Source organism: Paenibacillus wynnii (assembly GCF_000757885.1).
In the GTDB taxonomy this organism is placed as follows: Bacteria; Bacillota; Bacilli; order Paenibacillales; family Paenibacillaceae; genus Paenibacillus_AQ; species Paenibacillus_AQ wynnii.
Genome location: NZ_JQCR01000003.1, coordinates 690,733 through 921,418, shown reverse-complemented (window position 1 = coordinate 921,418; position 230,686 = coordinate 690,733). Strand labels below are relative to the sequence as shown.

The 230,686-nt window shown below is 43.2% G+C and carries 262 protein-coding genes, 2 pseudogenes and 2 riboswitches (2 of these 266 running past the window's edge); of the genes and pseudogenes, 57 read left to right on the top strand and 207 right to left on the bottom strand.

All coding sequences use genetic code 11. The features are described 5' to 3' along the window. The 11 genes and pseudogenes from hydF (PWYN_RS19675) to PWYN_RS19625 form a co-directional block, all read right to left on the bottom strand. Positions 1–380 carry the 5' end (the start) of a [FeFe] hydrogenase H-cluster maturation GTPase HydF gene (gene hydF, locus PWYN_RS19675; RefSeq protein WP_036655452.1) on the bottom strand. The gene continues 874 nt to the left of window position 1, outside the view, so the window shows 380 of its 1,254 coding nt (coding positions 1–380); its start codon is at positions 378–380; its stop codon lies off the left edge, out of view. Between the two features lie 43 nt (positions 381–423). Continuing rightward, on the bottom strand, positions 424–1,836 hold the full coding sequence (locus tag PWYN_RS19670; protein WP_036655450.1) for an aspartate ammonia-lyase: 1,413 nt from the start codon (positions 1,834–1,836) through the stop codon (positions 424–426). Between the two features lie 15 nt (positions 1,837–1,851). Next, on the bottom strand, positions 1,852–3,051 hold the full coding sequence (hydF, locus tag PWYN_RS19665; RefSeq protein WP_036655448.1) for a [FeFe] hydrogenase H-cluster maturation GTPase HydF: 1,200 nt from the start codon (positions 3,049–3,051) through the stop codon (positions 1,852–1,854). A 17-nt stretch (positions 3,052–3,068) separates the two neighbouring features. Then, positions 3,069–4,493, bottom strand: a complete 1,425-nt coding sequence (gene hydG, locus PWYN_RS19660; RefSeq protein ID WP_036655446.1) for a [FeFe] hydrogenase H-cluster radical SAM maturase HydG — start codon at positions 4,491–4,493, stop codon at positions 3,069–3,071. 36 nt (positions 4,494–4,529) lie between these two features. Further along, complete coding sequence (locus PWYN_RS19655; RefSeq protein WP_036655444.1) at positions 4,530–6,269, bottom strand: NADH-dependent [FeFe] hydrogenase, group A6; 1,740 nt, start codon at positions 6,267–6,269, stop codon at positions 4,530–4,532. Positions 6,270–6,283: 14 nt separating this feature from the next. Next, positions 6,284–8,161 carry an NADH-quinone oxidoreductase subunit NuoF gene (gene nuoF, locus PWYN_RS19650; RefSeq protein ID WP_084146807.1) on the bottom strand — a complete coding sequence of 626 codons (1,878 nt, stop codon included), beginning with the start codon at positions 8,159–8,161 and terminating at the stop codon, positions 6,284–6,286. 42 nt (positions 8,162–8,203) lie between these two features. Continuing rightward, on the bottom strand, positions 8,204–8,704 hold the full coding sequence (gene nuoE / locus PWYN_RS19645) for an NADH-quinone oxidoreductase subunit NuoE (protein WP_052088181.1): 501 nt from the start codon (positions 8,702–8,704) through the stop codon (positions 8,204–8,206). 249 nt (positions 8,705–8,953) lie between these two features. Next, positions 8,954–11,245 carry a thiamine pyrophosphate-dependent enzyme gene (locus tag PWYN_RS19640; protein WP_036655442.1) on the bottom strand — a complete coding sequence of 764 codons (2,292 nt, stop codon included), beginning with the start codon at positions 11,243–11,245 and terminating at the stop codon, positions 8,954–8,956. Positions 11,246–11,267: 22 nt separating this feature from the next. Next, positions 11,268–12,260 (bottom strand): 2-oxoacid:acceptor oxidoreductase family protein, encoded by a 993-nt coding sequence (locus PWYN_RS19635; RefSeq protein ID WP_036655440.1) that lies wholly within the window; start codon positions 12,258–12,260, stop codon positions 11,268–11,270. 125 nt (positions 12,261–12,385) lie between these two features. Then, positions 12,386–13,453, bottom strand: a complete 1,068-nt coding sequence (gene hydE / locus PWYN_RS19630) for a [FeFe] hydrogenase H-cluster radical SAM maturase HydE (protein WP_036655438.1) — start codon at positions 13,451–13,453, stop codon at positions 12,386–12,388. Between the two features lie 226 nt (positions 13,454–13,679). Continuing rightward, positions 13,680–14,774, bottom strand: a pseudogene (locus PWYN_RS19625) (KamA family radical SAM protein); the annotation flags it as partial. Between the two features lie 104 nt (positions 14,775–14,878). On the opposite strand from PWYN_RS19625, the gene PWYN_RS19620 reads away from it, so the two are divergent. Then, entirely contained in the window at positions 14,879–15,409 is a 531-nt protein-coding gene (locus tag PWYN_RS19620) for an NUDIX domain-containing protein (RefSeq protein WP_036655437.1), read from the top strand. A 58-nt stretch (positions 15,410–15,467) separates the two neighbouring features. Here the strand turns inward: PWYN_RS19620 and PWYN_RS19615 are convergent, their stop codons facing one another. Next, entirely contained in the window at positions 15,468–15,887 is a 420-nt protein-coding gene (locus tag PWYN_RS19615; protein ID WP_036655435.1) for a universal stress protein, read from the bottom strand. 21 nt (positions 15,888–15,908) lie between these two features. Beyond that, positions 15,909–17,372, bottom strand: coding sequence for a SulP family inorganic anion transporter (locus PWYN_RS19610; protein WP_084146803.1), 1,464 nt, complete (start codon positions 17,370–17,372; stop codon positions 15,909–15,911). A gap of 180 nt (positions 17,373–17,552) precedes the next feature. On the opposite strand from PWYN_RS19610, the gene PWYN_RS19605 reads away from it, so the two are divergent. Beyond that, positions 17,553–18,095 carry a recombinase family protein gene (locus PWYN_RS19605; RefSeq protein WP_036655433.1) on the top strand — a complete coding sequence of 181 codons (543 nt, stop codon included), beginning with the start codon at positions 17,553–17,555 and terminating at the stop codon, positions 18,093–18,095. Positions 18,096–18,177: 82 nt separating this feature from the next. Then, entirely contained in the window at positions 18,178–18,762 is a 585-nt protein-coding gene (locus tag PWYN_RS19600; protein ID WP_036655431.1) for a P-loop nucleotide/nucleoside kinase family protein, read from the top strand. A 13-nt stretch (positions 18,763–18,775) separates the two neighbouring features. Here the strand turns inward: PWYN_RS19600 and PWYN_RS19595 are convergent, their stop codons facing one another. Both PWYN_RS19595 and PWYN_RS19590 read right to left on the bottom strand, forming a co-directional pair. Continuing rightward, entirely contained in the window at positions 18,776–19,300 is a 525-nt protein-coding gene (locus PWYN_RS19595; protein ID WP_338049215.1) for a hemerythrin domain-containing protein, read from the bottom strand. Next, positions 19,300–19,620 (bottom strand): hypothetical protein, encoded by a 321-nt coding sequence (locus PWYN_RS19590; RefSeq protein ID WP_240479796.1) that lies wholly within the window; start codon positions 19,618–19,620, stop codon positions 19,300–19,302. Before PWYN_RS19590 ends, PWYN_RS19595 begins: the two co-directional genes overlap by 1 nt. A 283-nt stretch (positions 19,621–19,903) precedes the next feature. On the opposite strand from PWYN_RS19590, the gene PWYN_RS19585 reads away from it, so the two are divergent. From PWYN_RS19585 to PWYN_RS19570, 5 genes are all read left to right on the top strand, one after another. Beyond that, positions 19,904–20,539 carry an FMN-dependent NADH-azoreductase gene (locus PWYN_RS19585; RefSeq protein ID WP_036655427.1) on the top strand — a complete coding sequence of 212 codons (636 nt, stop codon included), beginning with the start codon at positions 19,904–19,906 and terminating at the stop codon, positions 20,537–20,539. Positions 20,540–20,704: 165 nt separating this feature from the next. Continuing rightward, positions 20,705–21,415, top strand: a complete 711-nt coding sequence (locus PWYN_RS19580) for a hypothetical protein (protein ID WP_052088179.1) — start codon at positions 20,705–20,707, stop codon at positions 21,413–21,415. A gap of 324 nt (positions 21,416–21,739) precedes the next feature. After that, a complete protein-coding gene (locus PWYN_RS29350) occupies positions 21,740–21,880 on the top strand; it encodes a hypothetical protein (protein WP_157261225.1) in 141 nt (46 codons plus the stop codon). An 86-nt stretch (positions 21,881–21,966) separates the two neighbouring features. After that, entirely contained in the window at positions 21,967–22,368 is a 402-nt protein-coding gene (locus PWYN_RS30080; RefSeq protein ID WP_052088177.1) for an ABC transporter permease, read from the top strand. Between the two features lie 157 nt (positions 22,369–22,525). Further along, positions 22,526–23,182 carry a YitT family protein gene (locus PWYN_RS19570; protein WP_240479795.1) on the top strand — a complete coding sequence of 219 codons (657 nt, stop codon included), beginning with the start codon at positions 22,526–22,528 and terminating at the stop codon, positions 23,180–23,182. Between the two features lie 14 nt (positions 23,183–23,196). Here PWYN_RS19570 and PWYN_RS19565 read toward each other — a convergent pair whose 3' ends face one another. After that, positions 23,197–24,468 (bottom strand): MFS transporter, encoded by a 1,272-nt coding sequence (locus tag PWYN_RS19565; RefSeq protein ID WP_036655423.1) that lies wholly within the window; start codon positions 24,466–24,468, stop codon positions 23,197–23,199. A gap of 161 nt (positions 24,469–24,629) precedes the next feature. On the opposite strand from PWYN_RS19565, the gene PWYN_RS19560 reads away from it, so the two are divergent. Beyond that, positions 24,630–25,013: a hypothetical protein gene (locus PWYN_RS19560; RefSeq protein ID WP_036655421.1), complete on the top strand. Its 384-nt coding sequence runs from the start codon at positions 24,630–24,632 to the stop codon at positions 25,011–25,013. A 101-nt stretch (positions 25,014–25,114) separates the two neighbouring features. Here PWYN_RS19560 and PWYN_RS19555 read toward each other — a convergent pair whose 3' ends face one another. Further along, complete coding sequence (locus PWYN_RS19555; RefSeq protein ID WP_036655419.1) at positions 25,115–25,456, bottom strand: DUF2512 family protein; 342 nt, start codon at positions 25,454–25,456, stop codon at positions 25,115–25,117. 66 nt (positions 25,457–25,522) lie between these two features. Here PWYN_RS19555 and PWYN_RS29340 point away from each other — a divergent pair, with 66 nt between their 5' ends. Beyond that, the gene (locus PWYN_RS29340) at positions 25,523–25,675 is read left to right on the top strand and encodes a hypothetical protein (RefSeq protein WP_157261224.1); all 153 of its coding nucleotides are present in this window, start codon (positions 25,523–25,525) and stop codon (positions 25,673–25,675) included. Positions 25,676–25,736: 61 nt separating this feature from the next. On the opposite strand, the gene PWYN_RS19550 is transcribed toward PWYN_RS29340, so the two are convergent. The 5 genes from PWYN_RS19550 to PWYN_RS19540 all read right to left on the bottom strand — a co-directional run bounded on the left by PWYN_RS19550 (position 25,737) and on the right by PWYN_RS19540 (position 27,853). Continuing rightward, positions 25,737–25,985 carry a hypothetical protein gene (locus tag PWYN_RS19550; RefSeq protein ID WP_036655418.1) on the bottom strand — a complete coding sequence of 83 codons (249 nt, stop codon included), beginning with the start codon at positions 25,983–25,985 and terminating at the stop codon, positions 25,737–25,739. A 66-nt stretch (positions 25,986–26,051) separates the two neighbouring features. Next, positions 26,052–26,645, bottom strand: a complete 594-nt coding sequence (locus PWYN_RS19545) for a YdeI/OmpD-associated family protein (protein ID WP_036655416.1) — start codon at positions 26,643–26,645, stop codon at positions 26,052–26,054. 46 nt (positions 26,646–26,691) lie between these two features. Then, a complete protein-coding gene (locus PWYN_RS29335; protein ID WP_157261223.1) occupies positions 26,692–26,892 on the bottom strand; it encodes a hypothetical protein in 201 nt (66 codons plus the stop codon). A gap of 172 nt (positions 26,893–27,064) precedes the next feature. After that, the gene (locus tag PWYN_RS30710) at positions 27,065–27,175 is read right to left on the bottom strand and encodes a cupredoxin domain-containing protein (protein ID WP_084146801.1); all 111 of its coding nucleotides are present in this window, start codon (positions 27,173–27,175) and stop codon (positions 27,065–27,067) included. 225 nt (positions 27,176–27,400) lie between these two features. Continuing rightward, positions 27,401–27,853, bottom strand: coding sequence for a hypothetical protein (locus tag PWYN_RS19540; RefSeq protein ID WP_036655413.1), 453 nt, complete (start codon positions 27,851–27,853; stop codon positions 27,401–27,403). Between the two features lie 304 nt (positions 27,854–28,157). Between PWYN_RS19540 and PWYN_RS19535 the strand changes: the two genes are divergently transcribed. Further along, complete coding sequence (locus PWYN_RS19535; RefSeq protein ID WP_036655411.1) at positions 28,158–28,901, top strand: spermidine synthase; 744 nt, start codon at positions 28,158–28,160, stop codon at positions 28,899–28,901. 19 nt (positions 28,902–28,920) lie between these two features. Here the strand turns inward: PWYN_RS19535 and ypfJ are convergent, their stop codons facing one another. The 4 genes from ypfJ to PWYN_RS19515 form a co-directional block, all read right to left on the bottom strand. Next, a complete protein-coding gene (ypfJ, locus tag PWYN_RS19530) occupies positions 28,921–29,769 on the bottom strand; it encodes a KPN_02809 family neutral zinc metallopeptidase (protein WP_036655408.1) in 849 nt (282 codons plus the stop codon). Positions 29,770–29,963: 194 nt separating this feature from the next. Next, complete coding sequence (locus PWYN_RS19525; protein ID WP_036655406.1) at positions 29,964–30,581, bottom strand: DUF1349 domain-containing protein; 618 nt, start codon at positions 30,579–30,581, stop codon at positions 29,964–29,966. 18 nt (positions 30,582–30,599) lie between these two features. After that, complete coding sequence (locus PWYN_RS19520) at positions 30,600–32,078, bottom strand: TPM domain-containing protein (protein ID WP_036655404.1); 1,479 nt, start codon at positions 32,076–32,078, stop codon at positions 30,600–30,602. Positions 32,079–32,312: 234 nt separating this feature from the next. Then, positions 32,313–33,065, bottom strand: a complete 753-nt coding sequence (locus PWYN_RS19515) for a YheC/YheD family protein (RefSeq protein WP_036655401.1) — start codon at positions 33,063–33,065, stop codon at positions 32,313–32,315. Positions 33,066–33,278: 213 nt separating this feature from the next. Here PWYN_RS19515 and PWYN_RS19510 point away from each other — a divergent pair, with 213 nt between their 5' ends. Both PWYN_RS19510 and PWYN_RS19505 read left to right on the top strand, forming a co-directional pair. Continuing rightward, complete coding sequence (locus PWYN_RS19510) at positions 33,279–34,094, top strand: DUF6492 family protein (protein WP_036655399.1); 816 nt, start codon at positions 33,279–33,281, stop codon at positions 34,092–34,094. Between the two features lie 14 nt (positions 34,095–34,108). Further along, positions 34,109–35,431, top strand: a complete 1,323-nt coding sequence (locus tag PWYN_RS19505; protein ID WP_036655397.1) for a sugar phosphate nucleotidyltransferase — start codon at positions 34,109–34,111, stop codon at positions 35,429–35,431. A gap of 69 nt (positions 35,432–35,500) precedes the next feature. Here the strand turns inward: PWYN_RS19505 and PWYN_RS19500 are convergent, their stop codons facing one another. The 6 genes from PWYN_RS19500 to melA form a co-directional block, all read right to left on the bottom strand. Next, the gene (locus tag PWYN_RS19500; protein WP_036655396.1) at positions 35,501–35,812 is read right to left on the bottom strand and encodes a Dabb family protein; all 312 of its coding nucleotides are present in this window, start codon (positions 35,810–35,812) and stop codon (positions 35,501–35,503) included. 44 nt (positions 35,813–35,856) lie between these two features. Then, the gene (locus tag PWYN_RS19495; protein ID WP_036655394.1) at positions 35,857–36,735 is read right to left on the bottom strand and encodes a pentapeptide repeat-containing protein; all 879 of its coding nucleotides are present in this window, start codon (positions 36,733–36,735) and stop codon (positions 35,857–35,859) included. Then, entirely contained in the window at positions 36,728–37,417 is a 690-nt protein-coding gene (locus PWYN_RS19490) for an HAD family hydrolase (protein ID WP_240479793.1), read from the bottom strand. The genes PWYN_RS19495 and PWYN_RS19490 overlap by 8 nt, the downstream gene beginning before the upstream one ends. A 28-nt stretch (positions 37,418–37,445) precedes the next feature. Continuing rightward, complete coding sequence (msrA, locus tag PWYN_RS19485; RefSeq protein WP_036655392.1) at positions 37,446–37,958, bottom strand: peptide-methionine (S)-S-oxide reductase MsrA; 513 nt, start codon at positions 37,956–37,958, stop codon at positions 37,446–37,448. A gap of 127 nt (positions 37,959–38,085) precedes the next feature. Beyond that, positions 38,086–38,334: a hypothetical protein gene (locus PWYN_RS19480; RefSeq protein WP_036655390.1), complete on the bottom strand. Its 249-nt coding sequence runs from the start codon at positions 38,332–38,334 to the stop codon at positions 38,086–38,088. Positions 38,335–38,410: 76 nt separating this feature from the next. Next, complete coding sequence (gene melA / locus PWYN_RS19475) at positions 38,411–39,709, bottom strand: alpha-glucosidase/alpha-galactosidase (RefSeq protein WP_036655388.1); 1,299 nt, start codon at positions 39,707–39,709, stop codon at positions 38,411–38,413. Between the two features lie 239 nt (positions 39,710–39,948). On the opposite strand from melA, the gene PWYN_RS19470 reads away from it, so the two are divergent. Further along, positions 39,949–40,806, top strand: coding sequence for a helix-turn-helix domain-containing protein (locus PWYN_RS19470; RefSeq protein ID WP_036655385.1), 858 nt, complete (start codon positions 39,949–39,951; stop codon positions 40,804–40,806). Here the strand turns inward: PWYN_RS19470 and PWYN_RS19465 are convergent. The 8 genes from PWYN_RS19465 to selD form a co-directional block, all read right to left on the bottom strand. Further along, positions 40,803–41,258 (bottom strand): divergent PAP2 family protein, encoded by a 456-nt coding sequence (locus PWYN_RS19465; protein WP_036655383.1) that lies wholly within the window; start codon positions 41,256–41,258, stop codon positions 40,803–40,805. The two genes, PWYN_RS19470 and PWYN_RS19465, sit on opposite strands and share 4 nt — an antisense overlap. Before the next feature lie 154 nt (positions 41,259–41,412). After that, a complete protein-coding gene (locus PWYN_RS19460; RefSeq protein ID WP_036655380.1) occupies positions 41,413–42,618 on the bottom strand; it encodes a response regulator in 1,206 nt (401 codons plus the stop codon). Next, positions 42,596–44,380, bottom strand: coding sequence for a cache domain-containing sensor histidine kinase (locus PWYN_RS19455; RefSeq protein WP_036655378.1), 1,785 nt, complete (start codon positions 44,378–44,380; stop codon positions 42,596–42,598). The genes PWYN_RS19460 and PWYN_RS19455 overlap by 23 nt, the downstream gene beginning before the upstream one ends. A gap of 82 nt (positions 44,381–44,462) precedes the next feature. Then, positions 44,463–45,287 (bottom strand): carbohydrate ABC transporter permease, encoded by an 825-nt coding sequence (locus tag PWYN_RS19450; protein ID WP_036655375.1) that lies wholly within the window; start codon positions 45,285–45,287, stop codon positions 44,463–44,465. 17 nt (positions 45,288–45,304) lie between these two features. Continuing rightward, a complete protein-coding gene (locus PWYN_RS19445; RefSeq protein WP_036655373.1) occupies positions 45,305–46,195 on the bottom strand; it encodes a carbohydrate ABC transporter permease in 891 nt (296 codons plus the stop codon). Between the two features lie 76 nt (positions 46,196–46,271). Then, positions 46,272–47,639, bottom strand: a complete 1,368-nt coding sequence (locus PWYN_RS19440) for an extracellular solute-binding protein (RefSeq protein WP_420805787.1) — start codon at positions 47,637–47,639, stop codon at positions 46,272–46,274. A 198-nt stretch (positions 47,640–47,837) separates the two neighbouring features. Beyond that, on the bottom strand, positions 47,838–48,887 hold the full coding sequence (mnmH, locus tag PWYN_RS19435; RefSeq protein ID WP_036655371.1) for a tRNA 2-selenouridine(34) synthase MnmH: 1,050 nt from the start codon (positions 48,885–48,887) through the stop codon (positions 47,838–47,840). Between the two features lie 14 nt (positions 48,888–48,901). Further along, a complete protein-coding gene (gene selD / locus PWYN_RS19430) occupies positions 48,902–49,960 on the bottom strand; it encodes a selenide, water dikinase SelD (RefSeq protein ID WP_036655369.1) in 1,059 nt (352 codons plus the stop codon). A 150-nt stretch (positions 49,961–50,110) separates the two neighbouring features. Between selD and PWYN_RS19425 the strand changes: the two genes are divergently transcribed. Then, positions 50,111–51,187, top strand: coding sequence for a permease (locus tag PWYN_RS19425; protein WP_052088171.1), 1,077 nt, complete (start codon positions 50,111–50,113; stop codon positions 51,185–51,187). Between the two features lie 67 nt (positions 51,188–51,254). On the opposite strand, the gene PWYN_RS19420 is transcribed toward PWYN_RS19425, so the two are convergent. The 6 genes from PWYN_RS19420 to PWYN_RS19395 all read right to left on the bottom strand — a co-directional run bounded on the left by PWYN_RS19420 (position 51,255) and on the right by PWYN_RS19395 (position 59,267). Then, on the bottom strand, positions 51,255–51,962 hold the full coding sequence (locus tag PWYN_RS19420) for a DNA alkylation repair protein (protein ID WP_036655367.1): 708 nt from the start codon (positions 51,960–51,962) through the stop codon (positions 51,255–51,257). A 45-nt stretch (positions 51,963–52,007) separates the two neighbouring features. After that, complete coding sequence (locus tag PWYN_RS19415) at positions 52,008–54,206, bottom strand: DEAD/DEAH box helicase (protein ID WP_036655365.1); 2,199 nt, start codon at positions 54,204–54,206, stop codon at positions 52,008–52,010. Next, positions 54,203–55,522, bottom strand: a complete 1,320-nt coding sequence (locus tag PWYN_RS19410; protein ID WP_036655363.1) for an ATP-binding protein — start codon at positions 55,520–55,522, stop codon at positions 54,203–54,205. Before PWYN_RS19410 ends, PWYN_RS19415 begins: the two co-directional genes overlap by 4 nt. Positions 55,523–55,529: 7 nt before the next feature. Continuing rightward, entirely contained in the window at positions 55,530–57,080 is a 1,551-nt protein-coding gene (locus PWYN_RS28270) for a TerB N-terminal domain-containing protein (protein ID WP_052088169.1), read from the bottom strand. Between the two features lie 156 nt (positions 57,081–57,236). Beyond that, entirely contained in the window at positions 57,237–58,439 is a 1,203-nt protein-coding gene (locus tag PWYN_RS19400) for an MFS transporter (protein WP_036658951.1), read from the bottom strand. A gap of 93 nt (positions 58,440–58,532) precedes the next feature. Continuing rightward, positions 58,533–59,267: a DUF1836 domain-containing protein gene (locus PWYN_RS19395; RefSeq protein ID WP_036655361.1), complete on the bottom strand. Its 735-nt coding sequence runs from the start codon at positions 59,265–59,267 to the stop codon at positions 58,533–58,535. Between the two features lie 114 nt (positions 59,268–59,381). Here PWYN_RS19395 and PWYN_RS19390 point away from each other — a divergent pair, with 114 nt between their 5' ends. Next, positions 59,382–60,710, top strand: a complete 1,329-nt coding sequence (locus PWYN_RS19390) for a hemolysin family protein (RefSeq protein WP_036655360.1) — start codon at positions 59,382–59,384, stop codon at positions 60,708–60,710. 462 nt (positions 60,711–61,172) lie between these two features. Here the strand turns inward: PWYN_RS19390 and PWYN_RS19385 are convergent, their stop codons facing one another. From PWYN_RS19385 to PWYN_RS19375, 3 genes are all read right to left on the bottom strand, one after another. After that, positions 61,173–61,679 (bottom strand): GNAT family N-acetyltransferase, encoded by a 507-nt coding sequence (locus PWYN_RS19385; RefSeq protein WP_036655357.1) that lies wholly within the window; start codon positions 61,677–61,679, stop codon positions 61,173–61,175. Between the two features lie 28 nt (positions 61,680–61,707). Next, positions 61,708–62,061: a VOC family protein gene (locus tag PWYN_RS19380; RefSeq protein ID WP_036655355.1), complete on the bottom strand. Its 354-nt coding sequence runs from the start codon at positions 62,059–62,061 to the stop codon at positions 61,708–61,710. A 122-nt stretch (positions 62,062–62,183) separates the two neighbouring features. Beyond that, positions 62,184–62,459, bottom strand: a complete 276-nt coding sequence (locus PWYN_RS19375; RefSeq protein ID WP_036655353.1) for a hypothetical protein — start codon at positions 62,457–62,459, stop codon at positions 62,184–62,186. Between the two features lie 152 nt (positions 62,460–62,611). Between PWYN_RS19375 and PWYN_RS19370 the strand changes: the two genes are divergently transcribed. The 3 genes from PWYN_RS19370 (at position 62,612) to PWYN_RS29330 (ending at position 65,489) form a co-directional block, all read left to right on the top strand. Beyond that, the gene (locus tag PWYN_RS19370) at positions 62,612–63,844 is read left to right on the top strand and encodes an aminopeptidase (protein ID WP_036655351.1); all 1,233 of its coding nucleotides are present in this window, start codon (positions 62,612–62,614) and stop codon (positions 63,842–63,844) included. 19 nt (positions 63,845–63,863) lie between these two features. Continuing rightward, positions 63,864–65,093, top strand: a complete 1,230-nt coding sequence (locus tag PWYN_RS19365) for an aminopeptidase (protein WP_157261288.1) — start codon at positions 63,864–63,866, stop codon at positions 65,091–65,093. A 219-nt stretch (positions 65,094–65,312) separates the two neighbouring features. Beyond that, a complete protein-coding gene (locus tag PWYN_RS29330; RefSeq protein WP_157261221.1) occupies positions 65,313–65,489 on the top strand; it encodes a hypothetical protein in 177 nt (58 codons plus the stop codon). A 110-nt stretch (positions 65,490–65,599) separates the two neighbouring features. On the opposite strand, the gene PWYN_RS19360 is transcribed toward PWYN_RS29330, so the two are convergent. From PWYN_RS19360 to PWYN_RS19320, 9 genes are all read right to left on the bottom strand, one after another. Beyond that, the gene (locus PWYN_RS19360) at positions 65,600–66,292 is read right to left on the bottom strand and encodes an AlkZ-related protein (protein ID WP_036655347.1); all 693 of its coding nucleotides are present in this window, start codon (positions 66,290–66,292) and stop codon (positions 65,600–65,602) included. A 31-nt stretch (positions 66,293–66,323) separates the two neighbouring features. Next, positions 66,324–66,917: a TetR/AcrR family transcriptional regulator gene (locus PWYN_RS19355; RefSeq protein WP_036655345.1), complete on the bottom strand. Its 594-nt coding sequence runs from the start codon at positions 66,915–66,917 to the stop codon at positions 66,324–66,326. Beyond that, positions 66,907–67,632, bottom strand: a complete 726-nt coding sequence (locus tag PWYN_RS19350) for an MBL fold metallo-hydrolase (protein WP_036655342.1) — start codon at positions 67,630–67,632, stop codon at positions 66,907–66,909. Before PWYN_RS19350 ends, PWYN_RS19355 begins: the two co-directional genes overlap by 11 nt. A gap of 582 nt (positions 67,633–68,214) precedes the next feature. Further along, positions 68,215–68,679 (bottom strand): DUF6773 family protein, encoded by a 465-nt coding sequence (locus PWYN_RS19345; RefSeq protein ID WP_036655341.1) that lies wholly within the window; start codon positions 68,677–68,679, stop codon positions 68,215–68,217. Beyond that, positions 68,676–68,885: a helix-turn-helix transcriptional regulator gene (locus tag PWYN_RS19340; protein ID WP_036655339.1), complete on the bottom strand. Its 210-nt coding sequence runs from the start codon at positions 68,883–68,885 to the stop codon at positions 68,676–68,678. Before PWYN_RS19340 ends, PWYN_RS19345 begins: the two co-directional genes overlap by 4 nt. Positions 68,886–69,036: 151 nt before the next feature. Then, on the bottom strand, positions 69,037–69,813 hold the full coding sequence (gene pstB, locus PWYN_RS19335; RefSeq protein ID WP_036655337.1) for a phosphate ABC transporter ATP-binding protein PstB: 777 nt from the start codon (positions 69,811–69,813) through the stop codon (positions 69,037–69,039). Between the two features lie 265 nt (positions 69,814–70,078). Then, positions 70,079–70,975: a phosphate ABC transporter permease PstA gene (gene pstA, locus PWYN_RS19330; RefSeq protein WP_036655334.1), complete on the bottom strand. Its 897-nt coding sequence runs from the start codon at positions 70,973–70,975 to the stop codon at positions 70,079–70,081. Next, on the bottom strand, positions 70,972–71,874 hold the full coding sequence (gene pstC / locus PWYN_RS19325) for a phosphate ABC transporter permease subunit PstC (protein WP_036655331.1): 903 nt from the start codon (positions 71,872–71,874) through the stop codon (positions 70,972–70,974). Before pstC ends, pstA begins: the two co-directional genes overlap by 4 nt. Positions 71,875–71,966: 92 nt before the next feature. After that, entirely contained in the window at positions 71,967–72,914 is a 948-nt protein-coding gene (locus PWYN_RS19320) for a phosphate ABC transporter substrate-binding protein PstS family protein (protein ID WP_036655329.1), read from the bottom strand. Positions 72,915–73,108: 194 nt separating this feature from the next. On the opposite strand from PWYN_RS19320, the gene PWYN_RS19315 reads away from it, so the two are divergent. Then, positions 73,109–73,999 (top strand): LysR family transcriptional regulator, encoded by an 891-nt coding sequence (locus PWYN_RS19315; protein WP_036655327.1) that lies wholly within the window; start codon positions 73,109–73,111, stop codon positions 73,997–73,999. 100 nt (positions 74,000–74,099) lie between these two features. On the opposite strand, the gene PWYN_RS19310 is transcribed toward PWYN_RS19315, so the two are convergent. The 32 genes from PWYN_RS19310 to PWYN_RS19155 form a co-directional block, all read right to left on the bottom strand. Then, positions 74,100–74,942, bottom strand: a complete 843-nt coding sequence (locus tag PWYN_RS19310) for a class I SAM-dependent methyltransferase (protein WP_036655325.1) — start codon at positions 74,940–74,942, stop codon at positions 74,100–74,102. Between the two features lie 28 nt (positions 74,943–74,970). Then, on the bottom strand, positions 74,971–75,885 hold the full coding sequence (locus tag PWYN_RS19305; protein ID WP_036655323.1) for a DMT family transporter: 915 nt from the start codon (positions 75,883–75,885) through the stop codon (positions 74,971–74,973). A 93-nt stretch (positions 75,886–75,978) separates the two neighbouring features. Then, a complete protein-coding gene (locus tag PWYN_RS19300) occupies positions 75,979–76,854 on the bottom strand; it encodes a VanW family protein (RefSeq protein WP_240479792.1) in 876 nt (291 codons plus the stop codon). Continuing rightward, on the bottom strand, positions 76,855–77,382 hold the full coding sequence (locus tag PWYN_RS19295) for a cysteine hydrolase family protein (protein WP_036655320.1): 528 nt from the start codon (positions 77,380–77,382) through the stop codon (positions 76,855–76,857). Positions 77,383–77,533: 151 nt separating this feature from the next. Further along, the gene (gene nagE / locus PWYN_RS19290; RefSeq protein WP_036655318.1) at positions 77,534–78,991 is read right to left on the bottom strand and encodes an N-acetylglucosamine-specific PTS transporter subunit IIBC; all 1,458 of its coding nucleotides are present in this window, start codon (positions 78,989–78,991) and stop codon (positions 77,534–77,536) included. 35 nt (positions 78,992–79,026) lie between these two features. Further along, positions 79,027–79,548 (bottom strand): PTS sugar transporter subunit IIA, encoded by a 522-nt coding sequence (locus PWYN_RS19285; protein WP_036655316.1) that lies wholly within the window; start codon positions 79,546–79,548, stop codon positions 79,027–79,029. A gap of 21 nt (positions 79,549–79,569) precedes the next feature. Then, positions 79,570–80,436, bottom strand: coding sequence for a PRD domain-containing protein (locus tag PWYN_RS19280; RefSeq protein WP_036655314.1), 867 nt, complete (start codon positions 80,434–80,436; stop codon positions 79,570–79,572). Positions 80,437–80,645: 209 nt separating this feature from the next. Then, a complete protein-coding gene (locus PWYN_RS19275) occupies positions 80,646–83,369 on the bottom strand; it encodes a CHASE3 domain-containing protein (RefSeq protein WP_052088167.1) in 2,724 nt (907 codons plus the stop codon). A gap of 107 nt (positions 83,370–83,476) precedes the next feature. Then, a complete protein-coding gene (locus PWYN_RS19270; RefSeq protein WP_036655312.1) occupies positions 83,477–83,851 on the bottom strand; it encodes a DivIVA domain-containing protein in 375 nt (124 codons plus the stop codon). Between the two features lie 150 nt (positions 83,852–84,001). Further along, on the bottom strand, positions 84,002–84,361 hold the full coding sequence (locus tag PWYN_RS19265; protein WP_036655310.1) for a replication termination protein: 360 nt from the start codon (positions 84,359–84,361) through the stop codon (positions 84,002–84,004). A 439-nt stretch (positions 84,362–84,800) separates the two neighbouring features. Beyond that, complete coding sequence (locus PWYN_RS19260; RefSeq protein WP_084146793.1) at positions 84,801–85,427, bottom strand: general stress protein; 627 nt, start codon at positions 85,425–85,427, stop codon at positions 84,801–84,803. A gap of 108 nt (positions 85,428–85,535) precedes the next feature. After that, positions 85,536–88,124: an ATP-dependent helicase HrpB gene (hrpB, locus tag PWYN_RS19255; RefSeq protein WP_036655308.1), complete on the bottom strand. Its 2,589-nt coding sequence runs from the start codon at positions 88,122–88,124 to the stop codon at positions 85,536–85,538. Between the two features lie 156 nt (positions 88,125–88,280). After that, the gene (locus tag PWYN_RS19250; RefSeq protein WP_036655306.1) at positions 88,281–88,658 is read right to left on the bottom strand and encodes a GIY-YIG nuclease family protein; all 378 of its coding nucleotides are present in this window, start codon (positions 88,656–88,658) and stop codon (positions 88,281–88,283) included. Between the two features lie 47 nt (positions 88,659–88,705). Beyond that, entirely contained in the window at positions 88,706–89,494 is a 789-nt protein-coding gene (locus PWYN_RS19245) for a DUF2087 domain-containing protein (protein ID WP_036655304.1), read from the bottom strand. Positions 89,495–89,635: 141 nt separating this feature from the next. Then, a complete protein-coding gene (locus tag PWYN_RS19240) occupies positions 89,636–90,856 on the bottom strand; it encodes an NAD(P)/FAD-dependent oxidoreductase (RefSeq protein ID WP_036655302.1) in 1,221 nt (406 codons plus the stop codon). Between the two features lie 110 nt (positions 90,857–90,966). Next, positions 90,967–91,659: a Rossmann-fold NAD(P)-binding domain-containing protein gene (locus PWYN_RS19235; RefSeq protein ID WP_036655299.1), complete on the bottom strand. Its 693-nt coding sequence runs from the start codon at positions 91,657–91,659 to the stop codon at positions 90,967–90,969. A gap of 182 nt (positions 91,660–91,841) precedes the next feature. Beyond that, on the bottom strand, positions 91,842–92,651 hold the full coding sequence (locus tag PWYN_RS19230; protein WP_036655297.1) for an SDR family oxidoreductase: 810 nt from the start codon (positions 92,649–92,651) through the stop codon (positions 91,842–91,844). A 163-nt stretch (positions 92,652–92,814) separates the two neighbouring features. Further along, on the bottom strand, positions 92,815–93,681 hold the full coding sequence (locus PWYN_RS19225; protein ID WP_036655294.1) for a transglutaminase family protein: 867 nt from the start codon (positions 93,679–93,681) through the stop codon (positions 92,815–92,817). Beyond that, positions 93,678–94,631, bottom strand: a complete 954-nt coding sequence (locus PWYN_RS19220) for an alpha-E domain-containing protein (RefSeq protein WP_036655293.1) — start codon at positions 94,629–94,631, stop codon at positions 93,678–93,680. The genes PWYN_RS19225 and PWYN_RS19220 overlap by 4 nt, the downstream gene beginning before the upstream one ends. A gap of 30 nt (positions 94,632–94,661) precedes the next feature. After that, entirely contained in the window at positions 94,662–96,125 is a 1,464-nt protein-coding gene (locus PWYN_RS19215; RefSeq protein ID WP_036655291.1) for a circularly permuted type 2 ATP-grasp protein, read from the bottom strand. 384 nt (positions 96,126–96,509) lie between these two features. Next, entirely contained in the window at positions 96,510–97,511 is a 1,002-nt protein-coding gene (gene ftsY, locus PWYN_RS19210) for a signal recognition particle-docking protein FtsY (RefSeq protein ID WP_036655289.1), read from the bottom strand. Between the two features lie 39 nt (positions 97,512–97,550). Then, entirely contained in the window at positions 97,551–101,120 is a 3,570-nt protein-coding gene (smc, locus tag PWYN_RS19205; RefSeq protein ID WP_036655287.1) for a chromosome segregation protein SMC, read from the bottom strand. A 212-nt stretch (positions 101,121–101,332) separates the two neighbouring features. Further along, the gene (gene rnc / locus PWYN_RS19200; RefSeq protein ID WP_036655285.1) at positions 101,333–102,037 is read right to left on the bottom strand and encodes a ribonuclease III; all 705 of its coding nucleotides are present in this window, start codon (positions 102,035–102,037) and stop codon (positions 101,333–101,335) included. A gap of 13 nt (positions 102,038–102,050) precedes the next feature. Next, positions 102,051–103,289 (bottom strand): beta-ketoacyl-ACP synthase II, encoded by a 1,239-nt coding sequence (fabF, locus tag PWYN_RS19195; protein ID WP_157261220.1) that lies wholly within the window; start codon positions 103,287–103,289, stop codon positions 102,051–102,053. A gap of 217 nt (positions 103,290–103,506) precedes the next feature. Next, positions 103,507–103,740 carry an acyl carrier protein gene (gene acpP / locus PWYN_RS19190; protein ID WP_036655282.1) on the bottom strand — a complete coding sequence of 78 codons (234 nt, stop codon included), beginning with the start codon at positions 103,738–103,740 and terminating at the stop codon, positions 103,507–103,509. Between the two features lie 122 nt (positions 103,741–103,862). Then, complete coding sequence (fabG, locus tag PWYN_RS19185; protein ID WP_036655280.1) at positions 103,863–104,612, bottom strand: 3-oxoacyl-[acyl-carrier-protein] reductase; 750 nt, start codon at positions 104,610–104,612, stop codon at positions 103,863–103,865. Positions 104,613–104,668: 56 nt separating this feature from the next. Next, complete coding sequence (gene fabD / locus PWYN_RS19180; RefSeq protein ID WP_036655277.1) at positions 104,669–105,592, bottom strand: ACP S-malonyltransferase; 924 nt, start codon at positions 105,590–105,592, stop codon at positions 104,669–104,671. A 35-nt stretch (positions 105,593–105,627) separates the two neighbouring features. Further along, the gene (locus PWYN_RS19175; RefSeq protein WP_169744135.1) at positions 105,628–106,620 is read right to left on the bottom strand and encodes a beta-ketoacyl-ACP synthase III; all 993 of its coding nucleotides are present in this window, start codon (positions 106,618–106,620) and stop codon (positions 105,628–105,630) included. Positions 106,621–106,628: 8 nt separating this feature from the next. Next, positions 106,629–107,618, bottom strand: a complete 990-nt coding sequence (plsX, locus tag PWYN_RS19170; RefSeq protein ID WP_036655273.1) for a phosphate acyltransferase PlsX — start codon at positions 107,616–107,618, stop codon at positions 106,629–106,631. After that, positions 107,602–108,198 (bottom strand): transcription factor FapR, encoded by a 597-nt coding sequence (gene fapR, locus PWYN_RS19165; RefSeq protein ID WP_036655271.1) that lies wholly within the window; start codon positions 108,196–108,198, stop codon positions 107,602–107,604. The genes plsX and fapR overlap by 17 nt, the downstream gene beginning before the upstream one ends. Before the next feature lie 227 nt (positions 108,199–108,425). After that, entirely contained in the window at positions 108,426–108,599 is a 174-nt protein-coding gene (rpmF, locus tag PWYN_RS19160) for a 50S ribosomal protein L32 (RefSeq protein WP_019911234.1), read from the bottom strand. A 70-nt stretch (positions 108,600–108,669) separates the two neighbouring features. Beyond that, a complete protein-coding gene (locus PWYN_RS19155; protein WP_036655267.1) occupies positions 108,670–109,179 on the bottom strand; it encodes a YceD family protein in 510 nt (169 codons plus the stop codon). A 163-nt stretch (positions 109,180–109,342) separates the two neighbouring features. On the opposite strand from PWYN_RS19155, the gene PWYN_RS19150 reads away from it, so the two are divergent. Continuing rightward, positions 109,343–110,641 carry a tRNA(Met) cytidine acetate ligase gene (locus tag PWYN_RS19150; protein WP_036655265.1) on the top strand — a complete coding sequence of 433 codons (1,299 nt, stop codon included), beginning with the start codon at positions 109,343–109,345 and terminating at the stop codon, positions 110,639–110,641. Here PWYN_RS19150 and PWYN_RS19145 read toward each other — a convergent pair. Beyond that, positions 110,631–111,668: a SepM family pheromone-processing serine protease gene (locus tag PWYN_RS19145; RefSeq protein ID WP_036658945.1), complete on the bottom strand. Its 1,038-nt coding sequence runs from the start codon at positions 111,666–111,668 to the stop codon at positions 110,631–110,633. The genes PWYN_RS19150 and PWYN_RS19145 overlap by 11 nt on opposite strands. Before the next feature lie 146 nt (positions 111,669–111,814). Here PWYN_RS19145 and PWYN_RS19140 point away from each other — a divergent pair, with 146 nt between their 5' ends. Continuing rightward, positions 111,815–113,041 (top strand): nucleoside recognition domain-containing protein, encoded by a 1,227-nt coding sequence (locus PWYN_RS19140; protein ID WP_036655263.1) that lies wholly within the window; start codon positions 111,815–111,817, stop codon positions 113,039–113,041. Here the strand turns inward: PWYN_RS19140 and coaD are convergent. The 5 genes from coaD to PWYN_RS29790 form a co-directional block, all read right to left on the bottom strand. Continuing rightward, positions 113,013–113,531 carry a pantetheine-phosphate adenylyltransferase gene (gene coaD, locus PWYN_RS19135; protein ID WP_036655260.1) on the bottom strand — a complete coding sequence of 173 codons (519 nt, stop codon included), beginning with the start codon at positions 113,529–113,531 and terminating at the stop codon, positions 113,013–113,015. The genes PWYN_RS19140 and coaD overlap by 29 nt on opposite strands. Next, entirely contained in the window at positions 113,515–114,123 is a 609-nt protein-coding gene (gene rsmD / locus PWYN_RS19130; protein WP_036655258.1) for a 16S rRNA (guanine(966)-N(2))-methyltransferase RsmD, read from the bottom strand. Before rsmD ends, coaD begins: the two co-directional genes overlap by 17 nt. 302 nt (positions 114,124–114,425) lie before the next feature. Continuing rightward, the gene (locus PWYN_RS19125; protein WP_036655257.1) at positions 114,426–114,758 is read right to left on the bottom strand and encodes a YolD-like family protein; all 333 of its coding nucleotides are present in this window, start codon (positions 114,756–114,758) and stop codon (positions 114,426–114,428) included. Between the two features lie 11 nt (positions 114,759–114,769). After that, positions 114,770–115,075 (bottom strand): hypothetical protein, encoded by a 306-nt coding sequence (locus PWYN_RS19120; protein WP_052088165.1) that lies wholly within the window; start codon positions 115,073–115,075, stop codon positions 114,770–114,772. Positions 115,076–115,212: 137 nt separating this feature from the next. Continuing rightward, entirely contained in the window at positions 115,213–115,335 is a 123-nt protein-coding gene (locus PWYN_RS29790; RefSeq protein WP_205622775.1) for a sporulation protein YjcZ, read from the bottom strand. 162 nt (positions 115,336–115,497) lie between these two features. On the opposite strand from PWYN_RS29790, the gene PWYN_RS19115 reads away from it, so the two are divergent. Then, a complete protein-coding gene (locus PWYN_RS19115; RefSeq protein ID WP_036655255.1) occupies positions 115,498–116,172 on the top strand; it encodes an SOS response-associated peptidase in 675 nt (224 codons plus the stop codon). Positions 116,173–116,220: 48 nt separating this feature from the next. On the opposite strand, the gene PWYN_RS19110 is transcribed toward PWYN_RS19115, so the two are convergent. The 6 genes from PWYN_RS19110 to nirB form a co-directional block, all read right to left on the bottom strand. After that, entirely contained in the window at positions 116,221–116,646 is a 426-nt protein-coding gene (locus PWYN_RS19110; RefSeq protein ID WP_036655252.1) for a hypothetical protein, read from the bottom strand. Between the two features lie 100 nt (positions 116,647–116,746). Then, on the bottom strand, positions 116,747–117,028 hold the full coding sequence (locus tag PWYN_RS19105) for a holin (RefSeq protein WP_036655249.1): 282 nt from the start codon (positions 117,026–117,028) through the stop codon (positions 116,747–116,749). A gap of 6 nt (positions 117,029–117,034) precedes the next feature. After that, the gene (locus PWYN_RS19100; RefSeq protein WP_036655247.1) at positions 117,035–117,778 is read right to left on the bottom strand and encodes a glycoside hydrolase family 73 protein; all 744 of its coding nucleotides are present in this window, start codon (positions 117,776–117,778) and stop codon (positions 117,035–117,037) included. A gap of 136 nt (positions 117,779–117,914) precedes the next feature. Further along, complete coding sequence (cobA, locus tag PWYN_RS19095; RefSeq protein ID WP_036658943.1) at positions 117,915–118,682, bottom strand: uroporphyrinogen-III C-methyltransferase; 768 nt, start codon at positions 118,680–118,682, stop codon at positions 117,915–117,917. Positions 118,683–118,758: 76 nt separating this feature from the next. After that, on the bottom strand, positions 118,759–119,070 hold the full coding sequence (nirD, locus tag PWYN_RS19090) for a nitrite reductase small subunit NirD (RefSeq protein WP_036658942.1): 312 nt from the start codon (positions 119,068–119,070) through the stop codon (positions 118,759–118,761). Between the two features lie 19 nt (positions 119,071–119,089). Continuing rightward, the gene (gene nirB, locus PWYN_RS19085) at positions 119,090–121,522 is read right to left on the bottom strand and encodes a nitrite reductase large subunit NirB (protein ID WP_036655244.1); all 2,433 of its coding nucleotides are present in this window, start codon (positions 121,520–121,522) and stop codon (positions 119,090–119,092) included. A gap of 316 nt (positions 121,523–121,838) precedes the next feature. On the opposite strand from nirB, the gene PWYN_RS19080 reads away from it, so the two are divergent. The 4 genes from PWYN_RS19080 (at position 121,839) to PWYN_RS19065 (ending at position 124,529) form a co-directional block, all read left to right on the top strand. Next, a complete protein-coding gene (locus PWYN_RS19080; RefSeq protein WP_036655242.1) occupies positions 121,839–122,459 on the top strand; it encodes an ANTAR domain-containing response regulator in 621 nt (206 codons plus the stop codon). After that, entirely contained in the window at positions 122,456–123,496 is a 1,041-nt protein-coding gene (locus PWYN_RS19075; protein ID WP_036655240.1) for an anthranilate phosphoribosyltransferase, read from the top strand. The genes PWYN_RS19080 and PWYN_RS19075 overlap by 4 nt, the downstream gene beginning before the upstream one ends. A 189-nt stretch (positions 123,497–123,685) precedes the next feature. Next, entirely contained in the window at positions 123,686–124,108 is a 423-nt protein-coding gene (locus tag PWYN_RS19070; RefSeq protein ID WP_036655238.1) for a copper amine oxidase N-terminal domain-containing protein, read from the top strand. Then, the gene (locus tag PWYN_RS19065; protein WP_036655236.1) at positions 124,059–124,529 is read left to right on the top strand and encodes a hypothetical protein; all 471 of its coding nucleotides are present in this window, start codon (positions 124,059–124,061) and stop codon (positions 124,527–124,529) included. The genes PWYN_RS19070 and PWYN_RS19065 overlap by 50 nt, the downstream gene beginning before the upstream one ends. A 19-nt stretch (positions 124,530–124,548) precedes the next feature. Here the strand turns inward: PWYN_RS19065 and PWYN_RS19060 are convergent, their stop codons facing one another. Then, complete coding sequence (locus tag PWYN_RS19060; RefSeq protein WP_240479791.1) at positions 124,549–124,806, bottom strand: hypothetical protein; 258 nt, start codon at positions 124,804–124,806, stop codon at positions 124,549–124,551. A gap of 154 nt (positions 124,807–124,960) precedes the next feature. Here PWYN_RS19060 and PWYN_RS19055 point away from each other — a divergent pair, with 154 nt between their 5' ends. Further along, positions 124,961–125,140: a hypothetical protein gene (locus PWYN_RS19055; RefSeq protein WP_036655234.1), complete on the top strand. Its 180-nt coding sequence runs from the start codon at positions 124,961–124,963 to the stop codon at positions 125,138–125,140. A gap of 95 nt (positions 125,141–125,235) precedes the next feature. After that, positions 125,236–125,412, top strand: coding sequence for a CsbD family protein (locus tag PWYN_RS28770; protein WP_084146791.1), 177 nt, complete (start codon positions 125,236–125,238; stop codon positions 125,410–125,412). Positions 125,413–125,477: 65 nt separating this feature from the next. Here PWYN_RS28770 and PWYN_RS19050 read toward each other — a convergent pair whose 3' ends face one another. From PWYN_RS19050 to PWYN_RS19040, 3 genes are all read right to left on the bottom strand, one after another. Next, positions 125,478–125,996, bottom strand: coding sequence for a hypothetical protein (locus PWYN_RS19050; protein WP_036655231.1), 519 nt, complete (start codon positions 125,994–125,996; stop codon positions 125,478–125,480). Between the two features lie 13 nt (positions 125,997–126,009). Beyond that, the gene (locus PWYN_RS19045; RefSeq protein ID WP_036655229.1) at positions 126,010–126,702 is read right to left on the bottom strand and encodes a hypothetical protein; all 693 of its coding nucleotides are present in this window, start codon (positions 126,700–126,702) and stop codon (positions 126,010–126,012) included. Between the two features lie 191 nt (positions 126,703–126,893). Then, entirely contained in the window at positions 126,894–128,531 is a 1,638-nt protein-coding gene (locus tag PWYN_RS19040; RefSeq protein ID WP_240479790.1) for a sensor domain-containing diguanylate cyclase, read from the bottom strand. Between the two features lie 179 nt (positions 128,532–128,710). On the opposite strand from PWYN_RS19040, the gene PWYN_RS19035 reads away from it, so the two are divergent. Further along, entirely contained in the window at positions 128,711–128,995 is a 285-nt protein-coding gene (locus PWYN_RS19035) for a hypothetical protein (protein ID WP_036655227.1), read from the top strand. A gap of 85 nt (positions 128,996–129,080) precedes the next feature. On the opposite strand, the gene PWYN_RS19030 is transcribed toward PWYN_RS19035, so the two are convergent. Next, positions 129,081–129,686: a pentapeptide repeat-containing protein gene (locus PWYN_RS19030; RefSeq protein ID WP_036655224.1), complete on the bottom strand. Its 606-nt coding sequence runs from the start codon at positions 129,684–129,686 to the stop codon at positions 129,081–129,083. A gap of 123 nt (positions 129,687–129,809) precedes the next feature. Between PWYN_RS19030 and PWYN_RS19025 the strand changes: the two genes are divergently transcribed. Continuing rightward, the gene (locus tag PWYN_RS19025) at positions 129,810–130,178 is read left to right on the top strand and encodes a PilZ domain-containing protein (RefSeq protein WP_036655222.1); all 369 of its coding nucleotides are present in this window, start codon (positions 129,810–129,812) and stop codon (positions 130,176–130,178) included. Positions 130,179–130,250: 72 nt separating this feature from the next. On the opposite strand, the gene PWYN_RS19020 is transcribed toward PWYN_RS19025, so the two are convergent. From PWYN_RS19020 to PWYN_RS19000, 5 genes are read right to left on the bottom strand one after another with little or no spacing between them, the layout of a single operon-like run. After that, entirely contained in the window at positions 130,251–130,991 is a 741-nt protein-coding gene (locus tag PWYN_RS19020) for a hypothetical protein (RefSeq protein ID WP_036655219.1), read from the bottom strand. Further along, entirely contained in the window at positions 130,985–131,686 is a 702-nt protein-coding gene (locus tag PWYN_RS19015) for an ABC transporter ATP-binding protein (protein WP_036655217.1), read from the bottom strand. Before PWYN_RS19015 ends, PWYN_RS19020 begins: the two co-directional genes overlap by 7 nt. A 26-nt stretch (positions 131,687–131,712) precedes the next feature. Then, positions 131,713–132,087 (bottom strand): GntR family transcriptional regulator, encoded by a 375-nt coding sequence (locus PWYN_RS19010; protein WP_036655215.1) that lies wholly within the window; start codon positions 132,085–132,087, stop codon positions 131,713–131,715. A gap of 2 nt (positions 132,088–132,089) precedes the next feature. Beyond that, a complete protein-coding gene (locus PWYN_RS19005) occupies positions 132,090–132,836 on the bottom strand; it encodes an ABC transporter permease (protein ID WP_036655212.1) in 747 nt (248 codons plus the stop codon). Then, complete coding sequence (locus PWYN_RS19000; protein WP_052088162.1) at positions 132,829–133,785, bottom strand: ABC transporter ATP-binding protein; 957 nt, start codon at positions 133,783–133,785, stop codon at positions 132,829–132,831. The genes PWYN_RS19005 and PWYN_RS19000 overlap by 8 nt, the downstream gene beginning before the upstream one ends. Before the next feature lie 202 nt (positions 133,786–133,987). On the opposite strand from PWYN_RS19000, the gene PWYN_RS18995 reads away from it, so the two are divergent. Together PWYN_RS18995 and PWYN_RS18990 are read left to right on the top strand one after the other, a co-directional pair. Next, positions 133,988–134,830, top strand: a complete 843-nt coding sequence (locus PWYN_RS18995) for a sulfurtransferase (protein WP_036655210.1) — start codon at positions 133,988–133,990, stop codon at positions 134,828–134,830. A gap of 281 nt (positions 134,831–135,111) precedes the next feature. Beyond that, positions 135,112–135,369 (top strand): hypothetical protein, encoded by a 258-nt coding sequence (locus PWYN_RS18990; protein WP_036655208.1) that lies wholly within the window; start codon positions 135,112–135,114, stop codon positions 135,367–135,369. A gap of 247 nt (positions 135,370–135,616) precedes the next feature. Here the strand turns inward: PWYN_RS18990 and PWYN_RS18985 are convergent, their stop codons facing one another. Next, a complete protein-coding gene (locus PWYN_RS18985; protein ID WP_036658938.1) occupies positions 135,617–136,564 on the bottom strand; it encodes an EamA family transporter in 948 nt (315 codons plus the stop codon). A gap of 83 nt (positions 136,565–136,647) precedes the next feature. Next, positions 136,648–136,758: riboswitch (purine riboswitch) on the bottom strand. Positions 136,759–136,839: 81 nt separating this feature from the next. Further along, positions 136,840–137,682 (bottom strand): hypothetical protein, encoded by an 843-nt coding sequence (locus PWYN_RS28265; protein ID WP_052088159.1) that lies wholly within the window; start codon positions 137,680–137,682, stop codon positions 136,840–136,842. A gap of 55 nt (positions 137,683–137,737) precedes the next feature. On the opposite strand from PWYN_RS28265, the gene PWYN_RS18975 reads away from it, so the two are divergent. The 3 genes from PWYN_RS18975 (at position 137,738) to PWYN_RS18960 (ending at position 140,707) form a co-directional block, all read left to right on the top strand. Further along, on the top strand, positions 137,738–138,478 hold the full coding sequence (locus PWYN_RS18975; RefSeq protein WP_084146790.1) for a Crp/Fnr family transcriptional regulator: 741 nt from the start codon (positions 137,738–137,740) through the stop codon (positions 138,476–138,478). Between the two features lie 241 nt (positions 138,479–138,719). Then, positions 138,720–140,069, top strand: coding sequence for an FAD-binding oxidoreductase (locus tag PWYN_RS18970; RefSeq protein WP_084146789.1), 1,350 nt, complete (start codon positions 138,720–138,722; stop codon positions 140,067–140,069). A gap of 263 nt (positions 140,070–140,332) precedes the next feature. After that, positions 140,333–140,707 carry a PilZ domain-containing protein gene (locus PWYN_RS18960; protein WP_052088157.1) on the top strand — a complete coding sequence of 125 codons (375 nt, stop codon included), beginning with the start codon at positions 140,333–140,335 and terminating at the stop codon, positions 140,705–140,707. Between the two features lie 60 nt (positions 140,708–140,767). On the opposite strand, the gene PWYN_RS18955 is transcribed toward PWYN_RS18960, so the two are convergent. Further along, entirely contained in the window at positions 140,768–142,297 is a 1,530-nt protein-coding gene (locus tag PWYN_RS18955; RefSeq protein WP_036655199.1) for a flavocytochrome c, read from the bottom strand. 211 nt (positions 142,298–142,508) lie between these two features. Between PWYN_RS18955 and PWYN_RS18950 the strand changes: the two genes are divergently transcribed. Together PWYN_RS18950 and PWYN_RS18945 are read left to right on the top strand one after the other, a co-directional pair. After that, positions 142,509–143,063, top strand: a complete 555-nt coding sequence (locus PWYN_RS18950) for a PadR family transcriptional regulator (protein WP_169744134.1) — start codon at positions 142,509–142,511, stop codon at positions 143,061–143,063. Further along, on the top strand, positions 143,060–143,878 hold the full coding sequence (locus tag PWYN_RS18945) for a CPBP family intramembrane glutamic endopeptidase (RefSeq protein WP_052088153.1): 819 nt from the start codon (positions 143,060–143,062) through the stop codon (positions 143,876–143,878). Before PWYN_RS18950 ends, PWYN_RS18945 begins: the two co-directional genes overlap by 4 nt. 225 nt (positions 143,879–144,103) lie before the next feature. On the opposite strand, the gene PWYN_RS18940 is transcribed toward PWYN_RS18945, so the two are convergent. From PWYN_RS18940 to PWYN_RS18905, 8 genes are all read right to left on the bottom strand, one after another. Continuing rightward, a complete protein-coding gene (locus tag PWYN_RS18940; RefSeq protein WP_036655197.1) occupies positions 144,104–144,286 on the bottom strand; it encodes a hypothetical protein in 183 nt (60 codons plus the stop codon). 207 nt (positions 144,287–144,493) lie between these two features. After that, entirely contained in the window at positions 144,494–145,471 is a 978-nt protein-coding gene (locus PWYN_RS18935) for an NAD(P)-dependent alcohol dehydrogenase (protein ID WP_036655195.1), read from the bottom strand. 1 nt (position 145,472) lies between these two features. After that, positions 145,473–145,685 (bottom strand): helix-turn-helix transcriptional regulator, encoded by a 213-nt coding sequence (locus PWYN_RS18930; protein ID WP_420805819.1) that lies wholly within the window; start codon positions 145,683–145,685, stop codon positions 145,473–145,475. Between the two features lie 8 nt (positions 145,686–145,693). Further along, positions 145,694–146,140, bottom strand: coding sequence for a hypothetical protein (locus tag PWYN_RS18925; protein ID WP_036655190.1), 447 nt, complete (start codon positions 146,138–146,140; stop codon positions 145,694–145,696). A 218-nt stretch (positions 146,141–146,358) separates the two neighbouring features. Then, entirely contained in the window at positions 146,359–147,594 is a 1,236-nt protein-coding gene (locus PWYN_RS18920) for a molybdopterin-dependent oxidoreductase (RefSeq protein WP_036655188.1), read from the bottom strand. 264 nt (positions 147,595–147,858) lie between these two features. After that, positions 147,859–148,932, bottom strand: a complete 1,074-nt coding sequence (locus PWYN_RS18915; protein ID WP_036655186.1) for a sensor histidine kinase — start codon at positions 148,930–148,932, stop codon at positions 147,859–147,861. After that, positions 148,929–149,669 carry a response regulator transcription factor gene (locus tag PWYN_RS18910; RefSeq protein ID WP_036655184.1) on the bottom strand — a complete coding sequence of 247 codons (741 nt, stop codon included), beginning with the start codon at positions 149,667–149,669 and terminating at the stop codon, positions 148,929–148,931. The genes PWYN_RS18915 and PWYN_RS18910 overlap by 4 nt, the downstream gene beginning before the upstream one ends. 89 nt (positions 149,670–149,758) lie before the next feature. Further along, complete coding sequence (locus tag PWYN_RS18905; protein ID WP_036655182.1) at positions 149,759–149,956, bottom strand: hypothetical protein; 198 nt, start codon at positions 149,954–149,956, stop codon at positions 149,759–149,761. Between the two features lie 213 nt (positions 149,957–150,169). Here PWYN_RS18905 and PWYN_RS28260 point away from each other — a divergent pair, with 213 nt between their 5' ends. After that, on the top strand, positions 150,170–151,285 hold the full coding sequence (locus PWYN_RS28260; RefSeq protein ID WP_052088151.1) for a copper amine oxidase N-terminal domain-containing protein: 1,116 nt from the start codon (positions 150,170–150,172) through the stop codon (positions 151,283–151,285). A gap of 44 nt (positions 151,286–151,329) precedes the next feature. On the opposite strand, the gene PWYN_RS18895 is transcribed toward PWYN_RS28260, so the two are convergent. From PWYN_RS18895 to PWYN_RS18880, 4 genes are all read right to left on the bottom strand, one after another. Continuing rightward, a complete protein-coding gene (locus PWYN_RS18895; protein WP_036655180.1) occupies positions 151,330–152,901 on the bottom strand; it encodes an ABC-F family ATP-binding cassette domain-containing protein in 1,572 nt (523 codons plus the stop codon). A 65-nt stretch (positions 152,902–152,966) separates the two neighbouring features. Continuing rightward, entirely contained in the window at positions 152,967–153,932 is a 966-nt protein-coding gene (locus tag PWYN_RS18890; protein ID WP_036655178.1) for an alpha/beta hydrolase, read from the bottom strand. Positions 153,933–154,055: 123 nt separating this feature from the next. Continuing rightward, a complete protein-coding gene (locus PWYN_RS18885) occupies positions 154,056–155,270 on the bottom strand; it encodes an aminopeptidase (RefSeq protein ID WP_420805818.1) in 1,215 nt (404 codons plus the stop codon). Between the two features lie 325 nt (positions 155,271–155,595). After that, positions 155,596–155,943 (bottom strand): hypothetical protein, encoded by a 348-nt coding sequence (locus tag PWYN_RS18880; protein WP_036655176.1) that lies wholly within the window; start codon positions 155,941–155,943, stop codon positions 155,596–155,598. 155 nt (positions 155,944–156,098) lie between these two features. Between PWYN_RS18880 and PWYN_RS18875 the strand changes: the two genes are divergently transcribed. Further along, complete coding sequence (locus tag PWYN_RS18875) at positions 156,099–157,553, top strand: serine hydrolase domain-containing protein (RefSeq protein WP_036655173.1); 1,455 nt, start codon at positions 156,099–156,101, stop codon at positions 157,551–157,553. Positions 157,554–157,602: 49 nt separating this feature from the next. Here the strand turns inward: PWYN_RS18875 and PWYN_RS18870 are convergent, their stop codons facing one another. Continuing rightward, positions 157,603–157,974 (bottom strand): iron chaperone, encoded by a 372-nt coding sequence (locus PWYN_RS18870; RefSeq protein ID WP_036655171.1) that lies wholly within the window; start codon positions 157,972–157,974, stop codon positions 157,603–157,605. Between the two features lie 11 nt (positions 157,975–157,985). After that, on the bottom strand, positions 157,986–158,741 hold the full coding sequence (locus PWYN_RS18865; RefSeq protein WP_036655170.1) for an exodeoxyribonuclease III: 756 nt from the start codon (positions 158,739–158,741) through the stop codon (positions 157,986–157,988). A 138-nt stretch (positions 158,742–158,879) separates the two neighbouring features. Here PWYN_RS18865 and PWYN_RS18860 point away from each other — a divergent pair, with 138 nt between their 5' ends. From PWYN_RS18860 to PWYN_RS18850, 3 genes are all read left to right on the top strand, one after another. Beyond that, complete coding sequence (locus PWYN_RS18860) at positions 158,880–160,040, top strand: MFS transporter (protein ID WP_052088149.1); 1,161 nt, start codon at positions 158,880–158,882, stop codon at positions 160,038–160,040. A gap of 643 nt (positions 160,041–160,683) precedes the next feature. Next, positions 160,684–160,971 (top strand): hypothetical protein, encoded by a 288-nt coding sequence (locus PWYN_RS18855; protein ID WP_036655168.1) that lies wholly within the window; start codon positions 160,684–160,686, stop codon positions 160,969–160,971. Positions 160,972–161,069: 98 nt separating this feature from the next. Next, positions 161,070–161,729 (top strand): DNA alkylation repair protein, encoded by a 660-nt coding sequence (locus tag PWYN_RS18850; protein WP_240479789.1) that lies wholly within the window; start codon positions 161,070–161,072, stop codon positions 161,727–161,729. Between the two features lie 153 nt (positions 161,730–161,882). Here PWYN_RS18850 and PWYN_RS18845 read toward each other — a convergent pair whose 3' ends face one another. Both PWYN_RS18845 and PWYN_RS18840 read right to left on the bottom strand, forming a co-directional pair. After that, positions 161,883–162,308, bottom strand: coding sequence for a hypothetical protein (locus tag PWYN_RS18845; RefSeq protein ID WP_036655166.1), 426 nt, complete (start codon positions 162,306–162,308; stop codon positions 161,883–161,885). A gap of 102 nt (positions 162,309–162,410) precedes the next feature. Beyond that, on the bottom strand, positions 162,411–163,256 hold the full coding sequence (locus PWYN_RS18840) for a helix-turn-helix transcriptional regulator (RefSeq protein WP_036655163.1): 846 nt from the start codon (positions 163,254–163,256) through the stop codon (positions 162,411–162,413). A 147-nt stretch (positions 163,257–163,403) separates the two neighbouring features. Between PWYN_RS18840 and fabF (PWYN_RS18835) the strand changes: the two genes are divergently transcribed. Further along, positions 163,404–164,642 (top strand): beta-ketoacyl-ACP synthase II, encoded by a 1,239-nt coding sequence (gene fabF, locus PWYN_RS18835; RefSeq protein ID WP_036655162.1) that lies wholly within the window; start codon positions 163,404–163,406, stop codon positions 164,640–164,642. 57 nt (positions 164,643–164,699) lie between these two features. On the opposite strand, the gene PWYN_RS18830 is transcribed toward fabF (PWYN_RS18835), so the two are convergent. The 3 genes from PWYN_RS18830 to PWYN_RS18820 all read right to left on the bottom strand — a co-directional run bounded on the left by PWYN_RS18830 (position 164,700) and on the right by PWYN_RS18820 (position 168,450). Beyond that, positions 164,700–166,145 carry an arabinan endo-1,5-alpha-L-arabinosidase AbnB gene (locus PWYN_RS18830; protein WP_036655160.1) on the bottom strand — a complete coding sequence of 482 codons (1,446 nt, stop codon included), beginning with the start codon at positions 166,143–166,145 and terminating at the stop codon, positions 164,700–164,702. Between the two features lie 164 nt (positions 166,146–166,309). Further along, positions 166,310–167,377, bottom strand: coding sequence for an ABC transporter ATP-binding protein (locus PWYN_RS18825; protein ID WP_036655158.1), 1,068 nt, complete (start codon positions 167,375–167,377; stop codon positions 166,310–166,312). Positions 167,378–167,487: 110 nt separating this feature from the next. Further along, on the bottom strand, positions 167,488–168,450 hold the full coding sequence (locus tag PWYN_RS18820; RefSeq protein WP_052088147.1) for a phosphotransferase family protein: 963 nt from the start codon (positions 168,448–168,450) through the stop codon (positions 167,488–167,490). Between the two features lie 134 nt (positions 168,451–168,584). On the opposite strand from PWYN_RS18820, the gene fabV reads away from it, so the two are divergent. Next, positions 168,585–169,775: an enoyl-ACP reductase FabV gene (gene fabV / locus PWYN_RS18815; RefSeq protein ID WP_036655156.1), complete on the top strand. Its 1,191-nt coding sequence runs from the start codon at positions 168,585–168,587 to the stop codon at positions 169,773–169,775. A gap of 82 nt (positions 169,776–169,857) precedes the next feature. Here fabV and PWYN_RS18810 read toward each other — a convergent pair whose 3' ends face one another. From PWYN_RS18810 to PWYN_RS18795, 4 genes are all read right to left on the bottom strand, one after another. Then, positions 169,858–170,826 (bottom strand): sugar phosphate isomerase/epimerase family protein, encoded by a 969-nt coding sequence (locus tag PWYN_RS18810; RefSeq protein WP_036655154.1) that lies wholly within the window; start codon positions 170,824–170,826, stop codon positions 169,858–169,860. Between the two features lie 24 nt (positions 170,827–170,850). After that, on the bottom strand, positions 170,851–171,948 hold the full coding sequence (locus PWYN_RS18805) for a Gfo/Idh/MocA family protein (RefSeq protein WP_036655152.1): 1,098 nt from the start codon (positions 171,946–171,948) through the stop codon (positions 170,851–170,853). Then, positions 171,941–172,708 (bottom strand): sugar phosphate isomerase/epimerase family protein, encoded by a 768-nt coding sequence (locus PWYN_RS18800; RefSeq protein WP_036655150.1) that lies wholly within the window; start codon positions 172,706–172,708, stop codon positions 171,941–171,943. Before PWYN_RS18800 ends, PWYN_RS18805 begins: the two co-directional genes overlap by 8 nt. Before the next feature lie 177 nt (positions 172,709–172,885). Next, the gene (locus PWYN_RS18795) at positions 172,886–173,992 is read right to left on the bottom strand and encodes a Gfo/Idh/MocA family protein (RefSeq protein WP_052088145.1); all 1,107 of its coding nucleotides are present in this window, start codon (positions 173,990–173,992) and stop codon (positions 172,886–172,888) included. 362 nt (positions 173,993–174,354) lie between these two features. Here PWYN_RS18795 and PWYN_RS18790 point away from each other — a divergent pair, with 362 nt between their 5' ends. Beyond that, complete coding sequence (locus PWYN_RS18790) at positions 174,355–175,173, top strand: helix-turn-helix domain-containing protein (RefSeq protein ID WP_036655148.1); 819 nt, start codon at positions 174,355–174,357, stop codon at positions 175,171–175,173. Positions 175,174–175,543: 370 nt separating this feature from the next. Continuing rightward, entirely contained in the window at positions 175,544–176,224 is a 681-nt protein-coding gene (locus tag PWYN_RS18785) for a TIGR00266 family protein (protein WP_036655146.1), read from the top strand. An 86-nt stretch (positions 176,225–176,310) separates the two neighbouring features. On the opposite strand, the gene PWYN_RS18780 is transcribed toward PWYN_RS18785, so the two are convergent. Next, complete coding sequence (locus tag PWYN_RS18780; RefSeq protein WP_036655145.1) at positions 176,311–176,784, bottom strand: Fur family transcriptional regulator; 474 nt, start codon at positions 176,782–176,784, stop codon at positions 176,311–176,313. A gap of 224 nt (positions 176,785–177,008) precedes the next feature. Between PWYN_RS18780 and PWYN_RS18775 the strand changes: the two genes are divergently transcribed. Next, positions 177,009–177,677 (top strand): S-layer homology domain-containing protein, encoded by a 669-nt coding sequence (locus tag PWYN_RS18775; protein ID WP_036655143.1) that lies wholly within the window; start codon positions 177,009–177,011, stop codon positions 177,675–177,677. Between the two features lie 91 nt (positions 177,678–177,768). On the opposite strand, the gene PWYN_RS18770 is transcribed toward PWYN_RS18775, so the two are convergent. The 4 genes from PWYN_RS18770 to PWYN_RS18755 all read right to left on the bottom strand — a co-directional run bounded on the left by PWYN_RS18770 (position 177,769) and on the right by PWYN_RS18755 (position 181,895). Then, positions 177,769–178,521 (bottom strand): amino acid ABC transporter ATP-binding protein, encoded by a 753-nt coding sequence (locus PWYN_RS18770; protein WP_036655141.1) that lies wholly within the window; start codon positions 178,519–178,521, stop codon positions 177,769–177,771. A gap of 14 nt (positions 178,522–178,535) precedes the next feature. After that, positions 178,536–179,204, bottom strand: coding sequence for an amino acid ABC transporter permease (locus PWYN_RS18765; protein WP_036655139.1), 669 nt, complete (start codon positions 179,202–179,204; stop codon positions 178,536–178,538). Positions 179,205–179,230: 26 nt separating this feature from the next. After that, a complete protein-coding gene (locus tag PWYN_RS18760) occupies positions 179,231–180,073 on the bottom strand; it encodes an amino acid ABC transporter substrate-binding protein (RefSeq protein WP_036655137.1) in 843 nt (280 codons plus the stop codon). A 301-nt stretch (positions 180,074–180,374) separates the two neighbouring features. Then, the gene (locus PWYN_RS18755; RefSeq protein ID WP_036655136.1) at positions 180,375–181,895 is read right to left on the bottom strand and encodes a DHA2 family efflux MFS transporter permease subunit; all 1,521 of its coding nucleotides are present in this window, start codon (positions 181,893–181,895) and stop codon (positions 180,375–180,377) included. 191 nt (positions 181,896–182,086) lie between these two features. Between PWYN_RS18755 and PWYN_RS18750 the strand changes: the two genes are divergently transcribed. From PWYN_RS18750 to thiE, 7 genes are all read left to right on the top strand, one after another. Further along, positions 182,087–182,671 (top strand): TetR/AcrR family transcriptional regulator, encoded by a 585-nt coding sequence (locus tag PWYN_RS18750; RefSeq protein WP_036655134.1) that lies wholly within the window; start codon positions 182,087–182,089, stop codon positions 182,669–182,671. Positions 182,672–182,761: 90 nt separating this feature from the next. Next, a riboswitch (TPP riboswitch) is annotated at positions 182,762–182,865 on the top strand. Further along, the gene (locus PWYN_RS18745) at positions 182,850–183,734 is read left to right on the top strand and encodes an ABC transporter ATP-binding protein (RefSeq protein WP_240479788.1); all 885 of its coding nucleotides are present in this window, start codon (positions 182,850–182,852) and stop codon (positions 183,732–183,734) included. (Overlaps the previous riboswitch by 16 nt.) Next, positions 183,715–184,494 carry an ABC transporter permease gene (locus tag PWYN_RS18740; protein WP_036655133.1) on the top strand — a complete coding sequence of 260 codons (780 nt, stop codon included), beginning with the start codon at positions 183,715–183,717 and terminating at the stop codon, positions 184,492–184,494. Before PWYN_RS18745 ends, PWYN_RS18740 begins: the two co-directional genes overlap by 20 nt. After that, complete coding sequence (locus PWYN_RS18735) at positions 184,491–185,489, top strand: ABC transporter substrate-binding protein (protein ID WP_420805783.1); 999 nt, start codon at positions 184,491–184,493, stop codon at positions 185,487–185,489. Before PWYN_RS18740 ends, PWYN_RS18735 begins: the two co-directional genes overlap by 4 nt. A 25-nt stretch (positions 185,490–185,514) precedes the next feature. Continuing rightward, positions 185,515–186,309 carry a hydroxyethylthiazole kinase gene (gene thiM / locus PWYN_RS18730; RefSeq protein ID WP_036655131.1) on the top strand — a complete coding sequence of 265 codons (795 nt, stop codon included), beginning with the start codon at positions 185,515–185,517 and terminating at the stop codon, positions 186,307–186,309. A gap of 25 nt (positions 186,310–186,334) precedes the next feature. Continuing rightward, entirely contained in the window at positions 186,335–187,159 is an 825-nt protein-coding gene (gene thiD, locus PWYN_RS18725; protein WP_036655130.1) for a bifunctional hydroxymethylpyrimidine kinase/phosphomethylpyrimidine kinase, read from the top strand. Continuing rightward, a complete protein-coding gene (gene thiE, locus PWYN_RS18720) occupies positions 187,146–187,832 on the top strand; it encodes a thiamine phosphate synthase (RefSeq protein WP_052088144.1) in 687 nt (228 codons plus the stop codon). Before thiD ends, thiE begins: the two co-directional genes overlap by 14 nt. Before the next feature lie 343 nt (positions 187,833–188,175). Here thiE and lepB (PWYN_RS18715) read toward each other — a convergent pair whose 3' ends face one another. The 42 genes and pseudogenes from lepB (PWYN_RS18715) to PWYN_RS30700 all read right to left on the bottom strand — a co-directional run. Next, positions 188,176–188,673 (bottom strand): signal peptidase I, encoded by a 498-nt coding sequence (gene lepB, locus PWYN_RS18715; RefSeq protein ID WP_036655128.1) that lies wholly within the window; start codon positions 188,671–188,673, stop codon positions 188,176–188,178. 32 nt (positions 188,674–188,705) lie between these two features. Then, entirely contained in the window at positions 188,706–189,092 is a 387-nt protein-coding gene (locus tag PWYN_RS18710) for a DUF2500 domain-containing protein (protein ID WP_052088142.1), read from the bottom strand. Then, positions 189,089–189,538: a hypothetical protein gene (locus tag PWYN_RS18705; RefSeq protein ID WP_036655126.1), complete on the bottom strand. Its 450-nt coding sequence runs from the start codon at positions 189,536–189,538 to the stop codon at positions 189,089–189,091. Before PWYN_RS18705 ends, PWYN_RS18710 begins: the two co-directional genes overlap by 4 nt. Positions 189,539–189,542: 4 nt before the next feature. Beyond that, positions 189,543–189,800, bottom strand: a complete 258-nt coding sequence (locus tag PWYN_RS18700; protein WP_036655125.1) for a DUF2164 domain-containing protein — start codon at positions 189,798–189,800, stop codon at positions 189,543–189,545. 42 nt (positions 189,801–189,842) lie between these two features. Beyond that, complete coding sequence (locus tag PWYN_RS18695) at positions 189,843–190,118, bottom strand: hypothetical protein (protein WP_036655123.1); 276 nt, start codon at positions 190,116–190,118, stop codon at positions 189,843–189,845. 461 nt (positions 190,119–190,579) lie between these two features. Continuing rightward, on the bottom strand, positions 190,580–190,771 hold the full coding sequence (locus PWYN_RS18690) for an NUDIX domain-containing protein (protein ID WP_052088140.1): 192 nt from the start codon (positions 190,769–190,771) through the stop codon (positions 190,580–190,582). 43 nt (positions 190,772–190,814) lie between these two features. Continuing rightward, positions 190,815–191,699, bottom strand: coding sequence for an alpha/beta fold hydrolase (locus PWYN_RS18685; RefSeq protein ID WP_036655122.1), 885 nt, complete (start codon positions 191,697–191,699; stop codon positions 190,815–190,817). A 42-nt stretch (positions 191,700–191,741) separates the two neighbouring features. Then, entirely contained in the window at positions 191,742–192,167 is a 426-nt protein-coding gene (locus PWYN_RS18680) for a methyltransferase domain-containing protein (protein ID WP_157261219.1), read from the bottom strand. Between the two features lie 22 nt (positions 192,168–192,189). Then, positions 192,190–192,693 (bottom strand): GNAT family N-acetyltransferase, encoded by a 504-nt coding sequence (locus PWYN_RS18675; protein WP_036655119.1) that lies wholly within the window; start codon positions 192,691–192,693, stop codon positions 192,190–192,192. Between the two features lie 283 nt (positions 192,694–192,976). After that, positions 192,977–193,219 carry a P-loop NTPase family protein gene (locus PWYN_RS30470; protein WP_338049208.1) on the bottom strand — a complete coding sequence of 81 codons (243 nt, stop codon included), beginning with the start codon at positions 193,217–193,219 and terminating at the stop codon, positions 192,977–192,979. After that, positions 193,216–193,842 carry a chloramphenicol phosphotransferase CPT family protein gene (locus PWYN_RS18665; RefSeq protein WP_052088138.1) on the bottom strand — a complete coding sequence of 209 codons (627 nt, stop codon included), beginning with the start codon at positions 193,840–193,842 and terminating at the stop codon, positions 193,216–193,218. Before PWYN_RS18665 ends, PWYN_RS30470 begins: the two co-directional genes overlap by 4 nt. Positions 193,843–193,878: 36 nt before the next feature. Next, on the bottom strand, positions 193,879–194,376 hold the full coding sequence (locus tag PWYN_RS18660; RefSeq protein WP_036655116.1) for a hypothetical protein: 498 nt from the start codon (positions 194,374–194,376) through the stop codon (positions 193,879–193,881). Between the two features lie 14 nt (positions 194,377–194,390). Beyond that, on the bottom strand, positions 194,391–194,933 hold the full coding sequence (locus PWYN_RS18655) for a histidine phosphatase family protein (protein ID WP_036655115.1): 543 nt from the start codon (positions 194,931–194,933) through the stop codon (positions 194,391–194,393). Positions 194,934–194,946: 13 nt separating this feature from the next. After that, a complete protein-coding gene (locus PWYN_RS28255) occupies positions 194,947–195,678 on the bottom strand; it encodes a class I SAM-dependent methyltransferase (RefSeq protein ID WP_169744133.1) in 732 nt (243 codons plus the stop codon). A gap of 12 nt (positions 195,679–195,690) precedes the next feature. Further along, complete coding sequence (locus PWYN_RS18645) at positions 195,691–196,215, bottom strand: DinB family protein (protein WP_036655113.1); 525 nt, start codon at positions 196,213–196,215, stop codon at positions 195,691–195,693. A gap of 125 nt (positions 196,216–196,340) precedes the next feature. Further along, positions 196,341–196,508: a YHYH domain-containing protein gene (locus tag PWYN_RS29325; protein ID WP_157261218.1), complete on the bottom strand. Its 168-nt coding sequence runs from the start codon at positions 196,506–196,508 to the stop codon at positions 196,341–196,343. 117 nt (positions 196,509–196,625) lie between these two features. Further along, a complete protein-coding gene (locus PWYN_RS18640; protein ID WP_036655111.1) occupies positions 196,626–197,147 on the bottom strand; it encodes a GNAT family N-acetyltransferase in 522 nt (173 codons plus the stop codon). 67 nt (positions 197,148–197,214) lie between these two features. Continuing rightward, a complete protein-coding gene (locus PWYN_RS18635) occupies positions 197,215–197,739 on the bottom strand; it encodes a DinB family protein (protein WP_084146787.1) in 525 nt (174 codons plus the stop codon). Between the two features lie 35 nt (positions 197,740–197,774). Beyond that, complete coding sequence (locus PWYN_RS18630; RefSeq protein ID WP_036655108.1) at positions 197,775–198,266, bottom strand: hypothetical protein; 492 nt, start codon at positions 198,264–198,266, stop codon at positions 197,775–197,777. 63 nt (positions 198,267–198,329) lie between these two features. Continuing rightward, a complete protein-coding gene (locus PWYN_RS18625) occupies positions 198,330–198,830 on the bottom strand; it encodes an NUDIX domain-containing protein (protein ID WP_052088125.1) in 501 nt (166 codons plus the stop codon). A 39-nt stretch (positions 198,831–198,869) separates the two neighbouring features. Then, positions 198,870–199,763, bottom strand: coding sequence for a serine hydrolase domain-containing protein (locus PWYN_RS18620; RefSeq protein ID WP_276203444.1), 894 nt, complete (start codon positions 199,761–199,763; stop codon positions 198,870–198,872). A gap of 32 nt (positions 199,764–199,795) precedes the next feature. Beyond that, the gene (locus tag PWYN_RS18615; RefSeq protein WP_052088121.1) at positions 199,796–200,374 is read right to left on the bottom strand and encodes a histidine phosphatase family protein; all 579 of its coding nucleotides are present in this window, start codon (positions 200,372–200,374) and stop codon (positions 199,796–199,798) included. 27 nt (positions 200,375–200,401) lie between these two features. Continuing rightward, positions 200,402–201,412: an aminoglycoside phosphotransferase family protein gene (locus tag PWYN_RS18610; RefSeq protein WP_338049207.1), complete on the bottom strand. Its 1,011-nt coding sequence runs from the start codon at positions 201,410–201,412 to the stop codon at positions 200,402–200,404. Continuing rightward, the gene (locus PWYN_RS18605) at positions 201,409–201,855 is read right to left on the bottom strand and encodes an aminoacyl-tRNA deacylase (protein ID WP_036655104.1); all 447 of its coding nucleotides are present in this window, start codon (positions 201,853–201,855) and stop codon (positions 201,409–201,411) included. Before PWYN_RS18605 ends, PWYN_RS18610 begins: the two co-directional genes overlap by 4 nt. Positions 201,856–202,256: 401 nt before the next feature. Then, complete coding sequence (locus tag PWYN_RS18600; RefSeq protein WP_036655102.1) at positions 202,257–202,499, bottom strand: hypothetical protein; 243 nt, start codon at positions 202,497–202,499, stop codon at positions 202,257–202,259. Positions 202,500–202,520: 21 nt separating this feature from the next. After that, entirely contained in the window at positions 202,521–203,324 is an 804-nt protein-coding gene (locus PWYN_RS18595; protein WP_036655100.1) for a hypothetical protein, read from the bottom strand. Positions 203,325–203,348: 24 nt separating this feature from the next. Next, positions 203,349–203,783 (bottom strand): C-GCAxxG-C-C family protein, encoded by a 435-nt coding sequence (locus PWYN_RS18590; protein ID WP_036655098.1) that lies wholly within the window; start codon positions 203,781–203,783, stop codon positions 203,349–203,351. A gap of 61 nt (positions 203,784–203,844) precedes the next feature. Further along, positions 203,845–204,597: a (S)-benzoin forming benzil reductase gene (locus PWYN_RS18585; RefSeq protein ID WP_036655096.1), complete on the bottom strand. Its 753-nt coding sequence runs from the start codon at positions 204,595–204,597 to the stop codon at positions 203,845–203,847. A 33-nt stretch (positions 204,598–204,630) separates the two neighbouring features. After that, complete coding sequence (locus tag PWYN_RS30705; protein WP_169744132.1) at positions 204,631–204,921, bottom strand: TIGR04104 family putative zinc finger protein; 291 nt, start codon at positions 204,919–204,921, stop codon at positions 204,631–204,633. Between the two features lie 29 nt (positions 204,922–204,950). Next, a complete protein-coding gene (gene lepB, locus PWYN_RS18575; RefSeq protein ID WP_036655093.1) occupies positions 204,951–205,403 on the bottom strand; it encodes a signal peptidase I in 453 nt (150 codons plus the stop codon). Positions 205,404–205,742: 339 nt separating this feature from the next. Further along, positions 205,743–206,165, bottom strand: a complete 423-nt coding sequence (locus tag PWYN_RS18565; protein WP_036655088.1) for a VOC family protein — start codon at positions 206,163–206,165, stop codon at positions 205,743–205,745. Positions 206,166–206,184: 19 nt separating this feature from the next. Further along, positions 206,185–206,622 (bottom strand): NUDIX domain-containing protein, encoded by a 438-nt coding sequence (locus PWYN_RS18560; protein ID WP_052088118.1) that lies wholly within the window; start codon positions 206,620–206,622, stop codon positions 206,185–206,187. Positions 206,623–206,644: 22 nt separating this feature from the next. Further along, a complete protein-coding gene (locus PWYN_RS18555) occupies positions 206,645–207,247 on the bottom strand; it encodes a class I SAM-dependent methyltransferase (protein WP_036655085.1) in 603 nt (200 codons plus the stop codon). Between the two features lie 352 nt (positions 207,248–207,599). Then, complete coding sequence (locus PWYN_RS18550) at positions 207,600–207,806, bottom strand: DUF4177 domain-containing protein (RefSeq protein WP_036655083.1); 207 nt, start codon at positions 207,804–207,806, stop codon at positions 207,600–207,602. A 572-nt stretch (positions 207,807–208,378) separates the two neighbouring features. Then, positions 208,379–208,891, bottom strand: coding sequence for a nucleoside/nucleotide kinase family protein (locus PWYN_RS18540; RefSeq protein WP_036655079.1), 513 nt, complete (start codon positions 208,889–208,891; stop codon positions 208,379–208,381). A gap of 414 nt (positions 208,892–209,305) precedes the next feature. After that, the gene (locus PWYN_RS18535) at positions 209,306–209,833 is read right to left on the bottom strand and encodes a hypothetical protein (RefSeq protein ID WP_036655077.1); all 528 of its coding nucleotides are present in this window, start codon (positions 209,831–209,833) and stop codon (positions 209,306–209,308) included. A 269-nt stretch (positions 209,834–210,102) separates the two neighbouring features. After that, positions 210,103–210,510 carry an NUDIX hydrolase gene (locus PWYN_RS18530; protein ID WP_036655075.1) on the bottom strand — a complete coding sequence of 136 codons (408 nt, stop codon included), beginning with the start codon at positions 210,508–210,510 and terminating at the stop codon, positions 210,103–210,105. Positions 210,511–210,688: 178 nt separating this feature from the next. Beyond that, positions 210,689–211,117 (bottom strand): DUF1801 domain-containing protein, encoded by a 429-nt coding sequence (locus PWYN_RS18525; protein WP_036655073.1) that lies wholly within the window; start codon positions 211,115–211,117, stop codon positions 210,689–210,691. A 15-nt stretch (positions 211,118–211,132) separates the two neighbouring features. Continuing rightward, entirely contained in the window at positions 211,133–211,351 is a 219-nt protein-coding gene (locus PWYN_RS30465) for a DinB family protein (protein WP_338049205.1), read from the bottom strand. Positions 211,352–211,355: 4 nt separating this feature from the next. After that, positions 211,356–211,604, bottom strand: coding sequence for a DinB family protein (locus tag PWYN_RS30460; protein WP_338049204.1), 249 nt, complete (start codon positions 211,602–211,604; stop codon positions 211,356–211,358). Positions 211,605–211,830: 226 nt separating this feature from the next. Then, the gene (locus PWYN_RS28760) at positions 211,831–212,097 is read right to left on the bottom strand and encodes a hypothetical protein (RefSeq protein ID WP_036655071.1); all 267 of its coding nucleotides are present in this window, start codon (positions 212,095–212,097) and stop codon (positions 211,831–211,833) included. Positions 212,098–212,112: 15 nt separating this feature from the next. Continuing rightward, a pseudogene (locus PWYN_RS30700) lies at positions 212,113–212,241 on the bottom strand (methyltransferase domain-containing protein); the annotation flags it as partial. 233 nt (positions 212,242–212,474) lie between these two features. Between PWYN_RS30700 and PWYN_RS18510 the strand changes: the two are divergent. Then, positions 212,475–212,756 (top strand): toxin-antitoxin system YwqK family antitoxin, encoded by a 282-nt coding sequence (locus PWYN_RS18510; RefSeq protein ID WP_036655067.1) that lies wholly within the window; start codon positions 212,475–212,477, stop codon positions 212,754–212,756. 272 nt (positions 212,757–213,028) lie between these two features. On the opposite strand, the gene PWYN_RS18505 is transcribed toward PWYN_RS18510, so the two are convergent. From PWYN_RS18505 to PWYN_RS18430, 16 genes are all read right to left on the bottom strand, one after another. After that, the gene (locus PWYN_RS18505) at positions 213,029–213,466 is read right to left on the bottom strand and encodes a hypothetical protein (protein WP_036655065.1); all 438 of its coding nucleotides are present in this window, start codon (positions 213,464–213,466) and stop codon (positions 213,029–213,031) included. Between the two features lie 226 nt (positions 213,467–213,692). After that, positions 213,693–214,448, bottom strand: a complete 756-nt coding sequence (locus PWYN_RS18500; protein WP_036655063.1) for a hypothetical protein — start codon at positions 214,446–214,448, stop codon at positions 213,693–213,695. Positions 214,449–214,641: 193 nt separating this feature from the next. Then, positions 214,642–215,199: a hypothetical protein gene (locus PWYN_RS18495; protein ID WP_036655061.1), complete on the bottom strand. Its 558-nt coding sequence runs from the start codon at positions 215,197–215,199 to the stop codon at positions 214,642–214,644. Between the two features lie 30 nt (positions 215,200–215,229). Beyond that, positions 215,230–215,988 (bottom strand): GNAT family N-acetyltransferase, encoded by a 759-nt coding sequence (locus PWYN_RS18490; protein WP_036655059.1) that lies wholly within the window; start codon positions 215,986–215,988, stop codon positions 215,230–215,232. Positions 215,989–216,026: 38 nt separating this feature from the next. Further along, positions 216,027–216,548 (bottom strand): GNAT family N-acetyltransferase, encoded by a 522-nt coding sequence (locus tag PWYN_RS18485; RefSeq protein WP_084146783.1) that lies wholly within the window; start codon positions 216,546–216,548, stop codon positions 216,027–216,029. Between the two features lie 12 nt (positions 216,549–216,560). Then, on the bottom strand, positions 216,561–217,061 hold the full coding sequence (locus tag PWYN_RS18480; RefSeq protein WP_036655057.1) for a hypothetical protein: 501 nt from the start codon (positions 217,059–217,061) through the stop codon (positions 216,561–216,563). A 112-nt stretch (positions 217,062–217,173) separates the two neighbouring features. Beyond that, on the bottom strand, positions 217,174–217,644 hold the full coding sequence (locus tag PWYN_RS28250; RefSeq protein ID WP_052088115.1) for a hypothetical protein: 471 nt from the start codon (positions 217,642–217,644) through the stop codon (positions 217,174–217,176). Positions 217,645–217,657: 13 nt separating this feature from the next. Beyond that, positions 217,658–218,227, bottom strand: coding sequence for a histidine phosphatase family protein (locus PWYN_RS18470; RefSeq protein ID WP_036655056.1), 570 nt, complete (start codon positions 218,225–218,227; stop codon positions 217,658–217,660). A gap of 30 nt (positions 218,228–218,257) precedes the next feature. Beyond that, on the bottom strand, positions 218,258–218,698 hold the full coding sequence (locus PWYN_RS18465; RefSeq protein ID WP_036655053.1) for a hypothetical protein: 441 nt from the start codon (positions 218,696–218,698) through the stop codon (positions 218,258–218,260). A gap of 31 nt (positions 218,699–218,729) precedes the next feature. Further along, positions 218,730–219,152: a hypothetical protein gene (locus PWYN_RS18460; RefSeq protein ID WP_036655051.1), complete on the bottom strand. Its 423-nt coding sequence runs from the start codon at positions 219,150–219,152 to the stop codon at positions 218,730–218,732. 12 nt (positions 219,153–219,164) lie between these two features. After that, positions 219,165–219,533 carry a GNAT family N-acetyltransferase gene (locus tag PWYN_RS18455; protein ID WP_240479787.1) on the bottom strand — a complete coding sequence of 123 codons (369 nt, stop codon included), beginning with the start codon at positions 219,531–219,533 and terminating at the stop codon, positions 219,165–219,167. 138 nt (positions 219,534–219,671) lie between these two features. Further along, on the bottom strand, positions 219,672–220,328 hold the full coding sequence (locus tag PWYN_RS28245) for a DUF5071 domain-containing protein (protein ID WP_240479853.1): 657 nt from the start codon (positions 220,326–220,328) through the stop codon (positions 219,672–219,674). A 56-nt stretch (positions 220,329–220,384) separates the two neighbouring features. Continuing rightward, on the bottom strand, positions 220,385–220,987 hold the full coding sequence (locus PWYN_RS18445) for a class I SAM-dependent methyltransferase (protein WP_036655048.1): 603 nt from the start codon (positions 220,985–220,987) through the stop codon (positions 220,385–220,387). 310 nt (positions 220,988–221,297) lie between these two features. Further along, positions 221,298–221,714 carry a hypothetical protein gene (locus tag PWYN_RS18440; RefSeq protein ID WP_036655045.1) on the bottom strand — a complete coding sequence of 139 codons (417 nt, stop codon included), beginning with the start codon at positions 221,712–221,714 and terminating at the stop codon, positions 221,298–221,300. A 78-nt stretch (positions 221,715–221,792) separates the two neighbouring features. Continuing rightward, positions 221,793–222,398 (bottom strand): LysE family translocator, encoded by a 606-nt coding sequence (locus PWYN_RS18435; protein ID WP_036655043.1) that lies wholly within the window; start codon positions 222,396–222,398, stop codon positions 221,793–221,795. A 262-nt stretch (positions 222,399–222,660) separates the two neighbouring features. After that, the gene (locus PWYN_RS18430; protein WP_036655041.1) at positions 222,661–223,638 is read right to left on the bottom strand and encodes a S66 family peptidase; all 978 of its coding nucleotides are present in this window, start codon (positions 223,636–223,638) and stop codon (positions 222,661–222,663) included. A 90-nt stretch (positions 223,639–223,728) separates the two neighbouring features. Here PWYN_RS18430 and PWYN_RS18425 point away from each other — a divergent pair, with 90 nt between their 5' ends. Further along, positions 223,729–224,418 (top strand): hypothetical protein, encoded by a 690-nt coding sequence (locus PWYN_RS18425; RefSeq protein ID WP_036655038.1) that lies wholly within the window; start codon positions 223,729–223,731, stop codon positions 224,416–224,418. A 55-nt stretch (positions 224,419–224,473) separates the two neighbouring features. On the opposite strand, the gene PWYN_RS18420 is transcribed toward PWYN_RS18425, so the two are convergent. The 6 genes from PWYN_RS18420 to PWYN_RS18395 all read right to left on the bottom strand — a co-directional run. Next, positions 224,474–224,752: a hypothetical protein gene (locus PWYN_RS18420; RefSeq protein ID WP_036655036.1), complete on the bottom strand. Its 279-nt coding sequence runs from the start codon at positions 224,750–224,752 to the stop codon at positions 224,474–224,476. A 25-nt stretch (positions 224,753–224,777) separates the two neighbouring features. Continuing rightward, positions 224,778–226,058, bottom strand: a complete 1,281-nt coding sequence (locus tag PWYN_RS18415) for an ArsB/NhaD family transporter (RefSeq protein WP_036655034.1) — start codon at positions 226,056–226,058, stop codon at positions 224,778–224,780. A gap of 167 nt (positions 226,059–226,225) precedes the next feature. After that, positions 226,226–226,993 (bottom strand): glutamate racemase, encoded by a 768-nt coding sequence (murI, locus tag PWYN_RS18410; RefSeq protein ID WP_036655032.1) that lies wholly within the window; start codon positions 226,991–226,993, stop codon positions 226,226–226,228. Between the two features lie 91 nt (positions 226,994–227,084). Then, positions 227,085–227,264, bottom strand: a complete 180-nt coding sequence (locus PWYN_RS18405; protein ID WP_036655030.1) for a DUF3934 family protein — start codon at positions 227,262–227,264, stop codon at positions 227,085–227,087. A 184-nt stretch (positions 227,265–227,448) separates the two neighbouring features. Continuing rightward, positions 227,449–228,663, bottom strand: a complete 1,215-nt coding sequence (locus tag PWYN_RS18400; protein WP_036655028.1) for a VWA domain-containing protein — start codon at positions 228,661–228,663, stop codon at positions 227,449–227,451. A 2-nt stretch (positions 228,664–228,665) separates the two neighbouring features. Next, on the bottom strand, positions 228,666–230,686 hold the 3' portion of the coding sequence (locus PWYN_RS18395) for a DUF5682 family protein (RefSeq protein WP_036655026.1). Its footprint extends 274 nt past the window's final position; 2,021 of the gene's 2,295 nt are visible here — the last part of the coding sequence; its start codon lies beyond the right edge, outside the window; the stop codon is at positions 228,666–228,668.

The following is a 230,686-nucleotide window of genomic DNA, read 5'->3' as shown; positions in this document are numbered from 1 at the left end:
TTCAAAATACCAAGGGTTGGGATAGCCTTACGTTGAACGATCTCAGCAATTTGCAGGTCAAAGGAGGTCACACCGCATACGGCATCAATGACAATGATGGCCACATCGGTTTTGTTCAATACTTCTAGTGTCTTCTTCTTCCGCAACTCTCCAAGCTCGCCGTCATCATCCAAACCTGCCGTATCAATAAACACCACCGGCCCCAGTGGAAGTAGTTCCATGGATTTATATACGGGATCAGTCGTTGTCCCTTTAACCGGGGACACAACAGCGATATCCTGTCGGGTTACTGCGTTAATAATGCTTGATTTGCCTGCGTTGCGCCTGCCGAATATGGCGATGTGCAAGCGACTTGAGCGGGGGGTATCATTCACACTCACGCGGCTCTCTCCTTCAACAGACCGGTATTCCAAGTCTGCACTGTTATTTTCCGGGTATGCCAGGTTTGGTTACTTGATAGAGACTCAGTATTCTATCGACCTCAGCATCCGTGAGGATCTTTGACTCTAGCAACACACAGCGTACTGTTTTTCCTTCACGCCTTGCTTGCTTGGCAATCTCTGCACTTTTCTCGTAACCGATATGGCCTACTAATGCGGTAGCCAGAACCGTTGAGTTCTCTACCATTTCAATACACCGATCCTCGTGAATGCTTATACCCCGGATACAGCGCTCTTCGAACAGACGTACTCCCCTAGTTAATATCTCTAAGGATTCCAAAAGGGCATCCGCGATCAGAGGCATAAAAGCATTAAGCTCCAGCTGTCCACTTGCAGCCGCCATTGTAACTGCCGAATCATTGGCAATGACACGCATGGCAACAAGTCCTATCATCTCAGCCATAACCGGATTCACCTTACCTGGCATAATCGAGGAACCCGCCTGTACAGCAGGCAATTCAAGCTCCCCGAAGCCTCCTGTCGGACCGCTCGCCAGTAGACGCAAATCATTGGATATCTTCAATAGGTTCACGGAGGCGGCCTTCAGCAGACCGGATACCTCAACGAAAACATCCATATTCTGTGTAGGGTCCATCGGATATTCGCTCCGCGCCAGACCATAGCCGGTTAAATCTTGTAAAATGTCGGTGATATAAAACGTATATTTTACGGGCGCATTGATTCCTGTTCCAATGGCCGTTCCCCCAATATTGATTTCCCGTAGCCGCTCCTCAACCTTGTAGAGCCGCCATCGATCTCTCGCTACCGCTTTGGCGTACGCTCCGAAGCCTTGCCCTGCCATCATCGGCAGGGCATCCATCAGCTCCGTACGCCCCAGCTTGAGGACATCGGCAAATTCATGTTCCTTCTCCTGAAGGGCTTCCTGTAAGGATGCGAAAGCTTGACTGAGCTTTCGAACCTGACCAATTGCAGCCATTCTTAGAGCCGTGGGATAGACATCATTAGTAGATTGGCAGCAGTTGACGTGATCCAGGGGATGTATTCTTGAATAGTCGCCTCTTTTGCCACCCAAGAGCTCAATTGCACGGTTAGCAATGACTTCGTTGACATTCATATTCGTAGATGTACCGGCACCCCCCTGCAATGCATCCACAGTGAACTGCTCCTTATATTGTCCTTCCAGAATATCATCACAGGCTTGCACGATCACTAGAGCTATTTCTAACTGATAAGTATTCATCTTCATATGAGCCAGTGCCGCTGCCTTCTTCACAGTAACCATACTATGGATCAAATGAGGGTTAACAGGTCTGCCGCTTACAGGGAAATTATCCATAGCCCTCACCGTATGAATACCGTAATAAGCAGACTTCGGTATAACCATTGATCCTAATGAATCCTGTTCTTTGCGCGAATGATCCGGGACTTCCTCCATGGAGAGACCGCCCTCTTAAGACTTCACTTGCAGGACTTCTAGCACACGCGGTAAAATCCCATTAAAATAAGCGAAAGCAATACCATAGTTAGTTATTGGCACCCCTTGCTCTCCTGATCTCAGAAGCCGAATCATCAATTGTTTACGATTAAATATACAACCGCCGCAGTGAACAATCAGCTTATACTCGGAGATATTAACCGGGAAATCAGGACCCACACTTGTTGTGATATCCAGACCACCGCCGGCGATTTCCTGAAGCTTGGCATTGACCAACACACGGTCGATCTCCCCGTTATGCGGGTGATGGATACAGGCCTCAGATAGCAGAACCTTGTCTCCAGGCTTCAGACTTGGTATGGTCTCCGCACCTGCCACGAAGGTATCCAAATCCCCTTTGAAACGAGCCATAAGGATCGCAAAAGTGGTTAATGGCACTTCAGCGGGAATAAATTCATTCACAATGTCAAAAACCTGAGAATCTGTGATCACAAGATCGGGTAAACCTTTTAATTGCATGAGCATTGTTGGCAGTTCTGCTTCCGTAATAGACAACACCATTACGTGATGATCGAGCAGATCTCGAAGAATTTGCTGTTTGGATGAAATTAGACGATATTTGGGAGCAGGGATCTTATCAGGCATCACCATAACGACCATATCTCCTGGTTTGACCAGATCTCCGACAATACTGTTTCGTTCATACTCCACAGGAGCATATACACGTATGGCGTGACGTAAACTTCCAAGATTGACATTTTTCTTCGCGCTTATTTTGACGATAGGCATATTTAGTTCTCTCTTTAATGAATCGATATCTACATAATGATCATCGACTTTGTTGATGACCCCGATAACTGGAATATTCCGTTTTGCCAGTTCATGGTACCATTCCTTTTCTAGCTTGTAGTCATTGGACTCATCCGAAAAAATAAGAACACCCAAATCGGTTAAATCCATTACTTCCCTAGTCTTTTGAACACGGAACTGGCCCAGATCACTATCGTCATCGATTCCAGCTGTATCCACAATAATGACCGGACCCACTTTATCCATATTATAAGATTGAAATATAGGATCTGTTGTTGATCCTGGCACATCACTGACAATTAAAGCAGTTTCCCCGGTGAGAGTGTTAATCAGAGTTGATTTTCCGGCATTTCTTCTACCAAATACAGCAATATGCATTTTATTGGATTGTGGTGTTGACTGCATACGAATCCCTCCTAATATTAAAACCGTAAATCCCGTTCTCCATTCTCGATGCGCCGCAATCGGTCAATAGTTGCTTTTCTAGCAGCTTCTTTAGGGATATCATCCAGTCCTTTACGAATAATTTCTTCTCCAAGGATACGGGTCTCTTCATCTGCATAATCAAGTAAATATTCTTTAAAAGTTAACAGAGAATTCGGTTGGCATATATTATGAATTTGACCGGATTTGGCTAATCTCATGAATCGGTCACCTGTCCGTCCTTCCCGATAGCAGGCAGTACAATAGCTGGGAACGTATCCATCTTGGCAAAGTCCGCGAATAATTTCTTCCGGAGAGCGAAGATCACTCACCTCAAACTGAGGTTTCTCCTTGGACTGACCAGCGGTTCCCTGCTTAGCATCCATGTAACCGCCTACTCCCGTACTGGAGCCCGCGCTCACTTGGGAAATCCCCAGCTTGATCACCTCATCACGGAAGGATGGCTCTTCGCGTGTAGAAAGAATCATCCCGGCATAGGGAACCGCCAAGCGCAGGACAGCGACTAACTTCTTGAAATCTTCATCCTTCACCAGATGGGGATACGTTTCCAAATCCACACCAACCGCCTCACGTAATCTGGGGACAGACACGGTATGAGGCCCTACGCCAAATCTCTCTTCCAAGTGTTCAGCGTGCATCAACATAGCCACCGTATCGTATTTATGGTCATAAAGACCGTATAGAACTCCTACACCAACATCATCGAGCCCTCCCATCTGAGCGCGATCCATGGCAGTGGTATGCCAGTCGTAATCACGCTTGGGTCCTTGAAGATGCATAGCTGCATAGGTAGGTCTATGGTACGTTTCCTGGAACAAAATATAAGTCCCCACTTCAGCATCACTAAGCTTCTTGTAATCCTCGACAGTTGTAGCTGCGATGTTTACGTTCACTCGGCGAATGCTCCCATTGTCAACCTTCACGGAGTAAATCGTCTGAATCGATTCGACTACATAGTCAATGTCACAGTTGACCGGATCCTCTCCGGCTTCTAGGACAAGTCGTTTGTGACCCAATTCCTGAAGCACGCGGACTTCCTGGGCTAATTCATCCATACGAAGTCTTCGCCGGAGGAAGTCTTTATTGGTGTGTTTATATCCGCAGTAATCGCAATTATTAACACAGTAGTTACTGATATATAACGGAGCGAAAAGCACAATGCGATTACCGTAGATTTTCTCCTTAATAACCTTCGAAGATCGGTAAATCTCTTCTAAAACTTCAGCATCTGTAACCTCTAGAAGTACAGCTGCCTCCCGGTGAGTAAGTCCCTTGCACTCTCTTGCTTTCCCTAGTATGGAGTTAATATAGGCATGGTCGCACGCCTTCACTTTAGCCTCTTCCAGACTACTGAGGATTTCTTCATCATTGATAAAATCAGCTGATTCCCAGTCCTTCTGCAATTTCGTTAACCTCCTAATGCGTCCTTTGGCGTTAATCTAAAACTTGGAACGCTTCACATAATGAGTGTGCAGCAGTTCGTGTGCCAGGTGGCTGTTAGGCGTACCCAGAAATTCATCATAAAGAGCTTTGATATAAGGATTCTTATGAGATTTACGAACCGTTTGTGCTTCATCTTCCGTGTAGATCGCTTTTGCGCGTTCAGCCTTAATATCGATTCGTTCGGATGTTCTTGCATCGACAATTGGCTGACCACCGCCCGTAATGCAACCGCCAACACAGGCCATAACTTCAATGAACTCATAGGTTTTTTCTCCGCGTTCCATGGCTTCCATTAGCTTACGGGCATTTCCGAGACCATGAACAACCGCCGTACGAATCTTCTGGCCGTTAGGCAGCTCGATGACATTTTCTTTAATGCCGTCCATTCCTCGAACAGCAGTGTACTCAATGGTTTCCAAATCCTTACCGGAGGTTATTTCGAACACAGTACGTAGTGCGGCTTCTGCTACACCACCGGTTGCTCCGAATATAACGGCTGCCCCTGAACCTTCGCCAATTGGACTATCGAACGCTTCACCCTTTAGGTTCACAAAGTCGATTCCGGCTTCTTTGATCATTGCAGCAAGTTCGCGGGTCGTCAGTACCCAATCGACATCTTGCATGCTTTCGTTGGAAAGTTCTTCGCGGGCACCTTCGAACTTTTTCGCGGTACAAGGCATGATTGAGACGACGATAATGTTCTTCGGATCAATCCCCATTTTCTTGGCGAAGTAGGATTTAACCATTGCACCTTCCATTTCATGCGGTGATTTACAGGTAGACAGGTTATCGAGTCTGTCCGGGAAATTATGCTCCATAAATTTAACCCAGCCTGGGCAGCAGGAGGTCATAAGCGGCAGGTTTTGACCGCTGTTCAGGCGAGAGATTAGCTCCGTACCTTCTTCCATAATCGTCAGGTCGGCACCAAAATTAGTGTCGAACACTTTATCGAAGCCCAGCTTTCGTAAGGCTGCAACCATTTTACCGGTTACACGAGTCCCAACAGGTAGGCCAAATTCTTCTCCCAGTGCAACACGTACAGCAGGTGCTGTCTGAACAACCACATATTTGCTTGTATTCTCGAGCGCATTCCAGACATCGTTGATATTCTCATGCTCGGTAAGTGCACCTACGGGACAAGCCATAATACACTGTCCACAATTGACGCATGTGGATTCCTCAAGCGGTCGACCGAATGCTGTAGAAATTACCGTATCAAATCCACGTTTAGCGAAATTGATGGCACCTACGGTTTGCATCGTTCCACAAGCTCCAACGCAGCGGCCGCAAAGAATACATTTGGATGCGTCCCGGTAGATAGATGGGGAAGTATAGTCCTTCTCCTGATTGGATTTTTCACCAACATAGGTAACTGTTCGGATATTCAGATCATTGGAGACGGTCTGCAACTCACATCCGCCGCTTCGTGAGCAACTTAGACATTCACGGTCATGATCGGAAAGCAACAGCTCTACGGAAGTTTTCCGAGCCTCCCGAACTTTCTTAGTGTTTGTTTGGATTTTCATGCCCTCTTCTGCTTTTAAGGTGCAGGAAGCAATGAGTCTTGGACCCACTTCAACCACGCATACACGGCAGCTGGAAGAATGGTTAACCCCTTTTAAATAACATAAAGATGGAATATGAATGTCGAGATCACGGGCCGCTTCGAGAATCGTTGTCCCCTTGGCGACTTTAGTCTCGATCCCATCGATCATAATATTAATCGTATTCAACATGACCACTCCTATCGTCAGACTATCACTACGGCTTTGAACTTACATACATCGAAGCAGACGCCACACTTGATGCAGGCAACCGTGTCAATTACATACGGTTCCTTCAGCTCACCGGTAATTGCATCGGTAGGGCATTTCCGTGCACAGAGGCTGCAACCGCGGCATAGATCCGCATCAATTTCGTATGAAATCAGAGATTTACATACGCCAGCCGAACATTTTTTATCGATAATATGGGCCATGTATTCTTGACGGAAATATTTAATAGTGGATAATACCGGGTTGGGAGCGGTTTGACCTAACGCACAAAGGGATGCATTCTTGATCTGAACCGAGAGGTTCTCCAGTTTCACAAGATCATCAAGAGTTCCTTTACCTTCCGTAATCTTATCCAGCATCTCAAGCAGACGTTTGGTACCGATGCGGCATGGCGTACACTTTCCGCAGGACTCGTCTTTTGTGAAATCCAGATAGAAACGGGCTACGTCAACCATGCAGGTATCTTCATCCATGATGATCATCCCGCCGGAACCCATCATTGAACCTAGACTAGTCAGTGTATCGAAATCGATGGTACAGTCCAGATGCTCCTCCGTCAGACAGCCGCCGGAAGGTCCACCGGTTTGTACAGCCTTGAATTTTTTGCCGTCCGGAATACCGCCGCCAATCTCAAAAATAACCTCGCGCAGTGTAATGCCCATGGGAACTTCAACAAGTCCGGTATTTACGACTTTCCCGCCCAGTGCAAATACTTTTGTACCTTTAGATTTCTCGGTACCGATACTTGCATACCACTGTGCACCGTTAAGAATAATTTGCGCAACGTTCGCCAGTGTTTCAACGTTGTTAATGATGGTTGGTTGACCCCAGAGCCCTTCAACGGCCGGGAAAGGGGGTTTGGGTGTCGGCATACCGCGGTGGCCTTCAATAGAATGCATCAAAGCTGTTTCTTCTCCGCAGACAAAGGCACCGGCACCAAGACGCACATCAATGTTGAATTTAAAGGCGGTTCCAAGGACGTTATCCCCCAGCAGCCCATACTCACGGGCTTGGTCAAGCGCTTTCACAAATCGTTGGACTGCGATTGGATACTCTGCACGAAGATAGATGAAGCCTTGGTTGGAACCAATAGCATAGCCGGCGATAGCCATTGCCTCAATAACTGAGTGAGGGTTGCCTTCCAGAATAGAACGGTCCATGAATGCTCCGGGATCTCCTTCGTCCGCATTACAAATGACATACTTCTGATCCTTATCCTGCTTGGATGCAAATTCCCACTTCAGACCTGTATTAAATCCTCCCCCGCCGCGTCCCCGCAGACCGGATTGCTTCATGGTATCGATGACTTCCTGGCGGCTCATGGTCATGAGAACCTTGCCGAGGGCTTTGTATCCATCACTCGCAATGTATTCATCTATGACTTCCGGGTCGATGACTCCGCAGTTATTCAGGGCGATCCGTACTTGCTTCTTGTAGAAATCGGTTTCCTCAAAATTCAGGATTTCTCCACCCTGCTTGGTCTTCTCGTAAATCTTCTTATCGTAGGGCTTTCCATTTAGCAAGTGCTGCTCCACCAGGTTAGGGATATCTTTTACTTCCACGCAGCTGTAGAAAATTCCCTCCGGGTATACGATGACGACTGGGCCGAGCTCACACAGGCCAAAGCAGCCGGTACGCACGACTTCCACTTTGTCCTGAATGCCGTGATTGTGAACTTCCTTTTCCAAAGCGGTGATGATTTTATTAGAATCCGAAGATGTGCAGCCCGTACCGCCACACACCATCACTGATCTGAACTGGATGGAACCTGCAGGTTCTCCGGTAATTTTCCGGTTGTCCAGGCGCCCCTGTGTGAGAGCTCTGATTGCATCAAGATCCGTTAAAAGCTTCATGCCAATACCTCCCGTTTAAAATGCGCGTGAAGCGCAGGATCATCATTTGTATTCATTTAGAATTTTCGGTATGGCATTGGGAATCAAGCGTCCGTGTACTTTTTCACCGATGGTCATGACCGGGGCAAGACCGCAGGCACCCAGACAACGGGTGGCTTCAAGCGTGAACTTGTTGTCCTCTGTGGTTCCTTGTACAGGTACTTTAAGTTCCGTACTCAGACGATCAAGCACCGCTTGCGCTCCCTTGATGTAACAGGCAGTACCCATGCACAGATGGATCACATTCTCTCCTTTAGGTGTAAAGGAAAAGAAATGATAAAACGATGCCACACCGTATATTTCACTTAAGGGCAGGTTAAGCTCCGTGGCAACAACCTTGAGAACATGCTCCGGCAAATAGCCGTAAATATCCTGTACCTCATGGAGCACAGGGATCAAAGCACCTTTGATCATTTTGAACTGCTCGATCGCTAACTGTACCTTTGCAAGCTTCGCGTCAGCCTCGGCTATTTCTTCACTGCTGCAGGTTTGTTGCTGTTCCATTCACATTTGCTCCCTTCACTTATGGTAAAAAAATTATGCTTCCTAACGAATGAACCCCTTATATTTTGGTTCATACAGAATATAATTAATTGAGAATGATTTTCATTTGCTTTTAAGGACTATATCGTCACTGAGGTGAATGTTTGGACTTCCGGCCGCTGTTGTCTACAGATTTCTTGAATTGTACCGCTGTTCGCGTTGAAATCCGTAGACAGCCTATGCTTTCGTTCCAAACGGGAACGTTTCTTCCTAGAGCAGTGAGTTTTCATGTCTGAGCTTTAAACGGCTCCAACGGCGCTCAATTTCGGTTTCGAAGTTCTGCAGCAGCTCTTCATCCTTCAGAAGATGTTTGGTTTTACCCATTCCCTTCAGCCATTCAACTGCGGCGATTCGCTTACCCTTCAACTCTGGATTGTAAGTGATGTTCGTGATCCCTTGCTCAATTTCATAAAGCGGGAAGAAGCAGGAATCCACAGCCGTTTTCACCAGGTCATATCCTTTATTATCAGGCGTCTTCCAGTTAAGAGGACATGCGCAGAGAATCTTACCGTAGGCAGTACCCACGTTGTTGGCGTACCACTGTGCTTTAGCTGCTTTTTGCAGCAGATCCTGAGGGTTGGATTCAGCGCCTGTAAATACGTAAGGGATGTTGCAAGCTGCCAAAATTTGCGCCGTATCCTTGTGATGTCCCTTTTTACCCTTTTGGGTTTTACCGACACCGGAGGTGCTGGTCATATGACCCATTGGAGTGGAATAGGAGAGTTGGGAGCCCGTATTCATATACCCCTCATTATCGTACTCAAGGATAATCATTTTATGGTTTCGAAGTGCCGCACCAATGGTTGCCCCCATCCCGATATCCATACCCCCGTCGCCAGAGACCATTACAAAGGTAACATCATCAGAAACCTGAACTTCGCCGCGGCGTTTCAATTCATAGAAAGCATCAACCATACCGGCTAATGTAGCTGCACCGTTCTGGAACAAGTTGTGTACAAAAGTTTGCTTATGGGATGAGTACGGATAGCTAGCGGTTACAACGTACGCACAGCCTGTTTGGAATAGGACTACCATGTCACCTTCGATACCCTTGAAGAACAGCTCCAGTGCGGATAGTGCGCCGCAGCCTGGGCAGGCCCCATGTCCGGGAGCTAACCGATGCGGCTTTACAGCTAATTGACTTAGGGGCGGAAGCTTAACCTTTAGCAGCCCGGTATCTTCGTTCTGGGTAACTTGAATGAGACCAGTCTTGAAGGCTTCACCATGCATCGGTTCGAGTACGGGAACAAGCGCGTCCTTCTCTTCGCCGGGATAGTAGCCATAATAATCAAAAGGTCGATCCGCATAGCCTTTTTCAGCAGCATCAATCGCCAGTTGGAAGAAGGCTTCTGCATCGTCAGCGTAGAAGTCTTTGCCGCCTAGGCCAAAAATTCGGGAAAGAATGATGGTTTTATTATCAGGGTCCACTTGCAAAGCGGAACGGATTTCATGAGTCAGGTTGCCGCCTTGAGCTCCATAAGAATCAGCGCGTTCACCTACTAACAGTGCCTTTACATTCTTAAGTGCTTGTCGCAGCTGTTCTGTTGGGAAAGGACGGATGATGTTCGGACGAACCAAGCCCGCTTTGATGCCCTTGGCACGAAGAGCGTCAACGGTATCCTTAGCGGATTCACCCGCAGAGTTGAGCAGGAACACAGCTACTTCTGCATCGTCCATACGGTACAGATCGAGAATTGGATATTCACGTCCAGATAAGAGTGCATATTCCCGAGAGACTTCCTCATACACCTCACCTGCTTTCTCCAAGGCTTCGGACAGCTGATAGTGGTTATTCAGCAGGTCATCGCCACCCATATGCGCTCCGATGGTTACCGGGCGGGAAGGATCGGACACATTGGGATAGTTATGGTTTGGATTCGGTCCTACAAAATCTTGAACTACCTGATTGTCTTTGAAATATAGTACCTTGCGTTTTTGGTGGGATGTGAAGAAGCCATCATAAGCAACGATAACAGGCAGTCGAACTTCAGAGTGCTCTGCAATCTTCAGTGCCATAATGTTCATATCATATACGGCCTGCGGTGTGCTGGCAGTCAGGATAACCCAGCCTACATTAAGACCATAATACAAGTCAGAGTGATCCCCCCGAATATCCAGCGGTCCGCTGACTGCCCGGGTAACGAGGTTGAGCACCATCGGAAAGCGTGTCCCGGATTGGGTGGGAAGTTGCTCCAGCATGTACAGAAATCCTTGGGAGCTGGTTGCATTTACAACGCGTGCACCGGCCATTGCTGCACCGTAGCAAATCCCGGCAGAACCGTGTTCACCGTCTGCTGCGATCAGTTGAATGTCATGTAATCCCTTCGCTTTCATTTGATCCAGGTATTGAGCAACTTCCGTGGAAGGTGTAATCGGGAAATACCCCATGATATGGTAATTAATTTGAGCAGCAGCTGTAGCCGCCATTTCATTACCGGATTCGAAGTGAGTTACTTGCTCAGCGGGTACAATCTCTGTCAATTTATTTTCAATTACAGGCATTTTTCGTATCCTCCTCTTCGATTTATTTGAACACTTGGGGAACTCGGTTCTGTTCGGCAAAGCCGACTTCTTCCCGGACACTGGTCAGGGCCTCTGTTGGGCACACGTCAATGCACTTTAGACAGCCTTTACAGTACTGATAATCGATACCGAGCAAGATTTGCTGCTGCCGTCCACGCTTGTCTTCAACAGATTCCCACACAAAGCAATAGTCAGGGCAAACATTGTCACAAGCCGCGCAGCTAACGCAGAGATCTGCATCAAGAACCGGCAGTAACCCGGCACGTGAGCCGCTCAAATCCTTCAGAATGCTGTTGCCATGAGCTGTAATAACGCCACCTAGAACTTGAGTTTTATAGCCAAGCAGCGATTGAGGACGTTTGAAAGCCTTTGCTTCCGTACCTGCCGGCACCTCATACGTTTTAAATTTCACTTCATTGTAGCCGCGATCGAAGGTGCGGATGTTCGGCTCAACCAAGTGCGGATATTTATTCTCAAAAGTTCTTCGGATTACCGTTCGCATCGCTTCCGGGTCTAGAAAGTCACAAATACGGAACATGGCGCCTAGCATTGAGGTGTTTACTTTGGTTTTCTCTTCAACGGCAATACCCATAGCATCAACTAGAGCAATCGTGCCGTATTCAAGCTTGAGACTTTCACGTACTTCATCGAAGTCACGGGTGGTGTTAACCAAGACAACCCCGTCCGGTTGCAGCCCGCTGACAACATTAACATTCTTGTACAGTGCTTCGTGAAAAACCGCCACTAAATGGGGTTCTTCGATGGGACTGTGGTCTCGAATTTCAACCTCAGGATCGCAGAAACGAACAAAGGTTTTGATCGGTGTACCTTTCTTCTCAGAGCCGTAAGATGAGAAGTTGGCCGCGTTGAAGCCCAGTTCGATTGCACCTGTCTCCGCAAGCATTTTACCTGCGAGGTTGGCACCGAGTCCGCCAATCGATTCAAGTCGAATTTCATAAAAACCGAGTGCATTTTTCTTCGGTAAAGTAGACATCTATTTTCCTCCTTTGTTTGAATGAAGCTTTAAATCCCCCTTCACCAATCTTTCGATCTGTTTAAAACAATATATGTTTTAAACAACACTACGTGAAAACATTCACTTACTTTATTAAAAGATAATCACAGCAATTGTTCTTTCTCTGGTGTGCTTATGAAGTTGCAGTTATCACCGCGACTGAGTTCAATCTGATATCCAGAGGCCATGATTCTCATTTCAATACAGTTCCTGCATTGCGAAGCTTGGTCACCCGTGCAAATCTTGTTCTCATAGAGTTCATATTTCTCACGAAATCGCAGAGGGGAAAGATTAGGCATGACCACATTGGCACCTGCCGATAGTGCCTGCTCCCGACCCGTTGGGTCAAGTGTTCCCATAGCTGTAGTGGCAGGCATTAGAGCATCCGGTACAAACAATCTCGCCAGGGCAATCATCACCAGCGTGTCCTCAATGGTTCCACCAGCAGTATCTTTTAAGGGCGTAGCACTATGTGGTATAAATGGGCCAATTCCAATCATAGCCGGATGGAACTCTTTCAGAAAAAGCAGATCCTCTGCTAGATGCTCGTGGGTTTGCTCAGGGAGTCCAACCATAAATCCGGCTCCCACCTGATAACCGATATCCTTAAGGATACGCAGACAGTTCATGCGGTTATCGAACGACATCCCGGGATGTAAGGATTCATACAACGAACGAGAGGCTGTCTCATGACGAAGCAAGTATCTGTCCGTTCCTGCAGCATATAGCGCACGGTAAAAGGCTTCACTGCGTTCTCCCATAGACAAGGTTATTGCGGCATCGGGAAAACGAGCCTTCAAACTCTTGACAATACGGACCATCAGCTCTTCCGTATAACGAAAATCTTCTCCGCTTTGTAAGACAAATGAACGATACCCGAGATTGTATCCCTCTGCAGCACATTCAAGAATCTCTTCCTCAGTCAGTCGATAACGATCCACCTCTGGATTGGATCTGCGTAAGCCACAATACATGCAGTCCTGTTTACAGTAGTTTGAAAATTCAATCAGGCCACGCAGGTAAACGCTTTCATTATAGTGCTTCTTTCGTGTTTCTACCGCCAAGTGAAACAACCGCTTTTGGAGTTCAAGAGTCAGATGTTGGAGGAAATAGACAATTTCAATTTTAGTCAGTTCATTCTGCTCATTTAGTTTATTGAGCAAATCTTCCATAGTGCGTTTTCTCCTTCCCATGCAGTAGAACAAGTGTGAGCCACTTCTTGTAACCTCTTGTACTGCAAAGAAAGCTCACAGTAAACGGAATTACTTAAGATTATGCTATGCTGTGTCCTAACATTCCGGAATTACATGTCGATTAAACACATTTCTCTGGTTTTTTTATTCAGGCATGCTCATACATAAAAAAAAGACCACATGGGAGTGTAACGACTCCATGTGATCATTTGTTTCGGCTGACTATACACACATCTCTCACTAACGATAAATCATTAACGGTGAGTATGGCTTGATCCTTTTTCACAGGTTTGGTCCAATACTGTTCATTTCCCGGCAGGTCATCGAACCATTCTGCATCCTTAGGGCAATCTAATATCATGAATTTACCATATTCATTATCTCTGGACTGATGGTACTTGAGATAAGCCTTTCTATTTTCAATAGCTAATATTTCAATTTTTCCGGACGAATGGCTCATGGATAAACGAACTCTTTTACCTAATCCAGAGGTTCTTGCTTTTGCTTCCTCAACGATCTGGTATACACGTTCTAAAGGTAGAGTGAAATCTCGATTGCCAGCAATCGGACGATTTACAAAGAAATAATAAGGTGTGACCCCGGCCCAAGAGAGACGGTCAAGCAGTTCCCCCAAAACAAGGGGATCATCATTAATACCTTTAAGGATTGGCGTCTGATTTACAACGATCGCTCCAGCATCATGTAATGCTTTGAACCCTTTTATAGCTTCGGGCGTTATTTCACGGGGATGATTAATGTGTGCCATTACATAGATTCGTTTCTCTTCCGTAGAATAAGTACGAATAAGATCCAGTAATTCTTGGTCTTCATAAATACGCATCGGATTGAAGACAGTTATTTTAGAACCCAATCGAATGATTTTGACATGATCAATCTTTCTGAGGCTTTCGATAATTGTGCGGAGCTTAGAAGTGCTGAGAATCAGGCTATCCCCACCCGTAAGAAGCACATTATTGATCTCGGGATTTCTTGCAATATAGTCTATGCCCATATTAACATCAGAGACTGCTTCTTTCACATCATTGCGGAATAAACGTTTGCGAAAACAATACCGGCAGTAGGCTCCACAAATTTCAGATACAATTAGAAGTGCTGTCGTTCTGTATTTATGCTGGCAGCCTGGCACAACATAATTCGTATCTTCATCAGAAGCATCCCACCGTCCATACTCCAGCAGTTCGCCTTCGTTAGGTATAATTAACTTCCGAATTGGATCCTTAGGGTCCTGCCAGTCAATTAAACCCAGATAGTAATCATTCACTCGAAAAACAAATTGATCCGCTGTTCCAAAAGTAGTTCCTACCCAGTATAATGGCTATAAGATGTTATTTTCTATTGCACAAATCAACTAATTTAACTAACAAGTAAAGGAATTCAACTTCAATGAAACTTATTCGAAAAATGATACATGAGGATGTTAAAAGTCTGGAAGGGAGAATATTCGAACGTAAAGCAGCTAGGGCTATCGTTATGAAAGATTCGAAAATCCTCCTTCTCTATACCAAGAGGTACAATGATTATAGCTTTCCGGGCGGCGGGATTGAGTTGAATGAGGATTTGATCAGCGGCTTACGTAGAGAAATGGCTGAGGAGACAGGGGCCAGCCAAGTGGAAATAATCAGCGAGCTCGGATACATCGAGGAATATAGACCTCATTATAAGACTGACTTCGATCTTATTCATATGTTCTCCTATTATTTCTTTTGTTCGATACATGAGCAGCTGGGAGAAGCCCAATTAGAAGATTATGAAATCACAAATGGAATGTCCGCAGTATGGATAGATATTCATGAAGCGATTCGTCACAACCGACAAGTCATTACCAATCAGGAAGCTTCTATGGGATTTTCCGTAGAACGTGAAACAATTGTGCTAGAGATGATTGTTGCGGAACTGCTAAATCAACCGGCCTAGATAAAAAATCCAACCTATTGAAGGTTGGATTTTTCTTTGGTATTCAGTTTTATAATAATTATTTTACGATAAGAACCGGACAGTGTACTCTCTTAACAACCTTATGGCTAACACTACCCAGAACCATTTCCTGCAGTGAGTTAAGTCCTCTGCTTCCAATGATCACTAGCTCAACCTTCTCTTTGTTAGCGTAGTCAATAATCGTGGGTCCGGGTTCACCGTGGAGAATCTTAACCTTGTAGGATATGTTTCCCTGCTTAAGGATTTGTTCAATGGGAGCCAGTTTTTCACGTCTTTTCAGTTCCAGTTCTTCTTTGCCTTGAGCATGTAAAATTTCAATTTTTGCTTTGGAGAAATCCGCAACACTGATCACTTCAAATTTACAATTAGGTGATGAAGAACCTATTTTAACGGCCTCTTTGGTGGCGCGCACCGAATTCTCAGATCCATCAACGGCTAACAAGATACGATTATACATATCATTCACTCCTGAAATAGATTAATGTGCACTTAATGTAGCATTTACATCATTATATACTGCTAATTTATCTACAATCTTTTTACTTGAAGAGTTTAATCCTTTAATCTTAACAAGGTTATTGTTCTCTCGGTATTTGATGACCACTTTATCGATCGCTCCTACAGCAGAATCATCCCATATATGTGAACTGGAGAAATCAATAACAATGTCTTTATCGCTTACTGAGAAATCAAATGCATCTACGAAGCCTTCTACGGAAGCAAAAAACAACTGGCCTTCCACTTCAAATAGGGTTCTATTATTCTCAAGACGCTGATGAACCTCGATATTTGAGATTTTGGATACAAAGAAGATCGCACTGAGGATTACACCTGCAATTACTCCTTTAGACAAATCATGCGTAACAACAACGATAATTACTGTAACCAGCATCACTAGTGCATCTGCCTTCGGAGCTTTTCTTAGATACGTGAACGAAGACCAATCGAAGGTGCCCACAGAGACCATAATCATAATTCCTACCAATACAGGCATAGGTATTTGCACAACGAGATCACCTAGCACAATGATGAGGAATATTAGGAATAATCCGGCAACCAGAGTAGATATTCTGCCTCGTCCACCTGACTTCACATTAATGACAGACTGCCCAATCATTGCACAACCGGCCATACCGCCAAAAAATCCATTAATGATATTGGCAATCCCTTGTCCTCTAGCTTCCCGGTTTTTGTTGCTTTCGGTGCCTGTCATATCATCCACAATCGTTGCAGTGAGTAAGGATTCCAGCAGACCCACAATAGCTAGTGCTATAGAAAAGGGGAAAATAATCTGCAGAGTCTCCATGTTAAAAGGAACATCTGGGATTAGAAATGACGGCAATGTCTTTGTAATATTACCCAGATCTCCTACAGTGCTAAGATCAAGACCTGAATAGATTACCACACTTGTTAATACAACAATCGCTATCAACGGTGCGGGTATTGCTTTGAAAAACAAAGGTATTACATACACTATAAGTAAAGTAATGGCTACAAAAACATAGGTCATAGTAGATATTCCCCAGAAATGTGGTACTTGGGCCATAAATATTAAGATCGCCAAAGAATTCACAAAGCCGATCATAACGGCTCTAGGGATGAACTTCATCAACTTAGCAATCTTCAAAACACCAAACAAGGCTTGAATAACACCTGTCAATATTGTAGCGGCCAACAAATAATTCAATCCGTGCTCTCTAACCAAGGGTACCATGACAAGTGCCATCGCGCCTGTAGCTGCGGATATCATACCTGGACGCCCACCAATAAAAGCTATAATGACAGCAATACAAAAGGATGCATACAATCCCACCATGGGATCGACTCCAGCAATAATGGAAAAAGCTATGGCCTCTGGAATCAGCGCTAAGGCAACCACTATGCCCGCAAGAACATCTCCCTTCACATTAAAAAACCACTCTCTTTTTAAATTCTCAATCAATGTAACTCCCACCTCGTATCTTTTGCGGCACTTTATCTTTCATAAAAATGAAGTCCGTCTTTTCTAAAAGTAAGTCTACCATCAAACATCCCTAAATGGAACCTTTTTGGTGCATTTTAATTTGTGGTATGATTACGCTGTGCTTACTTAGAAAAGAATGATGGGTTAGGAGCGTTTGTTATGTTTATCGGATATATGAGACCTTACGAGGATGATCCACACTACGAGAATCAAATCAGTCAGCTTTCAACATTTCCATGTGATTGCATCATTACAGAAGATCATTCATCTGCTAAACGAAGAGTCAAACTTGATGAGATGATGATACATTTGAAGCCGGGGGATAAAGTAATTGTCACTAAGCTTTTTGCATTAGCCGATTCCACACGTCATCTTGTTGAGCTTTTAGAAGTATTGAACAACCAACAAGCATATATTCATTCTATAGCCGAAGGAATTGATACCAGTAAGTCTGAAGGGTATTCATTTAATGATATTGTAAAACATTTAGTGGATTTTCAAAGTGATGTGATCAGTGAGAACACAAAAAGAGGACTTTCCGAAGCCAAACAAAAGGGTCACGTTCCCGGACGACCTCGGAAAGCGGATGAGAATGTAAAAAGAGCGGTTATTATGTATCAGAGTAAAAACTTTAGTCTGGCAGAAATTAAAGAAGAAACCGGAATTAGTAAGTCTACACTATACCGTTACTTAGAGAACTAGACAAAGATTCGAGTTACAATAGGTCACTTGTGACGCCATTCACTTCTGTTTTCAAAGTCTACTATTTCAAGGAGAAATAATCATGAATAAACTTGTATTCTTCCTGGGACCCGCGGGTGCAGGGAAAACCACTCTGGCTAAAGCGGTCGCTTCCCGACGGAAAGCTGCTTTCTTCGATATGGATATACTTCTGCGTCCCGCAGCGGACGTCATTATGACGATGCATGGATTGGACATCACGGACAGAGACTCTGTAGAATATAAAAAGCTTTGCCGTGACCTTGGCTACAGAATCACGATGGATGCTGCGCTGGACAATATCGGTTTGAATACGGATGTATTCGTGGTTGGACCTTTCACAAAGGAAGCCTCCAACACCGGTTGGATTGAGAGTGAACTATCCCGTATTGGCCGTTCCTTATTGGATGTCGAGGTCAAGGTTGTCCTAGTAGAACTGGCGAATGAGGAGCTGTATCACCACCGGATTCAGGGAAGACATTCGGCTTTGGATGATTGGAAAATGCAGCATTGGGGCCAATTCCGCGCTTCACTCGGGAGTCGGAACGTTCACTGGCCTATTCCTGCCTCAAATGTGGCTTATATCGATAATTCCAATCCGGATATTGAAGCAACGACTTTATTAGTGGAACACTTTATTTATGCATAACCTCTTGTTTTACTCAAGTAATGAGTGTGTTCAATTTTTCGGATAACTTTTTATGATCAGCTTCAGTTATTTGTGTTTCCGCCATCTCAAAAAGCACGTTTTCCTCTTTCATAAAATGTACAGTCAGAACTTCAAATGCCTCTCCGGCATCTTTGACAGCCGCTTGGATTTCACCCAGCGAAAGAAGATCTGTATTTCCCTCTGTGTAATGGAGAAAGTGACCGATATATCCATCAATTTCGCGATGTTCCTCTTGAATGCCGACAATCGGCCCCTGTTCTAAACCGATGTAGTTTCCTAGTAACGGGAGAAAATACCTGTCCTCTTTGTCAGTATGTTTCTTTAACGGCTTCATAAAATTCGTAATCTGTGTTCTCAGCTTATCAAGTTGTCTACGACCTTCTTCCAGACTCATTTTTTCTCTTTCAAACAGGAGTACGATTGCATGCCATTCTTCCATTAGATAACTTAAGTAACGATGTTCATTTTCTAGAATCCGTATGGCGGGTTTAGTAAACCGCAGTTCTGATTTATTCATCATAAAGCTTCCACGAACAAGACGTTCTTAACTATAATTCTTAGTAAATCATGCTCATGTATAAGTTTTACGACAGCATCCCTCAAGTTTGGATTTTTCTCCACGATTTCCTGGTAAAACCCCTCTTCTTCGGCGTCGGCATGGCTAAGTATCCGTGTTTCCCAATACTCAATTAATTGGCCTGCTTCCTGTCGAGCCTCCTCGAACGCCTTCTCCCTCATAAGTTCTTCCATTTTCTCTGTTAATGCAATAGCACCGGTGAGCCCTCCTTGATGAATGGCATGATGAGCGTGCAACTGGCGCAAAGATGGTCCTGCCACCTAGACTTCATCCTCTCTTTACTGCTTTTTTTTTCAGTATAGCACAGGGAAACTGCAGTTTTCCCCCCATTAGGACTTTCCTAACTGCGAATGAGGGAACTCCCTATATTGAAACAAACTACTAAAGGCATGAGAATGTATAACTCTTATTTAGGGAATATTGTATGTAGTTTTAGTCACTCTAAATAATATAACTATATGTAAGTGATTAAGTATTTGATATTTACTTTATATTTGTTATAATAAGGTGAAACCATTTCAAAATAGAAGGGAAGATTCAATAATGTCTACTGTACTTTATATTACGGCTCACCCGCATGATCACCATACCTCGTTTAGCCTCGCGGTAGGTAAAGAGTTTGTTGAAGCCTACCGTAACGCCAACCCATCCGATGAGGTTATTCATCTGGATTTGTACAAACTGGATATTCCTGCAATTGATGCTGATGTATTCAGCGGTTGGGGTAAACTGCAATCAGGAAGCGGTTTTGACCAGCTGTCTGATGTGGAACAAGCGAAGGTTGTACGCCTAGGTGAAATCGTGGATCAGTTCGTGGCTGCGGATAAATATGTTTTTGTTTCTCCTATGTGGAACTTCTCCTTCCCTCCTGTTATGAAAGCATATATTGATGCTATTTCTGTAGTTGGTAAATCCTTTAAATACACAGAGACGGGTCCAGTTGGTCTGTTAACGGATAAAAAAGGTTTACATATCCAAGCTAGCGGCGGAATTTACTCCGAAGGTCCAGCGGCTTCATTTGAAAGCGGGTTTAGTTACCTGAAGAAAATTTCACAATTCTTCGGTATTCCGTCATTTGAAGGAATATTTGTAGAAGGTATGGCTGCTGCTCCAGACCAAGCTCAAACTATTAAAGAGAATGCAATTGTTAAAGCGAAGGCCCTTGCAGCTCAGTTCTAACTTCTTCTTAAATTCTCTAACTGGCATTACCCAAGAAAGAGGTTGACCAAATATTGGTCAACCTCTTTTTCGTTCAATCGATTATTATCGCATCTAAAACATGAGTATGTAACCCGCTACTCCATGTTAATAATGGGAATTATATTATATATGGAGGGACAATTTATGACCTGGCTAACCCTCACTATGGCGGTCCTTATAGCTTGCGCCCACATATTCACCAAGAGCATGCGATTTATTCGTACGAATCCTAGAAGTTGGGTACTCTCTGCTGCCGGAGGAATCTCTGTCGCATATGTTTTTATTCATATCATGCCTGAACTTGAACGAAATCAGAAGGTTCTTAATCAAGGCTTGCCTAAGATATTAAATTACTTTGAATATCATATCTACCTTATTGCAATGATTGGGCTTGTGTTGTTTTATTCTTTAGAGTGGTTAGTAAAGACAAAGGCGCAATCTGACGGAGCTTTCTGGGTTCATATGGGTTCCTTTTTCTTTTACAATTTATTGATCGGTTATCTTTTACAGGATCGCATGGATGATGGTATTTCAAATGTGCTGCTGTTTACGGTTGCTATGACCTTGCATTTTATGGTCAATGACCACTCACTGAGATCCTCACACAAAGAAAGCTATGACAGAAAAGGCCGATGGATCTTAGCAGTCGCTGTGCTCTGCGGTTGGGCACTAGGATTAGTTAGACACGTTGATAAGTCCGTAACAGCCTCCATATTTGCCTTTCTTGCAGGCGGGATCTTGCTAAATGTCCTTAAAGAGGAACTACCTAAGGAGCAGAACAGCCGTATTTCACCTTTTTTACTCGGGGTAGCGTGTTTCAGTATACTACTGCTTGCACTGGCCTCATTGGATTAAATGGACTGAGGAGCTATCTGCTTCTCAAATACAAAATCATCGTCGTGTTCTCCTACTTTGCTATACCCGCATTTTGCGTAGAAATGATGATTCTTTATACTCCACCTAGGAGTTTCAAGCCACCACTGAATATGGATTATTTTCCAGATCTATAGAAGAGGTGACCGGATAAAATAAATTAGAACACAGAGCTTTAGAAGGCTATGTTTTAAAGGGGGGCGACAAAAGAAAAACGGGAAATACGTTTGTTTTCGAGGGTGAGGAATAGTCCTAGTCCTAGGCGGTAACCACGATGTATTATTCTCGGCTTCTATGGAGTTGGCTGTGAACAGAAGAGTCTATGGTTTGGTAGAGATCGATGCGGAGATAATCAGTGAACAGCAGAAGATTGCGGACATTTTCTATGAACTGAAGATCATCCCGAAAAAAGTGAATATCGAAGATCGAGTCCACAAATTGAAATAAAAGGAATGAAGGAAGTTGAAGAATTCAGTATCCAACTTCATTTATAAATTGTTGCCCTGGGGTATACCGGCAGTTCTATTAATTGGATGGCAGATTACTACCAAAACAGGCTTTCTATCAACCCATATCCCCCTGCACCTTCGGATGTCTACTTTGCTACTGTAGAACTGATGCGATCAGGTGAACTGTTTCACCACGTATGGGTTAGTCTGTGGCGTGCATCCATCGGTTTTCTAATCGGAGGAAGCATCGGATTCATGTTTGGTTTATTTAACGGGTTGTTTCGGACCACAGAGCTGCTATTTGATACCTCTATTCAGATGCTAGTTCCCATTACTTTGTCCAGACCGAGGCAGAAAGACAAACCCGCTTTCAGTTCTATCGTGAACCAAATATTAAACCATATTATTGGACTCCCGGCAAATTCCTACCTAACCATACGAACGAGGACGATTTGGAGTATGCCTTTAACGCTGTTCCAAAAATAAACTAAATTTAAAAGACACTCCACATAAAAAACAAGGTGTGAGTGTCTTTTTGTTTTTTGAATTCACATGATTATATATAGATGTCATTCTCCATGCTGACGAGCATAGACTATAAGAGGACTAGCATACCATTACATTTCCACTTAGGGTGATACCTGTGAAAACGAGTCATGGCAATTATAAGTTGTACTTTCTTAGCCGTCTATTGAAAAAGGGTTCACTAATATTCACAGGCTCAGTTGTGCAAGGGTTCGGAATGGCCGTCTTTCTGTTCCCTCATTCAATACCCTCCGGGGGAGCTGCAGGTCTGGCGGTACTGCTTAACTATTGGATTCATTTACCAATGAGCCTCGGGTTATGGCTTATGAACATAATGTTTTTACTTTTTACAGTACAATATCTTGGGAAAATCAGCGCACTAGGCACAATTATGGTCATAACCGTCACGTCTGTTTCCGTAAATGTGTTAGATGTATTGTTCGAATCGCCCTTTTCAAATATTTGGGTAGATCTGCTTGCAGGCTCGATCCTGTTAGGTGCGGGTATCTCCATTCTCCTGAGTCAACGCGTTTCAAATGGAGGCATTGGTTATGTTGCTTTAGCCATTTATAAGTACAAACGCATCAACCCGGGCAAAACGTTATTTTGGATGAACGGATTTATCTTTTTGCTAGCAGCATATGTTATTGATTGGAAGATCATTATCCTTGCTGTCATCTGCCAATGGGTGTCTACGCGGATTGTCACCTGGATCTACAACCCGCCCTTTCATAGGGAAACCCCTGTATACTCTTTAGCTTGGCGTAAAAAATAGCTTGGACTAGGTTATTATCTGCCGGGGGCCGTCTCTAATACGTGTACTGGCCTCTTCCCTTTCTTTCCTTCTTTCCCCGAGGATTCCTCATCCGGAGTATTGCCAACTCGAATCATCAGCAATGCGAGCAGTCCAACGATAAATGTAAATCCAGCAAGGGATAGAAACATCCCAACTTTGGACCACTCCATCAACCAGCCAAACAGGGGAGGTCCAATCGCAACTCCTAAGAACCGTACCGAACCATATAGTGAAGTAACAAATCCACGCCGCTCTTTACCTACAGCACCTGTGATAAAGCTGTTGATACAAGGAAGGATAAACCCCGTACCCAGACTGCTCAATGCCAGAACGGATATGAATAATGTTAGGTTGTTTACAAACGAAAGTATCCCGTAAGAGATGGTCATTAAGGTAAAACCCAGCACAATCAGCTTTTTCATTAACTTCTTATTTTTACCTATTTTCGCACCGGTTATATAAGACGTAGTACACATGACTAATAAAGGAATGGCCAACATTAATCCCTTCATTACTCCTGTTATGTTATGGGTTTTTTCCAGTATTTCCGATAAATAAAAGAGAATCCCGAACAAGGTAAACAAACAAGTAGCTCCTGCTAAATACGCTGTAAAAAGCCATCTGCCCTGTTCCTTGAAAGCACTCATTAATCCTGAAATGTACTTTTTTAAACCTGGCGGTTCTTTATCTTTTTTCTTTTCCTTGATAAAGAACCAAGTCAAACCTATGGAAATTAGAACAACTAATGGAAAAGCGAAAAACGCTCCGTACCAGACGATTAATGCAATCAAAGATCCTAATATGGGCGAGATAACCTTACCAAATCCATTAGAAGCTTCAACAAGCCCCAATACCTTGCTCTCCTCTGCCCCTTTGAAAAGATCCCCCGCCAAAGCCATTGCGATTGGGGCTGTTCCTGCTGCTCCAATCCCTTGCAAAGTTCGACCCACGAGAATCCAAGTATAAGCATTTGCAAAAGTAGCCGCGGCGAACCCAGCTAATAGGCCACCTAATCCATAAAGAATTAACGCAGGAATAATAACGGCTTTACGTGAAAAACGGTCAGATAAGTAACCCAAAATGGGTATGGAAAAAGCTGCAACAAGTGAAAATATGGTAATAGTCATACTTACCTGAAACGAAGAGAGATGAAGTTCCGATTTCATTTTAGGCAAAACTGGGATGAGCATGGAATTTCCCAGCGTCATAATCAATGGGATTGATCCAATTGCCACGATGGTTTTACCCGATGTATGCTCAGCCATTGCTTAAGTAGCCTCCTTTAATTCACACCAAATGTCCCCGTTAGATTGTCCCTCCCTTGTTATCCTTATACTCAAGACCTTTGTATTAGATAGTCATCTTTTGGGGAATATTGAAATCAATAATCTATTAACCTCAGCATTAAAGGAAAGGACTAATCCATGTGAAGCTGTTTATTGAGTATATTTTAGATGAGATAGAGCGGATAGGAATCCAAAATTCATTACGAGTTTCGCTTTCTTCAAAGAAAAATGAGGATAATTATATCCGCGGGGTAATGCAGTTTTTTGACAATCATTTTGATGTCCATCTTGTCATTGTATTTAGTTTCCCAGAAGAAGATCCAGGCCTGAATTATATCTTCTGGGTTCTGAATAAAGAAGGAAACGATAAGGTCGTTGAGAAAGACGGCTCAGAAGAAAAAGTTATGGAACTTGTTAAAAGTGCAGCCATGAAAGAAATTAAGATCAACCTTTCCAAAGGAGCTGAAATCCGTAATCTCTTCAAAGAGATAGGTCTTTGTCTCCCACCTTCGGTTGTTATTTAATGAATATTTCGATTAAGCTGCTAGGAATCAAAGACGAAAGGAAGCCAGTCTCCAAAAACCGGGGACTGGCTTCCTTTTTAGCTTTTACAGACTTAAGTGCTTTAAACTCTGGCAGGAACGCGTCGTAGCCACATGTGAAAGAAATATTCAAAAACACCAGCCAACGCTGTAATAATTAGGATATCGACGAAGGACATCGTCCAATCTGCCGATATACTAACAAACCATAAAACTAGGAATACAAGTACTCCATCCAGAGCAGTCGCAAACAAGTTGGTGGATTGTGGCAGGATCATAAGATCACCAAGCACGTAGGAGACAATTGCAATACCGAGGGCCGTAATGAGTGCTCCTGCTGCTGAAGCATTAGACAATAGAACAAGTAAAGCAGTTATCATGAGCCCATGTACCGTAATTATCCTCTTCCGATTAAAAGGGTTCACATAAAAATATAAACGTATAATTGAAGCTCCAAATTCACACTCTACTGCAGAAAGGGGGATTTACTGATGCCGCATGACCACACACCTGATGAAACTGACAATGATCCAAAAACAAAATACGAAGATACGGGTATTCATCCACACCCAAGCATGCTTCCAGTACATGAGGCTGGGGATGATCGTACATCCGTTGATGAAAATTCTCAAAAAAATAAGTAGAACAAAAAAGCGTCTTAGCCCCGAGTAGATAGGGCTCAGACGCTTTTATTCTTGAAACGGTTTATTTTCCGTCCAGGGTTTCTTCATCCTTACGGAGTTGTTCTTTTGCAAGCTGTGCTGCTTCTAACGAGCCGCTAACATCAGATTGATCTACTGCAGCTTGAGCATGTCTAATGGAACGGTCGGCCTGAGTAATCAACTCGCTCGAAGGATGCTCTTCCGCTGCACGGACAGAGCGGTGAGCTGTTTCTACTGAATTCAAGGCTTGTTCTGCTTTTGTTGGAGGCTTACCGCCTGGATTCTGATTCAATGTAGTTCCTCCTTTGTCTTATGGCACGCCGTTCCTATTATGCGAATCACAGCGATATTTTATCCGCTAATCATTTAATCCCTTTCCATCCAGAATTTGCGGCATATACTTATCAATCCTTGACTCTCTTGTTTTGGATTGTTTAGGTTCAGAAAAATAATGAAGGTATGCTCTTTGCCGTCCCGGCGTCAATGCTTCAAAAGCAGTTTTCAAGGCAGGGATAGCATTCAATTTATTTTGAAGTTCTTCAGGTATTATGAATTCTGTCGTCTTTTTAAAATTCACTTCCAAACCAGCTTTTTCAACTTCAATGGCTTCATAAATATAGGCTTTCAAGAGAGTTTCCATTTCAACTATTTCTTGAACGTTGGTAAACCGAATCTGGCGCGCCGCCTGTACATTCTCCGTTTGTTGGATTAGAATTCCCTGAGCATCCTTTAACAAGGCACCTTTGTGAAACAGAATCGCACAATATTCTTTAAATCCATGTATTAAAAGGATGTTTTTTGTATCATAAGTGTAACAAGGATGCATCCACTTGAATTCTTCGGTTAGTTCACAGTCAAGAACGATATTTCTCAACGTCTCATATTCTTCTTTCCACTTTTTAGCTTTACTTAAAAATTCTTCAACCTTAGGATTTACTCTACGATTTGTCATCAAGAAACACCCCTCTTCTATTTAATTTTGTCATTAGCTCATTATCTTATACCGAGCCAAACATCTTCTGCCCTCTCGGTTGATCTCCTTTATCGTCAGGCTCAAGGGTGATCCCGATCTTATCGAAGTCCAGGTCCGGAATGCTTTCCAGCTCCTCAGGTTGATAGGGCACCAGCCCTACCAACCCAGCGTATCGGTCGTATAAGACGGATAATGCTTCCTGCCGCTTTCGCTTCACAAGCAGCAAGCAGCATCAATTCATAATCCGATAGATTATGCATGTGGACGATGCCTCCAGGTCGACTTAGGATGGGAACCCGTACTAATCATAATAGAAATAGAGCAATTTGGCGAGAACGCAAGGTAAAAGCAGGGGAACCACTAACGGCTCCCCTGCCGATGAGAAAGCACTTACCTCTTTAGTCGGCCTTAACAGTAATCGAACCTTTCATGCCCGGATGAGGGATACAGAAGTAACTAAATTCACCCTGCTTGTCGAAGGCAAACGTTTTGGATTCATCCTTGCCCATAAGGTCACTGTTAAAGGATTTATCCTCCGCTGTAGCCGAATGCCGTATCTCATCCCTAACACACCAAATAGAGTATGACCTTCAAGCATTTGGGCGGATAAGCTCTCAACCAATGCCGTAGCGATATGAGCATTCGTTAATTTGGGGAGCCCGGCAATTTGCATTAGGCCTTTACCTGCCGCGAACGACTCGGTATCCTTAAAGATAAAGTCCTTATTGGATTTATCAAAACCTAAAACTTCTAGGAGTACTTTGTATAGCTGCCTGCGAACTAATGATGGCTAAGGGATCAAAGCGGTTAGCGCCTGCACCGTTCCAGCCGTATTCGGGGTGACTGTGCAGATAAGCAAGGATGGCTTGATTGCTTTTACCCACCAGATTGGAATCAACAAAGTTATTCTTTCCGGTGTATGCGATAGCTTCATCGAGCTTGCCCTGGAGCCTGAGCGAAATAATTGCAGCCTGAATACGAGTTGATGATTTGGACAAATATTGAGCATTCACACCGCTTCCATCTCCCGTGAGAAGCCCTAGCTCGAAGGTTGTCTGGCCATCTGTCTTAACGGTGGTGCTTCCTGCCTGTCCCGTACTGACTTCTGCCGCCGAGGATAATGCTGCCGGTAGAAGCATCACCATCGCCAGCGAAACAGATAATAGTAACCGTCCATACTTCTTCATCTACAATAACCTCCTATTTAATGGGTCTATTATTATAGGTAAACGTCTGAATGGACAATACGGTTTGAATTTTAAATAAAGTTTTTTCTTTGTTAGTTGCACTTTATGCAGCTATTTGCCTAACAATGTGATAGAGAAGCTATTTAATTGTATTTATTGCACTTATTTTGCAAATATTGGCCCAAAAATCACTATAGCTTCATATATAAGTGCAGAAAGTGCAACTATAGTCGCTTGAAGGAACTAATGTGCGGAGATAGGTGTACAAAATACACTTATAACTTGAACGAAGGAGAATAACACTTTGAAATATTTACATACAAATAAAAATTTCAATCATGAAATCACTGTATTCGAAACGAACCATCTGTATGGTGAGAAGGGAAAATTTAGAGTCTTACAGTTTTCTAACGAGGCTGTACAAGGGGCACTGGACTTGGAGAATCCGGATCGTATTGTTCTAGAGTATCCTCGGGCGATCATCCACCTTCTAAAGTCTAATAACCCTGAGTTTGAAAATGTCTTTGTGATTGGGCATGGTATAGGAACAATTGCAGGATATTTTGCGGATAAAATTTTTACAATCGCGGAACTCGACCCTGAGGTCGTGGAGTTAAGCCGAAGGTTTTTTGATTATCAACTAGACAATGTGACTGTAGGAGATGGCCGGTCTATTCTCGAAGGTGAGGACGATGAGGTTTATGATTATGTAGTTTTAGACGCCTTTAACAGCAAAGGAACTCCCAAACATTTAATATCTAGAGAATTCTTCACAACGATCACTGAAAAGCTTAACCCCCAAGGATCTCTCATCATGAATGCGATTGGGAAAAGTGAGAATGACACTTTAATCAATGCCATTCATACGACTCTTAGAGAGGTTTTTCCCTATCTAAAATCTTTTGCCCTTCCGGCAGAAGGGGCCAACGATCATCAGAATATCCTGATCATGGCCAGCCATCAGCCCTTAAAGTTTCAGGAACGGCTGATGGCTGGATTCCGAGAGATCCAAGGGGGAGATGGATATATCATTACAGATAATTATTAACGGGTAATTATTAACGGGGTTAGAAACCTGAAGCTGCACTGAAGGTATCTCCACCTTCTATTGTTCCGGATTTGAACCCTTTATAGAACCATTGCTTTCTCTGCTCGGATGTACCATGTGTGAAGCTTTCAGGCACAACATACCCTTGGGCTTGTTTCTGGATACTGTCATCTCCGACAGCACTTGCAGCTGTTAAGGCTTCTTCTAAATCGCCCTCTTCCAGTACATTCATATCCTGCGCGTGATTAGCCCATACACCGGCCAAATAATCGGCCTGCAGCTCAAAACGGACCAAATATTTATTGAACTCCTCTTTGCTAAGCTTTTGACTTAAAGGCATAATCTTCTCCGTCGTTCCGAGCAGCGTCTGCACATGGTGTCCCACCTCGTGGGCTATTACATAAGCCATGGCAAAATCACCGGGGGATTTAAATTTTTGCTGAAGCTCTTCATAGAAACTTAGGTCAATGTACAGCTTGTGATCACCTGGACAATAAAAGGGACCGACTGATGAACCTGCTACACCGCAAGCTGACTCCACACTGTCTGTATATAGTACAAGCTTTGGATTTTCATAGACCTTATTTTGCTGTTTAAAAATATCTGTCCATACTTCCTCAGTATCAGCCAGTACAACAGATACAAAATCAGCAAGTTCTTTCTCTTGAGCAGTCTCTGTATATGAAGTGTTTGATGTTGTATTAGAAGTTGTAGTGCCCAACAGGTCACCCGGATTACCGCCGAGCAGAGTTACGATCAGAAAGATAATGATACTGCCGATGCCCCCACCCACTAACGTTTTACCGCCTCCGCCCATGCCTCTTCGATCTTCTACGTTATTACTGCCTTTTCTGCCTCTCCATTGCATGGTTTGTCCTCCTTAGGTCATATATGAAGTGATTTAAATACAAAAATATTATGAAGTTATAAGTGATATACCCTAGAATGAGAGAGTTCAACACATTTTACCTTCTGACAATTTTTATGCTCCATTGAAAATACTATAATTCAACAGCAAAAAGGCGACAGGATTATCCTGCCACCTCAGCCTTTACATATGAATCAGTCGTTCAAATTAACAATCGGCGGATCGATATGTAGGTCCTCATCTGGTTTGGTACTTAACCAATGACTAAAGGCGACTTGAAACCTGGATCGTGTAGGTGCACATAGGAAGGGACCCGCCTTTTTGCCAGAAGTAAAGGGAAACCGTGCCACACGGATTGTCCGCCAAGGATGCTCTTCAGTCCGGGCACGTATGATTACAGCATCATTGAGTCGGGAAGCGCGAAGCGTAACCATTCCACCTGCCCAATCGGGAACCGGGGATAAAGACCAGTCGGAGTATTCATTAGTGACTACAGCCCCTAGATGAGGGATGTCATCATTCATTTCGATACCGGCCTTAATCCACTGGGTTGGACTGTACCATAGCATTATTCCAGCTTGATCATAAAGTTCTGTTAAGCTATTCAGCTTAAACGAAACCTCTACTCCGTCAGTATCTTCCCATGGGGTTAAAAGAGCGTGACCATTGTCATGTTGAAATTGGTACAACGTCTTTTCCCAATAATCGCTTCCTTCCGCAGCTTCCACAAGAAGTGTATTCCCCTCAAATCGAACCGATTTGGGGTCATTACTCCAACTCCCTAAATTCCAAGGGATTGATGTAAAACTCATAATACACATCCTCCTTAATTAAGAGTGTCTTCCTGCTCCTCCACCGCTGCTAGCGCTGCCGCCATTGCCACCAGAAGATCCATCGTTGCCTCCGTAAGAATCATCGTCATCAGAGTAATTGCTTCCGCCTGAGGAATGGCGACCGGCGCCCCCTCCGGTACTGGCTCCTCCGTCATTGTCATCTTCTTGGTAGCTAACAACTGAGGAGTAACGACCCGCACCACCGCCGTTTGTTGAACCCCCGTCTCCTCTATTTCCCCAGAAGTTATTTTGCTCTATGGATGGTGTGTTATGTCGGTAAGGATGACGATTGCGATTATACCAACGCCGGCGATAACCGTTATTCACTTGACCTTGCCAAGGTCCATAACGTCTTATATTTCGGGAACTGTAGGGATTATACGGAACTCCATACAACCCTAAATTGTTGTTACGACGTCCTGAGACGATTCCAATCCATATTATTATAAAGATGATACCTGAGAAAATAATGATCCCCTTAGTTAGACCAGATGAACTTGATTCTTGTTTTAGCTCGGTAGTCGTTGAACTCTGAACCTTTACAGTTGTAATTGGGGTGGAATCTGCTCTTGCCAGAAAAAAACTGTAAAATGCATTTGTAGTCGCAGTTGCACCCGAAGCATACTGTTTTTTAGCAAAAAGCGGCTCAAGCTCCGTGTCAAGAATGTTGCTGATCCTATCATTTGTCAGAATCTGATCTATATCTTTCCCCTGTAATACATGATAATGATCTCCGTTTATATCTAGAACCAGCATTACATCCTTGGGTCCTGCACCCATAGAGCCGAATTTCTTATAGGTGTAATCCTGGAGGTTTTTTTCTCCGTTTTTAGTCACCGTTACCACATAAATACCAGTTCCTGTTGTTGCTCGATATTGATTGCTGGATTGATTAATATAATCCTTGGTAACCTGTTTAAAGACACCCGCATTATCTGCCACATAATTTTTCGAGCTTACTTGCTCTGCCCAGGTTCCTCCCAAACTTTGTATAAAAGCCCCGTAAGATTTACGTGCCCCACTATTGTAATTTTTAGCTGCAAAGTCGGGTTCAAGAGATTGGGATAGTATACTAGAAATTTTGTCATTACTTAAGGAATTCTCTATTCCCTTACCTTGTACGGCCCAATAGTCATCATCCTGAATAGAAAATAATAAGAGTAGCCCATTGTTTTTCTCAGCGGATCCAACCCCCCAGCTATTGAATAACGCCGTGGCGTATTCTTTAATTGGAGTCCCTTCTGTAGATTCTACAGTAACTAATACGACTTGTGCCCCCGAATCTTTGTGCAACCGTATTCCATAGTTCACCATATAATTTTCAGTTTTCTGATCAATAACATTGGCAAAATCGTTTACATAGAAAGAACCCGTATGTTTTGGCAAAGCGTTCTGAGCCAACACATACGAAGGTATCATTAGACACAGCAGCAGAGTAAATACCAAAGTAACAATTCTCGTAATTCTAGAAATCATATGTAACTCCCTTTCTCCTATACAACCACTTCATATTTGGTAATCTATTCAATGTTTTAAAATTCAACACGGCTCCCTAAGTATCCTTCCTGTTTGTCTGATTATTCAACAAAATGTTCCATAAAAATCGGAAAAATTCACCTTTTTATTTTAATCATACAGTTAATTATTAACGCTATTAACTATTGGGATTCAGCAAAAAAAGCCCGATTTCTCAGGCTTTCTACGTCCAAGCTATTTCAAATAGAATCGACGATACCTCATCACTTTTTTGTACATAGATTTATCCTTAAGCTGATTAAATATATAAGGGTCTGGGTTCATGTTCACTTCTATGATCCATGGGGTAAATGTACGGTCTAACCCAACATCAACGCCGATTTTATTTATTCTTGGGTAGTTTTTCTGAAGCTGTGCTGCCATTCGAATTCCCAGTTCATTTAAATCTCTGGTTAGATGTTCTATTTGACGTTCTGAGAGATGGGTAGACAGCAATTTTTCAATAGCCATCGGTTTACCTCCGCTGTGATAATTCGTGACAATTTTACGGGGATGTCCTAGACGGCCAATGACCCCTGTTGCCTCCCAAACTCCCTTGGGACTTAATTGAACCATCACACGAATGTCGAACCGACGATTGTTATGCTTCAGGAGATGGATTCCTTTTTGTATCAGATAACTTCTTCCCCCCGTGCGCTTCGCAAGACTCTTATAAAAGGCATCAAAGGTGTCAAAGTTTCTAATGGTCTCTTCATGCTGATAGGTGAACCCGTATCGCTCCCTTCGTTCGGCACGAATAACTCCATTTCCGTAAGTTCCCCGCTCGGGTTTTACATATATCATTCCATAGCTGTAGATCATCTGTTCCAAGTTCTTACTGTTAAATTTACGGGTATCCGGTATATATTGTTTGATAAAACTGTTGCGAAGCAGCAATTGGGTCTTAATCCATTTACTTTGCACTGGGTTTACGGTTTTCACCTTCACACTGCACTCTCCTGTCCCGATAGGATGCATTAGCACTTTGCAAATTTCCAAGCGTCACTGCATCCTATGCAAGATTACGAACAGAAGAGTAAAACATATGCCCTGCTTCATAAGATATAATTTTCCCGTCACCTTCGCCCGTACATAAGCCAATGAATCCACATAACTTAGTGCAGACGCATAATGCGAATTTGTGCTTGGAGATGAGTATATATGTCAGCTACCTTCTTAGGCCATACGTCTGGCAGCCCAGCTATTGATGTCCTAATCCCGGCGATCGAAAAGGATTTAGCCACACTTCCTTATGTAATTGATAGTCTTCGCCGTTATGTTCAACATCCTATCACCAAAATTTACATTGTCTCTCCCAATAACAGCAGAATAAAGAATCTTTGCTCCCGAAAAGGATGTGCTTTTGTCGATGAAACAACTCTCCTGCCCTTTACCAAAAAAGATATCCATTATTCCTCGACCCGATGGAACCGCTCCGGATGGCTGTACCAGCAGTTGCTGAAAATGAATGGGGATACCCTTTGCCGGGAGAATTATTTCCTAGTGATTGACGCAGACACCATTCTGATTCGCCCGCATCGTTTTCGTTCTAACGGAAAGTCGATTTTCTACTGTCGAAATTGGAGTCAGCCTGAGTATTTTCGTACCTACCGCAAATTATTGGGTACCAAAGCCCCTTCCCCCAGATCCTTCGTCACTCATTACATGCTGTTTGAGAGAAACAAGCTGGCTCAATTAAAACGTAAAATAGAAGCCAAACACGGCCTTCCCTGGTATACCGCCATTCTCCGCAGCATTAATAAGAAACAACAATTTGGATTCTCAGAATTCGAGACATACGCCAACTATATATACAGTGAGAATCCTTCAGCAGTTATTCTAAAAAACGCACAGAATAAGTCTCTTAAAACCTCTGCTTCATCCTTAAGTAAGGGTCAAACAACGAAGTTGTCTAAGACGTACCGCTCTCTTTCCTTTCATCAGCGTAAGGGTTACACCCGTACATCAAGACCCTAAGGAGGAAGATATCCGTGCATACCTTATTCCTATGCGGTGGTTCCGGACAGCGCTTGTGGCCGCTATCAAATCCTATTCGATCAAAGATGTTCCTGGAGCTGCTTCCCGCACCGGACGGTGGGCTGGAATCCATGATTGGACGGTTATGCCGTCAGCTCTCTGGGCAAGGTCTCGGTGAATCAGCTTTATTCATCACTCATCAGGATCAGATGGGTCTAACCCGAAGATATACGAAGGATTGTTATCCGGTGATTGGAGAGCCTTGGAAGCGGGGTACTTTTACTGCAGCCGCTCTAGGGTGCCTTCATCTATACTCCAGGGGGAAAGCGAAACTGGACGATACGATTTGCGTGGCACCTGCCGATATGTTTGCGGACGATAACTTTTTTGGACATTTCCATGCATTTCCCGAAATTTTAAAAGCTTCCCAGGCAGATATCGCGCTGCTTGGGACAAGACCCACATTTCCATCGGATCAGTATGGGTATATCCTACCCCGCTTAGCTGCTACCACGCAATATACACTCGTTGAACGATTTGAAGAAAAGCCTGATCTCGCACGGGCTCTACTTCTAATTCAACAAAATGCCTTATGGAACTGCGGGGTCTTTGCATTCTCCCTTAAATTTATGCTGTCCTATCTGAAACAAATTGGATTACCCATAGATTTTGATAAATTTATAGCTGTGTATCCCCAATTACCTGTACGAAGTTTTGATAAAGAGTTAGTGGAGCGCACAGCGAAGCTTGCGGTTATCCGTCACGAGGGGGATTGGCGAGATCTGGGCAGTTGGGATACCCTAACAGAACAGCTCCGGAATCCGGTTGTAGGTAAGGGTGGAATATCTGGAGAAACAAGCAATACCCATATTATTAATGAATTGGACGTTCCACTGTACGTCATTGGAGTACCCAATATCGTTGCGATAGCAAGTGCAGACGGAATTCTTGTCGCCAATAAAGTTCAAGCGAACGCAATTAAAGAAATAATAAGAAGTCATTCAACGACCCCATTATATGGAGAAACTCAATGGGGAAGCTATTGTATTCTGGATACGACGGGTAACGAAGAAAATGTGGTTGTTACGCTTAAATTAACTCTACTACCCGCTCATAATACGCCAGAGTTATGCAGCCGGTATTCCAGCAAAATATGGACTGTATTAGCCGGAAGTGGAGAAGTAATCTTGGATGGTTTGGTTCATCCTACAAGGGTTGGAGATGTTTTCACAGTTGCCCGAGGAGTAATCCATGAAATCCGGGCGTTTACTGCCATGGAATGGATTGAGGTTCGGGTGGGTAAGGGGAGTATAGATGAAGCGATCTATACGGAATGAGAGACAAATAGAGGTGGGGCACCTTGAAGACTTATCCTTAAGGCCCACCTCTTTATCTTAAACCTACAATTATACGTCGATCTCTTGGAAATCGATCTCTAGGAAACGCTCTACCTCTACCATCCAACGGTCCTGTACATACTCCACATGCATAGGGTGATTATTATAAGTGTCATAATCAGCCAAGCTGACAAATTCCATGGAGAATCCATAATCATAATCGTTCTTCACACTCATCTGGCGCAGGACCTCGAAGTTACGGACAACAGGTATAGTGACGAGAACCGATTTACTTTCCTGAAGAAACCGTTCTGCTTCAGCAGATCCAACCTCATGCTTTAAATTAAAAATGACCATGTGTTTGATATAGGGACTGCTCATTTGTTACCCTCCTCAGAATGATTAAATTTAATCATTGGTAAGATTTAGAGAACCCAGTGAGACGGATGTTGGAGTGTCGAGGGCACTTTAGTGGCAGCATCACCCTTGGCTGAGTTGAGTTGGGGCTGGGTAAGAAAGATACTCCCTACCAGATTGGCCCCTCTCAGGTCAGCGTCACGGAAGTCAGCACCAATGAGGTCAGCGGCTCTCAGGTCAGCGCCCCTTAGGTCAGCGGCAATTAGGAACGCACCCCGCAGGTTGACGCCTCTCAGGTCAGCCCCCTTGAGCTTGGCTCCGATAAGATCTGCTCCACGGCCGAAGTTCTTCTTCGTACGGCTCTTGGAGTTTTTTTGCTCGCGCAAGGCCTCTTCTCGGACCAACTCACTTGTGCGTAGGAGCAGTACGTTCACTTCTGCCCGATGGGCGGTAACGTCTAACTCAAGAATAGCATCGGGGCTAAGCTGAGTGAGCCGTTCCGTATCCTCTAGTGCAGAGCTGATCTCTGAATGTATTGGGCGGGCAGCAGGCAACACTAACGCTTCGGTCAAATACCGGAGCAGTTCATGTAGCTGGCGCATAATGCGAAATACCTCGAACATTTGCTTAGCGGATTTAGGGACTTGGCGCCAGTCGCTTCCGCCATAAGTGATATTGGAAACCTTTTGACCCGCACCAAAGCAGTCATATACTGTACAGCCTCGGAAACCACGCTCTCTTAGGGTGGTGTGAATGCCGCAACGAAAGTCCGATTGCATGTTGTGGCAAGGGTGGTCAGCATCCTTGTCCATCGCGAAGTCTGCTGATGATGCGAATGGCAAGGCGGCACAACACAAGCCGAAGCAGTTCTCGCAATCTCCTTGTAAACTTTGGAGGCTAGTCTCATAAGATGACTGTGAATATTCTAATTCGTGGTTCTCAGACAAGGAAAGACCTCCCTAAAGGGTCTTGGCTTTGAATTTGGGAGATAATAACTCCAATATCCTCTACTTGATCCGCAATATGATCAGCTCCGGCGTTGTTCAACTCCATTTTCGAACCATAACCAAAGGTTACGCCAATCGATTCAACGCCACAAGCTTTAGCCCCGATAATATCATGCTCCCGATCCCCAATCATTAACGACTGTTCAGAGGGTATATTATTGTGGGTCAGAACATACTGAATAACTTCTTGTTTCTTGGAGCGTGTGCCATCCAGATTACTCCCTGCAATATGTTGGAAATAAGAATCCAGGTTGTAATGCTTCATTATCTGCTCCGCAAAAACCGTTGGTTTCGAAGTAGCAACATACATGAGGTATCCCTTACGCTGCAGATCCTCAAGTAATTGCGGAATCCCCTCAATGACTTTGTTCTCGAACATCCCTAGCTCGCGATAACGCTCACGGTAATAAGCCACCGCTTGAAGCGCATTGGCTTCAGAGAAAGCACTAAGTTGGATAAAAGAATCATATAAAGGCGGCCCGATATAGGGGATTAGCAGATCAAGGTGCTCTATTTGAACACCAAACTTATTCAAGGCATACTCCACACTTTTGGTGATTCCCTCTTTGGGGTCGGTCAAGGTACCGTCCAAATCAAATAAAAGATGCTTTAATCGGTTCACTTCTCTTTTTGCTCCCTCCATATATGCCTTACCAATTTTTCTCTATAAAAGCGTCTCTTCCGGACTGCTCCCGATCTTCCTTATAGTGCTTGGGACTTTTTTTATGATAATCCTGATGATATTCTTCAGCACGGTAAAAGGTTGTTGCCGGAAGAATCTCCGTTACGATGGGACTAGAGAATCTGCGACTGATGGTAACTCCTGCCTTGGTGGCAAGTGCAGCCAACCGCTGCTCTTCCGTATAGTAAAAAATTGCTGTTCGGTACTGACTCCCTCTGTCCTGAAATTGTCCCCCGGCATCCGTTGGATCAATTTGCGGCCAATATAATTCAAGCAGCTTTTCATAGGAGAAAAGCGCGGGATCATAAGTGATTTGTACAACCTCATAATGACCTGTAGTCCCTGTTTTCACTTCTTCATAAGTGGGGTTGTCGGTTTGTCCACCAGTATATCCAGATACAATTTCATGGATTCCCGGTAACTCCTCAAACGGTGTAACCATACACCAAAAGCAGCCCCCTGCAAACATAGCTTGTTCCATTAGATTTCTGTCCTCTCATTTCATCTATGATTCTATTTAACACATCTTTGCTAGCAGAGGTCAATAGAAAGTATATCGGTTAACAAAAAACGACTCTTCGCCAGAGCGAAAGAGCCGTTAAACTTACTTAGGATTCATTTGGATCCTTATTTGTTTTTTTCGGAATAACTCTAGTAGGTCTGACCACCCAATTCTCACGGTTCATTCGTTGAACACTATGAATTGGATTGCCGGTATTTCCAGCATTACTGTCCACAAGCTCAACTTCTATAGCTTCAGGATTGCTGCCTTCTATTGAACTTCCCGGTTTTTTATTTGCCCCTGCTATACCGCGGCCGTTGTGCTTCCCTTTATTCCATACTCTGTCTTTACTCATTGATACACTCCATTTCTCTACGTGTGTTACCTAAACCATATCATACAAATCACACATAGGAAAGATAAGCTGTACCCTATTTGAACTTAGGAAGCCAATCCCCGTGAGCAGCAATCAGTTCGTCGCACATACTCACAATATCATCCATGGATAGCTCGGCTGCCGTATGCGGATCAAGCATTGCTGCATGGTAGATATGATCTTTCTTACCCGTCATAGCCGCTTCAATCGTCAGAAGCTGGGTATTGATATTGGTCCGGTTGAGAGCCGCACATTGAGGAGGCAGGTCACCCACATATGTTGGTGTCACTCCAGTACTATCCACAAGACATGGCACTTCGACACAGGCTTCTTTAGGTAGATTCGTGATTAATCCTGTATTCATAACATTGCCCCCAATCTTGAAAGGTATGTTGGTTTCAATGGCTTCTAAGATGTATGAGGCATACTCATGCGAGCGATTATGTTCAAGTACCTTATTACTTACTAGTTCATCACGCATTTTCTCCCAACCGCTAATTTGATCTACACAACGGCGCGGATATTCATCAAGTGGAATTTGAAACCGTTCAATAAGTTCTGGATAGTTACGTTTGATAAAGTAGGGATGGTATTCTGCATTATGCTCTGAGGACTCGGTAATATAGTAGCCGAACTTCAGCATCATTTCATAACGGACCATGTCCCCGTGAGACTCCAACTGCTTCTCCTTCGCCCGGCGTTTGATTTCCGGATACAAGTCTTTCCCGTCCTTAGTAACTTCAAGCAGCCATGCCATGTGGTTGATCCCGGCGATCTTTGCTTGCACGCCTGATTGATCTATTCCAAGATGGTCAAATAAATTCGGGATACATACCTGAACACTGTGGCATAACCCAATCGTCTTAATACCACCATAAGTGTTCATTACATTCGTTAATACAGCCATAGGATTGGTGTAGTTCAGGAAGAGTGCATCCGGGCATACCTCTCTAATATCATCAGCAAAATCAAGCATGACCGGAATCGTCCGAAGGTTGCGGAAAATCCCTCCAATTCCGACCGTATCTGCAATCGTTTGACGCAAGCCATATTTCTTAGGGATCTCAAAATCAGTAATCGTACAAGGATCGTAACCGCCAACCTGAATAGCGTTAACAACATACTTAGCGCCCCGCAATGCTTCCTTACGGTCAGAATAGGCCTTTATAGTACAGGTGCTTCCTGTACTTCTTTTAATGTTATTCAGCATACTTTCCGAGTCTGAAAGACGCTGAAGATCAATATCGTATAGAGCCAATTCAAAGCCTTGAAGGGCCGGGGTACCCATGCAATCACCCAATACGTTTTTGGCAAAGATGGAACTACCTGCTCCGATAAATGTAATTTTAGACATGTGAAATATTCCTCCTTAAGTTTGAGGCATACAATGCTGATATCACAATTTTTCTTTTGAAAAATAAGGATACTAGGAATAATCGCTATAATATCAGTCGTTATTTGCTGCTCTCTTCACTATTCACTATAAAATAAACTAGTGATTGTGAGTATGGAGGAATACAAGAAGGATATGGACAATTGTTGCATTTTATCGGTTATAATAGATTTGATTGTATTTCTAGTTAGGAGGCTTCTATGAATCCCGATCATTCACATTTTTCAATAGGCATTAATTTATCACCAGAAGACCATGATCCTACCGTGTTGTTCAGCGGTGAAGGCAAACCTATACACGGACATAAGATTGGTCCTTCCGTGCACGACTTTTTTTTAATTCACACTGTGCTGGATGGAGAAGGCCTCTTTCAAACCGGAGGATTATCACAGGTATGCAGAGCTGGAGATACCTTTGTTATTTTCCCGGGGTCATTATTCAGCTATCAGGCTGACAGGACTACACCATGGCATTATGTATGGATTGGACTACAAGGGGAAGCAACGGCGAAGCTGTTTAGCGAGATTGGAATTACGCGGGATAAACCCTTGCTACACATGGAGGATATCACTGAAATATGTGCCGTGTATGAGAGGGTTCGCAAATCGTTCCAGCAATCTGCTTATCCCCGACTTGAGAGTTTAGAGGCATCCGGCTGGATGAGACTGTTATTCCATCATTTCGGGATTGCTAACCGTAGTATTCTTCCTGCATACCCCCAACAACTTCCGGAAGTGATTGACCGTCAAATCGATCAGGCCATTCGCTGGATTACACTGCAGTTCCATCAACACATCAGCATAGTTCAGATGGCTTCAACACTGGGTTACCATCGGGCGCATTTATCCAAAGCTTTTAAGCAGAAAACCGGATTATCGCCCAAGCAGTACCTAATGAAGGTAAGGATGGACAAAGCCAAGGAGCTTCTGGGGGGGACCCTAACCATAGACCAAATCTCTTCCTCGGTAGGATTTAACGATGCACTTTATTTCTCAAAGCAGTTCCATAAATGGAGCGGAAAATCACCTAGTGATTACCGTAATCTCCTACGTTCTTAGGAATAGAGGGTAAAGTATATAACAATACTGGAGGCTATTCCAAAAAAAGCACCCGCTAAAACTTCAATGGGACGATGCCCCAGCAGCTCTTTCAACTCTGTTCCTGTCGAACCATGATCTTTAAGCAGAGAGGGAGTCGATTTCACTAACCGGTTCAAAAAAGAGGCCTGCAACCCGGCATGTCGGCGAACTCCCGCAGCATCATACATGGTGATTGCGCTAAGCACTGCCGCTACAGCGAAAGCAGAAGAATCTAGTCCGTCACTTATTCCTAAGGCTGCAGCTAACGAAGTAACAGCCGCCGAATGTGAGCTCGGCATTCCTCCTGTACTAAAGGCACGGGTTACATCCCATTTTTTGCTCCAGATCAGGTTAAGGGGTACTTTGATGACTTGTGCGGCAATCATTGACATCAGGGCCGCCATTAGAGGGAAATTATGAATAATCTGCATGGAAGCTGTGCTCCTTTAGGGCCGATCTATGTATACTTGAAAAAGACAATTCAGAACATTACTGGAATGTTCTGAATTGTCTTGGTTAAACGGTATTGTTAGTGTTTCCCTTTTACTAAGAAACTAATCTCTTCTATAAAGTTCAACTAGTTGTTTATTCCGGATCATTATTACCCATTAGAACGTTAATATATTGCTGCTGGCGGTACTCTGTAGGGGTCAAATGGTATCTTTTGCGAAACATTTGAGTGAAATGCCGCATGTCCTGATAGCCTACACGTTCGGCAATTTCCGCCAACTTTAGCTTGGGAATCAAGAGCAGCCGTTTCGCCTGCTCCAACCGAAGAGTCGTAACATACTCCTTGTATCCCTGCCCTGTCTTTTGCTTGAATAATTGACTGAAATAGGCAGGATTGAGAAAAACGACAGAAGCCATCTTTTCTAAGGTAAGATCCTCCGAATAGTGCTCTTTAATAAACTGCAGAGCCACATCGATTGCCTTCTCACCGCTCCCTTTATTAGGTTCAGGCTCAAAGGCTTGTGAAGCGGAAGCCGTCCTCATACGAATGACTACTTGCGGAACGATATTGAAATCGGTGCACTGTCCCGAAAGAATAACTTGGAAGGGTACCTTCAAAGAATGCTTCAAATGCACCTTAACGTCCTCTTGGAACTGCTCAATCTGTGTGTTTTCATTCAGACTAATCAGACCCAGCAGACTCTGGCGATCATAACTCACGACAAAACCCCGTCCATTCCGATCAATGAGTTCAGAGAGCACATTTTCCACAATAAAATGCTCCAAGCGAACACTTTTATCGCCGTTATCCAGCTGCACCATAATTAAATAAAAATGGAGGTAGTTATGAATAAAGGGGCTTAAGTCCAAATTCCCGATATCCAGACCGGAGGCAAGTCTTTGGAATACCCCTTCACGTAAATATTTCAGGCTACTTTTCAATCGCTCGCCTTCCTGCGACTTTTTACTATCCTGTTGAATTTCCGCCACAAGGTTATTGATTACCTCCTGCAAACGGTTTTTACCAATCGGTTTGAGCAGATAATCCCTCGCCCCTAGACGAACCGCCTCCTGAGCATAAGAAAATTCACTATGCGCTGAAATAACGACCCACTTCACATGAGGATACCTGCGTTTAGAAATTCTCATAAACTCCAAACCGTTTAATCCCGGCATTAGAATATCGGTCAGCACCATTTGGATCTGGTGTTCTTCCATCACTTTGACCGCTTCCTCCGTCGAGGCTGCCAAATAAACTTCATAATCGGGACATATTTGTCTGATCGTACGCTCTATGCCTTCCCGTATTACACGTTCATCATCGGCTATGAGTATATTCACTACGTATTTCTCCTTCCTTTGGAATGGGCACCACAATGGCAACCTGAGTTCCTTCGCCAAGGAAGCTTTGAACCTGAAGGCCGTAAGGCTCTCCGAACATATGCTGCAATCGGCGATGCAGATTCAGGAGGCCGATGCCCCCTTTGCCCATCTCCTTGGGACTCTCCCCGTTCAAGGTGTTATTTAGACGATTTAATTTCGTTGTATCCATTCCGCTTCCATTATCCTCTACTATTATTTTGAGATCCGAGCCTTCTTCAAATGTGTAGACCTTCAGAATTCCTTGACGATCCAAGGATTCCAAACCATGTTTTACTGCATTTTCTATAACTGGCTGTACAGTCATTTTGGGAAGACGAATATCCAACCATCTCTCATCGATGTCTATTCGGATTTGCAGTCGCCCTTCCAGGCGGATGGATATAATTTTTAGATAGTGTCCTATCTGTTCCAATTCTTCACGCAACGTTACTTCTACCCCGTCTTCCCAATAGCTGCTATAACGGAACATGGATGAAAGCGAGAGTACAAGTTCTCCTAAATGATCGTTTTCCTTCTCATCAAGCATCCAATAGATCATATCCAGCGTGTTATACAGAAAATGAGGATTTACTTGGGACTGTAAGGCATGTAGTTCGGCGTTCTTCTCACTGACCGAAGAGAGCTTCACCCGCTCGATCAGATCTTCAATCTGTTGAACCATCCGGTTAAAGGAAGCTACGAGAATATTGATTTCCTGATAAGAAGCAACACTTAGCATCCCACGGAAGTTCCCGATCTCCACCTGCTTCATCTCACGAATTAGCTTCTTGATCGGGGAGGATATCGTCTGGGATACGATAGAAGCAATCAGGGTGGAAACAATAATAAGAATCGAAATAACAATTAACAGATACCTCTTCATTTCAATTACTTCTACATTTAAGTCACGATCGGGAGTACTGCTAATCACCCACAAGTCGGCAAAGGATAGCTTGGATGCAACAACAAGCCGATCAGAGACTTGTTTGACAACGACATTTTGGGAATGCTCTAAATTCGGCAATTGATCCAGGGCAGGTGCAGATTCAGTTGTTGAAGATAACACCTGGCCGGCTTCAGACATCAAAGAAACCTGACTGTGCTCACCGAGCTTTAAATTATCTAGAGCGTCTAAAATCGGATGCGGGTTCGTCTCAAAAAGAACAATCCCAATGGGTTTATGCTCATTTAAATCGTAAATCTGCCGTCCGAAGGCAAATACAGGGCTGTCTTCTACCTGATCAATAAGTGAATGCTCAAAGACCCCTAGCCAAACCATTTTTCCTGAGGAGTCCTTAATTTGTTTATACCAATCCTTGGTTTGGTATTCGGGATCGACTACATTCATATTATTTCCGTAATTGTAGATTCTCCCTTTATCACTGATCACGTGGATACCCACTAGGTCATCTCGGGAATAAAATATCGCACCAATAATATTCGTAATGGATTGCTCATTAATGTAGGTTATTGCCGGCGCCTCGCTGGTTTCATTAAGTAAACGAATCATCTCAAAGTTATTACTTAATGATTTCGAAAGGCTGTCATAACCTTTATACAGCAAACTGAACAATCCGGCGGTCTGAGCCACACTTTTTTGCGACAAATCACTGATTTTATCATGGATTTGGTCCGTAGTTCGGTTGTAGTACAGCAGACTGACAATCAAGAGTATTCCTGACATGCAAAAAAGAAACAGCAGGAACAACCGATGATGTATGGAATGAAAGCCGCTTCGCAAAGGACTCCCCCCCTTTCACATCTTGTGTGTCCTGCTGAATCTTTATTATAAATCCATTGTGATTTTAATAGCAATCCTAGAATTAACCTTTTACTGCTCCTGCGACCATACCCTTAGTGATTTGGTTGGACAAGAAGAAGTAAATAAGGATAACCGGAAGCGCACCCATGACCAGAAAGGCTCCAATTGCCCCGTAGTTAACAGAATATTGGCTGACGAATGTGTAAACCCCAAATGGCAATGTCTTTAGTTTCTCTGAAGAAATAAAGGTTGCCGCCAGGATGTATTCATTCCAGATGTTGATGAAGGTCAAGATACAAACAGTCATCATCGGCGGTACGGATACAGGAAGAATGATACTGCGGAATATACGGTATATACTTGCTCCATCGATAAAGGCCGATTCCTCAATTTCATGTGGTATAGCTTTCATGAAACCACTAAGAATAAAGACAGAGACCGGTGTAGAAAAAGCGATATACGGTAGAATCAGTGACCAATGCGTGTTAAGAATATGCATGTTCTTAAAGATAATCATCAGTGGAAGTAATGTGGCCTGCATTGGAATCATCATTCCCATCAAGAAGATGGTCATGACCAAGTTACCGTACTTCCAGCGGAAACGCGAGATAGCATAAGCAACCATCGAACTTAGCAGAATAACGCAAATCATAGTTATTGCTGTTACAAATACACTGTTTGACAAGAATTTAAGGTAACTTCCCGATTCAAAGGCAGTTTTATAGTTACCCCACTGTACCGCACGGGGAAATGCGAAGAAATTACCGTCCAGAATTTCTTCGTTGGTCTTCAATGAATACATTAGTAACCATAAAAGAGGATACAGTTGGGTGATGACAGGTATCGCAAAAAGAAGATACACGAGTCCTTTTTTAAATTTTCGCATGATCGCGCACTCCTTTCCTAATTATATTTTTTCTCAAGCTTGTTAAAGAAGAAATTAATAAATCCGGTAAATACGAGACAAACAGCTACCAGGAATGTGGCGATGGCACTTCCGTAACCATATTTGAAGGATAGGAAGGAACTATTATACATATGTGTGGAGATAACATCCGTAGCATGTGCCGGTCCCCCACCAGTCATAACCATGACTAAATCGAATGCCTGCAGTGATCCAATAAACGCAAGTACTATCGATATTTTAAAGATCGGGACAATCAGCGGTAACGTTATGTAGCGATCCGCCTTAAATCCGTCTGCGCCGTCGATTTTTGCTGCTTCATACAATTCATCAGGTATATTCTGTACTCCGGTAAATTGAATCAACAGATGATAGCCGAAATACTGCCAGAGTGATACAAAATAGAGTGCAAACATGGCGATATTAGGTTCAGTAAGCCAGTTATGAGTCCAACTCTCCAAACCGAGTGAAGTCAAAACTCCGTTCAGCATGCCTCCCATGGAGGTCGGGTTATAAATAGTCTTCCAAAGTTGTCCAATAATTACGACGGATAGAATAACCGGTGTGAAGTAGATAGACACCAAGGTATTTGCCTTTCTCAAATAACGATTAAGAAGAATAGCCATAAGCAAGCACAATGGAATTTCGAGCATGGATGCTACAGCGTACAACAAAGTTCTTCTTACAGAAGGCCAAAATATTGGATCATTAAAAAACATGTCTTTAAAATTGCCAAGGCCGATAAAATTCGATGGAGTCAATCCATCCCACTTCAGTAAACCTGTATATATTGAAACCATAATAGGAACAAATACTAGGCACACATACAGCAGCAGACATGGCAATACGAAGACGGCTATTGTGCGTGCTGGCACCTTCAGAACTTTCATCATTTCCGCCCCCTTAATATAAACTCGATGCGAAGAAGCGTTAAGCAACTTCGCATCGATTGGACAATCTAATTACTTATTTATTTGCTTCAAATGCTGTTTGGTGTTCTTTTGCAACTTGTGCAGATTCAACTTTTTGTACAAAGAGGTTTTGGATACTGCTCAAATGTACTTGTGCTGTTGCAGGGTTCATAGTGTTGTCAAACGCCAGGTCGCCGCCTTTAACATTGTTGAACAATTCTGCTACTTCGATTGCCAGGTCAGAGTATCCGGCAGCTTTCAGGTCACCGTCTACTTTTTGTCCAAGACCTACAGCATTTTTCAATTCAAATTGTTTCTTAGGCAGGTTCAGGGTGAAGAAGTTCAAGAATTCTTTAGTAGCGTCAAGGTGTTCGCTGTTTGCAGAGATTGCAAAACCGCTACCTGGAGCCAACATGAATTCATTTGGGTTACCTTTGCCGTTAACTGTAGGGAATTGGAATGCTCCAACTTTACCGCCTACGGATGAAGCATCAACTGCGCCTGTTTCCCATGATCCGATTACCCACATAGCAGCTTTACCAGTTTTAAAGATGTTACCGCCTGCAGTTGCATCGATAGAAGTTGCTCCATCAGGGAATGCTCCAGCTTGCACCAGTTGTTGGAATGCATCTACTGCTTCAATGAAAGCAGGATCTTCAAATGTTTTTTTGCCATCCATTACGTCTTGCAGGAAGCCAGGGCCACCGTTTGTACGAAGCAGGATGTTCATGAACAAGAATGAACCGGTCCAGGAATCTTTTTCGCCGATTGCCAGCGGTGTGATTCCTTTATCTTTCAGGATCTTAACATCAGCAAGCATTTCTTCAAATGTTGTTGGCGTTTTTTCGATACCCGCTTGTTTGAACAACTCTTTGTTGTAGTATACAACTTCGATGTTATTACCATCTGGCAATGCGTAGACGTTATTATCGAAGCTATAGTAGTCAAGCAAACCTTCTTGGTAAGTGTCCTTCAGACCATTTTGATCCAACATGTCATTCAGTGGAGCAAATAGTCCGGCGTCAACGAAAGGTTTCATTTGTGCAGCCGGGTTAACGATAGTGATATCAGGTACTTCTTTGGAAGCAGCTTGTGTTTTCAGCTTCACTTTTTGTTGGTCAGTGTTCAACGTGTCCAGTTCAATGGTTACATTTGGATGAGCTGCTGTGTACTCCTCTACCAATGCTTTAAGCATTTGAGTAGAAGGTGCTGCTGGATCCGGGTAAATATTTTGGAACGTGATGGTTACTTTTTCGTCACTAGGTGCTTTTGTTGCAGCAGCAGCGTTATCAGTAGTTTCTGGTGCTTTAGTGGCTTCTGCGTTTTCTTTATTGTTGTTAGCGTTTCCACATGCAGCCAAACTCAGTGCTAGTGTTGCTGACATTACAAAGCTGAATGTTCTCTTCGTTTTTTTATTGATCATTTATTAAAGCCCCCTATAATGTGATAAATCAATTATCTCCTTGTAAAGCGCTTCCATCAATACGCGAAGTTAAGAAATAAGGTTTGTTTTTTCTAGGGAAACTACTAAAGTTAGAGATAATTGGCAACTGAAAAGACCACCCACCAAAAAAAAGGTGGATAAATCACTAGAGCTTCCACCTTTGTGTGATGACTTCTATTAAGTAGTTATGGAGTGCATCTGATTGGCTAAATATGAGACTACAGCCGCTTCAGCTTCATCCAAATGATTCACTTTAAAACACACTCGCTCGGAATCTTCATACTGCGTAGAGGTGTAATCGTATCTTGGATCATAATAATATTCCAGCAGCAAGGCTACGGCCTCACCGAATTGATCAGCCTTCAAATAGCCTTCAATTTCTGCGGCCACTGGAACATGAATACGGGATTTGATACTGAGGAATGCTGAGATATATTGGTCTTTGAACTGCTCGGGTTGATAATCCTCAAGGATCTGCCGTACTCTGGATTCGATAGGCATGTCAATCCATATTTGGATACCTTTTTCTTTCTGCTGCGCCATGAACGGGGGCATAACAACCTTACCAATTCTTTTGCTCTCTGCTTCAAACAGTACATAAGATGATTGTCCCAGTGAAATCAATTCCTCTAATAGAAGGCTGTCGAAGGTTTTTTGATTATTGGCACGGAGTCCAATTTCCCCAAATATAGAGCCGCGATGACCAGCCATTCCCTCCAAATCCAAAACAGGATGACCCAGAGCCTTCAGTCGATGTAAAAGATTAGTTTTGCCTGTGCCGGTATTCCCGTGAATAACGTAAGATTTCGGTTTGAAATCATAGTTCTCCAGTTCGTCCAGCACCCATTTCCGGTAAGCTTTGAAGCCGCCCACCAGCCGATAAGCATGAATATCCATTAAGGAAAGAACCGTTGCCGTCGTCCGGCTACGCATACCTCCCCTCCAGCAAAAAACAACCTTGTCTCCTTCAATCTCACCAAACTCTTTAATGAAAGCCGGCAACTTGGCAGAGACTACCTCCAACCCGCGTTCCTTGGCAGCCTGAACACTAGTCTGCTTATATAAAGTGCCAATCTCGGCCCGTTCCTGATCATCAAACAAGGGGATATTCAGACTATCTGGCAATGTTGATTCTACATATTCAGAAGGAGATCGCACATCAATAATGGATAGCTTCTTCCGAGCCTTAAGTATTCTTAATTCTTCTAATGTAATATCCTGAAACAATAGTCTCTCTCCTCTTATCTGGCAGCTATAACAGAAATCTGACCGGGGTGAGCATCAGTTACTTCTCCGATTTGTGCAGCTTCTACACCGGCATCCTTAAGCTTTGTAAGTAATTGGTCGCTTTGATCGGCAGCAACAGAAATTAATAAGCCGCCCGAGGTAACTGCGTCGCATAGGATGTAACGGTCAATCTGATCCATCTCATCGGGATAAAGGATAGAACCTTCCAAATGTGCAAAGTTATTCTTAGTCCCTCCGGGTACAAAACCTTTCTCGGCAAGCTCTCTAACCCGCGGCAGCATAGGTACATCTTCTTGATGGATAACCAGTCCCAACCGGCTTCCCTTTGCCATTTCCGAGGCATGTCCCAGCAGCCCAAAACCGGTTACGTCCGTGCAGGCGTGCACATCAAAGGCAGACATAATTTCTGCAGCCGTTTTATTGAGAGTAGACATAACTGCTGTTAGGCGAGTGGTCTCCTCCGGGGATAGCTGATCCTTTTTTATAGAAGTAGTCAAGATCCCCACACCTATCGGTTTCGTCAAGATAAGCTTGTCACCCGTGCGTGCTGCTGCGTTCGTTCTCACTTTACCAGGATGAACCAGCCCTGTTACGGCTAAACCAAACTTAGGCTCTTTATCGTCAATGGAGTGGCCGCCCACCAGAGTGGCTCCTGCTTCCTGCACTTTATCAGCTGCCCCGCGCAAAATATCGGCCAGGATGCTTTTATCCAAAACAGAAATCGGAAAAGCAACAATATTAAGTACGGTAAGTGGTTTTCCACCCATAGCATAGATATCGCTTAACGCATTGGCTGCGGCGATCTGACCGAAAGAATAAGGGTCATCCACAATCGGTGTGAAAAAATCTACCGTCTGCACCAACGCCAGATCGTCACTTAAACGGTATACTCCCGCGTCGTCACTTGTATCCAGCCCTACCAGCAGATCGGGATTAGGAACAGTTGGAGGTAGACTGCGCAGCACCTGCATAAGATCGGCAGGACCTATCTTGCAACCGCAACCTCCTTTCGAAGAAAGTGAAGTTAGCTTTATAGTTTCAGCTTGAGACATCACCGCTCAGCTCCTTGTCATGATTTGAACATCATTATTAATCTTACACGAAGAAGCAGACATTGTACAAAACTAAACTGACTATACGTTTTTCCCTATGTTATAATTGTAATCTTGAAATTTATAAATTTATGGGGGTCCGCATCGACTATGTCTGCTTCTAACCATTCTTCACTTGGTATTAAACCACCTATAAGCTACAAAGCGCTTATCATGGCGTTAATTTTTCTACTCATTGCGCTTGCAGGTCTGTCTTATGTGAAATGGTGGCCTTATTATCACAAGGCGATCAAAGCCGCAACCGAGCATTCTATTGGTTCTTCCATTTTGACTGGAGATCAAGCCACTGGACCAGATCCGTCGATCCAGGCCGCATGGGATTATGCCGCAGGTTATTTTAAATCCGTGTGGAAAGCAGCCGTTCTAGGTATATTGCTAGGCTCATTGGTACAGGTACTTCTTCCTTCACAATGGCTTCTTCGTGTTCTTGGTAAAGCAAACTTCAAAAGTACCGCTTTAGGGGGACTCGCATCCCTTCCGGGGATGATGTGTACCTGCTGTGCGGCTCCAATTGCTGTGGGATTGCGTAAAAAGAATGTCTCCGTGGGTGCCAGCTTAGCTTTTTGGCTAGGCAATCCCGTGCTAAATCCAGCAACACTAATTTTTATGACCTTCGTCCTATCGTGGAAGTTCACGTTGATGCGTTTAGGGTTTGGCTTGATCCTTACTTTTGCCGTTAGTTATTTCGCGGAGCGGTTTGCTGGCAAGTCTGAAATCCCTGAAAACGTTGTAGAGACTGTTGATACGATTGTAGAACTTGAAGGATCACTTCTTTCTCGGTGGGTTCGCAACGTAGGTTCAATGTCACTAACGGTAATTCCAGCTTACTTCTTCAGTGTCCTCCTTCTAGGGGGAGCAAGAGCCTGGATGTTCCCAGCTCTTGGTGAAGGTGCGATGAACGGAATTCTAGCGGTGATTATATTCACGATTGCCGGTACCTTGTTTGTTATTCCAACGGCTGCTGAGATTCCTATTATTGGAACTTTCCTTTCCTTTGGCTTTGGTACAGGCGTTGCAGGTGCTCTGCTTGTTACCCTCCCAACGATCAGTCTGCCATCCTTATTAATGGTATACCGCTCCTACCCACGCCGTGTGGTTTGGTTCGTATTGTTCTCTGTGATCGGATTGGGTTTGCTGAGTGGTCTAGTAGGTTCATTCATTTTATAAAATGCACATTGCACATAAAAAAGGCTCTCCTTCACCCAAATGAAGAGAGCCCTTTTGTTTGTATATTTTAACACCTAACATGTTTGCGTTTAAAACCAAGTCTCTCTTTATCAGCTGCACTTTGAATCGTTTCGGAAGCGTGTAGGAACTTGCTTTTTTTATTATCTTGTTGGACTTCTACCGGGCCTACAGCCTTGGCGGTCTCAACCGCCTTATCATAAAGTGGTAAGTAGGATACCCCCACTGTGTAAATAAAACTATTCATAGCGTATTTAGCTCGTTCAGGACAACCATGTATCGTATTTTCCACAAGTTCAAGCAAATTGGCTATTTTACTTTCGGAAAATTCACTGTCTGGACGGCTACCCAAAAGCCAGCAGTAACAACTCCAGCCCGCTGACATCTTTAGCTCTTCACCGCTTGCGATCCATTTATCGGCAACTTGTTGAGCAATATCAGATTCTGCCAACGTTACTGCAACCACAAAATCGGACAGCATATAAAAATATGCTCCATCGATCCAACGTTCAAAATCCGCTTCAGTCATAGCTTTGGGGTCTGCAATAATGCCCGCGAAGTACATTGCGTCATAATTCCCTGAGTTGTAAAGCTGCTCAGCCAACGGCTGATTTATTTTAGTTTTCTTGAAGATGGGCTTCATTGCACCTGTAGCCACGCCAAAAAGCGGTTCATGAGCGCCATTAGATTCGTATATTTTCTTCATTCGTTCCTTGCCGAGAGCTTCAAGCTCCTGCATAACCATATCAAAATTCATAATTCAACACTCCCTTCACCAACATCAATGTCAAATTGTATATCTTTACTCCGGCTGTCGCCATTGCTTCAGCACCTCTATCAACCCAGGCACATCCAGCCCATCTAACGAAAACGCCTTACGTAGCAGTTCATGTGGAATGAATTCATCATACTTGCCAAGGTAAGGTGCTTCATCCGGTGATAGCAAAGATAAAGGCTCTGTGGCAGCGGTAGATTCTGCGATAATCTCTGCTTCCAGTGTTTCCGCATCCGTACTGCCGGCAACAACCATGTAATAGGGCTCCATAGGTACAATTGAACGCAATTTCAGTGGACCTTTTAGATTGTTCTTAAGCAATCTTTCCAAGGTCCGGAATTGCCGACTGCCTGCCCATGGCATAATGAACATAGAATCACCACCTGCGGGAAGAACGGATCGTTCCAAAAGGCCACTTTCCTTGGCCAATCGGCGGGCTCGTTCCAGACGTGCCGCGGCACTTGGAGCTAAATAGGAATAAAGTGCGGTTTCGTCCAGAATTTCGCGGATTTTCCGCATGATACGGGTATGCACATCCCCACCTGCTCCAAGCCATAGAGTATCTACTTTACCACGTGAAGTCTTGACATATACCGCCTTATGACGTGTATCTACTTCCTCAACCTTCCACAGTTTACCTGCCAGTGTAAAGCAATAGCCTGGTGGCGGAACCGTTGTAATGGAACCAATTTCTTCTGTACCATTGTAGACAACATGCTCTTCGTCATCCTTGAACACAGCATAAAACCGGAAGTTGTTCACGATTTTCTCTCCAGCCATGCCAATGATTAGGCTTCCTTCATCCATTCGCTCGATTTGACCTATTCCGATCATGTAGGTCATGAAGGTCTCATAGTCTGTCTGATCAATACTCCTGAAAGACGGTAGGCTAAGTACAGCCTCTCTTAAGTCGTCTGGTTCGGCTTCCCCCATGCTTTTCAGGATACTCATGGTCTGATGATACAGTAATCCAACGGGCAGCTTTCGAACAACTAGCGGTTCAACCCATTTCTCCCGCACGTACAGCTCGATCACCGCAATCGCCCGAAGCAAGGTCCAAGGCATTCTTGCTGGTAGCTGTGCCTCCTCGTCTTCCTCCTCCGGAGTGACGAAGATCATCTCAGACGCGGCATCTCCGCGCCTACCAGAGCGTCCTAGACGCTGCACAAAGCTTGCACAGCTATAAGGTGCGCCAAGCTGCAGCACTCGCTCCAGCTCGCCGAGATCGATGCCAAGCTCCAAGGTTAAGGTTGCTGCCGCAACCGCAGGCCCTTGTCCTTGGCGAAGTGCAGCTTCGGTCTCTTCGCGCAGCATCGCCGAGATACTGCCGTGATGAACGTGAAATACATCCCGTTCACCGCGTTTGGCTGCCGTTCTCCGCAGCTCCAGTGTAGCCGTCTCGGCATCCGAGCGACTATTCGTGAAGATCAGAGCTTTTTTAAGATGGGTATGGTCGTAGATATAATCGTAGTAAGCTTGTCGTGCACGCTCCAAATGCTCTGCCTGCACTTCATCCCGTGCATCAGGAAAGGAAAAATGCTCCACACTAAGACGAAGCTTACGCCCTCCCTGTGGTGCGGATACCTCCACCTTCTCTCTTGTTCCTGCGGCAAGCCACTCCGTAACCGAAGCGTAGTCGCTAAGCGTGGCAGAGAGGCCAATTCGGCGTGGATAGCAGCCGGACATACGGGAAATTCTAGCCAGTTGACTCAGGACTTGAATACCGCGGTCGGCTCCCATGAACGCATGAACTTCATCAACTACAATGAAGCGTAAATCATGGAATAATGCCGGAATCGCATTGGGGCGGTTCATGAGCAGGCCTTCAAGTGATTCCGGTGTAATCTGCAGGACACCCGAAGGATTCTGCATCAGCTTGGTTTTGTCGGCCTGAGGTACGTCGCCATGCCAATGCCAAACGGGAATTCCGCCTTCCCTCAACAAGTCGTTCAAACGGGTAAATTGATCGTTAATTAAAGCTTTAAGGGGAGCAATATATAGAATTCCTACTGAAGTGGATGGACGTTCATGAAGCTCGGTAAGTGCAGGAAAAAAAGCCGCTTCTGTTTTGCCGGAAGCCGTACCCGAGGCGATAAGTAAATGATGCGGCGTATCGAACAACACACGGCAAGCGTCCACTTGCGCCTCACGCAAGGTTTCCCAGCGATTCTTATATATGAACTCCTTAATAAATGGAGCCAGCCGGTAAAATGGATTATCACTCATAATTCGAACTCCGCCAGAAAACCGTCCAGTTCATTCTGATCTGCATCTACGGGCTTTGAAGTACGCTCTCCCACTAGCTTCTCGAAGGAAACTTCAGGGTGCTGGCGCAGAGTGTGTAGCAAATCCATGAAGTCGCGGATGACCTCGCGCGGAGTCAGCAGCTCTTCAGCACCCAATCTACCGACAGCCTCTTCCATAAAGTGTACTAGCTGTGACTGGGAAAGTTCAGCCTCATAGCCGTAGTGCATGGCATGAATATTCTTTAGTTTCTGAAGCAGCACCAGTATTTCTTCATGCGAAAGCATGTCCAGCGCAATAATAGGTCCGGTGAAATTGTTCAGACCTGATCCTCCATAACGCCCGGCCACCAATCTGGAGCGAAGCGCCTCATAGCTGAATAAACCTCTCCGACCATCCTCTACGAACTGTGGTGTTCCCCCGATAAAGATTCCGAGACTTTCAGCCTTCCCCTGCATCGTATCGTTGAACATGGTGAGGAGCTTCTCATAATTGCTTTGACGCGAAATACTGTTCGTTATTTTATATAGATTAACTCCTTCGTCAATAAAGAGCAGCAACCCCTTATATCCAATGGCAGCCGTGAATTCCGCCCATAGCTTCATATAATCATACCAATTGTCATCGTCGATAATGACACCCACACCCAAGGCCTTCCGAGCTTCCGTACGGGTAGCAAATTCACCGCGAAGCCAACGAAGCGCATCCTGCTTCAACTCATCGTCCGCCAGCTTGTGAGCGTTCCAATAAGACGCTAATACTTTTGCAAAATCAAAGCCATGAACAAGTCCCCGCATCTCAGAGGTCACCGCATATATTCTCTGCTCCACCTCTTCACCTAGCTGCGGATCGTCCGGGCCAAGGCTCTTTTCCTGCATGACATTCTGTTGTAGCGAAAAAATCCACTTTTGCAAAATAATCTCCAATGCCCCGCCGTCCGGGCGTGTCCGTGTCGATAGGTGACTCATCAGCTCCCGATATGTCCCGAGCCCCTGCCCTTTGGTTCCCACCAAACGTCGCTCAGGAGACAAATCAGCATCTGCCACCACGAAGTCCCGATCCATCGCGTAATTTCGGATCATTTGGAGCAGGAAGCTTTTGCCGCTTCCGAACTTTCCGGTAATCAGCTTGAAAGCAGCTCCACCTTCGGCTATATTGTCCATATCTCGTAATATAGCTTCAACCTCTGGTCTTCGTCCGACAGCGATATGCTCCAGTCCAATGCGCGGCACTACACCGGCTGTCAGTGAGTTGACGAGTGCTGTCGTCATCCGTTTGGGTATTTTAAACTCATTCATCTTTCATTCACCTCGTTAAGTATTGCAGCATTGGAGCATATTCTTCAGAGATCTCTTCCCCGTCTATAAGTAGATCACCCAAAGTGTCCATGGCGATTTCATTAATCTCATCCATTAACAATTCAGGCATAGTCCCGCTGGTTACAGCCAGTTTTTGAAAAGCATTCCATCCCTCTACTTCATTATTAAGCAGGATTATTGCTTCTCGTTGTAACGGGCTAAGCACTGCAGTAAATTGCTCCCACCCTGTGGCTGACAGGATCTCAGAGTCCATGTCGAAGTTAGCAGTTACAACAGTGTCTTTCATCGGATTCTCATCGTGGGTCGTAGCTGCCATTTCGTAATCATCCGCAGACATATCATCTGGAATGACGACTTCCTCCACCATGAGCAGAGTTCGAACGATTTCGGAATCCGACTGCAAACGTTCCAGCTTCTCCTGATCAATTACAACTGCCGGACCCTTCAGTTCCTGTTCTGACTTACGGAACTCCCGCTGCAGAAAACGGGTCACAAGATCGTCCATATCCGCATCTACTTTAACGCCTTTAAGTCTTCCCCGATATCCCATTAGCTCTCTAAGCTTATTCTCGGTCAGACGAAATAATCGTGTGATAAGACTGCGAAGCGGTAGAGATTTGCTGACTCGAACGACAGGTATAAGTATGGAATATCCATAGAGAGAGATGTCATATACAGCACTGCGGAATAAGTAGCGCTCCCGATGCACCGGCGGACTTGGCGGGAACATTTCCACCAGATTCTTGCCGTGTTTGCGGGTGACATACGCATCGATTAGTGCTACTACCTGCGGGATGTAACGTTCGGCAGCTTCTTTACCTTCACTTAGGTAGAACTTGGACTTGCTTATATCATAATCGGACATTACCGTTAATCCTGCGAAGGACAGCTGCTCTCTAGAGGAGGATAGACATCGCATCAGCTCAAGCTCCGCCAGATCACCTGCCAGACCGCGTGAACGGGCTACAATTGTAGATAGCGGTACTTCCAGATGATGAACAAAGGAAAAGTCGGCAATCCAGCCGCCCAGATATTGATCCAGCCGTTTATATGTATCTCGATAAGCTTCCCATATTTGACACAGCTGTCTATATCCCTCAGAAGGGGTGTCCCATCCCACTCCATTAATAAGCTCGTACACATGCAAAAAAATATAAGAAAGATCTGTCTTATGATACCTGCCTAACCTAACTTCATCACGCCAGTAGAAATACCATCTATTCTGCGCTCCAGTCATATGACCATAAGTGGGCCAATAGCTTTTAAAGGGTACAAAAAGAGACGGTGGTTCCTTGCGATGCTGAAGCACTCTGGCCCGTTTCACAAACTCCCCTTCAGTAGTTGTTACCGGCTCCTTTACTTCTGACTCCATATCCCAGAGCTGCAGTTGTACTGAGGTCTCAGGGGGAGCATTTATTGTACGTATCTTATTCAGCTTCACTTCTTCAGATGAATTACGCGGAGGGATGGCTACATTCTGTTCTGTACTTTCCCAGACCAACTCCGTAAAATGAGGTTGTTTCTTGTCATTTTCCATGTTCCGTCCCTCCATCCATTGTCGAAGATTACAGTTTAATACGAAAAACGGTCCTGTTCACATACGTGAAGGAACCGTTTATTCATTATATAAGTTAGGTTCATATTAGCATTGTTGCTAGAGCAACTTCAAGTTAAAGTATACAAAGAATAGGGATCAAATAAGCTCCGTTCCCTTGGTTTCTTTTCCAAGAAAGAGCACAGCAAGCGCACCGATAATAATGGTTACGAAAAAAATCATAAAGATAGATCCGATGTCCACAGAGCGACCTACAAGTACCCCGACCCAGAGAGGAGCGATAATACCCCCAATTCTCCCGAAGGAAGTCGCAAGGCCGGAACCCGTAGAACGTATAGCCGTAGGATACAGCTCCGGTGTATAAGCATACATTCCACCCCAAGCTCCTAGGTTAAAGAAGGATAAGCAGATCCCGGCTGCCATAAGCATTCCCTCTGTCGTAGAGTTTCCGAACCAGGCGGCGCTCACCGCTGTTAATAACAAATAAACCACTAATACAAACTTGCGTCCAAATTTCTCAATAAAATAAGCAGCTGTAAAGTAACCAGGAAGCTGGGCAAGCGTCATAATTAATACATACTCAAAGCTTCTAACCAAGCTGAAGCCCTTGAGGACCATGACGGTTGGCAGCCACAGGAACATCCCATAATATGAGAATATAACGGTGAACCACAGAATCCAGAGCATAATCGTAGAACGTCTATATTCCTGAGACCAGACGATTGCTACGCGTTTCTTTAATGACAAAGGAGCCTTCCGGATTTCCGCAAACCGTGGAGAATCATCAATCGCACGCCGCAGGTAAATAGCATACAAGGCAGGTAGTGCACCAATAGCAAAAGCCACACGCCATCCGTAATCCGGAATTACGAAGTAAGCAATTAAAGCCGATGCAATCCAGCCAAGCGCCCAAAAGCTCTCCAGCAGCACAACGGCTCGTCCTCTTTCCTCAGCGGGCATACTCTCCGAAACCAAAGTTGAAGCAACCGGAAGTTCTCCGCCCAGACCCACGCCGGTAATGAAACGCAACACACATAATATGGCAAAACCCGTAGCAAAAGCGGATAAGCCACTCGCAACAGAAAAAATCAACAACGTCCAGAGCAGTACCGATTTACGTCCAAAGCGGTCTGCCATAATCCCCGCCGCCGCTGCACCAACAGCCATACCCACGGAGTTGATGCTGGTTAATATTCCAATCTGCTCCGGCCCAAGCTTCCATTCTTTTGCTAATGCTGCCACAACAAAAGAAATCATGCCAACATCCATGGCGTCAAACATCCAGCTTATGCCTGCACTGAACAGGAGCTTTCTTTGCTTCGGATTCCGCAGCAGTGTCATTTGATTCACCTCAAAAAACCTCTCTTTCCTACATAGCGACTGTGGACATCATAATATAGCATATTTTACCTTCATATATTAAAATTGAAACGCTCAAAAATCAAGGAATAACGCTGAATGCAAGGATTGTCTGGCAAGAGACTGAAAATAACAGGTTTGAACGGAGATCGCGGCTATGAATATTGTGTTCCAGACCGCCTCGCTTTGTGTCCGTGTTAGATGAGCCAACCTTTTCATCATTCCCTCAGTAGAATCCTCTATAACACAATCCTTCCATGACTTTTCACCCGTTATATTCCGAGCATACATTTGATGATTTTGAAAGGAAGGATTACATTTGATGGCTTCAAAAAGACCCGCATATGCCTTATAAAGCTGGGCAGGCTCTATCAGATCATCATCGTCACGTTCAGGCTTCAGGAATAACTGGTGAAACAGCTGGCGAATGCTCTCGAAATCAAGAGCCGCTTTAAGATCATCAATCATGAATAATAACGCCGCCTGATTCATGGAGTACTTCTTCCCCTGACGAGGCGAGCCCAAATATTCTTTAAAGTCTCGTTTCACCCAATTCTGCATGGCGGTTACGGAAAGTGTGGAATACTCTATATGGCTGCCTAAAGCCGCAATGTCTCCAAGAGACAACCCTTTTGGGATTCTGCCTTTAATCATTTTTTGTACAATTGCTGGGAGTTCATTCTGATTCTCAGTTTGATGAAATTTGATCCATGATTCCTGAAGAACGTTTGGTGGTTCTTGGTCCAAGTTTCCGGTTAATGAGAGCAGTATATGGGACATTTCTTTTCGGGTCAAAGTAAATGATTCCATGCTTGGGATGCCTCCCCATTTGATATTTTAACGAATAATTCGTAGAATAGGTTCATAAGAACTCATAATTTGAGTATAACCTACTTATAGAATGAAAGGGATGGTAAAGATTTAATGGGTATAGGACTCAGTTTAACGTTGGTAGCTGTTTTGATTGTTTTAACTGCTTTTTTTGTAGCTACGGAATTTGCAATGGTAAGGCTAAGAGGCAGCCGCATCAGCCAAATGGTTATAGAAGGACGCAAGAATGCGGTAGCTGTCCAAAGGGTCTCAGCCAATCTTGACGGGTATTTATCCGCTTGTCAGCTGGGGATTACCATTACAGCACTCGGAATCGGGGCACTTGCTGAACCGGCATTTGAACAAATGCTGCTTCCGCTGTTTGACTGGGCAGGCATTAATGTGGATTTTAGTCACATTTTAGCTTTTGCACTCGCTTTCTTCATTGCAACATTCTTACACGTTGTTGTCGGGGAACTTGCTCCGAAAACCGCTGCTATTAACAAGCCGGAAGAAATCAGCCTGATGACAGCCTTACCGATCATTTGGTTCTATAAAATCCTGTATCCTTTGATTTGGCTTCTAAACGGTTCTGCAAATCTACTAGTTCGTCTATTTGGTCTGAAGCCTGCCAGCGAGCATGGGGATGCGCATTCCGAGGAAGAAATTCGGCTTATCCTTTCTGAAAGCTATGAGAGCGGTAAGATTAATAAGGCTGAGTACGGATACGTAAACCGAATCTTTACTTTTGATGAAATGTTAGCCCGCGAAATAATGGTTCCTCGTACAGATATGGTATGTCTTTTTTCGAATCACTCGCTGCAGGAAAACTTCAGTGTTATCCGTAAAGAGCAATATACCCGCTTCCCAGTTGCTGAAGGCAATAAGGATAACATTATAGGGATGATTAATACAAAGCAGCTTTACCTGGAGTATGACAACAATCCTGATTTTAATTTTAAAGGTTTGATTCAACCGGTATTAACGGTCTCCGAAGTTACACCTGTAAAGACAGTCTTGACCCGAATGCAGAAGGAACGTGTGCATATTGCCCTTTTGCTGGATGAATACGGTGGAACGTCCGGTCTTATAACGATTGAAGATATTTTGGAAGAAATAGTAGGAGAAATCCGTGACGAATTTGACGAGGATGAGCGTAGAAATATAGAAAAACTGAGTGATTCTCATTATTTATTTGATGGCAAGGTATCCTTGCTTGAAATCAAGCAACTGACGGGACTGGATTTCGAGGATGATGAGGTCATCACAATCGGTGGTTGGATATATAGTCACCTTCCCGACCCAGCGATTGGAAAAAGTGTAACGCGTGATCATGTAAAGGTTATTGTTCGCGAAATGAACAGACACCGAATTCGGAAGGTCGAAATCATTATAGATTCACCTGATAATCCCGAACAAACCGAGGAAAAAAACTCACATTAGTTAAGAAGGGGCTGTCCCAAAAGCCATGCAAATGGCTACTGGGACGGCCCTCTCTTTTGTGTAAGGCTTAAGTTGTTGCTGTTAGCGGGCGCTCCGCGAACGGACCGTTGCTTCAATCGCTGTGCTCTCCAAATTTTATTTATTTTCCTTAGCGGTAAAAATCCGGAGATAGCTTATGCTTTCGAAGCTAGTTTTCCTTCGGAAAACTTTCGGGCGACCGCTACCGCTTTTCCGCAATCGTTCCGTCCTCTCCGCTAATTTCAGCGGTAACCATTCCAAAATCTTCTCTAAAAACAGCAAAAAGAAACCTCCCTTTGGTAAAATGGAGTTACCACACAACCATTTCAAAGGAGAGGTTTCTTCTGTAAATTCAATATACCATGGACCAACTTTGCCTGCCAATGGTTCCGTACAATGAACCGTTTCCGTTCCCAACGGATGATTATGTATTCAGTTTGAAGACTATTCTATAATTTTACCCATGTAAAACTCATCGACCCATTGTCCATTCACTCTAAGCGACTTCACTCTTGTTCCTTCGATCGTAAAACCGCTTTTAATATATAAGGCCAAGGCTCGATGATTATGGGTCATGACTGTAAGCTCAAGACGTATAACGTGATGTTCAACAGCCCACTCGTGCATCTCATGAAACAACGCTGTTCCAATACCAACACCCTGATATTGCTTCAGAATTCCGATTACTAGGTAAGCACTGTGTTGATTTCGCCGAACGGTCCCCCCTCTCAGGGACATGAATCCTACAAGAATGCCGTCTACATCTGCACCGATAAGGACTGAGGTTTCTGCCATCATGAAATTCTCTATCATTTCCCTAACCTGCCGCAGCCCGCTCTGCCTTTCATCAGGCTCAAGCAGCATGAAGGTAGATTCTTCATCCAACTGATGCTGCAACTGTAGTAATTCCTCTGAGTCCTCGGGCACCAGTTTCCTAAGCGTAATTATCATATAGAGTCACCTCCTAAGAAAAGTCATATCAGCAGCGGCAAATCATCAATACATTCCCGTCAGGGTCCTTGAAGTTGAACCAATGGTCATGTTCGATATCCGTCAGAATCTCTGCTCCGCATGCCTTCACAAAGTCATAGGCAGCATCAATATCTCTGGTGTTCAGATGAAAGGCTGGAGCATTTAACACACACTCCCTTGTAAAGATTCTACTATCGAGCACAATTCCCGGCCCTTCCATAGGAACAACGTACAAATGTCCGAATAGGACTTCTTCTTCAATCGGCAGTCCCAAAAGATAGCAATACCATTGCTTGGATCTTTCTATATCACTTACTGGTATAAAGACTGCACCGATCTGATTGAGAATTGGACTTGTCACTGTATAACCCCCTATTGGAAGATCAAACTGGCATTATCTTAAACAATTCGATAAAAAAAGCCATTTTCCTTCTATATAATGGAACGGGGTATTACCCGGCGACGGTTGCCGCCGGTAAGGTGTTATTCTTCTTCGACTTCCTGTGCATCCAACGCTGCATCTAATAACTCATTGTAAATATCATCATTCGTTTCTAGCAAAGCGTCTGTCTGCAGCATCTCTTCTTCACTTCCAGGTTCACCAGCAAAGCTTAAGCTGTAGTCCCACTCCGTGCCTCTAGTACTAAAAAAGGTGATTTCATAATTCGCTTTATGATTGTCTAGACTGAATATGGTCTTCCCAACAAAGCTTCTATCCTCGTGACGACGCATTTCCGAACTTAATATCTTAATTGTCATACCTAATCTTCCCTTCAAATATGATCACTTACCACACACAGTATATCATTGAAATGATCGTAAATCCCTCCCCTTGCCCTTAATTGACTTTTTTCTTCCGGCGGTTAATAATTTGTACAATGCTTATTATTTAGATATTGGAGGAAACTTTCATGAGTAATTTTCAGAATCAGCTGCAAAAATATGCCGATCTTGCCATACAAATCGGTATCAATGTTCAACCGGGTCAAACACTGGTAGTGAGTGCACCGATTGTGGCTGCGGATTTCGTACGTCTAATTACTGCCAAAGCGTATGCTGTGGGAGCCAGTCTTGTGAAAGTAAATTGGAACGATGAAAGTATAACTCGCCAGCAGTTCGAGTATGCAGCCCCGGAAACGTTTACGAAAGCGCCGACCTGGTTGGCAGGTGAGATGACTGAATTGGCAGAGAACGGTGCTGCATTTCTCACTGTGCTTGCCGAGAACCCCGATGCACTCAAAGGTATTGATCCGGAACGTATTGCTAATTCCCAAAAAACACGCGGAGCTGCTCTTACCAAATACCGTGAAATGCAAATGTCTGATAAAGTGAGCTGGTGTCTGGTAGCCATTCCTTCGCAAAACTGGGCGGATAAAGTATTCCCTGATCTCCCTGCAGAGGAACGTGTAGATAAACTATGGGAGGCCATTTTTCACACCGTAAGACTTGACCGTGAAGATCCTGTAGCTGCATGGCAAGAGCATTTAGATAATCTGGAGCAAAAGTCCAATGTTCTGAATGCCAAAAAGTATAAAAAATTGCATTACATAGCTCCAGGTACTGATCTAAGCATTGAACTGCCGGAAGGCCACCTATGGGCACAAGGAGACAGTATTAATGCTAAGGGGCATTCCTTTGTCGCCAACATGCCAACAGAAGAAGTATTTACGGCACCACTCAAGACGGGTGTGAACGGCGTAGTACGTAGTACAAAACCTCTTAGTTATGGCGGAAACATCATTGACGGATTTTCGATTACTTTTGAGAACGGCCGAATTACTCAGGTAACGGCTGAGAAAGGTCAAGAAACTCTTGAGCATCTGATCAGTCTCGATGAAGGAGCTAAATATCTTGGTGAAGTAGCGCTGGTTCCTCATCGTTCACCGATCTCGGAATCTAATATTTTGTACTATAATACACTTTTTGATGAAAATGCTTCTAATCATCTGGCTATTGGTACCGCCTATGCCTTCTGTCTGGAAGGCGGCAAGGAAATGACCAAAGAACAGTTGATTGAGCACGGTCTTAACACAAGTGTTACCCATGTGGATTTTATGATCGGTTCCGCAGAAATGAACATCTACGGCATTACAGCCGACGGCGTTGAAGAACCGGTGTTCCTTAACGGAAACTGGGCATTTTAAATTAGGAGGCTACCTCATGTTGTTGGATTTCAAACAAAAGCTGGAGAATTACGCATTACTGGCGGTAAAAATAGGTGTGAATATCCAACCTGGACAAAAGCTTGTTGTTAATGCCGATATAGCCTCTGCGGAGCTGGTTCGTGTAGTTGTACGAAAAGCTTATGAAGCTGGCGCACAGCTCGTAAAGGTTAATTATAGCGATGAAATCGTTACCCGTACGCGATATGATTTGGCCCCTTCGGAGTCCTTTCTTGAGCCTCCAAAGTGGCAGGCTGATGAATTAGAGGATATGGCACGGAACGGAGCCGCCTTTCTAACCATTATCTCTGCCGATCCCGACCTGCTAAGCGGAGTTGAATCCAGCCGGATCGCTGACCACCAGAAGACTACCGGTCAAGCTCTCTCCGCTTATCGGGAGCTGCTCATGGGCAATCATGCTAGCTGGAGCGGTCTGGCCTTCCCGTCCCCGTCCTGGGCAGCTAAAGTATTCCCTGAAGCACCTAAGGAACAGCAAGTTGACCTGCTGTGGGATGCTATTTTCAAAGCAGTCCGTGCCGATCAAGCAGATCCGATAGAAGCTTGGCGTCTCCATTTGGAGGGTCTAAAGCATAGATGTGATCTTTTAAATGATAAGAAATATCGCAGTCTTCACTATATTGCACCCGGTACTGATCTCACTATAGAGCTACCTGAAGGTCATATCTGGTGTCAAGCAGGAAGTGTGAACGATCACGGTATACCATTTCTCGCTAACCTCCCTACTGAAGAGGTTTTCACTGCGCCGCTTAAGACTGGAGCCAATGGTACGGTTCTAAGTACAAAACCGCTCAGCTATGGCGGTAATATCATTGACCGCTTTACTTTAACACTCGAGAACGGCAAGGTAATCGCCTATACCGCAGAGGAAGGTCTAGATACGTTAACGACCCTTTTAACCATGGACGATGGAGCCTCTTATTTCGGTGAGGTTGCCCTTGTTCCCTTTCACTCCCCTATTTCGGAAAGCGGAATTCTCTACTATACGACTTTGTATGATGAAAATGCATCCTGCCATCTGGCTATAGGAGCCGCCTATGCCTTTACCCTGCAAGATGGCATTGCAATGAGCAAAGAACAGCTGGTGGATAAAGGGATGAATCAAAGTCTTATTCATGTAGACTTTATGATGGGTTCATCAGACATGAACATCGATGGAATTACAGATGATGGTACAGCCGAACCGATCTTCCGTAACGGAGATTGGGCATAACCCATTCATTTGACAAATGAAAGTTAATACAAAACAACCCGTTCAGGACCCTCTTTTCTAGGGTGTGAACGGGTTGTTTTTGGCCTAAATACGTATATAGCACGCATATTAGTCTAATTTTGAACTTTTGTTCAAACTTTATTCACAAAACTGTTGAAATTAGTTCACAAAAGTGTCACAATAGAGTTAAGGAATAAAACTTCTTAGGAGGCGATTAACATGATGAAGGATCCGTACAAAAATGAAGTCGAAAGAGTAGAAATGGAACGCAAGGAAGAATACCATACCACTGATTCCAGCATTGTTGCTTCCAATGCCATTAAATATACCGCCTATATCATCCTGTTTTTTGGATTTCTGTACTTTCTGGTTCAGTATATCCTGCCCATGTTATAAGTTCATGAACATACAACCCTTCAAATTAGAAAGCGCTTACGGCTAATCCTAGCTCTATTCGTACAGAGCAGTGAGTAGCCTTTTTTGTTTGCATAGAACAGCCTATTTACTTACCATTTCCAAGCTTTATACATCCATGTCTTAGCCGCAGGAGACCATACTTTATCCATCTCCGATTTCAGCCACTCTTTGGCTTCAGTTCGAGTCCCTTTGAAGGTCGAGATTCCGCTATCTTCCATCCAATGCGAAACGGTCTCAAAGGATGTACTGTTCCATCCGCTCTTCTCACCCTCAGCATTCTTGCGTTCATCTACACCTGATATTACAATGTCCAACGTGCCCTGGAGCTCCGTAACCGCGTTGTCGAACGCCGTTTTCTTGTCCGTAGCTTTCATGTCGGCTTCAGTACGAAGTCTCCGAGTCTCAATACCCTCATCCTCACGAATGATACGGTATAGAGTCAAGGCTTCTCTGCTGCAAAGTCCGTTCTTATAACGTTCTTCAAGGGTAGAGCCACTTCCTAAAGCTGCGACATAGGCAGGAAACCACTCCTTCGAGATGAGGATCGCTTTCTTTTTAATGAACTTGCCATAAGCCGCAATTCCTTCCCCGGGAAAACGAGCGCGCCAAGCCCACGGGTCCAACTCTGATCCAGTGTGCCAGTTCTCAGCTTTTGTGAGACTATTTAGCGATGGGTGGTCCGGGAGAAGTGTAGCCAGCGGTAAAATGCCAATCTCCGATATGATATTTGCTGCCTCATCATAAGTCGTAATCCCACCCTTTTGAGCTTCACTGTTTATCATTTGATTGCCTCTCCTTTTTACGAAAAGTGTGTCACACAGACTTGGATATTTCACCTTCAGCGTTCATCCTGCCAATTCCTGCGATAAATGTGTCAATTAGCCGGGACAGGCTTACATTAGAATCCAGTGGCATACCGAAGCCTCCCTTATGCTCAAGAGAAGCGAATCCGTGCAATATGCTCCTTAAACCTCTTACTGCATGAATCGTGCCCTCTTCCCCTAAATGATAAACCTGCAGAACGAGAACTATTAACGATAAAATCTTATCACTTATTGCTTCAAGCTCTACATTTTGCCCCTCAGGCGCTCTTAAGGTAGTCTCATACAGACCGGGATGTCTCCGGGAAAAATCCACATAGGCAACTCCCATGGCATGGACAGCCGTTGAGCCATTCGCCCCATCTGCTGCGTCAGACATGACTGTATAGAGCTGTTCTAAGCCGTAAACGGCAAGCTGTGTACGTAGACTCTGTAGCCCACTAATATGATTATACAAAGAGGGTGAACGAACACCTAACTTGGCTGCAAGTGCTGCTAAGGTAACTTCCTCTATTCCAAATTCATCAGCAATTTGCGCTGCGGCACTAACTATAGTCTTTGTATCTAGTCCGGCTCTAGGTGACATGAACCTTTTTCACTCCTTTTTTCATTGCTGTATCTATAGCTGCTTGTATCTTCAGTCGTGGCTGCTTGATTATATTCCCATGTCCCACCGCAAGCAATGAGGGCGAGGCCTCAAGGACTTTGAATGCACTGGCTAGTGCAGCTTCCTTATTCCACGTTGCCATTGCCGGGAAGGGAAACCAAGTTACAATCGTACCGGATACAGCGGTTCCGCGGAAAGTCTGAAAAGCATCACCAACAATAATTGCCCGGCTGCGGCTGTCTAGAAAAGACATAGATCCTGGAGTATGACCCGGAGTACTTATGGATAGTAGAGAACCTACTTTATCACCATCATGTAAAAGAATATCAGGTTTTGTTGTGACCTTTTTGGGAACTCCCCCCCGAATAGGTGTCGAAGGCTCACCGGGTCGAAGTGAAAGGTCTCCTCTTAACAACGCTGAATCCCGTTCTGAAATATACACTTTTGCATCTGGAAATTGTTGTTTTACTCCGTCCAGTGCACCAACATGGTCTTCATGTGCATGCGTTAATATGATTCTTGTAATGTCCTTATCCAAACCCTTCGCCGTGCGTAGAATTCCCTTCACACAGAAGGGCAGCGCTGCATCAATAAGAGTCAACCCATCCTCTTCTTCAATAAGATAACAATTCACTGGAAAAAACCTTGGCATCCAGGTTAGCTGCAATAAATGTCCTTCACGAGTAATGCGCATCATAATCCCTCCCGAAACTAATGGTATTAGTTACAATATAAACTAATGAGATTAGTTTTTCAATGGGTGGTTAAAATAGTTCATAATATATTTATTTAAAAGGTTCCTATATAAGATGAACTTAAGATTTTACTACATTGGTTTTGGGTCGTAACTACGGTGAATGTTGGACTTCCAGCCGCTGTTGTCTCCGAATTTCTGGATTTTTACCGCTATTAGCGGATGAAATCCGGAGACAAAGGCGGACGCTACCGCTCTTCCAGTTCCAAAATTCCCCTCCGTTACTTCAATCCTTTTTGTCAGTTTATCAAATTCAATCTATATAGTGCAGCTTTTCACTATATAATGTGAACTTAAGATTTTAACTTAAGGCTCAGGCGTCACTACCGTGAAGATTTGGACTTCCGGCCGCTGTTGTAGTAAGACTTTCTTTGATTTAACCCGCTTTTAGCGGTTGAAATCCGGATACAGCGTATGCTTTCGAAGCGAGCTTTCCTACGGAAAGCTATCGGGCGGTCGCTATCGCTCCTACAGTTCCAAATTTCGTTCCTATTCGCTTTTTGTTATTTTCTTTTGTTCAGTTTATATAGCATTTTTATTCGCATATTTATTAGACAGCTTGAGGATAAACCATTGACTCCAAGTAATACCTATAAAAAATATAATAGCTCCAACAAGTCTTTTAAGTATAATTCTTGTAATATTGATATCTCCACCCGCGGTAAGATCAGAAATAAACATGATACTAGCCCATATTAAAGTTGCAACAGCCCCTCCAATATAATTACTCTTCTTCATTTTCTTGATATTTTCTTGTTTATTGGGGAGTAGATACAGACCATCTTTTATTTTACGAAATTCTACGTATAACCCTGAAATCACAAGCATAAGCATCGTGTCTACATAGTCTTCTACATCCCATTTTAAAATAAATACCTTCACAACTAAGCTGGCTATCAATAGTGCGCTAAGCAGCTGAAATCCTTGTGCTTCATAACGCTTTATACTCGCTGTAATCCGCTCATCCTTAATCCCTTTTCCCCTCATTCTTCTTCCTCCCAAAATAGATCATTTAATGTGGTGTTAAGTGTCCTGCAAATTGCAATACATAACTTGATGGAAGGATTGTAGGTTCCTGCTTCAATTAGACCGATCGTTTGCCTTGTAACACCCACTTCTTCTGCCAGCTGTTCTTGGGAGAGATCCTTCTGGATGCGTGCCAGCTTCAATTTCATATTCTTATGTTCTCCCATGTAAGGACTCCCTTTATGTATAAATTATCCATCTGAACTCATTGTAATCTATAACTACCAAAATGTACAATATATATTGCATTCCTTACTAAAAAAAACACTTTCCAAAGGGAAAGTGCTCCGTCTTCAATCTTCTACCTAACTTCAATCATCAGCCAAAACGGCCCATAATATATTCCTGGGTCATTTGATTTTCCGGGTTCGTAAAGACCTTGCCTGTCTTATCATACTCCACAAGTGAGCCAAGGTAGAAGTAGGCTGTATAATCCGAAATCCGGGCAGCCTGCTGCATGTTATGGGTTACGATCACAATCCGCAGTTCTTCCTTCAGTTCTTTGATAAGCTCCTCAATTTTACCTGTAGAAACAGGATCGAGCGCAGAAGCAGGTTCGTCTAACAGCAGGATTTGCGGGTTTACAGATAAGGCTCTTGCAATGCATAGACGCTGCTGCTGACCGCCGGACAGTGTCAGGGCTGAATCCTTCAGACGATCTTTGACCTCATCCCACAGTGCTGCACGTCGCAGGCTGCTCTCCACAATTTCATCCAAAGCCTTTTTGCCTTTAATGCCATGATATTTAGGTCCGAAAGCTATATTGTCATAAATAGATTTATAGAATGGATTCGGCTTCTGCCAGACCATACCGATCTTTTGGCGCAGCTTGATAACATCTGTACCCGGTGCATTAATATCAATACCGTCAATCCAGATGCTACCTTTCGTTGTGGATCCGGAGATTTCATCATTCATCCGGTTCAATGAACGGAGAAAGGTTGATTTTCCGCAGCCGGACGGGCCAATGAGTGCAGTTACTGTATTCTCAGCAAAAGGTAAGCTGATCCCTTTTACTGCTTCATATGTGCCGTAATAAATACTCAAATGCTCCGTTTGAAAAGACTTCCCAACTGCCGTTGCGGTCGCTCCCATTTCTTACGCCTCCTACAATTGTCTTCTTTATAAGTTGAACTTAAAACTTTTCGAATTTGGATTTGGACCGTAACTGCGGTGAATGTTGGACTTCCAGCCGCTGTTGTCTCCAGATTTCTTGATTCATACCGCTATTAGCGGAGGAAATCAGGAGACAAAGGCGGACGCTACCGCTCTTCCAGTTCCAAAATCCCCTCCGTTACTTTTACCCTTTTATCAGTTTTTCAAGTTCATCTTATATAGTTCCGAAATACATGATCTATCTTCAGTTCATTCTTTTCGAGGCCGTAAGCTTACGGTAGATATATCTGCCGAAGAATCGGGCAGCCAGATTGAATACCAATATCGTAATTACGAGCACAGCTGAGGCTCCGGCAGCAATTTGGGCAGCATCCGGTGCAAGTCCTTCACTGTTGATCTTCCAAATATGCACAGCCAGTGTTTCTGCCGGGCGGAAAGGATTCAGTGGTGAAGTGGGACTGAGTGGATTCCAGTTATGAAAATTCAATCGCGGGCTGCTCATTCCTGCGGTAAACATCAATGCCGCTGCTTCTCCGAATACACGCCCAGCTGACAAGATGGTACCAGTGATAATGGTCGGCAGTGCGACTGGGAATAATACCGATGTTACGATTTTCCACTTGGACAGCCCTAGTGCAAAGCCGGCTTCCTTCTGTTGCTTCGGTACGGTGCGGAAAGCCTGCTCCGTAATCCGGACCATCAATGGTAAATTGAATACCGTTAAAGCCAGAGCACCTGAAACCAAGGAGAATCCGAGATTAAAATAGTTCACGATGAGCAACAATCCGAACAATCCGACAACTATGGACGGGAATGAAGATAATACCTCCACGATCAAGCGGATAAACCCTGTTATTCTTCCTGGTCGTGCATATTCAGCCATATATATCCCAGCACCTAAGCCGAGTGGTACAGTGATAAGTAAGGTTAGTAATAGAAGATAGATCGAATTGAAGAGCTGTGGACCCACGCCTCCGCCTGCACGGATCTTTTGGGGTGCTGAAAATAAAAAGTCCAAACTCAGATGACTTAAGCCCCGCATTAGGATGTATCCCAATAAACTCAACAGAATACCTACAATAAGTAAAGCGAAGAATACGATAACACCTGTGGCAATCTTATCAACCGTTCTAGGCTTCAAATCTTATTCCTCCTTTCAAGAAGTCGGACGAGGAAGATGAATACAAAGGTCATCAGCATAAGAACAAGCGCCATACTCCACAGCGCATTATTGTGTGCTGAACCCATTGTCGTATTTCCCATACCGAGTGTAATCACACTTGTTAAGGTAGAAGCAGATTCGAATAGTGACCGCGGGATAAACGGTGCATTTCCGATGACCATTTGTACGGCAAGAGCTTCACCAAATGCGCGCGCCATCCCCAAGACGACACCTGTCATAATAGCCGGCAGAGTTGTCGGAATAATCACACGGGATATCGTCTGCCATCTAGTGGCCCCAAGCGCAAAGGATGACTCCTTCAAATTTTGCGGTAAAGAAGAAAGCGCGTCTGCAGCCACGCTTGTAATGGTAGGTAAAATCATAACAGATAATACAAGCGCGCCTGCAGCAACCCCGATACCCTGACCGGGAAATGTATTGCGTAGAAACGGTACAATTACACTAAGACCGATGAAACCATACACCACAGAAGGAATACCTGACAGCAGTTCGATAACCGGCTGCAACAGCTTTTTGCCCCATCCGGGTACAATTTCAGTCATAAAAAGTGCAGCGCATATACTTAGTGGACTGGCAATAAGTGCAGCTAGAAATGTAACCAGAAAAGAGCCAGCTATAAATGGAAATGCGCCGAAAGATGGAGTTTCAGCTTCTGGAGACCATTTCGTACCGAATAAAAATTGAGAAACCGTTACATCCCCGCTAATAAAAGTAGAAACACCTTTAGACGCTACAAAATATACCATCGATATTATAATGACTACCAATAGCAGCACACAAAAGGACATATAAGAACGCCCGATAAAATCTTCAATATGATGTTTTTCGAAACGTGATTGTTTTAATTTACCCCTCAAGAAGGCTCCCTCTTTCTAAAGTGAAAAGAGAGGCAGAAGTTTCCGCCTCTAATCACATGAAGTTCTGATGAATTTTAGCATAGAAGTTGTATTTACTTGGTTGTTACGTTTCCTTCAAGATCCCGTGAGACCTGCATTTTTGAAGCTGGAATGTAGCCGAGTTCTACAACATCCCCAGTTTGTACTTCATCAGTCATAAAGTAATCAAGGAAAGCTTTCACTGTTTCATTAGGCTCACCATTGGTATACATGTGTTCGTATGCCCAAACCGGATATTTACCGGAAATTACGTTATCTACTGAAGGTTCAACACCATCATAGCTGATAGCTTTTACTGAATCATCAAGATAGGACAATCCCAAGTAACCAATTGCACCCGGAGTTTCTCCAATCATTTTCTTAACGGTACCGGATGAGTCCTCTTGAATAGAGCCTTGAAGATCTTCAGTTTTCATGCCAAGAGCAAAACTCTCATAAGTAGCACGAGTTCCGGAGCTGCCTGGACGGTTGATGATTTGAATCTTTTGATCTGCACCGCCAACTTCTTTCCAGTTCGTTACTTTACCTGTGAAAATATCAACCAGTTGTTGCTTCGTCAGACCATCTACACCTGTCTCCGGGTGAGTTACTGTAGAAATCCCTACAACAGCTACTTGATGATCTACCAGAGCTGCAGCTTTATCTGCATCAGCATCTTTTAATTTCTCTTCTGCGAATACATCAGAGTTACCAATGTCTACTTGCTTCTCAGCTACCTGAGTTAATCCAGTTCCGCTTCCTCCACCTTGTACTTGAATATCCACGCCCGTGTTTGTTTCCATGAATTTCTCAGCTACCTGTTCAACCAACGGTTGCAAAGCTGTTGAACCGGAAGCCAGAATGGAACCACTAATATCTGCACCGCTGCTAGCTTCTGTTGGTGCATTTGTAGCTGCTCCATTGTTACCGCCGTTATTTGTCGTAGTATTATTTCCACATGCCGCAAGTGCGACTACACTAGTTAAAGCCAAAGTCATGATCCATGATTTTCTAAATTGCATTGTTTTTTGTCTCCCCTTTAAAGTATTGTGTCGCTTCTGACTCTTCTTATTCTAGAGCTCGTTCGTCAGATAAAAGTCATAGTTATGTAAAACGAAAGATAAATAATCTAATACAAATTGTATAATGTTATAGATATAATCTATACTCAGAAGACAATAAGTTAGTATTGCGTTGATCTTATGGAGGTATGACGATGAACTACACGAAATTGCATATTCTTGTTCTTATCGAAAAGTATAAGAAAGTTACGGATGTCGCTGCAGAACTGGGATTGAAACAGCCGACAGTAACCTTTCATATGAAAAGCCTGGAAAGCGAGTTGGGCATCCCTTTATTCCAATATAGAAGCGGCCGGGTATTGTTAACGGAAGCCGGAAGAACCCTTTATCAATATGCTGTAAAAATTGTCTACCTTACTGCGGAGGCCGAACGAAGTATTAAACAATTCACTTCGCCTTTCGATGGAGAATTGGAAATGGAAGCTGGATTTATCCCTGGAACTTATCTTCTGCCAAAAGCAATCTCACCATTCATGAAATCGTATCCTGGATCGAAGTTGTCTTTAACAATTCAACCAGATGCACTGCTTCGAGAACGTTTACGACTTCAGGAAATACATTTCGGCTTGCTCCATAGTGTGGATACTAGCGACAAATCCTTTAACTACCAGCTGTTAGATCATGAAGATGCTGTGCTCATTTATGCTCCCGGTCACCCTTTTGATGGGAAACCTGACCTCACAGTTGAACAAGTGGCAAGTGCTCCTTGGGTACAACATGCTGAAGGTTCCTCACTTCGTACGATCGCGGACAAATGGGCTCAACTGAATCAGGTACGCTTATGGAACCGGACGGAGCTCAATGCTCCGGAAACGCTCAAAGCGATAATTAGTGAGGGTGATGCAGTAGGAATTTTTTCGAAAAAGGGTATTGAATCGGAGTTATCCTTAGGGCGTTTACGATATTCTGATTTGCCGGGAATTCAAACGGAGTTCGGCGGGTTTATGCTGGCGTGGCGGAAAGACTATGCCCTCTCTCCGCTTCAGCAGGCTTTCGTGCAGATGATTCAGACTGAAACTAAATAAAACAAACTATATCAGATTACGAATTAAAAAAACCGGTAAGTCTCCAGTCACTTCTAGCGACTTTTAGACATACCGGTTTATTTTTTCTCTATTTTTCTGTTCAGCTTTTCCCTGCTACTAAGGTAAACGTCTTAGGAATGCCTTTGTCATATACATCGGAGGATAGATTAGGCTCCTCAACCAGCTTGTTAATAATAAGACCGCTGCCGGCTGCTGCCGTAACGATTTCGCCTAATGTCCAGCGCCGCCAATACACGACACTCTGCTGTCCCCCATCACCCGCGGTACCAGATGTGGATGTAGGTAAATATTTGGAATAGGACACTTTCTTTTCTTCTAGGCCTGTGTCGAAATAATCTCCAGTGACTTTATGTTTGCGGACTTTAGCCGTAGAGCCCTTGGATGAAATCAGCTTAGTGGTTATAGGGTGGAAATCCCGCAGTACAAAGATCCCTCCAGGAGCTAGTAAGCGATAGGCTGTATTCATAAACAGTCTTAGATCGGTAAAATAATGAACAATCCCCTGTTCAGCAAAGACAATATCATATGAACCATTCAAGGTTTCTTCCGGTAGGTTCAACACATCCGATACGATGTATGTTAACGGGATTCCTGCCTCTTCAGCTAAATCCGCAGCATACCGGGCATTGGCCTCCGAGAAATCCGCAACCGTAACTTCAGCCCCCAGCAAACCAAGCGCAACAGCTTTCATACCGTTTGAACCCATCAGATTCATGATCTTTTTTCCGGATACTTCTCCAAAATATGTGGAAATCGGAAATAGCTTATTAGCAGGATCTTTGCGCAGTTTGGCTGCTGCTTCAGCAGGTGTCCCGAAGCGGCTGGTCCAGGCGCTGTATGTATCTTCATTCCAGAGCTCTTCACTGCTGGGGCCCGCTTCTTTCCTGAAGTCCGGTTCATTCTCTTGATTATGTTCTTTCATGGTTGTAACCCCTTTTTCTAAAATTCACTTATGAAGCATTGTCTAGTACAGGAGCGATATCTTTCCCTTTTTTGCGTCCTGCATATAAATAAGCCGCCAAACCGCACATAACCAGCAAACTTCCTGTCCACTGTAGACCTGTTAATTGTTCACCCAGCAGTAAATAAGCAAGAATACTGGCACCAACGGGCTCTCCCAGAATATTCATGGAAACCGTCGTAGCCGAGACAAATTGCAGCAGCCAGTTAAATAAAATATGACCGAATACGGTCGGAACTACAGCCAAAAGCATAAAGATCCCCCACTCACGAGGCGGATAGTCAAAGAAGGGGATGCCCATGAGTAAATTGTATATAGCAAATACAAAAGAAGCCGAAATAAAGACGATTAGGCTGTATAGATAAGAAGGCATGCGGACGACAACCTTTTGACCAATTAGCATATGAACCGCCACGGCAGCCGTTCCCCCAATAGATAATATATCACCTTTTAGGTTATTCGCAGAAATACCTATATCTCCCCAGCCGATAAATATCACACCTGCAATAGCAATTCCCATACCCAGGAGGGCAGATACAGCTGTCTTTTCTTTGAACAGGAAATAAGCACCCAGCATAATAAAGACTGGTTCCAAAGCCATAATCATAGTAGAACTCGCTACGGAAGTGAATTTCAAAGAGCCCATCCACAGCAAAAAGTGCAAGGCTAACATAATACCTGAAGCTATGAGCATAATCCAATCCTTTTTACGCAAAGCAAATAATGCTCCGCTGTAAGGTCGGGCAAAAGGAAGCATAAGCAATGATGTGAACAATAATCGGTACATGCCTTGTATAGATGCGGGAGCAGCCGACCATTTAATGAAGATAGAGGAAAATGAAATAGCTACAATACCGATCATCATAAGTACGGGAACAGGAATAGTTGAGGGTTTACGGTTCATGAAAAGGGTTCCTTTCAGACGTCTTTAAAGTCACTTATGATAATGTAACTCAGATGACGAAAAAATGCAGCCCTTTTCATGAAATACTTTTACCTAAAAATTTTCGGACCTCTGATTCATTTCAAAACTACTTTCCACCTTAGATTCAGTCTGTAGTAGGGGTGCGTACATCATGAGGGCATGGTTTTCTGTGATAAGCTCATCTCCCGCCAGCTCTCCGAACCGAGTGAGCTTTTTGCGTCGGATACTATTGCTGCGTATATAGCCACCCCAAGGCTCAAGATGGATGAGATGGTCACTTTCATAGATTTCAAAATGATACAGCGGGTTTTCAGTACTTCTCCATTCTCCATGGAGGTGTGAATCATCCAGCCACAACTTAAGCTGATAAGTGCAGTCCGTATGATTCATCAGCTGCAGATCCAAATAGTTATATGAGCAAGTAGCCCCACTTCCGAAGGGCTGAGTACGCTGTTCATCAGGGAACACATCGTAGCTATGTCTATGACGTTCAGTTACCGTTAAAGGTGTATGTAATGTCATCCAAAAGATTAGATTGGACAGCTGGCATAGACCTCCGCCTACACCGGGACGAAAACCTCCGTAGTGAAGCACCATCCCATCCAGATACCCTTTGCGTTTAGTAGGTTTGCCTATACTTCTCCAGTAAGAAAATCTCTCACCCGGGCGAAGCATAAGACCATCCAGTTGATCTACAGCTATACGCAGATTCGTTATTTTATTATATTGGAGCTGCATGTCGACATTGCGGAGGCTGCGCAGTAAAGGAGTAGAGTGCGTGAAGACTTCATGTTCTAATGGTTCGTCAGTACGAATCGTTGCCAGTTTACCTGGTTCAATACCCATTACCCAGCTTAGGTACCTCTTCCATGTGAAATACCGTTTTCCGGCGAAGAGTCTCCATTTTGAGCGTTTTCTGGGCTTCATGGCATTAAATGCTCTGCTCATCTAGAACTGCACCTCACTCTCCTTTTGGAGGGTTACAAATCTGCCTCCCAGTACTTTATTATGATGATCTATGATCTCTTTGCTGCTGATATGGGGTTGATCAAAGGTACTATGAGCATCTTCTACTAGAATACTTGAGTATCCCAAGCTGTAGGATCTTCTGCATGTCGTATCTAAACAAAACTCGGTTTGCATGCCCGCAATAACCAGTTTATTAACACCAAGCTCCTGAAGAACATCATGCAGAGTAGTAAGATGAAATGCATCCCAAGTAGGCTTTTCAATAATAACTTCACCTTCTCGCGGGGCTATTCTACTGCTAATTTGCCAGGTAGGTGTTCCTTTTGTGTATTCTTCATCGGATGTATGTTGGATGTACACAACAGGCACTTCAGCACGGCGTGCTTTGGCAAGCAGAGAAATGATACTTTCCATTACACCAGACTCATTATGTAGCTTCATATCGGGATACGAAAACATAGCTTCTTGAACATCAATAATAACTAATGCAGATTTCCCCTCAATCATTCATATACACCAACCTCATCCTTATTTTATAAAGAGTATATCAAAGACAATCTCCCTAATCATCCTTAAATAGTTACAATTAAAATAAAAAACCCGTGATTTCGGTCCATATCGGGACATTCCAAAATCACGGGCAGAACTTTAAACCTGTTTATTTCATTAATTTTTGGATATCATCCTTGATCTGTTCGGATTTAGGGCCAAATACAATTTGTACGGCGCCTTGACCCAATCTCATAACACCCGAAGCGCCAAGTTGTTTAAGCGCGGAGTCTTTTACTGCCTTCTCATCATTAACGATAAGACGCAGACGAGTGATACAAGCATCGATATTGCGAATATTTCCTGCACCACCGATGTTTTCAAGAATTTTAGCCGCTCTGGAAGCGTCAGAGATTTTACCTCCGCCTGTATTTGTGTTTTCAATTACATCGTCGTCCTCATCATCTTCTCGACCCGGAGTTTTCAAGTTGAATTTCACGATGATAAAGCGGAACAGTACATAGTAGAGAACAAAGAATGCAAGACCCACAGGGATCAGAATCCATGCATTGGTGGATAGCTTCATGTTAAGCAGGTAATCGATCAACCCTGCAGAGAACCCGAAACCAAGTTTAACATCTAGCACATACATAAGAAGTCCAGCAAAACCAGTCAATAGAGCATGTATTATATAAAGCACTGGTGCTAGGAACATGAAGGAAAACTCTAACGGTTCAGTAATACCGGTTAAGAAGGAAGCGATTGCAGAACCGATAAAGATGGACGCGACCATTTTCTTTTTCTCGGGTCTAGCCGTGTGAATGAATGCAAGTGCAGCACCCGGTAATGCGAACATCATAATTGGGAAGAATCCTGTCATAAACATACCCGCAGATTTATCTCCGGCGAAGAAGCGCCACAGATCTCCGTGTACTACTTCTCCAGCAGCATTTGTGAAATCACCGATCTGGAACCAAGCAATCGCATTGATAACATGATGAAGACCAAAAGGAATCAAGAGACGGTTAGCCGTACCGAAGATAAAGGCTCCAGTAGCTCCGAGACTTACAACCCATGTTCCAAAGTCACTGATAACATCTTGAACAGGGCTCCATACCATACCGACAACAACAGCCAAAACCATTGTAGTCACTGCAGTAATGATAGGTACAAAACGTTTGCCGGCGAAAAATCCGAGCCAATCCGGCATTTTAATATTATGAAATCTCTTATACAGGTATGCAGCCCATGCACCGGCAAAGATACCGCCGAGTACACCCATGTTCAACTTAACGTCGTCACCGATGAATGGGATCTGTGCTGGAATGACTTTAAGAATACTATCTAGGATTTGGTATGCAATCAATGCTGAAAGTGCTGCAACCGCATCACCGGCAAATCCGATAGCTACCCCAATTGCGAAGATTAATGCTAAGTTGCCGAAAATTGCACCTGCACCCGCATTCAGAAAGGGAGAGACATAACTATTTAGGAATCTGCCTGCAGCCCCTAAATGGAAGTCTTTCTCGTAGTTAATCAGTGCGAAACCTTGTAGAATGGCTGCTGCTGGTAATGTTGCTACCGGAAGCATAAGTGACTTGCCTAGCTTTTGAAGAAAAGCCAACATAATTAATCATCCCTTCAATTCATAATAGTGAAGCTCTATAGGGTTGTTGCTTTGAAACCGATGGTAAGAATATTGTCCTTGCTAGAAGTTACCTGACCATAATGCTCTTCCACCTCGAAGGTGAATTCCTCACTGCTGGTTACAATTACAGGTGTAATGGTACGCAAGCCCGCTGCACGAATAGCTTCCAGATCAAACTCAATCAGTGTTTGCCCTGCTTTGACAATGTCTCCAGTGGCAACATGGCTTGTAAAAGCGCTTCCCTTTAAGCTCACGGTATCGATACCGATGTGCAGGAGCAGTTGCAGACCAGATGGATGCTCCAGAATCACGGCATGACTTGTTTTGACGATATGTGCAACTGTTCCATCAAAGGGCGCAATCAATTTCCCTTCTATAGGTTCTATGGCTATTCCCTTACCCATATGTCCGCCTGCAAAAGTTTCGTCTGGAACTTCTGATAGCGGCACGGATTGCCCACTCACTGGAGCTATTACCTTGATGATATATTGCTCAGTCTGTTTCTCTGCTTTTTTGGATTTCCATTTGGAAAACATAGTTGTCACTCCTAACCGCTGCTATTTGTTTTTCTCTAAGGTCTGGAATAAGCGGCGCAAATGCATGGCAAGGAAGCAAATTTCTTCTTCCGGAACTTCTGCACCCAAAGTATTATGCATAACCTTCCCTAGCTTCTGGGCCAGCTTATATTCCTCTTTGTACTCTTTCTTAATATGTTTTACAAAAGGATTGTCAACTAGTGATCCCTGCAAAATCCGTTCTATCGAAAACCTCAGATGAATCATCAGTCTAACGTGATTCATACTTCCTTGTTCAAAAGTGATGTTACGTTCCTCACGGATCATATCAATCAGCTCGCTAACAATGTTAGAGGCTTTCACCAATTGCCCAATCGGAACATTGCTTAATGCTGAGTATACGTGATAGGTGAGAAAACCGACCTCGTCTTCAGGGATTTGAACCTGAAATTCTGCACTGATCTTTGAGGCTGCCTTGTAAGCGATCTCAAATTCCTTCGGGAAAGTCATTTTGGTTTCCTGAAGGAAGGGGTTGACAATGTCCATTCCGCTGCGCAGACGGAAAATGGTAAACTGGATGTGGCTTGGGAGGGCCAAATAAATTTTGTCATTCAACTTACCGGGAAATTCACTGGCGATATCTGAAATGATTTCATCGGTTATTCTCATCACCTTAGGATCAATATCCTCCAGCAGAATCTGATACTGACTCCACTCTTCACGATCTTCTAAGCGAAACAGCTTTTCTATGCGATGATCGTTTCCTTCAATAACTCCAGAGCCTTTTACTGCAAATCCGATACCCTTGCCGATAATGACATATTCTTTTCCGTTCTTCCCGCCTTGAACCATCACAACATTGTTCCCGATAACCCTTTGTACCTGAAACTGCTCATTTTCCCTTCCCAAGTTCTCCCCTCCTTCCACTCATTGTCATAAGATAAGTTTACACAAAAAAGAGCCAAGGCAGACTCAATTGAATGAATCGTTCCTTGGCTCATGCCCTTTACGGTAACACGCCACTAACATATAAATGATCATTTATGACATCATCATAAATCATAGAGTATAATCTCGTCAATGGTATTTTTTAAAAGTCAAGTTTACTAAACTTAATATTATTCGGAGCGAATATCAAACCATCTGCACATACGGGTGACCACCTCTTTGATCAATACAGGTTTGCCCATGAAATCAGTTGCACCGGCAGATAGACATTTCTCCCGTTCTTCCTTCATCGTTTTAGCCGAAATCGCTATGATCGGGAGCTCCATAAGCTTGAGTTCTTCTCGTATAATACACAGGGTATCGTAACCGTCCAGATTCGGCATCATGATATCCAATAGTACCATTTCCATGTTTGGATATTCCCGAAGAATTTGTAGGCACTCATAACCACTGTGAGCGGTCAACAAATTCATATCATACGGTTCCAAGCCTTTTTCCAACGCAAAAATATTACGTTGATCATCATCAACAAGCAATACTGTTCTACCTTTGAGTTGTTGATATTGAGCTTCTGTAACCGTATCGAGATCGGACTCCTTATGGATACCCTGAACTTCAACAGCTGCCGCAGCTTCCTGGTACGTCCTAGAAGGTGACGATGAAGGTGATGTTTCCAACTCACTTTCGTTTTCTCGGCAAGGAAGGTACAAAGTAAAGGTACTGCCTTCATTCTGAATGCTCTCCATGCTAATATGTCCACCAAGCAATTTGGCCAGCTGCAGTGAAATAGAAAGCCCTAAGCCCGTACCGCCAAACTTACGTACAGTTGAACCGTCTGCCTGCCGAAAGGCTTCAAAGATCAGTTCGCTTTTCTCTTCGGATATACCGATACCGCTGTCTTTCACAGCGAAAGCTAAGAGCGGCGTTTCCGAGATGAAATTTGCCGATGAGAAGGAATTCAATTTCGTAACCGCAAGCTCTACACAACCCTCTTCTGTGAACTTAAAAGCATTAGATAGCAGGTTACGCATAATTTGGTGAAGACGCATTTCGTCTGTATAGAACAAATCAGGTACATCCCGGGCTATAGATACAGAGAATTGCAGATTCTTCTTCTCGGCTGTTTTATCAAAATAACCACTCATCATAGACGGAAGTTCGGTCACATTCACAGCATCCATCTCCACGAGCATCTTACCGGCTTCGACCTTTGATAAGTCCAGAATATCATTAATTAATCCTAGCAAATCATTACCCGAAGAATGAATAATCGCAGCATAATCCTGTTCCTCAACACTCAGCGTCTCGTTCCTATTCTCAGTTAGCAATTGTGAGAGAATAAGCATGCTATTCAAAGGTGTGCGAAGCTCATGGGACATATTGGCCAGAAACTCGGATTTGTAACGGGAGCTCTGCTCCAACTGCTCATTATATTTTTCTAGTTCGATCGCCGCATTCACAGCTACAATTTTTTGAGATTCCAGCTCACTGTTTAGAACTATCAGTTCACTGGTATGGTTTTGGAGCTCTTCAGACTGTACTTGAAGCTCTTCAGATTGCACTTGGAGCTCTTCATTCATGACTTGGGATTCCCCGTACAACTTCTGAATTTCCATTCGAGTAGTCACAGAATTAATTGAAACCGCCATCATATTTAACAGCTGATTTAAGAGTTCACAATGGTAGGCTGTCCACTTGGTTAGCGATGCTGCTTCTACGACAGCAACGACGTGATTCTCAAAAACTACGGGAGCGATCACAGCATATCTAGGTGCTGTCTGTCCCAGCCCTGACTTAATACTGATATAGTCCGTTGGTAACTCGTCAACCACAATCATTTGTTTATCAAGAGCACACTGTCCTACTAGACCTTCACCTAACTTTATTGGGGTGGATAAAACAGTCTTATCACCATTCCCTTTTCCAGCATAAGCATAAATCCGTTCCATTTCTTCTTCATTAGTTAACATAAATATGGCTCCGTACTGCATTTCAAGTATAGAGGCCAGCTTATTCATAAATATGCGGCACAATGAAGAAATATCTGCCGTTTCCTGCAAAGCGCTAGACATATGATTAATCTGATCACTGCTCCATTGTTCCCTTTCTATTGTATCCAAAAGTAGATTGGTAGCTTTGCCTAGATCATAAATTTCATCTCGAGTCCTAACTTCAATGCGTTCACTCATATTCCCGCCGACAGCAATATTGTTAATGGCTTTAGTTACAAGTCTTAAAGTACCGACAATGCTCTTAGAGATAAAAATGGAGGCTCCGATAGCTGCAAGAGCAACCAAGCCCCACAATACATACATTGTGATGAAGAGTTTATGATTACTTTCCGTAAGATTAGCTATCCGATTCATGGTCAAGGCCATTTCATTACTGCGAAAATACTCAGACTGGTTACGTATCAAATCAAATATGGCTTTCCCTGTGCCGTCCTTAAAGTAAGTTCTTAACTCTTCCTCTTGACCCGTTCTTTTAAGGTCAACAGCGTATTGTCCGCCTTGTGAAATCCATTTTTCGATCGTAGCTTTTATATTGTTCAAATTCTGAATCTGTACAGGGTTATCCCGGATTAAGTAGTTGAGTTTAGCATAATTAATACGCCATTTAACGATCCCATCATTATAAGGAGCGAGATATTCCAGATTACCAGTGATAGCATAACCTCTCATCCCTGTCTCCATATCTAGTAAATTCTTTTCGATGAGGTAGGTAAGTTCATGAACCTGCATATCGTGGCCGCTTAGAAAAGTAGTTTCCCGTTCCAAATCCACTATTCTGCCTGAGACTATGAGGAGAAAAACACCTAACAGGAATAAAATGACAAAGTATCCGAGTGCGATTTTCCCGCGAATTTTTAGGCTCCATTTGTTGTTGTCCGTCAAAGTCCTACCCTCCATAACTGTCTAATCTTCAACGTATACCATTAATAATACTAGATGCTGGTATTTAAGTTAGCAAGTGGGCTTTAGAACTATAGAAAAGGGACTCATTAATATTTAAATTCTTCGGTTTCTAGAATCTTTTCCTTTAGCTGCTTCAGATTCATCTCCAATTTAAGAATTGATTCTTCCAGTATTTTGGGATCAATGCCTTTAACTGAAGGTACTACACTCTTAGCAGATCTCAAATCCCGCAGCTCTAGTTGCTGCTCCTGCCATTTATCCATAAGATCAGCAATTGTTGCATAAAATCTCTCATAATCTTTGATCACACTATCCAGAAATGTATCTACTTCCTCCGGATCATAACCACGTAGCTTTAATGAAAACTCCTTCTCATGTATCGTCAGAGCATCGAGACCAATACCTAGCTGGTGAAAGAGTTTTTTCTGCTTATCTAATCTGCGTATCATGTGTTCATCCATCTTAAATACCCCCATATGTATGCTACTTCCCGTTAGTTATATCCATTATAACAGTACGCAGAGAACCTGAAAATATCATTCTAACAATTTAAAGATAAAGTGAATCCCGGGACACCAGCTGAAGGGCGTTCCGGGATTGTTGAAGTGCAGTTAAAAATTGTCATATACCGCCTTATTTAACATCCCTAGACAACGGTCTAGGTCAGTCTTAACCTGTTTCTTATATAGCTTCGCCTTCTCTGCCCCGTCTGGGGTGAAATGATAGAGGACAATCTCCTGAAAATCGACTTTGGGGTCATTCCCTTTCAACTGCTTCGTCCGATATAAAATGCCCTGTTGAACTAATTCATGCAGTGCTCGATAAATCTCGCTTTGTGGAGGTGAATAGCCGTGACTTCTAAAATCCCGTCGTAAATCCTCAAGCATCTGATAACCGTATCCGCGATGCTTTTCCACCATTGTAATAAGATACACCTTGATAAAAGCCCGCTGGGCAATCATAAACGCCATATGGCACCTCCTTGGATATTTCTACCTTTATCCTCATCATACTCTAGTAATTCACTATTTTTCAAGTTTCACAATATGAAATTTTGGTAGGGTGGCACCCATTTTTCCTGATTGATTTGTTACTTGGCAGAGTAGACTGATGAATATTTGTGAGTGTAGATAAGTATGTAATTTGGATTTTCTATTGTGAATTTTTCATATGTTGAAGGATTGTATTCTTTCCCTCAGTTGGTTGAAAATACGATCAGCAATAAAGCTTAACGAGGCGCAAAAAGAAAAGACAACATCTCTGCGAGTAGCAGAAATATTGTCTTTCTTGTGGAAGGATAGGAGAAGCGAGTCCGTCCCATACTTCAATTACGGATGAATACTCAAAACAATGATTTTACGGTTGATCCTATCTTTTTTAAAGAAAAAACTCATATATAAGGATTACTATTTAGAATTTGTCACGGTTATATAGATCTTGATCCGTATTAGCGTTCATGGAACCCCGGTTACCCATTGCATTTCCGACGGTTGTCTCATCGGCTATGACATCCGGATTCGCTGCTCCTCTATCCACTGGAGTAGTATATCTATGAGCATTCAACGAGCGGTTGCTGCGGAATACATCATATACATCTGTTCCACGGCCGTTATCATCTACCAGCACAAGGATTTTGCCGCTGTCAACGTAGTCTTCATATTCTTTGGCTTCGTCTTCCGGAATTCCCAGTCCGATTAATCCGCCAACCAGCCCGCCGGCACCCGCGCCAATGGCTGCTCCTGTTAATGTAGCAACAATAGGTCCTGCTGCTAAAATAGGTCCTATACCTGGAATTGCCAGCGCACCGATACCTGCCAACAAGCCGGTAACTCCGCCTAATACTCCGCCTGTCGCCGCACCAGTAGCTACACCCTCGGGCGCCATGGTTCCGGTCTCATCGGAAATATTTCTCAATTCATCCCGATCACGTGTAATTACTGAAATCTCTTGATTAGTGAAGCCCTGATTTTGTAGCCCTTCAATTGCTCTGGTTGCCTCTTGTTCTGTATCGAAGATTCCTACGATTTTTTTATTCACTTGAAGCCCTCCTTCGTAATTGTGGTACGCTACATTATTACCCCTTAAGCGCAAGACAAAACACTTAGGAAGAATTTTAAGTATATCTCGGCCTCATCTTCCTCGCATTTACTTTACAGGTCTAGTCCGATTTGTGGGTATGGCCTGTAAGGGATCATCCGGCCAATAATGCTTAGGATAACGGCCTTTCAAGTCCTTTTTCACTTCAAAATAAGTACTCCGCCAAAAGCTGGCCAAATCAGAGGTGACCTGCATGGGACGTCTTGCCGGTGATAATAAGTGAAGAACTACTGCGATCCGACCGCCGCCCAACATGGGGGTGTTGACCTGCCCGAACATTTCCTGAAGCCGTACGGCCAGAACCGGGGCTGACGGATTCTCGTAATCTACAGGAACTCTTGACCCGCTCGGGACTGTAATATGTGTGGGCGCTTCCTTGTCCAGCATCTGTCGCTGGTTCCAATTCAACATTCCCTCCAAAGCACGGCTTAGAGGGACACGATTTAGATCCCGCAAGCTGCGCATTCCCTGAAGAAAGGGCTTCAGCCACATATCAAGCGAACCGATAAGCGCCTCATCTGACATCTCCGGCCAATCTTTTCGTAAGGCATGCATAAACATCATCCGCTGACGCAGCTGTTGAACACCCTTCTCCCATGGAAGCACATCCAAACCTTTTTCAGCTATAACTTTCAAAAGAACCTCTTCTATTTCTTCCGGCGTAGGCCGATTATGGCTCGTTTCTTTTAGAACAAGACTTCCAAGCATTGTACGGCTACGGGCTTTTACACTGCTGCTTTCCGGGTCCCAGTAGACCTCTGCTGCTTCCGTAATGTTATCGGCATGATACTCCAACAGTTGAGTCTCCTCCAGGGCTGCCGCCAGCATGATTTTGCCTTGGGTTACCTTATCATCAACCGCCGCGGCCACAATATAGTGTGAACGCTCCAATGGCTGTCCTTTGCTCATCGCAGCTCCGCGACCGCCGGATAGGACAAACGCTCCCTCCCCGCGCTTCTGCCCGATCCGGTCGGGATAGGCAAAGGAAAGCAGCAGCCCGATTAGGGAAAGATCAACCGGAGAGGACATGGAGAGCCGATCCAGCGTGGACGGTGATTGCCGTTCCGGGGAGGACAGCGAGTGTCGCTCTGGGGAGGACAAGGGATGAGTTGCAGTTGCGGACCCAACGGTCAGCAGCTGCTGGAGAAAATTGCGGCTCTCGCGCTGAATCACGCGCAGAGCCGCAGGGTCCACTCCGCCCGCGTCGGCGGCGGAATGCTCATAGCGCAGCAGCGACTCCACGCGCAGCGTGAGGTCGCAGTCCAGCGTGGCGGGACCCCGGAACGGGTCCCGCTCGCCGAGCAGCGCCGCCAGCCGGCAGGCGAGCGGCGCGGCACCAAGCTCTAGCGCACGCAGCAGCATGTGCGCGACGCGCGGGTGTGCCCCGAGCGCGGCCATGCTGCGGCCGTGCGGGGTGATGGCGCCTCGGGCATCCAAGGCGCCAAGCTGGCGCAGTAGCGCAGCGCCCTGCGCAAAGGGCGCTGCGGGCGGCGCGTCCAGCCATTGCAGCGCGGCGGGATCGCGCACGCCCCAAACCGCCAGCTCCAAAGCCAGCTGCGCGAGGTCAGTCTCCATGATCTCCGGAACATTATCTTCCGGAAGACGATGGTGCTCCTCCTGGCTCCACAGTCTGTAGCATACGCCGGGTGCAGTACGTCCCGCACGTCCTCGCCGCTGGTCTGCCGAAGCCTTCGACACCGGCACCGTTTCCAGACGCGGCATCCCGGTTCTAGGTGAGAATACCTGCGTTCTGCGTAAGCCTGTATCTATTACCGTACTTACACCTTGAATGGTTAAGCTTGTCTCCGCTATGGAGGTAGCAAGTACCACTTTGCGTTGTCCTTGGACAGCTGCTGCTACTGCTGAATTCTGTAATTCCTGTGAGAGTTGACCGTACAAAGGGCGCAGCACAGTCGAATCGGGAAGCATACTCAACTCCAGCTCCCGTTGGGTACGGCGTATTTCACGCTCACCAGGCAGGAATAACAAGATATCTCCTGACTGCTCGGCTAACGCTCGGCGGACAGCAGCTGAAGCCTGTTTCTCCAGAGGTAAGTTCCCTGAAGCAGGCGCATAAATGGTCTCCACAGGGTAGGTTCTTCCCGGACAATCCACAACCGGAACACCGCCAAGGAAGTCTGATACCCTATCTCCATCCAATGTCGCGGACATGATGAGAATCCGCAAATCTTCACGAAGTACCGATTGGGCCTCCAATGCAAGAGCAAGCCCCAAATCAGCATGCAAACTGCGTTCATGAAACTCATCAAAGATGAGCAGTCCCACGTCCCCCAAGGAAGGATCACTTTGCAGCATTCGGGTCAGAACGCCCTCTGTCACCACAACAATTCGTGTGTTTTTGCTTACTTTAGTATCCATACGCATGCGGTAACCTACAGTTTGTCCTACACTTTCACCTAGAGCGGCCGACATAAATACGGCCGCTGAACGGGCTGCGAGTCTCCTTGGCTCAAGCATAAGTATGCTTTTTCCTTCAAGCCATGGTTCATTTAGAAATGCGGGCGGGGTTGCGGTGGTTTTTCCGGCACCGGGTTCAGCTATTAGAACTGCGGCCCGAGAGGATCGCAGAATATGTATCAACTCAGGAAGCACTTGCATAATCGGAAGGTTATCCATCTAATCTCTCCATCAACGGTTAATTTAATTGGGACACCTGTAATCATGGTCGAAACCTTCACAAAGATCAAGAGACTTCGTACAGCATCAACAAAAAGAAGGCATCTTCTAAGTCTTTTCAGACTTTGAAGACCCCCTAATTATTAACAAATGATTCTACCTTAGTTTATGATAACCTTGTTCACCATAAGGGGACAACTTCTCCATCCACTTTTCCTCCAGATCAGGCAGCACTTTTTTATATTTCTCAAGATCAGATGCATCTAGTACAAAATCTTCCTGCGGCTTAATCAGCTCTAAGACTTCATACCGAAATGCATCCTTCCCATACCTCTTCCAGTCATTCTGCAGCTCCTTATTCATATGTCCGCCCAAATCCAGCGTGAATATATGCTTGTTCCAGACTCCATTCAGGTTCATAGCGCTTCCTACAAAAGATTTGCCATTCAGAGTATTTAAAAGCCTGTAGACTCCCATCTCCCTGTGGGAATGTACATAATTATACGAAAGTTCCTTACGTCTCGATTTTTCCATGTTTCCTATTCTCTCCTTTATCATTCGGTCTTCTATAATCCTTCGCTCTATAATTTCACCCAATAATAACTTCCGTCTTCCTCACGTTCCAACAACCCGTAATCGATCAGATACCTGCGCAGAGTTACATAATCTGAAAAGGCCTCGCTAAGAATCTGGTTGACCTCCTTCTCGTTGTACTCCCGACCGGGTTCAAACCGCTTGATTAACTGACGCAGTATCGCTGCCTTGCGCTTTTGCTTCTTCGGAAATTCAGATATGGGGCCCTCTGGACCCTGTTTGAAGTATGTTTTAATAATCTCGGCATTCTCTTCCTCCGTGATGGCGAACCTTTCATCAACCATTGAGGCCGAACGCGGTATAGTGACAAAAGAGGAGGTTACCGCAGGTTTCTCTTCAACAAGATCTATCACAGCCAGAAATAGCTTCGCTTGCTTAGCCTTCTCACGCAGAGAGAACCGGTGATTTCGAACGGTAGAAGTACTACCAATTCCTAGCCCCTTTGCAACTTCTCCGTCATTCTGACTCTGATGAAAAGCATGCAATAATCCTTTCTGCAGGTCGGTCAACCCTGTTAACTTCTTATCAAGGCCGAGTAGCCATTTGAACATCCCACCGTGAACACGCTCCACATGAACGGAAGCAGATTTCTCCGCGTCATAGAAGAGGTTGCCTTCCTTATGGATAACTCCCTTTTCAAAAGCTTCTCCGCACACCAGACATACAAAATAACCAGAGTATTCCCTAACCTCATATACAAAACCTGTCTTTAATTCTTCTATGGAAGCATTCCAAAACTTCTCCGAAATGCTGACTGCCTCGGTTCCTTCTGACATTCAATCACCCACTTCTATTTATATAGACATATTATCATTTTGTTTACTTTTTAACAACCATTACAGTAATTTGTTTACTTTTATTACTTATCAATAAAAAAAACACTGCCAAGAGCGCAGTGTTCACCAATCGTGCTTTAATTACAGTTCTGCAGGCGTTAACCTCTTTTGCAAATACAATTCAGCGGAAGGCGAGGAGACTCCGGTCAGCATATCCCGCAAGATACGGGCCAGCACCATACTATATACGAGCCCATTATCACCGTATGCATTAAGGAAGGTACAACGGGGAAATTCGTCGTAGATTCCGAGGATGGGCAAACCATCGTGAGTCCCCCCGTAAAAGGCAGCCAAATAAAATTCCGCCTCCACCTGAATATTAGGAAACCGCCGATTGAGTTCCGTGAGTAGTTGATCTTTTTTTCGATGAAGATGCCTATCCCGTTCCTCTGCTATGGTAGTTGTCTCATCCAACCCTCCGATAATAATTCGGTGGTCTGGAGTGGTTCGAAGATAAATATAGGGACGGGCGGTCTCCCAGATCAGTATTCGATTCGGCCAGGAAGAAAAGTCAGCAACGGGTTTTGTTACTAAATTATAACTACTGGTTAGTACGGCGTTCTTATCTGGCTTTATTGACTGATTCGCGTACCCGCCCGCAAAAATGACATGTTGAGCTTTAATAGAATGGTGATTAGTAGTATAAAAAATCACTGCATCCTTCTCTTGCTTATGACCCTTCCATTCGGTTTGCTCGTATAGGCGAACTTTTCGGGTATGTGCCGATTCAAGTAGACCCAGTGTGAACTTAATAGGGTTCAATTCACCGTCATCATGGTAATACAAGGCTCCCGGAGTTTGGATCGGATATTGCTGTATAACCTGTTCACCTGTCCAATAATCCACCTTAAAACCGTGCTTTTGAAGAAGCGTTAACTCCTCCTGCAGGGTCGGAACGTCCTCTTTAGAGCTGGCATAATATAGACTGTCCCTACGCAAAAAATCAGATGAGAACGGCAGCGTGCCGCAGACAGTCTCAATTTCACCAATCGCTTCCTCACAAAGCTTCAGATGCTGAGCAGCCTTGGCTTCTCCAAAGGTATTTATGAGTGGGCCGAACATTTTATCCCCGGCATATTGGATTAGTGCGGTATTTGCCGCGGTACTGCCTGTCGCAAATCGTCCTTTATCAATTAATACTACGTCCAGCCCTGTGTCGGCAAAATAATGGGCACATTGAGCACCTGAACTCCCCCCGCCCACAATAAGAACATCACAGCTGATATCCTCTTCCAGCCCGGGATAGGTTCTAGGGTTTGGGTAAGTGGTTGGCCAATACAGTGTTCCGCTTAGCAAGTCCATTATGAATTCCTCCAGATATAGAATGCAGGTAGTATTTGTTCCCTAGTACATACACATACGAAAAGAAACAAAAAAAAACCCCGCTTCTAAAATTTAGAGGGGGATTGTTCTTATCTGATTTTGGCTAGTGCAGCAATATCTTGATTTTCCAAATGAGTTCGCGGGTAACCTTGGGTTACCGAATGAACCATGGCAAGCCCTACTTCATGTAATGTAGTTACATGTTTGGGGAAAAGAGATCTTAATAAAGGGTACATCCAGTTTATTGCATAATAATAGTTATGGGTTTGGGTCAGTCCCTTAATGGGCTTAATGAAGCCTGGACGGAACATATAAGCTCTCTTGAAAGGCAGCTTCAGCAAATCATTTTCTGTCTTCCCTTTTACTCTTGCCCACATGCTGCGTCCCTTTTCTGAAGAGTCTGTACCTTCTCCACTTACATAACAGAACACCATTTCTGAATTTTGTCTGGACAGTAGATCTGCCATATGCAGCGTAAGATCATAAGTTAAGTGTCTATAGGCTTCTTCTTTCATACCGGCGGAAGACACCCCTAGACAAAAGAAGCAGGCATTATAACCCTTTAACTGCTCCTCTATTCCTGACATATCGAAAAAATCATTATGTAGGATTTCAATCAGCTTGGGATGCGTAACTCCGCAAGGCTTTCTGTTTATAACCAGTACTTGTTCAACCTCAGGATGTTGAAGACACTCGTGGAGTACCCCTTCTCCTACCATACCTGTAGATCCTGTAATAATCGTTCTAACTTTTCCTTGAAGGGTACTACGCTTAAGTGACATATTTAAAAACCTCCTGGTTGCCATTAAAGGAATGAAGCATTTGCTGCTCACAAGCAATAATGACTATTCAGTTATGTTAAATGATCGTTCAATTAATTTCAAGGAACAAAACATCTGTATCCATACTACCTCAATCTTTGAATACAGATGTTTGTTTACCCTTAGACTTATGCTCTAAACCCTTAGCTTAATAAAGACTCCGCACCGTCAATAACGATTTGCGCTCCCGTAATATGAATGGATTCATCAGAGGCGAGGAAGGAGACCAGTTCTGCCACGTTCTCCGGTTTACCCGGACCTTCAGCCAGCGGCTGTGCCCCCTCCGGAAATTCAATCGGAATAACGATTGCCTCCATGTCTTGACTCATTTCCGTACTTTCATCAATATTAGTAGAAATGGCACCCGGGCAGATCACATTGACTCTAATCTTGAATTTGGCTAACTCTAATGCAGCCATTTTGGCAAACGCCACCTGTCCAGCCTTTGTCGTACTATAAGGAGACCAGCCAAAACTGGCAAACCTCGTGTTTCCGTTAATGGAGCTGGTGATAATAATACTGCCTTTCCCTTTGCTTTTCAGATGAGGAATACTATATTTCACGGTTAAAAACATTCCGGTTAGATTAACGTTTATCGTATGCTGCCAATCACTCAGACTAAGCTCCTCAATAGGGCCAACTGCACCATTTATACCCGCATTAGCAAAAACAATATCCAATCCTCCAAAATGCTCCACCGTTTTGCGAACAGCTTCTTCCATCCGCTTCTCATCCGAGGTATCCACATCAACAGCAAGTGCACAATCCTTACGAAGCTTGTTCAGCTTCTGCTCCAAGGCAAAGGTACGATCATTCACTAGATCAAATAAAGCAACGTTGGCGCCCTCTCTCGCCATCTGAATCGCTGTTGCTCGGCCAATACCGGAGCCCGCACCTGTAATAATGGCTGTTTTTCCCGTGAAGCGCTGTTTCTTGGCTATGTTTGGGCTCATATGTAAGCTCTCCTTTCACATCCATGCTAATGGCTATGCTTCAAGATTACCCCAAAGACCCTTCATTTTAATCATTCCATGCTAAATTTGCACTGAATTTGTGCACCTTGCACGCAGTAAAGCCCCGAGATCGATATCCGGGGCCGTGATCACACACATAGCTTTAGTGTTCCAACTGCCGCACATCTACCTTCACTGTAAGCTTGCCGGGACCGCCGCGATAGACTCCTTTTACGGGAACAATATCCTTGTAATCCCGTCCATGACCCAGCTTAATGTAACGCCAGTTCACTTCAACATTATTAGTAGGGTCAAACCCTAGCCAACCGGTACCCGGAATGTGAGTTTCCACCCAAGCGTGGGAAGCCTGTTCGAAATTCGCATTCCCACCTTGAAGATCCCCTACAAAGTGATAACCGCTTACGTAGCGGGACGGTAATCCTACACTTCGGCAGACAGCGATCATTAAGTGTGCGTAATCCTGACAGACGCCACGCTTAAGTTTGAGTGCTCTTTTGACTGTTGTGTTGACACTTGTAGCTTCAGGATCATAAGTAAATTGTTCATAAATGGTCGAGGATAACCGCTTCGTCCACTCGTACATATCTTCTGCCTCGTCAAAAGGGTGCTGTGAAGCAAATTCGACCAGTTCAGGGGTTACCTCAGTGTAGCGTGTAGGAAGGATGAATTCGATATAACGGTTTTGAAACTTCTCGTCATTCAGTGTAGAGACCTGCTTCTCCAAAGGGAGGCGGGGTAGATCCACACCCTGCTCCTTATCCAACGTAACCACTGTCGCTTTGGTGTGAATAATCATTTCTTTATGCGGCTTGTTCACCGAATAAGCATGAACTCTGTTGCCAAAGAAGTCCTCATACGTAAGTAGATTAGCCGGCGGATACACTTCCACCTCATGATGATAGCAGGATTGCCTGTAATTAGTTCGCGGCGTAAGCCGGATCTCATTGACACTGTCTGTAACAGGTTCCGGGTAGCTGTAAGTGGTTGTGTGATTGATTTGGATCTTCATGCCGAGATTCCTTCGCGTCGAAAAAAGGCGCCTTCCATCGTTTTACCCAATCTTAAACAGGATTCCATTAACGACTTCAACACTTCTTCTACTGAATCTTCAGACATATCTTCCTTTTCCATATAATCCAGATCAGCCTTGATCTTACCCGCCTGACGGATAACCTTCTCATGTCCGGAACCTTTCTCTGAGGAGTCCAGTTCCAGCTTCGCCAAATGCTCCTCCAGCTTATGGAAGGAGAATCTCACCGAACGCGGGAAAGATGAATTCGCAATCAGGAACTCCAAAATCCCCTCAGGTGCAAAGGCATCTGCATAATAATAACGAAAGGCTTGATAACCACTGACCGACTTCAAAACGGCTTGCAGTTGAATATAGATTCCGGGATAATCTTTATCTTTGCAAGATGAAGTAACAGCCTGCAGAATCCTTGTTGTATTCTCCGCCCGCTCCAGAAAACGTCCGCTCTCAATAAAATGCCACTCGTTTCCCCGAAGCATAACGGATTGTTCAGTCCCCAGAAACATGGCCGCCCGGTCTTTAATCTGACGGTAGAATTGATGGGGTCCCTTCATAATATCAGCTACAGAGCATTCCCCAAGCCAAAGATTGAAGCTGTTAGCAATATCCCACAGCTCACTTGGCAAGTGCTGACGCAAGGTACGGAGATTGTTACGGGCTTGATGCACACAGGAGAATATAGAGTTAGAGTTCCCAAGATCCAGCGTGATGAAGGATAACACATCCCCTTCCGAGAAATTCTCGAACTGCTGCATATATTCTTGTCTAACCCCTAAAGCATCAATCAATCTGGACCACTTATTACCTTCCTCTTGAAAGTCCTCTTCCTGCTGAATATGATAATGAACATCTATCAAACGTGCATGATTCTCTGCCCGTTCAATATACCGGCCTATCCAAAACAAAGCTTCCGCATTGCGATTCAGCATCGTCAGCCACTCCCTTATCCTACATAGACTTCAAGACATAACCCAGGTATCCTTGACACCACCACCCTGAGAGGAATTTACAACAAGTGATCCTTCTCTCATAGCAACACGGGTGAGACCACCGGGGATAACATGAGGCCTCCGGTCTGCTCCCATAAGCACGAATGCTCTAAGATCAATATGACGAGGGGACAAAGTTCCTCCAGAAAGTACCGGCGCTCGAGACAGCGACATAATCGGTTGAGCGATGTATCGCTCAGGCTCGGCTAGGATTTTCAACCGGAATGTATCAAGCTCTTCCTTTGTCGCTTCCGAACCAATTAACATGCCATACCCTCCAGATAGTGAGGTTTCCTTGATTACCATCTCAGGCAGATGATCCAGAACGTGCTGACGTTCCTCAGGCTTTGACATCAGGTAGGTTGGGACATTGTTCAGGATAGGTTCTTCATTCATGTAGTAACGAATCATGTCCGGTACATAGACATAGATTGCCTTATCGTCAGCTACACCTGTACCTGGTGCATTGGCTATCGCTATATTACCTGCCCGGTAGGCATTCATAAGCCCAGCAACACCTAATAAGGAGTCAGGCTGAAAAGCTAACGGATCGATAAAATCATCATCCAGACGGCGGTAGAGCACATCCACACGACGCAGCCCCTTCATTTCCTTCAGATAAATCTTATGATCCTTTGCTACCAAATCTCGCCCTTCTACTAGATGTATACCCATCTGCTGTGCCAGAAAGGCGTGCTCATAATACGCAGAGTTGTATTCCCCTGGAGTCAACAAAGCGATGACCGGATCCTGCTTACGAGAGGGGGACAGGCTTCTTAATACGGATAAAAAGCGGTTTAAGCTATGGTCCACATCGCGAATCGAGTTGGCAAAAGATATCTCGGGAAACAACTGGTTCATCAATGTTCTTCCTTTAAATAAATAGGAGAACCCCGAAGGGGTACGTAAATTATCTTCAAGTACGTAATATTCACCATCATGATGACGTATAAGATCTATTCCTGAGGTTGTGATATAGGCTCCGCCGGGAACACGAAGGCCTGTCATCTCAGGCCGGAAATAGCAGTTGGAAATAATCATTCTACGCGGGACAATGCCATCCTTCACAATATACTGCTCATGGTAGATGTCGTGAATGAATAGATTCAGAGCGGTGATACGCTGGACAATTCCTGCCTCAAGCCTCTCCCACTCCCCTTTGGGGATAATACGCGGGATCATGTCAAAGGGAATGGTGCGCTCCATGGGTTGATCCTGAGCGGGGTTATACAGTGTAAAGGTTATCCCCTCTTCCATCATCCGACGCTGCATCAATCTTTGCTTACCTTGCAGCTCTTCGGGGCTCATTCCGGAAAACATACGATTCACATGTTTGTAATGAGGCCGGATACTTCGTTCATCAGCATACATTTCATCATAGTAATGATGAAGCGGATACGGAGACAGACCGGGCAAAGGATCTAGTTTGGACATGAGCCCGACTCCCTTTCATCTTAATGTAATGTTTATTAACAAATCATTCGCATAGATTAGGAAAAAGATCCAAATAATATTGAATTATAACATCATCATACGTAAATGCTCCTGCTCATGTCAATATATATAACAAGGATTAGATACCTTTATTATCAATTCCGTATATGGAATCGCTTCCTTTCTCTATTTGGTGTAGATAGGGAGAATAGACATAGATCACACATCAATTGTATGCAGAAGCGGAGACAAGCATTACTATTATGAATTTTTCATGTAATGTTTTATTTATATGTATGTTTAAGCTTAGGATTGGGCAAAGCAAAACGCCGGTAATTTCACCGGCGTCATGTTGTAGCTCTTAGCTGTTATAGCGCTATTGTGTTATTCTTTCTCCGTATCCTCAGCTAATTCCTCATCAATTAATCCTGCAAACAAAGCGTGAACAAATTGCTGGGAATCGAAAGGCTGTAGATCCTCCATTTTTTCACCTAGACCTACCATCTTCACAGGAATATTCAGTTCCTGACGAATCGCTACCACAATCCCGCCTTTAGCCGTTCCATCCAGCTTAGTTAGAACCAATCCGGTAACTCCACTCTTTTCCCCGAAAAGCTTCGCTTGACTGAGAGCATTTTGCCCTGTCGTTGCATCCAGTACCATAAGAACTTCATGTGGAGCACTCGGGATCTCCCGTTGAATTACGCGAAAGATTTTATTCAACTCTTCCATAAGATTATTCTTATTCTGCAATCGTCCAGCAGTGTCACAGATTAAGACGTCCACGCCTCGCTGCTTGGCAGCTTGTACCGCATCGAACATCACCGCGGCCGGGTCAGACCCGGATTGCTGCTTGATTACATCTACACCTGCCCGTGCTCCCCATACCTCAAGCTGCTCAATCGCTCCGGCACGGAAGGTATCTCCTGCAGCCAAAAGCACCTTTTTGCCTTCTTGCTTGTAACGGTGTGCCAGCTTGCCAATTGTAGTGGTCTTACCAACACCATTGACACCCACAAATAGAATGACAGTGATTCCATCCTTGTTTTCATTAAGAGAGTTATCATCATCTCCACGCAGCAATTCCATTAACTTGCGGGACAATATAGGCTGCAATTCGCTGGCATCTTCAATCCGCTGCTTCTTGACTTCAACACGCAACTCTTCAACGAGTGTCATTACCGTATTTACGCCAACGTCCGCACCAATTAAGATTTCTTCCAGTTCCTCGTAGAATTCTTCATCAATCTTCTTACGGCGGATGATCAGATCCGATACCTTTTCAACGAAGCCTTTACGTGTTTTTTCCAACCCGTCGCGGAACTGTTTTGTCACGCTTTCCGTTTTTCCTGAAATGCTCTCTTTTATCTTTTTAAAGAAACTCATAATCGTTCCCTCCACTCCAACAAAATCATTTATAATAGGCTACGCAATCTCTGCTTCATCATCCTCAAGCCTTACGGAGACGAGCTTCGATACCCCGCCTTCTTCCATGGTTACCCCATACAGAACATCCGCTTCTTCCATGGTCCCTTTACGGTGCGTAACCACGATGAATTGCGTCTGTTCAGAAAATTCACGCAGATATTGAGCAAAACGAACCACGTTCGCCTCATCCAGCGCCGCTTCTACTTCATCAAGCACACAGAACGGAACCGGCTTCACCTGCAAAATGGCAAATAACAAGGCCATGGCTGTAAGCGCCCGTTCTCCACCGGATAACAGCTGCAGGTTTTGCAGTTTTTTGCCCGGAGGCTGAGCGACGATATCAATACCGGTATCGAGCATATTGTCTGGATCTAACAGCATAAGATCAGCTCTGCCACCGCCGAACAGTTTGGAGAATACCGTCCCAAATTCGCGGCGGATAGCGTCAAATGTCTGCTTAAAGCGCTTGGACATTTCTTCTTCCATTTCACGAATCACGTGATACAGCGTTGTTTTAGCTTCTACCAAGTCATCCTTCTGCTCACTGAGAAATGAAAACCGCTCATGTACACGCTGATACTCCTCAATAGCACCGAGATTGACCTCTCCGAGCGCAGAGATACTGCGTTTCAACCTTTGGACATCTGCTTGAGCCGCAGGAACATCCTCAGGAACGGGATATCTTTGCTTGGCTAATTCATAGCTCAATTCGTAATCATCGCTGAGCTTGCGCAAAATATTATCCAGCTCCACGTCCAGTCTTCCTACAGATACTTCTGTACTGCGCAGCCGGTCTTCAACGGATCTCAAAGCTTGACGCTGATCCTTTGTTTCGCCTTCTTCCAATTCCAGTTTGCGTGACAGGGCAGCCCTTTCTGCCCGACTATAGTCAAGAGCGCTGGCCGTTCCTTCCTTTTTAAGAAGATAACTGTTCAAGTCTTCTTTCTGCTTAACCGCTTCAGCAGCATTCGTAGCCAGATCCTGTTCAATTGTATTCAACAGATTGCGGCTTTGACGAAGCTCCTTATCCTGTGATCCTGCATCCTGACGCATACGCCGCAGCTGTTCTTCCAGTGAAAAGATCTCCTGATCCAGCTTGCCTTCTGCAACCATCATGCTAGTCAGCTTGCCTTGGAGCTCTTCTTTCTCATTTTCACTGGCCTTCCGTGCTGATTCAGCATTTCGGATATCCTCGTGAGCTTTTTTCTCTTCACTTTCCAGACGCGCAAGCTCTGCAACTGCCTGAGCACGGGCCTCATCTAATCCGCGAACCTCGCTCTCGAAGCCACTCCGTGCCAATCCTGCACTTTCGACTTGTTCAAGAACGTGACGAAGTTCCTGCTCAAGCTGCTTCAGATCCCCGGTTACCCGCTGCTCTTCGAGGCGTTTCTCATCCCCGTCACGACGCAGCTGCTCCATCTTCTCTGCAGCGCTCTCTTGCTCTTCACGAAGCTTGACCATTCCTTGCTTCAGCTTAGTGATTTGACGTTCGCTCTCGGCAATTTCACTACTCAGTTGATCCAGCTGGCGTTTACGGCTTAGAAGACTATTGTTTTTCTTGTGCTGGCTACCTCCGGTCATTGAACCCCCGGCATTAACAACATCGCCTTCCAATGTGACAACCCGGAACCTGTACTGGCATCTCGCAGCAATCTTATTCGCTTGCTCCAGACTTTCCGCAATAACAACATTGCCCAGCAAACTGCCTATAATACCTGAATATTTATCTTCATAATTTACGAGTTCTGAACCGATACCTACAAAACCGTCCGCACCTTCAACCAATCCCCGATCGCTGCCGGTAATCTGTCTAGGACGAATAACGTCCAACGGAAGGAAGGTAGCTCGTCCAAGCTGACGTTGCTTCAAGAAAGCAATCGCTTGCCGGGAAACGGATTCGTTATCCATAACAACATGCTGTAGAGCTGCTCCCAGTGCCGTTTCTACCGCCATCTCCAGTTTTTCTGGAACGGCAATCAATTCAGCAACTGCACCATGTACACCTTGAAGCTGTCCTTTACGCGAACCCTTTAAGACTTCCTTGACACCAAGCATGAAGCCGTCAAAGTCATCCTGCATTTCCTTCATGGTCTCATGCCGGGATACTTGTGCTTCGCGTTTCTGCTCCCACTTGCGGAGACCTGACTGGGTTTCTTCTAACAGTTTTTGCCGGGTGCCTGATTGTCCGCTTTCCGTGATATAGCCGTTGCGTAAGTCACTAAGCTCCTGACCCAATAAAGTGATCTTGTCCTTTAGTGACTTCTGAGATGCTAACAGCTCCGCTTGACGTATTGTCCATTTGTCGCCCTCTTCTTCACTGCGGCTCATTCTTCGTTCCAGGGTTTCCTTCTGCTGATCTGCATAACGAATTTCATTTCGTGCCTGGGCCATGAGATTCATAAGCTCCAAGAGCGCACTCTTCAGCTTCTCTTCACGGCTTTGGCTAATTCCATCTGCTACGCCTTCTAACCGGGTCTCTTCCAGAGCTAATTGTTCCCGCAACGTCTTCAATGCTGCTTGCGAATGCTCAAGCTTGGACTCCAGCTCAGTTAGCTCCCGCAACCGATCAGCTGACCGTTCCCCAACAGAGCCTAGAGTCTGCAGCAGTTGCTCCCGATTATTCTCCAGATTACGCCGACGTTCTTTCAGGAGTTCTCCATAGCCCTCGCTTTTCTCATAGGACTCACTGTATCGCAGCAGCTCTTCCTGCAGCTTCTCAATTTGTTCCTCAAGTTGACGCAGCGCTGATCGGCCGCTTTCTAGTTTGGCATCATGTGCAGATACCACCGTTGACAGCTCCAGCTGTTCGTTACGCAACGTTTCAAGCTGCGCGTTGCCCGTCTGCCAGGCGGTATGAATGCCTTCAATCTGATGCACATATACCGAAATCTCCAGATGCTTCAGCTGTTCACGCAGTTCCTTGTAACGGATTGCCTTCTCGGATTGTTCCTTCAGCGGTCCTACCTGATCCTCAAGTTCCGTTATCAGATCGTGAATACGAAGCAGATTTTGCTCCGTGTCATCCAACTTGCGCCCGGCCTCTTTTTTGCGTGATTTATATTTTACAATCCCGGAGGCCTCTTCAAATATACCTCGCCGATCCTCAGAGCGGGTACTCAGTATTTCTTCGATCCGACCTTGTCCAATAATGGAATAAGCCTCACGTCCGATACCCGTATCCATAAACAGCTCTGTGATATCTTTCAGACGGCAGGATTGTTTATTGATCAAGTATTCACTATCTCCACTGCGATGAACACGGCGAGTCACAGTCACTTCACTGAAATCAAGCGGCAATGCATGATCCGCATTATCCAATGTCAGTGAGACTTCACCATAATTCACTGCTTTACGGGAATCGCTTCCGGCAAAAATAATATCCTCCATTTTGCCGCCCCGGAGCGACTTGGCGCTTTGTTCGCCGAGTACCCAGCGTATGCCGTCAGAAATATTGCTCTTGCCGCTGCCATTAGGCCCAACTACTGCTGTAATGCCGCGCACAAATTCCATTTCCGTTTTGTCGGCAAATGATTTAAATCCTGCTAGCTCGATCCGTTTTAAAAACATAACTCGTCACTCACCTCTGACCACATTATACCATAGCGTTAAGTCCCGTTGGCATGCAAGAAAGCACAGTATTACCTGCCATTTGTATGCATTAATCTAAGCTTACTTATTTAAAAAAAGAGCAGCAGCAGTCAAGATTCCGCCCATACGTTCGGCACCTTGACCATTGTTGCTCTTCTCTTCAAACCTTCTACCTTAACCATCATATGTTCTCAGACTCCATCTTCCTTCAGGTGCAATAACGCCGCCGCAGCTGCCTGCTGCTCAGCTTCTTTCTTGGAACGACCGCTGCCGCGTCCTAATGAACGACTAGCCATATACACCTCTGACACGAATTCACGCTCGTGCGCGGGTCCTCGTTCTTCAATGATCCGGTATTCCAGAGTACCCAAGCCGTGATGCTGAACCAGCTCCTGCAGCTCTGTCTTGAAATCAGTCATCTGCATTTGCAGCTTACCATCCGTTTCTACAAGCGGAAATACATGGTTGTTCAGGAACCTGCGTGCTGCTTCCAGGCCTTGATCCAGATAAAGCGCTCCCACGAAAGATTCGAACACATCAGCAAGCAGGGCAGGGCGGGTACGTCCGCCCGTTAGTTCTTCCCCTTTGCCCAGCAGTACATATTGGCCGAAGCCCAACGTTTCAGCGAATTTGACCAATGAGGGCTCGCACACAATGGCAGCCCGCAATTTGGTTAATTCGCCTTCCGGGCGATCCGGCAATAGATTGTACAAATATTCAGAAACCGTTAGCTCCAGGACAGCGTCACCTAGAAACTCTAGACGTTCATTGTCCTGATGCTGGTTAAAACGGTGTTCGTTCACATATGATGCATGGGTAAAGGCCTGCTTCAGCAACACAGAATCGTGAAATTGGATTTGAAGTTGAATTTGTAATTGCTTCAGATCTCCATTCAAAAGCACGGTCCCCTTACTGATTGAATTTTTTCAAGATGACAGTTGCGTTATGTCCCCCAAAACCAAAGGAGTTGGACATCACAATGTTCAAATCTGCTTTACGCGGAACATTCGGAACATAATCCAGGTCACACTCCGGATCCTGGTTGTCCAAGTTGATCGTTGGTGCGATCATACCCTTTTGCAACGACAATCCACAGATGATAGCTTCTACACCACCGGCTGCTCCCAGTAAATGTCCTGTCATAGACTTCGTGGAGCTAATGGCTACTTTGTACGCATGATCTCCCAACGCCTTCTTAACAGCAATCGTTTCCGATCTGTCGCCGACAGGTGTCGAAGTTCCGTGCGCATTAATATAATCGATCTCTTCTGGAGTAATTCCAGCATCACGAATGGCCATCTTCATACAGCGTGCGGCTCCGTCCGGATCTGGTTCTGTCATGTGATGAGCATCACCACTAAGACCATATCCAATAACCTCGGCATAAATTCGCGCACCGCGTTTCTCCGCGTGTTCCAGCGATTCCAGCACCAGTATACCGGCGCCTTCTCCCATTACAAAACCATCACGGTCAACGTCAAACGGACGGCTGGCCTTTTCAGGCTCCTCGTTGCGTGTTGACATTGCTCTCATTGCACAGAAACCTGCCATACCTGTCGGACGAATCGTTGCTTCTGCTCCACCGCAGATCATTGCGTCTGCATCTCCGCGTTGGATAAAACGATAGGATTCACCAATAGAATGACTTCCTGTTGCACAGGCCGTTACTTGTGTTGTGTTAGGACCTTTAGCGCCCAGGTTAATGGACAGTTGGCCAGAACCCATATTCGCAATCATCATTGGAATGAAGAATGGGCTGACACGCTTAGGTCCCTTTTCCAAAAGCAGATTGTGCTGGTCTTCCCAAGTTCCAAGTCCACCGATACCGGAACCGACCGATACGCCGATTCTTTCCGCATCAATATCTTCACCAATCGTAAGACCGCTGTCTTTCAAGGCTTCTTCACCTGCAGCAACTGCGAACTGTACAAAACGGTCCATCTTGCGGGCTTCCTTACGTCCGAAACGCTCCTCAGCATCAAAATCCTTAACGGAAGATGCGATTTGTGTTGTATAGTCGCTGACATCGAAGGCTTCAACTAAGGATACGCCAGACTTCCCATTCATCAGGTTGTCCCAAAACGTTTCCAAATCTTTACCCAGCGAAGTCACCACTCCCATACCTGTAACAACCACTCTATGACTCAATGACATTCACCTCACCTATAAGCTGTTAAGTTCTTAGACTTAAATTGTTGTGTGAAAATACTACTATATAATATTCAGTCACCACGTTATCATAGCTGACCGCGGTTCTGTTATTTCCCCTATAAAGGTGCGCGAACGCACCTCACGGTATATCGTTATCACTGTAAAAATGAGGAGAAAGCCCCGCCCTTACAGGTACGGGACTTTTAATCACAACTTAGGTATGAGATTGTACATACTTCACAACTTCACCTACGGTAGTAATCTTCTCTGCATCTTCATCAGAGATTTCCATATCGAATTCATCTTCCAATTCCATAACCAATTCTACTACATCAAGAGAATCAGCACCTAAATCATCTTTGAAAGACGCTTCTAATGTTACCTCAGCTTCATCGGCGCCTAAGCGGTCGATGACAATGCGTGTTACACGCTCCAATACATCGGACATCCGGTTCACCTCCTCCTTTGGTATTATACGAGATATGGGGTCAAAATACCATAGAGCGTAAAAAACGCTTTCTAGCTAACCTCAACCCCTGCTAAATCCCGGTTAAATCACAACGATAATAATTACATGTACATGCCGCCATCCACGTGAAGTGTCTGGCCGGTCATGTAGGCGGCTCCGTCAGAGGCAAGGAACACTGCAGACATTGCAATATCTTCCGGACGCCCTAGTCTGGCTAAAGGAATCCCCTGTACCAGTCCGGCGCGAACTTCCTCGGACAACTCACGCGTCATATCGGTATCGATAAAGCCCGGGGCAATACAATTCACTGTAATGCCGCGTGAAGAAAGCTCACGAGCCGCCGATTTGGTCAAACCGATAATCCCCGCTTTAGCTGCTGAATAGTTCGACTGGCCCGGATTTCCTGTTACACCTACAACAGAGGAAATGTTGATTATACGGCCATAACGCTGCTTCATCATAGGGCGTGTGACGGACTTCAAACAATTGAACACGCCTTTCAGATTCGTCTCGATAACCTGATCAAATTCTTCCTCTTTCATACGCATGATTAGATTATCACGGGTAATTCCGGCGTTATTTACGAGTATGTCAATTCGGCCCCAAGCATTCAAGGTCTCTTTTACGAGATTCTCCGCCTGATCACTTTTACCGACATTGCCTCGAAGAGCGATACCCTCCGAGCCAAGTTCTACAATACGCGCAACGGTTTCCTTCGCTGCTTCTTCACTGCCGGCATAGTTCACGGCTACCTTAACACCATGCTTGGCCAATTCCAAAGCAATGCTGCGGCCAATGCCGCGGGAAGCTCCGGTAACAAGAGCCGTTTGGCCCCGTAATCCTGAGAACATTGTTTAATCCCCTTTCATAATCATGTCTATACTACCTAGACATCGAGCTTCAAGCCCTACAATGCCGTTTGGGCACTTTCCAGACTGTTGATGTTGATCAGCTTAACACTTTTGTCAATTTTGCGTATAAGACCCGTAAGGACGCTTCCGGAGCCTATCTCTACAAAGGTGTCCACACCGTCAGCAATCAACCACTCTACACTGTCCTGCCACAATACAGGTGAATAGACCTGACGCACCAGAAGCTCACGAATCTCTTCAGGATCAGTGACCGGTGCTGCCGTTACATTCACCACAACCGGTACAGAAGGTGTATGGAAGGTTACTTTCTTAAGCTCTTCTGCAAGACGATCAGCAGCTTCCTTCATCAATGAAGAATGAAAGGGTCCACTGACTTCAAGCGGAATGGCGCGTTTGCCGCCAGCTTCTTTCACACGCTGCACAACACCGTTAACACCGTCCTGTGAACCGGAGACTACGATTTGACCGGGGCAGTTGACGTTGGCCAATTCCACGGGACCGCTGGTCTCAGAAACACTACGACATAACTCTGCAAGTGCGTCCCGCTCTGCACCCAGAACAGCAGCCATCGCTCCTGTACCGCCCGGTACAGCTTCTTCCATAAAACGTCCGCGCATACGCACAAGACTGACTGCATCCTCGTAAGACAGCACCCCTGCCGCTACAAGCGCACTATATTCACCCAGACTGTGACCAGCCACATAATCCGGTTTAATCCCCAGATCCTGCAATGCTGTTAAATAAGCAGTACTTGCTGTGAGCAGTGCCGGTTGCGTGTTTACCGTTTGTTTCAAATCACTTTCAGGTCCTTCAAAGATAAGAGTGCTCAGTGGAAAACCAAGTACTTCATCACCCTTCTCAAATACCGCACGACATTGCGGCAATGCATCAAATATATCCTTACCCATGCCGACTGCTTGAGCCCCTTGCCCGGGAAAGACAAATGCTATTTTACCCATCCTGTTATATTCCCCTTTGCTGCAAGTGAGTTATTCTACCAGATCAGTACAGTGGCACCCCAAGTGAGTCCACCGCCGAAGCCTACCATTAGAATGGTGTCGCCTTCCTTCATGCGACCCTGTTCCGAAGCTTCAACCAGTGCAAGCGGAATGGAAGCTGCCGAAGTGTTGGCGTATTTGTCCACATTGATTACGCATTTATCCGGAGAAAGATTAAGCCGCTGCATAGCGGATTGAATAATACGAATGTTCGCTTGGTGAGGTACAAACAGATCAATATCTTCTTTACCGATACCCGCTTTCGTAAGCACTTTCTCGGTTGCTGTACCCATAACCCGAACTGCGAACTTAAATACTTCGGTTCCGTTCATGTTTATGTAATGCTTCTTCCCTTCAACAGTCTCCTGAGAAGCAGGGAGACGTGAACCTCCGGCTTCTACCTTCAGGAGGTTGCCGCCAGCACCTTCAGCTCCAAGGTCAAAGGACTGAAATCCACGTCCTTCAGGCACTTCACCAATGATGACAGCACCAGCACCGTCACCGAACAACACACAGGTGTTACGGTCGGTGTAGTCAGTAATACGTGACAAAGTGTCCGCACCAATGATTAGCGCGTTTTTGTACATGCCGTTCTGAATGAAGCCAACTGCCGTCGCCAGACCGTATACAAAGCCCGAACAGGCCGCGGACAAGTCAAACGCAGCAGCACCTTTCGCTCCCAACTTATCCTGCAGGATACAGGCTGTAGAAGGTACCGTACTATCAGGTGTAACTGTTGCCACAATAATAAGATCCAAGTCCTCAGGTTTCATACCTGCAGACTCCAACGCTTTGAGCGAAGCCTCATAACAAAGATCAGAGGTTGCTTCATGTGGAGCAGCGATATGGCGCTCCCGAATACCGGTTCGGCTTACGATCCATTCATCATTTGTATCTACCATTTTTTCTAGATCCGCATTGGTTAAAATTCTCTCAGGCACGTATTTGCCTGTACCGATGATTCCAACCGGCAGTAATTGTCGTTTCATATTGTCACTCACTTCCCGCTAATTTCCTTGGATATGCTTGCTACCAGATTGGCTTGAAGCGCAATTCGCGCTTGTCTGACTGCATTTTTAACGGCATTGCCGTCTGAGGAACCGTGACCCTTCACTACCAAACCGCTAAGCCCCAGCAGTGGCGCTCCTCCATGCTCTTTGTAATCCATCTTACCTTTTAAAGCTCTTAGTTGAGGCATAAGCATTGCTGCACCAAGTTTGGTCTTAAGCGACATACTGAATTGTTCTTTCAGCAAAGCAAACATGGCTCCCGCGGTACCTTCTAGCGTCTTAAGCAGAATGTTGCCTGCGAAGCCGTCACACACCAATACATCGCAGTTACCCGTCAGTACATCCCGAGCTTCTACATTACCGACAAAATGAATACCAGGTAAAGCTTCCAGAAGCGGGTAAGCTTCCTTAGTCAGCTCGTTGCCCTTACCAGGCTCCGTACCTACGTTAAGCAATCCCACACGGGGTTTGGCTATGCCATGCACTTTATTACGGTAGATGCTGCCCATCAGCGCATATTGTGCCAAGTGCTGCGGCTTTGCATCCATATTAGCACCCAGATCAAGTGCCAGCACACCTACGTCATCCAGTGTCGGAATCATCGGGGCCAGAGCCGGACGCTCTATCCCTTCCATTCTTCCGACAATAAGTAATCCCGTTGTCATCAGGGCGCCTGTATTACCGGAGGATATCATCGCATCCGCTTCACCTTCACGTACCATTCGTCCGGCGACAACCATGGATGAATCCTTCTTACGACGTACTGCCTTTACAGGTTCTTCATCGGAACTTATAACATCTCCTGCATGGCGCACCGTCACATTGGACGGTTTATTCTTCAGAAGCGGCTCTAATCTTGCTTCGTCACCGACGAGCACGATTTCTGTATCTTTCCATTCCGCGGCCGCGGACAACGCACCCTCTACGTTGCATTCAGGAGCGTTGTCCCCGCCCATGGCATCAATGGCGATCCGCACTTCGCTCTCCCCCTTCGCTGTATTCTTCTATTGCGGACCGATAGACTATAAAGTGGCCCTGAAAAACCATTTCTTCCCCAACATATGTAAATACGTCTACCTCCGCCTTACCTTTACGGCCCGCAAGTGTGCGGACATAGGCTTTGGAGATGCACTTCTCTCCCAGACGGACCATACGTACGAAACGAATGTCGGCAGAAGCCGTCAGAGCAATCTCAGCGTCGATCACGGCTACCGCAAGCGAATTGGCTTGAGCGAACACATAGTGCCCCCGGGCAATACCGTTTCTGGAGAATACATGCTCCTCACGCATTTCAAATATGGATATCCCGCTCTTGTCGAGCTGTAAATCTACTATATCACCAACAACTTCATCTGCTGGAAGGGAACGTACCTGATCATAGGAATGCTCCGCCATTTGTTTCATACGCTCACGCAGCTCTGGAATGCCAAGCTCCATCCGATCCAACCGAATCGTCTGAATACTGACCTTCAGCTGCCGGGTCAACTCACGATCCGTAACAAAAGGATTACCCTCAATGATAAGCAGCAGATGCTGCTGACGCTCTTTTTTGGACACCCGCTCGATAGCGGCTCACCTCCTGGCCCATGCTGAATCGGCCGCAGATGGCCGCTGCCGCCCAAGTTATTAAGATCAGTTTAATTATTTTAGAACCAGGTACTAATATGTAGTATAAAGCATGCCGTGTCAAAAATAAAGCATTGACACCACTTCGCCTAGAAAATGAATAAAGTTGACAAAAAAAATAGCACCTCACCAACGATGAAGTACTACTTTTATTAAAACTATTGTTTGATGATTTCTCTTGCTTTGTAAGTTCCGCAAACTTTGCATACGTGGTGAGCCAATTTAAGCTCTCCGCATTGTTCACATTTCACCATGCCCGGCACAACCAACTTAAAGTGGGTGCGACGTTTGTCACGGCGAGTCTTGGACGTTCTCCGTTGAGGTACTGCCATTTGTGATACACCTCCTAATTAATTTCTGTTTCAACCCGCGCAAACGGCGGGATGTCGGTCTCATTCATGCTCATTTGAAAAAGTTTTTCAACCCAGCAAGTCGAGGATCGATCACTGTGTTGTCGCAACTGCAGGTGCCTTCGTTCAAGTTCTGTCCGCATTTCTGACAAAGACCAAGACAGTCTGCCTTGCACAATACCGCATCCGGTAAGTGCAGTACGAAATTTTCTTCCACGTACGGGATAAGGTCCACACTCTCATCCTTGATGTAAATGAGTTCATCATCTTCATCTTCTGGAAGAACCGGCTGCTTAAGCCACTTGAAAGTCTCAGCGAAAGGAATGTTCAAAACACTCTTGACCTCATTGAGACAGCGTGAACATAACATGTCCACATCTCCACTCAGTTTCCCCACCACGTTCACACAATCGGTACCCGCGGGCAGCGCTTTAAGATCCACTGAGAGCGGTCCAACAGCCAGAATATCCTTGCGCCCTTTGACAACCTTACTAACATCCACAGCCTCATGGATCTGTAAAGGCTCGTCGGCATTCGCTAATTTGCGAAAGTGAATTTCCATTACCATATCACTCCAAACAAACAAAATTTATTATACCTATCAAAGCAGACCTTTGTCAACCATTTTCCCTTTATATTGTTTCAGATATGGGTGCAATTTATGATATAACTAAATAATAAACATTTAAAACACCCTATTATCAGCATAAAGGAGCGAATCAGCTGTGACCACTCTAGGAATTATAGCAGAATATAATCCTTTACATAACGGGCATGTCCATCATTTCACGGAATCCAAAAAACGGGCCGGCGCAGAATGCAGCATCGTCATCATGAGCGGCCCTTTCACACAGCGTGGTGAACCGGCCGCGGTAAGCAAGTATGCCCGAACTGAAATGGCGCTTCACATGGGGGCTGACGTCGTCATCGAGCTTCCCGTGGCTTACGCCGTACAACCTGCTGAATGGTTCGCATTCGGTGCCGTTTCACTGTTGGAAGCAACGGGTGTCGTAGACAGCCTTTGTTTTGGCTCCGAAGCCGGGGCATTAGAGCAGTTGCTACCTTTAGCCGAGTATCTCGCTGAAGAAAGCAGTGAGCTGCAGAGTGCCATTCGCCACCGATTATCACTCGGCGAGAGTTTCCCAGCCGCTTTTAGTGCTGCAGCCGCTTCTATGTGGAGTGAGGATCTCCGTGGGAAGCCTCAGAACCAGATGAGCAGCCCATTAGGCGACTCTGAAGCCGCCAACCCTATAGAGTCAACTGGGGCAGATTCTATAGGCGAGTTAATTCGTCAGCCAAATAACAGCTTAGGGCTCCATTACCTCATCGCCCTGCGTCGGCTTCACAGTCAGATTAAACCTTTGACCGTACCACGCACAGGTGCCGGATTCCACGACCCCTTGCAGACAGATTCCGCTATTGCCAGTGCGACTGCAATCCGTTCACTGCTTCAGGAAGGGGGTACTCCCGCCTCCTACATGCCGGATTACAGCTTACGCATCATGGAACGGGAAAAAGCCGCCGGACGCGGCCCCGTCACTCTGGAGAGCTTCTCCACAACGCTGCGCCACCTACTCTCCACACATACCTCTGCGGAACTGGAGACTTATCAGGATATGAATGAGGGACTGGAGAACAGACTACTGCGTGTTATGACTGAGCTTGAACACTTCAGTGTGTCCAGTCTGCTGGATGTTCTAAAGAGTAAACGCTACACAAGAACACGGCTTCAGCGTATGCTGGTGCATGCGCTGCTGAATCATCCTAAAAATGAATTGTCCCCTTCTATTCTGGGACAAGGCCCTGGATATATCCGCGTGCTTGGTTTTAGAGAGAGCGGTAGGCCGCTTTTGAAAAGGATGAAAAAAAGCGCCACCCTCCCGATTGTAATGCGGCCTGCACTTTGTTCTCATCCCCAGCTAGTACGCGACCTGCAGGCCTCAGCCGCATATGCCGGCGCCTTTCGGTCTCCGCTGCGGAGCGATTTGTACCGCGATTATTTAGAGCCTCCGGTCAGGGTTTGACCGGTAGGCTTTTCATATAATCCAGCGCATCGCTCAATGTGGATACAGAAACCAGCTTCATTATGGTACCGATTTTATCTGCCCTTGCCTTAGCTTCCTTATAGTTGCCAGCAGGTACAAAGAAAATTTCCGCTTTTTCACGATCTGCAGCCACAATTTTATGCTTCACTCCCCCGATAGGACCCACTTTGCCCTCCGGATCAATGGTACCTGTGCCTGCTACCTTGTACCCTTTTGTCAAATCCCCGGGGGTTAGCTGGCTAAAGATTTCCATAGTAAACATTAACCCTGCTGAAGGTCCGCCTACATCCCTTACTGTGAAGCTGACCTTTTTGCCGGATTCCTTCGCTACCACCTTCTGTACAGCTGCGATGATGACCCCAAGTCCCGGACGCCCTGCGGCATCTTTACTGTCCTTAACTTCAATTAACTGGACTTCCTCTGTCCGTTTTTTACCGTCCCGCAGCAAAGTAACAGTAACCTTATCCCCGATACTTTTGGCAGCCAGCAGCGAGGTCAAAGCTTCCGAATCCGGCATGCTGTGACCGGCCACACTGGTAATTCTGTCTCCCGGCTGAAATTGATCACGATTCCCCTCCATAGGGACTGAGTAAACAAATAAATAATCCGGCTCATTCTTATAAGGAATGTCCGCAGCATGGTAAGCTGCCTGCACAGCATAGGATTGAGAACTGTCCATGTTAAAAACTTGGACGGCTGCATACTCTTCCTCGCTTTTCTCTCCTAGTCTTGTCTCTTTTGGGACAACTTCCGCATTGGAATTAAACACAGAAGCAACTAACAGGGCGACATTAGCGTAGCTGGCGGACACCGTAGTCATCATGAATGTCCCTTTTTCATCACCATCCCCGTTTTCCACCTTAATCATAGGGGCTACTTCTGATGCGCTTCCGGGTTGATATACAATATATGGCGTTCCCATAAACACAAATACATAAGTAAGCACAATTAGCGTAAACAAGTATACTGTGGTGCGAAAACCAGTCCGCTGTCTCATCTGTTTCACCATTTGTCCCTTCTTTCCTGTGACACTCTAGCTTTGCAGACTTCTTTATGTGTTTCTATGTTCACAGCTTGGCATGATGGTTGTCTCACTTGCATAAAGTGATATCATGCATACCCTGTCTTAAGATATGAAGAGGTGAATATATAATGAATGTTAAAATACGTAGGATCGCTTCGGACACGGCACCATACCTCTCAGGTGCCTTCGCCATTCTGCTGGCTATAGCCATTGTGTCCAGCCCCGAATCTTCCTTCCAGGCTTCCTTACGAGGCTTGAAGCTGTGGTGGAATTTAGTGTTCCCGGCGTTGCTGCCATTCCTAATTCTATCTGAAATGCTGACAGCATCCGGTTTCACACATGGCTTAGGTGTAATGCTCGAACCCTTAATGCGTCGTGTATTCCGTTTGCCAGGTGCCGGCGGCTGGACCTTATGGATGGGATTAACCACCGGATTCCCGGGAGGTGCTCAGGGGGTGCTTCAGTTGCACAAGCAAGGCAGCATTACGGACAAGGAGGCTGGACGACTGGCAGCACTGGTGCACTTCGCCAGCCCCGTCACACTCCTGATTGTAGTGGGTGTAGCGTTCCTCCACAGTCCCGCAGCAGGATATGGGTTGCTGGCTATACATTGGCTCTCTGGACTGCTTGTAGGCTTTACCGTTCCCCTGTTGAGGGGTTCACCGCAGGCTCCAGAGCAGAAAATCTATGTTCAATCGAATTCACCAAATAAAAAACCACTGTATACACGAGTGGTTCACGCCGCCACTGAAGCCCGCTTGCAGGACGGCCGTAGCTTCGGCAAACTGCTCGGAGATTCTGTAGGTAGCTCTGTGCAGAACTTGATGATTGTAGGCGGATATATGATCATGTTCGCTGTAGTTATCAGCATAGTGCAAGGACTATTGCCGGATCTGCCAGAAATACTAACTTCCGGGCTGCTAGAAATTCATCTTGGTGCCCATACACTAAGTGAGGTTAGTATTACGGCTCCGGTTGCATCAGCAGGAATGTTCAGCTTAGCTTTACTGTCTGCCGCACTCGGTTGGAGCGGACTCTGTGCCCATCTTCAGGTTATGACCGTGCTAAAATCGGCACAAATCCGTTTTCTGCCTTTTGCCGCAGTTCGTCTGTTGCACGGTCTATATGCATTCATATTAACCCTGGTGCTCTGGAGACCCTTCATGTCCATCCAAGAGGCGGTGTTGCCCACCTTTGCAAGTCCTGAGACTGCTCAAGCAGGGTGGATCCGCTTTTCAACGGTATGGAGCTCTATTCCGAGTCTGTTCGGATTGCAATTCCTGCTTATGCTGTCGCTGTTAATGCTCTCGGCGGTTATAGCTGCAGTTACCTTTTTCCGGCGCCGTTTTGATTAAATTTCCGCTTCATGGCCTGTTCAACCTCTGGGGTCACGAAATCATTCACATTTCCGCCAAAGTGAGCAATTTCCTTAACTACACTGGAGCTTAGATAGGAATATCTAGGATTGGTCATCATAAATATCGTTTCTGCATCCGGGTCCAGATTATGATTAATAGAAGCATTTTGCAATTCATATTCAAAGTCGGTAACCGTGCGGATGCCGCGTACAATCACTTGAGCATCTTTTTGCCGAACGTAGTTGACCAACAGATCCCGAAAACTGTCAATTTCCACATTAGGGATATCTATAGTAGCCTGACGCAGCAAATCTGTACGTTCCTCCACCGAAAACAAAGGGTTTTTGCTTAAATTATTGAGAACAGCTACGATCAGTCGATCGAATTGCTTAGCTGCTCGATGAATAATATCCATATGTCCCATAGTTACCGGATCAAAGGTACCCGGGTATATCGCGACACGCTCTTTTCTAATTTGCAGACTCATCTTGGTCCTCCTCGCCGTTTTCAGCTACATTCTCACCAGCGGCTTCATACTGATAAATAGAGATTGTTGTCTCTCCATATACTGCCTGCCGCAGCCTGTAAAACCCCGGAATATGCTCAGGATAAGCATAGCTGGATTCATGTTCCAGAACGACCAACGCCTCGGCTTGCAGCAAGCCTTTGGCCGCCATACTGCACATAAGCTCATCACCGTGTTTAAGACGATAAGGCGGATCCAAAAATACAAGATCAAAGGACCGCTCACGTTTCTCCATTGCACTTAACGCTCTTCCGGCTTCATTACGGTACACTTCCGCGCGTGACTCCAGGCTAGTAGCCTTCAGATTGGCACGTATCGTGTCGATACTTTTGGGTTCCATGTCTACAAATACTGCGCTTTCCATGCCTCTACTAAGCGCTTCGATACCGAGGCCTCCTGTACCGGCGAATAAATCCAGTGCTGCTCCACCCTCAAAATAAGGGCCGATCATACTAAATAACGCTTCTTTGACCTTATCAGTCGTGGGACGCGTCCCGCTTCCAGGCACACTCTTCAAGGGTCTTCCCTTGGCACTGCCCGATACAACTCTCACTGTCATCCACCCGCTCTATATCTCTGTTTTATTATGCCAAACAGGCCATAAGTCCACGCCTATCGTACCACATTCAAGCCATTAAATAAAAATCATTGTGCTCTTCGGCAGCGCCAAGATGTAATTAATTAAAAAGATATGTATAAGACTTCCTCTACCGGGACATCATGTAATTATCGACATCGCAAAATGTCGTAGACAACCGCGGAGCAAGCTTACGTTTCCCCATAAGCTCTTCGTCCGGTTTCTCCTCTCCCATGAAAGGGCGCTCCGAAAGGGGCGCCCGATTTTTTTATGTACAGTTATACATATGCTTTAATAATATCGCCGATGGGTATCCAATCCCAATGTTCATCAGACCAACGCAATTTTATTCTCATTAAATGCCGATCTACGGACATTACAATTCCCCGGTACTCTTGATCCCTGTCCGGCCGGAATAAGGTTAGGGTGACCGCACTGTGATCCTCTATTGATTTTGCTAAGATCTGCTCAATGCTTCCTATCTCTTGTTCGTCTAGTTCAGGTTTCGTACGCATCTCCCGATCTCGGTTATCATACTGTATCCGCCGTTCATGCTCGGGGAGCATAAATCGGCTACACTCCCAAATGTTTTCCAGCTTTTTGCTTCTCACAAGATCCCTCCTTAATAATAGAGCCAGTAATCCGTATTCCCAGTCGTTCTCGTCAACTGGCGGATCTGCCCCTCACCCTGTTGCTTCGCCGTAGGATCAGGCCTTTCCCAGCCTTCAATGATTACAGCCCTCTCTACAGGCATCTTCCGATTCCATTCAATATAGTTTTGTTCGGCTAAGATCTGCATACCCTCTCTAATCTTCATGCTCGACCTTCCACTTAACCTCCCAAGCTCTGATAAGGCAGGCATTCGCTTGTAATGACTGGAGAAGTGATACAGGATTCGCAGCAGCTTTCGCGGTGTATCATCCAGCACGCTTCACACCTCCAATAATAGGAACGTACGTTTGTATTATATCCAGGACTGCTTGTATTAAGCAATGTTAAAAAAAGGAGCCCACGGTTTCCCGTAAGACTCCTTCAAAACTACTTACCTGCATACAAAGTTAAGATTTAAACCAGAAAGGATCTCGAGATGATGACCAGCAAAATGAAGAGAACCAGAATTGCACCCGTAGATGTAAATGCTCCGCCAACTCCACCAACCCCGCCGTATCCGCCAATAACTTCACTCATGAATGATTCCTCCTTTTAGTAAAGTACAACACAGGATATGTAGAGATCTGGCATAACGATTGGGTTCTATGGCAAATTAGGCCATTAATTTAACAGAAGGAATTTGAATTTTTCATAAAATAGCGTAAAATAGACCCAAAAACCAGGGAGGACAACCTACAAATGTGTGGACGTTACACCATCACTGTCTCCATGGAAGAACTGATGTATAGATATTTAATAAACGACTCCACAATCATCCACTATGCACCGAAATATAATATGGCTCCAACGCAGCAGGTTCCCGCAATTATTCATGACGGCAAGCAGAACCGATTGGGTGAACTCCGCTGGGGTCTGGTCCCTTCTTGGGCTAAGGATGATAAAATTGGCAGTAAGATGATTAACGCCCGTGCGGAAACCCTACTGGAAAAGACATCCTTCAAACATCTCCTAAGCACCCGGCGCTGTATTATTCCATCTGACGGTTTCTACGAATGGCAGCAGCAGAACAGCAGGAAACAACCGATGAGAATTGTCTTGCGGGATGGGGGGATTTTTTCGATGGCTGGACTTTACGATATCTGGACAAACGCGGAGGGCAAGAGATTAAGCACCTGCACCATAATAACCACTTCACCGAACAAGCTTATGGCAGATATCCACGACCGCATGCCGGTTATCCTGCGAACCGAGGATGAGGAAGAATGGCTGAGACGTGATAATCAAGAGATCCCGGCTCTAATGAAGTTATTGATTCCATATGACGCAGATCAAATGCGAGCTTATCCTGTTGCCGCTGCTGTAGGAAATGTACGAAATGATACCTGCGATCTTATTCAGGAGCTCATTTTATAGCATAAAAAACCCGTCAGACAATAGGTCCTGACGGGTTTTCTTCATGAATTAATCAGAAACAAGAATGCCATCAAAGCTTTCCGGACCTACACGGATGGTTCCAAGCAGATTGGATGATACGAACGCCGTATACGTCAGTTGCGGAGTAACAGGCGGATTAAAATCATCGGCTGAGAAAGTAATGACTTGAGGCGCCAAGACACTTAGGTTAAAGGTAGAAGTTGCTGTGTAAACTACTGGATCTGTCGGCAACGTTCCTCTAACAATGGTAATTGTGATTCCTAACAAAGCTAATGGAAGCTGCAGGGAAATGGTTCCCTTTAATAGAACGCGCAGGTTTGTTGCTAACTCATCTTGAGAGACCAGCCCTATTTGTCCAAATAGCTGCGGCGTATTCACAACTAAAATTGGAACAGCGATAGAATTGGCATAACTCGCATTCTGAGAGGTTCTTGCATCGATAAATGTTCCCATAGAAGCACCTCCTTTCGTGATAACATACAACATTATATTGCTAGTCTACTTAATGCGCGTGGACATCTACTCCGTGTAGAAAGCTTGTTTTTAATTCCTGCTAATCATCCTTTTTGGTGCCATCCCGCTTGTTGAAAGCTAATTCAAACAAACCTGTAGCCGATAATCCGGCAAGACCCCCAGACCATAGACGAAGCACAAGATCCATCGGAGTAAACGGATAAGCCAGTACACCGACCAACAGGCCGATCGCCAGCCCCACGACAGGAACAATATTACGAGGAAGATTCACAGTATTCTTGACAAGCTGCACCAGTGCAAGTACGAACACCGCCAATACTGAAGCAAAGGCCAGTACTCCATTTAAAGCTTCATTGTTCATGGTTGTTTATCCCTCCTTAACTTCTACCAATAGACCGGCGCGGTTCAAAACAGTTAGAATCCGATAAAAGTCATAGCTGCCCCCTTCCGGTGTATCCAGAAGTCCCGCTGAAAGAGCTGCTTTTACGGCAGGCTCTGCCCAAGAAGGGATGTGCATAACAGAGCGGCTTTCCATTAAAGTCATATGTTCTTCAAGCACAATCAATGCCCGTCTCAGCTCCTGTAACTCTGCTTTTAAATCCGCAAGCTCCTTCTTGTCTTCAACTGACATTTCATCCTCCCCCTCTAGTTGATTGTCATATTGATAAAGATTGTACCTGTCCATGATGTCAATCAGCTTTATTGCATAGTTAGGGTCTGTAGCATATCCGGCTGCTGCAACCTCTCTAGCAGCTGTTTTTCCAGAAGCTCCAATGACCTTTCTGTACAAATTCCGATTCCAGGACACTCCGTTTACAAGAATCTCTGAATGATCCGAAATAGATTCGCCCCAATGATTATAGGCACGAAAAGCAGCATTCACTTTAACTGCCTTACCCTTCACATATTCGGTAGTCCGAGCTGTTACACTACCAGCAGGACCACTGCCTTTAATTCCAAATAAATTGTTAGCCTTAACCGTTAAACCACTGTTCCCCCAAGCCGATTCCAAAGCACCTTGGGCTATGATCAACGATGCAGGAACATTACTCCGCTGCATACTTTGTATGGCTAACGGGGTGATCGTCGCAATAAACTCCGCCTTGGTCATATCATCACATCCTCTCTCTATATTAAATGCTCTCTCTTTTCTGTATGCTTGTGCTGCTTATAGGATTAGACAACAAAAAACACCTTGTGACTGTCCAAATAGATACAGTCACAAGGTGCTTGATAGCGGTAATAGATTATCCAATTTGTGATTTTGCCTCAATCTCTAATTTCAACAGCTGTTCCCTTACCTTTACCACTTCACCTATTATAATAAGCGCTGGATTGCCGATTTTAGTAGCGTACAACAGCTTTTCAATATTATTAAGGGTCCCAGTCAGCGTACGTTGACGAGTAGTCGTGCCGTTCTCAATTACCGCTACAGGAGTGAGCCCGCTCTTTCCATGCAGAAGCAGTTGTTCCCGAATCTCACTAAACTGACTGATTCCCATATAGACGACAATGGTATCGGAACTCCGTACAAGCTGGTCCCATTGAACAGGAGACTCATGGTCGTTGCAACGGCTGCCGGTCACGATCGTGAAGGAAGCGGCCAGGCCGCGGTGAGTCAAGGGAATACCTGCGGAGGCAGCTGCTCCAATTGCAGAGGTTATCCCAGGCACTACCTCATAAGCAATACCGGCTTCAGCCATAGCCAAAGCTTCCTCGCCTCCTCGCCCAAACACGAAAGGATCACCTCCCTTAAGTCTCACAACCTTCTTTCCCTCACGGGCGTATTGAACCATATACTGCTCTATTTTCCGTTGCGGCATCGAATGATTCCCCGGTGATTTGCCACAGTAGATAAGCACTGCATCCGGCTGAGCATAGTTGAGCAATTCTTCATTAACTAGCCGATCATAGAGGAGGACTTCCGCCTGTTGGATACGAAGCACGGCTTTAAGGGTAATGAGCTCGGGATCTCCGGGGCCGGCGCCTACGATTGCCACACTCCCCGGCTTCATCTCGTTGCGTCCTTCAGAAGTGCTATAACTTGGTTTCACATAGTCCATAAGCGTTCCCCCTAATTATCCCGACCTTTTACACTGTTAAATACACAGAACCGCTGTTCGGATCCACTTCAACATCAAAGGTTATAACGCAGCCTGTATCCGGTTCCTGCACAACTCCGCTGTGAAGGTCTATTTTCCAGTCATGCAATGGACAGTGAACCTTCGTTCCGCATACCATTCCTTCAGACAACGCCCCTCCTTTATGAGGGCACTTGTTTTCTACGGCCAACACCTCTCCATTAGACAGACGGAACAAAGCAATTTCAATGTCGTTGTATTTGAAGGTACGGGATCCCTTGCGGTCTATATCCGTTACGTTTCCTACCAGCATCTTGGTCATAGTCATGGCTCGCTTCCCCCTATTTATATATTTCTATTGGTGCAATGGGCTCGAAGTTCTTACGAAGCTCCGGTTCATTAACGATTTGCTTCCAAGGATCCGTAGTCAGGTTGAGTGTAGTCTGAATTCTTTCCTGCAGCGCAAGGCGATCCTCACGATTCTCAAGCGCCTTCTTCACACTTTCCACCCCAACACGTTCCACCCAGATCGATGTACGCTCATTCCAACCGGCATTCTCACGATAATATTGAAGGAAGGCGCTAGCCCATTCTACTACTTCATCCTCCGTCTTCACTACGCAGAGCAGGTCAGTGGCACGTACATGAACACCGCCATTCCCTCCAATGTGAAGCTCCCAACCACCATCAATGGCTACAACACCGAAGTCCTTAATGGTAGCTTCCGCACAGTTCCGAGGGCAGCCCGATACGGCAAGCTTCACCTTCGCGGGAGCCGTCAGGCGCTCGAACTCTTTCTCCAGACGTATACCCATCCCTATCGCATCCTGTGTCCCAAAGCGGCAGAAGGTTGATCCTACACAGGTCTTTACAGTCCGTAAGGTTTTGCCGTAAGCATGACCGGAAGGCATATCGAGTTCCTCCCACATCTTAGGCAAATCCTCTTTCTTCACACCCAGCAGATCCAATCGTTGTCCACCTGTGAACTTCACCATCGGCACATCGAATTTTTCAGCGATTTCAGCAATCTTTTTCAGCTCGGTTGGAGAAGTAACTCCTCCATAAATGCGGGGAACTACAGAATACGTTCCATCCTTCTGAATATTAGCGTGGTAGCGTTCGTTTGTGAACCGCGATTCCTTCTCATCCACATACTCTTCAGGCCACAGCATCCCAAGGTAGTAATTGAGTGACGGACGGCACTTCGCACAGCCTTCTTCATTCGTCCATTCCAGCACATTCATTACTTCTTTGACTGTCTTAAGCTCCATCCGCTTAATCTCAGAGACGATCTCATCTCGGTTCAATGTTGTACAGCCGCAGATTCCTTCCTTGACCGATACAGCTGCATCTCCCGCATATAATTGAAGAAGTCCTTCGACTAACGGTTTGCACCCGCCGCAGGATGCAGAGGCTTTGGTACAAGCTTTGATCTGTCCAACACTAGTGCAACCCCCGGATTGGATGGCTTCAGCAATTGCACCCTTAGATACACCGTTACATCCGCAGATGATCTCATCATCAGCCATTCCTTCCAGACGGTTCTGCGGTGAGGAGGACAGGGCATCAGCAGATATTCCAAGCAGCAGTTCCTTTTCTCTGCCTTTAATATCTTCACCCTTCTTAATCATGGAGAAGAGCTGTGCACCGTCACTGGTATCACCGAATAATACGGCACCGATCAGCTTATCATCATGAACTACAAGCTTTTTATATACACCGTCTATCTCATCCTGATATCGGAGCGCCCGCGAACCCTCAGGTTCAATAAATTGTCCTGCTGAGAACACATTAACTCCGGATACTTTAAGCTTGGTAGAGGTAACAGATCCTGCATAGCCCTCTGTAGGTGCACCTGCTAATCTTTTGGCAAGTACAGCGCCCTGTTCATATAGAGGAGCGACAAGTCCATAAGCAATTCCTCTATGCTCCGCGCATTCTCCGAGTGCATAGACGCCGGGAATATTCGTCTCCAGATAATCGTTCACAACAATGCCGCGATTGATCTCAATCCCTGACTTTTGCGCTAATCCAACATTTGGTTTAATACCTACCGCCATGACAAGCAGATCTGCTTCAACCATACTTCCATCCGCGAAAAGCAAACTCTTCACACGCTTCTTACCTAAGATTGCTTCTGATTGTTTGGCTAATAGGAACTTCATCCCTTGTTGCTCCAGTTCCTTCCTAAGCATAGTAGACGCGGCCTCGTCCAACTGGCGTTCCATTATATATTCGTTGATGTGAACAACGGAAACTTCCATCCCCAAATGCAGCAGCCCTCTTGCTGCTTCCAAACCCAACAGTCCTCCACCGATAACCACTGCTTTTTTATAGGATTTAGCTGTCTCTTGCATAATTCGGCAGTCGTTAATATCGCGAAAAGCGATAACACCCTCTTTATCCGCACCAGGAAGCGGCAGCATGAATGGATTAGATCCTGTTGCCAATATCAGTTCGTCATAGCCGACTTCTACTCCTCCGTCCGAATACACTTTACGGGCCTTCGTATCCATTCGGGTTACCGTATGTCCGATATGAAGATTAATATTATGACTCCGGTACCACTCCAGATCATTTATAATAATTTCATCCATATCAGCTCCGCCGGCAAGTACCGAGGATAACATGATACGGTTGTAGTTAGGATGTGGTTCTGCACCAAAAATGGTAATCTCGTAAGCATCAGGGGCTAATTTCAATAAATGCTCAATGGCCCATACCCCCGCCATTCCGTTACCTACCATCACCAATTTTTTACGGTTCGTAGCCATATCTATATCTCTCCTCTCCTTGTTTAAAACAGAAAAGCCTGCTTCACTCCGCACGGAAACATAAGTTTCCCAATTGCGATCAGTGTAAGCAGGCGCCATTGCCGCTTCATCCGAATACATCGTTGTATCCGTGATTGTTTAATTTGTTAAAACGACTATACAACATGTTTTTATGTTACGTCAACAATTATGACATTAAAAATTTAATATTCTTAAATTTATCGACAAACAAGCCATTTTTGTGTTATATAATATAACATCATTGAATACTTTTCCTTATCCATTTGCTTATCTCAGAATAAAGGGGCGTCAAACTATGCATTCCCTGTTGGTCATATATAACAGCAAGACTAAAACAGAACCCATAGCAGACTCCTTACAGTGCATTTCACCTGAGTTCATTCTCCGATCCAGCGGTTATTTAGTAGATGTATCTTACTCTGAAAAGGAAGCCTTGACGGGAATTAAAGAGGCAGATGCCTCCATCCTCCATGTGCCAGTCTCAGAGATTAAAGAATGGGGATCCCTTCTAATGAAGCAAAAGACCGCACCGGTGATTTGGTGGTGTACGGATGAAACTGCTAACTTGTCCCTGGCTGCCTGCGAAGATCATATAATGGTAGATGGAATTTTGGGACCCTCAATGCAGCCGCAAGAGATTCATTGGAGTCTTCATTTCAGTGCCAAACAATGCTTTGAAAGGCAGCAGTGGCTTAAGGAACGTGAACAGCTTCTGTCCAAGATCGAGGAACGCAAATGGATAGATATGGCGAAGGGAATCCTGTCCAAGGTGAAGAATATTTCTGAATCAGAAGCTTATGACTTACTCCGTAAGCAAGCCATGAACGAGCGCAAGCGAATGGTTGATGTGGCTACATCCATTGTTAAGGTGTATCAGCTACTGCAGGATCAAACACAAGGGGGATCCAAATCATGATTAACCTTTTAAAAGAAGTGGCCCGAGGGAAAAGGGGCGCTCGAGATTTAACCTACGAGGAATCTATTCTGGCTGCCGAATCCATTCTGGGCTTATCCGCTACTCCCGCCCAAATCGGCGCCTTTCTGATTGCGGAACGTATCAAGCTAGAAAGTGTCGAGGAGCTTGAAGCCTTTGTCACCGTCTGCCGTAAATATGCACATCGGGAGCCTATACACGAGGGGCTGGATTGTGCAGGCCCTTATGATGGAAGAACCTCCTCCTTTATCGCCACGTTTCCCGTCTCCTTTCTGCTAGCAGCAGCAGGTTTACCGGTTACCTTACATGGAACAACATCATTACCACCCAAGTGGGGAGTTACTCTTCTGGATATTATCTCAGCGGCTGGGGTGGATATCCGAAATCTGTCACGGGCTGATGCTATTATTGCCGCCAAACGAAGTGGAGTGCTGTTCGCTGACGCTGAACAATGGTGTCCTCCGCTTGGAGATATTCGAAGTATCCGCGAAGAAATCGGCATGCGTTCTATTTTTAATACAGCGGAGAAGCTAATCGATTATAGTTGCTCCCCATATATCGTATTCGGCATTTATCACAACACCGTCTTTGACCGGTTATCACGGTTAATCATCAAGCTTGGATACAAGAGCGCTCTTGTAGTACAGGGGGCGGAAGGTTCTGAGGATCTTTTCATAGATCGTCCTACTCGTGTTTATTCTATACAAAACGGTATTTCTGAACTGGCCATCATCGATCCTGAATCCATGGGACTGGACACGCCTGTTCCCGAAATGCAATGGACATCCCGCCAGCAGCTTATTACAGCCGAGGCTGTTTTGCAGGGCGGTGGACATATGGCATTTTATAATCAGACGCTGCTGAACGGAGCTGTCAGGCTTCACCTTGCAGGTAAGGTGGGCTCGGTTGAAGAAGGGCTATACGTCTGCAAAGACCTGCTGGATAATGGCGAGGCTTGGAATGTATATCATAATTGGAAAAACGTATTACTTCACAGCAGCGAAACGGTCAGTAATTAAGGGAAAATGTGGTAATTAAATTTCCAATAATAGAAACAGCGGCAGTCATGGACGGTTTAATAACGTCTATAACTGCCGCTGTTTTATTGAACAATAACTGACATTAAAATCCAAATAGTTGATGACTCTACTTAGATTTTCGTAGTATGATGAGTGACGATAATTATACATTTTGGGAGGTCGTTCACTATGAAGAAAGTCGTATCTAACCTGCTTGTCCTGATTCTATTCGTCGCCTTCGCGCTTCCGGCGGCCGCTACTGGAAATGCAAAGCCCGTTTTGTTTGTCAACGGTCAGCGTATGATGGCTGACAGTGCCCCTGTCGTGGACAAGACCGGCGTTTACGTGCCTTACAAAGCGGTGTTCGGGGCACTGGGCTACACAGCCTCCTACGACACTAAGGTAAAGATGTATATTCTGAAGAGTGCAAGCGTCACAATCAAATTCACAGTCGCCGGTAAAAGCGCACTCGTCAACGGGCAGAAAAAAGTCTTGACCCTTTCTCCGAAAGTAATCGGCAGCACCGTATGCGTACCGACTGACAGTCGAGCAAGTGAAAAACTTGGAGAAGAACAAGCTGTCAAACGCAGGCAAGGATGCGAACGGCAATGACTATCTGACCTATTATAACGCCACATTCTCGAGCGGTGTGAAAGGCAGCATCAATTACGGCTTCAAGAACGGGAAGCTGATCAATGTTCTTTTCATGTTCGACGACAACTCCGCTGATTTTAACGCAGCTCTGGGGGCTTACGACCAGGATAAAGTCTACCTCGAGAAGGTATACAATAAAGGCATCGCGGCCGATGATGTCCTATGGTATGCTGATAAGAATGTTCAGAAGCAATACGCTAAAGAATTCGCTGACGACGACTATGGTTTACTGGAAACAGCGCTTACGACTGGTGACTTAGACCTCAGAGCCACATTTAAATCGGCTTTATTTTCAGTTTCAATCGACCTGACGAATCTGAACTCTGACGAAATGGACGACCCTTATTACATGCACACGATTTCGTATGTAAAGAATTAAGCTATAATTCATCACACCGTTAGTCCTCGGATTGATCCTCATCTAGATTGACGGCCGCATCAAATACATTATCTTGTGGGACGTTAGTGAGAGCCAGCTTATTTTTTACCTGATCATCAATATTCCCATACCAAGCCTCGAAGGAGTTATCCAGTTGCTTCTCTCGATTACGATCCTCGTTCACATCGGAATCAACTTCGATTTCATTACCTATTACCCCATACTCATCTTTAGGTGAGAACATAGATTTCTTCAACTCCTTAATATTCGATTCCAAATAAAATTCCCTTTAAAAATCCACTTTATGCATGGTATCACAATTAACAGACTGTATAATCCTAGCCATAACGTGATACGAAAAACATCAATCATTCGGTTACAAGCTTTTAGGAGTAATGTTTTTGGGTAAAGGTTAAGAGGAGGTGTTACTCATGGAAAAAGATATTCCGCCTGAAATCACTCCCAAGGTGATACCGGAAGTGCAACCGAACCCGACGCCAACACCGGAGATCAAACCTAATAGTATTCCACCTGAGGTCAACCCCGACGTGCAACCGGAGATCAAACCTGACAATATTCCACCTGAAATCAAGCCCGACATGCAACAGTAAGTCAAGTCGTAGACGTTGGTACCCAATGGAACTTAGCTTAGTCTTGCGCCCTAATGGGTAATAACCTAATATCCTCTTCAAAGGAGATGTTGAACATGAACGATCACAACGGACTTAGCGACAAAATCAAAAGCGGCGTATCCAAGGCCAAGGGTGAAATCAAGGATCAGATCGGCAACGCCACAGGCAACTCCCGTCTTCAAGCAGAAGGGAAAAAAGATAAATTAAAAGGCGAGCTCCAGGAAAAAATTGGCGAACTGAAAAGCCGATGACGGAAAAGAGTAACACCCACAAGGCATTTCGCCTCGTGGGTGTTTTATTGTGACCTTTTCACTTTCTAATCATTAATAACTTTCCCTAATCCTCTTAATGCATTAAGTATTTTAGCATTGACTCTAGGATCCTGATTTTTCCCATATCGTATTTTGTAAATATTATTACCATTTCTTTTATCCCACATAGAAGGGATCTTTGGAATATCAGGATTAAATATAGAGGAATAATAGGACCAGAAACTTCCTAGATATATTCTTTCATTACCCACAACTATAACAAAAGGTTTACCACTTGCTGGTACTTTCCCTTCTAACCTTTCTTCTAAGCTAATGCCTTCCTTCATTGTGAATTCATGTTCTGTCCAATTGTATGTTCTAATTTCCTTGTCGGTGAGTACAGGTATAGCCTCTAATGGAAGATCATCAAGCTTTTTACTCATGGCTTCAGTTGTAGATAAGTCACTAACCAAATAGAGCGAGAATTCATCAACAGCGCTCTCCTTATTGCCATGATTACAGCCAACCATTAGGAATAGCATAACATTCATAATGACAAATAATTTAATTTTAGATGATATCATAAGAATCCCTCTTTCAAGGCTGAAGTAGTGTTCGAATTTCTATGTCGACAAGTCTGGTATCCCAAGGTGAAAAAAAGACATTTATACCATCATCAACAAGAGTAAATCTAAAGGCAATCGGCTCGTCGATATAAAAGACTATTTTATAATACTCCGGATCGCCATCCTTATTTTGAGGGGTGTAATTTGGTGTATTTTTCCCGCTTTCCAGCAGGTGAATAAATCGCTTTTTCTCATCATCGACTAAAGTCTTGTAGGGATTCACATCCTCAAGATAAAAAAGTTCAACTCGCTCCACATTGTCTTTGATTACGTCTTTATAATGTTGCCGTACGTTTTTATAAAAACCATCTTCCACATATAAGTGGTATCCGCCAATACTTCCTTTATCTCTAGCCGCAATCACTTCATTTGTCTTAAATCCTTCAACACGGTATAATTTCGTTCCTTTTTCCAAAAAGGCTGCATCACCATCCTTCGTTCGATAATCAGGATTTGTGACGACATCCGAGACTTTAAATTTCACTTCACCAACGATCTCACGGGTGACAAGATTTGGATTCTTAATTACACTTTCCCATGATCCGGAGTATGAATTTCCATTTAACTTTACAAAATCAACCCAATCAATCGCTGAGCTTCCCCTCATCGAGCAGCCGCTTAGCAGAATAGCTACCGTTAACAGGATAAGCATTTTTATTTTCATAGTAAGACACCCACCTTCTTCAGATGCATATTGGATAGCTTCCGTTCCAGTAACTGTTATATATAGACGAAAATGTTTTTAAATGGTTGCGATGCAACACAAAATAACGCCGGAATAAAAACGCTCCGGCGGTATTTGTATTACACAGTCATTCTATGCGAAGGTTCTATTGAGTGGGTGTTTGACCATTCTTACACAGCTGTTTCGAAGGTAATTCGATTTTTACCGCTGCGTTTTGAAATATATAGCGCTTCATCGGCCAGACGTAGCGTTTCACTCGTATCTTGACTCTCCGGACTCCATACTGCCGCCCCTACACTACAGCCGACATTAATCCTCTTATCCTCAATATAGAAAGGTTCATTAATCTTATTAATTATACGTTTGGCAACCACTTCTGCTTCTTGCATAGCTTTAACTGCCGAGGTATGCAAAATAACAACAAATTCATCTCCGCCTATCCGTGTAACAATTTCATTGTCACGTGTACAATCCAATAAACGGAAGGATACTTCCTGTAGCAGTTTATCGCCAAAGCTATGCCCCAGGGTATCATTCACTTGCTTAAAACCATCCAAATCCAGATAGAGAAAACTAAGTGTGGTGTGATTCTGTTTGGCTCGGCTTACCGCATGCGCGAGAAAGTCATCCAGTGCCAATCGGTTGGGTAGACCTGTAAGCGAATCATGACGGGCCATATCTGACATATAACTAAGAGCCGGCTCTGTTTTGGCCAAATTACTGACTAAATTACGCAACGAAGTCGATAATACCGCAACGTCCTTGAACCTATTCGAGGTTGGAATCTCTACATTAACCCCTGAACTCAACAAATCTGCTGTAGCTGCAATATGATTAAGCGGGCGAACAATCCAATCCGCCATAAACCAGCCAAGGATACCAAATAAGACTGCTGCTGCCAGCCCTGCCAAGATAATAAATTTTTCAAGTTGGTCTACAGAAGCTAAAGCTATGGAAGCAGGCTGGCGAATAATAACGGACCAACCCAGTCCAGGATAATTTAAATACCCGTCACCATAAGAGTAACCTGTTAGATAAGAATTTTTGTTAATATCCGAATCAATGCTCCAAGAATTCTTTCCTGAACGGGCCTGATTAAGCGCATAACTGTTCATTTTTTGTCCCATTTCACCCTTAGGACCTAATAGAATGGTGTTATCCTTCTTACTCACTATGAATACTTCCACACCTTTGAGACGTTCCTGCAGCGGCGCAATAATGGACTTCTCCACCTCACGTGACCATTCCCAGCTGAAATGTGTGGCCAAGACACCCATTTTGTTCCCTTGCTTATTGTATACAGGCGTACTGTAATCGACGAATTGCAGAGGTTCTCCTGATGGGTTTGGTAACAGCTTAGCCAGATGTACAGCTTCGTGAACATCCCCAGTGAAAGGTCCCTTGACTCCTTCCTTAAAAACAGGTCTCTCTGATACATTTTCACCTAACAACATATCATCGGTTGAAGAAATCACATTACCCTTCGTATCCAAATAACCTACCCAAGAGAAAACTGGCATACTCTTTCTCAATTGTTGCAACAGCCCGTCTATCTCTTCTTTATGAACAGGCTCTTGAAAAGCATTCAGTTTACTAAGAACCTCTACTTCCCCGGTCCGTGACCACATGAATTGATCCAGATTCTCAGACATTTGATAGGCAACCTCAGCTAGAGAACTGCCGATACTAACTTCAACGGACTTCGTGGATTCTTTTCCAATGATATAACTTAGAAGTAACGTCAGTAAAATAACGGTAACTGCAAAAGCGCCTGAAAAAACGGTGCGCAAGTTCAAATTCATGGGCATCGTTGACCTTCTCCTTCTCTGTTTCCTACTGCTATATATATCGGTAAATAAATGACTTTCTTAATAAAGCTGACGTAATGTATCAATTTTGTACTGAGTTATTCTTACTACAGTGCTTACTTAGTTTCTATGTAGTATAATCTGCTAAGAATTACATGCTAAAATAAGGAGTGACGTCAATGTCCGAACAATTTGAAATGTACGATGATCCGTTTAAAATGTTAATCCTGCTTGCTACACTTATATCTGAAAAGCAGGGCGTCGAATTGAAGTATGAGAATGTTCCCTCGTATGAAAATGATGTGTTCTCCATTCAGCATCAAAAATTCGTATATAAAAAAGATGGCACCGAAATTACCTGGTTCGAATTCCTGGGCAGAGATATCTCTTCATCCCACGATTTGAGCCGCTCGGAGTACAACAAAATGTTCGTTGATTGTATGGCTTCACTTTACAGCCTGTAAGTTAGTCAAGTTTACATAGGCTGCCTAATAGCAGTCTCTCCTGAGCTATGATCTGTATAGCTTGATGAAGAGACTGCTTTTTGAATTAACCTACCTTTGCGCCAAAAGAACGAGCCAGCAGGACTGCCTGTGCTACATCCAGCTTAACACCCTGCAAATCCAGACTTTTCAAATCGATTCCATCCAGCTTCGCATCCCGCAAATCGGCACCCTTCAGCTTGCATTGCCCCATTTGTACGTGGCTTAAATCGGCCCCCCGAATATCGCTTTTCTCCAAATTGCAGCCAAATAAATCAGCTTCGGTTAATTTAATCCCTCTCAGATCCTGACGGCTAAGATTTGTATGTCTTAGGTTCGTGTATGACCAGTCTCCTCCAAGTAAAGTAATGCCGTCCATATAAGCATTTGAGAAATCAGAACCCATCATTTTGCATTGTTCAAACTTGGAAACGAACAGATTGGTTCCCATGAATTTGCAATTCGTAAAGGCCGATCCCTTGTGCAAAGAAGCATTCAACAATGCTCCCGTAAAATCACAATCTATAAACTGGCAGCCTGTTGACGTCATCTCTTCCATAGAGGTCCCTCGAAAGGTGCATTTCTCAAAGGTACAGTTATTCAGTTCGCCATCCTGAAGATTGGCCTGATCAAAGTTATGTGTGTGGAATGTTTGATTGGTATATTGGTACATTTTATCGACCTCTTTTGTTTTCATTTTATGTATTTTAAATATTCTATTAAATATACTACTTTAGGAGATTGTCGTGTAAGGATCATTTCGATATAATAGCAAATAAAGAGGCGGTGGTAAACTATGGAGGGTGTCAGCAGAAAAGAACCATTCCGGTATGTGATGAACCAGCCGATTGATTGTTGGCTTGAAGTTCCGGCCAGTAATACAGGACCAGGTGCAGGTAAGCTGACTGAAGGTGTGATGCTTGATTTAAGCCGCTCGGGCTGTAAGATACGCTCTTCTCTGAACCTCCGCTTCACATCAGGAGATACTAAGCTGATTATTCATTTTCAACTAAATGAGATAAAGCTTCAGTTGGAGGGTAGTGTCCGATGGGGATGGATGTTCGGTCTCGGCCAATTCCAATATGGTGTACGGCTAGATTTAAATGATGCTGAAGAAGAATTGCTTCTGCATGAGATTGAGATCTGGACGCTTGCACAGCATTAAATAACAACCATTTATATCAAAAGAGGGTGTTCCAAATCCATGAAAATGGAAGTGGAACACCCTTACTTGTGTTTAAGATTCAACTCTCCGATTCATCAGTTGTGTGATGATGTAGATTATAATAAGTGCAAAACTTACTTCTACCAGAATTGAGCTAAACGTGTATACATCTATGGAGACCGTGATCCCACCCTCCGAGACCGTTCCTTGATCGGTCATCTGGAATTGGAGGGCATTAACAAATGAGTTATTATCTTCACCGATCAGCCAATTCTCCATCAGAGAAAATCCATTCAGAACCAGGAGGAACACCGCTATTCCAATCCATACTCTCCCTTTGAATCGTAAGCTGCGGGCAACCGTTATTCCCAACATCAGAAAAATGAACACGAAGCAGGCAGTCCAGAGCAATTGCAGCAATCCCACAACCGGGACAATCCAGGTATGAATAGGAATGACATCGGGAGCCAACACCATGTATAGCCCGAAGTGGATAGCTGCCAGAGCTGAAACACCAAGCAACAATATCAAATACATGAGCAGAGGTGAAAGAACAGTAGACACCGACTTCAAAGGGAGTAGACGACGATGGTAAGATTTCAAATTGTAATTGAACGTACGGCAAGCCTGAACCGTCAGAATGGTTCCCAGAATAGAGTAGGATGTAATATACAGAATAAGCATGGGCTCATTACCCCAATTTGACACTCCTGCAGAAATCCATATCCCCAACTGAGCAAGGATTAGGACTACAAAAGCTATCCAGATTTGGTCTCTGTTTCTCCTAAGATCATACTTAACCAGCCTTAACATTCTGCATACACCTCTCTGAACAATTCAATAATACTTTTTCCTTCTTGAAGGCGAATATCTTCCACTTCACGATGCATAACGATTTCGCCTTCTTTTAAAAAGATGACATCATCAAAAATCCGCTCTATATCCGTAACCAGATGGGTTGATATCAGGATGGTGCTGTCCTCCTCATAAAACTCTACGAGCGCATCAAGAATCCTTGTCCGAGCCACCGGATCCACCCCGCCAATGGGCTCATCCAGCAGATATAGACTAGCCCTACGCGATAAAGCCAGCGTCAACTGCAGGCGCTCATTCATCCCTTTGGATAAGGTTCTGACAGCTTCACTTTCCTTAAGCTTCATGAAATCCAACATACGCCGTGCCTTATCATTATCGAAATCGGCATAAAAGTCACGGTAAAACTGTATCGCATCAGATACCTTCATCCATGATTCTGTAAGTGGACGGTCAGGCATGAACGAGACTACAGCTCTACTCTCTAAGCCAACAGGATTACCTAGAACAGAAACTGATCCGGAAGTGGGCTGAATCAACCCGGCTATTATTTTCATTAACGTGCTTTTACCACTGCCGTTGCTACCGAGAAGTCCAGTGATTTTGCCAGCCCCCAGTTCGAAGGACACGCCGCGCAGCGCTTGCTTGGAATTATATTTTTTGGTAACCTCATTTACTTGAAGTATATTAAGCACTCTCTAAATCCCCCTATTCCCTATTTCTATTCCTTATCCGTCCTCCGAATACTTTCTGCTACAACCGTTACAATCTCTTCACCCTCGAAACCAAGCTCCTTCATTCCGCGGATAAAACGATCCAACACATCACTCGCCATTTCTTTTTTTATCTTCATAATTTTAGCTTCCTCACTTGTAACGTATCTTCCCATACCTCGCCGCGTCTCCACAATTTCTTCACGCTCCAGCTCCTGAAAGGTTCGTTGTACCGTATTTGGATTGATCTGCAGTTCACTAGCCAGCTCACGTACCGAAAGAACCTTGTCTCCCGGCTTTAGCTTCCCCGTAACGATCTCCCCTTTGATATAATTCATAATCTGGATGTAAATGGGCAGGTTGTTATCGAATTCGATCGTCATGATCAGGCAACGTCCCTTCGTCTGAACACCGTAAACCCGACAAGAAGGAATAGGAGCAAATATAAGGAAAGCATCACTATAGAAAAGGTGAGTGTCATCCCCGGCATTGGCGCTCCGCCATTCTCATAGGCCACGAGGCTCATATTCGGAAATAAGAAATATTTATAGAAATCTTTATGGATTACAATATTATCTATGGTGATGGCGAACATCGTGATTCCAATCGTTACCCCTGTCGAGGTTGTCAATATGCCGATCATAAATGCAAGCGTCAAATACATAGTTGCATATACGAAGCTATACATGACGGACTGGAGAATATCATTTATACCGGCTTCTCCCCCGCTAACACCGAACCAGAGAGCACCCGAAGCGTAGGTCGCGGCAATAACAACTAACGTCAAACTTAAGGCATACAGTAGAACCGCTACATATTTCGAGGCCAGAATTGCCGTGCGGCTGCGGGCACGAATCAGTAAGAACTTGATCGTTCCTTGACTGTGTTCTTTAGCCACCACACCGGCAGTACCAATAATCGCAATAATTGTAAGGGCCTGACCTAGGCCGTTTGGCAGCAGCATTTCCTTAGTGAAATCGAGTGTTGATTTGAACATATCTCCGCTCACCGAATGTATGATATAGCCAATTAACAGTGGCAGCAGAATTACGAGCAGATAGGCCACGAGGAAAGTTCGTTTCTTTGATATTTTGAACCATTCGTTCAGCACTAATCGGTTAAAGTTACGCAATGCGGTTGCCCCCTGTCCATTTCAGGAAATCTTCTTCCAAGCTTTGTTTGTTCTCTGTAATCCGGTAGATACCAATACCACCTGCTGAAAGTGCAGATACCAGATTTGGTACGTCATCATCATTTAGGGATACGGTCAATTCTTTGCGATTGATATCTATGTTGAGGGTTGTGATTTCTGCCATCCCTTTAAGAATGGTTTCGGCGGTTTCCGTATGGTCTACCCGCATGGTTAAGGTTACCTCTTTGCTTTGATCCATCTCTGCCCCAAGCTGAGTCACAGTCACCAGTTTCCCGTTCTGAATGACAACTGCGCGGTGACAGATCTGTTCAATCTCGGCTAGCATATGACTCGAAATCAATATGGAAATCCCTTCAACCTCTGCGATTGTACGCATGTAATCCCGCATTTCCCGAATCCCCGCCGGATCCAAACCGTTCGTAGGTTCATCGAGAATTAGCAGCTTCGGCCGATGCAGTAACGCTTGAGCAATGCCCAGCCGTTGACGCATACCAAGTGAATAAGCCTTAACCTTTTTGCCCATGGCTTCCTGCAAGCCAACCAAGCTTACAACCTCATCAATTCGTGCCTGATCCACATCTTCAGACATTCGTTGATATTGCAGCAGATTATCCAGCCCAGTCATATAAGGATAGAACTCCGGGTTCTCGATAATGGCTCCGATATGAGCAATAGCCGCTCGGAAGTCGCTTCGGATACTGTGACCCTGAACGATTATATCCCCTTCTGTCATTCGGATCAGCCCTGTCATCATCCTTATCGTTGTCGTCTTGCCTGCACCGTTCGGACCCAGAAGCCCTACTATCTCTCCTTTTCGGATATCAAAAGAAAGCTTTTCGACTATAGAATTTCCTTTGATAATCTTGCTTACACCGTTCATTTGCAGCACTATGGGATCTTTTCCGTGTTCCATCCTTTGTTGATTCATGGTAATCCTCCCTGTTCTCATATCTACATTTTTCAAGGTATTGCTATTCCCTTATGTTCATCGTGTCAGTGTTATAGTTAAATAGTACACTAACATTATAGCTCTGTAAAGTCTATTTTATACATCCATTTCTCTGCGAGCCTTTTCCACCCTAATCCGCTATAATATCCCCATACATATTATGAGAAGGAAGGGATATTTCATGGAACCCATTGTCTCCACCCGTTGGCTGTTGGCACGAATGTATGAGCCAGAACTTGTGATTGTCGACTGTCGCTTTGTGCTCTCTGATCCAGAAGCTGGACGAATCGCATATACAGCGGACCATATTCCCGGCGCTATCTATTTGCATCTGGAAGAGCAGCTTTCCGCACCCGTAGGGAGTCATGGTGGACGTCATCCGCTGCCTGATGTTACGGAGCTTGCACAGGTATTTAGCAAAGTGGGCATGAACAAGGACAGCATCGTTGTAGCCTATGACGATCAAGGCGGCGCCTATGCTTCCCGGTTGTGGTGGCTACTGCGCTATCTCGGGCATGAACGCGTTTATGTAATGGACGAGGGGTACTCTGCTTGGAAAAATGCCAAGTTCCCAGTGAGTGATCATCAGGCAGTACGGATTCCAAGTCAATTTGTCGCTGATGTACAGCAGGACATGGTTGTTGGTGTGGAGGATGTTCAAGAGGTGGTTCGTAATGGAGGGCCGTTGATTATAGACTCCCGTGAACACCGTCGGTATCTTGGACTGGAAGAACCTATTGACGCCAAGGCGGGGCACATTCCCGGGGCGATCAACAAGTTCTGGAAGGACGTACTGGATGAGCAAGGGCGATGGAAGAAAGCCGATGCGCTAAAGGAGCAATTTGCGGATATTGAGCAAGAGCAGGAAGTGATTGTGTACTGCGGATCAGGCGTAACAGCCTGCCCGAATGTATTGGCGCTTACTCAAGCAGGATACAAGAATGTGAAGTTGTATGCGGGGAGCTGGAGTGATTGGATTTCGTATGAGGGGAATGCGGTAACTACTGGGTCAGATCAGGGTTAAAAGCACGTAATATACCTGAAAAAACGATTTTATGAAGGAGAAGCATCTGTCAGCATCCCGGAGCATCCGGCCGCACTTCTACGAAGCGGTCCGTTGAGAACTCCCTATCCGGTCTGAGCAGTGCTCACCCTTTCTGAGAACAACTGGTCCGCGTTGGGTGCGTTCATGATTTCCTGTATAATGGTAAACATTACGTCGGATGTGACCTTAAACGTACGAGCCGACAAGTGAACAAGGTCCATCCGGCGTCTGAAACCATGAATCGGAAAGGATGAAATGAATTGAGTTATACGGAACTGCTGGAACGGAAAAGTGAAATCCTTAAGAAAACGGTCGAGAACTGGATTTCAAGAGAAAATCGCGACGGATTGAACCTTCAGGAGGCCCATATTTACCGGAATATGCTCAAAGAACTTCACCAGAACGAACATGAATTAAATGGGGTGCGAGACGAGGAAGTAGTCAAGCGTCGGGACTCCGAGTCCACGGAAAAGGACGACACCTTTACAGCTCGGGAACCTGAGGCGCAAACGGTATGATCTCAGAAAACGGTGAGCGTAAACGAATAAGAATATGACGGGCTGCCCGGGCTTCGCTGCATGCGAATTCCGGGCGGCTTTTTGCCGCGCAATCCGTTCGCCGTCGGTCTCCGAAGCCAATCTCTACTGCTGAATGAAAAAATCTGAATAGCGAATAACAATATGTATTGGGTAAGTACCGAGCAAGGTGGATAGCCGCGCTCGATACTTTTTTTATAATTGAAGTTAACAAGGACTTTCTAGAGAATTATGAAGTTATTGTGCACTCTCTTCTCCAGCGCAACTTATACAACTCAGGAATCACGACTCCCAACAACACCAGGACAACCCCAACCCACTGTAGTACACTCACCTGCTCATGAAGCACGAATGAGGATAGCAATACGGCAACCGGCAGCTCGGCAGCTCCGAGAATTCCCGCCATGCCCCCTCCAATATGAGGGACGCCAATTGCAAATAGCACAGGTGGAATAAACGCGCCAAACAATCCAAGCAAGAATCCAAACAGCAGCAGCTGTCCCCACAGCAAACCGTTAAACAGAAAGTATGGTGGAAATAAAATGAACAGCAGCAGCATGCCTCCGGTAATCATCCAGGCGCTCCGGTACACGGGATGCACAGCAGGAACAGCTTTACCACTGAAAATAATGAACATGGAATAACTTACTGCCGACAGAAGGCCCAAAGTAAGACCCAGGACATCAAAATGAGCTACGCCATGACCCATAATTCCTGCTGCAAGCACTGTCCCCCCGAACAGCAGCAGCAAAGTCAGCAGCGTAACCTTATCGGGTCGCTGGCGTTTACTGACAGCTTGAATCATCACGCTGATCCAAGTGAACTGAAACAGCAAAATGATCGCGAGTGAAGCCGGAATGTAACGCAGGGATTGATAATACATCAGACCCGTTACCACCGTAGGCGTTCCGGCCAACATAAGCAGTATTCTGTTCTTCCAGGATATTCGATCCCTATTCACAGTCGAATGATCACACGTAGTACTTTGCGTACGCTGTTCACGCTTTTCTCTAACCTTAGTATATAGTGCCAGCAACCAGGCTAGTATGCATCCCGTCAGCAGTTGCGTACCCACCACTTCTCCCAACTGGTAACCCTCAGCATAAGCCAGTACAACAATTGTTGATAATATCCCGTAGCTCATAGCCCCCGCTAGGACGGATATCAAATACTTCATATCTTTCATAATATGAATACCTCCAAAACATTCTGAATAGTTCGCATGACGCAAATAAACCTAACTCCGGGATAAGGGAAATGGATCCATTTCCTTATCATCGTAGTTAGGAAGAGTAGGCTTCCTGTAGAAACCTCCGCCCTTAAGGCATCTGCTGAATGCGGAGTTATACGAGAACGGTATTTATTTAAATACATTAATGACGACTTTTCAAATGCTACACGGAAAGTAATTTGATGTCAACTTTAATTCCTTAAAATTAAAGTTAAAGTACATCACTCCTGCGGTGGAGCTGCTGTGTAAATAGATAACGCATCAAAGTTTAACTGCCCAGAAACACGGTAGTGCTTAATTTTGTAGCTTTTATAGGAAAACTCTTTAGGAGTAGCAACATCAGCTCTGTTAATTTCAGTGTAAAAGGAATTTTTCTGAATAAATTCATCAGCGTTCTCAGGTCCACCTAACATCCCACTCAGAAAACTACGCATAATTTCTTTTGTATAAGGTCCTTGTATATTCGGATTGACTTGACCTAGTTCACCTGTTTCGGGATCAGTAAATGCAGCAAACACAATTCTTGTTTTACTATCGAGAGGTATGTATTTGTAGTCATATATTTTTGTGCTCGCTTTTGGATAATTCCCCAGTGTAAAATCATTCCTATTAATAACAGGCGCGTAAACTTCTTTTGCCTTGTTATAATTCTCAATGAACATATCGACCGTCAGCATACTGGGATTCGCATACTCCACAGGGGCAGGCGTAACCTTTGGTGAGGGCGTTGGAGTTGCTGAAGCGGTTGAACTACCTCCTGAAGTAGGCCCAGATAATTCTACCGTTTGTGTTTTATTATCGTATTTATAGGAAAATCCTGTAGCTTTTCCAATAGCCGCGACAGGTACAAAAAGTGTATCATTGTAACGAATGGGACTAATTTTCTTTCCTTTAGCATCTTGTGGAACCCAAGCCTTACCGTTCACTTTAAAAGAGACTCCGTTGTCCTTGAAAGCCTGAATCTTCTCGAGCGTTGCCTTAGCCATAACCCCAGCAGAAAAAGCGCTTGCTACAACTGCGATGGTAGCGATAGATAATACAATCTTCTTGTTTACTTTCTTCATTGTTGATTAACCTCCAGAATTTATTTTTCATATCATTTTGAGAGTAGGGAACGATTTGTTTGATTCCGTTTTGAAAACTTCCTTGTTTGCAGGTATTGAGATTGCAGACACAGAGTCCGTGTTATCCATGTTCTCAGAAAGACATTACAGCAAGAACCAGACCCTTTTCTGGCAAGGAGATCTTGGGATGCAAATGTATGTAATTAAGTCGGGCTCACTCAAAATATTCCGTCAGTCTGAGGGAAAAGAACTTATTCTGGGTCATCAATTTCCAGGCGAAACCATAGGGGAATTAGAGGTTGTCCACGCAAAGAATGAACGATTGGCTTCGGTTGCTACCCTTGAAAAGAGCATACTCTGGGTAATCCGAAAGCCTGAACTGGATAAACTAATCGACCTCTATCCAAAAATCCTCAGAAAGCTTTTCTATGTAGTGAGTGAAAGACTTGATCAAGCTGATCGCAAACTACAGTACATAGCATTTCTAGATTCTCGTATTCGTGTGGCTAACCTGCTGTTAGATCTGTACACAAACTTTGGAGTTGTGGCTGAATACGGCATTCTAATCAATTGGAAAGTCACCCACCAACACTTAGCACAAATGATAGGTGTAACCCGAGAATCCGTCACGATTTCCTTGCGAGAGTTACAAGCTAAACAGTTAATCTCTATAAGTAATAAATACATAACAATTACCAATCTCGCTCAACTAAAACATTTAGCAAATGACGAAGAGGATTCCAACTGTGAAAGAGAATGGCATTCATCTTCGTTATATAAGTACACTAACTTATAATGGAAAGAATTTCTGTGTGCTGGCAAACAGTTTAAGAGAGAAAATTGTCACTTTATAGTGTTTTATACAATCTTTTTATAAATACAGAGCATCAGAGGCATAACCTCCGTTGCTCTGTTTTTTTATATTCAAAATCAATTTTTTAAATTAGCCCACTCCTTAGACTAATGCCCTTCATAGGATATTGGATCCTGGTTGTTAGATTACAGTGAAATCATTTGCTCAAAAGGAGATGGGATTTGTGAAATCCAAAACGGAACTTACCGGGCGAGTTATCTTTAAAGGTGATCCGGGTTATGATTCGGCTCGAAAAAATTGGGATCCACATACCGATAAATTCCCCAAAGTGTTTGTTTTTGCACAAACTACTAAAGATGTGGCGAACGCTATTAAATGGGCGAATAAAAATAATGTCCCTATCCGGGCAAGAAGCGGAAGACATGCTCTGGAAGTCAATCTTTCACAGGTCAACGGGGGCATTGTGATCGATGTAAGTCAAATGAAGAAGATTAAGCTAAACAAAAGAAGTGGAACGGCTATTGTTGAGTCAGGAAATACGGTAGGTAGAATCGCACACACGCTTGCTGGGCAAGGATTCATGTCTCCCTTTGGTGACAGCGCTACAGTTGGAATCGGGGGAATTACACTCGGCGGAGGAATCGGGCCGCTCCAACGGACGGTTGGCCTCGTCAGCGATAATCTGATCGAACTCGAAATGGTTGATGCTAAGGGAAGGGTTATTCGTGCTAACAAAAGTTGCAACGCTGATCTCTTTTGGGCTTCCCGCGGGGGCGGCGGAGGTAACTTTGGCGTATACACCCGGTACAAATTCAAAGTACGCCCTGCTCCAGCCATAGCTACCGTATTTCGCGTCACCTGGCCATGGAATCAATTCGAAGAGGTATTCAAAGCATGGCAACAATGGGCTCCTTCCGTCAATACCAAACTCGGCAGCGAATTATCCATCGGTCCGAAAAAGGGCGGCAATGTTTCCATGCTTGGGCTGTTCCTCGGATCAAAAACAGAGGCCGTCCGACTGTTAAAACCTATTACGAGCGTTGGAACTACCAAGACTAAAATAATCCGGTCATTACCCTACCCGCAAGTAGTGAGCTTTTTATTAGCTCCCGATCCGGTGCTAACCCAAAGGTACAGTAACCAGTTCTCTAGTGGTTTCGCTAGAAATCCGTTCCCGGATAAGGCTATTAAGTCCATGCGTGAATTCTTGGAGAATGTAGAAGGTAAAGATGCGGGATTCTTTTTCCTGAACTGGGGCGGCGCTGTTAGCCGTAAAACACCTAAATCAACAGCTTTTTTCTGGCGTAAAGCGAAATTTTATGTAGAGTGGAACAGCTCATGGATCAAGAAATCTGAGGCCGCTAAAAATATCGCCGTCGTTCGCAATACACGCCGGAAGTTGCAACCCTTTATCGTAGGATCCTATATTAACGTTCCTGACCAAGGAATCAAAAATTCGGGGCCGGTTTACTATGGAACGAACTTCCCTAGATTACGGAGAGTAAAAGCTAAATATGACCCTGGAAATGTGTTTAACAATCCCCAAAGTATTCCTCCGGCTCGCATAGTTTAGCATCTAATGTGTAAATCTATTAGACTGTGACAGATCGGAAGTTAGCGATGTGTCACAGCCTCTTTCCGTTTTACAGCAAATTGAACAGCTAAATAAATATTCAATTCCACAAGACCATGAATAAATGCATACATAATTGCAGTGGATTGCTTGGGAGGTTTACGGATATTCCATGCCTTTTCCATTTCAAAACTATTTACTATTCCAGCTTTCCTGTCGATAAATATAAAATAGTCTACAAATGGAATAGTATGGAGGAGCATATGACTAATCGCAGAACCGAACCTTTTCGATATACCCTTAAAGAACCCGCTTCATTTGATCTTCATATCCTTAGTATTAATGGGATCCCAGTTCCTTCTAAGCCTGTAAGAGCTCTGATGTTTGACATCAGTCGTTCCGGTTGTCATTTGTCGCTACCGTTGAATGTCGATCCGGAGAATAATAGGGTTCGCGTTGGCATGGAGATGGATCTTACCGAAGAATCTATGTATATAGAAGGAACTTTGAAATGGACCAAGGAACTGGAAGGCAGTTTCCATTACGGTTTACAGTTAGACATTCCTGAATCTGATCGTGATCGTCTTCCAAAAATACTGCGCAGTTTAGCTGGTGAAGGTAAGATATTGGTTCGCTGAGATATTAAAAAAGAGCTGACCCAGATAGCCATTTTGATGGCTTTTGGATCAGCTCCTGTTTTATTGTGCTTTTACAAATTCAGCAGATTTGATACCCGCTTGACGACCGAAAATAATGATTTCTGCAACCGAGTTGCCGCCGATGCGGTTTTCACCGTGCAATCCGCCTGTAACTTCTCCTGCCGCGAACAGACCTGTAATAGGCTTGCCGTCTTTATTTAAAACTTCGGTGTTCATGTTGACTTTCACACCACCCATGGTGTAGTGAACCCCAGGGCCGATTTTAATCGCGAAGTATGGCGCACTGGACAAATCGTTGTCCATGCCTGTTGTTCTGCCGAATGCGGCATCCGATTTAGCTTTTACAGCACTGTTCCATGTATCCAGTGTTGTTTTTAACTGATCAGCAGGGACATTCATTTCTTTCGCCAAAGCCTCGATGGTATCCCCTTGGATAACGAATCCCATTTTCTCATATTGCTCAATGGCTTTAACGCGGGATTTTACACCGGAATCAAATACAAGAAATGCAGTTTTCTCAGGAAGCGTATTGATTGCTGCTGTGACTTTATCACGTGTATTCAGTTCGTTGGTGAACCGTGTACCTTTACTTGAAATAAGAAGAGCACCTTCCCCACGAACGGCTTCCCCTATGAGATAGGATTTTTCTTGTTGTACCGTCGGGTGAACTTGGATTTGATCCATATCAACCGTTGTACCGCCAACGTTCTCAATCATCTTTATACCGTCGCCGGTGCTGCCAATCTGGTTTGTAGTTACATACCCTTCCAAATCAGGTCTAACTTCAGAAATCATTTCCTTGTTGGATCCGAAACCACCGGTAGTTATAACTACAGCCGCAGCTGTAATCACTTTCTCGTCAGCTTGGTTAAAAATGACTTTGACGCCATTAACTTTGCCGTCTTTTTGGGTGATTTCTTTGACATCAGCGTTTACAAAAAGCGGAATGCCTTTCTCTTGCAGATTCTTCACAAGACCTTTAACAAGGTATTGTCCTACCGCCGAGCCGTCTTCAGGACGGTGTGTGCGCTTTTCCTTCATGCCGCCTGTAATGGTGATATTGTTCAATCGAATTCCGATGGAATCCAGCCAATCGATAGCACTTGCAGAATTATCAACAAAGAAGCGAAGCATCTCTTTATCGTTAGTATCATGACCGCCTTTTAAAGTCTGTTCATAAAATAGATTATTGCTGTCTTCAATGCCTTGCTCTTTTTGAAATTTAGTTGCAGAAGCGTTCATTCCCGAAGAAGATTTTGTTGTATTCCCTCCGGCAACCGGCATTTTTTCTAAAATAACCGGGTTCAAGCCTTTTGCTTTGGCCTCAAGTGCAGCAGACATACCTGCACCACCCGCACCGACAATGATGATATCATATTTATCTTTTAATTGATCGTACGGTGTATAACTGGCTTCGGATGCTCCTGATACTGCCTCAACTTTTTTTGTCTCATTGTCCTTACTCTTGTTCTCGGTATTTTTGCTGTTGCTGTTACTGTTGCCGCATCCTGCGATAACGATCATGACCGAGAGAATGAGAATAAGGGCCGCTGTTGTTGTCTTTTTCATTAAAATCTTGCCCCCTTGTGCATATTTTCACAATAATCATAGCGGCAAAGCTGCTGTCTAGGGAAGCTTAAGTAACTTAAAAAAGCGTTTAGTAATTATAGTAACCGATTCTTCGAGTGGAGTTTCAAATTGACAAATCCATAAAAGGGCATTATGATCAAATCAAATATGTCTAGTAGACATATCTTGTAGAAACGAGGCGTAAATGTTCATGCAGGATAAAATTATTTTAGGATTACTGTTAGACGGGGATAAATCGTCCTATGATCTGAAGAAAAGCATGGAATCGAGCACCGGATTCTTTTACAATTCCAGCCAAGGCAGTATACAACCGGCCCTGAAGAAGCTGATTCAGCATAGACATGTCCATATAACAGAGGAGCTTCAGGGAGCAAGGAGTAAGAAAGTCTACTCCATTACCGAGGAAGGGGAAGAAGAGTTTTTGCGTTGGGCCGGTAAATCAATCGCCTTAGACAAACCCAGGGATCCTGCACTCGTCAAAATGTTCTTCTTTAATTACGTCGAAAACTCCAGAAAACTCGAACTTGTCGAAGCGTATTTACATGAAATTGAAAATGTCGGAGCAACCATGAGGAAGATTCAGCAAATGAACCGGGAAAAGATCGGGGAAAACAAAGAACTTCTGAACAACCCTAAAGTTAAAACCCGGTTGGATACGTTAGAATTTGGCATGGATTATTATGCTTTCTTGCAAGAATGGTACACGAAGTACTTACAGAAGTTAAAAGAGGAGATGGAATCTTGAGGGAAAAGAAAAACAAGACGCTTAAACACGTTATTATTTTCTCGATCATCGCGTTAAGCTGTGGATGGATCGGGCGGCTGGTGGATCTGCAAGTCGGAACGGATAAGAACGGCAGCCTCGGACAGCTGATATGGATTGTGTCCCCCCTCTTAACTATGGTGATTATGCGCAGTTGGATGGGTGACGGATGGAAAGATTTCGGTTTCAATCCCCGATTCAAAGGTAACCTATTTTTGTATATGTTCAGTATCCTATTCTATCCCTTGATGACTGTGGTGATTGTAGGAATAGGTTTGGGACTGGACTGGACAGAAATATCACCTTCGTCTTCTACCTATTTAGCAGCATTTGGTATGGCTCTCCTACCGGGCTTCTTCAAGAATATATTCGAGGAATTTGCGTGGAGAGGTTATTTGGCGCCAAAACTGTTCACACTGGGGATCAACCGCTTCCTCGTCCATATTACCGTTGGATTGGTTTGGGGGGCGTGGCATTTTCCTTATTTATTCCTGTTCCTCGATACTACGGAAAGCATGATCACCTATATCCCCCGTATGATGATTGGTGTGATCGCCATGGCGATACTATATGGTGAAATTCTGTTAATGACCAAAAGCGTATGGCCAGCCGTCCTTATGCACACGATGGGAAATGCCTTCATAGATACATTGATTTTGAAAAAATTCATTCTAGTTCATGAGAACTTCAGCATTATAGCCATGCCCAGCCCCGAAGGAATTCTTACTATTGCTTTGACTGGACTTGCTGGGTTGTGGATGTATAAAAGAAGACTCGTTAAAACCCACCTTCGGTAAGAAACCTAGGTGGGTTTTAACTTTTCATGGATATAAGTTGAACTTGAAAAACTAACAAAAAGGGTGAAAGCGACGAAGGGGAATTTTGGAACTGTAGGAGCGTTAGCGACCGTCTTTGTCTCCCGATTTCAACCGCGAAAAGCGGCTTAAATCAAGAAATCGAGAGACAACAACGGCCGGAAGTCCAAACATTCACCGCAGTTGCGAAAATCCCTTTATCTATGTTTATTCTTTATTACCGGCAATCTCGTCTAATGAGGTATGCTTATCGCTTTTCACAGCCTCAGCAATTTCGCGATCTGTTTCATTACTGCCTTGGATAGCTTTTGCTGCGTCTGCCTGCTGTTGAAGTTGTTCTTCAATTTGTCCGATTCCATGCGCCTCTTGATGATTTCGGCTTGATGCCATAGTTGCAACCTCCTTCAACTTTTTTCGGAATTTCCTAACTTATTTTTTTTTGGTCGAACCTGGAACTGCTGAATCGTGATTGTTTCCCGGACTCTTTTTGCCCTTCTCATTTTTCGGTTGGCGAGGCATGTAGTGTGCTCCCTTCTGTTCGTTCTGAAACTAGCAACCCATTCGCTGCCATAAAAAGTATGTCCCGTTGTGTAATCCCTAATTCGAGAATGGCTTATAATTGATGACCACATTTCCCCGCTTGTGCCCTTTTTCAACATACCTATGTGCTTCCGCCGTCTGTTCCAAGGGATAACGTCTATCGATGACCGATTTTATCTTCCCTGCCTCGAAAAGTTCTTTAAGGAAATCTAAATTTCCTTTGTTCTGGAGTAAGCCCGCAGTCGTAAAAATCACCTTTTTGCTGCCGATTTTCGATGTCCATAACATTTGAAGCATAGTCGTAAGGGCAGGGACCGTTGTAAGATAGACCCCTTTTTGCTTAAGCGAGTATTTGCAGTGTGAGAATGAGCTTTTGCCTATTGCGTCGAAAATAATGTCATACGTCTGACCACCTTTGGTAAAGTCCGCTTGGGTATAATCAATTACTTTATCTGCTCCCAGAGATTTCACCATTTCCGAATTCGCTGAACTGCATACTCCTGTAACTTCTGCTCCGTAGTATTTGGCAAGCTGTACAGCATAAGCCCCTACCGCTCCAGAAGCGCCGTTGATAAGGATTTTTTGCCCGCTCTGAATTTTCGCTTTATCTCTTAGAAATATTAATGCAGTAGGAGCTCCATCACTGACGGCGGCTGCATCATCATATGTTGAATTCACCGGTTTTAGGGTCACTGCTTTATCTTCAGGTAGACACATGTACTCGGCATGAGCGCCAAAAGTATTTGGACTTAGGCCATACACCTGATCCGCTTTCTTAAACAACTTCACATCCTTGCCTACGGCTTCAATCTCCCCGGCAAACTCTACGCCTGTTCTTGGGTTTTTGGGTTTCGTAAGTCCGTAAAAAAGTCGGATTATAAAGGGATCTGCTTTCCTAAAAGAACAGTCCGACGGGGTTACTACTGACGCATATACTCTAATGAGTATTTCATTATCTTTGGGAGTCGGTTTTTCTACCTCTTTGAATTGAAGAACATCCGGGGTTCCGTACCTTTCACATACGATCGCTTTCATACTATTCCTCCTCTTTTTCTATAAAGAAAACTTCCTCTAACGGCGAGTTGAACACGAGAGCGATACGAAATGCCAATTCCAGAGAAGGTGAGTACTTTTCTTTTTCAATAGCTACGATGGTTTGCCGTGTCACACTTACTTTTTCAGCTAATTGCTGCTGAGTCATTTCATCATGATTAAAACGTAATTTTCGAACATTGTTGCGAATAAGCATTTTACCCACTAAACTCCCCTCCGATAAAGGTAGAGCTGTGTAATACCACCAACCATCTCTGATACAAACCCAGAGAACAATAGGATAATAAACATTACCGTGGGCTGCATATCTATAACGAGTGATCCCATCGCTACAAGAAAACCAAGAGTAAACACATAATGAGAATTCCTTGTGGCTTTCAGTTCAATTAATTTGTCTAGTTCATCAGAGAATGAAGGCTCCGTTTCATTAGTCGTTATTCTATAGATCATATTGAAAACAATGGTAATGATGATTTTGGCTACGATGGACACAGGGATTAGGACTAAGATAACCCCTCCCCAAAAACTGAAGGTATAGGCTGAATCAATGCTCCCTACAGGATTCTTCTGAAAAACATACAAACCATACAATACAAATACCAGAAAAGAGCCCAATAAGGATACGATGTTCTTTTTTTCTTGATAGGACATACTTTTTTCCCCCTTCTCAGTAACCTAATCTTGCTAGTCAAATATTATATACATAATGTATCTTAAACCATACACCGTGTCAACTATACATTACACCAAATACCAAAATAAATTTTGACTCCTCCGCCTAAATTTGCAAAAAAAAAAAAAAACAACCGAGAAGCTTCTATTTAGAAGACTCTCGGTTGTTTTTGTGTCGTGGCTTCTTTTAAAACGGGTCATACCCAAGCATCCTTTGCATAGCCCCGTACTTCCCAATATCCAACATGATCATCTTCAATCAATTCAATCCGATTCAACCATTTGACCGACTTGTAAGCATACATTTTCGGAACGATAAGCCGTACAGGCCCGCCAAGATCACTCGGAATGGGCTTGCCGTCGTGCATAACTGCTACCATGACATCATCCAAATCAGCCTGCTCCAGTGTCAACGAATCGGTATACACGCCATCTCCAGAATAAAATTTAACCGTCCGGGCCTTTGCCTTGACACCTGCTTGTTTAAGCAGTGTCTTAAGCGGAATGCCTTCCCATGTATTCTTATATACGGACCAGCCCGTAACACAGTGAAAATCGCTGACCTGCACCAACCGTTTCTGCTCCAGAAACTGCTCCCAGTTCCATTTGAAAGGCTTGTCGACTAGTCCATCTATTGTGAACGACCAATTGTCATTCGTAAAAGAAGGAATTGGCGTCACCGTATAAACCCGAAAATGCCCCTCCGCACCACCGCCGAGGGGAAGTGTAGATGCCGGTAAAGGTACCGGATCAGGGACAAGTACATTAGCATTATCCTCAATCCATTTATCAATCGTTTGACTTCCGCCCATGCTTCCAATAGAGCTGCCCAACCATTTTAGAAAAGAGGGTCCGAGTGTAACCGCAAGCCCCATCCCGACTGCGCCTCGAATAAAGGCCCTTCGCGTATAAACGGGTTGCGGTGCAGCGGGGTGAAGCACCTCAACCGCATGGGTGTTCTTAATCGTCCGACGATTCGGTTCCTTGAGCCATTTCAATCGTGTTATGGAGTGATATATGATGTACGGGAGACCTACCCAAGTTAGTAAATCATGTGTGACTAAAGCGATATTCGATATTCTAGGACCTACTGCTCTGAACTGCCATAACAATACACCTGAGCCAAACCATCCAACCAGTAGTCCCAGCACAACAAGTACATTGAACCGCTGCCAAGGTTTCTTCTTTAGCTGCCTCCAGTGTTTGGCAGCAAGCAATAAATAGTAAAAAACCGGAAGGATGGAAGCTACACCCACAGCAATATGCAGCCATTTAATCCATACTCGCCCTTCCCCCAGGAAACCCCGCCAGAAACCGCTGATTAGGATAAGACCGGTTAAAGCTAAAATTAAGACGATCCATCCGTTCCACGCATGAAGAGATACCAGCTTTTTCCCATAGCCCTTGCGCACTCGCTCCAGGAATCCGCCCATTTAATTCCGCCTCCCTCTTAACCCTCTGTATAAGATGAACTTAAGATATTGCTACATTGGGTTTGGGTCGTAACTACGGTGAATGTTGGACTTCCAGCCGCTGTTGTCTCCGGATTTCTGGATTTTTACCGCTACTAGCGGATGAAATCCGGAGACAAAGGCGGACGCTACCGCTCTTCCAGTTCCAAAATTCCCCTCCGTTACTTCAATCCTTTTTGTCAGTTTATCAAGTTCAATCTATATAGCTTATCCTTCAAGAAGCATTCATATCTCTGAAGTTTTTTTAGCATCAACGGCTTCTCTAAGGGTGAACCAAAAGACACTCCCGTTTTTGCCCGCGGGTTGGATACCGATTTGCCCTCCTGAATGCTCAACCAAAAGCTTTGCAATGGATAAACCAAGTCCAGAACCGCCACCTTCACGGCTCCGCGACTGTTCAGAACGATAGAATCGCTCGAATATCCGCTCTCTTTCTTCAACAGGAACACCCTCTCCCTCATCGCAAACTTCAAATCGGACGAGTTTTCCGTACGGATCTTCTATTTCCTCCGCCGTTAGAGAGAGCAGTCCGTCTTTTGGGGAATACCTTATTGCATTTTCAAGTAGATTTTGTAGTATTCGCTGCAGATGCCTTGGAGCTATTATTATACTCACTCGACGATCTGGAAGCCTCACTATTAACTGCAATGACTTCAGTGCAATTGGCTTTGTAAACCGCGGAAGCAATTCAACAAGTACATCCTCGACAATCGATAGCTTCAGTTCATCAGGTTCCTGCTTTGTTCCATCCAGCGTTGATAATTCGAATAAATCCTGAATTAGATTACCGAGTCTGACGGTCTCTGAACGAATCGTCGCCAGATAATTGCGGAAGGTCTCCTCATCCTGAATAATGTCATCCTGCAAGGCCTCCACATAAGATTGCACCGAAGCGAGTGGGGTGCGTAGATCATGTGCCATGTTGGCGACAAGCTCTCTTTGTGAGGCTTCCGCCGCTTTTACCTGACGAAAGCTTGTCTCCAGGCTGCTTCCCATATGATTGAACTGATCAGCGAGCTGTCTGAACTCTTTAAATCCCGTATGTTCAATTCGAGCTTCCAAATCGCCCGCCGCTATCCGTCCAGCTCCTTCTCCCACCCTTCGCACCGAGGCTTCTATAGGACGTAGGAGTAAAAAATGAAGTAGCGCCGATACAATTGCCGCTCCAACAGTCGCAGAGGTCAGCCAAATAAATTGATCCATAGAAAGTAGCATGTAACGATAGAAAGCCACCAGCAAAATAATAATAAATGCAATACTTATCATGTTAGCGAGCAAAAGATAGGTTCGAAGCTTCATTCGCTCACACCCTTGCCTTCCAGCTTATAACCAATTCCCCAAACGGTCTTAATCCAGGACGGATCGGACGGGTTCTCTTCAATTTTCTCACGCAGGCGTCGCATATGTACCGTAACGGTTGTGGTATCACCGTCGTAAGCAACATCCCATATTTGATTCAACAGTTGACTTCGCGAGAACACTTTACCCGGATATATGGCTAATAGATGCAGCAGATCAAATTCCGTGGCCGTCAGTTCCGCCGCCTCCCCCCTTACGGTTACCCGCCTTTCCAGAGGATATATCGACAATCCTTCAAAAAAAATAGGGGGCTTATCGGTCTCCTCATCATTAGGAAATAGGTGCTGATCTTTTGCCGCTGTAGTTGCATGAACGCCCGTTCTTCTCAAAATATTCTTGATACGCAGCACGAGTTCTCTTGGACTGAATGGCTTTGTGATATAATCATCAGCACCCATTGTAAGACCTACTAATCGGTCAGCTTCCTCTCCCCGAGCCGTTAGCATAATGATTGGAGTCTCTTCGACTTGTCTAATTTGATCACATACTTCAATCCCGCCAAGCTTCGGCATCATCAAGTCGAGAATGAGCATATCCGGACGATGCTCACTCCACAAACGCAGCGCTTCCTCACCATCTGCCGCCACCCAAACCGACCATCCCTCGCGCTCCAGATATCGGCGGCATACATCCGTAATATTCCGTTCATCATCGGCTACAATTATTTTGGCGCTCATGACGGGTTCCTCCTGTTTTGGCCTGCTGGCATTCTATTAGTATATTATAGCTTTATTGCCTAGCAGATTCGACAAAACAGTCTCCCCAACTATTTTTTTGTCTCCATTGTATCGTCCTTCATATCCGTATTGCCCATTGTATCGTCCTTCATATCCGCATTTCCCATTTCAGATTGGGTGTTCGATTGATTCATGTTTTCTTTGTTCATGTCTTTTTCATTGGCATTACAAGCGTTAAGTACCAGCGCAACCCCTAAGAATAGTACAGCTAAGATTCCTTTTTTCACGAAAATCTCCTCCTTGAAATTTATGTTTTCTTTACTTGCAACCATCTTAACGAACAAAGCTAACCATACAAGAACGAACTTCTTGCGAAAGCATTAGAATAACATTACAAAAGTATTACGATTTCAGCAGACTAAGGTAAATCAGACTGTTTGCAACCTTCTCACCGCCAGGGTCGTCTGATTACACATAACTACTAAAGGCGGTGCACATCTATGTTCAACAAAAAAATAGCCTTAACAGGCTTAATGGCTATCCTACTCTCCTCAAGCATGAGCGTTCCGCAATCGAAAGCGGCAAGTGCGTTAGATCACGTACAGTTTCAAATGAACAAGAAATCTTACACGAACAGTACAGGAAATCATCCTCTAATCGTTGCTCCTTTTACTGTCAATGGCCATTCCATGGTTCCCTTGCGGGCTTTGGCACAATCCCTGGGAACAGCAATAAGCTGGAATCCCAATACTCATACGGTTACATTATCAGGACAACCCTTCGGCCAAATCACTTTGAAAGCTAACACGAAATTCTCTGTGGATGCGAAAGGCGAACAAACGAAGCTGCCCGAATCTATTAAGCTGGTGAATGGCAGTCTTATCGTGCCCGCGAAGAGCCTTGCAGAACTTATGGGCGCCCAAGTGAAATGGAATCCTTCAACCCAAACGATCACCATTACTAAAAACACAACTGTTCGCGACAACCTGAGCATCAGCTATACTTTCAATACAAGCAATGAAGGCTGGAAGGGTGACTTTGCTGACCTGCCAGTGGATTACAACAAGGAAATATACGCACTGAAATATGCCAGAGCGCTCCTGCCCATCGGTGGCAATAATACAACTAATTATGGTCTTAAGCTCGTAGGAGCTAATCGAAGTGATGACCTGTTCATGTTCCTTACCCAAAAAGTTGAAAATCTTACTCCCAATACAACCTATCAAGTTAAACTCGATATAGGGATGTACACCAAAGAATCCGGTGGCATGTCGGGCATCGGCGGCTCCCCTAGTGAATCCGTTTATGTAAAGGCTGCTGTCCTCAATAAAGAGCCGAAAGCCGTCCAAAAAGATGATGGAAGCGGATTGTACTACCGCATGAATATAGATAAAGGCGATCAGTCCAATGAAGGCGTTGACGCGAAGATATTGGGGAACATTACGAAGCCTAATTCAGACAGAGAAGGCTTTCAACGTGTTAATTTCAGTTACAATACAACTGTGAAAACAAACTCTAAAGGTGAATTATTCGTGATGATCGGCACCGATTCTGGTTACGAGGGGCTTACGACGTTATACTATGACGATATCAAGCTGTCTGCTGTGAAGAAATAATTACCTCATATGAACATGCAAAAAGGAGCCCGAGGGCTCCTTTTCTATACGTTCTGCTCACTTATTCCCGACTCCGGGTCAAAGGTAAGCATCTTTGTCGCTATTTTATCTATGAAGAATCGATCATGACTTACTGTAATAACAGCCCCGGGAAAATGAATCAGCGCCTGCTCCATAACCTGTATACTCGTCAAATCCAAGTGATTGGTGGGCTCATCCAGAATAATGACTGCTGCTCCTGAAAGTAAGCATTTAGCTAGAGCTACTCTGGCCTGTTGTCCGCCGGATAGATTGCCGATGAACTTTCCGAGATCCATTTCCGAGAATTGAAGCATGGATAAGAATTTATTCACTTTTTTTCGCGTCGCATTGAGACCCAGCCCAGAGATGTTAACGGCATGGCTAACCGTATCCTTCAGATCCAGCTCATCCCACATTCTATTGAAATAAGCATAGCTGACGCCTCTCTCCCAGATGACCTCTCCGGTTTCCGGTTGGTCTTGGCCGGTAAGCACCTTAATAAGAGTGGATTTCCCGCTCCCGTTCGGCCCCACGATCACCAATCGATCCTCTTTTTGGATGTCGAAGCTTATATTCTCAAAAATGGTCCGTCCGTCATACGTCTGGCCGATTCCTTTAACTTCACACAGCTTGTCCGGGAAACGCAAATTCTCGTAAATATCAGTAATCAGAACGTTTACCGGATGGGGCTCGACCCTTTTTTTCATATCCGAGAGTTTGCGGGATAGACGATCTTTGGAAGATTTTTTTTGCGTACGGGTATCGATGGCTTCCGACTCCATAATGAGAAGTTCCTCTTCCCATTCGAACTGGCGGTCCAGAACCTTTTTGCGCATCTTCTTTTTGCGGATATAATCCGTATAATTGCCGTCATACTCCTGAAAATGATAGTTCTCGATTTCAATTGTCCGTGTAACAACCCTGTCTATAAATTGCCGGTCATGCGACACTAGAATCATCGCACCGCCGAAGCGGTTCAACCACTGCTCCAACCAGACTAATCCTTCCAAATCCAAAAAGTTAGTCGGCTCATCAAGCAATACGACATCGGGCAGCTCTATTAATATTTTGGCAAGCGCCGCGCGGTTCCTCCAGCCCCCGGAAAGTTCATCAACAGGCTGATTACGGGAGCGGTCATCGAAACCCAGCTTCGTTAGTACCGTATTAATTTCCACTGCAACATTCCAACCATCCAGATGCTCCATTTGATCAAAAAGCTCCGCTTGACGCTCCAAGAGACGATTCATTTCCGACTCATCAGTCACTTGGCCCAGCTTTTCGCCTAAATCCTCCAACTCCTGTTCAATCAGCTTTACCTGTTCGAAGCATAACTCCAACTCCTGCTGAACAGACAAGCTGCCGCTCATCTCCGAGAATTGAGAGAAATAGCTTATTTTAACCTGCGGATCTATCTCTACTTTTCCAGCGGTAGGCTCCTCTTTACCCATGATCAGCTTGAAAACCGTTGATTTACCTGCGCCATTGCGCCCAATAAGACCAATACGTTCCCCTTTACTTACACGAAAATAAATATCGCGGAAAATCAGTGTATCCTCATATTTCTTTGTTACATTTTCCATTCGAATTACGCTCAAGCCTGTTCACTCCTCTATTTCCTAACTCAGCTACTCAAGCGTGATTATATCATATCCACTTAGAATCAGTTTCCAGACAACCTAAGCAATTCACTAACCACCGTTTCAGGTTGGTAGCTGTGAATGTAATGTGAGCTATTAGGTACGATCATTTGCTTTCCTGTTGTGGACCACGAAGGAAGCGCCGCTTCGCTGTCCATCCATGCCTTGTCTTCCCTTAACTTTCCGAAATAATCAGCGGTTAGGACGGTAATGGGAATGTTGAGCGGTTTAGTACCTAATAGAATAGCCTCCGCATTTTTTTGACTTTGGCGCATTTCATCCGTCATGTCTCGGTTCCCGGACTTTAAGAGAAGGGCTGTACGGTTCAACTTTTTCATATCCACAGTCAGCAGTTTCTCACCGTTGCTCTGATCAGTTGCCCATTCTGCAAAACCATTGGTATGATACAAAGCCCGTAGTATCCCTGTTGTTCGAAGCATGCGATAGGCTATCGGAATGAACGTAAGTCCTGGACGGGAGGCGTAATATTCCGGACTTCCACCTTCAATGAATAGAATGGCCTTAACTTCAGTTGGAAAACGCTGCGCGTAACGAATCGTCTCTAATGAGCCGAGTGAATGTCCAACGAGTATATACGGCGTGGTCTGTCCCGAAACCCGAAGCAGTTCATGAATCTCATCCGTAATGGTATCAATATCTCGTTGTCTACCCGTTGTATCGCTGTATCCATAGCCGAACCGGTCATATACTGCAACTTTGACATGAGATTCCAGTCCTTCATACAAAGGTGAAAAATCCGCATATGGATTCGCTGTCCCCCAACCGGATGCGAATACGACGGTAGTGTCCCCTTCACCCTTAGTGTATAAATGCATCTTATGACCTGCCACCTCATACAACTTGCCGACGGGTTCATAGGATTTACCATCCTTTCTAGCACCGTTCCATTGATAAGCTGTTCCAACACTCAATAATACAATAAGAACAGCAAGGATAATCAGCGCTATTCTTCGTAGCCTTCTCCACATGATCTATCGTCCCTCCCGTACCCGCACTAAGTATCGGTCCACACTTAACAATGTACAGGAATAAGATGGATCGTTTGAACAGTCATTGGTAGTGACATGTCCCCGACTTTAGTCTGGTTTTACCTAGAGCATCCAATTCCCTTTACGGAATACGGGTTCTATCGTCCCATCTGCCAGTTCACCATCAATATCCAGCTCTACTGAGCCAATCATGAAATCGACATGTGTTAAGCTGACATTGGCACCACGTTCCAGCAGTTCTTCACTGGTAAGCTTAGTTCCACCCTCAATATTTACGGGATAGGCGCTTCCAAGTGCAAAATGACAGGAGGCATTCTCATCGATTCCGGTATTATAGAACACTCGGTTTAGGTTAGAGATCGGAGAATTATGCGGTACTAAGGCCATTTCACCCAGGTAGGAGGCACCCTCATCCGTTTCCAGCAAGGAAGTCAAATGCTCACGTCCGGACTTGGCATCATAGGCAACCACTTTACCCTCCTTAAAAGTTAAGCTAATGCCGTCCACCAGACGTCCGTTCAGATTCAACGGTAATGTGCTGGAGACTGTACCATTTACTCCGGTGCGATGCGGCATGGTATAGATTTCTTCTGTAGGCATGTTCGCCACAAAATAAACCCCGCTTGCATTCTCACCGCCGCCTCCACGCCACAGATGACCTTCCGGCATTTCGACATGCAGATCCGTTCCCGGTGCACGGTAGTGCAGGCTTTTATAACGTTTCGTGTTCATTCGCTCCTGGCTTTCCTTCAAGTTGTTGATATGCTCACGCCAAGCCGCAACCGGATCTTCACTACCTACCCGATTCATTTGGAACACGGCCTCCCACATAGCTTCTACCCGCTCTTCTTCGGGGAGATCGGCAAATACTTTATGGGCCCATGCTCGTGTAGGTGCTTTGACGAGGGACCAGCTAATTTTATTGTTGCGGGTATAATTCTGGTACTTCTTACGGGCTACTGCCGCAGCTTTAACCGCAGCCGATACTTTAGAGGAATCGATGCCGCGGAACAACTCCGGGTCTGGCACTTTGATATGTAAAACAGCCCCGTTGCCTTCAGCAAATTGCTCCAGCATATCGGCCTGCCATTGTGGGTAGTAATTGAAGGAATCCTCAGGTCCCTTTTCGTAACGGATACGCGTTGTAACCTCGTCTTCCCATTCAACCATTACATATTTAGCCCCAGCTTCGTATGCCTTCCCCACAATGAGACGTGTAAGATCCACCGTTTCCATTGGAGCATGTATCATCAGTACTTGTCCAGGCTGTACATTCACACCAACCTTAACAACCAAATTAGCGTATTTATCTAACATTTGATCAAAATCCTTTATCACATTCTCTTCCTCCATATCTTTTATTAGCCAACCTTCTGTATTTATTTTAACGCAAAATCGGTTGGGTTGCGATTTTCACAAAAAAAACGGCCCCTAAGGGAACCGCTTATATAAACTATATAAGATGAACTTAGATTTTACTACATTGGTTTTGGGTCGTAACTACGGTGAATGTTGGACTTCCAGCCGCTGTTGTCTCCGTATTTCTGGATTTTTACCGCTAGTAGCGGATGATATCCGGAGCCTCCGTTTCTTCAATCCTTTTTGTCAGTTTATCAAGTTCAATCTATATAGAAGACCTCTCCTACTTCTTATCCACTTGCAGCAAAGTAATGGTCTTCAATGTATAGGTATGTGATATTTTATCTTCCGAGATTACATTAAGCTTAGTCAAGCTTGCGATCTTCGCCGAATCTGATTTGGATAGCATTCTCCATACCTCTGGGTCCGACAGGGTTTCATAGAGCTTAAGGTCATCATATTCCTTTCGATTTTGTGTAACCAGCTTGACCTTATAGCTTCCTATTTCCACATCATTTTTCTCCTGCTCATTACAATAAGTCACGATCTCCTGACGTAGTTCCGCTAATTCCTTTTCCATTTCTTTATGTTTCTGCTTGAGCTTATAGTATTGCTGCACCTTCTTCTCCAATCTATTCACGCTCCTTTATTTACATATGTATGCAGCAAAACATGAACTAACCCGCAATTATTCACAGCTTGTTGAAATCCATTTGTTATAAAATAGATAATATGGAATTCTATCAAAAATGGAATAAATGCTATTTCCCTTGAGAGGATGAGATTATGGGAACCCCAAGTACAAGTCTTCAACTACCAAGAAGCAATCCGGAAGCACAAGGTATTTCATCAGAAGCAATAATTAATTTCCTTACAACAATTCACAGCAACAAGTTGGAGCTGCATAGCTTCATGATCCTAAGGCACGGTCACGTTGTGGCAGAAGGCTGGTGGTCTCCTTACAAGTCAACCCTTCCACATATGTTATTTTCGCTTAGCAAAAGCTTTACTTCTACCGCTATTGGTATCGCTGTCTCTGAAAACTTATTGTCTCTCGATGACGCAGTGGTTTCCTTCTTCCCGGAAGAAGCACCAGATGTTATTTCGGACCATTTAGCTACATTGAGTGTGCGGCATTTATTAATGATGGGAACCGGTCACGTCGTAGATACAATGGGGGCTATCCGGAAAAGCGAAGATGGGAATTGGGTCAAAGCATTCCTGAGTGAGCCTGTAGAGAAGGAACCCGGTACACATTTCCTCTACAACAACGGAGCTACCTACATGTTGTCTGCAATTATTCAGAAGATCACTGGAATCACTCTATTGGAGTATCTGAAGCCGCGGATATTTTCTCCTTTGGGCATTGCAGATCCAACCTGGGAATCCTGTCCTAGGGGTATCAACATTGGAGGGACTGGTCTTAGTATTACAACCGAAGATATCGCCAGATTCGGCCAATTCTACCTGCAAAAAGGAACCTGGGATAAGCAGCGGATTCTGTCTGAAGAGTGGATTCATGAAGCGACTTCCAAGCAAATCACTACTGGGGACAGTGGAGATAGTGATTGGACACAAGGATACGGCTATCAGTTCTGGAAATGCCGCCATGGTGCTTATCGAGCCGATGGAGCATTTGGACAATTTTGTATCGTAATGCCGGAGCAGGATGCAGTTATAGCAATTACAAGCGGAACGAACAATACACAGGGTGTAATGAATGCGATTTGGGATACTTTGCTACCTGCTATGAATTCAGAGCCGATTGCTATAGAAGATCCTTCAGCAGCAGCCCGTCTGACTGAGCAAATAAACCTTCTGGCGATTAACCCGCCACAGCTGCAGGTAGCTTCATCCTATGAAGAAATGATTAGCGGCAAAGTTTATAAACTGGAGGATAATGATCAGAAATTGGATACCTTCTCCCTGACATTCACTGAAAAGGGAGCCGATATCATTCTACAGGATCATCTACTTGATGCACTAGTTATTCACTGCGGAAGAGGGGTATGGGTGGAGAGCTATGCCAGGATGCTTTATGACACTCAGACCGATAATGCGATCATGGCCAGCTTCACCTGGATATCTGAAAATACACTTCAGCTAACTCTGCTGTTTATTGAAGCCCCTTTTTGTATTACCATTGAAGTTAAAGTGGAGGATAATACGATAGTCCTTAAGCAGCAGATCAACATATCCGACCAGAGCGATCCTGAAACGATTATCGGTAGAGCTATATAGCAGAAAGACCGGAAAACCTCTTTTCTGAGAGTTTCCGGTCTTTTTATTTTTACTGCCGCCAAAAAGTTGAACAATCTGCCTTATCCAAAATATTATACTCGATCACTTTCTCAAGCAATGAGAAATCAACCGGTTTATCCCACTGGATACGTATCAACTGCTTGGTGTGATCATAGCCAACTTGCCCAATTTCATCAGAAAAATGAATAATCCCTGCCCTTTCAGGGGCAACAGCCAGATGCAGTTTAGCTATGCTAAAGCCAATAATAAATGTTCCGTGATCGGTAAACATAGGCTGATTCCACGCGATTTTTGGGTTTAAATCTGGAAATTTCTTAGTTACCCAAGCCAAAACTTCTTCCGTTCGGGCCCGATGTTGCGGGTTATCGATCTTCGCTAAGTATTCTGCAAAAACTTCCATGTTGTTCCCTCCTAAAATAAAATTTCAAGAACAATCGGACAATGATCACTACCCATTACATCACAATCTATTTGTGCATTCAGTAATTGGGGTGCAAGCCGTGATGAAGCCAGAAAATAGTCAATCCGCCAGCCCACGTTCCGCTCTCTCACCTTCGGCATGTAAGACCACCAAGTGTAAGCTCCTTCTTTTTCAGGATAAAAGTGTCTGTAGGAATCTATAAACCCGGAGTCTAGCAGCGTGGTCATCTTCCCTCTCTCTTCCAGGGTAAATCCTGAATTCTCGCGGTTAGACTTCGGATTCTTCAGATCAATTTCCTCATGGGCTACATTTAGATCCCCGCATACAATGACAGGTTTAAGCTTGTCCAGTTCCTGAATATAGATGCGGAAGCGGTCCTCCCATTCCATTCGGTCCTCAAGTCTTGAGAGATCCCGTTTGGCATTGGGAGTGTACACATTAATCAAATAGAAATGCTCAAATTCAAGCGTTAGTATACGTCCTTCGGGTTCCTCATTGTCCTCTATTCCGTATCTAACGGAGAGCGGTTTAACTTTGGTAAATACACCCGTTCCCGAGTACCCTTTTTTTAAAGCATAATTCCAATATTGATAATATTCCTCACCCAGCTCCAGCGAAATTTGCCCTTCCTGAAGCTTGGTTTCCTGTACACAGAATAGATCTGCCGCACTTTCCTTAAAATAATCATAAAACCCTTTGGTAACACATGCTCTTAGTCCATTCACATTCCAGGATATCAGCTTCAAGTTTCTCAATCTCCTAACCAGTCAAAATAATTACCTCAAGTGTAACATAAGTTAAGCTGTTTCCATTGCCTAGCCGTGTTACAATAACAAAATTGACAGCAACCTAATTCTAAAGAAACGATGAGGGATCCGAATCATATGAGAGCACCCAGATTACTACGAGGCTTCAACTTTTTATATTTTGCACTGCTGGCGATGTTTATTCCTTTTCTCCCGGTTTATCTGGGTGAACAAGGCTTAAACCCGGCACAAATCGGCTTTATTATCGGAACAGGCGGCTTTGTAACCCTTATTGCCCAACCCTTATGGGGTATGATCAGTGATAAAACCAAGACTATTCGCAAGGTCCTATTGGTTCTCCTATTGGGCTCTGCGGTCTTCGGATACTTACTGTACGATTCAACCAGCTATGTACAACTTATATTATTCGCGATGCTGTTATATTTTTTCCTGATGCCGATCGATCCCCTGACCGAAAGCTTGAACTTCCGCGTTGCCGAGGCTTCTGGGATCAGTTATGGTTCCATTCGAACGTATGGAGCACTTGGATACGGAGTAACGGCTCTGTTGACCGGATATGTGATGACTTATTATGGTGCACACAGTCTGGCTCTTCTTTTTACCGGAATATCTGTAATTAGCTTCATCGTAAGCTGGATCATGCCGGATGCGCCTGTCACTGGGAATCCCGTTACTTTGAGTAGTCTCAAAATTTTTCTGAGCAATAAGGAGACCTTGTTATTCCTAGTGCTCGTATTTATCAGCTCTGTCCCAGCAAGGATGAATGATACTTTCCTCGGAGTATATATCCGTGAGCTAGGAGGAAGTTCAGAACTGGTGGGGCAGGCTTGGTTCCTAGCGGCAGGCAGCGAAATTATCGTATTTGCCTTAAGCTTCTGGTGGCTGCGCAAAGGAAAAGAACTGATTATTATTTCATTCTCCGGCGCCTTTTATTTCATTCGTTTCTTTCTCTCAGCCTGGATTACAGATCCGCATTTGCTGGTCTATCTGCAAATTCTACAATTGCTCACTTTCCCGGTCTTCTACTCTGCCGCCATACAATACCTTTACCGGATAGTACCCGAGGAATGGCGGGCTACGGGACAAACGGTGCTGGCATTACTATTCTTCGGGGTATCGGGCATTCTAGCCTCCTACGCCGGGGGTGCTCTATATGAAGCCTTTGGCGGCAAGATCCTATACTTGTCCGTCTCCGCCATGTCCTTCCTGGGTATGATGTTCGGATTCATTCTACATCGTATTTATGGAAGAAATAATTCTAAGTCAGACAGAATCTAATAGAAAAATATTAAAAAGCTTCAGACCCAATCAGTATGATTCGGGTCTTTTTTCTGTGAACAAACTTACTATATTAGTTGAACTTAGAATCTATCTGCTTCGGATCTGGTTCACAACTGCGGTCAGCTTATATACATGAAACTAGCAATTGAGCTTGAGCCAAATTGAAGCAGGTAGATCGGGTGAAGAACTCTATGCGGACTACAGATCCCTTATTGTCTATAAATTGCTCGATAAGTAAGTTATGTGGACACAGGTGCCGTTATTTATGAATACCCGGCCATTTATGGCCGAATTCTTGTAAATAGGGTCTTCTGAGTCCGCATAGATAAGGAATTCAGGTAAATGGAGCAAATAGCGTCCGCTGGGTCCGTATAGCTTGCGCATTCATCTTGAGCAGTTATCCACGCTTGTTCGTACATCCAGAAAAAACACTTTACTATATAAGTTGAACTTAGAGTCTATCTACTTTAGGTTTGGGACGCAACTGCGGTGAATGTTAGTCCTCCAGCCGCTCTATATAGACTTTCTTTCTACTTAAGCCCACCCTATTAAAATGTGCTGAATTCCTGAGACATCCGTTCTAGCATTCATAGATTTACCGCATACAATATCCTATCAAACCGAAAGGAGGTCGTTAACAATGGCTATCTTATTACCGCAACAATTCTTCAATCTGGCAGCAGGCGTAGGTAAATCTTTCTATGAAGATTTAACAGGAGGTACAAATGCTGCAGTCACTGTTCAGAACTTTTCTGCTAACCCAGTAGATCTAGTAATCACACGTGTAAATGCCCCTGTCATCACTTATACTATTCCGGCATTTAACAGCTTAACTCTTCATGTTAACTTACTCTTGGTCGCTGCTCTATTAGCTCCAGTTATTGGCCCTACAGCCGGCACTATTCAAATCGCTACTTCTGATTTCTAATTTCCTTACGAGGCTGTCTCATTTGTAGATTTTTCTACGGATGAGGCAGCCTTTTTTTTGTGATAAAATCTAAATAAAACTCGGAGGATGACTTAATTGTGATAGACAACATCCATGTACTCATTGAGCATCTAGAGGCTCGAAAAGATCTGCACACAGCAAAAGCCATGTCCGCCTATATGCGGGACCAATTCTCTTTTCTCGGAATCAAATCTCCAACGCGTAGAGAAATAGTCAGGGAATTCTTGAAGCATTATCCTGCTAAGAAAGAGTGGCTATCTGTTCTATGGGATCTTCCGGAGCGGGAGTATCAATATACAGCATTAGATATTTTACTAAAAATTAGAAAAACTCTAGAACCCGAAGATCTCCCCCTGATTGAGAGTTTCATCCTCAGCCGATCTTGGTGGGACACTGTTGATCTCTTGGCTTCTAATGCGGCTGGGTACTTATTACATAGAGCACCGGATTTGCAATCAAATTATGGAGAAAAGTGGATCCATTCCGAGAACATGTGGCTGAATCGAACCGCTATTCTTTTTCAGTTGCATTATAAGCAAGACACAGACGAAGCTCTGCTATACCACTATATCCGTGCACATGCAGACTCTTCTGAATTCTTCCTGCAAAAAGCAATAGGCTGGGCGCTGCGTGAATATTCAAAAACGAACCCCGTCTCTGTAAAAGCCTTCATCGAGAAGGAAAACTTAAAGCCGCTCAGTAAACGGGAAGGCCTAAAGTGGATTGGCAAAAGCTAACTTTGTAATGAGTTAGAATTCGAGGACAACTGCGGCAATCTATATCACTGAATAATATAATAAATCAAAAAAGGCAAATCTCAGGAATATAGAGACTTGCCTTTTTACTTGTCGGGAATGCTGCTTTTTGGATAAAAAAGTGCTAATAATAGCTTAACCGCCGATCGCTATTGCAGTGAAAGTAATTGGACCAATCACTCTTGCAGTAGATGCTGGGTTACGGTTTTCCACTATTAATTGATAGTTTTGTGTTCCTAATGGAGCGTGTTCAATCATTTGCAAGGATACAAGAGAATATTCATCGGCCCCATTAAAAGCATCTCCTGCCAATGCGTAGTAGATTTCCGTGCCAGCACGCCAAAGACGTACAATAATTTCTGGTTCTCCTACAATAGAACGATAACCAAATGTTGCTGTCAATTCTACCCTATTTGTGGCCGAAGCAGGGTTTGCAGGGTCAATATATACCGATGTCGTTGCAATGGAAACACCCGCCGGAGTAGTTGGTATCGGGATATTCACTCCGTTTGCAATGGGTGTCACTACACTGGAATTGTAATCAATTATAACTTTAGACATATGTTTCATCTCCTTTTGTGTTGTTACTCTATTCTATGAGACGTTAGAACAGATGCTTGGACATAGGGATTAATGAAGACACACAATTATTGAATGCTAGACCTACGCATTCTGCTCCATCAGCAGCTTTAACTTAGATTCCGTGTTCGAATCACCGGCAGGCGTGTAAATACTGCATCTTAAATCCGAACTGCCTTGAACCTGTAATGAGGTTAGGTGGAACAGCATTTTCCCCGCCTTTGAATGTCTGAATTCAAGCACCACATCCGGGGCAGAGCTAACTTGGCTTTGCTCCCACAGGTCATTAAATGCAGGATGCACTTCTCTCATCTCCGCAATAAAATCGTCGTACCAGCGATCCTCGACATGTTGCCCGTAATAGGCACGAAAAATAGATAGATAACCTCTGACGAATTGCTCCCAGTTCACAGCCAAGCGTTGAAATTCCTTACGTACAAACAATAACCGGATCATGTTGCGTTCCTCTGCAGGCAATTGGGCAAAATCGAGGAAGACATGGGAGGCTGCCTCATTCCAACCTACAATGCCGCAGCGTCGGTCTGAAATTAGAGTTGGACAATATTTAAGCTCTTTTAATATTTTTTGCAATGATGGGCTAATCTCAGAAAATTGCTCTTGTCGAAAAGGTTCGTTCTCAGGCCCGGTTTCCAGTGCCAGCGCGAAGAGATACTTCCGCTCATCCTTAGTAAGTTGTAAGGCTGTAGCGATACAATCAAGAACCGAAGAAGATACTTTAATATCCCGACCCTGCTCCAGCCATGTATACCAGGTACTACTGACCCCCGCGAGCTGGGCTACCTCTTCTCTTCTTAAGCCGGGAGTTCGTCTGCGTGTACCTTCTGGCAGCCCCACGGATACTGGAGAAATAGCGGCACGGCGTGCTTTTAAGAAATTCGATAAGGCTTGAAGTCTTGTCTGATTAGACATGTCGTAATCCTCCGTGACCTTCAGTGTGTTGTGTTGTCTTACTGTAGTATTAATTATACTAGGATAAACTACAACTTGTAATAGGATAAATAAAGTGGAAAAATACAGGTATTAACACCTATTTAGATTGTTTGAGGAGGCTTTTTTATGGAACGGGTAGCTATCACTGGGATGGGCTTAATCTCACCCTTAGGGAATACCGTTGAACAATTCTGGGATCGTCTGCGTAAAGGTGAATCTGGGATTTCTCCCATCACTTCCTTTGATACTTCAGGCTTTAAGACCAAAATTGCCGGTGTCGTTCATGACTTTGATCCTGAAGCCAGATTTGGCCGTAAGGAAGCACGGCGTATGGATCGGTTCAGCCAGTTAGCACTTGCAGCCGCTGAGGATGCATGGAAGGATTCCGGGCTTAAGCTGGACAAAATTGACCGGGAGCGGTTAGGTGTATATGTGGGCTCCGGTGTCGGGGGAATCCAAACCTTAATGGATCAAGGAACCATTCTAAAAGAACGGGGACCAGATAGAGTAAGTCCGACCTTAATTCCGATGATGATCTCCAATATGGCTGCGGCTATGATCAGTATCAAGCTTGGGGCACTGGGGCCGACGATGTCTCCGGTAACAGCTTGCTCTATCGGCAATACCTCAATTGGTGAAGCCTATCGGCTGATTCGTTACGGTGGAGCTGACATCGTAATTGCCGGAGGATCTGAGGCGGCAGTTACTGAAATCTCATTAGCCAGCTTCGGGAATGCAACCTCCTTATCCACCCGAAATGATGAACCGGGTAGAGCAAGCCGTCCTTTTGATGGGAATCGTGATGGCTTTGTAATCGGTGAAGGCGGCGGAATCGTGATATTGGAATCCCTTTCCCATGCGCTGCGTAGAAATGCTCACATTCAAGGGGAAGTGATCGGCTATGGAGCCAGCTCCGATGCTTATCATATGGTCGCAACTCACCCGGAAGGCCTAGGAGCCTACCAAGCCATGAAGCTGGCTGTTCGCGAGGCTGGAATCGAGCCTACGGATGTAGATGTCATTAGCGCACATGCTACAAGCACCGTAGTTGGTGATCACTCTGAGACTAAGGCTATAAAGAGGCTATTCGGGGAAGATGCCTATAAGGTACCCATTACTGCTAATAAATCCATGACGGGACACGCCCTTGGTGCAGCCGGGGGGTTAGAAGCTATAGCATTGGTTAAAAGCCTTCAGGAAGGCATCATCCCACCGACTATTAATCAGGAAGAACCCGATCCCATCTGTGATCTGGATTATGTGCCGAATACTGCACGTAAAGCTGATCTGAACATAGGGATGTCTAATTCCTTTGGATTTGGCGGACACAATGCGGTAATCGTCATTCGAAAGTATGAGGATTAAAATAGGCAGGACAAACCGTTGCCGGGTTTGTCCTGCCTTTATCTTGAAGTCTATTGTCTATTTCTTTTCGCCGGAAACGTGACTTCCCCAGATCGAAATGCCTTCCCTGGAAGTGGCGGTGAATGTCATTACTTGAGTATCAGTTCCTTCATTCCACTCTTTCAGAAACACACCTTTATACGCCGCTCCGTCAATGGTTAACAACACATTATGTTTCTCTGTAAGCTCCCAAGTTCCTGTTACCGCTCCTGATATCGTACCATCTTCATTAAGTTCTATCAGCTCTGACTGGACAATATCAGCTGAGATGTCCTTATTATGGTTGATGTATTTGTATTCACCGATTACATCTTTGCTGCTATATTTGCCAATAGATTCGCCGCCATAGCGGTGTGGGGCAATAACAGGCCATCCGTCCGCGTTCATAAACATCTGGTGCACTCTTACTTCATACGCCTCTCCTTGCTTTGGAAAACGGGTATGAAAAATCAGATAATACTTGCCTGTTTTTTTATCATAGTAAGCCGAATTATGACCTGGTGAGACATAACCCCCTGCAAGCCCGCTACCTACGGGTTCCCCTTCCGTATTCTGGAATTCGAAGTTACCCATTAACTTCACCCCATATGGAGAGTAAGCTGGATCATCAAAAATAACTCCCGCAGTTCCTTGTGCCTTTAACATATTTTGATCTTGAGAATCGGTGAACGGTCCGTCCGGTGTTTTGGAACGGGCCACACGAATATTATAACCGCCGTTCGCGGAGAGACCTCCATAGGAGAGGAATAGATAATAGTAATCGGTTTCAGGACTGTACAACATGTATGGACCTTCAATCCGAGCATGATTAGCACCCAGAAGTTTTTTACCGTAACCTTGGTCGGGTAGTGGGAAGCCTGTCTTTGTATCCAATTCCAGAATAAAGATGCCTCCGGAATAAGAACCATAGACCATCCATAACTTGCCGTCCTTATCAAAGAAAACATCGGGATCTACCACATTGGGCTTCTGGGTGGAATCATAGATTTCACCGTCAGTGCCTGGTCCGGTCATCCCTGACTTTAGAATAACACCTTTATTCTTATAAGGTCCCTCGATATGATCCGACACGGCAATTCCTAGTGCGGATAGCGGAGAATCGCCTTTACAAGCATCATAATACATATAGTATTTGCCGTCTGCCAGCTGTATAACATCCGGTGCCCATAGCGTCTTTGACTTCGCCCAAGTTAAAGTCTCGCTTAATTCTTCAGTAACATTAGGAATCAGCGGATTACTATCGGTTACCCCAGCAGATATTTGTGTCCAAGACATTAAATCCTGTGATTTGGCAGAAGCCAGATGGGAACCGAAGACATAATAGTTATCTTTAACCTTTATTACGGAAGGATCATGAACCGATACATTCTCATACACCGGTGGAGCTGAGTTACTATTGTTCGTGCTGCTGCAGGCTGCTAATAAAGATACGGAAATGAATAAGGTCAATGTTCGTTTTTTCATCACTCTACCCCCTATATGTATACCCTTACATTTTGGTGCGTAAGTCGGAAATAGTCAATGTTTTTATTTAAAGATGTATGATTCTATTTACACTTATATAAACTATAGTAATCAAAAAAAGCGCCAAGATGCGTGAAGCAACCTGACGCCTGTAAGTAAGCTTATTAAAATTCCCCGTTCTCCACTAATACTGGCTCATCATATACGCCTTTCAGTACACGCCGCTTATTCAATACTACCTCAGGCGGTTCTACAGCAGGAGCATAAGGATGCAGCAGCCATGACTTTACTAGATGTGTATCAGAAACCTTGTACACCGGTGGCTCTTGCTTGTGATCGATCTCCAAAGCGTAGGTGCTCCGTATCGCAAAAGCATCTCCAACCGGCGGTCTGATTAAGTCCGGCGGTGTTCCTGGTATAGCAGTCAGCAAGGTTCCTTTACTCTCCAAGCTGGGCATTGAGGCTAATAGCCCCCATGTATAAGGATGTCTTGGATCATAGAAAATCTCTTCCGCAGTACCCATTTCAACAATCTGCCCGGCATACATAACCGCTACCCGATCAGCCACTCTAGCCACAACACCCAGATCATGAGTGATAAAAATAATCGCGGTATCAATCTTCTTCTGCAATTCCTCCATCAAATCCAGAATCTGTGCCTGTATGGTTACATCCAGTGCAGTAGTCGGTTCATCTGCAATCAGCATCTTAGGATTGGCGGCCAAGGCCATGGCGATAACCACCCGTTGGCGCATCCCTCCACTGAACTCATGTGGATATTGGTGGAACCTTTTTTCCGGAGAAGGAATGCCTACCAGATTGAGTAATTCAATTCCTCGTTTGATCGCGGCGTCATTGGAAATTTTCTCGTGTTTGAAAAGAACTTCCGTGATCTGTCTCCCGACCTTCATCATCGGATTTAGTGACGTCATCGGATCCTGAAAAATCATACCGATCTCTTTACCGCGAATTTTTTGCATTTGTTTATCCGTCTTACTGATCAAATCCTGTCCGTCAAAAAGAATTTGCCCACGTTTATATTGACCTTGCGGCGTTGGAATCAACTTCATGATCGCCTGCGAGGTTACACTTTTACCAGAGCCGGATTCGCCTACGATAGCTAAGGTCTCACCCTTATCTACATGAAAGCTGACCCCGCGGATGGCTTGAACTTCCCCACTACGTGTTTTGAAAGAAATCGCTAAATCCTTTACCTCTAAAAGGTGCTCCATCCCTTCACCCTCTCAATTCTCCTTGTTTTTATGATAATGATTATCATTATTAATAACCACAGCGTTAATTTTAGCTAGTTTATTAGGGTGGAGTCAAGCTCTTTTTTGAATTATTCTGTGAATCTCGCCCAACCTTGCAGCAAATTATCATGCGCCCATTGGATATGCCCTTCACTCTCATACTTGCGGGAAAAGCACTCGATGAAATATATAAGATCGATATACAGGTCATACAGCTTTTTCCGAGCACGTTCGTTAGGACTATCAAATCTGCCGCCATACCCCTTGTAGAAAGATTCTGAATTCTCAATATAGCGGAAATAATACTCCATTAAGGGATCGCCCCACAACGCCCGCTCCCAATCAATTAAAGCTACAATTCTACCCTCACGTACAAATACATTCCCGTCCCAGAGATCCCAATGAACAAGCCGAGGCTCAGTGACCTCATCCAAGACATGAAATTGTTTCGCAAGTTCTAACTCTAGGGTTTCATAGGAAATCGGCATCGGCGCTCCTAAACGACGGGCATCATTCAGCAGGTTATTCATTAAGGCCATGAATACCTCTTTCCACGAGCCTTGCGAACTGTGCACGGAGCCGTTAAATAAACCGAATTCCGATCCTTGGATCTCGTTAATCATACGATTATACTGTCCAAGCTCGAATTCAATCATTCCTCTTTCCTCAGGCGTGAGTGAACTCTTTACTTCATCGTAAGGCTGCCCATCAATGACCTCCATGAAGAAATAGTCGCAAGGAAACACTTCACGGCTATTGTCAAAAGCATATACTTCAGGAACGGGTACAATTCCTTTAGACTTCATTAACCGCAATGCTTCAACCTCTGAAACCATTATATTATGCTCATAGCTTAAGGTTTGTATTTCCTCAGTCGGAGCTACCTTTAGAATCGTTGACCTGCCATCTGACAAAAGGAGCTTATATGCTGCATTAAAATAGCCCCCTGTTAATTCCAAGCTCTCTTTAATCCCTATTTGATCTCCAAAAGCAGTTCTGACTAACAGATCTTGCTGTTGATTTGAAATTTTGGTTTTTGTCTGACTTTCCATAATAAGCTAACACCCCATTCGAAATTTATTAATAATTTTAAACAATACTTCTCCTTGGAGCCGAGAATGGTTAGAATAGCAGGAGTCACTGTTATTGTACGGATTATTCATTAGGAAGCGAGGAATCTAACTTCATGATTATCAAGCCAAGAACACGCGGCTTTATATGTACAACCGCCCATCCTGAGGGCTGTGCCCGTCAGGTACAGCAACAGGTGGAATATGTACGGGCCCAACCTGAGATAAAGGGACCTACGAAGGTTCTCGTTATTGGCGCCTCTGCAGGATACGGTTTGGCTTCCAGAATTACAGCTGCCTTTGGTGCAGGTGCCAGTACAGTAGGTGTGTATCGCCAAAGCATCAGCAAAGAAAATCGGACGGCATCTGCCGGTTGGTACAATTCGGCAGCATTCGAGAAGCTGGCGGAAGAAGCCGGTTTGCAGTCATTCAGTGTAACGGGGGATGCCTTCTCTAACGAGACGAAGCAAAGAACCATCGAACTGATACAACAGGAACTGGGTCAGGTTGATCTGGTGGTATACAGTGTCGCATCCGGTCGGCGTATCCATCCGGTTACGGGTGAAACGTTTTCTTCAGTACTTAAACCGCTAGACAGTACTTATACCAATAAAACGGTTAATTTCCATACCGGAGAAGTAAGCATGGTATCGATTGATCCTGCTACGGAAGAGGAGATTGCAGGGACGGTTACTGTGATGGGTGGAGAAGACTGGCAAATGTGGATCGATGAACTTCAGCAAGCCGGTGTGCTTGCAGATCATGCAGTGACCATAGCCTATTCTTACATGGGTTCAGAGATAACTCAACCCGTTTATCGCGAGGGTACCATTGGACGGGCAAAAGACCATCTTGAGGAAACTGCCCACCATATTAACAAACAGCTGGCTTCACGCGGAGGCCGGGCATATGTAGCGGTAACAAAGGCTCTAGTGACCCAGTCCAGCTCAGCAATTCCCGTAGTTCCACTGTACATTTCCGCTTTATACAAGGTGATGAAGCAAAAGGATCTTCACGAAGGCTGTATTGAACAAGCCTATCGTTTGTTCTCCGAGCACTTATATACTGCGGATGGAACGAAGGTAGACAGCAAAGGGCGAATACGGATTGATGATTGGGAATTGCGCCCCGATGTCCAGGAGGAAGTCACCAGACTGTGGGCTGAGTTGTCTTCTGACAATATTAATGAGCTCTCCGATCTTTCAAGCTATCGCCGCGAATTTTTCCAGCTCTTTGGTTTTGAGATCGAAGATATCGATTATGACGCGGACATAGATCCAAACGTGACTATTCCTCATTTACGTTAGAGCTCGGATTAAAAACAAAAACTAGCCAGTCTTCAGTAATTCTGAGACTGGCTAGTTTTATAACCTTTTAACCTTTATGGACTTAAACCCACCACATCTCACCAGATGGCTCTTTAATCAAAATTTGACTAAGGTTGTCTACGGCTTTGGAGAAGCCTTCATCTACTGACATCAACCCGTCTTCATGCTCAATACTAACTACATAGTCATACCCTACAAGACGAAGAGCACTCATGATGTCAGTCCAAGTCTTCATATCATGACCATAACCTACAGTACGGAACTGCCAAGCGCGATCGAGCATTTTTCCATATGACTGCATATCCGTTAATCCATGCATGTTCACGTTAATTGGATCAATGAATGCATCTTTCGCGTGGAAGTGATGAATTGCCCCTTTACGACCTAGTATATGAATCGCTTGTACAGGATCAATTCCTTGCCACCACATGTGACTTGGATCCAGGTTGGCACCAATGACTTCGCCTGCTGCTTCTCTAAGACGGAGCAAGGTTGCCGGAGAGTGAACCGAGAATCCGCCATGCAGCTCCAGTCCAATCTTCACATCGTGCTGGGCCGCAAACGCTCCCCATTCGGTCCAGTAGGGAATGACTTTATTCTCCCACTGCCAGGTAAGAATTTCTTGATAATCATTTGGCCACGGAGCCACAGGCCAGTTCGGATATTTAGCATCCTCGTGATCACCAGGGCAGCCGGAGAACGTATTTACTACCGGTACCTCCAGTTTCTGCGCTAATTTAACTGTATTCACGAAATCCTCGTGATCCTTGCGGGCAAGCTCCTTTTGCGGATGCAACGGATTGCCGTGACAGCTTAACGCACTGATCATCAGTCCACGGGATTCAACAGCATGCTTGAATTCCTTCAATGCTGTCTCATTCTCCAACAGCAACTGCGGATTACAATGACCATTCCCGGGATATGCACCAGTGCCGATTTCAACTGCTTTAAGCCCTTTGGAAGCTACATAATCCAATGCATCTTCCAGTTTGCGTCCGCCAAACAATACCATAAATACTCCAAGTTTCATGGTGTATCCCCTCTCATTATCGTCTTATTTATCGGAAGTTCCATCGAAATACACGGCACGGCCTGTCCGTGCGGATTCATATACAGCTTCCAAGATTTGTGTAACTACAAAAGCCTGTTCAGGTTTCACAACGGGCTCCTTATCTTCTCTAACCGCTTCCAGCCATAACCGCGCTTCACGGTCAGCTTCAGTCTCTTCTCCACCTGAGTAGAAGGCTACACCGCCTGAAGAAAGATCTACTTTAGTCTCATAAAGATGTCCAGCACGTTCTCCGTTCAAACGAAGTCCGTCATTCATATCCGCTCCGCCTTCAGTACCGGCAAGAAGGGTCTTAGCTTCACCAAACTCCGAAACGTTCAGTGCCCAGCTGGATTCAAGAACAATGGTTGCTCCATTTTCCATGGTGATGAAACCAAAAGCTGAATCTTCAACCTTGAATTTCTCCGGGTCCCAGGGTCCAAAGGCATTCGCTGCATTTTCTTTATGTCCAAGCTTATGGAAGACAGAACCTGTTACACTGCGCGGCTTGTAGTTATCCATCATCCATAATGTCATATCCAGTGCATGCGTACCAATATCGATGAGCGGGCCTCCACCTTGCTTCTCTTCATCCAGGAATACGCCCCATGTAGGAACGGCACGACGGCGTAGCGCGATGGCTCTGGCATAATAAATATCACCAAGATCTCCGCTATCGCAAAGACCTTTCAAGTATTGACTATCCGAACGGAAACGGTTCTGATAACCAATCGTCAGTTTTTTGCCGGTACGACGTGCTGCGTCCAACATTTCTTGTGCTTGAGCCGTTGTCTTCGCCATTGGCTTCTCACACATAACATGGCAACCCGCTTCCAATGAAGCTACTGTAATTGGCGCATGGCTGTCATTAGGGGTACATACATGAACGATATCGAATCCGCCTTCTTTAAGCATTTCGTTATAATCACTATACACCTTAGCGCCTTCTGAACCGTATTTGTCAGCAGCTTCTTGTGCACGATCTAATTCGATATCGCAAAAAGCGACCATTTCAGCATCCGTTTGACGTGATAAGCTTGGCATATGTTTCCCGATGGCGATACCACCGCAACCGATAATAGCTATTTTTAATGTTTTAGACATGAACTTTTCCTCCTTGTTGTGCGTACTGTTTTACCCATTTCAAGCTATCTGCTACACTCTCAAGCGGCGAACGATTGCAATAATCCTGTTCAACGACCGCCCATTCCACGCCTGCCGCTGCTGCAGCTTCCAGAATACCGGACAGATTAACTTCACCCTCACCCAGTACAACAGTTTCTGCTGAACCGTCTTCGAGCTTCTTCATATCCTTCAAGTGAATGATCGGCAACCGACCGGCATATTTGTTGATATATTCAATCGGGTCAAATCCAGCATGGTATACCCAGCAAGTATCCATTTCCACTTGAAGCAGGTCTGCTGATACATTTTCAAAGATTCCATCAAAGGCAGTAAGCTCTCCGTAGTGCTCCGTGAATTCAAAATCATGGTTGTGGTAGGATAATACCGCACCGCGTGCTTTTACTTTTTCCCCAATGGTTATTAGGTTAGCAGCGACCTGCTCCCAATTTCGTTGTTCCTCTGAAAGATAAGGAATGATCAAGTTCGTATTGCCAATAGCTAGGTTATACGAGACTTCTTGCTCCGTATCATTAAGTAAAGCATCATAAGGACGATGTGCTCCGAGAGCAACCATTCCAGTTTCTTCCAACAATTGCTTAACTTCCTCTGCACTACGTCCGAAGTAATCATAAAATTCGACTCCATGGTAACCCATATCGGCTACCTTACGAAGCGTACCTTCGAAGTCCTGCTCTAGCTCTGCTCTAAGTGTGTACAATTGCAAACCAATCTTCAACATTACTCAATCACTCCAATTAGTGTAGTGGATACCTGAACAAAAGAGCTGTCCGCTAAATATGCTAACAAATCAACCTAATTTATATGGTAGTATGAAAGCGCATAAAATAAAATGAATAATATGATTTTAACATGAACAATCTGATCATCTTTTCAGAGTACTTCACTTTAATTTACATTAACATACAGGAAATGAAGGAACCTCACTGTCCGATTTCGACTCATAAATATCAAAATCTTTCACGACTTCACGAGTTCGACCGGCTTCAAAAACAGCTTCAATTAGGTTCAACACCCGTAACACTTCAACATTTTTGACAATAGGTTCTGCTGATCCTTGTATGACTGCAGCGAAGTTATCATAGAAGCTGGAGGCGTGTTCATAAGCCGCAGGCAATGCTTCGGTGATTGTCGACCCTTCAGAAGGAGGAGCCATTGTTTTGGTTAATCCCACACCTGCTTGAATAGGTTTCGGCTCGATTCGCTCGACCTCATTATTTCTCGTCACCATTCTACCCTTTAAAGACCAGTCTTCAATGATAGCAGAACCCTCAAGACCCTTAACATACCAACGTGGAAGTGTAATGAAATTCGTGGTTCCCACCTCAACAACAGCCGTAACACCGTTCTCAAATTGCAGGAATGCCTCGAACCCATCATCAACCTCATCGCCTAAGATAAAACTTAAACGACCGGTTACACTTGTAATTTTGCTATCGATCATTACGATTAACTGATCCAATAAATGTACGCCCCAGTCCAAAAGCATACCTCCGCCATAGGCTTCAATACGACGCCAGTCACCCGGAATACCATTGGCTCCGTGAACTCTGGATTCAATCTGGAACAGATCCCCGATCGTATGTTGATCGTACATGCTCTTGATAATCAAGAAGTCCTCGTCCCAACGTCTGTTCTGATGGACCATTAATACACGACCCGTCTCGTCAGCTACAGACATCATTTCCTCGAAATCCGCTCTGCATAGGGTCACCGGCTTCTCGCAAACAATATGCTTTCCAGCTCTCATGGCACGAATAGCAAGATCCTTGTGGATATCATTCGGTGTGGCAATAACGACTACATCAACTTTAGAATCATTCAACACAGCCTCATAACTCTCATAAGCGTGGTAACCGTCTTCCGTAGCGGCCGCTTGGCGTTCCGTAAGAACGTCATATGCACCCACAACTTCCAGACTCTCACTTCCTTTGATTAACTTGCCGTGATAACTTCCCATACCGCCATATCCAATTATGACTACCAATTTTTTTGTAATATTCATGAATTCGACTCATCCTTTTCCGATTTATTTTAAAGGTCACCTATGCATGGAGAGAATCTACTTGAACAAAAGTGCTGTATCCTTTATCAGATGCCAAAAGCAGATAACACCTATTCCGATGCTCATTATCTTTACCTCCAACATATATAATTCTGACATCTAACTATAAATTAACACATTTCCTTTAGATATTTTAGTAGGAAAAGAAGACATCATTTATATAAGATAACGACAGATTAAAAGGCGATCTCACAAATCCGGGAAGCTATTTACATGGTAATCTTAATGAACATATAATAAAATGAATAATATGATACATACATGAACAATTTGGCTATAATTTTAAAAACCTAGGAGGAACCATGTCCCAAGCAGCTGCCTGTCATGTTTTGTCTGCCGGCTTTTCCTTTCACCGCAAGCCATTTCATATGTCACAGAGTGAAGGAATTAAAAATTATCTCCTCCGTCTTCAGACGGAAGGGCGAAGCAGAGCTTTAATTGATGGAGTTATTTCTCCCGTAGAAAGCGGAGATCTGATGTTGTTCGCCCCTAACGATCCGTATTATCTAATTATCGATAAAGAAAACTACCCAGTAGGCAAACCCCGTATCGAAAGCGGCGATTATCACATCTTTTGCGGAGGAGAATGGGTGGAAGAATGGTGGAAGCGGACCTCACGTCCATCTCGCATTAGCATTCCTCTGAGTGACGGGTTTTTAGGCCTATTCCGTCAGCTTGTGCTTGAGCAGCGGAGATTATCCGACTTCTCTCCGGAAATTTCAGGATGTTACCTGCAAATACTATGTATGGAAATTGATCGAATCATATCCGATAAACCGGCGATATCCCCCAAAAGCTATCTGGCATCACGGATGAAGCAATATGTTGAGGAGCACGCAGCCTTTCCATTCCGTTTGGAGGATGTGGCTGCCCATGTGGATATTTCTGTTTCGAGAGCGGTTCATCTATTTAAAGATTCCTTCGGAACCAGTATTGTTAAATATGTTAATGATGTACGGCTTGAAATGGCCAGAGAACGAATAACTTTCAGCCCTATGCCCCTTGAGCATGTAGCAGAGACTTGTGGTTTTGCCAATTACACCTATTTTCACCGGATATTTCGGAATCGATTTGGCATGTCACCCAAGGAATTTCGAGTCTTCAGCAGAGAGAGAATATAAGCACAGCGTATGTCTAAAAATGCCCACAAAAAAGGAGCGCCATCATACGTGATTCGCTCCTTGTATTTAATCTTATTCAGTTGTTGCTTCTTACTGGGTGTAATCCGGACATGCTGTGATATCGCACCATAATCTCCATTGGATCTTCGATGGTTTGCTGAGCACCAGGTTCCCGACCGCTCTGCTTTTAGAAGAACTTTTTTTGTTTTCGTACGTGCCATTTAATTCACTCTCCTGTTCAATTGTATGTTTTTGTTTCAGTTGTTCTACTTTCATTTTATCATAATATTGGGGTTCTCACAGCCAGCAAAAGACACCATATTGCTCCTAAGAGTTAATCCATTACAAAAATAGATTCGGAGGAAAAAACATGAAATATGAAGTTTTGTATGAAGGCGCCTTTGCTATGCTGAAGGTGAACCTGAACGCTGGTGAAAGCATCAAAGCTGAAATGGGCGCGATGGTTGCTATGTCTCCTAATGTTGAACTAAGGGGTACTGTTGACGGCGGTATAATGCGGGGACTTGGCAGAATGCTCAGTGGAGAAAAGTTTTTCTTCCAGGAACTTACTGCAACTCGAGGATCAAGTGAAGTTTTGCTGTCGCCAGGATCATTGGGGGATGTACAAGCTGTTGAATTAGACGGATCTTATAAGCTTTATGTTCAAAAAGATGGATTTCTCGCGGGGACTCAGGGGATCCAAGTAAACACCAAGATGCAGAACTTGGCTAGAGGTTTCTTATCCGGCGAAGGATTCTTCATCGTTGAAATCAGCGGCAGCGGTACGGTCTTCCTCTCCTCTTTCGGAGCCATTCATGCGATCAACTTGGAAGCTGGAGAAGAAATGATAATTGATAACGGACATCTTGTAGCTTGGCCGGATTATATGGATTACAAAATTGAAAAGGCAGCCTCAGGTTGGTTGAACAGCTTGACTAGCGGTGAGGCCATTGTCTGCCGCTTCCGCGGTGAAGGCGTTGTACTGGTACAAAGCCGTAACCCAGGCAACTTCGGGACCTGGATTAAATCTTTTGTGCCTACCCGAAGTTAAGTTATTTTAAAATATAAATTTTCAAAAAGGGTGACCGGAGATTCCGTGTCACCCTTTTATTTACGACTTATAGTACACTCTGCAGCTTAAGATACTGCCTTGCAATCTTTTTCCTTTTTGCAGCCCGTTGATTTACATGTATTGTACGAGCCTTTGAAATCCAGACGGTGATCCGTCACCGTGAACCCGTATTCCCGCTCCAGACGGCTCTCCAAATCCACCAGCCAATCATCCTTAATCTCTTCAAGTTTACCGCATACATTACATATTAAATGATGATGCATATGGGCCTGCTCATCACCACGCAAGTCATAGCGCGCAACCCCGTCGCCAAAGTTCATTTTCTCAACGATATGAAGCTCCGTTAACAATTCCAATGTACGATACACTGTCGCCAATCCAAGGTGAGGATAGCTGAGTTTAACGATCATATAGACTTCTTCCACACTTAAATGGTCCTTCTCATTATCCAGTAATACCTGTACGATTGCTTCACGTTGTGATGTTAATTTATAGTTTTGTGCTGCAAACTGTTGGGCTATGTGTTCTATGGGATTCATAAGGGTCTCCTGCCTTTCTGGAACGATTCAACATCCGCACCCTTTGAGACTAGCTAATCTATTCTATCAAGAGATAATTAGTAATCGTTACGAAATAAGCATAACAAAATAACACCCAAATGAAAAGAGGCTGCCTACCTGCAACATTAGTCCTTACAACTTCGTTAAAGAAGATAATAAAGGCCTTCTTCATTGGCCCAATCCTAATACGAGGTGAATAAGACATGAACATTAAAAAAAGTGCAATAACAGCGATTACAACCATATCGATACTCTCCTTCACACTCGGAGGGCAAATCTTCGCCGCTGGAGGCAGCTTCAAAGATCTCGACAACGTTACTGGAACCGACAAAATCATTTCTCTGAAGGATCAGGGATTAATCAAGGGTGTAACGGATTCGCAATTTCTACCCAAGAATCTAATGACAGCAGGTCAAGGAATCCAATTCATCTCTGGTGGACTGCAACTTAGCTTGGCAGCTATTGATTTCAACAAAGCACCTATAGCCAGCGATATCTTCAAGAAAGTAAAAGATAATACTTGGTATGCAGAGGCTTTCATTAATGCTCACTATAATGGTGTAGATATTCCTAAAGATATCGATCCGTCCAAGACCATGACCAAGGAACTTTTCACTGCATTATTAGTGCAAGGTGTTGAGAAGGCGGGAAATCTGCCACTGATCAAAATCATACCTGCAGATATTGCAGACGATAGTCAACTAGATCCTTCGTATCAAGGAAGTGTCCAGCGTTCTTTGATATACAAAATCACTACCTTGGATACCAACGGTAAGTTTAATCCAAAAAGTGAGCTTACTCGTGCCGAAGCCGCTGTAATGTTATACAACGCCCTTGAATATTTAAAAGCGCATCCTGCTCCGGTGCAATAACAGCCGTAGTCCATACAAATACTAAAAACTCCGAAGACCGCTTTTCATAGTGGCTCTCGGAGTTTTTTTATTATAAGAATTTATAGAAAGTCTATTCTGCTTCCCCGCTCAGCCGATTTAGAAATTGCCGCGCACGCGGGCTCTTCGGATGTACCAGTACCTCCTGAGGAGTTCCTTGCTCTAAGATAAGACCATTATCCATCAGAATAATTGTATCCGCCACATCTGCAGCAAACTTCATCTCATGAGTGACGATAACCATAGTCATCCCTTCAGCAGCCAGCTGCTTAATAACCTTCAGCACATCACCGACCAATTCAGGATCAAGGGCTGATGTAGGCTCATCGAACAGCAGTACCTCCGGTTCAACAGCCATCGCTCGGGCAATACCTACCCGCTGCTGCTGTCCGCCGGATAACTGATGAGGATATGAATCTGCTTTTTCAGAAAGCCCTACCTTATCCAACAATGCCAAAGCTCGTTTACGAGCATCCTCTTTAGGCAACTTCTGGACTGTGATCTGTCCCTCCATCACATTCCCAAGTACGGTCATATGTGGGAAAAGGTTGTAGGATTGAAAGACCATCCCTGTTTTTCTGCGAAGCTCCAGAACACTATTTTGTGGAACCTTTTTAACATTGGTGAAATCGAGTTTTGTATCACTAAGGACAATACTCCCTCGGTCAGGAACCTCCAGTAGGTTAAAACACCGGAGTAAAGTCGTTTTACCGGAACCGGAAGGACCAATAATAACAAGTACCTTGCCATGTTCAAGCTTCAGGTTAATGCCTTTCAATACTTCAAGCGATCCAAATGATTTATGCAAATCCTGTATCTCAATCAAGTTTATCTTCTCCTTTAACTCGCAGAGTATCGGTCAAACCGCTTCTCCAGGTAGTTTTGCAGAGTGGACAGAACGGTGCTGAATATCAGGTAAATCACACCTGCTTCACAATACAGCAGCAGCGGCTCATAGGTTGCAGCTACAACTTGTTGGGCAGTTCTGAACATTTCTACATACGTGATACTTGCAGCAAGCGATGTGTCCTTGACCAGACTAATAAAGGAGTTCGCGAGTGGCGGAACGGAAACTCTCGCAGCTTGCGGCAATATGACACGGCGTAATGCCTGACCGCGGGTCATGCCCACGGAGAAAGCAGCTTCCCATTGGCCTTTATGTATGGATATTATAGCAGCACGTACAATTTCTGAAGAATAGGCACCCACACTTAGTGAGAAACCAATAACAGCGGCTGTAAATGGTTCCAATATAATTCCAACTGCAGGCAAACCATAAAAGATAATAAAGAGCTGCAGTAATAGCGGTGTTCCCCGAATGACCCATACATAGAAACCGGCAATCAACTTCGGAATTCTCCAAGAGGAAAGGCGAACCAGTGCGGTTAATACAGCTAGCAATAATCCAATTGCAAATGAAACGAGAGTGAGTGGAATTGTAAAAGCCACCCCGGCTTTAAGCAGGGGCAGCAAAGAATCCATTAAGATTTGTATTTTGTGGTTATCCATTGATCAGACATCCTTCTTGGCATCAATTATTTGGAAACGTCAGTCCCAAAATATTTCTCGGAAATTTTCAGGTATGTTCCGTCGCTCTTCATTTCAGTGATGGCATCACTCACGGCTTTGACTAACTCGTCATTACCTTTTAAGAAGACCGCAGCACTATGTGAACCTTCAGCGATTTCATCAACCACTTTAATTTTTACATCCGGCTTTTGCTTTTTCAAGTCTAGGAAAGACAGTCCGTCATTAACCGTTGCATCAATACGACCAGAGATCAGCAAGTCAATCGCCTGATTGAAACCTTCAGTACCTACGATCTCAGCACCATTGTCAGTAGCAATCTTGGAAAGGTTACTGGTAAGTGATTGACCAGCCTTCTTACCCTTCAGGTCCGCAAAGGACTTAATGTCTTCATTATCTTCGCTAACAATCAGCACGGCTTTGGAAACGATGTAAGATTCGGAGAAGTCATATTTGACTTTGCGTTCGTCATTAATGGAAACTTCATTAAAGATAACATCGAAACGTTTAGCATCCATCCCGGCGAAAATTCCGTCCCATTGAGTTTCGAAGAACTCAGGTTCCACGCCCAAACGTTTGGAAACTTCCTCAGCTATTTCAACATCAAAGCCTGTAAGTTTACCAGCTGCATCATGGAAGGTAAATGGAGCATATGTACCTTCTGTACCGATACGCAGCTTGCCGCTTGCTTTAACAGCCTCAAGACTATTCTGTTCAGCAGCTGGTGCAGCAGCGCCCTCATTCGTTGCCGCAGTTGGTTCAGCAGCCTTATTGTTATTGGCATTGTTTCCACATGCCGCTACCAGTACCACGGTCAGTGCCAATAAAATCGTTAAACTTAGCTTTTTCATTTGTAAATCCCCTCTCTTATCCTTCTCTATATGGGTGTTGTACAACCCGATAAATTGAATAGTACACTGTCATGTCATCTCCGTCAATACTTTTTCCGATAATAATCATCGGAATTATGCAGATAAAGAATTCTGTGCTATTAGTCACCATTTAGCAACCCTGTTTATCTTACCCCAAATTGGCAAATTGTCCTCTTGAATGTAAGAACTATTCGGATAAAAATACCCTCGCAGCCCATGAAGCTACGAGGGTATAAACAAATTTGTATGTTAATGAATGATTATTCCTTACTAGAGAACTTTACCCATGCATGATTTCGGGTCTAACCTTCTTCTTGGACCCGTCTTCTTCGCCTTTGCTTCCTCTGCGCAGTAAGAGTCCCAACACTGCACCACCTATTGCTACGAACATCATGATATGGAAGGTATCATCAAATCCTTTGGCCAGTACAAGCTGTGTAGCGTGCAAAACTGCTTCTGGCGTAGACTCTCCAACAGAAGCACCGGCTTGTGCTGCAGCTTCCCTCATTTCAATCCCCCGTGCAGCAGCTCTGGAACTAAGTATAGTAACCAGTGTCGATACCGCCAAGGAATTAATAACCTGCTGCATCGAATTAGTCAACGAAGTCACCCGATTGACGAGATCCCGCGGCGCTTTGTTGAGCAAATGTGTATTCATAGGCATCATCATCATCCCCATGCCGGCTCCGCACATGATCAATGGCAGAATAACATCCCTGCTCTCCGTTGTAAGATCAACATGTGAATACTGGTATAGAGCACCCGATACCAGACTCAATCCGCAAACCACAAGCCAGCGTACCCCTATTTTATCAAATAGTATTCCGGCGATCGGCATCATAATTCCGGAAGCTATCGCTTGGGGGAGTAGGGTTAGACCGGTATCAAATGCCCCAAATCCACGTGCTTGCTGCAGAAATTGTGGTAATAAAAACAAGGCCCCATACAGGGCGAACTGAGCCACCCACTGAACTAATATGCCTGCGCTGAAGTCTATTGAGCGGAGTACTCGCAATTCCAACAGCGGAGTTCGAGTACGTAATTCAACTATAACAAAAGCAATTAAAGCTACAGCACCGACTGACAACCCAATAAGAGTCTTATCGGAACTCCAGCCCTGAGCTCCTTGACTTACCCCATAAGATAATGAAGCAAAGGCTAACGGTCCCAGGATCATGCCATATTTATCGACTCCGGCAACCTGACTTTTCTCTACCTTAGGCAGTTTTCTTAACCCAATGAACAAACATACGATACCGATTGGAATGTTAATCAGAAAGATCCAACGCCAGGAATGGTATTGAACTAACCATCCGGATAACACGGGTCCTATCGCCGGAGCAAACAATACCGGGATGCCCATAATCCCCATTACTACACCGACCTTGCTCATTGGACTCAGTCTATAGACATAAGCCATGGCTACCGGCAGCACGCAACCTCCGCCAAGTCCTTGTATTACACGGAATGCGATAAGCCACTCGGCACTGCTTGGTGTAGCACATAGTATGGATCCGATTGTAAATAATACGATAGCACTCAAAAATACAGTCTTGGCTCCAAATCGGTCGGATAACCAACCAGAAAGGGGAATCACTGAGGCTTGGGCCAACATATACCCGGTAACCACCCATTGCAATGTATTCAAATTCGTATGAAAGTCCACTACCAGAGTAGATAAAGCTACATTCATCGCAGTACTGTCCAGCACAACCATAAATACGCCCGCTATGATCGCAATAAGCGGAACTAAAATACTGGATATCCGAAAGTCCGCATCTGACTTCATCGTTTGTTCCATTCTCTTTCTCCTCCTAATAACCCCTTGCACGAGTATCATTGACCTCTTCGCGGGTATATCTATATAATTGATTGATCGGACAACTGTCCGTTTCTCCATCCATTAGTTTACGGACAATTGTCCGCTATGTCAATTAGATTCTGCATCATTACTTAACACTATTAATTTCTATTAAAGGAGTCCCTTCTCTTATGGCTAATGATCCCTATATACAGAAAATTTTGGAGGCCGCCGGACAGCTTTTTACCGAAAATGGTCTGGATGCGGTCAGTATGTATAGTATTGCTAAAAAAGCCGGCATTGGACAGGGTTCCTTATACCGCCGCTTCAGTGATAAAGGTGAAATTTCTTCAGCTCTCCTACTGGACAGTACTGAGAGATTCTTAAGGCTAATGGAGCAAGAGGTTCAGCAGTCCGGTTCCGAGATTCCTGCATTGGAGCGTCTTCAGAACAGTATTGAGAGAGTTATCGATTTCATCGCTCAACATGCGGAGCTGCTGCAGCTTATTAAGTCTGAATTCACCGGTAAAAAACAGCTCACCCACTTCGAACATCCTTTTTTCCAAAGACTAAGTGCAGTGCTGGCCGAGCTGATTCAACAAGCTTCCGACCGTAATGAAATCATCTCCGTGAACCCCAAATTTGCTGCTACAGCATTGATTTCCGTACTCAGTCCAGACCTCTATTTGTACCAGCAAAAGGTTCACGGAGATTCCAAAGAACAGATCGTAAAAGGCATAATTACGCTGTTTGTGACAGGACTCCGTAAATCTTAGTATTGAAAAGGCTAAAGTCTCTCCCAACTCTTTACATATCGATAAGATATGGTATATTTAAAACCACTTAAGAATTCAATATCGACCTATTTATTTCACTAGGGGAGTCTACTTGACTGAGATGGAGTTCAACCTCCGGACCCTTGGAACCTGATCTGGATCATACCAGCGGAGGGAAGTGGAACCGGACTTTCAAGTGATGCATACCTATGCAGACGAGAATTTTGGGCCCATTCATTTCCTTTGGAGATGGATGGGTCTTATTTGTTTGGAAGGGGGTTTGTCTACGAACACAATGATCTCTATTAATGATTTGTCCTACTCTTTTGACCCACAACGGAAATACTCAGTTTTATCAGAATTGTCTATGAAAGTTAAACATGGAGAGTTCGTCTCTGTCATTGGCCCCAGCGGTTGTGGGAAAAGTACGCTTTTCAAGATTATCGCAGGACTGTCGGAACCTACTAACGGCGATATCATCTGGCAAGAAGCTAGCTCCACTGCAACTACCCGATTAGGGAACATTGCCTACATGCCTCAACAAGACCTTTTACTGCCCTGGAGGACGGTATTGGACAATTGTCTTCTGCCGTGGGAAGTAACTCAGAACCGCTCAAAAGCGGAAACGATCTCGATGATACGCGAGATGCTGGAGCGCTTTGGTCTTGCAGAAGTGGAACAAGCTTATCCGAATGAATTATCGGGTGGTATGAGGCAGCGGATCGCTTTTTTAAGAACCCTTGTAACCGGAGCGGAGCTTATGCTGCTGGATGAACCTTTTGGCGCTCTTGACGCTATAACTAAACGGGAAATGCACAAGTGGCTTACCGGGTTATGGGATGGGCTTGCGAAGACGGTTCTATTCATTACACATGATCTGGAGGAAGCGATTCTGCTTAGTGATCGAATCTACCTAATGTCCGGCAGTCAATCAAAAGCTCCAATGCAGGAATTCATCGTTGATTTACCAAGACCAAGGCACTCTGCTATGAATTATGATCCGCGGTTTCTGAAGTTGCGGGAGGATTTGGAGAGACGACTTTATGATACTCACACCTCTTAAACGTTATCTTAGAGATTATGGACTTGCCCTCCTCCTTCTCCTCTTCCTTCTCGTGTGCTGGGAGACCGTTGTTCGTCTGAAATGGATTCCATCGTTTATCCTTCCGGCTCCTACGTCCATTTGGAATGCTCTAGTCGAGAATCGGCGGTTGTTATTTGGGCAGCATCTACCGGCTACTCTTCAGGAAGTAATTATGGGATTCATTCTTTCTGTTGTCTTAGGCTCATTGTTAGGTACCGGAATGCATTTGTCCCGTAGGCTAGAAAAAGCACTATATCCCTTCATTATCATCAGTCAGACGATCCCGTTAATCGCTCTCTCGCCCATCTTCATATTTTGGTTCGGTTATTCGCTGGCAGGCAAGGTTGCCGTTGTCTTCTTAACAGCATTCTTTCCGGTAGTGGTGGGTAGCTTTGATGGATTACGCAAGGGGGGTGAAGGCTACAGAGAGCTATTATTAACTATGGGCGCAAACCGATGGCACCTGCTTACAAAGATCCAGATTCCGCTGGCACTGCCCTCATTTTTTTCCGGCTTGAAACTATCGATTGTATATTGTGTGATCGGAGCAACGATTGGCGAATGGCTCGGGGGCAGCAAGGGCCTTGGTTATTTCAGCCGCCGTATGGCCGGGAATCTGCAAAGTGATGAGATGTTCGCGGCCGTATTCTTGCTGTCTGCACTTGGCCTTGTCCTTTTTCTAATCCTAGTCTTGCTTGAAAAAATTCTATTCATGAAAAGAGGTTCATCCAACTCATGATGTATACCAATACTAAATTAAGAGTGTCAGTCTCCCTATTACTACTTTGCATCTTTCTAATTCTAGGCGGTTGTTCGGCGGGTAAATCTAAACAGCCTTTGCAGAAGCTTACCCTTATGCTCGACTGGTATCCGAATGCCGTGCACTCTTTATTTTATGCAGCGGAGAGCCAAGGCTTTTTTGCTGAAGAAGGTCTGGATGTAGAAATCCGAATGCCTGCGGACGGCAATGACGGCCTGAAGCTAGTCGCGGCTAATCAGATTGATCTGGCACTTAGCTATCAACCTCAGGTACTCATGGCCCGCGCTGAGCAAATCCCGGTGCAATCCATCGCTGCCATAGTCAGACATCCACTGAATCATCTGCTGATTCCCGCAGAAGGTGCAGTACAACGTCCTAAAGATTTGATGGGTAAAAGTATCGGTTACTCCTCCATCCCTCTATATGAAGCAATGGTGAAGACAATGATTAAGAATGATGGCGGAGATCCGCAGAGTGCAAACCTGATCGATGTTGGATTTGATCTTATCCCGGCAATTTCCACAGATAAAGTGGATGCCATCATGGGCGGTTTCATTAATCACGAGGCGCTGATCTTGGCCAAAGAGGGTCATCCTGTGACTTCAATCCATCCGACTGATTATGGAGTCCCGGACTATTATGAACTGGTGCTAGTAGCAAGCGAACAAGGCCTAAAGAACAATAATACGTATTTAAAAAAATTCATGACCGCCATCACCAAAGGTCAGCAGTATGTGCAAGAGCACCCGGATGAAGCCCTCTCGATCCTGCTCAAGCATGAGGATGCAACCTCTCCACTGGATAAGGACATTGAGCAACAAAGCTTGCAAATCCTGCTGCCGCTAATGGATGCGGGTGATCAGACATTTGGTTATCAGGACCCGGAATCTTGGGAGAATGTTCACCAATGGCTGATTGAGAATCAGCTTCTCCATACAGATGTGAAAACCGAAGAAGCTTTTATTAACTTATAACAACATAACCTAGGGAGGAATTAAAATGACTTATCTAGCCAATGTACGCCTGCAAAACCCGCTTGTTCATAATATCACCAACATTGTAGTAACCAACTTTACGGCTAACGGCCTGCTTGCTCTGGGGGCATCCCCTTTTATGGCAGATGCGCATGAGGAAGTACAGGATGTAGCTAAAATGTCCGGGGCTGTTGTCCTTAACATCGGCACTCTTAATGACCATACCATTCAATCGATGCTGCTGGCTGGACAATCAGCCAACACACATGGAGTGCCTGTCGTCCTTGACCCTGTAGGTGCAGGTGCAACGGCTTACCGTACAGACGTTACCCAAGCACTGACTAGTCAAATTCAACTAGCTGCTCTTCGGGGCAATGTAGCTGAAGTTGCGAATGTAGTTGGCGAGAGGTGGTCCAGTAAAGGGGTAGATGCCGGTGAAGGAGAAGGCGATGTTATAGCTTTGGCCCAAAAAGCTGCACGGAAGCTCGTCTGCACAGTGATTATTACAGGAAAAGAAGACGTTATCTCCAACGGAGATAATACATATATCGTTAGCAATGGACATCCCATACTAACCAAGGTTACGGGCACAGGCTGCTTACTCACGTCAGTGGTCGGTGCTTTTCTGGCTGTAAGTAATGGGAACTTCCTAGAAGCTTCTGTCGAGGCGGTTTCCTTCTACGGAGTTGCCGCTGAAATAGCTGCCAGACTAACGGCCCATCAAGGGCCCGGAAGCTTCCAGGTGGAGTTCCTGAATCAATTGGCGCTTGTTACCCCTGAGATATTCAAGGAAATGTCCCAGATTAAGAAACTGACTTAAATTAACTCACTAAGGAGAACGAACCATGAAGATATTTAAAGCCTTAACCATAGCTGGCTCTGACAGCGGTGGCGGTGCAGGTATTCAAGCGGATCTCAAGACCTTTCAGGAACTGGGCGTATATGGAATGTCAGCTCTAACTGCTGTAACGGCTCAGAATACGTTAGGTGTACAGGGTGTCTATCCTTTAGAGATGGAAGCTGTTGCCCAGCAGCTTACTTCAATCGGCGATGATCTGCAACCGGCTGCGGTTAAGACTGGGATGCTGTTCAGTGCTGATATCATTCGTATCGTAGCGGAAAAAGTAAAGGTATACGGATGGACGAATCTTGTAGTAGACCCTGTTATGGTCGCCAAAGGAGGTTCCAAGCTGTTGCAGCAGGAAGCTGTACAATCCTTGATCACATCCCTCCTGCCATTGGCTTTAGTAACCACACCTAATATCCCCGAAGCAGAAATATTAACAGGGTTAACCATTTCCAGTCTACATGACCGCGAAGAAGCTGCCCGGAGAATCTCAGCGATGGGATCACGTTACGTGGTAATGAAAGGAGGCCATGATTCCAGTAGTGAAGGTGTGATCGATCTATTATTCGATGGGCATGAGTTCCTTTACTTGGAGAGCAAGCGGGTTGAGACTCGTCATACGCATGGTACTGGGTGTACCTTCTCGGCTGCAGTTACAGCTGAGCTTGCCAGGGGAAAAGCAGTACCTGAGGCGGTTCGTACAGCCAAAGCCTTCATTCAAGCAGCTATTGAAGATGAACTGGGCATTGGAGCCGGGCACGGGCCAACGAACCATTTTGCCTATCAAAATAGAGTACGGGGTGAGCATCATGACACAATATAACAGCACCAACTTAAGCGAATCGTTGAAGGTGTATTTCATTATGGGCAGCATGAATTGCCGTAAGTCACCTGAAGAGGTATTATCTGAGGCCATTGCCGGGGGGATAACCATGTTTCAGTTCCGCGAAAAAGGACCCGATGCGCTGACAGGCGATGCCCAGTTTGAGCTGGCTAGAAGGCTGCAGCAAATTTGCCGATTGAACAGCGTCCCTTTTATCGTCAATGACGACATCGACTTAGCCATTGCCTTGGACGCAGACGGCATTCATGTGGGACAGGACGATGAGCCGGCTCGTTCTATTCGGCAGCAAATCGGTGAGAAAAAGATTGTGGGCGTCTCTGCCCATACACTGGAGGAAGCGCAACAAGCTATGGCTGACGGAGCCGATTACCTCGGGATCGGTCCGATATATCCAACTACTTCGAAGGATGACGCCAAAGAGGTTCAAGGGACTAAGATCATTGAAGAATTGCGGGACCATGGACTAACGATTCCCTTGGTCGGGATTGGAGGGATTACACTGACGAATGCCACCCCCGTCCTTACTGCTGGTGCGGATGGCATTTCAGTGATTTCTGCCATTGCAGCGGCAGATGATATAAGCGGGACTGTGAAGGATTTCGTGCGAGTTGTTAGAGGACATATCCTCGAACTTCGTCGACTGAAAGCATAAGTCTTCCTCGGGGTCAAGCGATGTTGTCGAGAAAGTTCAAATCTTAGCATTCTATGCGCTTACCCGGGTAATAAACGTGCAACTATATTTTTTTACACACATATAAAGCATGGCTACTCGTTCCTAAAATGGAAGGCTCTCTGCATATTCTAAGATGGTATTTTGTCCAAACCTCGAATTCTTCAGGGGCATGAAAACGATCAATCAAGTGATGCATAGGACCAAGGCACAGAACCACATCAAAGGTTTCACTTGTAAATTCGGACAAATTAGTAGCATCTGCAACTTTTGCATTCATCATCGTATGTACTGTAGAAATCAACAATATTACTCATGGGTAATTTCACTCTCCAAACAAATGTGTAGGAATTTCAAACCATACTTTACCGATTATTTTATCTTTTTTCACAAAAGGATTGGGCCATAAATGAGAGTCGAAGCTTTCGTTGCGATTGTCACCTAAAAAGAAGTACTGGTCCTCAGGCACGGTTACGGGCCCGTAATTATAATTCATTTTGTCTTTGATATAGGGTTCTTCTATAAGCTCTTGATTCCGATATAATACCCCGTCCTTAATCTCAACAAAATCTCCAGGTAGACCTATTAATCTCTTCACATATTTTTTAGGTTCTACCGGAGAATGAAAAACAACAATATCGCTATGTTCAAGCTTAGTCATCCACATTAACTTTTCTACAAATAGGCGATCATTGATTTCAATAGTGGGTATCATGGACCCTGTAGGTACTTTCATGGCTTCTGCCACATAGGTTCTGATGAAAAGTGATAATATCACGGCAAGGATTATACTGGGTAAATATTGTTTTAATGTTTTTTTCATTTAAAAATAACTCCATTCTCATGGGATTCTTGTTAATATTGCCTTATAAATTCTTTAAATCTGGTGCCTTGATAGATCAGTTCTCCTTGGTCACCAACAGTTATCAATCCATATTGGTCGGAACGCACTTGCAGCTCTTTACGGGTATGATCTTCGAATTCAAAAGTAATAAAGTGGCTAGTATTTGCACTCGAATCCCCCGACCCTCCCCAAACTTCAGATCTCTTGTCTACAATTGTACTTCTCTGTCTTGTAATTTCAGCAGCATTATTAGAGAAGTAACTACTTAACCCCTTTATGATGACATATGCGAACGTTCCAAAGACTAAGGTAAATATTACTCCTCCAAATAAGATAAAGATTAACGGCAGCTCACTAATAAAATCAAAAAAACCATTATTTTGATTGGGATTAATCATTTTTCACAGCCTTTGCGAATGAATTGGTTAGGATTCTCTCCAAGGCGCTCGTAGGATAACAACCACGTTCCTTTAACTCTAAATACATTGTATTCAAGGTTTGTTTCCCCATTCAGCCTAACTACATACTGAACATTATCATTCTTTATTTTTGTACTAGATAGGATTTGGTAAGAATGGATAGGGTGTTCCACTAAGTTATTTTCAAAATCTTTTATTTTCTCATCTGATGTTTTAGTGCAGCCCTGAAACATTAAAGAGACCCCTGTATTTATATCTCTCTCTATAATAGCTGTCATAAAATCATGGATTACCTGATCAGGTGTTCGTTCAGATTGAGAGGGTAGCCATTTAATTAATCCTGTGAATGTTAGAATTAGAAATCCAATGATTAATAAAAATACTAAATTTCTATTATTTAGAGATTTGGTTTTCAGCTTTCCCATCGAGCTACCCCTTGCGGTTACGAACCGGTTTTTCCAGAGAATATAATTCGTCTTCGATTTGACTGGTTTTTTCTTGGATCAGCAAGCGGGCGTCTGTTATTGCCTTGTTGTAAATATGAGGTCCGAGCTCTTTTATCATAAAATCAATAAATTGTTCAGCACCTAAATCACCTATCGTCTCGGCTCTTTCTTCCTCGAAGTAATTCTTCACGTTGTTAATCATTTCATCCTTTATCTCTTTAGGCAGTTTTAATAAAATCATTCTTAATTTCCTCCTTGATTTCGGCATCCAAGTCACACTATATTATGGACCCGTGCCACTTGATGTAACTGACCAACCCATTGCGTTCTTTTTCACATAGATAAATGGTTTCTCCACTTCATATACAAAGTATAAGTCCCCATACTTAGGGTCATTATTCACTTTACCTTCGTCCACTTTACCGGTTAATGCAACCACGGGGTTTGTGATTAATAGATATTTCCTAACGGCCATTTCAGGAGATGGCATCGGGAAAAACAAAACATAGATAAGAAACAAACCGACTATGATCAAAAAGATTTTCGTTTTCTTCTTCATGGTCCCCCCTGCACTAAAATGCCTTACAACAAATATACCACTTAACCCATAATAAGGGATATCCTTTATTTACTGTGAAAGGATTGATATTTCCGGCCACATTCGTTTCTTTCACAATAATCCCCACCTGTATATTCATTAATCACTTGTGTCCAGAATATCTGAGCAGGCTTATTTCGATCCAATTGATGTAATCCCCAATATTAAAAAAGGTTGATGACAACTCTTCCCCAGCCAGTAATTTTCAAAATCGGGAAAGACGTTATAAAGCCTCAGGAATAGGTTTTTTTCAGAAATAGATGTATTACGTACATCAATATCCAAGGGTTCTATCCACCTTTAAGCCTTAAGATTTCTAAAGTATTTCAACATGCTACAGATCTCAAGATAAACGCATAAGCTAAACGGACCCAGCAGACGCTATTTGCTCCATTTACCTGAATTCCTTATCTATGACGGACTCAGAAGGCCTTAATTACAAGAATTCGGCGATGCATTTCCTCTAACTGATTATCTTTGTAGGGGCATATGGGGGTATAAGATTTTGCGATTCTGTGAGTTCCTTCAATATCAGCTATCCCTGTTTCTTCTAAAAACTCTCTTTGAAGTGTTTCATATGGCTCTTCTCCAAATTCAATAGTGCCGCCTGGCAAATCTCATTTACCTTTATGAGGTCCTCTTGATGATCATTTCCATTTAGGTATTTAAAAAATTCATTATGTAAGTGTTTATAAGTTCAGGTTGTTCCATTGACATTCCATGCCCTACATTCGGTATTAAAACAGCCTGAATTCTTGGGATATATTTCGTTGCCCTAGCGAGTACTTTTCTCGGATCGTATATCGCTTCTTTGTCCCCCACAAGTAATAAAACACTAGGTTTTATTTCTTGTAATTCATCATTAGGTAGAACACTTGGCCATGATGATCCCAATTTCCTTTTTTTTCCTTTTATTTTCAATGCGCGTCTTAGATTTATCCCTGCTTCAAATTGTTGAATAAATAAAGGGTCTAAATGATACCTCCCCCCAAACATCCAATTCATAAATTTTTGAAGGACCTTTCCTTTAGAAAATAACAATAGGGAAAAAATTCTTAGAAAAAATTGCAACCTAAAGGGTTTAAAAGTTGCAGCAGGACAAAGTAAAATAACCTTGTTAACATATTCAGGAAAGTGGTACGCGAAATTAAGAGATATAAAACCTCCATATGACAATCCTGCAATATTGGGTTTCTCTAAATGAAGCCCTTTGATAACTTCTAGTAACCATTGCGAATATTCCCTTCTATCCGTGGGCTTTCTACTGGAAAGACTTTTGTTGGCGTCCCCAATGATATCAATACAATACGTACAAAATTCTGCACTCAGTCCTTCAATATTGGGATACCACATAGTTGAACTAAAACCCAGACCATGTAAGAGAATTAATGGGGGCTTATTTTCTGAACCACTAATGATTACATGTGTTTCACCATATGTTGTTGATACATTCATCGTTTTAAGTGGAACAGGCCATAGTGAAAGACAGGCAGCGTAAGAATCGTAATAATCTTGATAACACTTTTCTTTTGATTGTTTCAATACTGCAACACTCCTATATTATTAATTAGTGCACTGATTCATTTAAATGCTTTCATTCGAATTCCGATGATCATACCGATAAGAGCGATAAATATAACCTTTCTCTGGATCCCTTTCTTGAAAATGAAATTCTCCGGACTCGTCGCAATATTCCAGTAATTTTACTCGGAAGCCAGCCTCCTCAAACATTTGAGAAATTGTCTTATAGTTATGTACAATCTTATGACTTGCTGCCGGATGATCTTTGGGTCCAGGTCCGCCTATTTGAACGATATTCTGATACCAGTCGTTACGAAAATATCCATCAGGAACGGCACAACGAATATACCCGCCTTTTTTTAAAAATGAATTACATATTCTTGCTGCCTGTACGCCTTCATCGTAGGTTAAATGTTCCCATACATGCTCAGATAAAATCGCATCAATCTTCCTGTCTCCGAAACTCATTTCCCAGTCCGCTCGGTACATAAGATTTAATTCATGCTCCTAGCTACAGCTTGTTAGCAGCCCATTTACGATCACCTAGCACTACTGAAGTCTCAATCTGTCTTTCAGGTATGCTCCAATATTTCTGTAGTAATCGCTCTTTTTCTTCTATCGTTGTAAGTGTAAAGCCATTCTTCTCATAAAATCTTATGGCCCACACTGCTGATTGCCACGTTCCGATTAAAATAGGTTTCTCTGTTATCGTGATGATATGATTTAACAATATACTACCAATTCCACTGTTTCTTTCATTTGTACGTACATAAGCATGTCTTATTAGGGAGACTTCTCCTTTGGGCTGAATACCCATGACCCCTATTAGCTGATTTGCTGCATCCATATATCCCCAAAATACTACACCCGCATTAATTTCACGTTCTAATTCGTCCATACTCATATAAGGTTCATGATACCGATCTTCAGGAATTACACCTTCATAGGCCTTTGCCGCATCATTGATAATATGATATATCACTTCGTTGTCGTCACTTACACATAATCTAATCATATAATCAACTCTCCCTCGATTCGTTCTAGTTTAACTATCAATTCTGCTGCCTGTTTTCGGTTTTTTACGATGATTACTTCTTTTTGGTTTTTTACTTTTTCAAGCTTATTTAGTGTTTTCATTCTACTTCGCTTCTTATAATTCCAAACCCATTTTATGAACTCAAAATCGATTTTTTCTGGGCATTCCTCATTCATGTCGGGTCTAGTTTTCTTATGGTACATCATTCTTCTTTTTAGTATTCGATAGAGACAAAGCCATTTTGACATATCTAAAAAAATGATCAAATCCGCTCTCTCAAGTCTTTTATCCAGAGTTCTTGAGTAATTTCCATCGATGATCCAATGTTCTTGCATTGTAAAATATTCGACCCGTTTGTCCCATTCTTCATTCGGGGTAGGTTCCCAATTGGCTTCCAATAATACTTGTCTAAATGGATAACCGGGAGCTTAAATATCTCACCCAGTTGCTGAGAAAGTGTTGACTTCCCCGACCCTGCTGAACCTAGAACTAGTACTCGATTCATTGACTCGGCTCCTTTGCTTCTGTATGGAAAGTTTGGAGAACACTCGGTTCGTTAGTTTTGATAAAATCTCTGATGGTAACTGCACATTCCGATACTGAATTCATATGCGTATTTACTTCAAGGTCATACTGGAAATTCTCATGTACAATTGTGAATTGCGCGCTAGCTAAACCTATTGGTCTGTCTCCTCTGTCCCTTTCCCGGCGTTCCAATTCATTAATTGGGCAGTGAACCCCGATCAAGAATGTTCGGGTATCGGATAATAACTGAACACATTCTTCCAACCATTTGGAATCAACTAATACATGATCAACTATTATATTTTTGCCGGCCATTGAAAACGCTAAAATATAATGATGAAATAGTGATATTACTGGTTTTTCTATGATTTCTTCATCTTCAATCCTTCTTATTTCTTCTCTTGTGATGTGCTCACCAAACATATTCATCAACATGTCGTTTACACCAGATATTGCATGATCGACTGAAAGATACATGAAATCTTCTTCTAGTATTCTTATTAATTCCTTGGAAATACTGGTTTTCCCTGAACTTGAGGTGCCATTTAGAAAAATAACAGTTCCTTTATTCACTTTATAGTAGTTTGGCTCATGGGTGAACATAAATACACCTACCTTTGAAAGTGATGTTCATTTTGACTAAATAATAAAGTCTTCTTCATTGTTTCTAATATACGAGTTCATCGCTTCAATGGTTTGCTGCACATTAACTTGGTATTCACTGTAAATCTGATTTATTGAATCGGATAAGTTCATATCCTTTTCTAAATCAGAGGGGGATGCCTCTCTCCATAAGCCGTTAATATCTCTGTTTTTATCCTCGATTATGGTTTCCAATTCCTCCATTAACATCAACATTTCGTTATCCTTGAAAAAAGCTATTCCTTCTTTCAAACCTCTCCAAGCCTTGAGTTCATTCATAAAGTAAGCAGCAAACCAATACAATTCAACATTCGATTTAACATGATTATGAAATGCATAAAACAAATATAATGCTCTTTGTCCCTCATTTAATTGATTATATACCTCAGATTTAATATCTAAACTTTTCCCACGGACTGAGATTAATACGGGTTCAATGCATAACCAACTAAGGTTATCTTTATGTAGATCCTCTTGATTAATATGAGGCTGCATTCAATCATTCCCTTCTATAGGTCAGCAGACGAATTGAAATTATACTCCCGATAATCTCCGTTTTCAGATGAGAATCTCAGAATATCCCCGTCTTCAGGTAACCCTTTAAAATACCCACCAATACAGCCTGTAGTACATCTATGACCCGATACTAAAATATTTACATCTCTCACATCAGCTTTATCCTCAAGCTCATGCATAAATTCTGATACCCTTTTAATAAAGCTATGGATCTCTTCAACGCCTTTATAAACTCGACCATCCGGTATGACTCCACTCCACTTTACATCGCTTTTTTTCAAACCGTCAGCTTCACCTAAATCATACACATCCAGCCGTAGATCAATTGAAGCTTGGATACCTGTAACTATTTCAGCTGTTTGAACTGCTCTTTCTTGTGGAGAAGAATATACATAGTCAAATTTAATCTCTGAGAGTTTGTCTCGTAAGCACTCGGCTTGCCTAATTCCATTCTCATTTAAAGGCATCCCTTGCCTTCCTTGAAGTCTGCCTTCTTTGTTCAAATCGGTTTCCCCATGTCTTACGACATAAATCATTCATGTAGCCTCCTTACTTGTATTTGGGTTGACCTAACCAAACCTCTGTACTGTATTTTATCGAGATTACACCGTCTTTTGCGATATCGTTAAACCGTTGTTTATGTGCATCCTGAAAGGCAACGAACCAATCTTCTCTTTCATCTGGTGATTCCATACTGGAGATAACCGCTCCCCAATACTCATTCCATCCCTCTTGATGCTCTTGTTTAAATAAAAATCTGCTCGGTGCTGAATCCCCATAAAAATATTCTACCGGCTCACTATGCCTTGTCGCGGTTAATCGTTGAATATATTGTTCAATGTTGCTGACATGCATGGTGTCTCTTATAAAATTAAAGTCATCCTGATATGAAAAAATAGCTAACATTCCACCAGGTTTAAGTATTCTTTTAAATTCTTCAATGGTGCTCTCAGGGGGAAACCTATGATATGCATTTGCTGCTACAATTAAATCAACCGATTTATCGAGCAGTTTTGTGTCCTCAGCTACCCCAGCTATGTATTCTATATCTTGTCTCTCTCCTAATAATTCTTGTGCTATCCTGAGCATTTCAAGTTCAGGTTCTACAGCAAATACTTTTCTTACCTTTCCCACAAAATGCTGCGTCAAAATTCCGCTTCCTGCACCAATATCTGCAACTACTCCTTGGCCTACAATGGCTGTCTGAATGACAAACTCACTCGCCTCTGTTGAATAGGGTAATCGATATTTAGCATATTTCAGAGCCTTATCACGAGTCATTGGATTCATCATTTAGTAGAAGCCGACATTAGCTCTTTTACTCTCAACTAAGGCCCTTAATTTTTTCTCATTAATTCCATTCTGTACAAATTGATATTTAGCACCTGTCAGTCTCTGAGCCCTGTCTATGATTTGACCTAAGTGATAGCTCGTGTGTTCAACCAAATGATAAAGATTATATAAATCGATATGATCCTGATCTACCGACTCCAACGTAGCCTGAAAGTGACTGAAGGTTAATTTAAGTTCTGAAATGAGTTGATCTTTCTCCTCATTCATACTAGGGAAATAATCTTCGATTCCCTTAGCGTACGTCAAATCCGGATTGGATAATCTTAATGTGTGCCTTTTAACTTGTTCGATAACATGAAAAGTAATCCCGCCAATACTATTCATACCCACCTCATCATCCTTACAGGCCCAAATGATCCGGGTATCTAAGCTTTCCAGACATGTTATGAACTTAGGAAGATAATGATCGACCATTCGATGCATCGAAACCGTACGGAAATATTCCAGTGTAGTATCTGCGTTCAACTGAATCCATCTCCTTTTTTCAAAAATACATTGGCTTTCATTTCAATTTCTCCTTGGAGTTTTTAATATCAATAAACCCAGCTTTTGAATGATCTCAAGCTGGGTTTATAAGTTGAATTGGTGTTTTATTTCTTATTATGATAGTGATAACCTGAGCAAAGCCCTTTTTGTTTGGATTTTGCGGAGCAATTATGCCCACCTTTTTTATCCGTTCGTCCTGAATGAGCCATAGCAGAAGATGAAGTTCCAACAAATACAACAAGAACAATCAGTACCATGAAGGTCTTTTTCATATACTCACCCTGTTTGTGCCCTATGCCTTAGGGCTGATTAGAATCCTCCACCATTCTACAACAAATTCCATAATTAGGATATATAATATTGTGTAACAATTCTTTGACTTAGCGGTTTTACCCGGCTCTAATTATCGAATACTGGTAGGAGTCATTCCATTTCCCCTTATGCCACATATGTTCCCTGAAATGTCCCTCATACTCCATACCAATCTTTTGCATAACTTTAGCAGATCCAATATTATTCGGGCGACAGGTAGCATATATTCTGTGAAGACCAAGGTTCTGAAAACCAAATTCAAGCAGAACACGAGCAGCTTCAGTAGCAAATCCTTGTCCCCAATAGAGCCGATTATAACAATAACCCAGTTCTCCCTGGCCTACTCCGCTCACGTGAATCCCACAACCACCTATTAATTGATTAGTGGCTTTCAGAACCACTGCAAATTCAAAGCCTTGACGGGGCTCCTGTTTTTGCATTTCCATCGTTAAGTTAATAAAGTCTCTAGTTTCTTCTTCTGAACTCGGTCCCCAAATCATGTGTTCTACCACTAAAGGATCAGAAGTATACACATGAACACTCTTAATATCTTCAGTAACAAATTCTCTAATAATTAATCTTTCCGTCTCAAAGTACAAGATGAACCTCACCTCTCTTTGAAATTTGATGTATGTAGTTCAATCTGAGTAGCCTTGAATAAACATACTAACTCAATCTCTTTCTAATCATTCTGATTTGCCCTCTATGATTAATTTCATCTTCAAATACGTGATACCACATAAAATAATAATTTGCTGGTTTGTTATACCAAAATTTCTCTTCTGTATATAACCAATCATCATTTACTTCTTTGAATAATTCTAAAGTTCTAAGTCTTACATTATTCATTCGATCTATGTAATAATTCAAATCATTTCCTTTAATGATTTCTCGTCCTGCATCTCCTAAGTTTAAAGCTGGTCCCCATTCAAGCAATTCATCTTCTAATAATTCTCTTCCTTCAAATGTCTGCATTTGATAAGCGTATTCTACTGCTGCAAAGTGTAATAATAATGCACCAATCGAATTGCATTGAGTATCCAACAAGAAATCCAGTTGGTCAATAGTTAAATCTTTAGTGGCTTCTAATGTTGTATATCTTGCATAATTCATCATAGATATTAAACGGCTGATTTGTGGTGTATATCCGGGAATATCAGTAATTAGATATATTTTTTCCATGTTTATCATTTATTGATCCTCCAATGTTTAAATTTCGTCATCATTTAGGTTTCTCTTGGATGTGGTTCAATATCTTTTAAATAATGTTGGTGCTGAGTAATCAAAAGTTTCTTTATTTCTGGCATATCCTTATCTGTTATTGGAAGTATACTTATTAATTCTCCACCGCATCTAAAATACGAACGACCATCCGCATAGGTATAGACATAACCTTCAAGTTTATCCTTACATTTCCCACAGTTGTAGCAACCCGTATATTTATAGTTAAATTCTTCAACAACTGCCCTTAGGCTCTCAAGAAAAATATGGGAATACGATGCAGAAGCATAAAACTTCATTTTCAAAACGGGCTTGCCCTTCTCGATTGAAAACTTCATAATATGCTTTTTAGTTTTACTGTTATTGAAAACAAAATTAAGTGCTTGGGTTTTTGCCTTTTTGGGTTTATAACCAAGTTGAGCGGCATAGTCTGCAATCTCACTGTATATGCCCGTATCCTCGTCAGATAATTGCTGATAAAATTCATGTAGTCCCATACTTCTCCCCCTATCAAAGAGTCAGATATGTCTTGAAACTTAGTAACACGTTCTTTTCCATCGCTAAAATATCTTCGGATCTTTCAGTTCTGACCATTGTATTTCTGGATTTTCTTCATCATTTAATGTAATGGTTCCGATGGTTAATTCGTTTTTACTAGGATTTTCTAAATAGTGGTTCACCATGAAATTTACAATCTTAGAAAGTTTCAATTCAAGAATTTCCTCAAGTTCTATCCAATGCAGCTCGCCTTCAGCTGAGTTTATAAATTCGGAACTGTTAACCCCTCCAAAGTATACAAATTGTTGTCTTATTTCATCATCTTTTATTCGTATTAATATGTATTTTAACTTTAGATCCTCTATCTCTTCCTCTAGTATTCCGGATTCTTCAAAGATTTCTCTAATGCATGCTCTTTTCGGAAAATTCAACTCCTCTGGCTCTAAATGTCCTCCAAGTCCCGACCAAAACATCGTATCCGTTATCTTACTTGATTCTTTCTTCATCATTAATACTTTACTTCCATTGAACAGAAAGGCCGTAGACATTTGCCTCAATTCCATTATTCATCGTTCCTTCTATTGGATTTCAGCTCCTTAAACCTAGGTTAGTGAATTTATTAATTCACCAATAAGTCCCTTACTCTGATGTACAATCAACATACTTTGATATCCAATTCCCCAACCTAACGAGGTAACCTCAAGATTTCTATCTAAATGGTCAAGAAAGACACCTAAACCCGCCCACGGTGAACTGTATTGCGGAGTTATCATTTCGTTAATTAATGTCTTAGATATACCGAGTCTTCCACAACCATTCAAAGAATGAATCATTTCAATTGCCAGATATGCTAAATCAGTAGGGGTAGACCATAGTCCAGCTGCTGCCGGATAGGGATAAATAGGATACTTCGCTTCGACTAAAATACCTTCTTTATTATGACCACAAGCAAAACTTGAACGATTCCGGTCTGGAATTGTATGTTCAAGTGTGCTATTTTTCATAAATAAGGGTTCGAATATCATCTCTTTCATAAGTGCTTTAAAAGGTTTTCCAGAAGCATCCTCAATAAGTTGCTGAATAACACAATAACCGGAGTCGGAATATTGAAAAACACTTCCAAGTTCGTTCATTACTTTTAAAGGTTCTGGGGAATAAGAGGTTTTGCCCATTAGAATATCAACCATCGTTGGGATACCATCCGTAGAATTATATTCACCAAAGCTGCCCTCAGGATCAATAAATCCAGAGTGATGACTAAGTAAGTTTCGTAAAGTTACTTTTTCACTTTGTGTATGTATGTTCTCAGGAACTTTCCATGAGATGAGTCTATCATTAACATCTTGATCTAATTCGAGGGTGCCTCTACTAACCAATTCCAACACTAACATTGCTGTAGCAAATTTACTTATTGAACATGCATTAAAAATTGTGTTGAGATTGACTTTATTAGTCCCTCCCACTTTTGTTAAACCGAAACCCTCAACTACACTCAGTGTTTTAATATTTCAGTATTGGTAAGCACTTATTAACACCTCCTTTGTTCTTCATTACTGTCATCTTCTTCTTCTATGATTTTACCTGGCTCAAAAGTATATAGTTTCCCATTAGCTATATTTCCAAGCCTTGGACCTTTAAATCCCTTTTTTATGAGACATTTACGTATAGCTAACATTAACAAACCGTGGCTTACAATCAATGTATTTTTGTCTTTCAATAATATTTCATCAAGTATAGTCTCAACCCTCTTTTGAACATCTTTCCTACTCTCTACTACAATTCTGCGATTAAAAATAGGTAGTGTCCTAATAATAAGAGCCCACAAAATAAAGGGCAGCTTGATATTTCCCTTTATTAATGGAATTGGAATTTCCCTAAGTTCTTTTTTCTCAGTAATTGGTCCCCTAAATATAACTCTTGCAGTATTAGCTGCTCTAGGTAAATCACTTGTAAAACATCTATCCCATCTAACAACATCATATTTAAAATCTCCTAGCTCGATATCCGCTTCGTCATATTCGGCGAACCATTGACTTAACTCATTTGCGGATAATAAAAAAGGATACTCTTTCTTTACTTTAAAGTGCCGGACTAGACCAATCTTCATTAAATAAAACTCCAATCTTACTGGTAGTCACTCTAATAACCATTCCTCTAATTCATTTATCATATCTGCGTAACGTCTAATATCGTTTATCGTCCCTGTTACCTGGGCAATTCCCATCTTCTGTTCATCTTCGTCTGTACATTCAATCCATAAGGACCTTTTTAAACTATATTCCAGCCAGCCTAATTTACCTGAAAAACCATTGGCTAATACTATTTTCCAATCAGCTTCTAGAGTTCCGTACTTCTTCTTATATCCACCTATAAAAACAAAAAACCTTTCTTTATCAACGCTACCCGCTTCATTTTGGGACCAATAAATTGCTGTTTCAACCAAGTCTTGCATTGGATTGATATAGCCAGCTGACTCCCAATCAATAAGGATGGGATTGTCTTGGTGCCACATCACATTTTTAGAATCTAAATCTCTGTGACTTATGACCATATCTTTTACAAGTAGTTTTGCTGATTTATTCGAAAGGGCATTCCATTCATTTAACTTACCTATGTATTCAAGCAGCAGGTAACTCCATTCCAGATTATTCTCTTGACCCTTCTGCAAATAGTAACACCAGTCCGTTAATTCTACATGTTCTGGTCTGTCATTAATTATCCCTAACTCTGAAAAATCCGTCATATGTATATCCGCTAAAACAGCACCGATTTGTTCACAATGCACTTCTTTAATTTCATTACATCTCAGGCTTTTACCCTCTACCCAGTCAAATACAAGGTAGTACTGGTTGTCTATTTCTTGTAAAGAGGTGCCTCTAAATTTCTTAGCAGGAAGAGCAGGAATATGATTAGCTGAAATAGTGGCAATTTGTTCTGAATGGATGTAGTTCTGCATAGCCACAGGTCTTAGCATTATTTGAGGGTTCAATGCTTTAATAGCATATTTCCCTAATGTGGTTTCAATAGCATACATTCTGTGTAAAAACCCACCTGCCACCTCTAAAGGCACACGAGTTATCTCACCAAGTTGCAAAATAGAACATATCTTTTCAAACTGCAAATTGTATTGTATGTTTACCATCATCTTATGTATCCCACAATTTCATTCATCTTCTCTAGATCACTCGGTCTAATCTTTAAAGTAGTTTGCGGCACCCCTGTTCCTCCATATACATATTGAAATCGATTCACTTGACTGTCTATAATTGTTGGAATGTCCCTATTAATTAAAGATACACTTCCAATCATACTACCGGTAACTTGTTCAACCTCTTTTGGAGAGGCTAGCTTAACTTGTTCAACTGATAATATTTTTCTTAGTGAATCAAAATCCACCCTTCCATAATCTCCTGAAATAATCAAGCAACAATAGCCTTTTTCTGTTTTCAAGATGAGTGTTGGGGCTGTTTGTCCAATCTCTATACCAAAATATTCTGCTCCCTCCTGGGCAGTGTTTAGCTGTTTCGAGTGTTTGATGATTTCATATTCAATGTTCTGTTCATCTAATACAGCAACTAATTTATCCATCCTCTCACTTCTTTCGATTTTATTTACTTATCTTTTTTTCTTTTATATGAATACACCCACAAGGCAAAAGCTAATGGTATTAAAAATATGTACGAAATATTCCATATCGAAAATTCTTTATATACGAAAATGTCTACTAACTTTCCTAGAATTAGTATGGGAAAAATATAAATAGGCCATTTCTTCAATTTGCAGCACTCTCTTCCAGAGTTTTTTCGACTAATCGTTCTTCTAAATCTTCCATTGTCTTGTATGTAATGATCTGTGCTGAAATCCCTTTTATTGTCGCTGAGATATCCGCTCCTTCTTTAGCTACAACTATTATTGGCTTTAAATTAGCATATGCATAACTAAGCTTCGGTTTGAAAAATCCTCAACGTATTTGATTCCCAAATATATCCTCATACATTCAAAATGTTAAGATCGAATATAACCCCTAAAAGAACAATGAATAAACCTATGAAAACATTTACTTTTTTATCATTTAAACCTGTTTTCTCTGCAATGGTGATTATTATTCCAATAATAAGAAAGAAACTTATTGATAACCATATGGATTCAATAGTAGTTGATATTGGATAACGCTCTACAACTCCAGAAGCAATTACCAAAGTAAGTATAAATATTGGAATTCTCAATTTCATTTCGTCTTTCACTCTTTTCACTTATAGTGTTTTAACAAGCTCGGAAAGTAATATACCTTTGTTCGAAAGAGTCCATGTAGTATGGTTAGTAAAACCCTTGAGGCTCTGAATTTCCTTAGTGTTAAAAAAAAACTCAAAAACCTTCTCAAAATCAGCATTGAGAGTAAAATAAACCTTTCTTTCTTCCGGAATAAAGATCATTGAAAACTGGGTAGGATAATCCCCATCATGCTGAACTGTCTCCATTAGCCACTTAAATCCAGCTTCAATATTAAATGGTCCAATATGATTTGTTATCATTTCATGCACCTTAATATATCTATCATTTCCCGGACCGCTTGCGTCCTTATATTCAGCTCTACTCTCATCTGTTACTGGGAAATTAGTGAGCACCATGAAATCTTGATTTACTGAATCTAAATCTAATTTCTGTCGTCCAGGTTCAACAATATAAGACTCCCGTTTCCCCGCAATTAAACTATGGACACTCTGATTGGGTACATTCACAATTGTATTGTTTTCTAAATACTCATTTAACTGAGGCAACGCAATACGTTCAGATAGGACGTCATCAAACAGCTTCATCATATGAATGCAATTCTTTCCGCGTCTATACTTCCCTTCTTCATTGGGTTCAACCATTAGTAAGTTCATAAACGTACCTTTAGCATTCATTCCAAAAGCAGGATAAAATTGTCCATTCTCCTTCTGCTGAACTTGAAGTTGGTTTTCACCGACCAAGACGATTTTGATAGGTCTGCTTGAGATATCAAAATTCATACCAATATACGTTTTATCTAGATGAACTACAAAACTTGTGCACATAGAGTGGACTCCTTTACTGTTTCATCAAAATTCCTCAACTAATCTCGCTGCATCCCTTATGCATTTTATACATACCGTATTAAACAATCCGTTCTCTTGTATGAATAGTCTACCTTCATCAGTATTAAGATCATGTCCTAATAATTCTTTACATAAAGTTGTTTTATTCCATTCTTTGAATCCGCTAGTTATCTCATTTATTATTTTATAGGTTTTTTCATGAGACACTTTGTCATCTGCCAGAGTTTTTCCATACTTCAACCCGACAACCATGTATGCTCCCGTTAAAGCACCACAAGTCTCCTGCATTCTTGCTATGCCTCCGCCAAAACCGCTTGAGATTTTCAAAGCAGTATCCCTGTCGATCCCCAATTCAGTTCCGTATGTAGAGAAAATAGCCTGAGCACAATTAAACCCTTCGATAAAAGCGTCTACAGCTTTTTCAATTTTAGATTCCATATCCCAACTCCAATCTTTGAATTAATTAATGTATTTTACGTTGTTATGTGAATAATGGGCATTATAGAAGTTCTTTAATATCCAGCAGCTCTCCTCCAGCATACTTTTGCTCTAACAATAGCAGTACACATTCTGCTACTTGATCAGGCGATAATAGCTTTCCTTCTTCTTTAAACGTAACAAATCGTTCTAAGTCCTTAAAATCTTCTATCTTTGTTGCCCGTATCTCTTCTTGCATTTCAGTATCTATTATCCCTGGTGCAAATGAAATAACCTTAACAGGACTGGATTTTTCTTCTTGTTCAAGGCCTACACATCTTGTAAATAAATCCAACCCTGCTTTGGCGCTACAGTAATTACTCCATCCAAAATACGGCTTCTTTCCAGCACCTGATGATATATTGATAATTCGTTTATCCGTATTCATTGGTGAAGTTAAGGAAATAAAACATGATGTTAAGATCATTGGTGCTATTAAATTCAGTTGGACATTCTCTGCTATCTCTTTACTGCTGCAGTACTCAATGGGTTTAATTGGAGTTACCGTTCCCGCGTTATTAATCAAAATAATCGATTCAACAACATCGTTATCTATCTTTTGAAAGATCTTTTTCATCATCTCTTCAATATTACTAACATCTAACAAATCAAAGTTAATGTATTCAAGATTAGTGCCACTTTCTCGTGAAGCTTCTATTAAACCGGCATTTTCATTTCTTGAAATACAATACAATTGATTACCTTTACTCAATAGTTTTCTTGATATAGCCTCCCCAAGACCACGAGAAGTGCCGGTAATAATAAAGTATTTGATGTTCTGTCACTCCTATCTGAATAAGCACAATAGTTAACCCTGTTCTTTTTTTCTATATTTCATCAAGAATGGCACCATAAAAACCAGCGGAATTATCGTTAGAATATAAAAAAGCACCCTTTCATATTTAAAATTCCCCCATATAAATTGTGTGGCTACCATTGGAAAAGCTACTATTACTATAGCAATTCGAATTCTCGAGTCCAAAGTAACAGCATGAGTTTCACCGCAGTGAGAGCAAACAATAGGTTTATAACCATACATACTGGACCGCATGATCTGCTTATACTTAAATTTCTTATCGCAATTAAGACACTGTTGCATCTTTAATCTCCTATCGAGAGTAGTGAACATCACTCGATCACCTTACCAATGATTTGTTCTTTTTCAATAGGCCCACCCATTCTACTGTCCAAACTATCACTATAATTATCTCCAATAACGAAATACTCATTTAAGCCCGTCTTATATTTACCAACATAAGGATTATCTATTATTTTCACCGGTAAAAGAATTTCAACACCTTCAATAAGTATACTGTCTTTCATTATATTTATTTCTTCATTTGGTAATCCCAAAATTCTCTTAACATACTTTAAGTTATTTTGTTTATTGTAAAAATAAATAAGATCATTTCGTTTGATTTCATTTGTATCGTAATAGGTTTCATCAACCTTGATTATTTGACCGTCTTTAAATGTCGGTTCCATGGATGGGCCCATTACTATAAATTCTTGATAGTTTGTTTTTTCATTACATGCACTTAACATCACTACAATTAAAAAGAAGAGAATAAAGCGTCTCACATTCCACATCCTTCTAGAGTAATCCATTTATGAAATCCACTAAATAATGAAACAAATACATTAAGATGCTTTTGAGGTTAATAATGATAATTAATGGAGTAAGAACAATTAAACCTAGACACCCTAACATTGCTAATGTTGTTTTACTTCTAGACTTCTCTTTTTGAATTAGTTTGTCTATTTCTTGATCTGATCCTAAAGACCAGTCAACCTCATCGTTTAGCAACTTACACACCATCCACTATAGCCCAACTTATTTTCTAGCTCCGTCATCCAGGACACAACCTTCATTAATGATAAAGAAGACAACGCTATTTTTTCTTTGTCATTGTCATAGCACTACTTACTTCGATTCATCATTGGATGATCTTCTTTCAGTTCTAGTAAATCCCATAGGTTACCATATAAATCTTTAAATACTGCGACCATGCCATACGATTGTTCTTTGGGTTCTCTTACAAATTCTACTCCTTTTGAAATCATATCGTTGTAATCTCTCCAAAAATCATCAGTGTTTAAAAACAAAAAAACTCTACCGCCTGACTGGTTCCCTATAAATTCTTCTTGATCCAAATTAGATGCTCTTGCAAGTAATATTGTTGTACCAACTGAACCTGGAGGTGACACTACTACCCATCGTTTATCTTGTTCTGGCTGATAAGTATCTTCAATTAAGATAAAATTAAGCTTCTTTGTATAAAAATCTATTGCCTCATCGTAATCCTTCACTACTAGAGCAATGTGCACTATGGATTGAACCATGTTCAATAACTCCTATTTTTCAATTTTTCATATGAACAGATTGCCAATCCAATTTGCTCTTTACCTCCTCAAGCTTTTCGGTCAAATGATGAAACAAAATTCCGAAATTTAAGTTTCGTGGTAGTACTTCAACAAATTTTATTTCTTCTATTTCAAAATCGGGCAGTTTTTCAATCTCAACTACTTCAGCAACAAATGCCATTCCGTATGTATCATTATAGGAATATATTCCATATGGGGCGGTATTGAATTTAACTGCTCCCGTCTCCTCATAAAGCTCCCGACAAGCTGTTTGTTGTATGGTTTCCCCTTCTTCTCTTCTTCCACCGGGAATCTCCCATCCACCACGGTTTCGGTTTTTGATGATTACATAGTCTTTATTATATTTTGCTAATATTACGGCGAAGGTAACCAATTCATCAGGTATTTGATATGTTGTAAACCAATTAATTTTCATTATTTACCTCCAAATCGTTAGTTTACTTCTTCCCTTTAATTATTGTTGCATATTTACTTTCGGTCTCCTGAATAGATTCAATCTCAAATCCGACCAATTGTAATAAATGAATATATTCTTCTACTTTAATTGGATATAGCTTTATTTTTCTATCGTTGCACTCGAGCCATTCTTCATCTTTACTGACGGATAGAACAATAGTCCCGTTATTCTTAAGTGAACTGTAAATGTTAAAAAGCGCCTTTTCCTTATCTTCAATATGTAAAAAGGTCAGTACACTATAAGCAGCGTCAAACGTATTGGGACGAATAAAATGATTAATATCGCTATTTACTAACTCAACGTTCGCGTACTGACTTAGGTTTGATCGGGCCCGATCTAAAGTCTTCGGTGAAATATCAATACCCACTAGGAACTTACAATCCATCTTTAATACTTCTCTTGCTATTCTTCCGGTGCCAACTCCAATATCCAGTACTACTTTATGTTTAGGAATCAAGGAATTGAAAAATATAGGTCCATCCCATCTGCTCATGTATGTCTGTAACGCTGGGGGGTCTTGTGCTGGATCATTTCCCTCATCAATGAGTAATTCATAATGTTCAAGTGTGCTGGTGATCTTCATGAAGAACTTTTTCCTCTCCAAAGAAACTTCATTAAACGTAAGAGCAATACTTGGAAAATCCCAAAAATAACAGCTTCTATAACAACCAAAAGCTCTAGGGTTTGATCAAAGGGTTTAAAGAAGGTTTCAGTACTCGGAATATAATTATGCGCCAGTAAACTAGATACTACACAAGATAAAATAAAGAGTAATATCAAGTGTTTGTAACGTCTCAGAAAGAATATTGGAACTAGAATGGCTATTAAATAAAAGTAGGAAACCTGATAAAAATAATCTAGATACATTGCTACAAAAATGAATGGCGAACAACATAAACAAATGAATACGGGTACTATGATTTTGTTGATGATTTTCACATTTGTACCATCTTTCTTCTCTTAAAAACAACGATTATATCCCTAGAAGTACCTTGTGATTGAGTTGTATCAAAGCAGGAAATAAGCTCCCATCCTTCATCTCCATGAATATTCAGTTCCTCTTGAAATTCATATTCATCAATTTTTCCACCTAAAAATCCACCGGTCTTAAACTTCAAAGTTTTGTACTCCCATTTTTCCATATTAATCAGTCCTTTTCCCCTTATTTATAACTTTTGATTGTTTCTGAGTTCATTAAACTGTCTATAAAAAAAATCGATACAAACAACATATGATAAACTAAGAAATCCACAACATAATCAGGCTCAACTAGCAGCACTATAGGAAGAATCAACAAAAAGAGTAATAATAAATAAACTATACAGGAGATATATTTCCCTGCTCTTAGGCTAAAATGATTCATGATAAATGTACGGTAGTGTTTAAAAAACTTAAGTCTCGAAACAACCTTAACTACTATAAGAGCTAATGAAAAATTAATTAAAACATCTAAAAATAAGGAACCATAATAATTATTAATTCCAATTTTGTAGTAAAGCGCTTCTGACTGATCATTGCTCAACATCAACGAAAATATAATGGAACAAAAGATCAAAAGTAACAAGTTCGTATTCAATTTCCATTTCATTAAGAACCCTCATTTCAGATCTTGAATTTACGATTTTCTATGTATATCCGAGTAATATTGTTGTTTTTATGAACCTTAGTGATTACGGTGTTAGCTGACCTCACCCTCTTCCTTATTATACTATTATTACCCATTTATTTCCCTTATCTTTTTTAATATAATCTCTATGTTATCTTGCAACTTACTGTTACCATTTATTATTAAATCACAGTTATCTCTTACTCTCTTACCGATTTCAATATACATCTCTCTAATACCATTATTTAAATAATCATACAAAAAATGATCCAACATGTTTATTAAAACTGTTGAATCACTCCTCAAAAAAGTAACTAAATCATAAATTCTTCTTCCCAGTGCAATTTCCGGTTCAAGATCAATATAGATTACATAGTCAATAAACTCTTGAATCTCATTTCTTTCTCTTCCAAAAGGTTTGATCGTTCCTAGAATGCCGATAACTAAGATTATTAATCCCAGTATTACAGGCAAGTGAAATCCTGATTTTCCCCCTTCTGTCCATGGTGATATACCCAAATAACTAAACAATGTATCACCGAAGGTATAATTAAGATGTGTATTTGATATCAATAACAACGCAAAGCATATTGCGAGTAAGAAACTATATTTCTTAACCATTATCTGTCCTCCAAACATACTTGCTGTATTTCCTAAACATTGTTGTATTTATAATATGACTTATATTCTGAACCTAACTAAATTACAATGCAGATTTTTCTTTATTTATAAACTCTCCATACAGGTAATTAATTCTTTTGTGGTTTGTAAATCAGTGGGATCTAAATTTAGTTTCGTGAAGATATTTTTTATATGTTCAGCATTATTATATTATTTTTTCTTTGTTATCTGTGTTCAACATTGCTTTGTAGAAATTATCAAGCCCTATGTCTATTAAATCAACATAATTACTATTATCCCCTTCAGTAAGTCCCTTTCCAAAACTTGATGCTGCTTCACTTAACTGATACATAAACGTCTGATCAATCCCATCTTAAATAAATTTAGTATTATTCTCACTATTTGCTTCAGCTTTCATCTAATGTTTAACGCTCTTGCCTTATACCAGTTTTCATTACCTATTTTATTTTTTATTAAATTCAAATCTTCATTACTAAATGATTCAAAGCTATTTATCATCCGATTCATTTGATCTGATATCACATGTAAGAAAACATAGTTATTATTATCAATTACATAAGCAAGGCGCTTCTGAGTCTCACTCTTGCCTTTTTCTTCATAACTAAAACTATAAATCAATATTGACTTGGTCGATGTAGGAGCAGTTGTAATTTCATTTCCTGCCTCGCTTAACCAATCGAGAATGTTATCTAAATCAGGCTTTTCAAAGTAAACATTTATAAGTTCTGGTTGAACTTTTCCTGTATTGGAACGATACATGCTTTCTTCGACTGATTTAATTGTATTATCAACCAATCCAGAAATCGATGTACACTCTTGAACTTTTTTCATTTCAAGTCTATTATTCTTTGTTTGTTGATCGCTATTGGAACATCCAGCAAGGATAACAATAATAGAAATCAAAAGTGTAAGATATTTCATAAAATTCTCCTCCGCATTTCTAGCCGAATCCCCATCTCATTTCCTCCTCCAGTATACCGACCATTCTAAATATTGGGAATAAAAAAGAGCCTCAAGGTATTTCGACCTCCAAGGCTCCAATACTTTTGGAGTCATCTATTAATCGTTTTAGTATACGTTACTCAAGAACTCAACTGGTATTAATCTTAAATACTCGTTTAGACGATCCCCATCATTGAAGAAAATTTCTGATATCCATCAAATAACGTATCGCATTCATCACGTATGTCTTAAAATTCTATATAAAACGGTTGTGATTCAGGATTTAAACTGTATTCAATTCTTTGCCTAAAGCTTTTCCATGTCACCATTTCTAATGCCTCACTTAAAGGGAAGAATCCAACTTCTAGACTCTCGACCGATGTCGTGAGTTCTCCTCCAATCGGTTTCCCAAAAAATAGAGTGCTACAAATAGAGCCCGTAACATTCTGAAATATCCCACAAAAGTTTATTATTTCTATATCAATCCCGGATTCTTCTTTTGTCTCTCTGATCGCTGCATCTCTTATAGATTCTCCTATCTCAACTCGCCCTCCAGGTGGTTCCCAACCTCTACGTGGACCTTTGATTAATAAGATTTCTTCCCGATCATTCATGACTATGGCTCCTGCAGTAATAATATGTTTGGGATCACTCATATTCAGCCTCCTAAATATAATCTTTAATAAGGTCCGACGAATTTAGTCAGTGCAGTGTTGTCCACAGCTAAATAGTCTTGCTCGGAATCTCAATCAAGTTTAAATCCATTAAGTGTTATGAACCTGCTTTACGCTGCTTGAACTCAGCATTCCGCTCCGCCGTTATCTCGCACATTACTCATTTCCCTCTACTGGTGCGTTTGCCGCTGTGATAGGTAAGAGCCCATGCGATGCAGGTCTTGAGCGCTTCAACAGGAACATCATCGTCCTCGTCAAATATGATCGCCCGATTCCCTTCGTATCTGAACTCGTTCGGAAAGACAGTTCGGAATGTATCTACCAGGGTCGTTTGGCAATGAAAATACATGGCATATTGCGTGTGGCTGGATTTCCATCGATCGATTCGGATCATGCTTCCACTCTTCGATTCTGAGGTAATGTATGAAGGTTGACCCCACCTGAGTTCCTCTTCCAGTTTGCCCACCCCGTCGATTTCTTCTGCAGTTTCGAAGATCAACTGACGCAACTGCATGAGCCTGCGGTGCAGCGCTGGTGGGTATCCATCAAATACGGCTGCAACGCCCAGATTCGCTATGGTATTGTTCACTACTTTCCTCCTCATTTACCATCCTTTATTCTTTATTAGAGATTCTATTTGAGCAATATGATGTCGGTTATGCCATACAAATCTTTGAAGGGCAAGATCTAATGTATTACTCCCCAAAACTTGGGTTTTTAATTTTCTACTAAAATCGTCCGGCTTTAAACCAGTAAGTAGAACAGCGAACCGGTTATGAAGTGTTTCAATTAAAGCAAGAGAGTTCTCGATAGGTAAATTCATGTAGTCAATTAATTCTGCCCATAAATCTTAAATAAGCGTTCATATCATTATCGGCTATATGGTGTACGATTTGTTTTATAGACCATCCATCTTGACGATAAGGAATATTAAGCTGATCAGGTCCAAGTTCTTTCGTTATATTTCTTAGTACTTTAGTAATATCTGAAATTTGATTGATTAGATTGATTCTTCCATCTTCATCGATATTTATTATTGGTTTGAATTGACCAATGGGAAAACGTGAATTGTCCATCTCTCGATAATCTCCTCTCTGAATTGCAGTAATTATCGCATACCATTGTTGTATTCACGAACCCTCACAACTTAAGGTGGCCAACTGCCGGTCCGAGGGACCTGCCAGTGGAATTAAGGTTTTCTTCCTCTAGCAATTAAAAGAATATGTATTTGGAAGTCCCATATCTTATCATTATTTATTACCATAACTTTTCGCTTCTCAAAACGATTATTTATTAGTAATTCTAGTTCTCTAGTATGTCAAGAGTAATACTCGAATTATCAATTACTACCGGTAGAGATATTGAATCAATTTCTATATCTATAAATCCAAGTTGTTCAAATAAATACGGGAATTGAGATGGCTCCATGGCATAAGAACCTATTCCTCTTTCCTGGTCTTTCTTTAACCATGTTTGATTTATCGGCTCCCACAATTCTTTCTCTCGTTCCGAAATTGGAGGAATCGATGAAGGCTCGGATTTAATCATTTTGTCAGGTCGTGCACTCATAACCGAAACTATCCCACCTGATCTACAAATGCGCTTCTGTTCAAGCAAGAAATCATAATTCGGAACATGTTCAATAACTGTATGAGATGTACAGGCATCAACACTATCAGATTCAAGAGGTATCTTCAAAATATCACCGTACAAATATTCAATGTTAGAAAACCCTATAGTAACCCCAAGGACTTCATGAAAATCTCTTTCCGATCATCTCTAAACCTTAGTTCTCGCGATAGATCTAAAATCTTTGGACCTTGAATTTGACTAGACCAGATATTATTCATAATGATTGGACCTCCCTAAAAATGGTTAGAAGTATTTTGGGTTATCCATTGAAATAAGATATAATTATCTAAAAATCTGATTTTCGGAGGTAAGTCGTGGAAAATGAAAAATGTGACTTTTTACACCCAAACGGTGTCAAGGAAAAGAAACTTGAAGTGATTGATGGTTATACAATCAAGTATCACGCAAACGGAAAAACAATTTGGTCAAAGGGAAAAATAATTGATGATACTCCGACTGGCTACTGGGAATGGTATCGTTCCGATGGGACACTAAAACGTTCTGGTTATTTTGACATTGGCGAGCCTGTTGGTGAATGGATTACTTATGACAGCGAAGGAAAAAAATACAAAACTTCCAATCGAAGTAAAGGTTAATAAGTTGCATTCCGACGCTCCACCGATCAAGGCCCTTCAGGTTCGCTGCGGTAATGCGCTTAGGCGGTGTTAGGCAATGTTCAAGCACTTCTTCGAGTTATCCCCAAAAAGTCTTATAAGCATTTATTGATTTCAATACTAATTCTTCGTCCTTAATAACATTATGAACAAAAAGTTTTATTGGGAAAAAGATTCCTTCCATTATTGATAATTTTATATCCTCAATAAATAATGCTGTAGTGGTCTTCTCTGATACTGCTATCATCTTTTTATTACTTCTCACTTACTAGCCAATCTTTTGCATTATCCATGCTCAAAAAATACTTGGGCCTTAACTTAATCGAATTTCTTTTTAGTAATTCTTTGTTAATCTTTCGCTCTCCTTTTTTTGACACTCCAACAATAGCCAATTTATATATATTCATTCTCATCCTTATAATGTTCTCACCGATTATTTCTACAATTCTATCATTAATTTCCGTTCCATCTAAATGATATAAAACTCGCGACCTTTTATTGGGATGAATTATGGCTTCTTCATTTTTAGAAATCTTATTCATAATCAATTCAATATCGCTTCCAAGGTTATCTAGACAGGAAACCCATACCTCACCGCCTTTATGTGGAAGTAAAAACGAGGGTCTTAAATCTGGAACACTTCTTTTTTGCTTTTTCATGAGTAACTTTTCAAACCAGATCTTGATCCGCATATTTGGTCTCCTATATTTGAACTTTCATAATTGTCCCAAATGCTAAAATGTTGTTATATTCACGAACCTGTGAGGCTAAAGGCAGCGCGCTTCCGGGTCGAAGACAATTTTAACTGGCAAAGGCATAGATCAATTAACCGTGTACACGTTGGTCAAGTCAGCGTACCCGGCATATTCATTATTCCGATTTACATGACGTTCCTCGGTGTCAACCTTCGGATGAATGCTATACCTTTTGTATCTTTGCTTGATTGTTGATCTTATAAGGCACGGGATGGCGGGTCAACTTCTTCGCCACGACTTTCGCATCGAAGGTAATTGTGTCGCCAATCTCGAGCTCCAGCTTCTTAAGGGTTGCACTGTGGCTGGACCATGCATCGCCAAGCTCAAGCTCAGGATCGACAATCGAGACAGCTTCGTAGATGATGACTTCATCTTCATTGTCTGAGAAATTGTTCGGGACGGTCGTTAACTCCTTTACCGTCGCGGTCATTTTGACTTTCTCCTCTGGAAGCTGAAGCTTCGGCGCTTTCTTGGACTTGCTTTTCTTTGGCGCTTCTTCCGCAGCTGCTTCGGGCTTGTCCATTATGACTGCTGATAGCGCAGAAACCGTTACCTCTTCGCTATCTTTTGACGCTTCAATCACTGCCGTTTCCCCTTCAGCCGCATAATCAGCAGCCTCTGCTAGCTCTACGGCTGGCAGAAGCGCCTTCTGGCCGTAATTTGCTGCTTGCATTTCCTTCAAAAAGGAAGGGTGAATACAGTGCCTTTGTTTGTTCTCGAATTCGATAACCGCCGTCATTTGATCCGCATAACCGATAATCGTACACGGCAGGTTCAGCCCTTTACCTCTATAAAAGAAAGATTTCGTTCTAGAGGCTTTCTCCGAAATTAGGCTCCATTCCTTGCATTTCTCTATTTGCTCTGCTTCCGTTTCAAATAGTTCGTACTGCTTAGGTTCGATGACGAACGAATAGATCATCTCTATTCCGCCTCTCTTTTATATATATTCATCATTTTATCATTTTTTGAAAACCCTTTACAGGCATCCCCGGCAATCCAAAATAGCCCCGATTCACGCCGATTGGATCCTTCCCCGACTGTGAAATTAGTTAACGCCCCAAGTCCTGAGTGATATTTCGTAGAAAAACTTTAATGTTATAGTTTTTCCAATATTACGGATTCACGATTATTATGCCTTTGTCACCGACCGGATTTGAATTATCATTCTGATCCATTTCCATATATTCATAGGATATCCATTCAAAATTACTTAAGCCGATTAATTCCGCAACTCGATAGGCAGGAATAAGTTCAAATAACTCTTCTTGGTCACGTATTTTAAAGTATTTTGAAATTTCAAAAGCGGTTATATCTTTCTCTTTACTAGGATTTCTATTCATGATTTCTATGATTTTACTCTTGTTGATCTCTTGATAATTATTTTCCACTTCCTCTTCCCAGGTACATTCGTAATGAAACGTTTGATTTGTACCTTCAAAAACACTAAGCGACCAGCCATGATCTTCAGCATAAATATAGTGAAGCAATACCCCCGGATTGTGAGAGATTAATTCATTGTTTAGCTCAAAAATATCCCCTTCAGGTAGAAGGGTCACCCAGTTATTAGTTTCTGGAAAAACAAAACCGCCAATACCTGCATTTTGAAGAAGGCTTACTCCTTCTTGTTGGTTATTGGATAGCAGGTGATAGCTTTCGCTGAATTCACTCATATTCTAATCTCCTTCATTTTTATCACTACATCAAACTCCACTGATATCTAGTAGTTTATTAAATTCTCGTTTGGTAACTGGATGATATGTAAGAACGCGACCGTTAAAAATCACATTAAACACCCCATAAGCAGAGGGAGCTCTTTGTGCTTGTTCACAGTCCGTCAAATCGATTACTTGTGATCGTATAGACCTTTCTTCTGCCACTTCAAGAATTATCTTCACGGCATCCTCAATATAGGGACATTGGTCAGATTTTAAAATGGTTATACCCTCTATATACTCACTAGCCCGCTCATCCCAACCCACATTAAATCTCGGTATGGGTTCCTTATCAAATCTCTTAACAATTAATTCAAAGCAAGGTGGAGCTTGAGCTACAGATTCAAAACCAAACTTCATAAAAAAAGATTTATCCGCTAACCATGTTTCCGAACTAGTGATCATCGCCACTCCAGATTTCCCTTGTAATCTTGCATCATTTATACAGGCTTCAAGCAATATAGACCCATAACCTTTACCTTTTCCTCTACCCACAATCCAAAGGCAATGAATGATCATGTAATTAATACCGTTTATTCCTCTCCAAGCTACTTCGCTTGGCATATATTCTATAAATCCTTTGGGTTGTCCATCCTCTTCAACAATCTTTAATTTCAGATCTTCTTGAAATCTCTGTTTTAGCCATGCAAGTTTGTTTTGATAACCTTTAGATTTAGGTTTACTTCTCATACAGAAAAATCCTTTTTCATCTACATTTCCGTTATGGACATCAATAATTTCGAACATTTCAATCCTCCTGTGGTCGATGTTAAGGCTTCCATTTTCTACTCAAAAAATGCCTCCGGGTATATCAACTCACCTTTAATAGAACATAATTCATTCTTTTTCAATTCACACACCATAAATACTTCGTCTGGAACCTGGAATTGCTTTAATTCTAATCCATAGGTTCTCGCAGGTTTAAATCCGAATTTCGGATAATATGTAGGATGGCCTATTAACAATATAAGATTATAGTTAGACTCCTTACATCTCTTTAATCCCTCGAAAATCAATTGTTTTCCTATTCCTTGTTTTTGAAAATCTGGTTTAACAGCAATAGGCGCTAAAACGACCACTTCATGTTTACTATTCCCTTCAACTACCTTTGCTTTGCTCATTAATAAATGCCCTACGATTTCATTATCATTTTCTGCGACAATAGAGAGCTGCGGAACAAAATATTGTGATTCTCTTATTCGTTCAACTAATCTAGCCTCATCCTCACGATCTCCAAAAGCCATGAAATTGACATCGTAGACTTGAATGTAATCTTCCTTAGTTTCAGTTCGAATATTAATAGACATAAGGCGCACCTCTTAATCATTAATTACTTTTTGTAATACCGTATCTTTTTTAATAGTAAAATGAGCTTCTTCATAGTAGGTGATTTCATTTATCTCGGTTAGATCCACTTTATATCTATTAAAAGTTACATCGACAACAATCTGATCATCTTTCATAAACACTATTTTATTTAGAGGGTCATCATCTAAAGGATAATCCCCCAATAACGGTATCTTAAATAATAAATATCCAAAATAAGTATAAGTAGTCCATTCCCGTCCTATAACACTTTCCATTTCATCTCTCGAAGTATACGGACCAAATACAATCATTGTATCCCATTCAAACTTTGTTACCTCTTTCATATCAAATTCATTTTTTTGATTTACAACATTTATTAGGTCATGATCAAACTCATCAGCATATTTATTATTAACTTTTATACCCGTGTAAGAATAGTAACTGTATATAACAGGAATGAGCAATAAAACTACAATAATAAGTAGAAATAATTTTTTCTTACTCTTTATCATAAACTGCTCCTCCTTTTATAAGAGTTTTACTACCATACCTATGAAATAAGCTGCTGGCTCCAATAATAATTGTGCAAGTAAAGTTCTAACGACGAGCCCATAATTATAATCTTTAAACTTTATCATTATTAATTCGATAATAGATATTCAAGCTGCTTGGGATATGTCCAATGGCTAAAATCAAACTACTAAGAAAGAATAAAGAGGAATGTAAAACAATCGAAGCACAAAAGAAATATAGGATTGGACTAATGGCCAAGGGAACGGGAATGCCAATCATTGATGAGTAAAGCAACTTATATTCTCTCTCTTTTCTAAAATATCGTATCCATCCAACATAATAGAGAAGTAGAAAAACGAACATTCCAATAATAGCTAAAACTTCATAGGGTTTATCCTTATGTATTGTTGAAAAAATGGGTAGTACGAACACCCCTAACCTCCCAATCCCTTCAGCTATCTTGTAAAACATATTTTCTTTCGCGTCCATAGTAGCAGGCGAATTTCTAGGTGGTGTTCCGAAGAAAAATAGATTAGGCAACAATACAGCAATGGGGATGATTAAACTCATATAATGAAACAATTCAATCTCTCCTTCAATTCCACATTCTTTCTGTTCCTATTAAGTCTTCTTCATTGAACTCCATTCTGTATATATCAGGTTTCGAAGTATGTAATAAAAAATCCAAGTCATATTGACTATCAAAGTATCCCATCATTAATGTCATTACAATTCCATGAGTTCCTATTACAACTTTCTGTCCTCTATATTTCTTAAGAATTTCTTTCAAAATCCCGATAGAACGCTTCTGGCAAATTCTACTTGACTCCCCACCTGGCAATGAAAAATCCGGATCAGAAAACATATTCTCTAGAGATGGATACAGCACCTTATAAGAGATAATTTTATCTTCACTTGAAAACATCATTTCTTTTAAATCCTCAACAACTAATACCTCTTTACCTAAAGACTGAGCTAATTCCTCTATTGTTAAAACAGCCCTTGTATACGGACTCGAAACGAACGTATCTATTTCCTCATTTCTCAACAATTCAGTTATTCTGTTGGCATCTGACCGCCCCTTGTCAGTTAGGCCGCGTGTTCTCTCGTTTCCTTCAGTTTTAGGTGAGTCACCATGCCTTACCATGTAAATCATAGTTTTCATCATTAACCTCCGCTGCTAGAAGAATGTGAGCTAGTAATTATTTTCTAATGGAATGTTATGCTTGTCTGTCCACTCCTTAATCTGAGTAAAAGCATCCTCTGCATTTCCCTTATCCATTTGTAAAGTAATTCTCTTTTTTCTATTCTCATTAGATGCAACATGTAAATATATAGAAATGGGTTTATATATAACAATTTTTTTAATGGATTCAGAAGAAAGACTTGTTTCACCAATCAATAAAAAATCGTCACTAAACTCTAACCTGTACTTTATTTTTTGACTCTTTAGCGAAATAAACAAAAATGGTAGGAATGCGATAACGAACAATAAATAATATATAAGGTTGAGGTTATACAAGTCGCTAAATACAATAAATAAACCATTTGCTAGTAAAAAAATTGAGAACGTATATGGATACTTCTTTCCGTGGGGGTATGTAACAAATATATTTTTGTTCTGAATTGAGTTCACTTTAACCCTCCCTCTTCTCATTACCATACGCCTACGCAATTCTATTTCTTGTGAATAGGTCTCTCCCCTGAACTTTATAATGTTCTAAAAAATGATTATCGATATGAAGATGATTCAGTATTCCCATATTGTCGGTGCCTGGTTTTTTAGATATGTAATCATTGGTAATGTAATACAAATTAATATAAACATGGTCCTGATCCTCTATTATGTTTATATGTTCTAGTAATTCTTCAAGGTCCTTATAGTAGTCTAAGTATGTAAAATGGGTTCCTTCTTCAACTATGTAAAAAGGGTAGTTTAGTGATGTTATTGATGTAACACTTTGATATTCATTGAGATCTCCCGGTATAGAGTCATAATACTTTAATGTTGCTTGTTGCTCTTCAAAAATTCCTGAGATCCACTTGTTTTGTCCATTACTTACTTCGATAATGTATATTATAGAAATCATCCTTTGCTGCTATCAGCTTGAGTAATTCATGACCACAAAATCTATCTCAATGTCATCAATCCTACTCTTAAAATGAACTCCTTTTACAAACCCAACACGTTCATATACTTTAATCGCACGCTCATTAAATGATGCAACTACAAGTTGGAATTCATGAATATCATATTGGTCTTTGAGAAATTGAATACTACTTGTTAAAAAATTATAGCCAAAACCCTTGTTTGTTAATTCCGGTTTCAACCCCAAACCAATGTCTACATACTTAGCACTACTATAAATTCCATTCACATATCCACCAGTTACACGAGCAGAATCACCTATACAAATATAACCAATTATAGCATTGTCAGGATTGAATGCGCAGAAGTATTCACCATTCATTAATTCTAAAATACTTTCATAGACTCATCCATATTGTAGATTGAGTAGGGTTCTTCATACTTCCATTTTGCAAGGGTAGCAGCATTTTCTTCTGTCATTTGCATAAATTTAAATGCTAACAATTATCAGAGACTCCATTCAAAATGAAAATCTCACCTTATTTTGCTCAAAATATTGTTTAATAAATTTAGGCTTGAAGATCACTTCATTCAATCTTCTATCAAGATCCATGCAGTCTATCCCTGGATTTAATTTCTCAAGTTCGATAATCTCAGAGGTTATATTCCTCTTCTTTTCCTGTAATATCGCATTAATGATTTCAGTTTGGTATATATCGTGAACCCATAAAGTTCGCAAAGCTTTTATATCATTTTTTCTTCCTTTAGACATTTGAATTAGCTCTTCCTCAATTTGTAGGATCTGATTCTTATTCCAATTATCAACCAATAATTCAAATATCCACTCAACCCATTCCACATCATCACTATGTTGATTAAACACATCTTTAATATATGGAATTACCGGATCACCAATTTCTCTTAATAAGTCTAATATCTGTCTTGCACCTGGCCAATTTATATCCTGAATCCACTCAAGTAATCCCGGTAAAATAGTATGCACACGTGGATAGCCTAGGTTTATTATTACTTCTGCTGCTCCATCCCAATAAGCTTTGGAAATAGGCTGCAATAATAGATGGAGATCCTTATCTTTAATAAACTGCAGTCTCTTCATCGCATTTTCTTTTTCTTCTATTGGAGTGTCCCATGCTAACTTTTGGATTAAACTATTCACATCTTCCAAGTGCAATCACCTACTCATTTATTTATTAATATTTCGGGGATCTGCAGTTACTTTCTTCCTTTAATTATTGTTGCATATTTACTTTCAGTTTCCTGAATAGATTCAATTTGAAAACCTACCGACAGAAATAAGTGAATATATTCTTCTAAACCAATGGGATATAGCTTTATCTTCCTATCGTTGCATTCGAGCCATTCATCGTCTCTACTAACCGATAAAACAAACGTCCCATTTTCCTTGAGTGAATTGTGAATGTTAAATAACGCCTTTTCCTTATCCTCGATATGTAAAAAGGTCAGGATACTATACGCTGCATCAAATGCATTTGGACGAATAAAACTATGAATATCGCTATTTACTAACTCCAAGTTTGTATACTGCTTTAAGTTTGATCTAGCCCTATTTAAAGTCTTCGGTGAAATATCTATACCTACAAGGTACTGACAACCTCTCTTTAATACTTCTTTGGCTATTCTTCCAGTGCCCACTCCAACTTCTAGTATTGATTTATTATTGGGAGATAAAAAATCATAAAAAATCGGTCCATCCCATCCGTTCATATATGCTTGTAATTGTGGGGGGTCTTGTACGGGATCATTATTCTCATCCATGAGTAATTCATAATGTTCTAATGTACTTACAATTTTCATGGAACTCACCCACTTAATAGTTATTTGAACTTCACCGCGATCAATTCTTAAATGATTGAACCTAATAGTAAATTTAGAAAATCTAGCAGTAGATGATACAGATAAATCACTATATTTTTTAGATTGAGGACGATAATTAATGGAATAAGAAAAACTATCCCTAGGCAACCCACAAATACTATTGTTATCTTGCTTTTAGACTCTCTTTATGAATTAGTCTTTCAATTTCTGAAGCTGATTCTTGAGACCAATCGTCCACAAAATAAGTTTTAATTTATTCAAATTTGGTATTCATTCCTTTCTAAAATCTCTAAGCTAGCCTTTTAAACCTCGTCAATATTTCATTGGTTTGACTCAAGTCATTTGGTGAAAAATAAATAGATTTTGCTCTCTTTTCGTTCTTTAATAAGATTTCAATGAATTCATCTCGACATACAACTTCTTCAATGTCATTAAAATTAATTTTCAAATCATATACTTGAAGAACTTCCTCTGTAAACACTAAATACGACTGCTTCTTAGATTTAGTTCTTATTTTCACTATTGTAAAAGTGCTTAATAAGCTGTACACAACATAGACCATAACCTTCCACGATTGTCTAGAATCAAGCACTATAGTAAGGATAACAAGTCCTAAAATTAATGTTATTGTTACTGATCTATTAGCTTGTTTCATTAAGGGATTTGAGATTTTATATTTATTCTCTATACTATTTAATAATTCCATTGTGCTCTCCCTTTTTCCAGTTATAAAAACAGATAACCATCATAGCCTCCTCGACGCTGATTTCTATACTTGTAATCCCTAGAGATAGATCTTTATTAACGCTACTATTCCAAAAATGATTAGAACCATGCCAGAACAACGATTTATCCAAGCCATTAAATTATTATTCATAAACCCTTTTATCAGTCCAATACCATTGCTTAATAATAACCACCAAAACAGCGAGCCCATAAATACTCCTGTTACTAAAAAAATAGCTTCTGTGTTACTTCCACTTGAAATACCTAATCCAGCGAAAACTCCAATAAAGGCTAGTATGGTCATTGGATTTGTTATGGTCAGTATGAATGTTGATAGATAAGAAGTTAATAATCCCTCTGAGGAAGAGATCCTTGTATTAGTACTTGGAACTGATCTCATAGACTGAATCCCCATGTATAATAAAAACAATCCTCCAACAAATTGTATCCATAATCTCTGTTCCATTAGGAAGTGGGAAATTATGGTTAAGCCAAACGCTGCAACACACCCATAGAATGCATCAGCCGTTGCTGCTCCCGCTCCAGAAATAAAACCGTATAATCTCCCTTGATTTAAGGTTCGACGGATACACAAAATACCAATGGGTCCCACTGGAGCTGCTATTGAGAGACCAATAATCAATCCTTTCAAAAATACTGTCATAATATTCTCCTTAAAATATTTCCTCTTTCATTACTAAGTTTATTGCTGAGCTCTCAATTACGATTGCAGTCAAACCATAATAAAAGCTTCATGTTCTGGTAATATGCTTTCATAAACGGTTCCCATTAATCGTCGCCTCCATTTTCAAAATTCGATGATCAGCACCTCAACTTCAAGTATACCAATTGTTCAATATTTTGGAAATTAAAAAAGGAGATCTCAAGATCTACATAGACCTCGTAATCTCCCGATGCTTTTAAGCCTAATTCTCCGATATTATTATTTCCGTCACTGTCTCAAATGCCTTTATCTTTGCCCGCCCACCAATTGGAAATGTAATTAAAGGAGCTGTATGTCCAAAATCCACATCGGCTATCACAGGAATCCCAGCTAACTCCTTTTTCGTTTTAATGATTTTCGTCAATAAATTCCTTGTCATCATTGATGCTTTTTGAAATCTACCGATAACGATTCCGTTAACTTGTTCAAACCCCGATTGATGAATTAGTGATTGCAAATCTCGATCAAATGTAGCGGGTGAGACCTCATAATCATCTTCTAAAAATAGGATGGAGTCAGCTAGACTAGGCATGTACTCCGTGCCTTGCAGCAGGTTTAATGTACACAAATTGCCGCCAATTATAGTCCCCTTCGCTTCGCCCTGGTTTATGGTATACGGGCCTTGATTCTTTTCGTAGTTACGATTCTCCTGATCCAAGAACCACAGATCATCGCTCCACTGCTCGGAATGTCCAACTGTTATATCCTTTTTCTCAATCATTAATTTCTGAAAATAATCCAGTGTATAATCATTCCCATAGCGCATGGCGAAGGTTGAAAAATGGGGTCCGGAGTATGTAATTAATCCTGTTTTTGCATAAATAGCATTACTTAACACTGTTATATCGGAGTAGCCGCATAGACGCTTCGGATTGTTCTTGATGATCGAGTAATCAATATCTCTAAGTAACTGATTAGAATTAAAACCACCTATGGCTGTTAATATCCCCTTGACCCTCGGATCCAGAAAAGCAGCGTGTAAATCCTCTATTCTGGATTCTATCGCCGATGAATCGAAATCATCTCTTTCAGATGCATGTTTTGAAAATGTGACCTCAAACCCGAATTTCTTTAGATGCCTTACGGCCTGTTCTATATTCTCAGCTGTGATAATCGATAAGCTTTCCGCAGGTGATATTACCCGTATCTCATCCCCTGCTTTTAACTTTTCTGCTCTCATAATACACATCCTTTTTTTATGATCTTTTGATTAGATCCTTCTCTGGTTGTAAAAAATATGAACATAGAACCTTAAAGGAGGGATCATTACATGTACAAAATATTCAGCCTCATTCTAGTTATGTGTGTTACGCTATTTAGCCCTTTAAACACACATACATTCGCTCAAGAGAAGCTACCTAAGTCCACCTCTGTTCTTCATCAATTAGAGAAGGATAGCCATGGGACTATGGATGTGAAATGGAACTCGAATATTAATACTCCCTCATTGATCACAGGGAAATTGTCCATGCCATCCAAACATTCACCGGAATGGATAGCACGAGGGTTTCTTAATAAATTAAGAACATTATACGGTCTTCAAAATCTAAGTCGCGATCTAAAGGTGGTCAAAGTCGAGAAGAAAACAAATGTAATCAGGGTTCATTTTCAACATCTGCTGTTCCAGGTACCCGTCTGGAAGGACCAGTTAGTCGTAGAAATGGGTAGTGATGGTGTCATACGAAAGGTAGAAGGCACCATACATCCGAATTTGGAACGTCAGCTCTTTCATCGACCCATGCATGCAGCTATTTCAGAAAAACAAGCGGTTAGAAGGGCGTTAGGATTGATCCCGCGTGCTCTCGCAAAAGAACCCGAAGTGGAAAGCTATTACCTACCTTTACGTCCGGGAACTCCTCTTGTTTATGCCGTGAAACTTCACTATCTCACACCAGACAAGACCACCTTAACCCTTATCCATTCGCTAACTGGTAGAATAATTGAAATCCAAGTCCTCTAAAAACTAAAAAAACAGTGCGTGCCGATGTTTATGTCGGAACGCACTGATGTTTAGATTAACTCCATGCTGCACTTTCTATAAAGCGGTGCTTCATTAACGCCAGGATAAAATCAACATAATAATCTTTTCGAACAATTACACGGAAGCGGTGGTTCTCGTAGGCATAAAATAATACATCCGTATACACTCTATCTTCCTCAAAGAATTTTTGGATTTTCTTCATTCCTGCCCACTTAGCTTCCGCTAAAACTCGAATCTCAAATTCAACATCCGTTTCCATCTCAGTTTCTGTGAGCTCAATAAATTCCTTGTTAATCTGATAGGTTAGTTCCATATTGAGATTTCGCTCCCTTTTATCACTACATTAAGTATCTAAAGTATACGTAAAAACTCGAGATAACGATAGATAAAATCATAAGTGGAAAACCGTATTTCAGGTATTGCATAAATTTAATCGGATGGCCCTCTTTACCTGCCATGCCGGCAACAATAAGGTTGGCACTTGCCCCAATTAGAGATCCATTCCCCCCCAGACAGGCTCCCAAAGCCAGGCTCCACCATAAAGGCTCCAAATCACTTACACCCATATTGCCCATTTCTTGAATCATAGGAATCATAGTTGCAACAAACGGGATATTATCCAGGAAGGCTGATGCTATGGCACTGAGCCATAAAATTAGTAAGGAGGTCGCAACCGGGTCGCCGTTAGTTAATTCGATGGCTTGTGCAGCTAGCTTGGCGATTACACCTGTTTCTACGAGACCTGAAACTAGAACGAACAGTCCTACGAAGAAAAATATGGTGGTCCATTCTACTTTTGTAAATGCTGTTTCCATCATATGCTCTCCAGTAAGAAGAAGCAGTAGAAAAGCTCCGGCTAATGCCACTGTAGCTGACTCTAAGTGTAAAGTCTGATGTAGGAAAAAACCAACAATGGTAAGCCCTAATACAGCTAGACATTTACGAAGTAATTTAGAATCCGTTATAAGCTCTTTTTCATCCATATCCATAATACTCTTGGTTAACGCTGGCGTTGTTTGTATTTGTTTGCGAAACAAAAGGATGAAGATAGGGATATAAACTATTAAAACAATAACAGCGATCGGAGCTAAGTTGATGATGAAATCAAGAAAGGTTAATTCCTTAACCGCACTACCAATCATAATGTTTGGCGGATCACCAATTAGTGTAGCTGTACCTCCGACATTTGAGGCAATAATTTGCGTTAATAAAAAGGGAAGCGGCGGCACGCGAAGCTGACGTGTAATACTAAAGGTCACGGGTACCATAAGCAGCACTGTTGTCACGTTGTCCAGAAACGCCGATGCGACAGCTGTAATCAGCGCCAAGGCAATGAGTATGCTGACTGGATTCCCTTTAGACTTTTTGGCGGCCCAGACGGCTATATATTTAAACAGTCCCGTATCCGCGGTTATGCTTACAATAATCATCATCCCGATTAGAAGGCCAAGAGTATTGAAATCAATATGATGCAGGGCCGTTTCCTGATCAACAATTCCTAGCCCAACCATAAGTAATCCACCGATCATGGCTATAATTGTCCGATGTATCTTTTCAGAAATAATTAGTGCGTAAATAACTAGAAAAATCCCTATCGCCCAGATTGCTTGCTGTTCCATGATGTTTAATTCCTCCACTTTCCAAAAGATAATTTTGTATAGCTGAAAATAAAAAGAAGAAGCCCTTGGTGACAGGCTCCTCCGTTTTTGTATACCCATATGAAATTAAGCAGTTCACTTCGTAATAATTTATTAAGAATACAATGATCACCATGAATAAGTCAAGATTAAAGATGCAGGATTTCCATTGCCCTTTTCATCTTCTTAATGTATTCCGGATCATTATTGGAGCACATATATTCTATCCTTGACGAGCTATTTGAATACATGCGATCTGTGCTTTGCAATACTTGGGATAACCTATTTACAGTACCGGCATTTCCATCAACCACTTGAATATGTTCAGGCAGCATCTCTTTCAAGATGTCGGTGTAGTAAGGAAAATGTGTGCAACCTAGTACAATTGTGCCATAGCTATCTAGGTCAAAGGCTGCCAGTTTTGTTGTAAAAAAATCCTGAATATTCTTCCTGTCGAAGTTAAGTGCTTCGCAGTGCTCCACAAGTTCAGGTAGAGGCATCGAATCCACGATGCACTGATCATCTACACGAGAGACCAGCTCTGTATATTTGGATTGCTTTAAAGTCAGTTCAGTGGCGAGGACCAGCACTCTTTTACCGGTTGTACGATTCATTTCCACAGCAGGTTTGACCGCAGGCTCCATCCCGATGATAGGTATACTATAGGAGCTTCTTAGTTCTGAAATGGCTGAACTTGTTGCTGTATTACATGCGATAACCAGTGCTTTAACTTGCTCATTCATTATTATGTCTACAGATTGTTTAACACATGCATTAACTTCTTCCATGGATTTCGTTCCGTACGGAACATGTAGGGTATCTGCGAAAAACAAATAGTTTTCGTCAGGCAGTTGCTTCAATGCCTCATTTAAAACGGTGATCCCACCGATCCCTGAATCCAAAAACGCGATCCTCATGTCTCACACTCCTATAAAAAAACCAGCACATACATACACTATGCCGGATGTTGAAGCTATGGTAAATGGTCATATTACTTATTAAATGGGTTTAGATGCGGTTTCCACTCTTACCGGAATTGCTGCCTTTTGTTGATTCTGATCCCTTTGCCCCAGGTCCAGCAGGCACACCCTTTTTGATCTTAATAGGCTTAGCCGTTTTATTCCAACGCGTCCAGCCTTTACTGCCCGTACCGCGTCCTGTGCCGCCACCCTTACTTTTTGCACTCATATGTCGATCTCTCCTCAATGTTCAGCATTCATGTATTTAATCCATATATCTATCTTACCATTTAATTCAGCAGAATATTAAGAATAACACAAACCAACCGTCAGGCACACCTTTAAAAATCTGCTGTGTTTATTATTTAATAAATTACTCCTATTTAAAATCGCTTTTTTTCCTGCCTAGAGGTCTAGCCTTGAAGGGTTCCCAAACGCTTGGAGAGTTCTGCAAGATCCTGCCCTTTTAGTGCGCCTTCCACCAATGCTGGCAACAGAGCAGGTGTGCAGGCAAAGCAGGGTGTCCCATCACGTGACAGCTGTTTTGCCAAATGCTCATCATAATAAGGCTTTCCATGATCTGACAAGGCCAGCAAGCACATCGTTCGCACCCCTGACTCTCTGAGGTCACGCATTCGGCGGATCAATGCGGATTGATTGCCACCCTCATATAGATCCGAAACCATTATGAACAGGGTCTTCTTCGGCTCTTCAATAAACTGTTCGCAATACTTTACTGATTTATGGATGTCGGTTCCACCGCCAAGTTGAATGCCAAACAGCATATCTACAGGATCATTCGCACATTGTTCCGTCAAATCCACAACCTCAGTGTCGAACACGACTACTCTTGTGCTTAAAGATGGAATAGAGGCAAAGATTGAACCGATAATTGAGGCCCAAATAATCGAATCTGCCATAGATCCGCTTTGGTCAATATCTACGATCACTGTCCATTCTTTACTTCGGCGAGCACGGTCATAGTAGTAGAAGCGCTCCGGGATAATAATCCCCCGTTCTTGATCATAATGCTTCAGGTTCCGCCCAATAGTCCGCTTCCAATCAAGACCGCTTAAGGACGGCAGAGGAGAATGTTGTCTCTTGTTGAGTGCACCGGTAACAGCGCGGCGAATATCCGTTTCCAGCAGTTTTACGAGATCATCGACTACGGCCTTGACGAGCAGCCGTGCTGTATCTTTGGTTTTCTCGGGAATCTTCCCCTTCAGTGACAGGAGTGTGCCAACAAGCTGAATATCCGGCTTCACAGTGGCCAACAGTTCCGGTTCGAAGAGCAGCTGCTTCCAGCCTTTACGTTCCATGGCATCATTCTGAATAATGGATACAACATCCTCCGCGAAAAAAGTGCGAACATCCCCAAGCCATTTGGAAAGATGGATAGCGGCATGGCCTGACCCGGCTCCTTTTCCTGATCGGGTCCCGGAGGAAGAACCTCCTACTACTGTTCCTGTATCATCATAAATGGCCGCAAGCGCAGCATCCATAATCCGCTCCTCATCGGTTAGAGCCATTCTTCCATCTTCACAGTAATTAGATAACTGTCCTTCCGCTTCTTGGCCCAATATCAGCCGCCACCGAGAGACTGAACTTGCTTCTCTGCGATTCATCATCCTTAAAAATCCTCGAAGTCATAATCATTCAGATCATCCAGCATTTTTGTCTCTTCCTCCTTAAGTTCACCCGTAAGGACCTCTGCAGCCTGTTCAACATTCACTCCCCATACCTCACCAAGCAACTCCGCAATCATCGTCTTTTCTTTCGTTGAGAAGGTGCTGAATGCTCTTCTTAAAAATACAAGTGCACGTCTGAATTCTTCATCCTGCAAGGAATTAATATACTCATTGAGCTGTTCCCACAGGCTCAGCCGTGATAACAGACTATACCGATTACGCATGGAAAGCCCTTCGAACCAGCCCGCACCCAAATCTGCTGGAATACCCGGCGATAAACGCCTTGAGACTTCGACAGCGCATTGCTGAACTGTGATTTTTCCACGCTCCATGAGTATGGCACAGGCAAATCCGGATAACCGAGGGTTGCGGTCGTCGCGCTCGGACAAATTCAACAGCTCCTGTAGCCATAACCGCTCATCAACAGTTTCACTATGATCAAGCGCAATCCTATTCAACTCATTCATTGCTGTAATTAGGCCGCTTGCGGCTTCATCATTACAATTGCTGTTATCCAAGAGATATAGACAGCCGCGCATGAACAACTGTTCTAGCAGCGGAACCAGAGGTTCAGTATCGATCTTGCGGATATCTCCAAAGTTGATAATCATGGACAGCTCACGGGCCGCCGCAGCTATCTGCACAACATCTCGGCTGTCTGCAGCCAGATCCTGCAGTGTTCTTCTACCGTCTTCCATTTGTGACGTCATACCGCAATGATAAGACATGCGGATCAGAGCCGAGGCCTCAGCAATGGATTGGCATTCATTTAACTTCTCCCGAAGAACATAACCGCAGGCTACCTCTATGGTCTCACCCAGTAATGTGGACTCAACAACCTGAATCTCTACCTCAGGTGTCCACTGGATAATCCAGTTCTCCGCCCACGTTGCCCCATCCTGTCCACTGGGTTGGCTCTTCACAAAGGATATGCTGAGCAAACTAAGGCGGTGGAAAAGAAAGGAACGGTTCAGATCCAAAAATGCAGCCTCCACGGAGGAAACTCTGCGATTCTCTCTAAGGTCTAATGACAAAGGGGTTGCCACCGTTGTCTTATATTTCTCCAGCTTCAATTTCTTCAGATAACGGTTCAAATCATCCTGAATCGGAGTCTGGCTTACACCTTCAGCGAGGCTCCCAATAGCTGTCCCCACGTCAAGCTTCGCCAAGGCTTCTGCAACAACTGTAAGATCTCCGTGACCCAGTAGAGTCTGAGCAGCATCACGCAAATCCCGCAAAGTAGGCGCGCTGCCTTCATGCAATGCGGCCAAAGATTCCGCCAACCGAACAGCTTCTATCACCTCAGCAGTAGATCGCTGGGTTCCGCTTCCCCGCATGTGTCTTGCTATAGAAGATAAGTAAAGATGCGGCAGTTCCTCTGGTACGCCAGCTTCCATAGCCTCCCACATCATCTCAAAGTAATGGGGCGCTCCGTTACCTGCACCATACCCGGACATTGTGGAAAGCTTATAATACGAGTAGGGCATCAGAGTCAACTTAGTACTCCGCGAGGGCAACGCTGTCATTTCTTCATCGCTCATGGCTTCCGTTAGATCAGCTAAGGCTGCTGCGTGGTAAGCACCGCAGATCACCACAATCTTGTGCGGATCGTGACCATTGGCAATTGTATTCTTGATTTGGCGCCGCATATAAGACTCCCGAACATAATTATAAGCAAACTCTGCAGGCTGCTCCCGCATCTCCTTCTCCTCGGACAGTTCTCTCATCTCCGCAGAAAAGCACAAAATCGCATCCCGGTATGCATCCTCACTTGCGTTGTGCTCGTAATTGCGCTCCCAATACATGTCATAGTCGTATTCTCCGGCAAGCTCTGCTATTCGTGTGTATATAGAAAGCTCCTTATCGGCTTCTTGCTGTGGGGACCGTCCTAAAGTATCCTTCATCGCAAGTGTCACTGAGGAAGGAAGATCAATGAATGAACAGAAGACACCGTTCTCCTGAG

Excerpts from the sequence above, each read along its gene's own strand:
- PWYN_RS18830 (WP_036655160.1), bottom strand. The coding sequence starts at position 166,145 with ATGAAAAAACGAACATTGACCTTATTCATTTCCGTATCTTTATTAGCA.
- fabD (WP_036655277.1), bottom strand. The coding sequence starts at position 105,592 with ATGGGTAAAATAGCATTTGTCTTTCCCGGGCAAGGGGCTCAAGCAGTC.
- PWYN_RS18550 (WP_036655083.1), bottom strand. The coding sequence starts at position 207,806 with ATGGAAAAATGGGAGTACAAAACTTTGAAGTTTAAGACCGGTGGATTT.
- hydF (WP_036655448.1), bottom strand. The coding sequence starts at position 3,051 with ATGCAGTCAACACCACAATCCAATAAAATGCATATTGCTGTATTTGGT.
- PWYN_RS18855 (WP_036655168.1), top strand. The coding sequence starts at position 160,684 with ATGGCTATCTTATTACCGCAACAATTCTTCAATCTGGCAGCAGGCGTA.
- PWYN_RS19270 (WP_036655312.1), bottom strand. The coding sequence starts at position 83,851 with ATGGATGAACACATGATACGCAGATTAGATAAGCAGAAAAAACTCTTT.
- PWYN_RS18800 (WP_036655150.1), bottom strand. The coding sequence starts at position 172,708 with ATGTTGAAGATTGGTTTGCAATTGTACACACTTAGAGCAGAGCTAGAG.
- nuoE (WP_052088181.1), bottom strand. The coding sequence starts at position 8,704 with ATGGAACAGCAACAAACCTGCAGCAGTGAAGAAATAGCCGAGGCTGAC.
- PWYN_RS18755 (WP_036655136.1), bottom strand. The coding sequence starts at position 181,895 with ATGGAACAAACGATGAAGTCAGATGCGGACTTTCGGATATCCAGTATT.
- ypfJ (WP_036655408.1), bottom strand. The coding sequence starts at position 29,769 with ATGCAATGGAGAGGCAGAAAAGGCAGTAATAACGTAGAAGATCGAAGA.
- PWYN_RS18540 (WP_036655079.1), bottom strand. The coding sequence starts at position 208,891 with ATGGTTAAGAAATATAGTTTCTTACTCGCAATATGCTTTGCGTTGTTA.
- PWYN_RS18700 (WP_036655125.1), bottom strand. The coding sequence starts at position 189,800 with ATGATTTTATTAAAACTGCCTAAAGAGATAAAGGATGAAATGATTAAC.
- PWYN_RS18625 (WP_052088125.1), bottom strand. The coding sequence starts at position 198,830 with ATGGAATTGAGGCAAATGTCTACGGCCTTTCTGTTCAATGGAAGTAAA.
- selD (WP_036655369.1), bottom strand. The coding sequence starts at position 49,960 with ATGTCTCAAGCTGAAACTATAAAGCTAACTTCACTTTCTTCGAAAGGA.
- PWYN_RS18795 (WP_052088145.1), bottom strand. The coding sequence starts at position 173,992 with ATGAATATTACAAAAAAATTGGTAGTCATAATTGGATATGGCGGTATG.
- nagE (WP_036655318.1), bottom strand. The coding sequence starts at position 78,991 with ATGTTGGCTTTTCTTCAAAAGCTAGGCAAGTCACTTATGCTTCCGGTA.
- PWYN_RS18810 (WP_036655154.1), bottom strand. The coding sequence starts at position 170,826 with ATGAAACTTGGAGTATTTATGGTATTGTTTGGCGGACGCAAACTGGAA.
- PWYN_RS19155 (WP_036655267.1), bottom strand. The coding sequence starts at position 109,179 with ATGGAAATTCACTTTCGCAAATTAGCGAATGCCGACGAGCCTTTACAG.
- thiM (WP_036655131.1), top strand. The coding sequence starts at position 185,515 with ATGACTTATCTAGCCAATGTACGCCTGCAAAACCCGCTTGTTCATAAT.
- hrpB (WP_036655308.1), bottom strand. The coding sequence starts at position 88,124 with ATGGATAACCTTCCGATTATGCAAGTGCTTCCTGAGTTGATACATATT.
- PWYN_RS18635 (WP_084146787.1), bottom strand. The coding sequence starts at position 197,739 with ATGATAAACATGGAAAAAATATATCTAATTACTGATATTCCCGGATAT.
- PWYN_RS19340 (WP_036655339.1), bottom strand. The coding sequence starts at position 68,885 with ATGGGAGAACATAAGAATATGAAATTGAAGCTGGCACGCATCCAGAAG.
- PWYN_RS18435 (WP_036655043.1), bottom strand. The coding sequence starts at position 222,398 with ATGACAGTATTTTTGAAAGGATTGATTATTGGTCTCTCAATAGCAGCT.
- PWYN_RS18740 (WP_036655133.1), top strand. The coding sequence starts at position 183,715 with ATGATACTCACACCTCTTAAACGTTATCTTAGAGATTATGGACTTGCC.
- PWYN_RS18505 (WP_036655065.1), bottom strand. The coding sequence starts at position 213,466 with ATGCGGATCAAGATCTGGTTTGAAAAGTTACTCATGAAAAAGCAAAAA.
- PWYN_RS19050 (WP_036655231.1), bottom strand. The coding sequence starts at position 125,996 with ATGATATCATCTAAAATTAAATTATTTGTCATTATGAATGTTATGCTA.
- PWYN_RS18885 (WP_420805818.1), bottom strand. The coding sequence starts at position 155,270 with ATGTTAGATAAATACGCTAATTTGGTTGTTAAGGTTGGTGTGAATGTA.
- PWYN_RS18760 (WP_036655137.1), bottom strand. The coding sequence starts at position 180,073 with ATGAAAAAGCTAAGTTTAACGATTTTATTGGCACTGACCGTGGTACTG.
- nirB (WP_036655244.1), bottom strand. The coding sequence starts at position 121,522 with ATGGCTACGAACCGTAAAAAATTGGTGATGGTAGGTAACGGAATGGCG.
- smc (WP_036655287.1), bottom strand. The coding sequence starts at position 101,120 with ATGTTTTTAAAACGGATCGAGCTAGCAGGATTTAAATCATTTGCCGAC.
- PWYN_RS18735 (WP_420805783.1), top strand. The coding sequence starts at position 184,491 with ATGATGTATACCAATACTAAATTAAGAGTGTCAGTCTCCCTATTACTA.
- PWYN_RS19440 (WP_420805787.1), bottom strand. The coding sequence starts at position 47,639 with ATGATCAATAAAAAAACGAAGAGAACATTCAGCTTTGTAATGTCAGCA.
- PWYN_RS19110 (WP_036655252.1), bottom strand. The coding sequence starts at position 116,646 with ATGGGAACATTTATCGATGCAAGAACCTCTCAGAATGCGAGTTATGCC.
- PWYN_RS19615 (WP_036655435.1), bottom strand. The coding sequence starts at position 15,887 with ATGTATAATCGTATCTTGTTAGCCGTTGATGGATCTGAGAATTCGGTG.
- PWYN_RS19000 (WP_052088162.1), bottom strand. The coding sequence starts at position 133,785 with ATGAATCAACAAAGGATGGAACACGGAAAAGATCCCATAGTGCTGCAA.
- PWYN_RS18710 (WP_052088142.1), bottom strand. The coding sequence starts at position 189,092 with ATGATTAATCCCAATCAAAATAATGGTTTTTTTGATTTTATTAGTGAG.
- PWYN_RS19635 (WP_036655440.1), bottom strand. The coding sequence starts at position 12,260 with ATGTCTACTTTACCGAAGAAAAATGCACTCGGTTTTTATGAAATTCGA.
- PWYN_RS19035 (WP_036655227.1), top strand. The coding sequence starts at position 128,711 with ATGTCCGAACAATTTGAAATGTACGATGATCCGTTTAAAATGTTAATC.
- PWYN_RS18930 (WP_420805819.1), bottom strand. The coding sequence starts at position 145,685 with ATGCTTATTCGCAACAATGTTCGAAAATTACGTTTTAATCATGATGAA.
- PWYN_RS18805 (WP_036655152.1), bottom strand. The coding sequence starts at position 171,948 with ATGTCTAAAACATTAAAAATAGCTATTATCGGTTGCGGTGGTATCGCC.
- PWYN_RS19315 (WP_036655327.1), top strand. The coding sequence starts at position 73,109 with ATGAACTACACGAAATTGCATATTCTTGTTCTTATCGAAAAGTATAAG.
- PWYN_RS19420 (WP_036655367.1), bottom strand. The coding sequence starts at position 51,962 with ATGAATTTTGATATGGTTATGCAGGAGCTTGAAGCTCTCGGCAAGGAA.
- PWYN_RS29325 (WP_157261218.1), bottom strand. The coding sequence starts at position 196,508 with ATGAAAAAGACCTTCATGGTACTGATTGTTCTTGTTGTATTTGTTGGA.
- PWYN_RS19450 (WP_036655375.1), bottom strand. The coding sequence starts at position 45,287 with ATGCGAAAATTTAAAAAAGGACTCGTGTATCTTCTTTTTGCGATACCT.
- PWYN_RS18695 (WP_036655123.1), bottom strand. The coding sequence starts at position 190,118 with ATGAAGAAGAAAACGAAAATCTTTTTGATCATAGTCGGTTTGTTTCTT.
- PWYN_RS18845 (WP_036655166.1), bottom strand. The coding sequence starts at position 162,308 with ATGTCTAAAGTTATAATTGATTACAATTCCAGTGTAGTGACACCCATT.
- PWYN_RS18440 (WP_036655045.1), bottom strand. The coding sequence starts at position 221,714 with ATGGAATTATTAAATAGTATAGAGAATAAATATAAAATCTCAAATCCC.
- PWYN_RS18875 (WP_036655173.1), top strand. The coding sequence starts at position 156,099 with ATGGGAACCCCAAGTACAAGTCTTCAACTACCAAGAAGCAATCCGGAA.
- PWYN_RS19425 (WP_052088171.1), top strand. The coding sequence starts at position 50,111 with ATGTCTGCTTCTAACCATTCTTCACTTGGTATTAAACCACCTATAAGC.
- PWYN_RS19585 (WP_036655427.1), top strand. The coding sequence starts at position 19,904 with ATGTCTACTGTACTTTATATTACGGCTCACCCGCATGATCACCATACC.
- PWYN_RS30460 (WP_338049204.1), bottom strand. The coding sequence starts at position 211,604 with ATGGACAATTCACGTTTTCCCATTGGTCAATTCAAACCAATAATAAAT.
- melA (WP_036655388.1), bottom strand. The coding sequence starts at position 39,709 with ATGTCTAAAATTACATTTATCGGAGCAGGTAGTTCCATCTTTGCCAAA.
- PWYN_RS18495 (WP_036655061.1), bottom strand. The coding sequence starts at position 215,199 with ATGAGTGAATTCAGCGAAAGCTATCACCTGCTATCCAATAACCAACAA.
- PWYN_RS18615 (WP_052088121.1), bottom strand. The coding sequence starts at position 200,374 with ATGAAGATTGGTCTAGTCCGGCACTTTAAAGTAAAGAAAGAGTATCCT.
- PWYN_RS19500 (WP_036655396.1), bottom strand. The coding sequence starts at position 35,812 with ATGAGCAGTCCCTATATCAAACACATGGTCATTTTTAATTTAAAGCAT.
- PWYN_RS18535 (WP_036655077.1), bottom strand. The coding sequence starts at position 209,833 with ATGAAATATCTTACACTTTTGATTTCTATTATTGTTATCCTTGCTGGA.
- PWYN_RS19525 (WP_036655406.1), bottom strand. The coding sequence starts at position 30,581 with ATGAGTTTTACATCAATCCCTTGGAATTTAGGGAGTTGGAGTAATGAC.
- PWYN_RS18780 (WP_036655145.1), bottom strand. The coding sequence starts at position 176,784 with ATGAATCCCATAGAACACATAGCCCAACAGTTTGCAGCACAAAACTAT.
- PWYN_RS19305 (WP_036655323.1), bottom strand. The coding sequence starts at position 75,885 with ATGAACCGTAAACCCTCAACTATTCCTGTTCCCGTACTTATGATGATC.
- murI (WP_036655032.1), bottom strand. The coding sequence starts at position 226,993 with ATGAGGATCGCGTTTTTGGATTCAGGGATCGGTGGGATCACCGTTTTA.
- PWYN_RS18660 (WP_036655116.1), bottom strand. The coding sequence starts at position 194,376 with ATGCAGCCTCATATTAATCAAGAGGATCTACATAAAGATAACCTTAGT.
- PWYN_RS19355 (WP_036655345.1), bottom strand. The coding sequence starts at position 66,917 with ATGTCACCTAGAGCCGGACTAGATACAAAGACTATAGTTAGTGCCGCA.
- PWYN_RS18925 (WP_036655190.1), bottom strand. The coding sequence starts at position 146,140 with ATGTCCTATCAAGAAAAAAAGAACATCGTATCCTTATTGGGCTCTTTT.
- PWYN_RS19345 (WP_036655341.1), bottom strand. The coding sequence starts at position 68,679 with ATGAGGGGAAAAGGGATTAAGGATGAGCGGATTACAGCGAGTATAAAG.
- PWYN_RS19025 (WP_036655222.1), top strand. The coding sequence starts at position 129,810 with ATGGAGGGTGTCAGCAGAAAAGAACCATTCCGGTATGTGATGAACCAG.
- thiD (WP_036655130.1), top strand. The coding sequence starts at position 186,335 with ATGAAGATATTTAAAGCCTTAACCATAGCTGGCTCTGACAGCGGTGGC.
- PWYN_RS18600 (WP_036655102.1), bottom strand. The coding sequence starts at position 202,499 with ATGAAATTGAGAATTCCAATATTTATACTTACTTTGGTAATTGCTTCT.
- PWYN_RS19240 (WP_036655302.1), bottom strand. The coding sequence starts at position 90,856 with ATGGACTTGCTAAGCGGAACACTGTATTGGCCAACCACTTACCCAAAC.
- msrA (WP_036655392.1), bottom strand. The coding sequence starts at position 37,958 with ATGGAACAAGCTATGTTTGCAGGGGGCTGCTTTTGGTGTATGGTTACA.
- PWYN_RS30470 (WP_338049208.1), bottom strand. The coding sequence starts at position 193,219 with ATGAATCGAGTACTAGTTCTAGGTTCAGCAGGGTCGGGGAAGTCAACA.
- PWYN_RS30710 (WP_084146801.1), bottom strand. The coding sequence starts at position 27,175 with ATGGGCAAGGATGAATCCAAAACGTTTGCCTTCGACAAGCAGGGTGAA.
- PWYN_RS18605 (WP_036655104.1), bottom strand. The coding sequence starts at position 201,855 with ATGGATAAATTAGTTGCTGTATTAGATGAACAGAACATTGAATATGAA.
- PWYN_RS18680 (WP_157261219.1), bottom strand. The coding sequence starts at position 192,167 with ATGTACCGAGCGGACTGGGAAATGAGTTTCGGAGACAGGAAGATTGAT.
- PWYN_RS19605 (WP_036655433.1), top strand. The coding sequence starts at position 17,553 with ATGTTTATCGGATATATGAGACCTTACGAGGATGATCCACACTACGAG.
- PWYN_RS30080 (WP_052088177.1), top strand. The coding sequence starts at position 21,967 with ATGGCAGATTACTACCAAAACAGGCTTTCTATCAACCCATATCCCCCT.
- PWYN_RS19020 (WP_036655219.1), bottom strand. The coding sequence starts at position 130,991 with ATGTTAAGGCTGGTTAAGTATGATCTTAGGAGAAACAGAGACCAAATC.
- PWYN_RS19415 (WP_036655365.1), bottom strand. The coding sequence starts at position 54,206 with ATGAGTGATAATCCATTTTACCGGCTGGCTCCATTTATTAAGGAGTTC.
- PWYN_RS19040 (WP_240479790.1), bottom strand. The coding sequence starts at position 128,531 with ATGCCCATGAATTTGAACTTGCGCACCGTTTTTTCAGGCGCTTTTGCA.
- PWYN_RS18560 (WP_052088118.1), bottom strand. The coding sequence starts at position 206,622 with ATGAAAATTAATTGGTTTACAACATATCAAATACCTGATGAATTGGTT.
- PWYN_RS19220 (WP_036655293.1), bottom strand. The coding sequence starts at position 94,631 with ATGCTGAATCGCAATGCGGAAGCTTTGTTTTGGATAGGCCGGTATATT.
- PWYN_RS19265 (WP_036655310.1), bottom strand. The coding sequence starts at position 84,361 with ATGGCGTTTATGATTGCCCAGCGGGCTTTTATCAAGGTGTATCTTATT.
- PWYN_RS18820 (WP_052088147.1), bottom strand. The coding sequence starts at position 168,450 with ATGGAAAGTCAGACAAAAACCAAAATTTCAAATCAACAGCAAGATCTG.
- coaD (WP_036655260.1), bottom strand. The coding sequence starts at position 113,531 with ATGAGTCTGCAAATTAGAAAAGAGCGTGTCGCGATATACCCGGGTACC.
- PWYN_RS18920 (WP_036655188.1), bottom strand. The coding sequence starts at position 147,594 with ATGGGCGGATTCCTGGAGCGAGTGCGCAAGGGCTATGGGAAAAAGCTG.
- PWYN_RS18500 (WP_036655063.1), bottom strand. The coding sequence starts at position 214,448 with ATGATCTATTCGTTCGTCATCGAACCTAAGCAGTACGAACTATTTGAA.
- PWYN_RS18870 (WP_036655171.1), bottom strand. The coding sequence starts at position 157,974 with ATGGAAGTTTTTGCAGAATACTTAGCGAAGATCGATAACCCGCAACAT.
- PWYN_RS19115 (WP_036655255.1), top strand. The coding sequence starts at position 115,498 with ATGTGTGGACGTTACACCATCACTGTCTCCATGGAAGAACTGATGTAT.
- PWYN_RS18460 (WP_036655051.1), bottom strand. The coding sequence starts at position 219,152 with ATGATTTCTATAATATACATTATCGAAGTAAGTAATGGACAAAACAAG.
- PWYN_RS18420 (WP_036655036.1), bottom strand. The coding sequence starts at position 224,752 with ATGGAACTAACCTATCAGATTAACAAGGAATTTATTGAGCTCACAGAA.
- PWYN_RS19445 (WP_036655373.1), bottom strand. The coding sequence starts at position 46,195 with ATGAAAGTTCTGAAGGTGCCAGCACGCACAATAGCCGTCTTCGTATTG.
- PWYN_RS30705 (WP_169744132.1), bottom strand. The coding sequence starts at position 204,921 with ATGCAACAGTGTCTTAATTGCGATAAGAAATTTAAGTATAAGCAGATC.
- rpmF (WP_019911234.1), bottom strand. The coding sequence starts at position 108,599 with ATGGCAGTACCTCAACGGAGAACGTCCAAGACTCGCCGTGACAAACGT.
- PWYN_RS30465 (WP_338049205.1), bottom strand. The coding sequence starts at position 211,351 with ATGAATTTACCTATCGAGAACTCTCTTGCTTTAATTGAAACACTTCAT.
- pstB (WP_036655337.1), bottom strand. The coding sequence starts at position 69,813 with ATGGGAGCGACCGCAACGGCAGTTGGGAAGTCTTTTCAAACGGAGCAT.
- PWYN_RS18415 (WP_036655034.1), bottom strand. The coding sequence starts at position 226,058 with ATGGAACAGCAAGCAATCTGGGCGATAGGGATTTTTCTAGTTATTTAC.
- PWYN_RS19640 (WP_036655442.1), bottom strand. The coding sequence starts at position 11,245 with ATGCCTGTAATTGAAAATAAATTGACAGAGATTGTACCCGCTGAGCAA.
- PWYN_RS18665 (WP_052088138.1), bottom strand. The coding sequence starts at position 193,842 with ATGTTCACCCATGAGCCAAACTACTATAAAGTGAATAAAGGAACTGTT.
- PWYN_RS19510 (WP_036655399.1), top strand. The coding sequence starts at position 33,279 with ATGTCAGCTACCTTCTTAGGCCATACGTCTGGCAGCCCAGCTATTGAT.
- PWYN_RS19235 (WP_036655299.1), bottom strand. The coding sequence starts at position 91,659 with ATGTCACTTAAGCGTAGTACCCTTCAAGGAAAAGTTAGAACGATTATT.
- PWYN_RS28760 (WP_036655071.1), bottom strand. The coding sequence starts at position 212,097 with ATGAGTGCACGACCTGACAAAATGATTAAATCCGAGCCTTCATCGATT.
- PWYN_RS19595 (WP_338049215.1), bottom strand. The coding sequence starts at position 19,300 with ATGAATAAATCAGAACTGCGGTTTACTAAACCCGCCATACGGATTCTA.
- PWYN_RS19360 (WP_036655347.1), bottom strand. The coding sequence starts at position 66,292 with ATGATAAACAGTGAAGCTCAAAAGGGTGGGATTACGACTTATGATGAG.
- PWYN_RS18425 (WP_036655038.1), top strand. The coding sequence starts at position 223,729 with ATGTACAAAATATTCAGCCTCATTCTAGTTATGTGTGTTACGCTATTT.
- PWYN_RS19140 (WP_036655263.1), top strand. The coding sequence starts at position 111,815 with ATGAATGTTAAAATACGTAGGATCGCTTCGGACACGGCACCATACCTC.
- PWYN_RS18860 (WP_052088149.1), top strand. The coding sequence starts at position 158,880 with ATGAGAGCACCCAGATTACTACGAGGCTTCAACTTTTTATATTTTGCA.
- PWYN_RS18985 (WP_036658938.1), bottom strand. The coding sequence starts at position 136,564 with ATGAAGTATTTGATATCCGTCCTAGCGGGGGCTATGAGCTACGGGATA.
- PWYN_RS19400 (WP_036658951.1), bottom strand. The coding sequence starts at position 58,439 with ATGACACTGCTGCGGAATCCGAAGCAAAGAAAGCTCCTGTTCAGTGCA.
- PWYN_RS18455 (WP_240479787.1), bottom strand. The coding sequence starts at position 219,533 with ATGAATGGTGAATACTTCTGCGCATTCAATCCTGACAATGCTATAATT.
- PWYN_RS18480 (WP_036655057.1), bottom strand. The coding sequence starts at position 217,061 with ATGATAAAGAGTAAGAAAAAATTATTTCTACTTATTATTGTAGTTTTA.
- PWYN_RS29790 (WP_205622775.1), bottom strand. The coding sequence starts at position 115,335 with ATGAGTGAAGTTATTGGCGGATACGGCGGGGTTGGTGGAGTTGGCGGA.
- PWYN_RS19350 (WP_036655342.1), bottom strand. The coding sequence starts at position 67,632 with ATGCGCATTACTCGTGAAGGACATTTATTGCAGCTAACCTGGATGCCA.
- lepB (WP_036655128.1), bottom strand. The coding sequence starts at position 188,673 with ATGAAAAAAACATTAAAACAATATTTACCCAGTATAATCCTTGCCGTG.
- nuoF (WP_084146807.1), bottom strand. The coding sequence starts at position 8,161 with ATGAAGCTTTTAACGGATCTTGATGCAATCAGAGCTCTCACACAGGGG.
- PWYN_RS18470 (WP_036655056.1), bottom strand. The coding sequence starts at position 218,227 with ATGAAAACTATGATTTACATGGTAAGGCATGGTGACTCACCTAAAACT.
- PWYN_RS19250 (WP_036655306.1), bottom strand. The coding sequence starts at position 88,658 with ATGGAAAAATCGAGACGTAAGGAACTTTCGTATAATTATGTACATTCC.
- PWYN_RS18940 (WP_036655197.1), bottom strand. The coding sequence starts at position 144,286 with ATGGCATCAAGCCGAAATCATCAAGAGGCGCATGGAATCGGACAAATT.
- thiE (WP_052088144.1), top strand. The coding sequence starts at position 187,146 with ATGACACAATATAACAGCACCAACTTAAGCGAATCGTTGAAGGTGTAT.
- PWYN_RS28770 (WP_084146791.1), top strand. The coding sequence starts at position 125,236 with ATGAACGATCACAACGGACTTAGCGACAAAATCAAAAGCGGCGTATCC.
- PWYN_RS18590 (WP_036655098.1), bottom strand. The coding sequence starts at position 203,783 with ATGGAATCTAAAATTGAAAAAGCTGTAGACGCTTTTATCGAAGGGTTT.
- PWYN_RS18565 (WP_036655088.1), bottom strand. The coding sequence starts at position 206,165 with ATGGTTCAATCCATAGTGCACATTGCTCTAGTAGTGAAGGATTACGAT.
- fabG (WP_036655280.1), bottom strand. The coding sequence starts at position 104,612 with ATGTTCTCAGGATTACGGGGCCAAACGGCTCTTGTTACCGGAGCTTCC.
- PWYN_RS19670 (WP_036655450.1), bottom strand. The coding sequence starts at position 1,836 with ATGGAGGAAGTCCCGGATCATTCGCGCAAAGAACAGGATTCATTAGGA.
- PWYN_RS19580 (WP_052088179.1), top strand. The coding sequence starts at position 20,705 with ATGACCTGGCTAACCCTCACTATGGCGGTCCTTATAGCTTGCGCCCAC.
- PWYN_RS28255 (WP_169744133.1), bottom strand. The coding sequence starts at position 195,678 with ATGACTCGTGATAAGGCTCTGAAATATGCTAAATATCGATTACCCTAT.
- PWYN_RS19620 (WP_036655437.1), top strand. The coding sequence starts at position 14,879 with ATGAAACTTATTCGAAAAATGATACATGAGGATGTTAAAAGTCTGGAA.
- PWYN_RS18840 (WP_036655163.1), bottom strand. The coding sequence starts at position 163,256 with ATGTCTAATCAGACAAGACTTCAAGCCTTATCGAATTTCTTAAAAGCA.
- PWYN_RS19465 (WP_036655383.1), bottom strand. The coding sequence starts at position 41,258 with ATGCAGATTATTCATAATTTCCCTCTAATGGCGGCCCTGATGTCAATG.
- PWYN_RS18825 (WP_036655158.1), bottom strand. The coding sequence starts at position 167,377 with ATGGAGCACCTTTTAGAGGTAAAGGATTTAGCGATTTCTTTCAAAACA.
- PWYN_RS19055 (WP_036655234.1), top strand. The coding sequence starts at position 124,961 with ATGGAAAAAGATATTCCGCCTGAAATCACTCCCAAGGTGATACCGGAA.
- PWYN_RS19080 (WP_036655242.1), top strand. The coding sequence starts at position 121,839 with ATGCATTCCCTGTTGGTCATATATAACAGCAAGACTAAAACAGAACCC.
- PWYN_RS19225 (WP_036655294.1), bottom strand. The coding sequence starts at position 93,681 with ATGAAGATCCAAATCAATCACACAACCACTTACAGCTACCCGGAACCT.
- PWYN_RS18400 (WP_036655028.1), bottom strand. The coding sequence starts at position 228,663 with ATGATGAATCGCAGAGAAGCAAGTTCAGTCTCTCGGTGGCGGCTGATA.
- PWYN_RS18705 (WP_036655126.1), bottom strand. The coding sequence starts at position 189,538 with ATGGGAAAGCTGAAAACCAAATCTCTAAATAATAGAAATTTAGTATTT.
- PWYN_RS19395 (WP_036655361.1), bottom strand. The coding sequence starts at position 59,267 with ATGGAATCATTTACTTTGACCCGAAAAGAAATGTCCCATATACTGCTC.
- PWYN_RS19100 (WP_036655247.1), bottom strand. The coding sequence starts at position 117,778 with ATGACCAAGGCGGAGTTTATTGCGACGATCACCCCGTTAGCCATACAA.
- nirD (WP_036658942.1), bottom strand. The coding sequence starts at position 119,070 with ATGACCAAGATGCTGGTAGGAAACGTAACGGATATAGACCGCAAGGGA.
- PWYN_RS19600 (WP_036655431.1), top strand. The coding sequence starts at position 18,178 with ATGAATAAACTTGTATTCTTCCTGGGACCCGCGGGTGCAGGGAAAACC.
- PWYN_RS18490 (WP_036655059.1), bottom strand. The coding sequence starts at position 215,988 with ATGTTCGAAATTATTGATGTCCATAACGGAAATGTAGATGAAAAAGGA.
- PWYN_RS19070 (WP_036655238.1), top strand. The coding sequence starts at position 123,686 with ATGAAGAAAGTCGTATCTAACCTGCTTGTCCTGATTCTATTCGTCGCC.
- PWYN_RS18765 (WP_036655139.1), bottom strand. The coding sequence starts at position 179,204 with ATGGATAACCACAAAATACAAATCTTAATGGATTCTTTGCTGCCCCTG.
- PWYN_RS19300 (WP_240479792.1), bottom strand. The coding sequence starts at position 76,854 with ATGAGCAGAGCATTTAATGCCATGAAGCCCAGAAAACGCTCAAAATGG.
- PWYN_RS19285 (WP_036655316.1), bottom strand. The coding sequence starts at position 79,548 with ATGTTTTCCAAATGGAAATCCAAAAAAGCAGAGAAACAGACTGAGCAA.
- PWYN_RS19245 (WP_036655304.1), bottom strand. The coding sequence starts at position 89,494 with ATGTCAGAAGGAACCGAGGCAGTCAGCATTTCGGAGAAGTTTTGGAAT.
- PWYN_RS19540 (WP_036655413.1), bottom strand. The coding sequence starts at position 27,853 with ATGAAGAAGTATGGACGGTTACTATTATCTGTTTCGCTGGCGATGGTG.
- PWYN_RS19230 (WP_036655297.1), bottom strand. The coding sequence starts at position 92,651 with ATGAGCCCAAACATAGCCAAGAAACAGCGCTTCACGGGAAAAACAGCC.
- PWYN_RS19375 (WP_036655353.1), bottom strand. The coding sequence starts at position 62,459 with ATGACAATTAAGATATTAAGTTCGGAAATGCGTCGTCACGAGGATAGA.
- PWYN_RS18775 (WP_036655143.1), top strand. The coding sequence starts at position 177,009 with ATGAACATTAAAAAAAGTGCAATAACAGCGATTACAACCATATCGATA.
- PWYN_RS18655 (WP_036655115.1), bottom strand. The coding sequence starts at position 194,933 with ATGATTTATGTCGTAAGACATGGGGAAACCGATTTGAACAAAGAAGGC.
- hydE (WP_036655438.1), bottom strand. The coding sequence starts at position 13,453 with ATGGAAGATTTGCTCAATAAACTAAATGAGCAGAATGAACTGACTAAA.
- PWYN_RS29330 (WP_157261221.1), top strand. The coding sequence starts at position 65,313 with ATGATGAAGGATCCGTACAAAAATGAAGTCGAAAGAGTAGAAATGGAA.
- PWYN_RS19520 (WP_036655404.1), bottom strand. The coding sequence starts at position 32,078 with ATGATTTCTAGAATTACGAGAATTGTTACTTTGGTATTTACTCTGCTG.
- PWYN_RS19045 (WP_036655229.1), bottom strand. The coding sequence starts at position 126,702 with ATGAAAATAAAAATGCTTATCCTGTTAACGGTAGCTATTCTGCTAAGC.
- PWYN_RS18610 (WP_338049207.1), bottom strand. The coding sequence starts at position 201,412 with ATGATGGTAAACATACAATACAATTTGCAGTTTGAAAAGATATGTTCT.
- PWYN_RS19295 (WP_036655320.1), bottom strand. The coding sequence starts at position 77,382 with ATGATTGAGGGGAAATCTGCATTAGTTATTATTGATGTTCAAGAAGCT.
- PWYN_RS18750 (WP_036655134.1), top strand. The coding sequence starts at position 182,087 with ATGGCTAATGATCCCTATATACAGAAAATTTTGGAGGCCGCCGGACAG.
- PWYN_RS19320 (WP_036655329.1), bottom strand. The coding sequence starts at position 72,914 with ATGCAATTTAGAAAATCATGGATCATGACTTTGGCTTTAACTAGTGTA.
- PWYN_RS19175 (WP_169744135.1), bottom strand. The coding sequence starts at position 106,620 with ATGAAACGACAATTACTGCCGGTTGGAATCATCGGTACAGGCAAATAC.
- PWYN_RS19545 (WP_036655416.1), bottom strand. The coding sequence starts at position 26,645 with ATGACAAATCGTAGAGTAAATCCTAAGGTTGAAGAATTTTTAAGTAAA.
- PWYN_RS19480 (WP_036655390.1), bottom strand. The coding sequence starts at position 38,334 with ATGAGTAAAGACAGAGTATGGAATAAAGGGAAGCACAACGGCCGCGGT.
- acpP (WP_036655282.1), bottom strand. The coding sequence starts at position 103,740 with ATGTCCGATGTATTGGAGCGTGTAACACGCATTGTCATCGACCGCTTA.
- ftsY (WP_036655289.1), bottom strand. The coding sequence starts at position 97,511 with ATGAGTTTCTTTAAAAAGATAAAAGAGAGCATTTCAGGAAAAACGGAA.
- PWYN_RS18675 (WP_036655119.1), bottom strand. The coding sequence starts at position 192,693 with ATGATTAGATTATGTGTAAGTGACGACAACGAAGTGATATATCATATT.
- PWYN_RS28265 (WP_052088159.1), bottom strand. The coding sequence starts at position 137,682 with ATGAAGAAAGTAAACAAGAAGATTGTATTATCTATCGCTACCATCGCA.
- PWYN_RS18910 (WP_036655184.1), bottom strand. The coding sequence starts at position 149,669 with ATGAGCGCCAAAATAATTGTAGCCGATGATGAACGGAATATTACGGAT.
- PWYN_RS18785 (WP_036655146.1), top strand. The coding sequence starts at position 175,544 with ATGAAATATGAAGTTTTGTATGAAGGCGCCTTTGCTATGCTGAAGGTG.
- PWYN_RS18995 (WP_036655210.1), top strand. The coding sequence starts at position 133,988 with ATGGAACCCATTGTCTCCACCCGTTGGCTGTTGGCACGAATGTATGAG.
- PWYN_RS19655 (WP_036655444.1), bottom strand. The coding sequence starts at position 6,269 with ATGTTGAATACGATTAATATTATGATCGATGGGATCGAGACTAAAGTC.
- PWYN_RS19030 (WP_036655224.1), bottom strand. The coding sequence starts at position 129,686 with ATGTACCAATATACCAATCAAACATTCCACACACATAACTTTGATCAG.
- PWYN_RS28270 (WP_052088169.1), bottom strand. The coding sequence starts at position 57,080 with ATGGAAAATGACAAGAAACAACCTCATTTTACGGAGTTGGTCTGGGAA.
- PWYN_RS18955 (WP_036655199.1), bottom strand. The coding sequence starts at position 142,297 with ATGAAAAAGACAACAACAGCGGCCCTTATTCTCATTCTCTCGGTCATG.
- PWYN_RS18530 (WP_036655075.1), bottom strand. The coding sequence starts at position 210,510 with ATGAGTGATCCCAAACATATTATTACTGCAGGAGCCATAGTCATGAAT.
- cobA (WP_036658943.1), bottom strand. The coding sequence starts at position 118,682 with ATGAAGCCGGGGAGTGTGGCAATCGTAGGCGCCGGCCCCGGAGATCCC.
- fabF (WP_036655162.1), top strand. The coding sequence starts at position 163,404 with ATGGAACGGGTAGCTATCACTGGGATGGGCTTAATCTCACCCTTAGGG.
- PWYN_RS18485 (WP_084146783.1), bottom strand. The coding sequence starts at position 216,548 with ATGTCTATTAATATTCGAACTGAAACTAAGGAAGATTACATTCAAGTC.
- PWYN_RS18915 (WP_036655186.1), bottom strand. The coding sequence starts at position 148,932 with ATGAAGCTTCGAACCTATCTTTTGCTCGCTAACATGATAAGTATTGCA.
- PWYN_RS18950 (WP_169744134.1), top strand. The coding sequence starts at position 142,509 with ATGCAGGATAAAATTATTTTAGGATTACTGTTAGACGGGGATAAATCG.
- PWYN_RS19310 (WP_036655325.1), bottom strand. The coding sequence starts at position 74,942 with ATGAAAGAACATAATCAAGAGAATGAACCGGACTTCAGGAAAGAAGCG.
- fabV (WP_036655156.1), top strand. The coding sequence starts at position 168,585 with ATGATTATCAAGCCAAGAACACGCGGCTTTATATGTACAACCGCCCAT.
- PWYN_RS18595 (WP_036655100.1), bottom strand. The coding sequence starts at position 203,324 with ATGTGCACAAGTTTTGTAGTTCATCTAGATAAAACGTATATTGGTATG.
- PWYN_RS18960 (WP_052088157.1), top strand. The coding sequence starts at position 140,333 with ATGACTAATCGCAGAACCGAACCTTTTCGATATACCCTTAAAGAACCC.
- PWYN_RS19385 (WP_036655357.1), bottom strand. The coding sequence starts at position 61,679 with ATGATAATTACGCTTAGGAAACTGGTGCCCGAGGACTCAGAGGAATTA.
- PWYN_RS18630 (WP_036655108.1), bottom strand. The coding sequence starts at position 198,266 with ATGGGACTACATGAATTTTATCAGCAATTATCTGACGAGGATACGGGC.
- PWYN_RS19075 (WP_036655240.1), top strand. The coding sequence starts at position 122,456 with ATGATTAACCTTTTAAAAGAAGTGGCCCGAGGGAAAAGGGGCGCTCGA.
- PWYN_RS29340 (WP_157261224.1), top strand. The coding sequence starts at position 25,523 with ATGCCGCATGACCACACACCTGATGAAACTGACAATGATCCAAAAACA.
- PWYN_RS19370 (WP_036655351.1), top strand. The coding sequence starts at position 62,612 with ATGAGTAATTTTCAGAATCAGCTGCAAAAATATGCCGATCTTGCCATA.
- PWYN_RS19470 (WP_036655385.1), top strand. The coding sequence starts at position 39,949 with ATGAATCCCGATCATTCACATTTTTCAATAGGCATTAATTTATCACCA.
- PWYN_RS19010 (WP_036655215.1), bottom strand. The coding sequence starts at position 132,087 with ATGACGATCGAATTCGATAACAACCTGCCCATTTACATCCAGATTATG.
- PWYN_RS18430 (WP_036655041.1), bottom strand. The coding sequence starts at position 223,638 with ATGAGAGCAGAAAAGTTAAAAGCAGGGGATGAGATACGGGTAATATCA.
- PWYN_RS19565 (WP_036655423.1), bottom strand. The coding sequence starts at position 24,468 with ATGGCTGAGCATACATCGGGTAAAACCATCGTGGCAATTGGATCAATC.
- PWYN_RS18935 (WP_036655195.1), bottom strand. The coding sequence starts at position 145,471 with ATGAAAGCGATCGTATGTGAAAGGTACGGAACCCCGGATGTTCTTCAA.
- PWYN_RS18445 (WP_036655048.1), bottom strand. The coding sequence starts at position 220,987 with ATGAAAATTGTAAGTACATTAGAACATTATGAATTACTCATGGATGAG.
- PWYN_RS19390 (WP_036655360.1), top strand. The coding sequence starts at position 59,382 with ATGGGTATAGGACTCAGTTTAACGTTGGTAGCTGTTTTGATTGTTTTA.
- PWYN_RS28260 (WP_052088151.1), top strand. The coding sequence starts at position 150,170 with ATGTTCAACAAAAAAATAGCCTTAACAGGCTTAATGGCTATCCTACTC.
- PWYN_RS19410 (WP_036655363.1), bottom strand. The coding sequence starts at position 55,522 with ATGAATGAGTTTAAAATACCCAAACGGATGACGACAGCACTCGTCAAC.
- PWYN_RS18405 (WP_036655030.1), bottom strand. The coding sequence starts at position 227,264 with ATGAGTGCAAAAAGTAAGGGTGGCGGCACAGGACGCGGTACGGGCAGT.
- PWYN_RS18890 (WP_036655178.1), bottom strand. The coding sequence starts at position 153,932 with ATGTGGAGAAGGCTACGAAGAATAGCGCTGATTATCCTTGCTGTTCTT.
- PWYN_RS19105 (WP_036655249.1), bottom strand. The coding sequence starts at position 117,028 with ATGAACAATGAAGCTTTAAATGGAGTACTGGCCTTTGCTTCAGTATTG.
- PWYN_RS18790 (WP_036655148.1), top strand. The coding sequence starts at position 174,355 with ATGTCCCAAGCAGCTGCCTGTCATGTTTTGTCTGCCGGCTTTTCCTTT.
- PWYN_RS19215 (WP_036655291.1), bottom strand. The coding sequence starts at position 96,125 with ATGTCCAAACTAGATCCTTTGCCCGGTCTGTCTCCGTATCCGCTTCAT.
- PWYN_RS18555 (WP_036655085.1), bottom strand. The coding sequence starts at position 207,247 with ATGAAGATCACCAGCACACTTGAACATTATGAATTACTCATTGATGAG.